Here is a 230686-nt window from a genome sequence, read left to right on the forward strand (position 1 = left end):
CGCGGGGACCCGCCGGCTCCGGTCGGCGCCGACCGGGCTGAGGTCGGCGGCCCGCAGCAGGGCGGTGACGGAACCGGCCGCGTCGCCGCGGCTGCGGATCGCGTGGGCCGCGTCCTCCAGCAGCCGCGCCACCCGCTCGTCCGGGCCGACCGTGGCGTGCGCCAGATGCCAGGCCCGGCGCTCCGGGCTGTCCGGCTGCCGCTCGGCGAGCGTCGCGTGCGCGCGCACCCGTTCGTCGGCCGTGGACCGGTTGACGACCGCAGAACGCGTCAGCGGATGGCGGAAGGTCACCCGGCCTGCCTGTTCGTCCACGGTGACCAGGCCGAGGCGCTCGGCCGGGGCCAGCGCCGCCGGGTCGGCGCCCAGCGCGGCCAGCGTGCCCAGGCTGCCGGTGCCGTCCAGTACGGACAGCAGCAGCGCCTGCCGGGCCGGCTCCGGCAGCCCGCCGACCCTCGACTCGAACGCCGCCTGGAGGCGGCCGCTCAACGGCAGCACGTCCGGCAGCCGGGCGATGCCGGACTGTTGCCCGCCGGACAGTGCGAGCGGGAGTTCGAGCAGCGCCAGCGGGTTGCCCTGCGCCTCCGCCAGCAGCCGCTGCCGCACCACGGGCACGAGCGCCGGGAACCGGTGGGCCACCAGCGCGGCCGCGGCCTCCCGCTCCAGCGGCCGGACCTCGTTGTTCGGCAGGCCGGCACGGTCGAAGAAGCTCTCGTCGCCGGATCGGTACGCGGCCAGGAAGCCGACCCTGGTTCCCGAGACCCGGCGGGCGACGGTGGCCAGGACCATCGCGCTGGCCCGGTCCAGCCAGGGCAGGTCGTCGACGACCAGCAGGACGGGCCGGGTCGCCGCCGCGTGCGACAGCAGCGCCAGCGCCGCGTTCGCGATCACCAGGAGGCCGGGCGGGGAACCGGCTTCCAGACCCAGCGCGACGCCGAGCGCTCTGCGGTGTGCCGGGGGTAACGCGTCGAGGTTGCCCGCCATCGGATACATGGCCTGATGGAGAGTGGAGAAGCTGTGGGCCGCCTCGAACTGCGTGCCCGACGCCCGGACCACCCGCGTGCCTGCCCCCTCGGCGTACGCGGCCGCCGCGTCGAGTAACGCCGTCTTGCCGACACCGGGCTCGCCGTACAGCAGCAGCGCACCGCCCGCGTGCCGGGCCCGATCCACGAAGGACCGGAGCAGGAGAAGATCGCCGTCGCGCCCGACCAGATCAACATCACCGGGCGCCTCGGGGCCGTCGGGGGGCGAATCGGCCACGTGGGCTCCTCGGTCTACTCCGGAGTGGTGACGAGCGGACGGCCCTTCGTCGAGGGCACACAGCACCCAGGGAAGATCCGTTATCCGCGTATCCCGATAATGTATGCCGCGGTAAGCGCAACGACACGGTCTTCGTCCTGTGACAGATCTGCCAGGGCTCGTGACGCCATGGTCCCCGGGATGCCCGCGAGCGCCTGGGTCAGCCGTCGACGTGCGGAAGATTCAACGGTGCCGTGGGCGAGGCGATCAACGAGCCTGGTAGCGATCTGGTCCGCCGACGCGGGACGACTCGCCAGCGCGCTCAGTGCATCGGCTGCGTCGACGTCGTTCGTCCCCTCGACGACCATGTCGACGAGCGTCGGGACCGCGTCGGCTACGCCACGTGCCCCGAGTTCCAGGGCCGCATACCTGCGGACCACGATGTCGGGGTTGGTGAGGGCGTCCCGCAGCAGCGCGGTCGCCTCACCGTCGGGAATCTCGACGATGGACTGGACGGCACGTTTGCGCACCTCGGCCACTGGTGAGCCGAGGCCCTCCGCCAGCAGTGCCAATCCGGCATCGCCCGATTGCGCCAAAGCCCATCGAAGGGCCCCGGCGACGTTCGGGTCCGTCTCGCTCAGCGCTGCCTCGACCAGTGCTTCCACTGGCACCGGAACCTCTTCGACCGAGGACAAGGCCGCGCGCTGGCGCTTGCCGGCGCTCTTCGACCCCAGCGCCTGCAGGAGTGCGACGATCTGGAGGACGTCCTCCCAGCCCGCGGGTTCCGCGGCCCCGATCCGACGCAGTCGCGTGAGCAGCTCCGTCTCAGCCGCGATGCGTTCTCGCGTCTGGCGGATGAGGTCGTCGACGAGCTCTGAAGGCGTGAAGTCAGGATCATCGAACGCGCGCCTGACTTCACGCAGCGACAGCCCCAATGACCGCAGGCTCTCGATATGGAAGATCCGCCGGATGTCCTCGCTGGAGTACTCGCGATAGCCGGAATCGCTACGACCCGTGGGCCGCACCAGGCCGAGCGAGTCGTAGTGCCTGAGCATGCGGGCGCTGACCCCGGACCGCCGTGCCACCTCACCGATCAACACTGCCCATCATCCCTCCTTGCCGGCGCCGCCGAGGGCCACGACGCGCTTCGCCTCCTCGATCGCGAACCCGAACGCGGCATCCGGGTCGCGCAACAGCCGTTCCGTGGCGATCGCGTGCGCGCGCACCCGTGGGTCGACATCCGTCATCGCTGCGCGCAGCGTTGGCATGATCACCTCACCGAGCGCGATCAGCGCCCGGCTGAGGCTCAGCTGCATCTCACGTTCGCCGCGCCCGAGCTGTGTCGACAACACCGCGGCCAACTCGGGCTCCTCACCTTCGGGCACGAGCACGACCGCTGCCCGCCAAGCGCTCCGCGCCACCTCGTCGTCGGCGTCGGACAGAAGCGCCCGTGTGATCGCCGGCCACGCCTGCCGATCCCCGATCTTGGACAGCGTGTGCAATGCCTGGCTCCGTGCCTGCGCACGCTCCGAGCGGACTTCCTCGAGAAGCACCGGGACCGTCATCGACGCCGGGTGGCGGGTGAGTGCCCACGTCAGCATGTCGCGCACATAGAATTCGGGCTCGATCGCGCATCGTTCGACGAGCTTGTCGATAAACCGCGGGTCAGGGGTCGTCCCGACCGCCAGCGCTGCCCGCAGCCGCACTGACGAGCTGCTGTCCTCCAGCCCCTGGAAAGCTCGAATCATGTCCGTGTCCTGTTGCGGCATGGCCATCGGGACCACCTCCTTGGCAACAGTGAAGACCTTCTCACCGTGTCAAGGTCAAGCGGGGTCATAGCGACTTGACCAGGACTCGTGAGACGCCCAGCGCGGCGGTCTTCACCGCGGGGGCCAGCCGGGCGGGTTGGAAACGGGCCACCGGCAGCGAGACCGACAGCGCGGCCACCACCCTCCCCCCTCTGAAGATCGGTGCGGCGATGCAGGCGTTGCCGAGCTGCGCCTCCTCACGCTCGTACGCCAGGCCCTGGACCTGGATCTGCCCGATCTCCTCCTCCAGGCGCCCCGCGTCCACGATCGAGCGCGGCGTTAGTCTGCGCAGTGGCCGGGAGAAGACCTCGTCGAGGAGTTCCTGGCCGGAGTAGGCCAGCAGCACTTTCCCCACGCCGGTGCAGGTGAGCGGTAGCCGCCCCCCGACGGCGGACGGCAGGGACAGCGACTCGTGGCCGCGGATCTTCTCCACGTACACCACGTCCAGCCCGTCGCGCACCCCCAGGTGGATCGTTTCGCGGGTGGCCTCGAAGAGGTCGTGCATGAACGGCAGCGCGGCGTGCCGCAGGTCCCGTTCGAGCGGGACGATGCTGCCGAGTTCGAACAGCCGCCGGCCCAGCAGGTAGCGGCCGTCCCGCCGGACGACCACGCCCAGCTCGGTGAGGTCGTTCAGTAGGCGCAGGGCCGTCGACTTGGGCAGCTGGCACCGGTGGGCGATGTCCACCAGGCGCAGCGGGCCCCCTGTCGGCCGGAACGCGTCCAGCATCAGCCATGTCTTTTCCAGCATCGAGAGCCGCTCTTCGTTCCGTCTCACGGAACTCATTGTTGTGCAGGCGAAGCGTGCGCCGGTACCAATGGAACCGGTGGCAGGGCCTCTGACCCGCTGGTATACGAGCGCCCGTGGGACGTGACCGCGTTCTGTTCAGCTTTCGGTTCCGGTACACGGACCTCTGCCTCCGTCTATCCTCAACCCCGCAGGAGCAGCAGATGAACGACCAGCGGTCCGAACACCTCAAGGCGGCGGATCGGCTGCTGGCGGCCGCGACGTCCGGCCGCCCGTGTGCTCCCGTCCGGGACCTGATCGGCACGGCGGCCGAGGGGTACGCCGTACAGGAGATCAACACCCGGCGGGCGCTGGCCGAGGGCCGACGGCCGGTGGGGCGGAAGATCGGCATCACCAACCCGGCGGTGCAGCGCCAGTTCGGCATCGACCAGCCCGACTTCGGCGTGCTCTTCGCCGACATGTGCCACCCCGAGGGCCTGCCCATCCCCTACGGCCGGTTCCTCCAGCCCAGAGCCGAGGCGGAGATCGCGCTGGTGATCGGCACGGACCTGGTCGGCGGCCCCTTCACCGTGGCCGATGTGATCCGCGCGGTCGAGTTCCTGCTCCCGGCCGTCGAGATCGTGGACTCCCGCATCACGGACTGGGACATCACCCTGGCCGACACGATCGCGGACAACGCCTCCAGCGGCGGCTTCGTCCTCGGGAACTCTCCCGTCGCCCTGAGCGGCCTGGACCTGAGAACGGCGGCGATGCGGATGACCCGCGACGGCGCGGAGGTCTCCTCCGGCACCGGGGCCGACTGCCTGGGTCACCCGCTCAACGCGGCCACCTGGCTGGCCAACACCCTCGGCGGCACGGACTTCCCGCTGCGGGCCGGGGACATCGTGCTGACCGGCGCACTCGGCCCCGTGGTGCCCGTGGCGCCGGGGAACGTGTTCGAGGCGCGCATCGAGGGCGTCGGCTCGGTGACCGCGGTCTTCGGCCCCACTTCGGAGAACCAGGAACGGTGAACGACCAGTGAAAATCGCGATCATCGGGTCGGGGAACATCGGCACCGACCTCATGTACAAGGCGCTGCTGTCGCGCACGACGGAGGTCGTGGCGATGGCCGGCATCGACCCCGGCTCGGACGGCCTGGCCCGGGCCCGCAGACGCGGACTCGCCGTCACCGCGGAAGGCGTTGACGGCCTGGTCGGCCTGCCGGGGTTCGCCGAGGTCGACGTCGTCCTCGACGCCACCTCGGCCAAGGCGCACCTGCGCAACAGCGCCGTCGTCCAGGAACACGGCAAGCGGATCATCGACCTCACCCCCGCGGCCATCGGCCCCTACGTGGTGCCGTCGGTCAACCTCGACCAGCACCTGACCGCGCCCAACCTGAACATGGTGACCTGCGGCGGCCAGGCCACGATCCCCATCGTGGCCGCGGTCTCCTCGCGGACGCGCGTACGCTACGCCGAGATCGTGGCCTCCATCGCCTCCAGATCGGCGGGCCCGGGAACCAGGGCGAACATCGACGAGTTCACCGAGACCACCAGCCGGGCGATCGAACGGGTGGGCGGCGCGGACCGCGGCAAGGCGATCATCATCCTCAACCCGGCGGAGCCTCCCCTGATCATGCGGGACACCGTCTACTGCCTCGTCGACGACTGCGACGAGGCGGCGGTGGCCGGCGCCGTCGAGGAGATGGTGGCACGTGTCCAGGAGTACGTCCCCGGCTACCGGCTCAAACAGCGGGTCCAGTTCAGCCCGATCGACGCCGAGGAGCCGGTCTGGACACTGGCGCCGGGCAGCAAGGGCGGCGTCAAGGTGAGCGTGTTCCTCGAGGTGGAGGGTGCCGCCCACTACCTGCCCGCCTACGCGGGCAACCTCGACATCATGACCTCGGCCGCGCTCCGTACGGCGGAGCGCATCGCCGAACTGAGGACGGAGGCCACCGCATGACGAAGATCTACGTCCAGGACGTGACCCTGCGGGACGGCATGCACGCCATCCGCCACCGCTACACCCTCGATCAGGCCGTGCTGATCGCCCAAGCGCTCGACGCCGCCGGAGTGGCCGCCATCGAGGTGGCCCACGGCGACGGCCTGTCCGGCGGCAGCTTCAACTACGGGCCGGGCGCGCACGCCGACGCGGAGTGGATCGAAGCGGTGGCCGGCGCCGTACGGCAGGCGAAGCTGACCACGCTGCTGCTGCCCGGCATCGGCACCGTCAAGGATCTGCGCCTCGCCCACGCCCTCGGCGTCACCTCCGTGCGGATCGCCACCCACTGCACCGAGGCCGACATCTCCGCCCAGCACATCGCGACCGCCCGCGAACTGGGCATGGACGTGGCCGGCTTCCTGATGATGGCCCACATGGCCCCGCCGGACGTGCTGGCGGCGCAGGCCACGCTGATGGAGTCGTACGGGGCGCACTGCGTCTACGTGACCGATTCGGGCGGCGGCCTGACCATGGACGGCGTGCGCGAGCGCGTCCGGGCCTACCGCGACGCGCTGCGCCCGGAGACCGAGATCGGCATCCACGCCCACCACAACCTCAGCCTCGGGGTGGCCAACTCGGTCGTCGCGGTGGAGAACGGCTGCCACCGGGTCGACGCGTCCCTGGCCGGCATGGGCGCGGGCGCCGGAAACGCCCCCCTGGAGGTGCTGGTGGCGGTGGCCGACCTGCTCGGCTGGGAGCACGGGTGCGACCTGTACCAGCTGATGGACGCCGCCGACGACCTCGTCAGACCACTGCAGGACCGCCCGGTCCGCGTGGACCGGGAAACCCTCACCCTCGGCTACGCCGGGGTCTATTCCAGCTTCCTCCGCCACGCCGAAGCCGCCTCCGCCCGCTACGGCGTCGACACCCGCGCGATCCTCACCGAGGTCGGCCGCCGCCGACTGGTCGGCGGCCAGGAAGACATGATCACCGACATCGCTCTGGACCTCCGTGTCAGGGCCTGATCCGCAGCGGCAGGGTGCCCCAGTGCAGGCGGAAGCCGTCCAGTTCGTCAGGGTCCACCGCGAGCTGTAGCCGGTGAAGTTCGCGGGCGATGCGGTCGAACATGATGCGCGCTTCGAGACGGCCCAAGGATGCGCCCAGGCAGAAGTGGATCCCGTGGCCGAAGGCGATGTGGCGATGGACGTCTGAGCGATGGATGTCGAACACGTCCGGATCGTCGAAGACCGCGGGGTCCCTGTTGGCGCCCCACAGGGACAGGCCGACGCGCTCGAACGCCGGGATCGTGCCCCCTGCGAGGTCGATCTCGCGGAAGGTGAAGCGCGGCGGGACGATCTCGACCGGCCCGCGGAACCGCAGCGTCTCCTCGACGGCCGCACTCGCCAGTGACGGGTCGGCGAGGAGGTCCTGCCACTGTTCAGGATGGGTGAGCAGGAGCCGGATGCCGTTGACGATGACGTCGACCGTGGTCTCCTGGCCGGCGATGAGCAGGAGCTGCACCATCGCGACGAGCTCGTCGCGGTCGAGGGCGTCGCCCTGCGCCTCCAGGGCGACGAGCTCGGAGAGCAGGTCGTCCTCGGGGGCCGCTCTGCGGCGCGCGGCCAGGTCGTCGATGTAGGCGGCGAACGCCAGCGTGGCGGCGGCGTCGTGGTCGGCCGCGGAGACGATGGTCGCCGACCAGTCGCGAAACTGTGCGCGGTCCTCCTCGGGGACCCCCACGAGCTGGGCGATGACGTTGACCGGCAGCGGATCGGCCAGGTCGGCCACGCCGTCGAAGGTGCCGAGCCGGAGAGCACGGGCGACCAGTTGGTCGGCGACGTCGGCGATCCACGACTCCAGCTTCGCGACCATGCGGGCCGTGAACGCCTTGCTGACGAGCCCGCGCAGCCGGGTGTGGTCAGGTGGATCCAGGGAGATGAGCTGGCGCGCCGCGATCCGCTCGGCCTCGCTCTGCCAGTGGGCCACCGGCAGGTCCTGGGCCTGGTGCTTGAGCACCTCGTGGCCGATCGCCGGGTGCTGCAGGCCCTCGAGGACGTCGGCATGGCGGGCCACGACCCAGAACCGGTTGCCGGCGGGGTCGATTTGCGGGACGGGCCGGCCGGCGACCCGCACGCGGGCGTAGAACGCGTGCGGGTCGCGGCGCGTGTCAGGCTCCCACAGCTCCGACGGCCTGAACTCGACAGTCATGTGCCACCTTCGTTGAGTTCAGCTGCGGTCGTGGATCCGCGGAGCCCGGCCATCCGATCAGCCGCAGGACGCGGCGGCGTACTGCTGGACGAGCTCGGACATCACGCTTCTCCCGTCGATGGTCCCGGTGACGCGGATCGTGACCTCACCGGCGGCGACCTGCGGCGCGCGGACCGCGAAGGACTGGTAAGCGTACTTGCCCGGGGCGAGGTTGACGAAGGACTTCGAGCCGTAGGGCGTCTCCACCACCACGTCCACGGGCCCGTCGTGATCGTTCGTCACGCGTACCGCCACGTAGGCCGAGTTGCCGATGCACCGTCCCTCGGCGGTGACCGTGACCGGCACCTCCGCGGCCGGCGCCAGTTCGCTCCGCGCGCTCACGGCGGCCGCCACCACCGCGTCCTTCTGCGCGCTGGTCAGGTGCCCGGCCGCCACGAACGCCGTGGCCGTCTGGGTGACCTTGGCGACGAACGCGTCGTGGGTGGCGAACGGCGCGCTGTCCCAGACCACGTCGAGGAAGGTCAGACCGTCCGTGCCGGGCGAGGTGATGCCGGTGACCGGGACGTCGTAGTTGGGCAGCCCGTCGTTGCGCTTCACGTTGGGAACGCCGGAGTCGATGCTTCCGAAGACGATCTTCGGCTCCACCCGGCGGAAGTACGCGGAGTGGGTCTGGGTGTCCCCGACGTACCACGGGCGCAGGTTGAACCCGTGCGTCGTGAAGAGGGGGTCTCCCGCCGCGCTGGTCCCGGCCGCCGTGATGGCCGCCCGCGAGTAGTCGCCGTCCCGCTTGAGGTACCGGTAGAGCGTCAGCTCACGGTAGTTGCCGCCGCCGGGGTTGCCGACGATCGGCATGAGCAGCGGTCCCCACATGATCGACTGGGTGTCCGGCCGGTCGATGGCGCGCTCGATCCGGATGCTGAACGGCATGGAGATCTCGATGGTGTCCCCGGAGTGCCAGTTGCGGCTCAGGGTCACGTAGGTGCCCGGCACCGGGGTCTGCATCGGCGCCACGGCTCCGTTGATCCGCACGGTGTAGCCGCTGTTGGCCCACTTGGGAACCCGCAGCTTGATGTCGAGGCTGCCGCTGCCGTTGACGGTGAGCTTGGTGCCGGCCTGGCGGGGGAAGTTCGTCTCCTGGGTCACGGAGAAGTTCTTCTCCGCCCAGGTCACGGTCGACGGCACGAAGAGGTTGACCCAGAGGGCCGAACCGTCGGCGGACTTGAAGTAGACGGCGTCCTGGTACTTCGTGTGGATCTCCAGCCCGGTTCCCCCGCAGCAGGTGCCGGTGTTGCCGTAGGACTTGCTCGCGCCCGGGGTCAGCGGCTGGAAGTAGGTGACCTGCGGGTTGGCCGTGCTGGTCGAGTCGGCTCGCGATCCGGCGAGCTGGTTGAACAGGGCCCGCTCGTAGTAGTCGATGTAGGCCGGGTCCTGGGTGTGGAAGAAGAGGTTGCGGGCCAGCTTGGAGACGTTGTAGATGGAGCAGGTCTCCGCGCCGCCCTGGGCGATCGCGTTGGCGATGTTGTCCCGGTTCTGGAACATCTCGATGTTGTTGTTGGAGCCCGGGTAGTTTCCGCCGGTACCGCCGTGCGTGAACATGCGGTGCGGAACGATCATGCCGAAGAAGTTCTTCGCCGCCTGGAGGTATTCCTGGTCGCCGGTCTGCTCGAAGATCCGCATGTAGCCGGTGAAGTTGGGCACGTGCTGGTTGACGTGCAGCCGGGCCGGGCGACGGCGGCCGAGGGGGGCGGGGTTGGTCACCACCAGGATGTCCCGGTTCTCGACGCAGGCGCCGAAGAGGGACTCCCGGTTGTCGAAGCACTTCGCCGTCTGGAGGTGCTTGGCGTCACCGGTCAGCGCGTAGATCTCCGGGAAGATCTCGTTGGCGCCGCCGTACTCACCGGCGATGTAGGTGTCCCACATGTAGTTGAGGTTGTCCCTGGTGATGGGTCCCTGGTACTGCGGGTGGGTCTTGTCGCCGGTGGTCAGGGCGAGGTGTGCCCAGTCCGCCATCTTGGTGACGACCTCGCGGGCCTTCTCGTTGCCGGTCAGGTAGTACGCGTCCAGCAGACCCCGCATGATCTTGTGCTGGGTGTACCAGGGCGCCCAGACGTTGGTGCTCTGGTTGCTGCCGTAGACGGCGAACCGGGGCGGCGCCAGCCGGATGACGGCGTCCTCCGGGATGGCCCCGAGATAGCCGGGGTAGACGGGCGTCCAAAGACCCGTGTTGCCCGAGGTGATGGCGACGATGCCGGCGTCGCGGTGGTTGGGTGAGGAGTCGAGGGCGGTCGCTCCGCTCTCCTCGTCGAAGCGGTACCAGGCGATGTTCCCGCCTCCCGTGGATCCCGCGGCGGAGCTCTGGAGGGACTGGATCTCCGCCTGGCTGAGGGCGCGGTCGAAGATGTGGAACTCGTCGATGGTGGCGTTGAGCATCGGGTCGCCGTACTGGGACCGGCCGATCCAGACGTTGCCGGGGACGCCGAGGTTGGTCGGGTTGAGCGTCATGCTGTTGTTCGTGCCGACGGGTGAGCCGTTGACGTACAGCGTGCCGACCGTGCCCGAGAGGGTGACGGCGAAGTGGACCCACTGCCCGGTCGGCACCGCCGTCGTGCCGTTGATCTGCTGCTCCTGGCCGCTGCCGCCGACGGTGATGGCGAACCGGGGCGGGTTTCCGGTCGCACCCGAGCGGGCGGTCAGGAACATGTTGACCGTGGTGTTCTGACCGAAGTCGAAGATCCTGCTCCAGCTCTGTGCCGCGGCGAGGTTGACCCAGGTCGCGATCGTGAAGTTGGTGAGCTGGGACACCGCCTCCTGAGGGAGACGGATGTGCTCGGCGTTGCTGCCGCCGTTGAGGCGCAGACCGTTGCCGAAACGTCCCGCGACCCGGTCGATGGCGGGCTCCTGGCCACCACCGCCGCCACCGCCGGAGGAACCCATCCGCGCGGTGATGGCGGCCTGGCACGCGGCGAGTTCGTCGACCATCCAGTCGAGCTTGGTCTTGAAGACCTGCTGGCCCTGGTCCGCGTAGGCCTGGGCGAGGGCGCTCATGTAGTGGCCGGCCCAGTGCCCGCTCAGCAACCCACCGTCCTCCCAGCCGCCGGGCACCGTCAGGCCCGCCGGGTTGGGCCGGCCGGCCTGGTTGTTGAAGAGCATGAGGAAGCGGCGTTCGTCGAAGGCCTGTAGGAACGCCTTCATCCGGTCGCGCTTCTCCTGTAACAGACCGGAGTGCAGGCTGACCTCGTGCAGCCAGAACGGCCTGATCGTGGTGTTGCTTCCGGCGCCGACGTACGGGATCCCGGCCAAAGACTCAGTAACCCCTACGGCTGTGGTCTCCGCCGCGGTCGCCGGAACAGCCTTGTTCGTCACGGCTAGCGCCACACCGATGGCCGATGCACGCACGAATGTGCGGCGGCTCACTCCTGACATCTCGGATTCCGTCATGGCCCGTCTTCCCTTCACTTGCAAGCTTGGCCCTCGTGTGAGCGCGTGATCTCGTCGCGGCATGTTAACGTTAACAATTTCAGCTTGTACTACTCCCTTTCCACGCCGCTTCCGGGCGCGACAGGCCATTCGGACAGGACAGTGCCAAGCGCTGCGCAGCCCGCGCCGCAGCACCTGGAGCCGCGCGAAGCCGCTCACCTAAGGGGACATCGATGAGATTGTTAGCGTTCACATGACGTCGCACCAGAGTCGGGCGTCGAACTGTTACCAAGGCTTTACAAATACATTACGAATAAGATTCGTGTTCCGCACTTTTGGGACTGCACATAAGCCTCTGAGCAGGCATCTTTCCCGGAAACGCCGCTCCTCCTGAGGTCGATCCCCTACGGCAGCAGGTCGAGCGCATGATCGCTAATCCGTGGACCACCGATCACGTGAAGCCCGAGGATGACCCCACTCAACCCGAACGGCTGAACCGGGAGGTCCAAGCGCTTGGCCGCCGAACTCGGCCGTCTTCGGTGACAAGCCAGCCTTCACCCCGGCGGCCGTCTGGCTGGCGTCGGCCAGGCGGAAGTTGGCGCCTGACCGACGCCAACTCTGCCCGACCTGCCGCGACTCCCCCGGCAGCCGCATGCCGTGACCGCGCCCTGGGCGACGGGACTGACAGGCTCGCTAATCTGCGGCCATGTCGAAGCTCAGATTGAACAACGACACTGCGGCGATACTCGGGGTCTGGATCGAGCCGTGGGGTAGAGACCACTGGATGAAGCCCCAGGAGACGTTCACGATCGTCGCCGACGATTCTGAGCATCCGCCTTCCGACGACCCGCCCTTCGACGTCGTCTTCCACGACCAGGGTGTCAGCGTCTACGTGAACGCCGCCCACGAGGCCACCGTCTATGACGAATCGGGCAACGAAGTGCCCTGTGGGTACCAGCGTCCTTAGGCCGGGGTCACGATCTGGATCAGGTTGCCGCAGGTGTCGTCGAAGGTTGCCATGGTCACCGGGCCTGCCTGCATCGGCTCCTGTGTGAACGTCACCCCCAGGCCGCGGAGCCGTTCGTACTCCGCCTTCACGTCCTCGACCTGGAAGGAGGCGGCCGGGATGCCGTCGGCGACCAGGCCCTCCTTGTACGGCTTGACCACGGGGTGCCCGTCCGGCTCCAGGAGCAGTTCGGTGCCCTTGGGGTCCTCCGGTGAGACGACCGTCAGCCACCGGGCCTCGCCCAGTGGGATGTCGTGCTTCTTGGTGAAGCCGAGCACCTCGGTGTAGAAGTCGAGGGCCTTCTGCTGGTCGTCCACGAACACGCTGGTGACGTAGATCTTCACGGTGTCTGTCCTTTTCTGGTGACCGGCCACCGCTCGAAGATGGCGGCCAGCGGAGTGGTGTCGAGGTGGTGGAACTTGTATCGCCCCTGCTTGCGCGTCGTGATCAGCCCGGCCTCCTCCAGCACCGCCAGATGCTGGGATACGGCCTGCCGGGTCAGGCTCAGCTGATGTCGACTCGTCAGGCGGACACAGATCTCGAACAGGGTCTGGCCGTCGCGCTCGGTCAGCTCGTCGAGAATGGTCCGCCGGGTGGGGTCGGCCAGGGCCTTGAAGACATCGCCCATGCGAAGACAATAGGCAAGCCGTCACTTGCCTGTCAATGTGGACATGTCGCACTACACGCCCTTGTAGACCTGGAGTACGCGCCCTCGACGGCCGAGCGGGCACGGTAGCCGAGCTGGTCGAACGCCGGAGGGCGACACCTTCGGCCGCCCGTCCGGCACGGCGGTCCAGCGGATCGGCAACGGCGGGGATCTACGCACCATTCGGATAACAATCGTCGCCTTGATGCCTGGTTGTGTATGGAGCGATCCATGAGAATTGGCGGGTGCCGGATCTTTCCCCACTTGTCGCGGGCGACCCGCCGCGCATCGGTTCGTACACGCTCACCGGTCGGCTCGGGACGGGTGGGCAGGGCACCGTCTACCACGCGGTCGGGGCTTCCGGTGAGGCGGTGGCGGTCAAGTGGATCCGCCCCGATCTGACCGGGGACAAGGTCAGCATCCAGCGGTTCCTGCGGGAGGTGCAGGCGGCCAAGCGGGTGGCGCCCTTCTGTACGGCGCAGATTATCGACACCGGTGTGGAACACGAGCGGCCGTACATCGTCAGCGAGTACATCGAGGGCCCCTCGCTCCAGCAGAGTATTCTCGCGTCGGGCCCGATCAGGGGGAACGCGCTCCACCGTCTCGCGATCGGCACGGCCACCGCGCTCGCGGCGATCCACAGAGCGGGGATCGTGCACCGCGACTTCAAGCCCCCGAACGTGCTCATGGGCCCCGACGGGCCGCGGGTCATCGACTTCGGCATCTCCCGCGCGCTGGACGTCACCTCGTCGCTGACCTCGGTGCCGATCGGAACGCCCGCCTTCATGGCCCCGGAACAGTTCCACGGCAAGGATGTCGGCCCGGCCGTCGACATGTTCGCCTGGGCCAGCACCATGGCGTACGCGGCGACGGGCCGTTCCCCCTTCGCCGGCGACACCTTACCCGTGGTGATCAACCGCATCCTCAACACCGAACCAGCAATCGAGAACATCGAGGGCAGGCTGCGGGACCTCGTGGTGTCCTGCCTCAGCAAGGATCCCACCCAGCGCCCGACCGCCCAGCAGGTCATCGAGGCCCTGCTCGAACAGTCCGGCCCCACGCCGACGCCACCCGCCGTGAATCCGGGCGACGCCTTCGACCGGACCACGGAGACCAAGAGGTACTCGCCGCAGGCATGGCAGCCCCCCGCCTCGCCTCCGATGCCCCTGTCGCCGCTGCCCGCAGCATCATTAGCCGGTGCCACCCATGAGGAGCCGCAAACCGGACCGGAGCCGGAGGCGGTCACCGGCCCGGTTTCCGCGTTTGGCAACTACCTGCGCCGCCCTTACGCCAAGGCCATCTCCGCCGGCGCTGTCGCCGTGGTCGCCGTCGCCACCACCGCGCTCGTTCTCTCCTCCGCGGGCGGGCAGGGCGTGACCGGTGACGCCGCCAGGACCCACACCTCGCTCACACCTACGGCTCCAGCTCAGGGAGGCGGCCAGGCTGCGGCCGGAATGTCCGCCGTGAGCCCCACCCCGGCGCCCAGCCCCACGCCGACCGACGCTGTCCCCACGACAGCGCTCGAGAAGAGGAAACTCCCCGGCCTCTCCGCCACCCTCTACGACCACCCCGACGACGCCGCCAGCCTGGTGAGCTACACCATGTCGGACTCCAAGGGGAACACAAAAGCCGTCTACATCAGAAGCTCGTACGACAAGTCATTCAAGAAACGGACGCAGTATTTCTCGGTCGAAGTCTCGCCGAATGGAAAGTACGGCGCCGGGACTCCGCGAAAGTTCTATAGCGGGTACGACTCGGTGGACATCATCAATATGGAGTCCGGCCGCGTGACCAAGGTGAAAACCGTTCCCAGCCCTCAGGAGGAATGGCGCCCCCACTGGTCCCGGGACAGCAAGCGCCTGCTGCTGACCGCACGGCAGAAGAAGGGCTCGAAGTGGGTGAACGTGGGCTTCATCGTGGTCGACGTCGCCAAGAAGAAGGCCAAGGTGGTCAAGATCAATGATCCGACCATCGCATCCAGCTCGTTCGGCTGGGACGGGGAGGACAAGGGAGTCGTCGCCTATTTCAAGACCGGGAAGACCAAGGGCCTGCGCTTCTACAGTCTCCAGGGAAAGGTGCTCCGCGACATCACCAACGTGAGCGACCCTACGTGGGACGACGCCCGCGGGCTTTTCACGCCGTCCGGCGCCTCCTTCATCTCCTTCTGCATCGGTTCAGACGAGGAACTGTGCGTCTGGGACACCGCGAACGGCCAGGAAAGGACGAGATTCTCCTCCGACTGCACCGGCTTCATCGGCTGGTACGACGAGGAGCACATCGTCTGCTTCCCCTCGGACGAGGACAAGGCGATCGTCGTCGTCGACCTGAAGGGCCGGACCGTGCGTACCCTCGTCGAGGCCGGCAGCAAGGCGATAAAGAACTTCGCGGTCTCGGTCAACTTCCGATACTCGTAGGTCAGGCCAACCAGTCGCCCGCTGCCGGTGGAGTCGATCCGGTTCTTCGACCTCGACCGGGGGCGCGGGCGCTGGTCGACCAGACCAGGACCGCCATGGGCGGCACGCTCGGACCGGCCGGGTTCTCCCGGCAGATGATCGAAACGGCGGAACGGGTGACCTTCCAGCGCTGAGGCCGTCAGGTTAAAGTTCCGCCGCAGGTCCGGGACGTGCGCCGAACTCGCGCACGTCCCGGAGCCTTTCAGGACTGGTTGAACAGCGAGAGCGTCAGGGTCGAGTGGTACTCACCGGCGGCGACGTCCGCCGGGGTCCGCAGTGCCAGGTCGGCGTTGACCTGGTGGGTCCCGATCTCCTCGGCCGAGTCGGCGGTCGAGACCAGCAGCTCCTGGCCCTGCAGACCCACGGCGGGAGCCCCGGTGCCGTCGGATACGACACTGGAGACCGGCTCACCGGCCGCCACCGCACCGGTCGAGGAACCCGACAGCAGACGCGGAGCCCAGCCCAGGTACTCCGGACCGATCGTCTTGGCCGGATCGTCGGCCGCGGTGAACTGGCTGGACTGACCCACGACCGCCCAGAAGTCACCGGCCGGGATCTCGTCCGGCAGACGGGTGTCGGTCACCGTGACCGTCGGCAGGGTACCGGTGAACTGACGGGCCGCGGCGTCCGAGCCGTTCTCCGTCAGCGTCACCCCGTTGTTGTCGGCCACCGTCATCGACACTTCACCCGGAACGCGGATGGGCTCGATGTTGACCGAGACGTCGATGCCGTCGCTGGGCGGGTCGTCGGCCGCCATCGCGGGAACGGCCACGCCGACCAGCCCGAGACTGAGCACCGACACAGCCAGTAACCGGGTCTTGGTTTTCATGTGCTTGCTCCATTTCCTGCTGGCCGGGGCCGGCCAGCCGACCGGCCCCGGTTCAGTGAGGCGTTCAGCCGCAGTTGGTCGCGGTGTAGGTGGTGTCGTAGGGCGTGGTGACCTGCTGGCCGCCGATCGTCGCGGTGCCCGTCACGGTCACCGCGCCCGCGGCGAGCTGGCCGGATCGCGTGTTGAAGGACTGGTAGGCCTGCTTGCCCGGGGCGACGTCGGCCACGGTCTTGGACCCGTACGGGGTGGTCAGCGTGATCGTCGCCGGCACGGAGGCGTCGTTGACGGCCGTGACCGCCAGGTAGGTCGAGGTGCCCACGCAGCGGGGGGAGGCGGTGACGGTCAGCGGGACCACCGGGGTGTCGTTCTCGGTGGCGACCTTGATCGGCGCGATGCTGAACTTGTCCAGGTTGGGACCCCACTGGCTGTCCAGCTCGGGGATGCACGGTGTCGGGCATCCGGTGGCCTTCGCGCCGTTGGCGGGGTCGTTGTACAGGGCGATCGAGTTCGCGCCGGCCTTCAGCGTGACGGGCACGCCGCGCGCCCACCAGTTGCCCCAGGACCAGGTGTTCTTGAACCAGTACCGCTTGGAGTTCCCGCTGTTGACGGAGACGTCGAGGGGGCGCGAGATGATGTCGGCGTTGTAGACGTGGCCGGTCTTCCGCTCGTCGTTGGCGTACTGGACGACGAGCAGGTAGTCGCCCGCCTTGTCCACGTTCACGTCGAGGGTCAGCCGGTTCTGCGGGCCCTGTCCGACCCAGGCGACGTACTGGCCGCCGGAGGCGTAGCCGTGGTTCTCCACCACGGCCGCACCGGCCCGGGCGCCGGCCTCGGCCTCGACCGACTGCACCGGCCGCGGCCCGGAGGTCGCCCGGGTCACGCTCACCTTGTCGAGGTTGACCGGGGTGGCGCCGGAGGGCTCGACGGTCACCCGGTTGATGCCCGCCGACAGGAACAGCCGGTGGCTGTCGGTCTTCCAGAAGCCGCCGCCGGTGTTGGCGCGGAGCACGCCGCCGCTGACCGGGCGCCGGTCGAGCCCGATGTTCGCGGTGACCGCCCCGGGCTGCCCGGCGCTGTTGTGCCGGAACACCAGGTCGTAGTAGCCGTCCTCTTCGGCGTACACCGAGAACATGGCCTCGCCGCCGCTGCCGAGGGTGAGGTAGCCCGCCCCGGACTGCTGGGGCTTGTCGTAGGCGTAGGTCGCCGCGCCCTTGGTCTGCGCGCGCTCGGCCTCGTAGTCCCGGGTGACCGGGCTGGTGACGGCCGGCTCCAGGTCGATGCGGTCGATCGTCGCCTGCTGGACCGCGACGCCCAGCTCGGGGTGGGACTTGGCCAGGCGGATCTCGTTGGCGCCCGCCTGGAGCTGGACCACCACGTCCTTGCGGGTCCGCCACTGGAAGTTCAGCGTGGCCTGGTAGTCCACGAACTGGGCCTGACCGCCGTTGACGGTGAGCACCTGCTGGGACGGCTGACCGGTCTGGTTGCCGTACAGAATGCTCAGCTTGTACGCCCCGGCCGCCGGCACGTTCGGCACGTTGAACGTCACCGCGCTGGTGTTCTGGGTGAGGTTGCCGACGTGTCGGGTGCCGGAGGTGGCCGCGGCGTTCCAGTTCGACGCGGTGCCGAAGGTCTGCACCGTGCCCGCCGTGACAGTGGCCAGCTCCGCTTCGTAGGAGGCCCGCCAGGGCTGGGTCACCGACTGGCGGGTGCCTTCGCCGCCGGGCGAGAGCACGATCTCGTACGCCGCCATCAGGTCGATGTTCGGCCCGCCGTCGCCGGTGACGCCGAGCCCGCGGACCGGGATGGTCAGCGAGCCGTTCACCGGGGTGTAGTCCTGGTCGAGCAGCACCACCGGCGGCGGGGCGTCGGAGTTCTGGCCGCTCCAGGTGGACGCCGCCAGGGTCACGTTGACCTTGGAGCCGAACAGCGCCGGGTCGATGTTGTTGACCACCACGTCGAACGCGGTCGCCGTGCCGCCGCCGGCGATGATGCGCGCCTGCTTGCGGCCGTCGTCGATGGCGGCGATGGCTTCCAGTTTGTCGATGGTGGTCGCGGCCGGCGGAGTGACCTTGACGGTGTCACTACCGGCCATGTCGGCGTACATCTTGTAGAACCACCAGCCGCCGCCGGGCTTGTTGGTCTCCACGACGTCGCCGCCGAGCAGACCGGCCGCGGTCCAGTACGCCTTGCCGCCCGCGTCGACCTTGGCCTCCTCGAACATGGCGACGTACTGGATGAGCTGGCCGGGCACCGTCAGGTCGCGGTTGCCGCCGTACTCGTTGATGTTGATCGGGATGGGGGCGATGCCCCGGTCCCGCTCCAGGTTCCGGAAGGTCTGGTAGTTGGTGCGGAAGTAGTTGCCGTTGAGGGGGTTCAGCCCGGTGGAGTCGAGCTGGTGCCAGGACACGAAGTCGGGCAGCACGTTGTTGTCGCGGGCGAAGGTGAGGAAGTCCCCGTAGTTGCGCGCCCGGAACACGGCGTCGTTGGTGCCCATGACCCGCGCGCCCGGGTGGTTGGCGCGGATGTACTCCACGGCCGCCTTCCAGTGGGCCAGCAGGGCGGCCATCCGCGTCTGGTACTGGGAGGTGGTGCCGGTCGAGGTGCCGTACCAGATGCCGTCCGGCTCGTTGAACGGCACGTAGACGATGCGGTCGGCGTACGGGCTGTTCTTGACCTGGTTGACCACCCAGGCGAGCTTCTCCATGTAGTTGCTGTGGCAGACCGCGTTGCAGGGGGTCACCCCGCCGGCGTTCTCGTACGTCCACTGGGCGTACATGTCCTGCACGTTGATCTGGATGTACTTGCCGCCGTTGCGGAAGAACGAGGGCGCCACCACCAGCGCGTCACCGTTGGGGTGCTGGGCGCCCGCGGGCGGCTTCTGGTTGACGGTGGCCACCCGGAGCGGCTCCAGCGTGTTGTCGCTGGGCACGCCCTCCTCGCTCAGCCCGTACAGGGATCCGCTCGCGGCGCCGCGGAACGCGCCGGTCCGGGTGCCGAGGTCGACCACGAGCTGCGTGGCCGCCGGGTCGTCTCCGTGCGCGGGAACCGCCGCCGTCACCCCTGCGGTGACGAGGGCGAACGTGGTTGTCACCGCGGCGACGATTCGCCGTGCTCGCCGATGTGTTGGTAATTTGGACATGCCTCTCCTCCGGCTCTCCAACTGCTGGCCGATGGGGTGGGGAATTTGGTGCTCAAAGGTGGCCGGCCGAGCCCTTGGACAGGCGTTTCTCGGCCGGTTCACCGCGTTCTCTTACGTGGTCCTCGTGCGTTCCCGCTCCGCCCGGGGCGGTGATCTACCGCCCACGGGCGTTCGTGCCGGCATGGGGTGCTGCTACTGGAACAGGGCGTTGACTTCGTCGTTGGCCTTGCTGAGCGAGGACGGCTCCGCCTCGAAGCTCAGCACCGCGTCCATCGCCGGGCTCATGATCGCGGCGACGTCGCCGGCATGGTCGGTGATCGGGAACAGCGACGTGGTGTTCTCGTGGATCTGCACGGTGAACGCGCTGATGTCGACGCCCTTGGCGGCGAACTTCTGCTCGGCGATGGTGAGCGCCTCAGGGATGGCCGGGAAGACGACGGCCTTGTCGCCGACCGTCTTCTGGCAGTCCGCGGACGCCAGGTACTTGACCCACTGCCACGCCTGGTCCTTGTGCTTGGTTCCGGCGTAGATGGAGTCGGCCAGGCCGTTGTAGATGGTGGCGCGCTTCCCGGAGGGGCCGACGGGCGTCGGCGCGGTGCCCACCTCGACGCCGTCGTAGCCGTAGTAGGTGTTGATCATCCAGGAGCCGTTGGTGGACAGCGCGTACTTGCCGGCGCCGAAGCCGTCGTTGACGCTGGTGCCGGACCTGGCGATGGCCAGGCTCGGCATGTAGCCCTTGTCGATCAGGCCACGCCACCAGGCGATCGTGTCCTGGAAGCGCGGATCGTTGTACTGGAACTTGGTGCCCCACGGGTTCTTGTCGGTGAACTGCCAGCCGGTGGAGAGCGCGTACATGCTCCACATCTGCTGGCCGACCCCGGCGCCGTTGTTCTCGTCCAGGCCCAGGCCGTAGACCTCGACGTTCTTCTTGTCGAAGCCCGGCTCGTCGCCGCGCTTGCCGTTCTTGTCCACGGTGAGGCGGGCGATGATCTTCTCGTAGCTGCCGCCGTCCTTGGGGTTCCAGGTGAGCGACTTCATCTGGTCCTCGGTGATGCCGGCGTCGGCGAGCATCTTCTTGTTGTAGAAGATCGCGATCGTGTCGAAGTCCTTCGGCAGGCCGTACCGCTTGCCGTCGGCCGACACCCACAGGTCGGCCAGGCCGGGAGCGTAGGCGTCCGTTTTGGTGCCGTCGGCGGCGACGAACTCGTCCAGCGGCAGGATCTGCTGCTTGCCGGCGAACTCGGGGTAGTAGTTCAGGTGGTTGGTGAAGACGTCCGGCGCGTTGCCCGACACGAGGTTGGTCGTGAGGCTCGTCCAGTAGTCGCCCCAGCCGAACTGTGAGATCTTCACACTGATGTTGGGGTTGGCGGCCTGGAAGGCGTCGGCGCAGGCCTGGTAGGCCGGCAACTGGTTGGAGTCCCACAACCAGTAGCTGATTTCGATCTTCTCGGCGCTCGGGGCGGCGCCGCTGCCGCCGCCGTCCCCGCTCTCGCCGCTGCCGCACCCGGCCAGGGCCAGCGGAAGTATCGTCGCGACAGCGGCGAGGCGCGTTATCCGTCTCATGCCAGATCTCCTTGTTGCGGTGGGGGGATGAGAGTGGTTCGGGGAGGGATCATTTGATCCCGGAGAACTGGATGGAGTTGACTATCCATCGTCCGAAAATGGTGAAGAGCGCGATGACCGGTAACGCGGCCAGGAGCGTCGCGGCCATGAGCCCGGACCAGTCCGGCCCGGCCTGCGGCGTCTGGGCGCGGAAGATGCCCAGGGCCACGGTGAGCACTCGGACCTCGTCCTCCTGCCCCACCAGCAGGGGCCAGAAGTACTCGTTCCAGGCTCCGATGTAGACCAGCAGGGAGATGGTGGCGATCGGCGCCGAACTCATCGGCACGATCAGCCGGAAGAAGATGTGCGCGTGTCCCGCGCCGTCCACGATCGCCGCCTCCTCCACCTCCCTGCTGATGTTGAGGAAGAACTGCCGGAGGAAGAACACCGCGAACGGCGTCATGAACAGGTACGGCAGCACGATCCCCGCGTAGGTGTTGAGCAGCCCGAGCTGCTTGACGGTCACGAAGTTGGGCAGCGCGGTGAAGATCGGCGGGACCATCAGCGCGGTCAGGAAGACGAAGAAGACCTTCTCCCGTCCCGGCCAGCGCAGCCGGGCGAACGCGTACGCGGCCATGGCGCTGAAGAACACCTGGCAGACGGTGATGACGGCCGAGGTGGCCACCGAGTTCGCCAGGTACCGCCAGAAGTTGATGTTCGCGCCGGAGCCGCCCTCCGCGGTGGCCTCCGCCAGCGTCGCGATCCCCAGGACCCGCTTGAACGCGCCGAAGGTGAAGTCGGTCGGCAGCAGCGAGCCCGCGTTCGCGAAGAGCGTCCGGTTGTTGGACAGCGAGATGCGCAGCATCCAGTAGAACGGCAGCAGCGTGATCAGGACGAACAGCACGAGGATCGCCCAGGCCGCCATCCGCTGCCAGCTCAGCCGTCTCGGTGCGGGGTTCATGGCCTCCCTCTCAGTCCAGGTCCGAGTCGCCGGCGCGCAGCAGCTTGAGCTGGAGGAGCGCGAGGGTGGCGAGAATCGCGAAGAGGGCGACGCAGACGGCGGCGGCGTAACCGAAGTTGAAGCGCTGGAACGCCTGCTCGTAGATGTAGTAGTAGATCACCCGGGTGGCGTTGATCGGCCCGCCCTTGGTGGTGACCGCCACCGTGTCGAAGATCTGGAACGATCCGATGATGGTCAGGACCAGCACCAGCGCCAGGGCCGGCCGTAACAGCGGCAGGGTGATCCGCCAGAACATCCTCGCCTCGGAGGCGCCGTCGGTCGCCGCCGCCTCGTACACGGTCTTCGGGATGGCCTGCAGGCCGGCGAAGATCAGCAGCGCGGTGTAGCCCATGTGCCGCCAGACGTTGACCAGCGCGATGGTGGGGATGGCCGTGCTCGTCTCGCCGAAGAAGGCCACCGGGTCCAGGCCGATCCACTCCAGCGCCTGGTTCACGATGCCGAGCTGGGCGTCCAGCATCGTGTACCAGATCAGGGCGACCACCACGTTGGCCACCAGGTACGGCAGCAGCAGCACGCCCCGGATCAGCCCGGAGCGGGTCAGCCGGTGCATGAGCACGGCCATGCCGAGGGCGACGACCGTCTGCACCCCGATGTTGATGACGACGTACTCGACCGTGACCTTGAGCGAGTTCCAGAACAGGCGGTCGCCCAACAGGCGCTCGTAGTTGCCGGCGCCGACCCATTCCGGCGGCGCGAGCAGGCTGTAGTCGGTGAGGCTGAGGTACATGGTCCGCAGCGTCGGCCACAGGTAGAAGACGGCGAAGCCGACCGCCGCGGGCAGGAGGAAGACCATCGCGACGGGCAGGTCGCCCGCCCGGCGCCGATGTTCTGTGCTGGTCCTCATGACGGTCAGGCCTTTGTGATGTGCAGCAGGAGCAGCTGTTCGGGGTGGAGCGGCGGGGCGGACAGGCCGACCTCCGCCAGCACCTGGCCGGTGACCACGACGCCCTCGGCCAGCCACGGGTTCGGGGCCACCGCGGTGGTGCCCGGACTGTCGCCAGGGGCCAGCGGATGCACGCGGTAGCGCTGGTGCGGGTCGAGTCCGGGGAGGCGGACCCGCCCGGGCTGGGTGCGGGCGCCGGTGGTCATCGCCACCACCGCGAACAGTGCCTGGTCGTGGTCGGCGGACACGATTCCGTGCACCCACAGCGCCGGGTCGGGATGGTCGGCCCGCACCACGTGGCCGCGGTGCAGCCAGCCGCGCATCCGCTTGTAGAGCCGCACCCACCGGCGCAGCTCGGCGCGTTCGGCGCCGGTGGCCGCGGTCAGGTCCCATTCGATGCCGAAGTGGCCGAACAACGCCGTGCCGGCCCGCAGCGCCAGGCTCTGCGTCCGCCCGGTGGTGTGCGAGCGCGCCGACCCCACGTGCGAGCCGATCAGCTCCGGCGGCAGGAGCAGTCCCGTCCACCGCTGGATCGCCTGCCGTTCCACGCCGTCGATGCAGTCGCTGGCCCAGACGCGGTCGGTACGCTGGAGAATGCCGAGATCCACCCTGGCCCCGCCCGACGAGCACGACTCGATCTCCAGCGCGGGGTGGCGCGCCCGCAGCTCGTCCATCAGGCGGTAGACGGCGGTGGTCTGCCCGTGCACGTCGGCGTCGATGAGGTCGCGGTTGTGGTCCCACTTCAGGAAGGCGATCCGGTACTCGGTCACCAGCGCGTCCAGCCGCTCCAGGATGTACCGGTACGCCTCCGGGCGGCGCAGGTCGAGCGCCTGCTGGTGACGGACCGGCGGGGGCTGCCGGCCGACGGACGCCATGATCCAGTCGGGGTGCGCGCGGGCCAGGTCCGAGTCGGGGTTGACCATCTCGGGCTCGACCCACAGGCCGAAGTCCATGCCCTGGGCCCGTACGTGCTCGACCAGCGGGTGCAGCCCGTCCGGCCAGCGGATCTCGTCGACGAACCAGTCGCCGAGACCGGCCCGGTCGTCGCGGCGACCGCGGAACCAGCCGTCGTCGAGCACGAACCGCTCGGCCCCGACCTCGGCGGCCGCGTCGACCAGCGCCTTGAGCCGGCCCAGGTCGTGGTCGAAGTAGACGGCCTCCCAGGTGTTGACGACCACCGGTCGCGGCCTGTCCCGTCCGCTCCGCGTGCCGCGCAGCTGGTGGTGGAAGCGGCCGGCCATCTCGTCCAGGCCGTCGCCGTGCACGGCGTAGATCCACGGGGTCTCGTAGGAGGCGCCGGGCGCGAGCCGGATCTCGCCGCTCCGCAGGAGTTCGCCGCCGCCGATGACGGACTCGCCGGTGGGCAGCCGCTCGGCGTAGGTGCGGTGGTTGCCGCTCCAGCCGACGTGCACGCCCCACACCTGGCCGGACCGGAAGCCGAAGCCCTGCTCGCCGGCGACGAGGATGAACGCGGCGTCCGAGCCGGTGCGCCCGCGCCGGCCGTCGCGGACGTGGGCGCTGGCCGAGAAGGCGCGCCGTTGCGGGGCGCGTTCCCGGCTCCAGCGGCCGGTGAAGTCGAGCAGTTCGGTCGCCTCGGTCGGCACCGGCAGGGCCATCACCAGGCCGTCGAGCGTGTACCACTCGGCGGCGGTGTTGCGCAGCGCGGCGCGCATGCGGAGCACGCCGCCGGGCGTCAGGTCGAGGCGGAGCTCCAGGGATAACCCGCAGTCGTGGTCCGAGGCCAGGACCACGACCTCGCCGCCCTCGCCCCCGCCGCGGTTGCGCAGGCCGACGTGCTCGGTCTCGAACAGCGGTGACCAGTGCCGGCCGTCGCGGTGCCCCAGCAGGCCCGGCAGGCCGAACCAGCCGGTCGCCAGCTCCGGCACCATCGCCACCGAGGCCGGGGTGTCCAGCGAGTTCGGCACCGTCGCCGGCAGTGAGGCCAGCGCCAGCGCCGTCAGGTCCGCCTCGGTCGCGTGCGGCAAGGCGCGTCCCCAGTGCAGCACCCGTGGCAGCCGGATGCCGCGGCAGTCGAGCACCAGACCGACTCCGGACGCCTGGAGGTGGACGAAGCCGTCGACCCCGCGCTCGTCCGGCCGGGCCGCGACGCCGTCGCCCGCACCCGAGTGCGGGTCGCCGGCGTCGGCGATGGTCTCCACGATTGCCACACTTACGTCCTTCTCGTCGGAATGAGGCCGTGCGTCATCTGCCGAGCTCAGGGGCCCGGCCGGCGATGTCTCGATGGGGGTCTCGATGGGGGGTGGTGGGTAGTGAGCACGCTCACATGTAACGTTCAATGCTGGGCTGAGACTTACATGTCGCCAGCGTTACGTCAAGATGTCACCAGCGCTCTCGCGGAGCGCTTCACCCCCGGTCTGCGCGGCGCTCCGGGCGCATGATGCGTGCTAGAGTCCGGAGGCGTTGAGGCTCGGCGACTGCAACACATGAGTGGTGCGAATGTCAGACACAGCCAATCGGGGGAAAATGGCAGGCGCGAACGATCGTCGCTCAACTCGCCGCCCCAGCATCGACGATGTCGCGAAACTCGCCGGCGTTTCCCGGCAGACGGTGTCCAATGTGCTGAACGGGCGCAAGGATTACTTCTCAACGCAGACGCAGGCGCGCGTGACGGCCGCGATGGAAACGCTTTCCTACCAGCCGAACCGCGCCGCCCAGACTTTGCGCTCCCGGCGCAGCATGCAAATCGGCTACCACATGTCCGGCGAGGAACTGGAAACGGTCAAGGGCTTCACCCTCAGTTTTCTCCAGGCGTTGATAAAGGCGGCGGCGCGGCACGGATACCAGATTCTGGTGTTCACGCACACCGACGACCCCTTGCCGGTGTTCACCGAACTGATCGCCCGGGGAAACGTCGACGCGCTGATCGTCTCGGAATCGCAGGTGGACGACCCGCGCGTCCGGCTGCTCGCGCAGAGCAAGCTACCCTTCGTGTCCTTCGGCCGCCTTGCCCCCGACCTGCCCCAGCAGTGGGTCGACATCGACAATGCCGATGGAATGGCCATGCTGATGGACCACCTGGTCGGCAAGGGATACCGCCGGTTCAGCTATATCGGGGCCGAAGGCGAGGAGTACTGGAAGCGGGAACGGCTCCAGGGTTTCAAGCGGGGCCTCGGACAGCACGGGCTGAATTCGACTGACGAAGATGTCTTCCAGGGTTCCGACAACGCGATCCGCGAGCATGTACGCCGCATTCTCAGCCAACCGCATCGGCCTGACGCGATCGTCACCAGCAGCGACTCCATCGCCGCGGTCGTGGTCAACGTCTGCCATTATCTGGGCCTGCGCGTGGGCCAGGACATCGCGGTCACCGGATTCGACGGTGGCGCGATGGGACTTATCTCCGAGCCGACCATCACCAGCGTCCGGATACCCCTGGAGAAGGTCGCGAGCGAACTGATCGACCGCTGCCAGGCCGAAATCGACGGCGGGCCCACCGGTCACCCCGGAATTCTGATCCCCACCGAGATATTCCAGGGCGGAAGCGCCTGAAGACGCTTTTGGCAAATCCCTTCATAGAGGCCCTCCGCTCCTGGTTCAGGTGACGCGGGTGTCGTACGTCTCGCGGTTGGCGAGCACGTCGTCCATGTGTGTCTCGGCCCAGGTCTTGAGGCCGCGCATCATGTGGTGCAGGGAGAGACCTAGGTCGGTCAGCTCGTAAGAGACCGTGACGGGCACGGTCGGCGTCACGGTGCGTGTGAGGAGACCGTCACGCTCCAAGGAGCGCAGCGTCTGCGTGAGCATCTTCTGGCTGACGCCGGCCAGCAGGCGGGACAGCTCCGAGTAGCGCATCGACCGCGGTTCACCCACGCAGCCTTCGCCCTGCTGATGCGAGCCGCCGCTGCCAAGCGCGGCCAGGATCAGCGTGACCCACTTGTTGGAGATCCGGTCGAGCAGCTTGCGGCTTGGACACGCCGCCACGAAAGCGTCGTATTCCGCCTTGACCTGTGCCCTCTTCTGAGCCGCCGTCGTCGTTGCCATTGACCGCTCCCCTAACCCGTGGGTGTCTTACGCACTTCGGAGTACCTGCTTCCTGCCAGGAAGTTACCTACCCATACTGAAGCAAGGCGCCGTTGGAAACCACCCAGCTCAACACGTAAAGGCAGAGGTATGAGCACGTTCCCCACTTCGCTTCCCGGCGGTACCTGGACCCTGGGCGACCTGACCGTCACCCGGTTCGGCTACGGTGCCATGCAACTCGCTGGCCCCGGGGTGATGGGTCCGCCGGCCGACCATGACGGCGCACTCGCCGTCCTTCGCGAGGTCGTCGACCTCGGAATCACCCATATCGACACCAGCGACGCCTACGGACCGCGCGTCACCAACCAGCTGATCCGTGAAGCGCTGCACCCATACCCCGAATCGCTGCACCTCGTGACCAAGGTCGGCGCGACCCGTGACCAGCGGGGCGGCTGGCCCCCGGCCCGACGGCCCGAAGACGTGCGCCGCTCCGTTCACGAGAACCTTGAAGCCCTCGGCCTCGAGGTGCTCGACCTGGTCAATCTCCGGCTCGGCGACGCCCAGGGACCCCAGCCCGGCTCGCTTGCCGAGCCGTTCGAGATGCTCGTCGAACTCCAGCGGCAGGGGCTGATCCGGCACCTCGGTGTGAGCAACGCGACGGCGGAACAGGTCGCCGAGGCACTGGCTATCGCGCCGATCGTGTGCGTGCAGAACATGTACAACCTCGCCTACCGGCAAGACGACGAACTGATCGACGACCTCGCTGAGCAGGGCATCGCCTACGTGCCGTTCTTCCCGCTCGGCGGCTTCAGCCCACTCCAGTCCTCGGCGCTCTCGACGGTGGCCGCCCGGTTGGACGCGACGCCGATGTCTGTCGCCCTGGCCTGGTTGCTGCATCGGTCGCCGAACATCCTGCTCATTCCTGGCACCTCGTCGGTGGCGCACCTGCGCGAGAACGTCGCCGGCGCGGGCCTCTCATTCTCCGATGAGGAACTCACCGAGCTGGACAAGATCGGCCATGGCTGAGCGGCCGGCACCGGCGGCCCGACGGGATGTTCCGGCTACTTCAGCAGCGCGGCGGTGCTCTCGCGGACTACGAGGTCGGTGCCCAGTTCCACCCGCTTCTGGTGGAGATGCTCCCCGGTGGCCAGGCTGATCAGCATTTCGGCGGCCGTGGCGCCCATCTCGGTCAACGGCTGGCGGATGGTGGTGAGCGGCGGGAGGATCCAGTGACTGCTCGGCATGTCGTCGAAGCCGATCACGCTCAGGTCGTCGGGGATGCGTAACCGTAGCTCGCGGGCCGCGTGGTAGACCCCGATGGCCTGGCCGTCGTTGGCGGTGAAAATCGCGGTAGGCGGCTCCGGCAGTGCCATCAGCCGGCGGGTGTAGACCACGCCGTCCTCGATCTGGAACTCCCCCTGGTAGATCAGGTCGGGGTCGACCGGCACACCCGCGGCGTCGAGGGCGGCGCGGTAGCCGTCAAGGCGGGCCCGGCTGGAGAGCGCGTATGCCGGGCCCGTGATCATCGCGATGCGACGGTGCCCCAGTTCGAGCAGGTGACGGGTGGCCTCCAGCCCACCGCTCCAGTTCGTGGCTCCCACCGAAGGCACGCCGAGCCCCGGATTCCCGGCGGGGTCCAGTACCACCAGAGGGACCCCCAAGGTGGCCAGTTGCACCCGCTGCTCGTCTGAGGGGGCCGAAAAGGCCGTGATCACGCCGGTGGGGCGACGGCTGAGCACGTCCTCGATCCATCTCTGCCGGGGCGTGTGCCGGCCCCCGAGCTCGGAGGTCACCACACTCAGGCCGTGCGTCCAGGCGACCCGCTGTACGCCCTTGACGATTTCCGTCGGGTAGTCGCCGGCCAGTTCGTGGAAGACGACCTCGATGTGCCTGGCTGCCTTGATGCGACGGCGCCGCCTGCGGTAGCCGTGTTCCGCGATGAGTCCCTCGACCAGGGCGCGGGTCTCCGGACCGACCTCCGCGCGGCCATTGACGACCTTGGAGACGGTGGCGGCGGAGACACCGGCGAGCTCGGCGATCTGGTTGAGGGTCAGTGGTGCCGAGTCACCGGTGGGGGATTGTTCGGTCGAGGTCATGTCGGGAGTGTACCCGAACGCCTTTCGGTCGCTGATCATGACCGTTGTCGCAGTTCTTCCCTATCGCAAGCACTGCCGGGCAGACACTAAAAGCCGAATGCTTTCCGAAAATGTCGGAATCTGGATCGAAATTTTCAGCTCGCGCCACCAGGAGCACGGGGGCACTGCCACCTCGTGGCTGCGAAAATTACTTAAATCTGGTCCGAATCCTATGGATTTCCAACTGGTAACTTCTGTGAAACTTTCACAGCTGCCGACAGTGCGACGCGATCTTCCTGCGGACGAATGTCCAGGCCGGGAAATGTGCCGGTAGCAATGCCGAGGTCAGCGAGGGTCGCGACTCGTTGACGCTGGATCGGACAGTCGGATGTACTCCGCGACACGCCCCCACGGGAGCAGGCCACGAAGCTCTGCCGTCCCGAATGTTAACGATAACAATTTCGTGGCCAGCATGACCAGCCGCACATCCCCGGTCCCGCCGTCAGGCAGACGGGGAGACCGGGGACCCATTCCCCCCAGAGAAAGGAACACGCGTGTCCCTGAGCCGAAGGCAGTTCGGCAAGGCCGCCCTGACGTCGGCCGCGCTGGCGACCACCGGTTTGGTCGGTCTCCCCCGCGCGGCGTGGGCGGCCAATACCGCCTACGTCTTCACGTACTTCACCGAGTCCCCGAACCAGACCGGCGCCGACTACGGTCTGCATCTGGCGGTCAGCCGCGACGGCCTGAACTGGACGCCCCTCAACCAGAACAACCCCGTCGTCACCCCCACCGCCGGCCAGCAGGGCCTGCGCGACCCGCAGATCTTCCGCAAGCTCGACGGCACCTTCGTGGTCATCGCGACCGACCTGAAGGGCCTCAACTTCGGCACCACCAGCCAGTACCTGCACGTCTGGGACTCGGTCAACCTGACCGACTTCACCGGCTACCGCCGCCTGCGCATGCACACCACCAGCGGCCACACCTGGGCCCCGACGGTCTTCCGCGACACCTCACGCGGCCAGTACGGCATCGTCTACTCGTTCAACACAGGCGGCCGGGACATCCTGGCGGTCAACTACACCTCCGACTTCCAGTCGGTCGGCGCGCAGCAGACCTTCTTCAGCCCCAGCTTCAACGTGCTGGACGGCGACATCGTGGTCGACGGCAACACCACGTACCTCTACTACAAGAACCTCAACGACGGGAACCTCTACGGCGCCCGCTCCGCCACCGGCCAGCCCAACAGCTTCACCACCTACACCGGCGGCATCCGGATGGGCAACGCCATCGAGGCGCCGCTGCTCCAGAAGACCAACGAGGGCGGCTGGCGCCTGTGGGGTGACTCCTTCAGCCCGGTCAACAACGACTACTACCTGTGGTCCTCCGGCAACATCGGCGCGAGCGCGTGGACGGCGGTGAACCAGCGCGACTACACCCCGCCGCTGAACGCCAAGCACGGCTCGATCGCCGGGATCACCGACGCCGAGTACAACGCGATGGTCGCGCGCTGGGGGCTGCCGAACTGGGTGCGGCTGAAGTCCTACAACTTCCCCGATTACTTCGTCCGGCACGCCAACCGGATCGGGCGCATCGACCCCTACCCGTTCGACCCCTACCGCGAGCAGTTGTGGCGCATGGTGCCGGGCCTGGCGGACGCCAACGCGGTGTCGTTCGAGTCGGTGAGTCTGCCGGGCAACTACCTGCGGCACAACAACTACGCGATCCGCCTGGACCCCAGCGACGGCTCCTCGACCTTCCGCGCCGACGCCACCTTCTACCGGGTGGCCGGGCTGGCCGACGGCGGCTGGTCGTCGTTCCGGTCCTACAACTTCCCGACCTACCACCTGCGGCACCAGGGCTACGTGCTGCGCATCGACCCGATCAGCTCCTCGTCAAGCGCCACCGACCGTCAAGACGCGACCTTCCGGGTGACCTCATGACCAAATTGTTATCGCTAACAAGACGCCTGCGCGCCTCGCTTGCCGCCATCATCGCGGCCGTGCTCACCGGCACGCTGCTCACGCTCGCCACTCCCCCGGCGACCGCGGCGACCGTGGACACCAACGCCTGGTACGTCCTGGTCAACCGCAACAGCGGCAAGGCCCTGGACGTCTACAACCTGTCCACCGCCGACGGCGGCCGGATCACCCAGTGGACCCGCAACAACGGCAACAACCAGCAGTGGCAGTTCGTCGACTCCGGCGGCGGCTACTACTGGATCAAGTCCCGCCACTCCGGCAAGGTCCTGGACGTCTACAACTTCTCCACCGCCGACGGCGGCTCCATCGTGCAGTGGGCGGACGGCAACGGCACCAACCAGCAGTGGCGCCTGGCCGACTCGGCGGACGGCTATGTCCGCTTCATCAACCGCAACAGCAGCAAGGCGCTGGAGGTGCAGAACGCCTCCACCGCCGACAACGCCAACATCGTCCAGTACGCCGACTGGGGCGGCACCAACCAGCAGTGGCAGCTCGTCCAGGTCGGCAGCGGCAACCCGTCCCCGACACCCACCCCGACACCGGGCGGCAACTACACCAACCCGGTCGTTTGGCAGGACTTCGCCGACGGCGACATCATCCGGGTCGGCGACGCCTACTACTACTCGGCCTCCACAATGCACTACTCCCCCGGCGCGCCGATCCTGCGCTCCTACGACCTGGTCAACTGGGAGTACGCGGGCCACTCGGTCCCCCGGCTCGACTTCAACTCCAGCGCCTACGACCTGAGCGGCGGCCGGGCGTACGTGAAGGGCATCTGGGCCTCCACGCTGAACTACCGGCGCAGCAACAGCACCTACTACTGGCTCGGCTGCATCGAGTTCAACCGCACCTACGTCTACACCGCCTCGGCGGTGGACGGCACCTGGACCAAGCGCTCGCAGATCAACAACTGCTACTACGACGCCGGCCTGCTCATCGACGACAACGACACCATGTACGTCGCCTACGGCAACGGGACGATCAGCGTCGCCCAGCTGTCGGCCGACGGCCTGAGCCAGGTACGCGCCCAGCAGGTGTTCCAGACCCCCTCCAGCGTCGGCACGTTGGAGGGCTCCCGCTTCTACAAGCGCAACGGCTACTACTACATCTGGCTGACCCGCCCCGCCAACGGCCAGTACGTGCTCCGCTCCACCAGCCCGTTCGGCCCGTACGAGATGCGCCAGGTCCTGCTGAACATGCCGGGCCCGATCTCCGGCGGCGGGGTCCCCCACCAGGGCGGGCTGGTGCAGACGCAGAACGGCGACTGGTACTACATGTCCTTCGTCGACGCCTTCCCCGGCGGCCGGGTGCCCGCGCTCGCGCCGATCACCTGGACCGACAACTGGCCGACCGTGCAGACGGTGAACGGTGGCTGGGGCGTCAACTACCCGAAGCCGAACATCCAGACCAACCGCACCGTGCAGTCGATGATCGGCCCTGACACCTTCACCTCGGGCACGCTCGGCCACCGGTGGGAGTGGAACCACAACCCCGACAACACCAGGTGGTCGACCGGCAGCGGCCTGCGCCTCCAGACCGCGACCGTCACCGGTGACCTCTACAACGCCCGCAACACGCTCACCCACCGCATCCAGGGCCCGTCGTCCACCGCGACGATCGAGCTCGACTACTCCGCGATGGCCAACGGCGACCGGGCCGGGCTCGCCATGCTGCGTGACTCGTCGGCGTGGATCGGGGTGCGGCGCGACAACGGCGCGACCCGGGTGGTGATGACCAACAACCTCACCATGAACAGCAGCTGGCAGACCACCTCGACCGGTTCCGAGGCGGCGAGCGCGGCGGTCTCCGGCGGCCGGATCTGGCTGCGGGCCAACGCCGACATCCGGCCGGGTTCCGGCAGGCAGGCGCGCTTCTCCTACAGCACCGACGGCGTCAACTTCACCAGCCTCGGCCCGGCCTTCACGTTGAACAACGCCTGGCAGTTCTTCATGGGCTACCGCTTCGGGATCTTCAACTACGCCACCCAGGCCCTCGGTGGCGCGGTCACGGTACGCCGCTTCGACCTCACCACCCCGTAACCGACAGAAAGGCATGCTCATGAAGTCCGGCCCAGGTCGGCTGACCAGACTGCTGTCCCTGCTGACCGCCACCCTGCTGGCCGCCGGCGCGTCGGTGGCCCTGTCCGCTCCGGCGAGCGCGGCCACCACGCTCGGCGCATCGGCGGCCGAAAGGGGCGGGCGCTACTTCGGCGCCGCCATCGCGGCAGGGAAGCTCGGCGACTCGACGTACGTGAACATCCTGAACCGCGAGTTCAACTCGGTGACGGCCGAGAACGAGATGAAGTGGGACGCCACCGAACCGTCCCGGGGCACCTTCACCTACACCAACGCCAACCGCATCGTGAACCACGCGCTCGGCCAAGGCATGAAGGTCCGCGGCCACACCCTGCTCTGGCACTCACAGATGCCCGGCTGGGCCCAGAGCCTGTCGGGTTCGACGCTGCGCAGCGCGATGATCAACCACGTCACCCAGGTCGCCACCAACTTCCGCGGCAAGATCCACTCCTGGGACGTGGTCAACGAGGCGTTCGCCGACGGCGGCAGCGGCGGGCGGCGGGACTCGAGCCTCCAGCGCACCGGCAACGACTGGATCGAGGCCGCATTCCGGGCCGCCCGCGCGGCCGACCCGGGCGCCAAACTCTGCTACAACGACTACAACACCGACGGGATCAACGCCAAGAGCACCGGTATCTACAACATGGTGCGCGACTTCAGGTCGCGGGGCGTGCCGATCGACTGCGTGGGCTTCCAGTCCCACCTGGGCAACTCGGTGCCCGGCGACTACCAGGCCAACCTCCAGCGGTTCGCCGACCTCGGCGTCGACGTGCAGATCACCGAACTCGACATCGCCGGCTCCAACCAGGCCAACAACTACGCCACGGTGACCCGGGCCTGCCTGGCGGTCGCCCGGTGCACCGGCATCACGGTGTGGGGCATCCGCGACAGCGACTCCTGGCGAACCGGGGAGAACCCCCTGCTGTTCGACGCCTCCGGCAACAAGAAGGCCGCCTACACCTCGGTACTCAACGCCCTCAACGGCGGCTCCACCAACCCGACCCCCACCCCGACCTCGGGCCCGGTCGACACCAACGCCTGGTACGTCCTGCTCAACCGCAACAGCGGCAAGGCCCTGGACGTCTACAACCTCTCCACCGCCGACGGCGCCCGCATCACCCAGTGGACCCGCAACAACGGCAACAACCAGCAGTGGCAGTTCGTCAGCTCGGGAAGCGGCTGGTACCGGCTGAAGTCGCGGCTGTCCGGCAAGGTCCTGGACGTCTACAACTTCTCCACGGCCGACGGCGCCTCCGTCGTCCAGTGGACCGACCTCAACGGCACCAACCAGCAGTGGCGCCTGGCCGACTCCGGCGGCTACCTCCGCCTGATCAACCGCAACAGCAGCAAGGCGCTGGAGGTCCAGGGCGCCTCCACCGCCGACGGCGGCAACATCGTCCAGTACGCCGACTGGAACGGCAACAACCAGCAGTGGCAGCTCGTCCGCGTCGGGTGACGCGGCACACCCGCTGAACCGGTCCCGGACGCGGCGGACCCGCCGGCCCGTCGCGTCCCGGAGCCACAAGCGCCCCCCATCAACCCCCTGAGGGAGTCAACAGGTGAGACCCGCACTCCTCACGGCCAGAAGGAAAGCCCTGGTCGCCTGGTCCGTGATCCTGCTTCTTCCGGCCCTGCTGTTCCCGTCCCCGGCCAGGGCGGACAACCCGATCGTCCAGACCATCTACACCGCCGACCCGGCGCCGCTCGTCCACAACGGCCGCGTCTACCTCTACACCGGGCACGACGAGGACGGCTCGACCTACTTCACCATGCGGGACTGGCACGTCTACTCATCCGCGGACATGGCCAACTGGACCGACCACGGCTCGCCCATGAGCCTGTCCACCTTCGCCTGGGCCGACGCCAACGCCTGGGCCGGTCACGTCGCCTCCCGCAACGGCCGCTTCTACTGGTACGTGCCGGTACGGGACCGTGCCTCGGGTTCGATGGCCATCGGGGTCGCGGTCGGCGACAGCCCGACCGGGCCGTTCCGTGACGCCATCGGCCGCCCGCTGGTCAACAACGGCGAGATCGACCCCAACGTCTTCATCGACGACAACGGCCAGGCCTACCTGTACTGGGGCAACCCCCGCCTCTGGTACGTACGGCTGAACACCGACATGATCTCCTACTCGGGCAGCCCGACCCAGATCCCCCTCACCACGGCGGGCTACGGCACGCGCACCGGCAACGCCAGCCGTCCGACCCTGTACGAGGAAGCGCCCTGGGTCTACAAGCGCAACGGCCTCTACTACAACGTGTTCGCCGCGGAGTGCTGCTCGGAGTTCATCGCCTACTCGACGGCTCCCAGCGCCACCGGGCCGTGGACGTACCGGGGAACGATCATGCCCCGGCAGGGCGGCAGCTTCACCAACCACGCCGGGGTCGTCGACTTCAACGGCGGGTCCTACTTCTTCTACCACAACGGCGCCCTCCCGGGCGGAGGCGGTTTCACCAGGTCGGTCGCCGTGGAGAAGTTCACCTACAACGCCGACGGCACCATCCCCACCATCAACATGACCACCGCCGGGCCACCCCAGGTGGGAACGCTGAACCCGTTCGTCCGCCAGGAGGCCGAGACGAGCGCCTGGGCGCAGGGCGTCGAGACCGAACCCGCAAGCGAAGGCGGCATGAACGTCGGCTTCATCGAGAACGGGGACTACCTCAAGGTCAAGGGTGTCGCCTTCGGCACCGGGGCCTCGTCCTTCACCGCCCGGGTGGCCTCGGGATCGGGCGGCGGCACCATCGAAGTCCGGCTGGGCGGCCCGACCGGCACGCTGGCCGGCACGTGCAGTGTGCCGGGCACCGGCGGCTGGCAGTCGTGGACCACGGTCACCTGCCCCGTCAACGGCGCGACCGGCACACGGGACCTCTACCTCCGTTTCGCCGGCGGCAGCGGCTACCTGCTCAACTTCAACTGGTGGCAGTTCGCCCAGGGCGGGAGCAGCGGCGGGAACCTGCTGACCAACGGCGGCATGGAGAACGGCACGACCGGCTGGACGGCGTCCGGTGGCAGCACCCTGTCGTCCGCCACGAACCTCGCCTACGCAGGCAGCCGGTCCCTGCTCAACTCCGGGCGCACCGCGGCGTGGAACGGCCCCAACCAGAACGTGACCTCGAGCCTCACCAACGGCAGGAGCTACACCACGAGCGTCTGGGTGCGGTCACAGAGCGGCACCCCCAGCGCGAAGGCGACCCTGGCCGTCACGGCCAACGGCACCACCAACTACTTCCAGCTCACCCCGGCCCGGACGGTGAACACCGGCGGCTGGACCCAGCTGACCGGCACCACCACCGTGTCCTGGACCGGGACGCTGACCAACGCCTCCTTCTACGTCGAGACGGCCACCGGCACCGACGGCCTCTACATCGACGACGCCTCCTTCCAATAACCCCCGGCAGAAAGGAGTTACGCGATGCCAGGCCACAGACCCCTGCTCACCGCCATCGCGGCCGCAACGCTGCTCGTCCTGTCCATGGCTCCCGCGGCGATGGGCCACGCCCGGAGCGCGAGCGGCGCCCTGGCGGCGACCGCCGGATGCGGCAGGACGCCGACACTCGCCAACGGCACCAACACGATCCAGAGCAGCGGCAAGAACCGCAGCTTCATCCTGAGGATTCCCGGCAACTACGACAACCGGCGACCGTACCGGCTGGTCTTCGGCTTCCACTGGCTGGGCGGCACCGCCACCGACGTCGCCAGCGGCCAGACCGTGCAACGGGACGTCTGGGCCTACTACGGCCTGCTGAGACTGGCCGGCGAGAGCACCATCTTCGTCGCGCCCCAGGGTCTCAACAACGGCTGGGCCAACAGCGGCGGCGAGGACGTGACCTTCGTCGACGACATGATCCGGCGGATCGAGTCGGACCTGTGCGTCGAGACGACGCAGCGCTTCGCGCTCGGCTTCAGCTACGGCGCCGCCATGAGCTTCGCGCTCGCCTGCGCGAGGCCCACCGTCTTCCGCGCGGTGGCGGTCTACTCCGGCGGACGGCTGAGCGGATGCAGCGGCGGCACCCAGCCGATCGCCTACTTCGCGGCGCACGGCCTCAGGGACAGCGTGCTGAACATCTCCGGCGGACGATCGATGCGCGACACGTTCGTCCGCAACAACGGCTGCGCCGCCCAGAACCCGCCCGAGCCCAGCCAGGGCAGCCTGACGCACCGGGTCACCACCTACTCGGGCTGCGCGGCCGGCCGCCCGGTCGTCTGGGCCGCCTTCGACGAAGGCCACATCGCCGCCCCGCAGGACGGGGCGCCCGGCGACAGCGGTTCCCGTACCTGGCTCCCCGGAGAGACGTGGCGATTCTTCACCCAGTTCGACTCCAGCCCGTCGCCCAGTCCCTCCCCGAGCCCTTCCCCGAGCCCTTCACCGAGCCCGTCGCCGTCGCCGTCGGGACCGGTCACGGGGGCGTGCGCGGCGACACTCCGGGTGACGAATTCCTGGCAGGGCGGGTTCCAGGGGGAGGTCACCGTGCGCGCGGGCAACACCGCGATCACCGGCTGGACCGTCAGGTGGACCTGGCCCGGCGCGCAGAGCATCACCCAGATCTGGTCAGGCGTCTCCTCCGGATCCGGGGCCAACGTGACGGTCCGCAACGAGACCTACAACGGCTCACTCGCCGCCAACGCGAGCACGACCTTCGGCTTCCTCGGCAGCGGCACACCGGCCACCCCGGCGGCCACCTGCACAAGTCCGTGACCACAATTCCCACCGAGTAGACGTCGGGCTCATGGTCCGTGTGCCAGCCCACACCATGAGCCCGACCCTCGATCCCTCGACCGGCGGCCTCTCCTTACGCGGTTGGCGTGACCTCCCGCGTCGTCATCCCGGGTCCGGCACCGCCTGGTCACGCGGGCCACGGTCGCGCGCTTCCGAAACCGAGTCCCGGTACCTCACCGGCATGGCGACCCGATGTACCCGGCCGGGTTCGGCCTCCTCGCCCGCGAACAGCACCTCCACCGCCTTGCGCCCCAGCTCGTAGTGCGGCAACGCCACGGTCGTCAGCTTGGGCCGCATCCACGACGCGATCGGATGGTCGTCGAAGGGAACCGAGAGCCCGGCGTCGCTCAACGCCTGGTAGGCGCCCAGAGCCAGCCAGTACGGGGCGAGGGCTCGCTCTACGCCATGGGCCTCAACTTCTCCATGACCGGTGTCTTCTACGACAAGAAGCCGGCCGAGCAGATCGGCATGACCACTCCCCCGCAGGCTCTCGCCGACCTCGACGCCGCCCTGACCAAGGCCAAGGAGGCGGGCCTGACCCCGATCGCGCAGTTCAATGGCGGCGCGACCGGCGGCCTGGCCTCCCCGCTCCAGGACCTGATGGCCTCCTACGGCCCACTGGCGCCGATCAACAACTGGATCTTCCAGAAGTCCGGCGCGACCATCGACACCCCCGCCAACCTCCAGGCCACCCAGTACCTGTGGGAGTCCGGCAACCTCGACAAGCAGATGGCCGGCGACATCGGCTTCTTCCTGATGCCCCCGGCCCAGGCGGGCGGCAAGCGGGCCGCCGTGTCTGCCCCGCTGGCCTTCGGCATCGGCGCAGGCCGAGAGCGCCCGCATCGACGGCACCGGAACCTGGCAGCTCTTCTGGCGGATCCACGTGCCACTGGCGGCCCCGGCGACCTCGTCGCTGGCGATCCTGCTGTTCCTGTGGACCTGGAACCAGTTCCTGCTGGCCATCGTGCTGGTCGACGACCCGCTGCAACGCACCATGTCAGGGGCCCTGGGCGCCTTCCAGGGACAGTGGGGAACCGACATCCCGCTGCTGTGCGCGGGCTCGCTGCTCATCCTGGCGCCGACACTCGCGGTGTTCCTGATCTTCCAGCGGCGTTTCGTCACAGCCCTGCTTCAGGGTTCACTTAAGGGGTGATCACGTACGGAGCCGTCGAGGCCGGCGGCACGAAATGGGTGTGCGCGCTGGCCGACACCGACGGAAAAATCGCGGCCACCGAAACGATCCCGACGACGACCCCCGAGGAAACCATCCCGGCGGCCCTGGCGTTCTTCCGGCGCCACCCGGCCCCGGCGGCGGTGGGCATCGCCACCTTCGGCCCGGTCGACCTGGTGACCGGGCACCTCACCGCCACCCCCAAACCCGGCTGGTCCGGCGCCGACGTGGTGACCCCCTTCCGCGACGGGCTGGGGGTGCCGGTCGCGCTCGACACCGACGTGAACGGTGCCGCGATCGGCGAGTGGCGGCACGGTGCTGGCCGGGGCCTGCACACCCTCGCCTACATGACGGTCGGCACCGGCATCGGGGTGGGCGTCATCACGCACGGACGTCCCCTCCACGGCCGTACCCACCCGGAGGCCGGGCACATGCGGATCCCCCACGACACCGCACGCGACCCGTTCCCCGGCGTGTGCCCCTTCCACGGCGACTGCCTCGAAGGGCTGGCCTCCGGCACGTCGATGCGTCAACGCTGGGGGCGGCCCGCGCAGGAACTCGGCGACGGCGAGCCGTGGGAGCTGGAGGCCGAGTACCTGGCACTGGCCGTACACAACCTGGCCTCCATCCTGTCCCCCCAGATGGTGATCATCGGCGGCGGAGTCGGCGGCAGGCCCGGCCTGCTCGACCTGGTCCGGGCCCGCGCGGCCGAACTGGCCGGCGGCTACGCCCTGGACACCGTCATCACCGCGCCGGGGCTGGGCAACCTGTCCGGTGTCACCGGCGCGGCGGAACTGGCCCGAGCGGCCCTGAACGGAAACGAGAACGGGTGACCACGACGACCCGCTGGACGCGGCGCCACCTCGACCTGATCACCGAGGACCCGGCGACGACCGCGCCGCCGATCCTGGGCCCGGCCGAGGCGGCGCTACCCGGCCTTGACCTGTGGGACATGTGGGCGATCCAGGACGAGGACGGCACCACCGCCCTCTTCGACGGCCGCGAACTCTGGATGGGCCTGACCGCCCCCGCACTCGGCCATCCGGAAGACCGCCACGACGTGGCCCGCATCCGCCTGCTGGCCCTGGACGCCGGGAAGTGGATCGACCTCGGGAACCTCTTCCCCGACGAGGAATCACCCGGCAGCCGCGAATGGTCGGGCACGGCGATCCGCCGCCCCGACGGCACCGTCTCGGTCTTCTACACCGCGACCGGGCACCGCGGCGAGCCCCGGCCGACCTTCGTCCAACGGGTCATCGAGGCCCGACTGCCGCTCGGGAACTCCCGGCAACCACGGTCGGGCAGCCATCGGGAGATCGTACGCTCCGACAGCGAGTTCTACCTCCCAGCAGACGACCTCGAAGGAGGACCGGGAAACATCCGGGCCTTCCGCGACCCGGCCTGGTTCCGAGGCCACCTGCTGATCGCGGCCTCAATCCCCTGGGGCGACCGCCACATGGGCGCCATCGCACTGACCGGCCCAGAATCCGAAGGCTGGCCACTACGCCCGCCCCTCCTGATCGCCGACGGAATCAACCGCGAGATCGAACGCCCCCACATCGTGACCCACAACAACCTCCACTACCTCTTCTTCTGCACCCACCACCAGTCGTTCGAGCCCCCCGACACCGCCCCCACCGGCCTCTACGGCTTCGTCTCCACAACACTCGACGGCCCCTACGAACCCCTCAACGGCTCCGGCCTGGTCATCGCGAACCCAGCGACCCAGCCCGACCAGGCCTACGCCTGGATGGTGCTCGACGACCTGCGGGTGGTGAGCTTCCTCGACTACAGAGGCCCAGCCGACCGGACACACTTCGGCGGAACAGTGGCACCACTGCTGAAACTCCACTTGGAGGGCAACCGCACCCACATCGAACCGGCCATCGGCATTTCCTGAGACCCCAGACCGCAATGCCGTCGCAGTGGTCGCGTAGCTGTTCCAAAGCGGTGGTCTTGAGCCGGTCGACTTCGTCGACGATGAGCAGTGCGACGAAGGCCGGCAGGCCGTGCGGGTCGGTGAAGGTACGCCGGTCGTAGGGGTCGGGGGCGCGCAGGGTGGCGAAGTCCCAGCCGATGCGGGTGAGTTCTTTGTCGATCATGCGGGGGGTGGCGCTGACCGTCGGGGTGTACAGCAGGGTGTGCCAGTCGTCGCGGTCCTTGCCGACGACGTGCCCCGTGCGGGGCCCGGATGGTGTGGTGTCCGGGCCCCGCACGGGACGGGAGCGTCAGCGCTTCATGAGGGCGAAGACTCCCCAGCCGAGGTATTCACGCGTGCAGCGCGCGTAGCGGGCGGGCTCGGTCGTGAGCTCCGCGCGTACCTGCGGGACCATTTCGTCGTCGGGGTTCTGGTCGAGCCAGCGGCGCATGGTGAGCCACTGGGCCGCGGCGTAACGGTCCCAGCTGTCCTGGTCGGCCAGCATCATTTCCACGACGTCGTAGCCGAGGTCGCCGAACTGCTCGATCAGGCCGGGCAGCGGCAGGTAGTCGGCGATGCTGGTGGCGTGGCAGGCCTTGGCGGTCTCCTCGTCCGGAGGGGTCCGCCGCCAGTAGGGCTCGCCGATCAGCATCAGACCTCCGGGGCGGAGGCTGCGGCTGAGCAACTCGGCCGTTCCGGCGACGCCGTTCCCGATCCAGGTGGCGCCGACGCAGCAGGCCAGGTCGACCGGCTGGTCCGCGACGTGGCCGGAGGCGTCGCCGTGGACGAACTCCACCCGGTCGGCGACGCCGAGTTCGGCGGCGCGGGCCTGCGCCTGGGCGGTGAAGACCGTGCTGATGTCCACCCCGGTGCCCGTGAAGCCCAGGTCGCGTGCCCAGGTGCACAGCATCTCGCCCGAGCCGCTGGCCAGGTCAAGCACCCGTGTCCCGGGGGCGAGGTGGAGCGCTTCGCCTAGGGCGGCGAGCTTCACGGGAGTCAGCGGGTTGTGGATGCGGTGGCCGCTCTCGCGAATGGTGAAGATGCGGGGAAGGTCCATGACCAGATTCCTTTCCGTCATGCCTTGAAGTTCGGGAACTGCTTAATGGCGCACAGGTTGATGGCGCACAGGCCGCGCTCGGCCCGCACCACGCGGCCCGGAACCAGTCCGGCGGCCCGCGACGGGGTGAGGAAACGCTCACGTTCGGCGCCCCAGCCGTAGTCGGCCAGAGTCAGAACGCGCGCAGGAGGAAAAGATCGGTGTGAAGTGCGTTGATGAAACAACGTGGAGACCCTTGAAAGGGGGCCCCGCCGGACGGCAGGCGTGCCGGGACTACTCCCAACAGGAAGAAAGGCAGGCGAAGGTCAGGACGAGGCCCGGGAAGTGAGGATGGTCCGGGCACCGCGCACAGCGGTGATCTCCACGACAGTCATCAACTCACCTCCTTCGTCTCCGTAAGCGAACAGATTGTCGCTGCCGCCGCTACCGTACCACCCGCCGCGAACGTCGGCGCCGCTCGGACGGCACGTTGGAGCCGCAGACCCGCCGAGCAGGCCACAGCCGTGCTGGAAGCCGCGGTGCCGATCACGGTGAAGGGCCCGGCCCGGTTTCCTGGAAGAGTTGGCGGGGCACATCGCCGCACATCCCGACGCGCTCACCTCAACGGCATCAGCGCCCGACCTGCCCGCGACGGAGCACTCGCAGCCCTCGCCTCAGACCTCCCCGCCGCGATCCTCACGGACCTCCTCGGGCTCCACGTCAATACCGCAGTTCGCTGGGTCAGCTACGCACGCCGTGCCTGGACCGACTACCTTGCTATCCGAACCGCCAAGGAGAAACAAGCCATGCCAAGCCAGGCCCCACGATCGGCGGGCCCGTGAAGTACGTCGATCTCTCCGCCACCGTCGGCGAGATCGACGGTGTGATCAGCCCGCAGGCGTATCTCGACCGGCTACCTGAGCTCCGCGCGGCGCTGCCTGAGGGGGCTGCGGCCTACGCCTCCGAGCCCGGTCACTACGATTTCCGCAGTGCGCGGTGCGTCCATGATCTGAAGCTGGACACGATCCTGTTCGGGGAGGACGGTAACGGCGGCTGGATACAGCTCGGATTCCGGCACAACTGCTGGAAGCACGAGGAGGACCTGACCATCCGCTACACAGGCGTGAGCAGCTTCACGCTGCAGACGGCATCGGACATGCCTCTTGTGACCCGCCTCGGTGAGGTCATCTTGGACGAGGTGCTGCCCCACCCGGACGGATGCGCCCACGAGATCGCCTGCCACACCGGGTCCGTCATCATCGTCTGCCGGGACCTCGCCGCAACGTGGGCCGAGGCCGACTGCCCGGACAAATAGAGATTGATCGCGAGAGGAAATCGCGCGATGGAACCCGGCTACGTCCTGGCTGGCTATCGAGTCGCTACCCGCGCCGATCGGCATGATTGGCAGGACGTGGGCCTTCCCGGTGCTGGTCTGGTATCGATGAGCGACTGCGTGGTGGACCTGGCCTCGGTAGATCCCGGTGGCTGGGACGACTGGTTCGCCAGCCCTCAAGAGGCCGAGATCGCGTGCGAGCACGCCGGCAGGCCGGGCTTGCACGTGCTCGGAGTCGGATTCGCGGCCGCCGATGTTCCCGGGCTGTTGGCCGATATCGCCGATGGAGGCTGGGACACCTCGGCCGGGAGCCTTCCGGAACGGCTGGCCCGGCGCGAGAGGTTTCCCTGCGACAGCGGCCGACGGTTGGGGTTCGAACTGGTCGGCTTCGACAGCGGGCGCTGGCATACCTGGACCTGTCTGGGAGGCCTCGTCGCCGACGTCTACCGGGCCACCGGCGTCCAGCCGGGACCCTGGGGGCTGATCCAGGACGAGCAGGGCGCGCGCCGGGCGGCTCAATGGCTCACCGACTCGGGTCTCGGCGATCCCAAGGTATTCCTCTGGGCGGCCGCACTGCTCACGGACACCCCGCGAGCGACCCTCCAGACCGAGGAATAGCGCACGGTCGGAATAACACCCTTCCACCATTGATCGCCCGCTTCAGGACCCGCTCCAGCTTCGGCGGCTCGTCTGGGTGGCGTCCGGGCCGTAGAGCTGGATGGCGCCGATGCTCTTCAGGCGGGGTAGAAGCTTGAAGCCAACGGCTACTCAGCCGCCCTCCATTCTGGAGTCACGCAGCCCTCTTCGTAGTGCCACCGGCCCTCCTCCTCGCCTTGGATCACGAACCGCTTCACCGCAGGAATGTCCACAGCAGACGGAACGTTCAGCGCGACCAACCCGAACTGCTCAATCCCCTCGCCCACCACCCCGAACGGCGCGAAAGCGTCCAGCACCGCCTGAAGCTCCTCGACTCGACGACCACCCTCCGCTGGGATGATCCGAATCGTGCAGTTGCCGGAGTACTCCACGGCCTGCTTCACCCACAGCACCCCGTCCTCGTCAGGCGCGACCACGACAACATCACCGAGCGCAAAGCCACGGACGAAGAACGGGGTGTTGTCCAACCGGACGCGATCGTCGCCGACCTTGACCGCCCACAAACGCTCGGTCCCCGCAGGAGGCCACCCGTCCTCGGGTTCAAGGTCGAACACCACCCGCACCCAGTCAACGCCAGGGTCCCGCTCGAAACTGTTCCCACTCACCCGCACAGGATGGCAAATTCATCCCCCAGAGGCAGCAGTCATGAGCACCGCCAAACACCGACGTGCTCCCTACTGGGTCAACAGAATCGCGATCGCCTCAGCGACATCACCCACGACGTGGTCAGGCCTGTCGATCGCATCAGGCCACTGCCGCCCGCGATCAATCCATATCGTCCGCAGGCCGACGGCCCGTCCGCCGCCAACATCGGCTGCCGCGCTGTCACCGATCATCCATCCATCGGGCTGTCAAAGGAACGCCGCATCGCTCCGCTCTTGATCAACCAGCGTCTATGTACGTGATCTGCCTTATAGGTGGGCCAGTAGTCCGTCCAGCGGTCGTGGTACGCGATCGAGGTCCAGTGCGGCGACGAGTGGGGCTGAGTAGCGGATCTTGCGGCCGCTGCCTGAGCCCATGAAGCGGCGCAGTTGGTCGTGGGTGTTGCGTTCGCGCCAGCCGGGTTGTTTCTGGAGTGTGCGAAACGATCTGAGGTCGCCCTCGGCGTCGACGACGCGTTCGACCGTGGCGGTGCCAAGGGCGCGGATCAGTTCGTCTTCCAGGTCGGCTACGCACACGAAGAATCCGAGCGTCTCCAGATCGCTTCTGTTGAGATTGGATCCGAGGCCGGCGCGCTCCAGGCCCCTCCGGAAGGCGCCTTCTTCGCCGGCGTCGTACAGACCGGCCAGCCGGAGATTGCGACCGGGAGGGCCGAGCTTGCCGGCATACGTGCCGATGTTCGTGGCACCGCCCATCGCCACGAGGGAGATGCCTTCGGCCGCGAGGTTTCGGCCCCGGCGCTCGGCCAGCGCTTCGATGGCCGACTTGTCACTGACTCCCTCGACCAGGACCACGGTGCGCGTATGGTTCACGCGCTCAGCCTTGCACCGTGTCCGGCGAGGTTTGTACCCATTTTCCGGCGTTGGAGTCCGGCGGATCGGGTCGAGACGACGTAGGCGACATCAGGGTGACTGCGGTCGCTGTAGGCCCTGGAGGAGTAGTTCGACCAATCGGCGGGGGTCGTAGCGCGGGTCGCTGTCATGTCCGATGCAGAGGTTGCCGATGCCGCGCATCAGTTCGTAGGCGTGCGTGCCCGGCCTGATTTCGTCGGCGTTGACCGCGGCCTCGAGCAGCTGCGCGCAGACGGGCACCAAGCGGTCGAGGAAGTAGGTGTGTAGCGCTTCGAAGCCGCTGCTGTCCGATTGCAGGGCGTTGGCGAGTCCGTGCTTGGTGACCAGGAAATCGACGAAGAGGTCGACCCACTGACGGAGTGCCGCGAAGGGAGAGTCGGTCTCGGTCAGCAGGGTCGGGCCGGCCTCGGCGCAGGCCTCGACCTGGTGGCGGTAGACGGCGACGATGAGATCCGCCCGGGTCGGGAAGTGGCGGTAGATCGTCCCGAGTCCGACGCCGGCTCTGGCCGCGATCTCACGCATCGGCGCGTCGACGCCGGAGGTGACGAACACCGCGGCGGCGGCGGCGAGCAGCGTCTGCTGGTTGCGCAGCGCGTCGGCCCGCTTGCTTCGGGCCGGCACCTCCGCAGACCGGCTTGTACTGGACACCACACTCCCCTTCCGACGACGCTTGACTAAGCGGAACGCCGTTCCGTATATTTCCGTTTCGGAACAGCGTTCCGCTTTGAGTGTAGGTGAAGCGGGGCGTTCCTGTCCGCCTCCCCCACAGCCGGCCGAATGAGGCCGCCAGCAAGCCCATGGAAGGAAACGCACATCATGAGTGAATCGACTCACGCAGTCGGCACCACCAGCGCACCCACCCCCGTCCTCTCGGTCAGCCCGGTGGTGTTGCCGACTCCCGGCCGCGCCGTGGATCTGCAGGTGAGAGTCTCCGCGCCCGTGACCGGAGACGAACTGCCGATCATCCTCCTCTCACACGGCCACGGCTACTCAAACAACCTTTCCTCGCTGAACGGCTACGCCCCACTCGCCAACTTCTGGGCGGCGCACGGCTTCGTCGTGATCCAGCCCACCCATCTGGACTCCAGGACGCTGAGCCTGAATCCCGACGACCCCGAGGCGCCCTTGTACTGGCGATCGCGTGCCGAGGACATGAAGCGCATCCTCGACCAACTCGACACGATCGAGGCCGCCGTCCCGCAGCTCCTTGGGCGCCTGGACCGAAGCAGGGTCGCCGTGGCCGGACACTCGATGGGCGGGCACACCGCGAGCCTGTTACTGGGCGCGCGGCTCACCGATCCCCACGACGGAACCGAAGTGAACCTGGCCGAGCCCCGGATCAAGGCGGGTGTACTGCTCGCCGCCCCCGGCAGAGGCGGCGATGCCCTCACCACGTTCGCGGCCGAGAACTACTCCTTCTTGCTGACCACGGACTTCTCCAAGATGACGACGCCCACGCTGGTGGTCATCGGCGACAAGGACGCCTCTCCCCACCTCACGGCCCGGGGCGCGGACTGGTTCACCGATCCGTACTTCCTCTCCCCCGGTCCCAAAACCATGCTCACCCTGTTCGACGCAGAGCACGGACTCGGCGGGGTCGCCGGATATGACGTCGCCGAGACCACGGACGAAAGCCCCGAGCGAGTCGCCGCGGTCCAGCAGCTCACCTGGGCCTATCTACGGACCGAGCTCTACCCCGGGGATCCCGCTTGGCAGGCGGCCCGTGACGCGCTGGCGGACGGAACGAATCCGCTCGGACGGGTCGAATCCAGGTAACCAGGCAGTGTCAGGCTGTCGCCCGTAGGTGTTGGTGCGCCCACTCCTCGAAGGTCGTGAGCGGGATACCGAGGGCCCGCGCGAATTCCGGACGGGCGGGTTGCCCGGCCACGTTCATGAGTTCGTGCGAGACGCCCGCCCACACCGGCATTCCCGCGGCGATGGCCTCCTCCTCGGTCATGTCGGGCGCGGGCAGTTCGGTGCCCAGAGCGCGGGAGAGGGTCTTGGCGATGTCCGTCATCGTCAGGTAGTCGCTCGCCAGTTCCAGCTCGACCCCGTCGAACCGCTGCGGCGCGGCGATGGCCGCCGCCGCCGTCCTGCCGATGTCGTCGACCGCGACGAGGGAGAGCCGGGTCTGGGGCTTCAGGACAGTCGCCAGGCCGCCCTCGACACCCCGCGGGATCAGGTACGCCACGGAGGGCAGGAAGTTCTCCATGAAGAAGCCCGGCTTGATGAGCGACCAGTGCACGAAACCCGCCGCGCGTACTCGATCCTGGATCCCGGCCTTGGCGGCGTAGTAGGGAGCCAGGGACGCCCAGCGACCTTCGCCCCAGCCGGGGCTCTCGGTGTGCCGCCCGGCACCGGAGACGGACGTGTGCACGAACTGCGGCACACCCGCGGCCAGCGCACCTTCGATCAAATTGACGGCCTGGGTCAGCTCGCCGTCGAAGTCGAAGGTACCTCCCTTCATCTCGGGCATCTGGAGGGAGAAGACGGCTCGGGCCCCCTGCGCGGCCCGGAACACCGAGTCGCGGTCGCGGAGATCGCCGGTGACCAGTTCGGCGCCGAGCGCTTCGACGGACTTCGCCCGGTCTGCCGCGGGGTCGCGGACCAGCGCGCGGACGGGAACACCCGCCGCGAGCAGGGCACGGGCGGTGGCGCCACCCTGCTGTCCGGTGGCGCCAATGACCAGGACGGGTGCGGGATCGGTGGACATGAGGCCTCTCCTGGGGTACGCATACACTAAACGGCGGGGCCCGCCGTTTCTTCTTCGGTAAGATACGGCGGACCCCGCCACTTAGCAAATGTGAGGTAAGACCATGCCCGCCCAACGCGCGGACGCCCGGCGCAACTACGCCCGCCTGCTCGCCGTGGCCGAAGAGGCGATCGCCGAGCACGGCGCCGACGCATCCCTGGAGCAGATCGCCCGCACCGCGGGAGTCGGATCGGCCACCGTACGCCGGCACTTCCCCAACCGCCACGCACTCCTGGAGGCGGTCTTCCGCGAACGGATCGAAACCCTGTCCGCCCACGCCCGCGACCTGACCAGCAGGGCCGACACCCGGGCGGCGCTACTGGAGTGGCTGAGCGCCGTCACCGCCTCCGCGGCGACCATCCGAGGGCTGGCCATCGCACTGACCCGCGACAGCGCGGCCGACCCCGACGTGGCACACGAGCACTGCGCCTCGGCACAGCTCACCGAGGCGGGCGACCCCCTGGTACGCCGCGCCGCGAACGCTGGCGCCCTGGCACCGGGCGTGACCATCGCCGACCTGCTCACCCTGATCACCGGCATCGCCCTGGCCACGGAACACCACGTGGACCCCGCTGCAGAGTCAGACCGACTACTCGGCCTGACCATAGCGGGGATCAGCCCCCATCAGGAGTGACTGTGCCCTTGTTGATTGGTTGTTGGTTTCGTTGATCAGAGAGGCTTAAAAACCCACGCCCTTTACAAAGTAAGACCGGATCTAGGCTTGCGCCCAAGCGAAAGTGGCAGTGTGCGGACAAGGAAGGCGCGCGACCTTCCCGTGGCGTCACGCCGGATGGGCAACAATCTTCAGGCCGATGGGGCCGTTGATCATGAAGGACGGCATGCGGGCGGGCTGCTCCCCCGGCTGGGCGAGGGCGAGGTCCGGCAGGCGCTCGAACAGCGTGGTCAGGGCGACTTCCGCCTCCAGACGCGCGAGGTGCGCGCCGAGGCAGAAGTGGGGTCCGTAGCCGAACGCGAGGTGTTCTTTGCTGGTCCGTGTGGGGTCGAAGTGGTCCGGGAGGTCCGGGTGGAGTTCCGGATCGCGGCCGGCGGCGGCGAAGCCGATGATGATCGGGTCGCCCTTGGCGATGACGACGCCCTCGCCGAGATCGATGTCCTCGATGGCGTAACGCAGCGGAAGGTGCATGACCGGGCCCTCGGCACGCAGCGTCTCCTCGATGACGTCCTCCCAGCTGATGGTTCCCTCGCGGATCCGGGTCAGGTTCTCGGGGTGGGTGAGCAGGGCCTGGACGGCGCTGGTGATGAGGTTGACGGCGGTTTCGTAGCCTGCGCCGATCGTGACGAAGAGGGTGGCGAGCAGCTCGGGTTCCGGCATCGCCTCCTCGTCGGGCTCGGACGGCAGGAGCAGGTCGCTGGTCAGGTCGGCGCCCGGATGCTCTCTCTTGTATCGCACGAACTCGGTGAACCCGTTGTAAAGCTCGGCCTGGGCGGCCAGTGCCTGCTCCGGGTCGGCCGACCAATCCGTAATGGCGTCGATCGCGGCGCCGAGTTTCTCGCGCATGTGGTCCGGAACGCCGAACAGGTCGGTGATGACGGTCATGGTCAGCGGCAGTGCCAGGGCCTGCCGCACGTCGGCCGTCGCCCCGGGCGGCAGGGCGGCGAGCGCCTCGACCAGGCGGTCCGCGGTCGCCTGGATGTGCGGACGGATCCGCTCGACGCGCCGCGGCGAGAACGACGGGGCGATGCGGCGCCGGGACCTACGGTGTTCCTCGCCGTAGGTGTTGAGGAGGCTCGGATTCAGAACGCCCGCGGCCAGCGGCCAGCCCTCGGGAAGGTCGGCCATACCGGGCCAGTGCCGGTGGGGATCACGCGAGACGCGCGGGTCACCGGTCAATGCCTGAATGACGCTGTGCCGGGTGACCGACCAGGCGTAGACGGGCCCTGGAAGCTCGACGAGCACCGCCGGCCCCTGGGCGCGCAACGCAGCGGCCTCCGCATGCAACGCATGGCCGGTGAGATCGAGCTTGGGACACCTGGGAACGGACGATGACGACATGCAACGCTCCAGTTGCCGGGAAACCACACGGAGGCTTCCGCTTTCTGATCGGGTGGCCGACGCTACTCCGTAGCCAAACGTGAAACACTTAGTAGTGCAATAAGGACGAGGGCCGCTATCGGTCCAGGGCCTGCGCTACCTCGTCTGCGGCGGTTTCTCCGGATCGTACGGCGCCGTCGATGTAGCCGTACCAGCGAGACGAGGTTTCCGCTCCCGCCCAGTGGATTCGGCCGACGGGCAGGCGCCAGGTGGAGCCGAGTTGGGTCCACGCACCCGGTGGGAACAGCGCCGAACTTGTGCGCACAGATCATTCCGGCACACCGGCACGGTGTCAACGAGCCAGTACGTCGGCGAAGCCGGCGGCGAGGAGGTCCATCACCTCGTCCACCTGTTCCTCGGTCGAGATGAGCGGGAGGTAGAAGAGCACGGTGTTGCCCCAGGTCTGGAGGATCAGGCCCCGCTCGCGGCAGGCGGCCAGCACCTCGCGGCCGATCTGGCGGTCGCCGTCCGGCCGGATCAGCACCGACCAGAACAGGCCGATCCCGGACACCTGGCTGATCGAGTCCTGGTGGCGCTTCCCGATGAGCCGCAGCGCCTCCGCCACGCGCGGCGCGAGACGGGCGCAGTTCTCGACCAGTCCCTCGCTCTCGATGATGTCGATGGCGCGCAGGGCCACCGCGCAGCCCGTGGCGTGGGCGGTGTAGGTGCCCATGTGGCGCAGGGCTCTGGGACCGTTGGGGTCGAACGCCTCGGTCACGAACGGCGCGGCGATCGCGCCGCTGACCGGGAAGTAACCGGAGGACAGGCCCTTGCTGACGGTGATGATGTCACCCTGGATCCCGAAGTGGTTCTGCCCGAACAGCTTGCCCGTACGGCCCCAGCCGCAGAGGACCTCGTCGGTGATGTGCAGGATGCCGTACGACCGCAGGACCTCCTGGACCTTACGCCAGTGGTCCACGTGGGCCACCCGGACCCCGCCCGCGATGCTGACCGGAATCGGCTTCGCGAGCAGCGCCGCGATGTTCTCCGGGCCGACCCGCTCGATCGTCTCCCGGAGCGTCGCCACCCACTCCTCCGACGCCCGCTCGTCCTGGTGCGGCGTGGGCGGCAGGCGTACGAACATGCTGTCGATGTCGCGGATGAAGTGCTCGTTGTCGGGTTCGCCCGGCGCCGCCAGGGTGGCGATCGTCGTGCCGTGGTACGAGCCGAGGGTCGAAAGGATCTTCCGCCGCCCCGTCTCGCCGCGGTTGAGGTGGTAGTTGAAGGCGATGCGCAGCGCGGCCTCGACCGCCTCTGAGCCGCTCGTCGCGTAGCGCACGCTCCCGCCCTCGTGCCGGGTGAGCTTGAGCAGCCGCTGGGAGAGCCGTGCGGACGGCTCGTTGGTGCAGCCGAACACGCTCGGCAGGTGCGCGCCGCGGACCAGCTGGTCGTAGGCGGCCTGCGCCATCTCCGGCCGCCCGTGGCCGACGATGCACGAGCCGAAGGAGGCGTGGGCGTCGACGTACCGGCGGCCGTCGGTGTCCCACAGGTAGATGTTCTCGGCACGGTCGAGGACGATCGGGCGCGCGCCGTGCTCGGGGTCGAGGGTGGAGTGGTGCCAGACCGGACGTACCCACGAGAATTCGGGCGCCAGCGTGCTGCTGTCAGTCATGCGCTGCACTTCCTGAGGGTGAAACGGGAAACAACAGGAATCAGGCGGTGGCCGGCACGGTACGGGGGCCGCCCAGCCGTTCGAGGACGACCCGCGACGAGAAGCGCCAGCGGCCGTCCTCCCGGACCACCTGATCCTGGTAGGAGGCCGCCACCACCACGTGCGCCCCGTCCGAGGTCACGCAGTGGACCGTCACGTCGCTGCGGACGTCGGCGCGAGCGTCGGAGACGAAGGTGATCTGAAGGTTGCCGGGCACGTGGTGGGTGTGCCGGAAGGCCGCGAAGGTGGACTCCAGGCCTTCCATGATCTGGTCACGGCCACGGTAGGCCGTACCGCGTGACCGGATGTCCTGGACGGCGTCCGCGGTCCAGAGGTCCGCGAACGCCTCGGGGTCGTGCTCGTCGACGGCACGGCAGTACTCGGCGAGGAGCTCCGCGACGTGGTTGCGTTCCTCCAGCAGCCGCAGCCGCCGGTCCAGGTGCGACAGGTCGCTCATGGGTCAGCCGAGCTTGGGGCCGACCTCGTGGGCGAGCCGTCGCATGGACTCCTTCCACGGCGCGGGGTCGTCCGAGTAGTCGTGGTTGTAGATCATCAGGGTGCCGAACTCCCCGTTGACCTCGCGCCAGGCCCGCAGTTTCTCCAGCACGGTCTCCGCGCTGCCGACGACCCAGACGTTGTCGCACAGCCAGTCGAGGTCGACGTCGCCGGAGGTCATGCCCGGCGTGAGCATCGTGTCGAGCAGGTTGTGGTGCTGGTAGATGGGCAGCAGGTACTCCTGCCAGGCGTGGCCCATCCCGCCCTCCTTGGCGAGGCGGCGCGCCTCGTCGTCGGTGTCGGCGATCAGGACGTCGCGGACGACGCGGTGGTCGGCGCGGCGTGGCGTGCGGCCCGCCGCCACGGCGGCGGTGGAGTAGGTCTCCCAGTGGTTGTTGAGCGCGTCCACCCCCGAGTACACCGAGACGGGCAGGTAGCCGCGCTGTCCGGCGAAACGCATGGACGGGGAGTTCATGCTCAGGCCCGTGACGCCGATGGGCACCTTGCCGCCCCACGGCAGCATGTTCCGCCACGGGTGGGCCGGGTCCTCCTCGGGGTAGCCGGCGTTCCAGAACTCGCCCTCGAACCAGAAGGGCTCGCCCGCCCAGATCTTCTCCATGATCTCGATGGACTCGGCCACCATCCGGTGGTTGTTCTTCATGTCCCGGATGCCGCGCAGGAGCGCGTCGCCGGGGAAGGCGCCGGCGCCCACGCCGAGGATGTAACGGCCTTCGAGGATCTGCGTGAGCCAGCCGATCTGGATCGCCAGCGACCCGGGCTGGTGGTAGGGCAGCAGGTGGGCGCCGGGCGCGAGGGTGATCTGCTCGGTCTGGAGGGCGGCCGCCGCGATCACGAGCTCGGGGTTGGGCACCGACTCCCACGCCTGGGTGGCGTGCTCCCCGATCCAGAATTCGGTGAGTCCCGACTGGTCGGCGTGGATCGCCTGGTCGACGGCCCAGGAGAACACCTGCTTGGCCGTGCGCCGGGGCGACATGAACGGAGTGAAGAACATCGCAGCGTGCAAAGGGGACCACCCTTCCTGGAACTTCTCGCTACCGAACGCCCGGTCGGCTTACCGTAGTCTTGTCGCAGCCTATGTGTAAAGTACTCCGCACCCAAGACTCGTGACCGTAACATTTACCATACGGTTGGTAGGCAGCCTGGGTCAGCCCTTGAGCGTGTCGGCGATCCGGAAGTGGAGCTCGATGCGGTTCAGGTGGTCGACCTGGATCGTCTTCTCCGTGAAGCGCCAGACGCCGCCGGTCTTCCTGAAGCGGTCGTGGTACTGGCCGCCCACCACGATCTGGTACTCGTGGCCGGGCGCCCGCTGCAGCACGGTGAAGTAGCACCGCGACGACGCGGACAGGCCGTCCTCCGCGAGCTCGATGAGCTGGTTGGAGATGAGGTGCCTGGTCCGCGGATCACCGTTCTTGTAGGTCACGACCTGCTCGGCGTAGAAACGCTCGATCTCCTCGGGCCCGTCAATCGGCTCGCCGACGACCCCCGGCATGGACGGACGCAGCACGCCGTCCCCCAGGATCGCGGCCACCGTCCGGAAGTCACCCTCGTCCAGCGCGAAGGTGTACCGGTAGCACAGGGCCCGGATCTGCTCGTAGTCCTCGGCGCCCACCAGCGCCTCCTCTCGCTCTCGTGGATGGGGGAACTCCCCGGCGTCGCGCTCCCCCACCGGCCGTCGCACGCCGGCGACCGTCGCCCGGAGGAGGCGCGTCGGTAGTCTGCATCAACCGCTTGCGGAAGCCAAGGGCTTTTGCCTACCGTTCGGTTGTTTGTTACGTTCCCTCACGTCCCCGACGTGAGCCACGTGAGACCCGGCCCGGTGGCCGACGAGAGGAAAGCCATGTCGGACGCGACGATCGAGCAGCTCGCCGAGCAGTACGTCGATGCCTACAACCGCAACGACCTCGACGCCCTGGAGGCGCTGCTCCACGATGACGTGCACTTCCAGCACCACAACCGGGAGGTGGACTACCGGACCAAGGAAACGTCCATGGACATGTTCCGGATGGCGGCCGGAGCCTTCCCCGGGAAGTCGTTCTCCAACCGCCTGTCGCTGCGGGTGAGCGGTGACACCGCGATCCTGCAGCACACGTGGACGTGCACCCCCACCGTCGACGCCCCGAACATGGGCGCGACCGCGGGCGTGCCGCTCGCGACCGAGCTGGCCACCTTCCTGACCTTCAGGGACGGCAAGCTCGTCGAGTACCACGACTTCGGCTGAGCCCGGCGGCGGGTGGCCTGCGGCGGCGCGGGGCGGCCGCAGGCCCGTACCTCAGGAGAGATCTAGCCAACCGGTCGTTCGTTTGATTAAATGCGGAACTACCCAGCCCCCGCCACGCCCCGAGGAGGCCCACGGCCATGACGTCCATCGACCCGCTGTGGTTCCGCAGTGTCCTCGGCCAGTACCCGACCGGGGTCTGCGTGATCACCGGCGTGGACCCGGAGACCGGACCGGCCGGCATGGTCGTCGGCTCGTTCACCTCGGTGTCCCTCGACCCGCCGCTCGTCGCCTTCTTCCCCGACAAGTCCTCCACGAGCTGGCCCAAGATCGAGCGCGCGGGCGCCTTCTGCGTCAACATCCTCGGCGCCGACCAGGAACAGGTCTGCCGCACCTTCGCGTCCAAGGCGCCCGACAAGTTCACCGACCAGCCCTACCGGCTCGGCGTCACGGGTTCGCCCATCCTCGACGGCACGGTCGCCTGGATCGACTGCCGGATCGAGTCGGTCCAGGAGGCGGGCGACCACTACATCGTCCTCGGGCTCGTCCAGGAACTGCAGATCGAACAGCCCCGGTTGCCGCTGCTGTTCTTCCAGGGGGGCTACGGCCGCTTCACCCCGCTGTCGCTCGCCGCGCCCGACAGCCACGGCGAACTCACCCGGCAGCTCCGCCACGTCGATGTGATGCGCTCGGAACTGGAGTCGCTGGCGGCCGATCTGCACTGCCGGGCGACGGCCACGGCGCAGGTCGGTGGCGAGGTCGTCATCGTGGCCAGCTCGTGGGCGGGCAGGACGCCGGACGACCGCAGCACGCTGGTCGGGCAGCGGCTGCCGTACGTGCCGCCGACCGGCTCGATCTTCGCCGCCTGGGGCTCCGACGCGCAGATCGACACCTGGTTCAAGGCGGCCCGCGCGGTCTGGGCCCAGCGGCCCGGCGACGTGGCCGAGGCCATGGCCCGGCACCGGCGCGCCCTGGCCATCGTGCGCTCCCGTGGCTACTCGCTCGGGCTGCTGAGCACCGGGCAGCGGGCGTTCGCCGAGCTGCTCCAGTCGGCCGCCGCCGATCCCGGCGCCGCGCCGCCGCCGGAGCTGTTCGCCATCGTGCAGAACCTCGTCTACGACCCCGAGGAGCTCACCGACGAGGCGCGCCGCGCGGTACGGCAGATCTCGGCCCCGGTCTTCGACGCGGAGGGGCGCGTCACGCTGGCGCTGACCGCCTACGCCTTCCACCGGCCGGAGACCGGCATCGAGGAGTACATCGAGCGGGTCCGCGAGGCCGCGGGGACCGCGACCAAGCTGATCGGCGGGCAGGCCCCGGGCGCCTGAGCCGGCGCGCGGAGCCCGCGGGCCCAGTTCAGTGAGCCCAGTTCAGTGAGCCCAGTTCAGTGAGCCCAGTTCAGCGGGATCAGTTCTCGGTGAACGCCAGGAACGTGGACATCGAGACGAACTCCGACGCCACCCGGGCCGCGCTGTAGGGGCCGGTCTTCCGGTACCACACCGGGATGTTGTTGACCGCGCCGAGCATGTAGAAGGTCGCCAGGCGCACATCCGTGCCCGGCCGCAGCTCGGCCGCGCCGTCCGTGAGGGTGTCGCGGAGGTAGTCGGAGAAGACCCGGCGGTGCTTGCGCACCGTGGCGGCGTTGTCGCCCGTCAGGTAGCGCCACTCGTTGAAGTAGAGGCTGACCCGTTCGACGTTGTTGAGATACCAGTGGATGATCTCCGTCAGGAACGCCTCCAGCCGCTTGCGCGGCGGGAGATCGCGCGCGGTGATGCCTTCCATGATCTGCACCGCCTGCTCGTGCGACTCCGCGAAGATGCGGAAGAGCAGGTCCTCCTTGGAGGAGATGTAGTGGTACAGACTGCCCTTGAGGACGCCGACCCGGTCGGCGACGTCCTGGACGCTCGCGGCCGAGTACCCCTTGGCGTAGAACACCTCCACAGCGGCCTGGAGCACCTCAGCCTCACGGTTGCGACGGTCGACGACGCGCCGGCCCTTGCTCTCGTTGCTCACAGAGCCTCTCTCTCGCATCTCCTTCGTTGCCTTCCGGCCGTTCGGTTGGCATAGACCTAGTGTGCCACGGCTGGCGGGAGCACGTCACTTTCGCAGGACGACGCTGAACTCGGGGGTGGTGACGGACACCGCCCGGGACCGCCGGTCCTGGGCGATGAGGTCGGTCAGGTTGCGGACGATGGAGGACGACATGCGCCGGGGGTCGGTCTGGATGGGGCCGGCCGCCAGCATCGCGTCCACCTCCTCGTCGGCGCACATGAAACGGAGCAGCAGCTCCTCGTCGCTCATGCCGGGGCGGAACCGCTGCCTGATCTCCTTGAGGGTCGGCTGCGGACGGGTCCAGTTCGCGAACTGGCCGGCCCGCGGCGAGGAAAGGATCTTGTCGAGCACGTCGGGGTCGACGGGCCTGGGCAGCGGCCCGTAGTGGCCCAGAGCGTACTGGACGCACTCGTCGGGGACGATGCTCCAGCGCCTGCCCGTCACCACGTTGAGCACCGCCTGAACGCCCACGAACTGGGAGAACGGCGTGGCCATGATGGGCTGCCCCAGCTCCTCGCGGACGCGGGGGATCTCCTCAAGCACCTCCGGGAGCCGGTGCGCCATCCCGTGCTCGGCCAGCTGGTTCTTGAGCGTGCCGGTCATGCCGCCGGGCAGCTGGTGCTGGTAGATCCGCGGGTCGTACTCCGCCATCCGGCCGACCTCGTAACCGGCGTCGGCGGCGGCCCAGATGAAGTTCTCCTCCACCGGCGCGAAACGGCTGGTGTCCAGGCCGTGCGTGTGCCCCAGCGTCTCCAGGATGGGCATCATGCCCTCCGTGGACGGCAGGGACGGGCCGTTGGCCATGGGCCGGGAGGCCGTGTGCAGGATGGTGAAACCGGCTTTCATCGCCTCGATGTAGTTGTGCTGCGCGAGGCCGGTGGTGTTGTGGCAGTGGATCTCCAGCGGGACCGTCCCGGTGGCCTCGCGGATCGCCGGGAGCAGCGTACGGGCGCGCTCGGGGGTGAGCACACCGGCCGCGTCCTCGACGTAGACGGTCTTGATGCCGGGGAAGGTCGTCATCTCCCGCGCCCTGGCCGCGAAGAAGGCGTCGTCGTGTACGTCGGTCAGGCCGTACATCACGGCGGGGACCGGGGTGCCGCCCGCCTCCGCCGTGACGCGGCAGACGCGTTCGAGGGTGGGCATGTCGTACAGGCAGTCGTACAGCCAGAACTGTTCGACGCCATGCTTGATCATCGTCTGAATGTACAGGTCAATGATCGCGTCGGGGGTGAAACTGAAGCCGATGACGCTGATCGTCCGCATACCGGCGCGGTTGATGCTGTTCGGCATGTTCCGCGTGAGGAAGTCGGTGCAGGCCCAGGGGTCGTCGGCGAACTGGCGCAGCAGCACGATGAACATGCCGGGGCCGGTGAGGTCGATGACCCGGAACCCTGTCTGGTCCAGGTGGGGCAGGGCCTGCGCGGCCTGGTAGGGGCGCATGCGCAGGCCCCAGAGGCTCTGCTGGCCGTCACGGAGTGTCTGGTCGACGAATTCGATGTGGGTCATTCCCCACCCTCCAACCATGCGGGCAGAAACTCGTTCTCCACCCAGCGGGTGGTGACCGGGGACTCGCGGAACCGCTCGGTGCCCAGCACCGCGGCGTGGAACGGGATCGTGGTCTCGATGCCACGGACCTCGGTGCGGGCGAGCGCCCGCAGCATGAGGTCGATCGCCGCCGCGCGATCGGGCGCGTGGACGATGAGCTTGGCGACCATGGAGTCGTAGTAGGGCGAGATGGTCGCGCCGTTCTCGACGAAGGTGTCGACCCGTACGCCGTGCCCCTGCGGCGCCGTCCACCGCTCGACGCGTCCCGGCGAAGGGAGGAAGTCGCGCCGGGGGGACTCGGCGTTGATCCGGCACTCGATGGCGTGCCCGGACACCGTGATGCCGGGCTGCGCGACCGACAGCGGCTCGCCGCGGGCCACGCGGATCTGCTCGCGCACCACGTCCACCCCGGTCACCATCTCCGTCACCGGGTGCTCGACCTGGACGCGGGCGTTGAGCTCCAGGAAGACGAACTCGTTCCGGTCGGTGTCGACCAGGAACTCGACGGTGCCGGCGCTGACGTAGCCGAGCGCGCGGGCGAGCCGTACGGCCGAGTCGCGCATGCCGTCGCGGACGGCGTCCGGCAGTCCGACCGCGGGCGCCTCCTCGATCAGCTTCTGGTAGCGGCGCTGGGTCGAGCAGTCCCGCTCGCCAAGGTGTACGACGTTGCCGTGGGTGTCGGCGAGCACCTGGACCTCGACGTGCCGTGCGCGCTCGACGTACCGCTCCAGGTAGACCGTGCCGTCGCCGAACGCGCGCTCCGCCTCCTGGCTGGACCTCGCGAACGAGGCCCGCAGGTCGTCGGCCGAGCGGACGATGGTCATCCCGCGTCCGCCGCCGCCGGCTGACGCCTTGATGAGGCACGGATAGAGGTCGAGTTCCTCGGCGAGGGCGACGGCCTCCTCCGCGTCGGCGAGCCCGCGCGTGCCACCGCCCGTGGGGATGCCCAGGTCGGCCGCCATCTCGCGGGCCTTGAGCTTGTCGCCGGAGCCGCGCATGACGTCGGCGGGCGGGCCGATGAACGTGATGCCGTTCTCCTCGCACGCCGCGGCGAGTTCCGGCCGTTCGGACAGGAAGCCGTAGCCCGGGTGCAGGGCGTCGCAGTCCGTGGTGAGGGCGGCGGCCACCACGCGCTCGACGGATAGGTAGCTCTCCAGCGGGCTGGGCGGTCCGATGACCACGACGCGGTCGGCCAGGCGCGCCGCGAGCGTCTCCCGGTCCGCCTCCGAGCAGGCGAGGACGGTCTCCAGACCCTCGTCGAAGCAGGCGCGCGCCACCCGCGCGGCGATCTCGCCGCGGTTGGCGATGAGGACCCGCCGCACGTCAGCCCGCAGCCGGAACGATCGTGACCAGCGTCTGCCCGAACTCCACCGCGCCGGAGTTCGGCACGTGGATCGCGCCGACCACGCCGGACACGGGCGCCGTCACGTTGTTCATGAGCTTCATGACCTCGACGATGCACAGGGTGTCACCCGCCTCGACGGCCGAGCCGACCTCGACGAACGGCGGCGCCCCCGGCTGCGGGGCACGCCAGAAGATGCCCACGGTCGGCGACGTCACCGCGATGCCGTCGGGCGCGGTGCCGACGGCGGTCGGCGGCTGCTCGACGACGGGCTGCGGAGCGGGAACGGGAGCGAGCGCCGGAGCTGCCGGAGTGACGGGGGGCGGGGCGGGCGCGGGCGGGGCGGCCACGGGCATCCCAGTGGCCACGGGTAGGGAGGCGCCGTTGCGTGACAGTGCGATCGAGGTGTCGCCGACGGTGATGAGCGCCTCGTCCCACTCGGACTTCTCCAGCGCGGCCAGGATCTGTCGGATCTCGTCGGGGCTCAGGGACATGTGTTGCTCCTCGGGTGCGGCGCCGGTCATCGGGGCACGATGGCGATGGGACGAAGGGGGGATCCCGTCGCGCCCTTGATGCGCAACGGCAGGGCGAAGAAGGTGAAGTCCCACGCCTCGGCGGCCGCCAGGTTCTCCAGATTGAGGGACTCCATGATGTAGAGCCCCCGCTCCACCAGGAAGTGGAGGTGGACCTTGAGCGACACGATCGCCATGGCGGGCTTGTGCTCGAAGTTCATCGTGTCCGAGCCGCCGGCGAGGATTCCCCGGCTGCTCAGCCACTCCGCCCCGGCCCGGGTGACCCCGGGGAGGCCGTCGTCCACCAGCCCCAGGTACCGGTCCATGTCGTCGAAGTAGCGCATCCACCCGGTGCGCACCAGGACGATCGAACCGGGCCCCGGCTCCTCCCTGTCGGCGAACCAGCTCTCGAGCTCGTCGGGCCCGATCCCGTCCGCCGGGGTGAGCGGCCGGCCGAAGAGCCGCTCCGCGTCGATCAGGTGACCGCGCCCGACCAGGGGCGGGATCTCCTCGGCGTCGGCGACCTCGAGACCGCCCGTCGGCGACTGCAGCCGCGTCACGTCGCGGTCGCCGAAGATCCTGCCGTCCTTGGAGATGTGGCCGAGCGCGTCCACGTGGCTGCCCACGTGCGCGCCCGTGGTGAACACCTCCATCGAGGAGGAGATGCCGTCCGGATAGTTGTGCTGCCCGTGCAGCTTGGACAGCGCGAACGCGTACGGCGGATGGGCCGGGTGCCGGGTCATCCCTGGTTGCAGGCGCACCGCCAGGTCGTAGATGCGGACGTCGGGCGAGGTGGGCCACACGACGCTCGTGTCGATGTGCGATCCGGACCAGTCAGCCACGGGGGCCCTCCTTCACTGCGGGTGCCGCATCGCGGTCCCAGGCGGCGCCGACGCCGTCGCGGCGCAGCACGTACTTGTGGATCCGGCCGGTCTCCGTCCGGGGGAAGTCCTCGACGAACTCGATGTAGCGCGGTCGCATGAAGTCGCTCAGCCGGGTCTCCAGCCAGGTGGAGAGCTCCGCCTCGGTGAGGGCCGAGCCGGGGCGCCGGATGGCCACCACCTTCACGTCCTCCTCGCTGAGTTCGGAGGGGACGCCGATCGCCGCGGCCTCCATGACGTCCGGGTGGTCGCTGACCGCCTTGTCGATGAAGAAGCTGCTGACGTTCTCGCCGCGCCTGCGGATGGTGTCCTTCATCCGGTCCAGGAACACGTAGTAGCCGTCGGGGCGCCGGAGCCCGACGTCGCCGGTGTGGAACCAGCCGCCGGCCATCGCCTCGGCGGTCTTCTCCGGTTCCTTGAAATATCCGGACATGAAGGCGTCGGTGACGCGGGAGCGGACCAGGAACTGGCCCGGCGTGCCGTCCGGCACCTCCACGTCGTGCTCGTCCACCACTCTGGCCTCGACGTGTTCGAGCGGCACGCCCGTGGTGCCGGAGCGCACGTCCTGCGGCGGGTTGATGATGGCCATGGTGCCGGTCTCGGTCAGGCCGTACCCTTCCACGATGCGCACCCCGAGCCGCCGTTCGAGCGGCCGGTGGAGTTCCTCGGGCACCGGGGCGGCGAGGATGTAGCGGAGCGTCGTCACGCCGGAGGCCGCGTCGCCGGGCAGTTTGCTCAGCAGGGTGAGCATGGTGCCCATCACGTTGGTTACGGTCGCGCCGCTGCGTTCGATCCAGGACCAGAACCGGCTGAGCGAGAACCTGCCGTCCACGTGCACCGGCACACCGAGGTGGAGCCCGGCCATGAAGGTGGTCTGCTGGGCGTTGCAGTGGAACAGCGGCAGGCAGGTGTGGAGCACGTCGTCGAGGCCGAGCCCGAGATGCTTGGCGAAGTACCCGCCGGTGTTGACGTAACTGGTGTGCGGCAGCATGACGCCCTTGGGCGGGCCGGTCGTGCCGCTGGTGTAGATGATCCCGCAGGTCTCGCCGCCGCGGACGGCCACCGGGGCCGGCTCCCCGAGCGCGGGGTCGACCAGTTCGTCGTAGGCGATGCCGCCCGCTCCCCCGGCGACCACGATCCAGCGCAGGTGCGGGAGCGGCCCGATGGCGTCGAGCGCCGGGAGGAGCGAGGCGTGGATGACGATCCCGCACGCCTCGGAGTGGTCGAGGGTGTAGTGCAGCGCCTCCCCCACCGTGGCGGTGTTCACCGAGACGGCGACGGCGCCGTGCCGGCTGACGCCGAGGAACGTCTCGACGAACTCGATCGAGTTCGGGAGCATGATCGCGACGTGCTCGCCCCGCCGGACCCCCGCCTGGGCCAGCCACGCCTGGCACCGCCCGGCGCGCAGCCAGAGCTCGCCGTAGGTCCGCGGCACGCCCAGCACGTTGACGGCGAGCGCGTCAGCCCGGCGCTCGGCACGTAGCTCCATGAGTTCGTTGAGCGAGTCGTACGGGCTGTATGTGCGCATCTTTCTCTCCCCGGCGGGCCGGCGATCCGGCCTTCTCTACCGAATGGTTGGTCACGCTAACGCAATAACGGGCACTGTCAAGGTACATTTCGGCCCCTACGACGTCGTGCCGCGCCTGAGGGTGATCTGGTAGCCGGAGCCCGAGATGCTCACCGCTCGCGCCCGTACTCCGCTCACCTGGGCGAGCTGGTCCACGACTCTGGCGAGCGAGGTCGGCGACGTCGTGGGCACCGGGCCCGCCGCCTTCACCGCGTCCACCTCCTCCGCCGAGAACAGCGCCCTCAGCAGCAGTTCGTCGTCGGTGAGCGTGGCGCCGAGCTGGGCTCGCAGCTCACGCAGGGTGGGCTGGGGCCGCTCCCAGTTCGCCAGGCGGCGCCCGCGCGGGGATTCGAGCACGCGGTCGGCCACCTCGGGGTCGAGAACCCCGGCCACCGGTCCGTAATGGCCGAGGGCGTAGTGCACGACCTCGTCCGGAATCACCTCGTAGCGCCGGCCGGTCACCACGTTGCAGACGGCCTGGATGCCGACGATCTGCGAGAAGGGGGTCGCCATGATCGGGTGCCCGAGCTCGCGGCGCACCCGGGGGATCTCCGCCAGCACCTCGTCGAGGCGGTCCTCCATGCCGTACTGGGCGAGCTGGCTCTTGAGGCTGCCCGTCATGCCGCCGGGCAGCTGGTGGTCGAACGGGCGTACCGAGTACTCGCTCGGCGCGCCGATCTCGTACCCGGCCGTACGGGCCTCGTGTTCGAGGCGCTCGGCCACCGGGTCGAACCTGGTGCTGTCCAGGGCGTGCGTGTGGCCGAGGGCGACGATGTTGTCGACCGTGGCCTCCGTCGAGGGCAGCGAGGGCCCGTTGGCCAGCGGACGCGAGGCGGTGTGCAGGATGTCGATGCCCGCGCGTACGCCTTCGAGGTACACCTGCGGCGCCAGCCCCGTGTTGGTGTGGCAGTGCAGTTCGATGGGGACGCCGTCGACCGCCCGGACCAGCGCGGGCAGCAGCGTGCGGGCGCGCTCGGGGGTCAGGATCCCGGCGGCGTCCTCGACGTAGACGGCCTCGACGCCCGGCCAGCGCGCCATCTCGGCGGCGCGGACCGCGAACCACTCGTCGGTGTGGACGTCCGTCAGGCCGTACATCACGGCGGGGACGGGCGCGGCGCCGGCGGCGGTCACGACGTCCGCGATCCGGCGCATCCTCGGCAGGTCGAGCAGGCAGTCGAGGATCCAGAAGCTGTCGATCCCGTGGCGGGCCATGCAGGTGATCCACAGGTCGACCACCGAGTCGGGCGCGAAGCCCATGCCGCCGACCGAGATGGTGCGCGTCGCGGTGCGCAGGTGGGAGTTGCGCAGGCCGCGCGCCAGGTGGTCGACGGTCTCCCAGGGGTCGTCCCTGAAGGTGCGCATGAGCACGGCGAACATGCCCGCGCCCGTCATGTCGACGGCGTGGAAGCCCGTGCGGTCGATGTTCTCCAGCACCGGCATCGCCTGGTAGGCGCGCATGCGCAGGCCCCACAGGCTCTGCTGGCCGTCGCGGAGGGTCTGGTCGACGAACCGGATCTCGGTCACGACCGGCTCACCGTCTCGATGATGCGGCGGCAGTTCTCGACCGTCTGCTCATCGTCCAGGCCGATGCCGACGGTCTGGAACACCAGCTCGTCCGCGCCGCGCGCGGCGAGCTCGGCCTCCAGCGCCGGGAGCCGGTCCGCGACCTCCTGGGGGGTGCCCGCCAGGCTGAACGCCTCGACCATCTCGTCGGGGACGAGCGCCGCGATCTCGCTCCAGCGCGGGCCGATCTCCCGGAACCTGGCCTGGACGGCCTCGGCCACGGGGAGCCAGGGCGTGCCCTGGACCACGCTCGCGTAGCTGGGCGTGGAGAAGTAGAAGGCCAGGTTGGACTTGACCCGTTCGCGGGCGAGCGCTCCGTCCTCGTCGATGGAGGTCACCCGCCAGACGGCGAGGGACGTCCGCGCCTGCTTCATCTCCATGCCCTTCCGGAGGGCGGGGACGACCACGTCGTCGAGGTAGTGGACGGCGGAGGACAGGGGGTGCAGGGCGACGCCGTCGAACGACCTGGCCGCGTGGCGGAGCATCACCGCGTTCAGCCCGGAGCCGTAGACGGGCGGCGGGCCGTATCCGGCCAGCTCGGGGTGGGCCGAGAAGCCCCGTACGTGCGAGGAGTAGAACTCCCCGTCGAAGTCCAGGCCGTCGCGGGCGGACCAGGCGGCGCGCAGCAGGCTCGCGTACTCGGCGAGTCTGGGGCCGGGACGGTCGAACTCGTCCTTGCCGTAGAACACGCGGCGCATCCCCCTGGTCCCCGCGCCGAGGCCGAGGGTGAACCGGCCGCGCGAAGCGAGCTGGATGTCGGCGGCCATGGCCGCGGTCGCCAGCGGGAGCCGGGTGAAGGCGTACGCGATGCCGGTGCCCACCTGTAGGCGCTCGGTCGACATGGCGAGGGCGAGGGCGCGCACGGCGCCGTCCCTGGTGGCGTACTCCGTGGTCCAGATCCGGTGCAGGCCGCGTTCCTCGGCCAGGCGGGCGAGGCCGATGGCGGGCGTCCAGACGTCGGTGGCCAGCACGAGCGAGCGGTGCATGTCAGGGGGCATCCGGCACCCACTCCTCCTCGATGACGAAGATGTCGACGTCCGGCCCCGCGACCGCGTCGGCGAAGCCATCCGTGCGGATCCCGGCGTACTCCTCGCCGGTGAAGGTGGCGTCGAAGTCGGCCCGGCTCGCGAAGCGGATCTCCGCGCTCCGCCAGAACCGCGGGTGGTTGCCCGCCGGCCAGGGCAGCGCCTTCAGGACGGTGTGCCGTTTCAGCCGGGGCAGCGCGCGGACGCCTGGCACGTGCGCCCGGAAGTAGACCTCGTCGGCGGCCTGCCAGGTGGAGGTGGGCGGGACCTGCCAGACACCGGTCAGGCAGGTGACCTCCTGCCCCGGGTGGGGGATCGTTGGGCCCTCGATGCCCGTCGTGTCGTACACGTCCTCGATGTCGAAGACGTCGATGCGGGGACCGGTGACCAGTTCCCAGAGGGGACTGCTCGCCCAGGGCTCCCAGGCGGGTGACTCGACCACGGAACGGAGCGCGGCCTCGTCGGTGAACCACAGCTCCTCGCCGCGGTCCCACCAGGGGTGGCTGCCGAAGTAGTCGGTGAGGAACCGCAGGGACAGGTGGGCCCGCAGCCCCGGGAGCGTACGCGAGACGTGCGTGTGCACGGACCGGAAGAGCTCCTCGACACGGCCGGGGTCCTGGCCGGCGGGGACGTTCCAGAGCGCGCGCAGCTTGATCACGGCGTCCTCCTGTCGATGGTCAGCGGCCGGAGAAGCGCGGCGTGGTCTTGGCCTTGAACGCTTCCCGCGCGGTGAGATGGTCCTCGGTGGCGTAGGCGATCGCCTGGCCGAACGCCTCCAGTCGCGCCAGCTCGCGGAGGGTGACGCCGGTGCTCGTCTCCAGCAGGCTCTTGGCCATGCCGAGCGCCACGGTGGCGGCGTCGGCCAGCTCCAGGGCCAGGCCGCCGGCCGTCTCCGCCACCGTACCCGAGGGCACGGCCCGGTTGGCCAGGCCCAGCCGGACGGCCTCGGCGCCGCTGAACCGCCGCCCGGTGAAGATCAGCTCCTTGGCGACCGGCATCGGGAGCCGCCGGGGCAGGAAGTAGAGCGACCCGCAGTCCGGGACCAGCCCGACCTTGGTGAAGGCGCAGGACAGCGTGGCGGTCTCCGAGACGATCATGAGGTCGCAGGCGAGCGCGAGGCTGAGCCCCGCCCCGTGCGCGTGGCCCTCGACCGCCGCGATGGTCGGCTTCTCCATCTCGGCCAGCCGGACGAAGACCGTCTCCAGCAGGGCCGCCAGGCGGCTGCGGCTGACCCGCGGGCTGTCGTTCAGCTCCATCTCGACGATGTCGCCGCCCGCGCAGAACGAGCCCCCGGCACCGACGACGACCACCGCACGGACCTCGGGGTCGTTCGCGACCTCCTGGAGCACGGCCGCCAGCCTGGTCTTGACCGCCATGTTCAGCGCGTTCCTGGCCTCGGGACGGTTCAGCGTGATGGTGGCCACCCCGTCGGCCACGTCGAGCAGGACGGGCTCGTTCACGGGATCACCGGTTCGAAGTAGGCGATGTCCTCCAGGGTCCCGACCCGTTCCGACTCCGGCTTCCAGACGGCCTTCACCTTCATGCCGATGGACAGCGTCGAGGCGGCGTCGGCGAGGTCGAAGTCACCGGCGACCGTGTGGATGAGCCGGGTCGAGGAGCCGTCCAGCACGATCTCGGCGTAGACGTACGGGGGCTTGCGCGTCTGCCCGACGAACTCCATGTGGATCACCGAGAACGCCTGGAGCACCCCCGTGTCCGACACCTCGTCGAACTGGTCCGTGCGCGCGAAGCACACGTCGCAGATGGCACGCGCCGGAAGCAGCACCCGGTGGCAGCTGGAACACCGGGAGCCCATCAGCCGGCTGAAGGAGCCCAGCTCGTCGAACATCCGGCCGTAGTACGGGCCGTAGGCGTGGTGGTAGGTCAGGTCGAGCCGGTACGGGACCATCTCGACCGAGGTCTCCGCCCGCGCGACGGGGGTGGCCTCCGCCGGACCGGACCGCGCCCGGCCCGGTGTGAAGGCCGCCAGGTCGGTGATCCATCCGGTGGGCTCCGCCGCCCAGTCCGCCGCCACCCGGTCGCCGACCTCGACCGCGCCGGGCTCGGCCGCCACGACGTGCAGCAGGTCGGCGTCCGCGCCGTCGAGCCGGATCTTGGCGACCACCCGGCCCTGGTGGGCGGTCCAGCTGGTGACCGTGCCGCCGTGCGGCAGTTCGACGAGGTCGGGCGTCTGCTCGCCACAGCGGCCGCACACGTCCTGGGCGGGAACGACCGTCCGCGCGCAGGGCTCGCACCGCGAGCCCAGGATCCGCCGCTCGGCCAGCCCGGCGAGGAACTGCCCGGCGGCCCCGCCGGGCGTCAGGGTGTAGGGGATGCTCAGCGTCGTGGTGAGCACCTGGGGGACGTCCGGGCTCGTGAACAGCTGGCTCATGGTGACCTCAGTTCTTGGTGGAGCTGACGACGGCGACGCCGCGCAGGTTGGCCCATCCGCCACCGGCCTGCATGAGCCCGACCTTCGCATCGGGGATCTGGTACGCCCCGGCCCGGCCGCGCACCTGCTGGGCGATCTCGGCCAGGCGGATGAGCGCGGTGGCGCCGATGGGGTTGGCGCCCATGCAGCCGCCCGACGGGTTCACCGGGATGTCGCCGTCGATCTGCGTGGCGCCGGACTCGATGAGCTGGGCGGCTCCCCCCGGGGGGCACAGGCCCAGGCCCTCGTAGTAGCTCAGCTCGAAGCAGGTGTACGGCTCCTGCACCTCGACCACGTCCACCTGCCGGCGGGGGTTGCTGATCCCCGCCTCCCGGTAGACCTTCTCCGCCGCGATGCGCAGCGGCTCGGACTGGATCATCGACCGGTCGGCCGCGTTCTCGCCCTCGCTGTAGTAGGCCATGCCGCGGATCCACGCCGGGTCCGCCGACCTCTTGGCGGCGTCCTCACCGGCGAGGATCACCGCGCACGCGCCGTCGGAGATCGGCGGGACGTCCAGGAGCTTGATCGGCCAGCAGAGCGGCCGCGAGGCCAGCACGTCCTCGACGGTGACCTCCTTGCGCACGTGCGCGTAGGGGTTGAGCAGCGCGTTCCTGTGGTTCTTGACGGAGACCAGGGCCGCGGCCTCCTCGGTGTGCCCGAGCAGGTCCATCCGCGCCTTCCAGTAGGCCGCGGAGAAGCCCATGATCCCGACGGCGAACTCACGCCCCCAGAACGGGTCGTACAGCGTCGAGATGGAGTACTGGAGCGCGCCTTCCGACAGCTTGTCGTAGGCGACGACGAGCACCCGCTCGGCGAACCCGCCCTTGATCTGGTTCACGGCCGCCAGCGCTCCGGCGAGCCCGGTGCCGCCGCCGCTGGTCACCCGCACCACCGGCTTGAGACGGGCGCCGAGGGCGTCCACGAGCCACTTCTCCGGCTGGTTGACCGCGGCGAACAGGACGGGACCGGTGGCGACGATGACGCTGTCGATGTCGTCCATGGTCAGTTCGGCGTCCTGGAGGGCGCGGACCGCGGCCTCGCGGGCCAGCCCGACCTGGCTGACGTCCGTCCGTCGGCGGGCGTGATGCGTCTGGCCCGCGCCCACGACTGCGACGTTGCTCACGATGCTCAGACCTCCAGGGTGAAGACGCAGTGGTTCTGCATGCCGATGCCGCCCGCGCCGTGCACGACGGCGCGTGAGGTGGTGGCGTTGGCCGCGGTGAGCCGGCGGGTGGCCTCGGCCAGGCGCACCAGGCCCGTGGCCATGACCGGGTCGGCGGGGATGGCGCCGCCGGACGGGTTGACGGCGACGGGGGAATCGTCGCCGTACAGCGACGCCCCGTGGCCGCGCGGCGCCAGGCCGAGCGCCTCCAGCACCATGAGCTCCTCGGCCACCGAGGTGGCCGACACCTCGGCCAGCGCCAGGGACGCCGGGTCGGTGACGCCGGCCCGCCGGTAGGCGGTGCCCGCCGCCGCGGCGGCGGCCTCCAGTTCGCCGGGGCGGCGGTCGGTGAGCATCTGGGAGTCCATGGCCGAGCCCATGCCGGTCACCCAGACCGGGGCCGGGGTGATGCGCTCGGCGATGTGCTCGGCGGCCAGCAGCACCGCGACCGCGCCGTCGACGTTGCGGGACACGTGATGTTCGCGGAGCGGGTCGGCCACCAGGCCGCCGCTCGCGACCGTCGCGGCGTCCGGGGCGTCGGCCACCTCCACGTACGGGTTGGCGGCGGCGTTGCGCCAGGCGGCCGCGGCCGGAGCGTCCAGGACCTCGGGGTCCAGTCCGTGCGCCCGCAGGTACTCCCGGGCGGCCAGGCCGGACGCGACCCGGTGGTTGAGGCCCACCGGGCGCTGGTAGAAGGGGTCGGCCAGCGTGGAGTAGTAGGCCGACACGTCGGACTCGGAGGGCTTGGAGTAGGCGACCACCAGTCCGATGGAGGCGGGCCCTGCCAGGATCTTGGTCACTCCGTAGACGGCGCCCCAGAGGCCGTCCTCCTCGACCCGGGACTCCTCCTTGTGGTGGCCGCCCATGGCGCCGAGGAAGCCGCAGTTGGAGATGCTGCGGCCGTCGAGCACGTCGCTGCCGCAGTCGATGACGAAATCGATGTCGCGCATCGTGACCCCGGTGCCCTTGAGCACGTCGGTGACGGCCGAGCCGATGAGGTCCACGTGCTGAAGCCGGTCCCACGACGGCCTGAGCCGGGTCTGAGCCACGCTCACGATGGCAACCCGCGAGATACGCCTCTGCATGGGTTTCACAATAAACCAATCGGTTGTTTGATACAAGAGAATCCCCTGGGAGAGGTGGGTCTCGACTGGTCAGTCGTCCCAGGTGTAGAAGCCGCGACCGGACTTCTGGCCCAGCTCGCCCCGGGCGACCATCTCCCGCATGAGCGCCGGCGGCTCGAAACGCTCGCCCAGCGTGGACGCCAGGTATTCGGCGATGCCCAGCCGCACGTCGAGCCCGACCAGGTCGGTCAGGCGCAGCGGGCCGATCGGGAACCTGTAGCCCAGCACCATCGCCTGGTCGATGTCCTCCGGACTCGCCACGCCTTCCGCCAGCATGCGGATGGCCTCCAGGCCGATGGCCACTCCGAGCCGGCTGCTCGCGAAGCCGGGCGAGTCGGCGACGACGATGCCGGTCTTGCCCATGGCCTCGACCCAGCCGCGCGCCGCGGCCACCGCGTCCTGATCCGTCGCGGAGCCGCGTACGACCTCGACCAGGGAACTCGCCGGGACGGGGTTGAAGAAGTGCATCCCGAGGAACCTGGCGGGCGCGCGCAGCCCGGCGGCGAGTTCGTCGATGGAGATCGAACTCGTGTTGCTGGCGAGCAGCCCGCCCTCGCGTACCTGCGGCTCCAGCGAGGACAGCACGTCCAGCTTCAGCGCCGGGTCCTCGGGCACGGCCTCGACCACGAGGTCGAACGGGCCCTGCGCCGCCGTGGCCCCGGACAGCCTGCCCATGATCTCGTCCACGGTGCCGTCCGTGGCGCCCTTGTCGACCGAACGGCCGGTCATTCGGCGGACCGCCTCGACGCCCCGCGCGACGTACGCGTCGGTGCTGTCGACGAGGGTCACGTGGGCGCCGGCGAGCAGCAGCCCATGCGCGATGCCCGTGCCCATCCGTCCGGCTCCGACGACCGCTGTGCGCTGCTCGCTCACGTGCTCCGCTCCTTCTTCTCCAGGAAGGCCGTCATCCGCTGGTGCTTGCTCTCGGTCTCGAAGAGGATCGCCTGCAGGGCGTTGTCGACCATGGGGTGCGCCGCCCGCGGGCTGTGCACCGCGGCCTTGGTCAGCCGCAGCGCCAGCGGATCGGCGCGGCCGAGCTGGCGGACGAGCGCCTCGACGGCGTCCACCAGGCCCTCCTCGGCGACCAGCCGGGTGATCAGCCGGCAGTCGAGGGCCTCCTGCGCCGACAGCATCCGGCCCGCCAGCAGCATCTCCTTGGCCATCGGCTCCCCGACCAGTTCGGCGAGCCGCCAGCAGGCGCCCGCCGCGGCGATGATGCCGAGCGACACCTCGGGGTTGCCGAAGCGCGCCCGGGGGGTGCCGATCCTGAGGTCGCAGGCGTAGGCGAGCTCCGCGCCGCCGCCGATCGCGGGCCCGTCGACCACGGCGACCGTCGGCATGGGCAGCCGGGCGATGCGGTCGAACAGCCCGCTGTTGATGCCTTGCAGCGCGTCGTCCCTGCGCCGCTCTCTGAGCTCGGCGATGTCGGCGCCGGCGGCGAAGATTCCGTCCCTGCCGCCCAGCACGAGCACCCGCGGGGCGCGTTCGAGATCGGCGCAGACCTGGTGGAGCGCCTCGACGACCTCCAGATTCACGGCGTTGCGCACGTGCGGCCGGTTGAGCGTCACGCGCAGGTGGTCGCCGCGGTCCTCGGCGAGTACGGGCGAGGTCATCGCACCCCCACCGCGTTGGCGGGCGAGCCGAGGCCGCCCGGCATCCGGTGCGGGACCCCGATGAAGGTGAAGTCCCACGAGCCCTCGGCCGCGCAGTCGGCCGCGAGTTCGTCGAAGTCGAACAGCTCGCCCATGACGATGCCGAGCAGCGGCAGCAGGCGGCGGTGCAGGCTGCCCACCGTGGGGTCGCCCGGGGCCGCCTCCACCGACGGGTTGTCGGCCGTCACCGCCGCCACGTGCCGGTCCCAGAGCAGCCGGGCCATCGCCTCCGAGCCGGCCAGGCCCGAGTGCACCGTGGGGGTGCGCTCGGAGGCGAGTTCCACCCGCTGGTCCGGGGAGAGCGCCCGGTACGCCGCCGTCCAGCCGAGCCGTACGCAGAGCACGTCGCCGGGGAGCGGCTCCACGCGCTGGGCCTTGAGGATCTCCTCGACCTCGGGGGCGTCGATCGCCTCGCCCGACATGGGATCGTACGGACGACCGGTGCGGGCCCGGTGCCGGGGCACGTCGACGAGCACCCCCCGGGTCACGATGCCGTCGGCCCAGTGCTCGATCCCCAGGCGGTCGCCGTGCTCGGCCGGCTCGGAGGTCACCCCGGTCCAGTAGCCGTACTCGCGGCAGCGGTAGTGACCGAAGCCGTCCCACTGCGAGGAGCTCTGCGGGTGGAAGGAGTCCAGCCGGTCGTCCCAGCTGTTGCGGTCCTGCTGCACCAGCCCCTGGGTGACCTCGCGGCGGCCGAAAAGCGGCGGCCCCGGCTCGTTGAGCGGGAGCGACAGCGAGATCCGGTGGCCCCGCCGCGCCACCGCCAGGCCGCGCAGCACGGCCGCGCGGTCGATGAGGTTGAGCGAACCGAGGTTGTCGAGGCGGCCCCACACGTCCCACGCGTGCGGGAGCGGGAGGCCGTCGAGCTCGGGCAGGTCGTCGTAGGCGGGCAGGCTCATCGCGGCAGTCCCCGGACGAGCTGCCGCAGCACGGTGATGTGCCGCAGGTAGAAGTGCAGGCCCATCTCCCAGGTGAACCCCATGCCGCCGTGCACCTGGACGGCCCGCTCGGCCACGTCGAGCGAGGCGTCCAGCGCCCACGCCGCGGCGCGGTGCCGGTGCCCGGACTCGATCGCGGCCCAGAGCACCGCCGTCTCGGCCGTCTCGGCCAGCACCTTCATCGAGCTGAGGGTGTGCTTGACCGCCTGGAAGCTGCCGATGGGCCGGTCGAACTGGTGGCGCTCCTTGGCGTACGCCACGGACATCGCCAGCAGCCGCTCGGCGCAGCCGGTCGCCTCCGCCGCCCACACCACGGCCAGCTCTCCCCCGGCCTGGGCGGTCAGCTCGCTGACCACGCCGACCGTGGTGGCGCGCAGGGAGGGCGCGAACGGCTCCGGCTTGCCCACCGGCGTCGGGACGATCTCGTCCCGCTCCACCGAGCGCAGCAGGTGCGGCGCCACGGTGCCGAACGGGACGTGGCCCGGCTGGGACCAGGAGGGGTCGGCTACCGCGAAGGTGACGGGTCCTTCGCAGTCGCGCGCCGCCACCGACCAGCGCTTGGCCATCAGCGAGGTGAGGAACGGCGCGGGCACGATGGTCTCGCCCCAGGCCCGGGCGACGAGCACGAGGTCCAGGAGCGTGGCGTCGCCGCCGCCGTCCGCCTCGGGGGCTCCGACGAGGTCCCAGCCGCCCGCTTCGAGAACCTCCCAGGCGAGCGGCTCCGCCTCGGCGTACTCCGCGACGGGGGTGCCGCCGACGGCCCGCGCGCACAGGTCGCGGATCGCCTCGGCCGCCGTCACGCCGATTTCGGTCGGTACCAGTGTGGCGCTCATCGCGGCAGCCCCAGGATCCGGTCGCCGATGATGTTGCGCTGCACCTCGCTGGAGCCCGCGTAGATGGTCGTCGCGCGGCTGTCGAGGTAGGCGAGATTCCAGTGATCACGGTGCACGGGGCACATCGAGTCCAGACCCATCCGTGTCATCTCTTGCCAGAGTTCGGACCAGAAGACCTTGAGCACGCCCGTGGCGGAGGTGAAGGCGCGCTCGTCGCCCTCCCGGGTGATCGCCTTGCGGACCTGCCACCGCACCAGTTCGAGACGGGTCTCGAACTCCTCCGCCTCCGGGATCCGGTCCGCCAGCTTGGCGCAGCAGCCGAGCAGGAGGTCGATGTCGGTGCGCATCTCCACGTAGCGGCTGACCGCCTCGACGCCGCCGCGCTCGCTGTTGAGCACGGTCATGGCGACGCTCCAGCCCTCGCCCTCGGCCCCGAGCCGGTCCTCCTCCGCCACGAACGCGTCGTCGACGAAGACCTCGGCGAACTCCGACCCGCCCGAGATCTGCCGGATCGGGCGGATCTCGATGCCCGGCTGGCGCATGTCCATGAGCAGCATCGTGAGGTTGCGGTACCGGGGCGCCGTCTCGTCGGTCCGGGCCAGGAACAGGCACTTGTCCGCGTGGAAGGCGAAGCTGGTCCAGATCTTCTGCCCGGTGACTCGGTAACCGCCCTCGACCCGGCGGGCCAGGGCCTTGACCGCCGCGAGGTCCGACCCGGCCGAGGGCTCGGAGAAGCCCTGGCACCAGAACTCCGTACCGCTGAGGATCTTCTGCAGGTACCGCGAGCGCTGCCAGTCCGTGCCGCGGGCGATGAGGGTGGGCGCGGTCAGGATCCGGCCGATCCGGCCGTAGCCGTCGGGCGCGTGCGCCCGCGCGGCGAGTTCGCCGAACAGCACCTCCTCGGCGAGCCCCAGACCGCGGCCCCCGTACTCGACGGGGAGCGACAGCCCGGCCCAGCCACCGGCGTACAACCGGCGGTCCCAGTCCATCCGGATCTGGACCACCTCCTCCTCGACGAGGGAGCTGCGCCGCTCCACCCACCGCCTCGGGACGTTGTCGGCCAGCCAGGCGCTTGCCTCGGACGCAAACGCCAGCTGTTCAGGTTCCATGCGGCCGCCTCCCAACCACTTGCCAAACGTTTGTTTGATAGCAGATCGTACGGATCCGCTGGTGGTCCCGTCAAACGGGCTCATCGATCTGTCGGCTTGTCCCCCGCCTGAGCTGGCGGTCGCTGGGTCACCCCGCCCGCCTTCTCAATCACCAGAAGGGCTGCGGAGGTCTCCGCGTCGTACGCCGACGCCAGATCCAACTCGAACGATCGGTTGCTCAACTTTCGGGTCCACGCCGCCGCGGCGGCGGGGAGCGCAGCCAGCTGCCGGGTCAGTTCGCCGAGTCGCCGCTCCAGCTCCTCGGACGGCCACACCCGGCTCACCAGGCCCAGCTCCGCCGCCTCGGCCGCCGACAACCGGCGGCCGGTGAGCAGGATGTCCTTGGCTCGCAGGAGGCCGGCGTGCCGGACCAGCAGGTGCGTGATGCCCATGTCGGGCACCAGCCCGGCGGCGAGGAAGGCCGGGGTGAACAGCGCGGTCTCGTCCGCCACGACCAGGTCGCAGGCGAGCGCGATGCTGATGCCGGCGCCGGCGCAGTGCCCTCGCACCACGCACACCACCGGCTTGGGCAGGTCGGTCAGGGCGGTCATGATCTTCTTACCCCGGGCCAGGAGCACCTCGGGGTCGACCCGCCCCGCCTCCTTGAGGTCGGCGCCCGCGCAGAACGCGGTGGGATGGCCGCGCAGGACCACGACGCGGACGGCGGGATCGTCGGCGAGCGCGGCGAGGAGCTCCGTGCGCATCCGCTGGTCGAGGGCGTTGCGCGCCTCCGGCCGGTCGAGGGTGATCGTCAGTACTCCGTCGGCCAGGTGCGTCCGCACCCGTTGCCGTTCGCTCACCGCAGGGCCCTCCTGACCGCGCTCCGCGAGACCTTGAGACTGGGGGTAGTGGGTAACGCGTCCATGAACTCGATCCGGGTCGGCTTCTTGTAGCTCGCGAGGTACGTGCGACAGTGCGCGACCAGTTCCTGCTCCGTCACGGGGAGTCCCGGCCGGGGTACCACGGCGGCGGCGACCGTCTGGCCCCAGCGCGGGTGCGGGACGCCGACGACGCACGCCAGGGCGACGGCCGGGTGGCGCAGCAGCACCTGCTCCACCTCGAACGGGTACACGTTCATGCCGCCGGAGACGATGAGGTCGACGCGGCGCTCCACGATGGTCACGTAGCCGTCCTCGTCCATGGTCCCGAGGTCGCCCGACCGGAACCAGCCGTCGGCAAGAGCCCTCGCGGTCGCCTCCGGATCGCGCCAGTACCCCGCCATGAGGGCCGGTGACCGGAACACCAGCTCGCCGACGGAGGCCCCGTCGTGCGGCACCGACCGTCCGTCCTCGGCCACCAGGCGGATGTCGACGCCGGGGACGGGGCGTCCGACGGTGGACAGCCTGCGTGACCCGGGAGCCACGTCCTCGGGTGCCGTGACGGTCATCAGGCCCCCGGAGTTCTCCGTCATGCCCCAGCCCTCGACGAGCCGCGGGCCGATGACGTCGGCGAGCCGCCGCAGCTTCTCCTCCGGCGCCTTGGACGCCGAGTGCAGGACCGTCGTGAGCGTTCGCCACCGCTCCGGGGCCGCCGCGAAGGCGTCGGCGACCTCGGCCAGCAGCGGCGAGGGGACGTAGGTGAACGTCGCCCGGTGGGTCTCGACCGCGTCGAGCAGGGAGGCGACCGTCCAGGGCCCGAGCAGGCAGACCGTGCCCCGTACGTAGAAGTGCGACACCACATGCGCCGGGACGACGGCGACGAAGGAGAGCGAACCGGTCATGGCCGCCACGCTCCCGAGCGGCAGGCGGTACGCCAGGGCGTTCATCCGCGCCAGTTCGGCGACCGACCCCTGCGTCAGCACGGCGCCCTTGGGCGCTCCGGTGGTGCCGCTGGTGTAGCCGATGATGTAGGGATCGTCCGGGGCCGGGGCAGGCCACTCCCCCAGGTCACCGTCCGCGGCCCGCCGGTGGAGCGCCGCCAGCGCGTCGGCGTCGGCGTCCAGGCGCATCTGGGGCAGGCCGAGGCTCCGGCCCAGCGCGGCGGCGCGGTCCGTGGTCGCGCCGCCCGACAGCAGGATGGAGCTGCCGGAGTCGGCGACCAGATGCCGGGCCTCGTGCTCGGTGAAGCGGGCGTTGACCGGCACCACGACGAACCCCGCGAGCGCGCACGCCGCGTACACCTGCACGTGCGGGACGGTGTCCGCGAGCCAGAGCGCGACCCGGTCGCCGGGTTCCCGCCCACGGTCCCGCAGCGCGCGTCCGAGCGCGCGGGCGGATGCCACCAGATCGGCGTAGCTCAGTACCTCGCCACCAGGACCGCGGACGGCCACGGTGGACGGCGCGGTCACGGCCGCTCGGTCGAGGATGCCGGCGACGGTGGGGGCCGCCGCCGCACCTGCCACGACCATGGGCTCCTCCTTGCCCTCAATCTTCAAACAATCGATTGGTTCAAGCTCTTATCTTCAAACAATCGGTTGGTTTACCCTACGAGACCGAGGCCCCGGCACGCCACCCGGGGGAAGCCGAACAGGAGTACCCATGACCCAGCAGAGCAGCCTGAGGTTCGACGGCGAGACGGTGATCATCACCGGAGCGGGGCGCGGCATCGGCCGCGAGCACGCGTTGCTCTTCGCCGCGCGCGGCGCCAACGTCGTCGTCAACGACGTCGGGGTGACGTCGTCCGGGGAGGGCGAGGACCTGAGCGTGGCCAGTCTGGTGGTGGACGAGATCCTCGCCGCCGGCGGCTCCGCGGTCACGGACCGGCACAGCGTGGCGGAGACCGAAGGCGCCGAGGCGCTCGTACAGACGGCGCTCGACGCCTTCGGGCGGGTCGACGTCCTGGTGAACAACGCCGGCATCATCACCTTCGGGCTCTTCGCCGACCTCGACGACCGGGCCTGGGACCAGATGATGGCCGTCACACTCGGCGGCACCTACCGCACCTGCCGCGCGGTCTGGCCCCACTTCGTGGCGGCCGGCGGCGGCCGCATCGTCAACACCACCTCCAACGCCGGCCTGTCGGGGTGCGAGCAGCTGAGTCACTACGGCGCGGCGAAGTCCGCGGTGGCCGGCCTCACCAAGACCCTGGCGATCGAGGGCAGGCCGCACGGCATCCGGGCCAACGCCATCGCGCCGATGGCGGTCACCCGGATGAACAGCGACCACTTCTTCGGCGGCGCGGTCCCCGCCAACCGGGAGTGGCAGGCCGACATCGTCTCCGGCGCGGTCCCCATCGGACCCGCCTCGCTCGTCCCGCCCACGGCGGTCTGGCTCGCCCACCGTGCCACCGAGGCGAACGGCGGCATCTACAGCACCTCCTCCGGCAAGGTGGCGCGGGTGGGCATCGTCATCGGCGAGGGCTACTTCAACCCCGACCACACACCCGAGGACCTCGTGGCCGCCGCCCATGAGGTGGAGGAGCTGCGCGACTACCTCGACCCGACGACGAACGCCGACGAGATCGCGTCGATCGCCACCCTGTTCAAGGAAGCCCAGGGCTGAGCGGGCGGGGGCGCGGTCGCCGACCGCGCCCCCGGCTAATGGGCGGCCCTCGCCTTGCCGCGCACGAGTTCGAGCCCCGCCTGCCGCATCGCCGCCAGGCTCCTGCGGTCGCGGATCGCCCGGGAGGCGACCGAGACCGCGATGACGAGCAGCAGCACCACGCCGGTGACGATCCCCGTGGTGTCCGGCGTCTGCCCGGCGAAGTTCATGCCGGCCGACAGCACACAGAGCAGCAGCGAGCCGAGGAAGGCGTGCAGGGCGGTGCCCCTGCCCCCGGTGAGGCCGACCCCGCCGATGAGCGTCGCCGCGATGCCGACGATGAGCATGTTGGCGTAGCTGCTCGGGTCGGCCGTGCCGCCCTTCATCGTGGCGAGCGCTCCCGCCAGCCCCGCGCAGCCCCCCGAGAACATGAAGGCCAGCGGCAACGTACGGCGGAGCGGGATGCCCATGGCCAGCGCCTCCTTGCGTCCGCCGCCGACGGCGTACAGTTCGCGGCCGAACCGGGTGAACGCGAGGAAGAGCCCGACCAGGACGTAGACCACGATGGTCGCGATCGTCGAGATCGTGAACACGCCGTAGGTGTCGAACAGGGGGTCGGTCAGCGTCAGGTCCTCGACGGGAACCGGCTGGTTGTTCGCCAGGACGTACGTCACCCCGCGCAGCACGATGAGCGACCCGATGGTGAACGCGACCGAGGAGATGGGCAGCCGGGCGATGCCGTAGCCCTGCAGCGCGCCGATCGCGCCGCCGGCCAGCGTGCCGGCCAGGACGGCCGGCGCCAGCCCGAGGGGCGAGGTCAGGACGGCGACCACCCCCGCCAGCGCCGCCATGGATCCCACGGAGAGATCGAACTCGCCGGCGATCAGCGGGACCGTGAGCGCGAGCGCGATGAGGCCGAGGAGAGGCAGGAACTCCAGGGAGCCGACGAGACTCGCCTCCCCGCGGAAGGCAGGGGCGATGGCGGCCATCACGCCCCACCACCCGACGATCAGCGCGACGCGGTAGACGTAGTCCTTGTACTTTACGAGGAACTTCATGGTCATCCTCTCGTCCTCCGGAGGCGCGCCGTCTCCACCGCGACCACCACACCGATCACCAGAGCGCCCTCGATGACGCCCCGGGTGCCGGGGGTGAAGCTGTTCAGGGTCATCAGCCTGCTGATCCCGCCGATGACGACGGCGCCGATCGCCGAACGGAGCGCCGAGCCCATGCCACCGGCGATCGACGTGCCGCCGATGAGGATGGCCGAGGCCGCGCCGAACGTGATCTCGCTGAAGTCGCCGGGACCCGAGATGCCGAACTGCGCGGCGCCGAGGATGCCGGCGAGCCCCATCCCGGCGGACGCGAGGGCGAACACGCCGACGGTGACGCGGTTCGTCGGGATGCCCGACACCTTGGCGGCGGCGGCGTTCGCGCCCGTGAGCATGGCCCGCCGGCCCATCGTCGTCCCGGTCATGCCGCCGGTGACCAGCACGGTCACCACGATGAGCACGACGACCTGGAGCGGGATCCCCAGCACGGTCGCGGCGCCCCAGCCGACCGGGTGGTCTCCGGCGGTCACGTCGGCGCCGCCCGAGTTCACCTTCTGGATGACGCCGACCACGATCACTCCGAAGGCCAGCGTCGTGATGACCGAGTTGAGCCCCAGCGCCACGATCACGCCTTGCAGCACGCCCAGCAGGGTGAGCCCGGCGAGGATCACGACCACCGCGACGAAGGCCGGCACCCCCTGGCTCAGCAGGGCCAGGAACGACATCGAGGCCAGCACCATCGACTGCTGCGTACCCAGTGAGATGAAATTTCCGGACATGGCCATCGGGGTCATGGTGACGGCGACGATGCCCATCAGCGCGGCGTTCTGCACCACCGCCCTGATGTTGGCGGGGGTCAGGAAGGCCGGCGTGACGACCACGCAGGCGATCACGGCGAGGATCAGGACGGCCAGGATGACCCGGGTCGCGTTCCGGCGCAGCAGGCCGGGACCCGCTCGCACCTCCGTCCGGGGCTTGCCGCCGGTACGTTTCGTCTCCACCGATGTCATGCGCTGACCTCCGTGTGCATCACCTCGACGGTGAGGTCGTGCTCGGTCCACTCCGACGCCGGGCGGATCGACTGCAGCCGCCCGTGGTAGAAGGAGGCGACCGTGTCGCAGAGCCCCAGGACCTCCGCCGAGTCGGACGAGGCGACGACGATGGCCAGCCCGTCGGCGCAGAGCGCGCGGAGCCGCTGGTACACCTCGGCCCTTGCGCCCACGTCCACGCCCCGGGTCGGCTCCTCCACCAGGAGCACCCTGGGCTCGGTCCCGAGCCACTTGCCCAGGACGACCTTCTGCTGGTTACCGCCGCTGAGCATGCCCACCTGCGTGCCGAGACGCCGCTTGTCGATCGCGAAGCTGCTCGCGATGGCCGAGGTCCGCTGCCGTTCCCGGCGGCGGGACACGACCGTCAGCCGAGCCACCCGGGAGATCCAGGGTGAGGACAGGTTCTCCGAGACCGTACGCTCCTCGAACATCCCGTCGACCTTGCGGTCGTCGGAGCAGAAGGCGACCCCACGGGCGATCCCCGCCCGCCGGGAGCGGACGTCCAACGCCACCCCGTCTACGGTCACCGAACCCGTCAGGACGGGAACCATGCCGGCGAGACCGCGGCAGACGGCGTTGGAGCCGCTGCCGATCTGGCCGGTGAGGCCGAGGATCTCGCCACGCCGGACGGTGAAGCCGACCGGCGCTTTGAGACCCGGGACGAGCAGGTCGGTCACCTGGAGCACCGGCTCGTCGGTCATCGTGTCGCGCTCGGGATAGACGCTCGACAGCTCACGGCCGAGCATCATCGTCACCACCCCGGCGACGTCCAGTTCGCCGATCGGCACCGGCGCCGAGCTGTGGCCGTTGCGGAAGACCGTGACACGGTCGGCCAGCCGGAAGACCTCCGGGAGCCGGTGCGTCACGTAGATGATGCTGCGCCCCTCGGCGGCGAGCTGGCGGATGATCTCGAGCACCCGCTCGATCTCGTGGTCGGAGAGCGCCGCCGTCGGCTCGTCGAAGATCACGACCTTCGCGTCGCGCGAGAGCGCGCGGGCGATCTCCAGCAGCTGGCACTCGGCCACGCTCAGCTTCTCCACCAGCGTGTCGGGGTCCAGGTGGTCCAGGCCGACCCTGGCCAGGAGCGGGAGGGCGTGGGCTCGCAGGTCCTTGCGCCGCCACACCGTACCCGTCCGGATCTGCCCCAGGTAGAGGTTCTCCGCGACGCTCAGCGCGCGGATCGAGCCGAACTCCTGGTGCACCACCACGATGCCGGCCTCCTGGGACCTGGCGCTCGGGTAGAGCACCGTGGGCCGGCCGTCGATCTCGATCTCGCCCTCGTCCGGATCGACCAGCCCGGCGAGCGTTTTCACGAACGTGCTCTTGCCGGCGCCGTTCTCGCCGAGCAGGGCCATCACCTCGCCGGGGTACAGGTCGAAGTCGACGTCGGCGAGCGCCCTGATCGCGCCGTAGGTCTTGGCGACGCCGCGGGCCCTGACCCGCAGAGGCCGCCGCTCATCGCTCGTCATGGGCCGTTCCTCGCTCGCGGCCGCGAACGCCGACGGTGGGCCGCCCGCGTCGGACGGCCCACCGGGTCGCGAGGACCGTGGATGTCTGGCTCACTTGCAGATGTCCTTGGCGCCGACGCCCCACATCTGGAGGGTGTCCATGTTGTCCTTCGTGACGGCCGCGAGCGGCGCGAAGGTGTTCTCGGACGGCGCCTCGTTGGGAAGTTCGGGGACCGCCGCGGCCTCCGGGTACTGGAGGGTGCCGGACTTGACGTCGCCGTTGGCGATGAGCTGCAGCAGGGTGCGCGCGCCGACCGTGCCCTCGAAGCCGCCGGCCTCGGTGATGGTGCTGTAGACGTCCCCGCTGGCGATGCCGGCCAGGCCCGGCGTGCAGTCGCCGCCCGCGATCACCCAGACGTCCTTGCCAGGAGTCCGCCCGGCCTCCTTGAGCGCCTGCGCGACACCCTCGGCCCCGCCCAGGTTGAGCGCCCAGACGATGTCGAACTTGCCGGCGTACTTGGCGAGCGAACCGCTGGCCAGCTTGTAGCCGGACTCGCGGTCGACCATGCCGTTCTCCTCGCCCACGATCGTGTACTTCACGCCCTTGGCGTCGAGGGTCTGCTTGAACGCGTCGAGACGGATCTTGCCGGGGGCCAGCTCCACGGGGGCGTTGTAGACGAGGATCGCGCCGTCGTTGGGCAGCGTGGTGCCCTCGGCCTTCAGCTTGGCCAGCAGGTCGACGTAGACCTGCGCCTCGATCTCGCCCGAGTGCGCGTGGCTGTTGCCGCCGAAGGGGTAGCCGGTCGGCGCGGGAGCCGTCACGGACCAGGCGACCGGTGCCAGGCGCGCCAGTTGCCGGGCCGAGTTCTTGGCGGCCTCGGGCGCCGGCGGATAGAAGAGCACGCCCGCCGGCTTGGCGCCGGTGGCCAGGTACTGCTGCACCTGACGGTCCTGCTCACTCTGGTCGTAGGCGTTCTCGAAGGCCTTGACGGTGTACCCGTAGCTCTTGAACAGCTCCGTGACCGCGTTACGGAAGTTGGTGTTGAAGGGCAGGCCGGCGCCGGGCATGAAGAGCGCGATCTCGCCGGAACCCTTGAGGTCGCCGGTGCCCTTCCAGCCGAGCCCGCCCGCCGAGCCGACCGGACTGCTGGAGGGGGAGCCGCTCGACTGCCCGCCGCAAGCCGCCACGCCGAGTGCGAGGGCCAGCGTGACCGCGGTCGCGGCGGTTCGGTTACGAAGCATCATCCAGAACTCCTGGGGTAGAGCCGACGCGCACCGGCACATGATCAACCTGCGACGGAGCGCTGTGCGAGCGAGCATCCTCGCTCGAAATGTTTCCTGTCAATCGGTTGGTAGATAACTCTTCGGCGGCGTCAAACCCCAGTCCCTGCGCGTCAAGCCACTAAATGCCGAGCAACACGCGATCCCCACTTTGTTACCAACCAATCAAACGGTTGACAGGAAAGAGGTGCCCGGTGATGCTGGCGGAACGATCCGGCCGACCAACAACCTGTCTCTTTGGGAGCGACCATGACGACAGCCGCCGCGTACGCCCGACTCGACCTCACCGGTCGCAGCATCATCGTGACCGGCGCGGGCAGCGGCCTGGGCCGCGCCACCGCACAGCTCATCGCGGCCCGCGGGGCCCTGGTGACGGTCGCCGACGTCAACGCGGAAGCAGGCGGCGCGACGGTCGCGGAGATCGAGGCCGCCGGGGGCACGGCCCAGTTCGTGGCCACCGACATCACCGACGAGAGCGCCGTCCGCGACCTGGTGGCCGCCGCCGTGTCGGCCTACGGCGGTCTGCACGGGGCGCACAACAACGCCGGGATCAACGGCCCCGCCGCGCTCGCCGGCGACCTCGGCTACGACCAGTGGCGCCAGGTGCTCGACATCAACCTCAACGGCGTGTTCCTCTGCCTCAAGTACGAGCTCGCGCACATGAAGGAGAACGGCGGCGGCTCCATCGTCAACACCGCCTCGACAGCGGCGGCGATCGCCTACCCGAACATCCCCGCCTACGTCGCGAGCAAGCACGGCGTGCTGGGCGTCACGCGCCAGGCCGCGCTGGACTACATCAGGTACGGCGTCCGCGTGAACGCCGTACTGCCCGGCTCCGTCTGGACCCCGCTGGCGGAAAGCGCGCTGAAGGACCCCGAGATCCGCGCCAAGGCCGAGTCGGCGCAGCCCATCGGCCGCCTCGGCGAACCGCACGAGATCGCGGAGATGGTCGCCTGGCTGCTCTCCGACGCCGCCTCGTTCGCGGTCGGCTCGCCCTTCTTCGTGGACGGCGGCGTCAACGCCGGCTGAGGTCGCTCAAATGACGGATCCCCGTGCTCGGGTGGCACGGGGATCCGTCATCGCGTCTCAGACGTCCGCCGGCGCCATGGCCTCCAGGCGGGGCGCCACCTCGGTGACCATCAGTTCGAGGGAGTGGTCCCACGCCTTGGCGTTGCCCAGGTAGTCGTGGGAGTAGACCATGGTGGTCCCCCACATACAGGTGTTCTCCCGGCGCTCCTGCATCTTCCGCGCCACGGTCTCCGGCGAGCCACAGAACCACACCTTCTCCACCAGGTCGTCCACGGTGACGTCCCCGGGCTCGACACCCGGGAGGATGGCGCCGAGGAGACCGAACATCTTGTAGACGGGCAGCAGGTACTCGGTCCACGCCTCGCCGACGCCGCCCTCGATCGCCAGCTTGCGCGCCTCGGCGTCGGTGTCGGCCACGATGACGTCGCACACCAGGTGCAGGTCGCTCTGCTGCACGGTCCGGCCGGCCGCCGCGGCGGCGTCGCGGTAGGTCTCCCAGTGGTTGCGGACGGCATTGTCGCCCGCGTACACCGACAGCGGCAGGAAGCCCTCCCGGCCCGCCAGCGCGATCGACGGGGAGTTCGGCGACAGGCCGGTGACGCCGATCTCGACGTCGCCGCCCCACGGGCGCAGGTCGCGCATGGGGTGGCTCGGGTCGTCGTGCGGGAACCCGGCGTTCCAGAAGGCGCCTTCGTGGTAGAACTCCTCGCCCTTCCAGATGCGGCGCATGATGTCGAGCGCCTCCATCTGCATGGCGTGGTTCTGCTTCAGGTCCTTGAACCCGCGCAGGTAGGCGTCGGCGGGGTAGGCGCCGGCGCCTATGCCCAGGATGTAGCGGCCCTGCGTGACGTGGCTCAGCCACGACACCTGGATCGCCAGGGAGGCCGGGTTGTGGTAGGGCAGCAGGTGCGCGCCGGGCGCGAGCTTGATCCGCTGCGTCTCGCGCGCCGTCGCGGCGATGATCAGCTCGGGGTTGGGGATGGACTCCCAGGACTGCGTGGCGTGCTCACCGATCCAGTACTCGGTGAAGCCGAGGCGATCACAGGTGACGGCCTGCTCGACCGCCCAGTCGAAGACCTCGCGAGGGGACCTCGTCGGCCGCATGAACGGCGTCTGGAACATGGCGAACTTCATTGCGTTGCCTTCCTGGGGGATGTTGAGCTCACCGGGCAGTCCAAGCTAAGGCAACCAACCGTTTGGTGTCCATACCTCGGCCGGAGTGCTTGTACGGCACTGAATCTTGGTCTATACAAACGGTCGATTGGTTGACACAGTGAATTCGTGAGGCACGACGACGGAAGGCGCGGCGAGCACCGTCCGATGACGGTGGCCACCCACGCAGGCAACATCACAGGGAAGGAAGCACGCCCATGTCCACGGACGCCACCGCGGTTCCCGCTGATCTTCCACCGGCCACCGGCACCACCTCTCCCCGCCGTGCCCGGCGCGCGGCGATCGCCGGTGGGGTGGGCACGCTCATCGAGGGGTACGACTTCTCCTCCTACGGTTACCTGGCCGTCTTCGTCGCGCCGCTGTTCTTCCCCAACGACGATCCGGTCGTCTCGCTGCTGCTCGCCCTGCTCGTGTTCGCCGGGGCCTACCTCGCACGTCCGCTGGGCGGCATCGTGTTCGGCCTGCTGGGCGACCGGATCGACCGGGGACGCGTGCTGGTCGCGACGATCATCTGCATGGGTGTCGCGACGGCGCTGATCGGGCTCCTCCCGACCTACGAGAACATCGGCGTCACCGCCAGCGTGCTGCTCATCGTCCTGCGGCTGGCTCAGGGCTTCTCGGTGGGCGCCGAGGTCGCGGGGGCGGCCACCTTCGTCTCCGAGGCGGCGCCGAACCGGTTCAAGAGCAGGTACGGCGCGTTCAACCCGGCCGGCGCGACCGGCGGCTTCGCGCTCGCAGCGGCGGTCACGGGCACCACCAACGCGATCGTCGGCGCGGACGCGATGGCCGAGTGGGGCTGGCGGGTGCCGTTCCTGTTATCGCTGCCGCTGACCGTGGTCGCGTTCCTCATCCGCCGTCAGATCACCCGCGAGGCGCACCCGGTGGGGAGCGCGGGCCGGACCACCTCGCTGCTCACCGTCATCGCGCAGGGTTGGCTCCCGATCCTCAAGGGCGCGGCCCTTGCCGCCGCCGTCAACGGCACCGCGTACTTCGGCCTGACCTACGTCAGCATCCACCTCATCCAACGCCTCGACTACCCGAAGACGGCGGTGTTCTGGGTGACGACGGGGGTCGTCGCGATCGCCGCGCTGCTCATGCTGCCGGTCGGACGTCTCGGCGACCGGATCGACCTGCCGCGACTCGGCATGATCGGCATGGTCGGGTACCTGGCGTTGACGTGGGTCGGGATGTGGGCCATGGGCCAGGGCAGCCTGACGCTCGCCGCGGCGGCCTTCTTGCTGATCATGGTGAACACGTCGTTCCTGCAGGTCACCGGCTACTCGCTGTCGCCGGAGCTGTTCCCACGGGCGATCCGCTTCACCGGCATGTCGCTGGGCTGGAACATCGGGGTCATCCTCGCGGGCGGCACCGCGCCCGCGCTCTGCGTCTGGCTGATCGAGGTCACCGGCAGCAACCTCGCCCCGGCCTACTTCGTCATGGGAGTGTCCGTGATCGGTCTGCTCGCGCTCGTCGCCATCGAGCGCGGCCCGCGTCCGGGGCGCGCCGAAGCCGAGGAACCCTCCCGTACGTGACGCCGCCGACACATGGAACCGACATTGGACCTCATCACCTCAGATCGCCCCCTCGACGGGAGTGGATCGCACCTGCCACAAGGCGGTCTGGCCCGCATGCTGGTCCCCACCGCCACGGGTCCGATGACCGCACGGGCCACGGGAGCGTTCGGGCAGCACCCCCGCGTCTTCGGTGGGTTGCTGCTCGCGCACCTGACGATGACCGCCGCCGCGTCCGCCCATCAACCGAGCCGGCCGCACTCCCTGCACGCCCACTTCCTGGTCCGGGGCACCGTCACGGAGGAGATCTCCTACGAGTCCGTCGCGCTCCGTCGGAGCAGGCGGTTCTCGACCTTCCGTACCGACGCCGTCCAGGCCGGTACGCTGCTGGCCACCGCGGCGGTCTCGTTCCACTCCGACGAGGTGACGACCCGGCACGCGCCGCGGATGCCCACGGTCGACCTGCCGCCGGAGCGTTGCCGGCCGGCCTCCGGAGGGCCGATCCCGCCGCCGGACGCACTGATCCGCGCGCCGTACGACCTCCGGCACGCCGAGGGACTGTTCCCCGCCACCCGGGACGGCCGCCCGGTGGTGGGCTACTGGCTGCGTACCCGCGAGAAACTGGGCCCGGACCCGGCGCTGAACGCGGCGGCGCTGGCCTGGGCCTCGGACTTCACGCTCACCCGGATCGCCGACCTCGAGCACGAGTCCGAGCCGGGGACCCGGCGGGCGGCGTCACTGGACCACGCGATGTGGTTCCACCGACCGTTCCGCGCCGACGAGTGGCTCCTCTACGAACTGACGAGCCCCGTCTACCAGGGCGCCCTGGCCCTGTCGACCGGACGCTTCTTCGACCTGGACGGAAACCTCGTGGCGACCGTCACCCAGGAGAGCCTGCTCCGGCGGTAGCCCCCGTCAGGCATCGCCAAGCACCGCACGACGCCGTTCCAGGAACGCCCGCACGCCTTCTTGCGAGTCACCATGACCGACCAGCTCCCCGGAGAGCCGTTGGGCGAACTGGTACGCCTCAAGCCAGCCCATGCGTTCGTGCGCCGTGAACGCACGCTTCCGGGCTCGGAGTGCCGGAAGGCTCTTGGCGGCGATCTCGGTCGCCAGTGACATGGCCGTAGGCAGTACCTCCGCAGCCGGAACCACGTAGTTGAGGAACCCCGCCGAGTGCATCGACCTGGCGGTCATCCGCCGACCCGTGTAGACCATCTCCCGCACCAGTCCCTCAGGAACCCCCAGATAGGTGAGCAGGCGAGAAGACCCGGCGATCAGCCCATAGTCGATCTCGGGGCAAGAGAAGGCGGCGCTGTCGGCCGCGACACGAAGATCGGCCACAGCGGCCAGCAGCACACCGATCCCGATGGCATCACCGGTGATCGCCGCCACGACCGGCCGTTCCAACTCGGACAGCCGCGGAATGACCGCGTTGATGAACGCGTAACGCTCCGCACGCCCCGCCTGGTCCATCCCGACGAAGTCACGCAGATCCGCACCTCCGCACCAGCACCGCGCGCCCTCCGGCGCCGTCAGAACGACCACCCGCGCGTCGTCCCTCTGCTCCAGATGCTCCACGAGCTCGTGCAGCGCCTGGTACGTCGCCAGATCAAACGCATTGACAGGGGGCCGATCGAACGACGCCGTCGCAATCCCCTCCGACACCTCCAGCCGAAACGGCCCGAAGTCACGCCCTCCGGTCACGATCCCGACCCTGCCGTCGAACTGGCCATAGATTTCTCCTGCCAAATGGTTGGTAGAAATCATGCTCATCCAGGACTCGACGCCGTGTCAATCGGCGACGGATCCGGACTCAGCGCACCTTCAGTACGGTCTTGCCGCGTAGCCCCGTGACCTCGACGTCGCCGGCGAGTGCGCGTGGTGTCTCTTCGAGGGGGAGCGTCGCGCCGATGACGGGCCGGATGGTGCCCGCGGTGGCGAGTCTGGTGAGTTCGGCGAGCCGGTCGGGCTTGCGGTCGAGTCGGTAGTTCGCGGTGCGGATGCGTTCGTTGGCGAGGAGTTGGTCGTCGAGGCCGAAGGCGGTTGAGAACAGCGCCCCGCCGTCGAGCACGGCGTCGGCCAAGCTGGTCGTGACGGACCGGTCGCCGACGACGTCGAGGATCGCGTCGACGCCCTCGGGTGCGAGCCTCCGCAGGGCCAGGTCGAGGGGCTCCGCACCGCGGAGGACGACCTCAATGGCGCCGAGCTCTCGCACCTGCTCCGCGGTCTGGGCGGAGGCCGTCGCAATGGTTCGGATCCCGCGGGCCGCGGCGGCCTGCACGGCGAAGGTGCCGACGCCTCCCGTCGCGCCGATGACGAGCAGCGTGCCGCCCTCGGGCACCCGCATGTGCTCGATCGCGCCGAGCGCGGTCATACCGGAGGTCGGGAGCGCGGCGGCCACCTCACTCGGCAGCTCGTCGGGGGTGGCCGCCAGCGCGCCGAACGCGGGCACCGCCTGAACCGTGCAGACCTCCGCGAAGGTGCCGAACTGCAGCGGCTGGCTCCAGAACTGGCCGAAGACGCGATCCCCGACGCGGAACTCTGTGACGCCGTCGCCGATCGCGGTCACGGTGCCGGCGCCGTCCATGCCGAGCGTGAGCGGGAACCGGTACTCCCCCAGCGCCGCCAGCGCCCCGGAGGCGATGGCCAGGTCCAGGGGGTTGGTCGCCGCTGCCTCGATGGCGACCTGCACCTGGCCGCCGCCGGGCTCGGGCACGGGCAGTTCCTTGAGCTGCGGGGTGTCGCCGAAGCGCTCGATGCCGATTGCTCGCATGCTCTCTACTCCATTCCGCGGCGGGCCGTCCGCCCTGCTGCCACGCCAGCCTGCGGTAGTGGCGAGCTCTGGAGGAATGACCGATCCGGCACCGACTATGACCGGAAAGGCATCAATGGTGATGCCGATCAGGCAATAGTGTGGGGACATGGCAGCGGAGTCCCGGCCCTTGCGGTACTTCGTCGCGGTGGCGGAGGAACGCAGCTTCACGCGCGCCGCCGGACGGCTCGGCATCGCCGGGCCCGCGCTGTCGCGAGCGATCCGCAACCTCGAGGCCGAGCTCGGCGTGCGCCTGTTCGAGCGCTCCACACGAGTGGTGGAGCTGACCGAGCCGGGTGCGGTGCTGCTGGCTCAGGTGCGGCCCGCCCTTGAGGCTCTCGACGCGGCGGTGCGCCGTGCCGTACGGGCCTCGGCGCCGCATCGCAGCGTGCTGCTCGCCGTCAAGGCGGATGCCGATGGCGGGCTGCTGGAGGACATTCTCGCCGCGGTGGCCGCCGAGCCCGATGCCGAGCCCGTCGCCGTGCGCCTGTGTGGCTGGCGGGAGCACACCCGGCTGCTGCGGACGGGCGAAGCCGATGCCGCGCTCATGTTCGAGCCCTACGACCCGGGCGGCATCGACGCGGATGTCGTCGCGGTCGAGCCTCGCGTGGCGGCGCTGCCGGCCGACCACGCCCTCGCCAGGGCCCCGTGGGTACGGCTCGCCGACCTCGGCATCGGCCCCGAGGAGGTCGGCGAACGGGCGGAGCGCGACATCGGCGAGCAGGGCGTGCACGACCTCGCGCAACTGCTCGCGCTCGTCGGCCTCGGCGCGACGATGACCCTGCTCCCGAGGTCGGTCGCGGCGAGATACCCCCGGCAGGCGGTGGCCTACGTCCCCGTCGAGGACTGCCCGCCCGCCCGGCTGGTCATCGCCTGGCCGGAACGCTCCCGCAGCCGGGGCGTGGCCGCCCTGGTACGCGCGACGACTGCCGTCGCCGAGTCGCGAGGGATGGGTACGGCCGCCGAGGCGTCGGGGATTTGGAACGAAATCCGGCGTTAACGCAGTTCTCGCAGGTCAGCTAGCCGTTGTTTCCCCTCTTCGGATCGCGCCGAATCGCTTCCGCAGCCTGTGCTCGCCGCTTGCTGGCCAAGGCGCACTACTCAGTGGTACCGTGTAGCAGTACTCGGTATCACCGAGTACCAGGAACGGAAGAGGACCCACGATGGACGACCTGACGGAGATGCTGAAGGGCACGCTTGAGGGTTGCGTGCTTGAAATCATCGGCAGCGAGGAGACCTACGGGTACGCCATCACGCGTCGGCTCAACGAACTCGGCTTCGCCGACGTCGTCGAGGGGACGGTTTACACCATCCTGCTGCGGCTGGAGAAGAACGGGCTCGTCCAGGTGACGAAACGACCGTCCGGGCTGGGCCCGCCGCGCAAGTTCTATGCGCTCAACGACGCGGGGCGCAAAGAACTCGCGACGTTCTGGGCGAAATGGGAGTACATCACATCACGGATCGACAAGCTCAAGGAGGGCGGGAAATGAACTTCTGGGAGACCATCACAGGCAGCGATCTCACCAGGGAATGGAAGGCGTTCGAAGCCCGGGCCGCAGCATTGCCGGCCGACCACCGGGCGGCGTGGGAAGAGATCAAGGGTCATCTTTTTCTCTACACGGACTTCACAGGTCGAAACCTGATGCCGATTTTCGACGGTGCTCTGGGGCTGCTCGAAGAGACAGCGGCCGATGGGCAGAGCATTCACGAGGTGCTGGGTGACGACATCGCGGGCTTCTGCGCGGCGCTGGCCGGCGGAGAAGGGGCCAGGACCCATCGCGACCGGTGGCGCGAGCAGTTGAACAGGAACGTCGCAAGGAAATTGGGCCGGCTAGGAGGCTGACGTGGGCATCCAGGACATCATCGAGGGCAAGAAGCAGTGGCGGGCGCACATGGCGCGGGTCAAGGCGCTCCCGCCGGACTACCAGATCGTCTACAAGGAGATTCAGCGGTACTTCTTCAAGGTCGGACCGATCGACCTGCTTGACGGGCCCCTGCTCTCAGGGATCGTCGATTTCTTCGAGGAGGGCGTCGCGACCGGCAAGGGAGTCCTGGAACTCATCGGCAACGACGTCGCCGCCTTCTGCGACGACCTGGTCAAGGACTCGCGCACCTACGCGGACATCTATCAGGAGTCCATCAGAAGGGGACCCGGCACGGCCGAGAAGTAACACCCGTCGACCCGGCCTTATACCGCTTGATCAGCGCCAGCGCCTGCATCATCGGCGCGTGCACGGTGTTGGTCAACCCGAACTCCAGCGCCTCTCCTTGGCATTTACTCGTGCAGCAGCGTCACCAGGATCTTGTAGCCGCCGGGCACCGCGCGGAATAGATGACGCCCTCGACCGTCTCGGTCGGTGCCCCCAGCGCGGCCTCGATCATCTTGAATCTGAGCTCTAGCCCCTCACCATTCCGATAGCGGACAGCGGCGCTATCGGCCATGCAAGGCGCGCACGCAGCGGCTTCCCGCCACCTCTCACACGGCGATCAATGCGCTGCAATCGATCGCGCCACGGGCGACTAGCCGTGACCAAACACAGAACGGATATCTGAAATGACAGACGATAAGGTCCGAGGGTCTGTGATCCACGTGCAGGGCCTGCAGAAGTCGTACAAGGAGTTGCAGGTACTGCGCGGCGTGGACTTCGACGTGGCGCGGGGCAGCATCTTCGCCCTGCTCGGCTCCAACGGGGCGGGCAAGACCACGGTCGTGAAAATCCTGTCCACGCTGCTCAAGGCTGACGCGGGCACAGCCGGTGTCAACGGCTTCGACGTCGCCACGCAACCGGCGAACGTGCGGGAGTCGATCAGCCTGACGGGGCAGTTCGCGGCCGTCGATGAGATCCTCAGCGGGCGGGAGAACCTGGTGCTGGTCGCCCGGCTGCGGCACCTCAAGGGTCCGGGCAAGATCGCCGATGACCTGCTGAAGCGTTTCTCGCTGGCGGACGCGGGCGCGCGGAAGGTGTCGACGTATTCGGGTGGCATGCGCCGCCGCCTCGACATCGCGATGAGCCTCATCGGCAGTCCGCCGGTCATCTTCCTGGACGAACCGACCACCGGGCTGGACCCCCAGGCGCGCATCGAGGTGTGGCAGGCCGTCAAGGAACTCGCCCACCGGGGTACGACGGTGCTGCTCACGACGCAGTATCTGGACGAGGCCGAACACTTGGCCGACCGGATCGCGATCCTGCACCAGGGCCGGATCATCGTGAACGGCACCCTGGCCGAGCTCAAGCGACTGCTCCCGCCGGCCAAGGTCGAATACGTCGAAAAGCAGCCGACTCTCGAGGACGTCTTCCTCGCCCTCGTCGGTGACAACGGCACGAACGGCCATGACCGCAACGTCGGTACGAACGCGTAAGGAACCCCAATGACCAGGCATTTCTTCGGCGACACCGCCGTCCTGCTGGGACGATCCCTGCGCCACATCACGCGCAGCCCGGACACCATCATCACCACCGCGATCATGCCGATCGCCATGATGCTGATGTTCGTCTACGTGTTCGGCGGCGCGATCAACACGGGATCGGTTTCGTATGTGAACTACCTGCTGCCCGGCATCCTGCTCATCACCGTTGCCTCGGGCATCGCCTACACCGCGTTCCGGCTGTTCATCGACATGAAGGGCGGCATCTTCGAGCGATTCCAGTCCATGCCGATCGCACGCTCGTCCGTGCTGTGGGCGCACGTGCTGACCTCGCTGGTCGCCAATTCGATCTCGCTCGTGGTCGTCGTGCTCGTCGCCCTGCTGATGGGCTTCCGCTCGGCGGCGGGAGTGCCGGCGTGGCTCGCGGTGGCCGGAATCCTGATCCTGTTCACCCTGGCGCTGACGTGGCTGGCCGTGATCCCCGGGCTGTCCGCGAAGTCTGTGGAAGGCGCGAGCGCGTTCTCCTACCCGCTGATTTTCCTGCCGTTTCTCAGCTCGGCCTTCGTGCCCACCGACACCATGCCCGGCCTGGTGCGCGCCTTCGCCGAGCACCAGCCGGTGACCTCCATCGTCAACGCCATCCGCGCCCTGTTCACCCAGCAGCCGGTCGGCGCCGACATCTGGATCGCCCTGGCCTGGTGTGTCGGCATCCTCATCGTCACGTTCGCCTTCGCCATGAACACCTACCACCGCAAGATCTCCTAGGTAACCGTCTCCTTGTCAGAAATTGATCGCCGAGCCGTGTAGAGCCGAAGCTCGGGAACCACCAAGGCGATCACCGCCACGGTCACCGTGGTGAGCAGCCCACCAGCGCAGATCACCATTCGGGGACCCCACAGGGACGCGGCGGCCCCGTGCAGCAGGTTCCCGATCTGCGGACCGCCGATGAGCACGACGGTGAGGGATCCCTGGATCCGGCCGCGCATGGCGTCGTCGGTGAGTGCCTGGCAGATGGCGTTGCGGAAGGTGCTCAGGACGAAGTTCACCGCGCCGCCGAGGACGAGCGCCGCCAGCGCGAGCCACAGCCACGAGGCCAGTCCGAGGACCACGACGGTGATCCCCCACGCGGCGGCAGCGGCCGCCATCAGATAACCGTGGCGGACGGCTCGGGTGAACGTGCCCGACAGCAGACCGACCGCGAAAACCCCGGCCGGGTAGGCGGCGTAGAGCAGTCCCAGCTCCGTGCCGCCACCCGCAGGGCCGCCGTAGGTCTGCTGGGCCAGCTCCGGGAACAGCGCCATCGGCATGCCGAAGACCATCGCCGCGAGGTCCACGGCCAGGACCGCCACGAGCAGCCGGCTGGCGGCGAGGTACCGGAAACCGGCCAGGACCTGGCGGATCGTCGAGCGTCCCTGATGGTCCAGCGCCGCCGGGTCGCGGCCAGGGAGGGGCGGCAGCGGCGGCAGCTTGGCGACGGCCCACACGACTGTGAGCAGCGCGAGGGCGTCGAACAGGTACAGCGTGCCGAGCCCGACGATCGATATCAGAACGCCGGCGAGTACCGGCCCGAGGATCGATCCGGCGTACCGGACCAGGTGACTGAGGCTGTTCGCCGCCGGTAAGAGCTCGACCGGGACGAGGCGGGGCACCGTGGCACCCATCGTGGTCATGATTGCCCCGAAGGCCAGCCCCTGGCAGGCCGCCAGCAGCATCAGGAGGGGGACCGAACCTCCGCCCAGTGCCGCTTGGATCCATAATGCGGTGTACGTCAGCACGAGGCCGCAGTGGGCGGCCAGCAGCACCTGCCGCCGATCCCTGGCATCGGCGAGGGCACCGGTCCACAGCGACGCCACGACCAGCGCGACGAACGACACCGCGGCCGAAACACCCACCGTCGCCGACGATCCGGTCACCGTGAACAGCTGTGTCGGTATCGCGACCACGCTGAACGAACCGCCCACCGCGCAGACCGCCGAGGCCACCCACAGTCGTCGATACGCCGGGATGGCCAGCGGGCGGCGGTCGGCCGCGTAAGCACCCAGCGACCGGCTCACCGTCCCCGCCCGCCGTCACGCCCGGGATCGGCCGAAGCCTCCAGCCCGATCACATCGGCGACCACGCAGGCGATGTTGTCGGGGGCACCGGCGGCGTACGCCCGCGTGACCAACTCCTCAAGCACCTGCTGCGGGCCCTCCGACCCGGTCAGCGCCTCGCACAGCGATTCGGCCGGTACGACCGCCGACAACCCGTCCGAGCACAACAGATACCGGTCACCGGCCACGGCCTCGTGCAGCGACAGGTCCGGCTGAACCCCGCCAGTACCGGTCAGTGCCCGGATCAGCAGCGAGCGTTGCGGATGCGAGGCCGCCTCCTCCAAGGTCAACCGGCCCTCATCCACCAGCGACTGCACGAAGGTGTGGTCGTGGGTGATCTGGAACAGCTCCCCATCCCGGACGAGGTAGGCCCGGGTGTCACCGATGTGCACCAACGCCAGCCGGGAACCCGACCACAGCAGTGCGGTCAGCGTGGTGACCGCACTGCCCTCCGGAGAAGACGCGGCCAGTTGCCCGATCGCCCGGTCGGCTTCTTCGACCGCTTCGGCGAGCACGCCGAGCAGATCCTCGGCCGGCACGGCCAGCGTCTCCAACGGCCTGAGCGCCTCGACGGCAGCCGCGCTCGCCAGGTCACCGCCGGGCCCGCGGACTCCGTCGGCCACGGCCAGCAACCGGGGCCCGGCGTACGCGGTGTCCTCGTTGCTCGTACGCACCAGGCCGGTCTCCGACCGGGCGGCGTAACGGATCCCGAGCATGGTCGCGGACATTTCCACAGGACTGCCCCTTCCCGCCAGGTAGTCGACGAGGAAGGTGGCCAGTTGCCCACGGGCGGCGGTCTCGGCCAGCACCTGCTCCCAGTAGCCGGCGATCTCCGCCGCCGCCGCCGGCGCCGGCAGCTCACACACCCGCCGGATACGCGCCAACGGCATGCCCAGGCGCCGCAACCAGGCGATCAACCGGGCCCGCTCCAGCTGCGCCGGATCGTAGAACCGGTATCCCGACTCACCATCCACCGCGGCGGGACGCAGCAACCCCAGTTCGTCGTAGAGCCGCAACGCCTTTGGCGACAGCCGTGCGGCCTGGGCGAACATCCCGATCGTCAGCAACGGCCGCACCACTCCTCCTCGTCCCGGCCACCATGGCCGGTGCCGACGATGGTGCGGCTTCACCCAAGGGCAAGGTCAACACAGCGCCGCGAACTCGGCCGGACGGGCGGCACGGCGGTCACCGGAAGTCCTCTTCGAGGACCACCCTAAGGGGACCCGCGCGCCGGGCCCGTACCTTCGCGACGGCGGCCTCCGCGATGCCGACGATGCCCTTGGGCGCGACGAACACCACGATCAGGAAGATCACCCCGAGCAGCAGGTCGGGCTCGCCGAGCAGGTGGGCCACCAGCGGCGGCACGCTCCCGGCGTCCAGCCCGTCGCCGACGGCGGGCAGGCGCATGTCGAGGAAGGCGTAGACCGTGCCGCCGATCGCGGCTCCCACCAGGCTGCCCGAGCCGCCGATGACGACCATGAAGATCAGCGACAGGGCGAGCATCAGGCCGACCGCGTCGGGGTCGGTGCCGCCGATGGTCACGACGTAGGCGACCCCGCACAACCCGGCCAGGGTCGAGGCGACGACCGACACGGCCAGGCGCAGGCCGTACACGTTGTAGCCGAGCACCCGCATGCGCAGGGCGTTGTCGCGGGTGCCCCGCAGGGACAGGCCGAACCTGCTGCGGACGACCAGGGCCGCGGCGGTCACCACGACGGCCAGGGTGGCCAAGGAGAACCAGTAGACGTTGGGCGTGTTCTGCAGGCCGACGAACAGGGCGGGGATCTTCTCGGTGGGCAGGCGCAGCCCGCTCTCGCCGCCGGTGCCGAAGTAGTTCCGCGCCACCGCGACCGCGCCCACCTGGGCGAACGCGAGCGTCACCATGGAGTAGGCGATGTTCTCCACCCGCAGCGCGACCAGGCTCAGCAGCAGGCTGAGCCCGGCCGTCAGCAGCACGGTCAGCGCCGCCGCGACCCAGAAGGTCAGGCTCGTGTAGGCCAGCAACATCGCGAAGGCGTACGCGCCGACCCCGAAGTAGAGCACGTGGCCGAAGGACATCAGCCCCGACTGGCCGAGCAGCAGGTCGAACGTGACCGCCAGCGCGGCCATGATCATGACCTTGCTCAGCAGGCTGAGCGACCCGGCCGCGCCCGTGTAGTCGGGCAGCAGCCCGAAACCGGGGAACCAGGTGTACGGCACCAGGGCCAGAAGGACGGCGACCGCCGCCAGGGCGACCGGCTTGACGATGCGTGAGGTGGTCACACGATTCTCCCGGTCTTCCCGAAGAGGCCCTGCGGCCTGGCCAGCAGCATGAGGGCGAGCAGCGCGAGCACGAGCAGGTCCCCGGCGCCGCCGGTGAGGTAGTGGTTGGCGAACTGCTGGCTGAGCCCGACGAGCGCCGCCGCGATGAGCGTCCCCGGCAACGACCCGATGCCGCCGATGACGATGACGATGAAGGCGTAGATCAGATAGGTGTCGCCCAGGTGGGGCGTGCCGGCGCGGACGTAGACCAGGGCCAGCGCCCCGGCGAGCCCGGCGGCCAGGCCGCCGATGGTGAACACCATGGCGAACGACTTGGCGACGTCGATGCCGAGGCCGCGCACCATGTCGGCGTTCTCCACGCCGGCCCGCACGATCAGGCCGTGCCGGGTCCGCCGCAGGAACGCCATCAGCCCCGCGTGCAGCAGCAGCGCCGCCGCCACGGTGACCAGGGCGCTGACCGGGATCAGCACGCCGAACACGTCGATCGAGCCGGACACGTTGTCGGGCAGCGGCATCGACCGGGGGTCGGGGCCGAAGCCGATGGTGACCGCCGCGATGAGCACCAGCCCGATGCCCATGGTGACCAGGAGCTGGCTCAGGTGCCCGCGGGCGTACATCGGCCGCAGGAACAACCACTCGACGAGGAAGGCGACCGCGCCGCCGACGAGGGTGGAGACCACGATCGCCGCGAGCAGGGCCCCGGTCGAGGCGGCGCCGAACCAGTTCATCGTCATGATCGCGGAGTAGGCCGAGAAGGTGAGCAGGGCGCCGTGGGCGAAGCTCAGCACGTCCATCAGGCCGAAGATCAGGCTCAGGCCCGAGGCCAGCAGGTAGTAGAGCGCGCCGACGCTGAGGCCGGTGGCCAGGATCAAGAAGAATGTGTCCATCAGTCCACCCCGTGCTCTGCGCTGCGGGCGACGCTGAGGTACCGCCGCAGTTCTTCCCGGTTGGCCAGGATCCTCCGGTCGCCGGTTTTGGCGATCCGGCCCTCGCTGAGGATCACCACGTCGTCGGCGAGTTCGCCGGCGGCCATGAGGTTCTGCTCGACCATGAGCAGGGTGCTCTGCTCGCGTACCGCCCGCAGGACCGCGACGACCTCCTTGACCACCCGGGGGGCCAGGCCCTTGGTGGGCTCGTCGACGATGAGCAGGTGGGACTCGACGAGCAGGCCCCGGGCCAGGGAGACCATCTGCTGCTGGCCGCCGGAGAGCGACCCCGCGGTCTGGGCGAGGCGCTGCTTCAGCTCGGGGAACAGGTCGAAGACCAGCTCGTAGCGGGGTTCTGCGCCGCGCCGCTCGGCCAGGCGCAGGTTCTCCGCCACGGTGAGGCCGGCGAACACGTCGCGGTTCTCCGGAACGTAGGCGATGCCGCGGCGCACCCGCTGGTGGGTGGGGAGTCCGGCGAGCGACGCGCCGCGGAAGGTCAGCTCGCCGGTGTGGTCGAGGTAACCCAGGATGCTGCGCATCAGCGTCGTCTTGCCGACGCCGTTGCGGCCAAGGACCACGGTGGTACGGCCGGCGGCGACGTCGAGGTCGAGGCCGTGCAGGATCTGCGAGGTGCCGATCGTGGTGTGCAGGCCCCGGATCGTGAGGGTCGTGGTCACAGCTCCTCCCCCATGTACGCGGTCTGCACCTGTTCGTTGGCCATGACCTCGTCGGGTGTGCCGACGGCCAGCACCTCGCCGTGGTGCAGCACCGCGACCCGGTCGGCCAGTTCGAGCACGACGTCCATGTGGTGCTCGACCAGGACGATCGAGCGGTCCTGGGCGGCCACGTAGTTCTTGATCAGCGCCACCAGGTCGGGCACGTCCTCGGCGCTGACCCCGGCCATCGGCTCGTCCAGGAGCAGCACCTCGGCGCCGCTGACCAGCGCCATCGCGATCTCCACCTTGCGGCGTTCGCCGTGGGACAGCGCCCCCACCGGCCGCTGCGCGCGTGGCGCGAGGCCGACGTGCCCGAGCGCGTCGTGCGCGGCCGCGGCCTCGGAGACGCCGGCCTTGCGGCCGCGCGGCCCGCGGCCGGAGCCGCGGGCCGCCAGCACGACGTTGTCGAGCACGGTCAGCTTGTCGAAGAGGTAGGAGGTCTGGAACGTGCGGGCCATCCCGTGCCGGGTGCGCAGGTGGGAGGCCATCCGGGTGATGTCGACCCCGTTGAGGTGGACCCGCCCCTGCTGCGGCGTGACCGTGCCCGTGATGACGTTCATCAGCGTCGTCTTGCCGGCCCCGTTGGGACCGATGACGCAGAGGGTCTCACCCCGGGTCAGGTCGAGGGTGACAGCGGTCAGGATGCGCGCGGCTCCGACGCTGAAGTGGATGTCCGTCAGCGTCAGCGCTGGGTCCGCACCTTGGTGCCGTAGCTGCACGTTCTGGTTTCCCTGCTCTTGCGTGTCGGGTGGTTCACTTGATGGCGTTGACCACCGGCGGCACCAGGTCCGCCGCGGGCACCGCCTCGTCGAGCTTGAGCCCCCAGCCGGAGCCCTGCTGCGTGAGCTGGACGATGAAGTAGGGGACGATGACCTGGTTGTCGTCGGCGCGGATGTCGACCTTGCCCTGCGGGCCCTCGAAGCTCCAGCCGCGCAGCGCCTGGGCCATGGCGGCGGTGTCGTTGTAGTCGCCGCCGGTCAGCGCACGGCACACCATCTCGGCGGAGCTCCAGCCGATGGCGTCGCTGAACTCGACGACCCGGTTCTGCTTGGCGGTGTACTCCTGGAGGTACTTGTCCTTCTCGTTTCCGGTCAGGCCGGGGTAGTACATGATCGCGAAGCGGGAGTTGGCCAGGTCGTCGCCGAGGGCCTTGGCGATGCCGCTCCAGCTTGTCGACTCGAAGAGCGTGGTGAAGAACGTCGCGTCGGTCAGCGTGCGCTGCGCGGCCAGCGCCGTGTAGAGCTGCTCCTGGCCGGCGCCGATCCAGTTGGTCTGGACGAAGTCCGGCTTCATCGCCTTGATCTTGTGGGCGGTCGGGGAGAAGTCGACAGTGTCGAGGGGCAGCATGATGGACTCGACGTCGACGCCCTCGGGCGTGAGCATGGCCTCCATGCTCTTGGCCTGGGTCTGGCCGAAGGCGTAGTCCTGGTTGATGGTGACCAGCTTCTTGCCGGACGGGCTGTCGCCGATGATCTTCTTGTAGATCATGGTGCCCGCCGGGGAGTTGCCGTTGGTCAGGAAGACCCGCTTGTCCATGCCCACCAGGTCGGTGGACCCCATGCCGCCCGCGATGAACAGCGCGTCGTTCTGCTTGGCGACGTCGACCACGGCGATGCCGACGGCCGAGGTGGCCGGGCCGGTGATGATCTTGGCGCCCTTGCTCAGGTGGTTGGTGGCGACCGTGGTGCCGACCGCGGCCTCACCGGTGTCGTCGCCCTTGAGGATCTCGATCGGCTTCCCGTCGATCTTCATGGTGCCGCCGGTCAGGAAGTCGAGCCCGGCCAGGAACCCGTTCTCCCAGTGCTTGCCGACCTCGGCGAGCGCCCCGGTGTACGAGGTCACGACGCCCACCTTGTAGGACGACCCGCTGTCGTCTCCGCTGCGCACGGCGCTCTGCGGGGCGCCACACGCCGCGAGTGTCGCGACCGCGGCGAGTGCTGCCGCGGGGGCGGACTTCCTCAGGCTCGACGGGCGCAGGCGCGCCCGGAGTCGCGTGAGCTTCATGACAACCATCCTTGATTTGCTGTGCACACACCGGGCGGAGTGGACACGATGTCCACTATCAGACAGGGCCAGTGTGACTTGGACCATATTCTTATTGGTCAATGCCGTCAAGGTTGGACATTAACCAATCTGTACACTTACAGGAGCCTGCCGACCGCGACCGCTTCGACCATCGCGTCGTCGGCCTCACGCGGCGCGAGCGCGTCACCGATCCGGTGCACCTCGACGCCCCGCCCGGCCAGGGCGGCGTGCAGTTCGGCCACGGGGGTGCGGTGCAGGCACATCACCACCGCGTCGGCCGGGACCCGGCGGGCCGCGCCGGTCACCGTCGAACGGGTCTCCAGACCTCCGGCGTCGATCGACTCGACGACCGTCCTGGTCGCCATGCGTACGCCCTTGGCGAGCACCCGGGGGACGACGAACGTGGCCTCCCCCGTCAGCACGGTGTGGTCGCCCACGGCCGGACGCGGGCTGAGGATCTCGACGTCGGCCCCCTGGTCGGCCAGGAGTTCGGCCACGCCGAGCGGGACGTACCCGCCGGTGTCGTCCAGGACGACCACCCGGCGGCCGAGTCCGCCTGCTCGCGCGACGGCCTCCACCGGGCCCACGACGACCGCGTCCGCGCTGATCAGAGGTCCCGGACGCGCCGGGGTGGCATGGCTCCACCCGTCGGTGTCCCAGACGGCGCCGGTGGCCAGCACCACGGCGTCCGGCCGCAGGGACAGCACGGAGTCGGGGTCGGCCTCGACACCCGTGCGCACCTCGACCTTCAGCCGGGCCAGCGCGCGGACCAGGTCGTCGACGGCGTGCCGCCACGACCCTCGGCCCGGTAGCAGTGCCGCCTCCCGCAGTTGGCCGCCCAGTTCGCCGCCGCGCTCCAGCAGGGTCACCAGGTGGCCACGCTCGGCGGCGACCTCGGCGGCCTTGAGCCCGGCCGGGCCGCCGCCCACCACCACGACGCGGCGGGGACGCGGGGCCGGTTCCGGCGGGCCCCACTCGGCCTCCCGCCCGGCCCGCGGGTTCACCGTGCAGGTCACCCCGGTACGGGTTTTGATGCCGCGCCAGCACCCCTGGTTGCCCTTGACGCAGTGGCGCACCTCGTCGAGGCGGCCGGAGCGGCCCTTGGCGACCAGGTCGGGGTCGGCGATGTGGGCGCGGGTCATGCCGACGACGTCCGCGTGTCCCGCCGCGACGATCCCGGCCGCCCGTTCCAGGTCCATCACCGAGCCGGTGAGCATGAGCGGCACGTCGTGGCCGACCACCTCACGCGCGGCCAGCGCGCTGTCCAGGAAGACCGCGTCACGTTCCGCGCTGGAGGGGGCCACGGTCTCATCCAGGGTGGCGTACACGCCGCCGCTGAGGCTGAAGGCGTCAAAGAGGGCGCTGGCGTGCAGCACGGCGAGCACCTCACGCGCCGAGCGCGGCGTCATGCCCTCCTCGCCCAGGCGTTCGTCCAGCGACATCCGCAGGACCACCGGGAAGTCGTCCCCGCAGCGTTCCCTGATCGCGCGGCCCACCTCCAGGGCGAACCTGGCCCGGTTGACCGGCGAGCCGCCGTAGGCGTCGGTACGCTGGTTGGTGGTCGGCGACAGGAAGGCGTGCACGAGATAGCCATGACATGCGCTGATCTCCACGCCGTCGAAACCGGCGACCCGCAGGTTGCGGGCGGTCGTGGCGAAGCCCTCGACGATCATGTCGATGTCGGCCTGGTCGGCGACCTTCGGGATGCGCCCAGAAGGAGGCGCCGCCACCGCGGAGGGCGCTATCGCCGCATGCGGGTAACCGAACACCGCGTTGCCCGGATCGTTGGGCCCGGCGTGGAAGATCTGGCAGAAGAACGCGCCGCCCGACGACCGCTCGCGTACGGTGGCGGCGATCGCCGCCAGGCGGGGGATCGACGACTCCTCCCAGGCCGGGATGAGCATCGGGTTGGTCATGGTCGAGGGGTGGACGGGAACCCCGCCCATCACCACCAGACCGGCGCCCCCGGCGGCCCGCGCCGCCAGGTAGGCCGCGAGCCGGTCGTCGTCGTGCGCCGTGTTGTGGGGGCTCACCATCACCCGGTTGGGGAGGGTGACGGCACCGACCCGCACGGGTTCCCAGAGCGGGGACAACTCGCTCATGACGGCCTGGCCACGCCCACGCCCCCGGGGACCAGGGCCGCGCCCCAGCCGCCGTCGACGGCGATGTCCGCCCCGGTGACGTAACGGGCGTCCGGGCCGAGGAGGAAGGCGACGACGTCGGCCACGTCCTCGGGTTCGCCGACCCGGCCGAGGGGAATGGAGGCCGCCCTGGCCTGCTTCTTCGCCGCGTCGGCGAAGATTGCGGCGGTCATTCCGGTGGCGGTCGAGCCGGGTGAGACGCAGTTGCAGCGCACGCCGTCCGGGCCCCACTCGCGGGCGAGCTGGAGGGCGAGCATGCGGGCGGCGGCCTTGCTCGGCGAGTAGGCCCCCATGCCGCCGGTCGGGGCGACCGCGGCCAGCGAGGCGACGATGACGATCGACCCTCGCGACTCGACCAGGGCCGGACGGCATGCCTTGGCCAGCAACCAGGCGGCGCGGGTGTTGACGTTGAAGGCCAGGTCCCAGTCGTCGAGCTCCAGGTCGGCCAGCGGCCCGGCCTTGATCACGCCGGCGTTGCTGACCAGGGCGTCCAGGCCGCCGAGCAGGGGCAGCGTGGTGGCGACGGCCGAGGCGATCGACTCGGGCCTGGCCAGGTCGACCGGCACCGCGTGCGCGGTGACCTGGCCGCCGGTGAGCTCGTCGGCGACGGCCCTGCCGCCCGCCTCGTCGGCGTCCAGCAGCGCCAGCGCGCAGGGCAGGTCCCGGGCCCGCGCGTCGGCGGCCAGCCGCCGTGCGACGGCGCGGCCGATGCCCGACGCCGCTCCGGTAACGATGACCTTCATCGGTAACCGCCTCCTCAGGCCGTCTGGTTCTCGAGCACCACGGCCAGGCCCTGCCCGACCCCGATGCAGATGGTGGCCACGCCCCAGCGCCGGCCCGACTCGCGCAGGTCCTTGGCGAGGGTGCCGAGGATCCGGGTGCCGGACGCGCCGAGCGGGTGGCCCAGGGCGATCGCCCCGCCGTGCCGGTTGACGATCTCCGGGTCGATGCCCCACGCCTTGACGCAGGCGAGCGACTGCGCGGCGAACGCCTCGTTCAGCTCGACCGCGCCGACGTCGTTCCAGGTGATCCCGGCCCGCTCCAGCGCCCGGTTGGCCGCCTCGACGGGCGCGAACCCGAAGTACTGGGGTTCCAGCGCGGTGGCCGCCCACCCGGCCAGGCGGGCCTGCGGCCGGGCCCCGAGCAGGTCGGCGGCGTGGGCGCTGCCCAGTACGGCCGCCGACGCGCCGTCGTTGAGCGGCGAGGCGTTGCCCGCGGTGACCGTGCCGTCGGGCCGGAAGACCGGCTTGAGCCCCGCCAGTTTCCTGACCGAGGTGCCGGGACGGATCGACTCGTCCCTGGCCAGGTCCACGCCGGGGACCGGGATCACCAGGTCGTCGTAGAAGCCGGACTCCCAGGCCGCCACGGCGAGGTCGTGCGAGCGGGCGGCGAATTCGTCCTGTTCCTCGCGGGTGACGCCCTCGCGTTCGCGGAGTTGTTCCGTGGCCTCGCCGAGGGAGACCGTCCAGACCTGCGGCATCTCCGGGTTGACCAGCCGCCAGCCGAGCGTGGTGGAGACCAGGGTCGCCTCCCCCGCGGGGAAGGCGCGGTCGGGTTTGGGCAGCACCCAGGGCGCGCGGCTCATCGACTCCACGCCGCCTGCCAGCACCACGTCGGTCTCGCCGAGGGCGATCTGGCGCGCGCCGTTGATCGTGGCGTCGAGGCTGGAGCCGCACAGCCGGTTGACGGTCGTGCCGGGTACGCCGGTCGGCAGCCCGGCGAGCAGGGCGGCCATGCGGGCGACGTTGCGGTTCTCCTCGCCCGCGCCGTTGGCGTTGCCCAGGACGACCTCGCCGATCCGCCCGGGATCGAGGCCGGGGTGGCGTGCCAGCAGGGTCCGCAGGACGAGCGCCGCCAGGTCGTCCGGCCTGGTCGCGGACAACGCGCCACCGTACTTGCCGAACGGGGTGCGGACCGCGTCGTAGATATAGACGTCGCGCATTGGATGGGCCTCTCGATCAGAGTCGGACGGTGACCTTTCCGGCGGTGCGGCCGGAGAGCATGGCGACGATGGCGTCCGGGGCCGCGTCGAGGCCGTCGTAGGTGGTCTCCTCAAGCGTCAGCCGGCCGCGTGCCATCAGGTCACGGGCCTCCTGGAGGTACGCCGGCCAGTGCCGGGCGTGGTGCCGGACCATGAAGCCCTCCAGCCGCACCCCCTTGAAGATCGCCTGCATGAGGTTGCGCGGGCCGCGCGGGCCGGTGGCGGAACCGACGGACGAGACCTGGCCGCACAGCACGACCCGCCCGCCCGGCCGCAGGCAGTCCAGGGCCGCCTCCAGATGGTCGCCGCCCACGTTGTCGTAGTAGACGTCGATCCCGCCGGGGGCCGCCGCGGCCAGCAGGGCGCTCACCTCGCCGTCGCGGTGGTTGAAGGCGGCGTGCACGCCGTACTCCTCCAGGGCGCGGCGCACCTTGTCGGCCGATCCGGCGCTGGCCACGACCTGGTGGCCCCAGGCGACGGCCAGTTGCGCCGCCACTCCCCCGACCGCCCCGCCGGCGGCCGAGACGTAGACGGTCTCGCCGGGCGCGACCGCGCCGATGTGCCGCAGGCCGACGTACGCCGTCAGCCCGGACACGCCCAGCACGCCGAGGTAGTGCCGCTCGTCGAGCCCGTCGGGCACCTCCACCCGCATCGGGTCGAACCAGCCGCCCTCGCCCGCGTCGCAGAGCAGCATCTCCTGCCAGGCGCCGTGGTTGAGCACGACGTCGCCGGGCGCGAACCGCGCCGACCGCGAGGCCACGACCCGGCCCACGGCCGATCCGTCCAGTGGTTGCCCCAGCCGGAAGGGCGGCACGTGGCCGACGCCGGTGCGCTCGTCCATCCGCACCCGCATCAGCGGGTCGATCGACATCCAGGTGTTGCGGATCAGCACCTGCCCGGGGCCCGGCTCGGGCACCGGCTCCTCGGTGACGGCGAAGTCGGCGCGTTCCGGCAGCCCGTGGGGGCGGCGGACCAGCCGGATCATCCGGTAGGTGTCGTTGTTCAGTTCCACGAGTAGAACCCCTGACCGGTCTTGCGCCCCAGGTGCCCGTCGGCGACCTTGTCGCGCAGGATCGCGGGCGGCGTGAAACGTGGCCCGAGTTCGCGGTGCAGGTGTTCGGCGATCGCCAGCCGCACGTCCAGACCCACGACGTCGGTCGTGCGCAGCGGGCCCATCGGGTGCCGGTAGCCCAGGGTCATCGCCGTGTCGATGTCCTCGGCCGACGCGACGCCGTCCTCCACCATCCGCATCGCCTCCAGCGCCAGCGCGACGCCGAGGCGGGAGGAGGCGAATCCGGGGCTGTCGGTGACGGTGATCGGGGTCTTGCCCAGTGCCCGCACCCAGGCCTGGCAGGCCGCCACGAGGTCGCGGGACGTCCGGGCGCCGACGACGATCTCGACCAGCGTGCTGGCGGGGACGGGGTTGAAGAAGTGCAGCCCGACGAAGGACTCCGGCCGTGCGAGTGTCCCGGCCAGCCCGTCAACGGAAAGCGAGCTGGTGTTGGTGGCGAGCACCGCCCCGGGCGCGGCCGCCGCCGCACGGCCCAGGACGTCGGCCTTCAGCGCGGGATCCTCGGGCACGGCCTCGATCACGAGAGCGCACTCGGCCAGGGCGGCCGGGTCGCAGGCCACCTCCAGCCGCCGTGCGGCCTCCTCGGCGGGGCCGGGCAGGGCGCCGCGCCGCGCGGCCTGCTCCAGTGAGCGCGCCACCCGTTCGGCCGCCGCGCGGCCCGCCTCCGCGGTGGATTCGACGATCACGACGGAGCCGCCGGAGACCAGGAAGGCGTGCGCGATGCCCGCGCCCATGCGGCCGCCGCCGTACACCCCCACCCTGGCCGGCAGGTGGTGGTCGTACACGTCGCTCATGTTTCCTCCACGGAGTCGGCGCGGTGCCCGGCGGTGGCCGCGCGGAGCGAGACGGCGTCCCGCAGGTGCCGTTCGACGGGGTATTCGGTGAGGTAGCCGTAGCCGCCGTGCGCCTGGAGCGCGGCGGCGGCGACCTCGATCGCGCCGTCGGCCGCGTGCCGGAGCAGGGCGGCGGCGGCCAGCGGGCTCTCGTCGGCGCCGCAGACGGCGGCCAGCGTGGTGCGCACCCACGACTTCTGGTCGGCGACCGACCGGCGGACGGTCGGCAGGTCGATGAGCGGGCCGCCGAACTGCCGGCGTTCCCGGGTGTAGGCCACCGCCGCGTCGGCCGCCGCGCCCGCGATCCCGGCGGCCACGGCCGCGCCGCCCAGCCGCAGGATCGCGCGTACGTCGCCGGCGGGCGCGCCGGTCAGCTCGGCGCAGGGGCCGTCGATCTCGGCCGAGCGGGTGAGCGCGCCGTCCAGGCCGGTCCTGGCGACGGGCGCGTACCGCACCGCCTGCGCCCGCACGAGCAGGCACTGACCGTCCCGCAGGAGCAGCAGGTGGGGCGCCGGATGCGCGGCGTCGACCCGGGCCACGCGGCCCCTGGCCGTGCCCGCCGCCACGTCGAGCCGCGCGTGGGGCGCGGCGAGGTCGACGACGGCCACCGCCTCGGTCCCCTTGTGGAGCCCGCCGGCCAGGTCCAAGGCCCCGGTGGCCCCAGCGGCCCCGATGCCCCCAGCGGCCCCATCGGCCCCAGCGACGGCGAGTGCCGCGAGTGCCGCGTGCGCCTGTACCGAGGCCCAGCCGAGCGCGGGCCAGTGGCGGCCCAGCCGTTCCCATACCACGACGGCGGCGGCCCGCCCCGCGCCGCCGCCCCCGTGGGCCTCGTCCGCCGCCACCGTCCACACGCCGAGCGCGGCGAGTTCGCCGACCAGCTCCGCCACCAGTGCGGGGTCGTCGGTCAGCGGGGTCTCGCGATCGGCCGCCACGGTGTCGAGCAACCGCGCCAGGTCACGCTCGTCCTCGCCCAGGGCCGGGCCGTACCAGGAGGTCACGACCAGAAACTCTCGGGACGGGGCTCCCGCCGCTCCGCGAAGGACTCGCTCAGCTCGTGCGCCTCCCTGGTCTGGAGGTAGTAGCTGAGCTGCTGGTCGTGGGCCATCCGAGCCTGCCCGGAGACGCCGTTGTGGCGGGCGGAGAAGGCGCCCTTGAGCCCGGCGATCGCCATCGGGCTGCGGGTCGCGATCTCCTGAGCCACCTCGACGGCCCGGTCACGGGCCTGGCGGGCCGGTACGACCTCGTTGACCAGCCCCATCTGGAGGGCCTGCGCGGCGGTGTACTTGCGGTTGAGGTACCACATCTCCTTGGCCCGCTTGCGGCCGATGGTGTCCTCCAGGTACCAGGTGCCGTAGCCCGCGTCGAAGCTGCCGACCATCGGGCCGACCTGCCGGAACACGGCGTTCTCGCTCGCCACCGACAGGTCGCAGACCGTGTGCAGCACGTTCCCGCCGCCGACGGCGAAGCCGTTGACCGCCGCCACGACCGGCTTGGGGATGGTGTCGATCGCCTGGTAGACGTCGATGATCGGCAACACCTGGGACTGGTCGAGCGAGGTCACCGGGTCGTGCTCGCCGCCGATGCAGAAGAACTTGTCGCCCGCGCCGGTCAGCACGGCCGCCCGCAGGGCCGGGTCGAGGCGGAAGCGCTGCAGCGCGTCGAAGAGCTCCAGGCAGGTCCGGTGGGCCAGCTTGTTGCCCGCCTGCGGCCGGTTGATCGTGACGATCAGGACCGCGTCCTGCCGGTCCACGAGGATGTCGCCGTAGGTCGCCTCGCTCATGTCAGTGGTCCTCCTGGGTCCGGAATCCGTGGCCGCTCTTGTCGCCCAGCCGTCCCGCCGCGACCATGCGGCGCAGCAGCGGGGGTGGCGCGTAGCGGCGGTCGCCTGTCGCGGCGTAGGCCGCCTCGGTGGCGTCGAGGTGGGCGTCCAGGCCGATGCGGTCGAGCATGGCCAGCGGGCCGGTGCGGTAGCCCAGGCCCAGCTCGATCGCCACGTCGAGGTCCTCGGCGCCGGCCAGGCCGTCGTCGTAGGCCTGGACGACGTCGTTGAGGTAGGGCATCAGCAGCCCGTGCAGCAGGAAGCCGGGACGGTCGCCCACCACCAGCGCCTCCTTGCCGGGCAGCGAGTCCGCGAAGGCGGCCAGGCGCGCCACCGTCTCCGGCGCGGTGCACAGGCCGGGCACGACCTCGACGGTCCGGGTGGTGTCGACCGGGTTGTGCCAGACGAACCCGGCGAAGCGCTCCGGGCCGGGCAGGGCCGCGCCCAGCTCGGTGACCGACAGCGCGGCGGTGGTCGTGGCCAGTACGGCTCCGGGGCCCGCCACGGCGGCGGCCTCGGCCAGCACGGCGACCTTGACGTCGAACTTCTCCGGCACCGCCTCCACCACGAGGTCGGCCCCGGCCAGTGCTGTCAGGTCGGTCTCGACGGCCGTGACCGGCACACCCGCCGCCGACAGGAACCGGGCGATCGCGCCGCCCATGGTGCCCGCGCCGACGATCCCGACCCGCTCGAACTTCTCGCTCATGTCGTTCCTCAGGATCCGAAGAGGCGGGTGTCGTCGTACTCGTAGAAGCCGCGGCCGGTCTTGCGGCCCAGGTCGCCGGCGGCGACCATGCGCTCGACCATCGGCGGCGGGAAGAACCGGGGGTCGCGCAGCTGCTCGTACAGCCGGGTCGCCACCTGCTGGTGGATGTCCATGCCGACGATGTCGAGCAGCCGGAACGGGCCCATCGGGTGGCCCAGCGAGCCCTTGACGGCGGCGTCGATCTCGTCCCGGGTGGCGACGCCGTTCTCCAGGGCGTCGATGCAGCTGTTCTCCCACGGGATGAGGAACCGGTTGACGATGAAACCGGGCCGGTCCTTGGTCACCACGGTCGTCTTGCCGAGCCCGCGCAGGAACGCGACCGTCGCCTCGTGGGCCGGGCTCCCGGTGTGTCGGCCGTCGGCGACCTCGACCAGTTTCATGAGCGGCGCGGGGTTGCAGTAGTGGGTGCCCACCACCCGTTCGGGGTGGCGCGAACCCGAGGCGATGCCGGTGACCGACAGAGTCGAGGTGTTGGTGTGGAAGAGGGTGTGCGCGGAGACGATGTCGTCGAGCCGTCCGAACAGCTCCTTCTTCAGCGCCAGGTCCTCGAAGACGGCCTCGACCACGATGTCGCTGGGGGCCAGCTCGCGCAGGTCGGTGGCGCCGCTCAGCGAGCGCTTCGCCGTGTCGGCGGCGTCCTGGCTGAGTTTGCCCAGCTTGACGCTGTGGTCGAGGAATCCGTGCACGCTGTCGAGGCCGCGCCGCAGGTTGGCCTCGTCGATGTCGTACATGATGGTGCGGTGGCCGGCGCGGGCCATCACGACGGCGATGCCGGAGCCCATGGTGCCCGCCCCGAGCACGGCCACGGTTCTGGGTTCGTTGTTCACTGGTTCCCTTTCCGGAGCCTGCCGGTGGTCTCCCGGCCGATCAGCAGGCGCTGGATCTCGTTGGTGCCGTCGTAGATCTGGGTCACCTTGGCGTCGCGCAGGCACCGCTCCACCCCGATTTCGGCCAGGTCACCGAACGGGCCGAGGATACGTGTGGCCTCGACGGCGGCCTGCCAGCCGAGGTCGGTGCAGACCTGTTTCATGATCCCGATCTGGCCGGGCGAGGTCTGTGGATCGGCGTCGACCCGCCGGGCCGTCGCGTGCAGCAACAACCTGCCCTGCAGGATGCGCCCGCGCAGGTCGGCCAGGGCGAAGGCGAGCTCGTCGGGGAGCCGGGGCCCGTGCAGGCGGCGCAGCGCCGTGAGCGTCGCCGCGTACGCCGCCCTGGCCAGGCCGACCCCTTGGGCGGCGGCGCTGATCCTGGTCTTCCCGACCGAGCTCATGACGACCGACCAGCCCTCGCCCTCCGCGCCCAGCAGGTTGGCGGCCGGCACCCGTACGTCGTCGAAGAAGAGTTCGGCGGTGCTGGAGCCGTGCATGCCGAGTTTGGCGAACGGCCGGCCACGCCCGACCCCCGGCCGGTCGCCCTCGACGACGAAGGCGGTGATGCCCTCGCGGCCGCGCTCCCGGTCCACGGTGGCGAAGCAGACGATGACGTCGGCCCGGTCGCCGGTGGTGATGAAGGTCTTCTGGCCGGTGATCGACCAGTCGTCGCCCACCCGGCGCGCGGTGGTGGTGAGGCCGGCGACGTCCGATCCCGCGTCGGGCTCGGTGATGGCGAGCGCGCCGTAGGCCGAGCCGTCCAGGAGGCCGGGGACGAACCGGCGCTGGAGTTCCGGGCTCCCGGCCAGCACGATCGGGTAGGCCGCGTGCATCTGGGTCATGAAGACCAGGCTGGTGGCGGCGCAACCGGCCGCGATCTCCTCCATGGCCAGGGCGTAGGCGACGTTGGAGTCGGCGGAGCCGCCCAGGTGGCGGGGGAAGACCAGGCCGCCCAGCCCTTCCCGGCACAACGCCTGAACCCCCGCGTGCGGGAACTCGTGCGTGAGGTCCACCCGCGCCGAGTGGGGCGCGATCTCGCGGGCGACCACGGCGCGGGTCAGCGTCCTGATCTCCCGCTCGCGGGCGGTGAGCGCGGCGTCGGCCGCGGGTTCGTCGAGGAGGTCGTGGAGGGCCACGTGAGCCGTCGGGTCGGCGTCGATCACCGGGCCTCCTCGGTCGGCGGGTCCGGGAACTCGGGAGTTCGCCGCTCCAGGAAGGCGGTGACCCCCTCGGTGGACTCCGCACCGGCGATGGCCAGCGCGGCGAGCCCGGCTTCCGCGGCCAGGCCCGCCTCGATCGGCGCGTCGGCGCCGGCGCGCATGGCCTGGAGGATGGCTCGCACGGCCAGCGGACCCTGGGCGGCGATGGTCAGGGCCAGTTCCCGCGCCGTCGCGGCCAGCCGGTCGGGCTCGACGGGCGGCACCGGGGTGAGGCCGAGCGTGTAGGCGCGGTCGGGGTCCAGGCGGGCGCCGGTCAGCATCAGGTGGGCGGCCACCCGGGAGCCGACGCTCCTGGGCAGGCGCTGGGTGCCGCCGTACCCGGGGATGAGCCCGAGGCCGGCCTCGGGCAGGCCGAGGCGCGCCCGGGTGGAGAGCACCGGCAAGGTGCAGGCCAGCGCCAGCTCGAAGCCGCCGCCGAGGGCCAGGCCGTTCACGGCCGCGATGACGGGGACGCGGGACTGCTCCAGCGCGCGGAAGACCCGCTGCCCGCGGCCGATCAGGCGCCGGGCGGCGTCGGCGTCCATGCCGGCCAGTTCCTTGAGGTCGGCACCGGCGCTGAAGGCCCGCTCCCCCGCCCCGGTGACGACGACGGCGCGCACGTCGCCCGCCGCCTCGGCCAGCGCGTGCGCCAGCGCGTCGAGGATGGCCAGGTTGAGGGCGTTGAACGCGCCGGGACGGTTCAGGGTGAGCAGCAGCAGCGGGCCGTCGCGCTCGACGAGCAGGTCGGCGGAGGTCATGCCGTCGCCTCGGTCTTCGGCTCGGGCTCTGTGCACACCCCGACCACACCCAGGCCCACCAGTTCGTCGATCTCGGACGCCGAGTAGCCGAGTTCGGTGAGCACGGCGTGGCTGTCGGCCCCCAGCTCGGGGAACCGCTCGTTGCGCGGGCGCGGTTGCGACCGCAGCCGGAAGGGCGAGCGTACGCTCACCAGGCGCTCCCCCGACCCGGGCACCGGCAGCAGCGACTCCCGCGCCACCACCTGGGGGTCGCGCACCACGTCGGAGAGCGACTGCACGAACGAGGCCGGCACGTCGGCCTCGGCGAGCAGCGCCAGCCATTCGGTGCCCGGCCGCCGCGCGAGCCGGTCGGCCACCAGCTCGGTGATCCGCTCGCGGTGCCTGCGCCGCCCGGCGTTGTCGGCCAGCTCCGGGTCGGCGGCCAGCTCCGCCAGCCCGACGACCTGGCAGAAACGCTGCCACATGGCGTCGTTGCCGACCGCCACGACGATGGTCTGGTCGGCGGTCTCGAACGGCTGGTAGACCGACAGCACCGAGTCGGTGCCGCCGCTGGGGGCGGGCTCCGGCTCCCCGGCGTGGAAGGCCGCGACCCGCGGGGCCATCAGAGCCAGGTCGGAGTCGAGCAGGGAGACGTCGATGATCTCGCCGCGGCCGTCGCGCTGCTGGCGCACGAGCACGGCGTTGATCGCCAGGGCGGCGCACATGCCGGTCACGATGTCGGACAGTGCGGTGGAGACCCGCTGCGGGGTGCCGCCCTTGGCGCCGGTGACCGACATCAGCCCGGAGCGCGCCTGGGCGATGAGGTCGTATCCGGGCAGGTCGCTGCCGGGGCCGTCGAGGCCGAAGCCGGACATCGCGCAGTAGACCAGCCGGGGGTTCCTGGCCAGCAGCGTCGGGCCGTCGATGCCCATTCTTTCGAGCTTGGCCGGGTTCATGTTCTGCAGGAAGACGTCGGCGGTGTCGAGCAGCGCGTGCAGGATGCGCTGCCCCTGCGGGGCCCGCAGGTTGACCGCGACGGAACGTTTGTTGCGGTTGGCCGAGGCGAACCAGGCCGAGGCTCCGTCGACGAACGGGGGTCCCCAGTGGCGCGCGTCGTCGCCGTACCGGGGGCGTTCGATCTTGATGACGGTGGCGCCCAGGTCGGCCAGGTACATCGAAGCGGTGGGGCCGGCGTAGCTCGTGGTCATGTCGATGACACGGACACCCGAGAGCGGACCGGGCGGGTCAGCCTTCACAGGGCCAATAATGTTGGACATTAGCGAGGCTGTCAATTAATGTCCGATGTGGCCAATATCTCCCGGGTCGCCGCCTCAGACGACGGCCGCCAGGTGTTTCTGGAGGTAGACGAGGTGCTCGACGATCGCGGCCTCGCCCTCGTCCGGGTCCTGGTCGGTGATCGCCCGCAGGATGCGCACGTGCTGCTTGACCGTCTCGCGGCCCACCTCGGGCGACAGGTCGAGGTAGTGCACCGGCTCGGTGGCGTGGTGCAGCGCGGAGACGAACGAGGCCAGCACCCGGTTGCCCGACGCCCTGGCGATGCCCGAGTGGAAACGCCGGTCGAGGTCGGGGATGTCCGGGTCGTCGATCGAGGCGCGGCGCTGGTGGGCCACGATCGACCCCAGCTCCTCCAGATCCCTGTCTGTACGGTTGCGCGCGGCCAGCCGTACCGAGGGCACCTCCAGGTGCCGCCGGACGTCGGCCACCTCGTCGAACCGGATGCTCCCGAGGGCGAGCAGGTTGCCGACCGTCTCGATCACGACCGCGCCGAGCGACTCGTGGTCGACCGACTGCACGAAGTTGCCGCCCCGGGCCCCCGGCACCTTGGAGATGAGCCGCTGGGAGGTCAGCACCCGCAAGGCCTCACGCAGGGTGGTGCGGCTGACATTGAACTGCCGGGCCAGCTCCGTCTCCGGCGGCAACATCTCGCCGCTCTTCAACTCGCCGGAGAGGATCGCCGCCTTGATCCGTTCCTCGACCTGCTCGCGCGGTCTGAGCACGGCCCGGCCGATCGTCTTACTCGAAGAGGCGGACACAGGTTCCCTTCAGCACGTTAAATGTTCGACATCTAATGGCCAACAAAATATCGCACCACGGAGCGGGAGGGAACAGGCCCGCAGAGGTCAGCGGCCGCGGTGGGCCGTGATGTGCTCGCGCAGGTAGTCGAGGTGCTCGACGATCGCCTGCTCCGCGCCGGCCGGGTCCTTCGCCTCCAGCGCCGCGACGATCGCCTGGTGCTGGCGGACCGTGTCCCGGCCGACCTCGGGCGACAGGTCGAGGTAGTGCACCGGCTCGGTCGCCCGGTGCAGGGCCTGCACCAGCGAGGTGAGCACCCGGTTGCCGGTGGCCCGCGCGATGCCGGTGTGGAAGCGCGCGTCGAGATCCGGCACCCGCGGGTCGTCGACCGAGATCGACTTCTGGGTGGCCACGATCTCCTTCAGCTCCGCGAGGTCCTCCTCCGTACGGCTGACCGCGGCCAGCCGGGCCGAGGGGATCTCCAGGTAGCGGCGCACGTGGGCGACCTCGTCGAAGTCGATGCTCCCGATGGCCAGCAGGTTCTCCATCGCGTCCATGACCACGCCGCCCAGCGCGTTAGAGGTCACCGACTGCACGATGTTGCCGCCGTGGGCGCCGGGCACCTTCACCAGCAGGCGCTCGGACACCAGCGTGCGCAGCGCCTCACGCAGGGTGGTGCGGCTGACGTTGAACTGCCGGGCCAGCTCCGTCTCCGGCGGCAACATCTCGCCGCTCTTCAACTCGCCCGAGAGGATCAGGGCGCGCAGGGTCTCCTCCACCTGCTGGCGGGGACGCAGCACCTTCGTGCCGATGACCTTGCTCGCCTGGACGTCCATGCCGCGCAAGTCTAGTGCGTCACATCGACCGGGCCACGAGCTCCTTCATCACCTCGTTGGCGCCGCCGTAGATCCGCTGCACCCGGGCCCCGGCGAAGATCCGGGCGATCGGGTACTCCATGACGTAGCCGTACCCGCCGAAGACCTGGAGGCAGCGGTCGGCCACTGTGGAGAGCATGTCGGTGCTCAGCAGCTTGACCTGCGAGGCCGTCGCGGCGTCCAGCCGGGCGTCCAGGTGCAGGGTGACGCAGTGGTCCAGGAAGGTGCGGGCCGCCAGCACCTGGGTGGCGCACTCGGCCAGGACGAACCGGGTGTTCTGGAGGTCCCACAGGCTGCCGCCGAAGGCCTGGCGTTCCTTGGCGTAGGCGACGGCGAGGTCCACGGCCAGCTCCGCCTGGGCCACCGCGCCGATCGCGATGGCCAGCCTTTCCTGCGGGAGTTGGGCCATGAGCTGGGCGAATCCCTGGCCCTGCGCGCCGACGAGGTTCCGCGCGGGCACCCGTACCCCCTCGAAGGCGAGTTCACGGGTGTCCTGGCCGCGCTGGCCGATCTTGTCCAGCGGACGTCCCCGGGTGAGTCCCGCGACCTCCTCGCCCTCGATCGCGATGATCGACAGGCCCCGCGCGCCGGGCCCGCCGGTCCGCGCGACCACCAGGATCAGGCCGGCCATGGCCCCGTTGGTGATGAAGGTCTTGGCGCCGTCCAGCACGTACTCCTCGCCCTCGCGGCGGGCCGTGGTGCGGATCTCCTTGAGGTCGGAGCCGGTCGAGGGCTCCGTCATCGCGATCGCGCCCACCGTCTCGCCGCCGGCCAGGCGCGGCAACCAGCGCCGTTTCTGCTCCTCGGTGCCGTAGTTGTGCACGTAGTGGGGGACGATCGTGCTGTGGATCGCGTACGGCAGCGAGTCGTCGCCTGCGCGGCCCTGCTCCCAGAGGATCACCGCCTCGTGGGCGAAGGTGCCGCCACCGCCGCCGTACTCCTCCGGCAGGCTGGGGCACAACAACCCCTGGGCGCCCGCCTGGAGCCAGGTCTCCCGGTCGACCTGGTGCTGGCGGGCGAACCGCTCCTGGTGGGGCAGGACCGACCGTTCGAAGAACTCGCGCGCCATCGCTCCGACGTCGCGCAGCTCGTCGTCGTACCAGCTGGGGGTGTAGGGGGTCATCAGGTCAGCTCCATGCCGCCGTCGATGGTGAAACTGGCCCCGGTGACGTACGCGGCGGCCGGTGAGGCCAGGTAGACGGCCAGCGGGCCGATCTCGTCGGGTTCGGCGATGCGCCGCTGCGGCACGGCGGCCAGCATGCGCTCGAACTCCTTCGGGTCGTTCATGCCGTCCCGGGTGATCTCGGTGGCGAAGTAGCCGGGCGCCAGCGCCGTCACGGTCACCCCGTGGCGGGCCCACTCCCGCGCGAGCGTCCGGGTGAAGTGGGCCAGCGCGGCCTTGGACACCACGTACGCCGAGTGTTTGGGCATCGCCTTGGTCGCCCAGGCGGAGGTCACGTTGATGACCGTGCCGGAGCCCTGCCGCACCAGCTCACGGCCCACGGCCCTGGTCAGGTTGACCACCGAGACCAGGTTGAGGTCGAGGATGGCGGTCCAGTCCTCGGCCGAGGTGTCCAGCAGCGGCGTCGCGTAGTGCATGCCGGCGTTGTTGACCAGCACGTCGACCGCGCCGAACCGGTCCAGGACACGCTCCAGGATGTGGTCGCCCGCCTCCGGCCTGGTCACGTCGGCGACGACCGGCAGCACCTTCTCCCCCGTGGGGTCGGCGGCGTGCGCGGTCTCGGTGAGCGCGTCGGCGGTGCGCGCCACGAGCGCGACCCGCGCGCCCGCGCGGGCGTAGGCCACGGCGATGGCCTGGCCGATGCCCCGGCTGGCGCCGGTCACGATCGCCACCTTGCCGTCGAGGGAGAGCGCGTCGGCGAGGTCGGTCATGGCATGTCCTTCCGGTCGGCGGTGACGCCGGCCCCGTTCAGTGTGAAAGCGAGCATGTGGTACTGCCCGACGAGCATCAGGCAGGTCAGCGCCTGCGCCTCGGTCAGCCGCCCGCGCAGCGCGGCCCAGGTCGGGTCGCTCACGGTCGCGTCCCGGTGCAGCTCGTCGGCGAGGGCGAGCAGGGTGGCCAGCCAGCCGTCGCCGGGCCGTTCCCCGCGGACTGCGGCCAGTTCCGCGTCGGACAGGCCGACGTCCCGTCCCTTGGACTCGTGCTTGTCCCACTCGTAGACCGAGCGGCAGTTGCGGGCCGTGCGCAGGATGAGCACCTCGCGGTCCCACGGGTCGATCCCGGGGGCCTCCAGGAGGTGGTCGCAGAGGGGCAACCAGGCGTTGAGCAGGCCGGGGTTCAGCGCCATGGCCTGGTAGACGGCCAGGTTGGCACGCCGCTGCGGGAAGGGCGCGCCCGTCACGGCCTGGGTGGTCTCCTCGGGGGTGCGCAACGTGATCCGGCTCACGAGTCTCCTTCCAGCTTTCCGGCGATCTCGGCGAGCATCCCGGCCAGCTCGTCGGGCACCAGCACCATGGCATCGTGCCCGGTGGGCAGGTCGCGCAGCTCCCAGCCGTACGCCCGCGCCCGGTCCCGCGCCCCCTGGAGCGTCGGGTAGATCGGGTCGGAGCAGACGATGTACGTCGCGGGCAGGCCGTTGCCCACCGGGTTCTCCAGGGTCAGCGGCTCCGCGAAGGCGGCGAAGGGGTTGGGCGTGAGCCGCTCGCGCACCCACTGCGCCTTCGGGTGGTCCTCGGGGATGCCGAGGCCGCCGACGGGGATGACCGGCCAGAGGTGGCCGCCGCCCTGCTCCGCCACGTGGCGGCGCCGCTGCTCGGCCACCTCACGCGGGATGGTGTCCTGGGCGCTCTCGCCGTTCTCGGCCAGCAGCGAGTCGAGGTACACCAGGTGCCTGATCCGCTCGGGCACCCGGTCGGCCGCACCGCTGATCGCCAGCCCGGCCAGGCTGTGGCCGACCAGCACGACGTCCCGCAGGTCCTCGAAGAACAGGTGGCCGACGACGTCCTCGACGAGCGTGACGGGCCCCTCGACCTGCCGGACGAGGTGGCGTTTCTCCCCCAGCCCGGTGAGGGTCGGCGTGGTCACCGTGTGGCCCATCCCGCGCAGCGCGGCGGCGACGTGCCGCCAGCACCAGCCGCCGTGGAAACCACCGTGCACCAGGACGAAGGTGTGGCCCATCAGTCGCGCCCGCCGGTGAGCCGCTCGGCGCGTACCCGCAGCACCTTCTTGTCGAACTTGCCGACGCTGGTCTTGGCGATCTCGGGCACGAACTCGACGAGCTCGGGGATCCACCACTTGGCGACCCGCCCGGCCAGGTGCTCGCGCAGCGCCTCGGCGGTCAGCCCCGCCCCGGCCCTGGGCACGACGAACGCGCACGGCCGTTCGCCCCAGCGCTCGTCCGGCGCGGCCACGACCGTGGCCTCCAGCACGCCGGGGTGCGACATGATCGCGTTCTCCAGCTCGACCGACGAGATCCACTCGCCGCCCGACTTCACCAGGTCCTTGGTGCGGTCGAGCAGGCGCAGCAGGCCGTCACCGTCGACGGTGACGATGTCGCCGGTACGCATCCAGCCGTCGCCGGTGAACCGTTCCGCGCTCTGCTCGGGCGCGTCGTAATAGGCACTGGCGACGGTGTTCCCCGCGAGCATGAGCTCCCCGCCCACGCTCTCGTCCACGCGCACCCCGACCAGCGGCATCGGGCGGCCCTGGCTGAGCCGGGCCGAGGTCCACTCCGCCGACCCCGCCTCGAGCCGGGCGGGCGGGCGGCCGACGCTCAGCAGCGGGTTGACCTCCGTCATGCCGAAGCCCTGGATCACCGGGACGCCGAGTTCGTCCAGCCGCCGCAGCAGGGCCTCCCCGACGGGCGCGCCACCCGCCACGACCTCCCGCAGCGACGACAGGTCCGGCAGGTCGGCGAGCTGGGCGACGCCGTGCCAGATGGTGGTCACGGCGGCGGCGAAGGTGACCCGCTCGGCCGCGATCGTGCGGGCGACGTCCTCGGGCGCCAGGTTCTCGCCCGGCAGCACCAGCCGGGCGCCGACCATCAGGGCCGCGTACGGCAGGCCCCAGGCGTTGGCGTGGAACATCGGCACGACCGGCAGGATCACGTCGCTCTCCCGCAACCCGTAGAGGTCGGGCAGGCTCTGGAGCAGGGTGTGCAGCACGGTCGAGCGGTGGGAGTAGACGACACATTTCGGGGCGCCCGTGGTGCCGCTGGTGTAGCACATGGCCGCCGCCGAGTCCTCGGGGATCTCGGGGAACACGAAGGACGGGTCGCCCGCGGCGATCAGCTCCTCGTAGTCGAGCGCGCCGTCACGCGAGCCGCCGCCCATGACGACCTCGTGTTCGACCCCTTCGACCCGCGGCAGGCGGGCGGACAGCGAGTCGTCGACGAAGACGATCCGGTCTCCGGCGTGCCGGATGATGTAGCGGATGTCGTCCTCATGGACCCGGATGTTGACCGGGTGCAGCACCGCGCCCATCGCGGGGACGGCGATGTAGAGCTCCAGATGCTCCAGGGTGTTCCACCCGAAGGTCGCCACCCGGTCGCCGACGCCGATGCCCAGGCGGCTGAGCGAGGAGGCCAGGCGGCGGGCCCGCTCGACGGTCTCGGCCAGCGTACGGGTGACGCGGCGGCCACCGCGGTAGCCGACCACCTCCTGACCGGCGAAAACGGTCTCGGCCCGCTCGGCGAACTCCTTGAGGAGCAGGGGGCGGTGCATCATCAGCCCCGGGAACGCGATGGTCCGCGTCATGGTCAACCCTTTCCTCAAAGACGCTCGGTGATCGTTCCGAAGACGAAGTCGGCGACCACAGAATGCACAGGGGTAATAATGTTCGACATTGGACTTTTGTTCAACCCCAGGACCGGTCCGAGCGGCGCTCCTTATGGTGGCAGGCAGGCGCCCAACGCGGCGAGCAGCGAGGACGCCTGGTCGGCGGCGGGGTCGGCGCATCTCGCGCACAGCTTCGCCCGCAAACGCGCCGAGGCCACGCCGTAGCGCGGGGTCGTTCCATGGGAACCGCTTGGGGTGATTTCGCTCACCTTCTGACCGATCGGACAGAGTCTGTCCGATCGGTCAGTTATTTTGGGGCCATGACCTCGATGCGGGCGGAGATCCTGGAGTCGGCGGCCCGCCTGTTCGCCGCCCACGGCTTCCGGGGCACGTCCCTCCAGGACATCGCGTCGGACGTGGGCTGCTCCAAGGCCTCGCTGCTCTACCACTTCACCAACAAAGACGCGATCTTGAGCGAGCTGTTCGCGCCGGTGGGGCGGGACCTGGAGGCCCTCCAGGAGAGACTCGCCCCGCTCGACGGGGAGCAGGCCGCGCGGGAGGCCGTCGCCGGGCTGGTGGAACTCGGGCTGCGTTTCCGCCGCCAGGTCAAGATCCTGCTCATGGACGTCGACGACCTGCTCTGCCACCCCGAACTGCCCGACGTCTACACCGCCACCGAGAGCCTGGTGGACGCCCTGGTCGGCCGTGCCCCCGGGCAGGAGGTCCGGGTGGCGGGCTGGATGGCCCTGGTCGGCGTCTTCCTGACCTGCGCCCGCGACCTCGACGTCTCCGACGAGGTCATGCGTGTGGAACTGACCCGTGGCGCGCTGCGCACCCTCGGCCGCCCAACCGACTGATCACTGGGAGAGACCCCTACTCATGGCGACCCTGCTGTACCGGCTCGGCCGGTTCTCCTTCCGCAACCGAGGGCGAGTCGCCGCCGTCTGGTTGTTACTGCTCGCCCTCGTGGGCGTGGCCGCCGCCCTGTTCCACGGCCCGTCCAGTGACAGGTTCTCCATGCCTGGCACCGAGTCCCAGCGTGCCCTGGACTCCCTCGCGCGGGAGTTCCCGCAGGCCAGCGGCGCCGTCGGCACCATCGTCATCGCCGCACCCGAAGGCGGGAAGCTGGACCCGGCGCTCGTCGAGCCGGTGGTGCGGGAAGCCGCCGCCGTACCCGGCGTGCTGGCCGCGCTCGACCCCTTCCAGGCCCGCGCGCTCTCCCCCGACGGCCGGTACGCGCTGGTCCAGGTGCAGTTCAAGGACAAACTCGACGACATCACCGACGCCCAGCGGGAGGCGTACCTGAAGGCCGGGGCCTCCGCCACCGGCATCCAGGTGGAGCACGGCGGCGAGGTGCTGCGGGCCGCGCCTGAGGTCGGCGGGTCCGAGGCGATCGGCGTGCTGATCGCCGCGATCGTGCTGATCGTCACCTTCGGGTCGCTGGTCGCGGCCGGGATGACGTTGCTCAACGCACTGGTCGGCGTCGGGGTCGGCATGGCCGGTCTGTACGCGCTCAGCGGCGTGGTCGAACTGACCTCGGTGACCCCGGTGCTCGCCCTGATGCTGGGCCTGGCCGTGGGCATCGACTACTCGCTGTTCATCACCTCGCGCTACCGCCAGTTCCTGGCCGACGGGCTGGACCGGGAGGAGGCCGCCGGACGGGCCACCGGCACCGCCGGGTCCGCCGTGGTGTTCGCCGGGGCGACCGTGGTGATCGCGCTGGCCGGGCTGGCCGTCGCCGGCATCCCGTTCCTGACCGTCATGGGCCTGGCCGCCGCCGGAACCGTCGCCGTCGCCGTGCTCGTGGCGCTGACGCTGCTGCCGGCCATCCTCGCGTACGCCGGACCGCGTGTCCTGCCACGCAAGCAGCGCGACGGGCAGGCCGTCGCCAAGGAGGGCTTCGGTTACACCTGGGGGCGGCTGGTCAGCCGGCTGCGGGTGCCGATCCTGCTGGTCGGCATCGTCGGCCTCGGGGTGCTCACGCTGCCCGCCCAGGACCTGCGACTGGCCCTGCCCGACGCGGGCACGGCCGCGCCCGGCACCCCGGAGCGCGCCGCCTACGACCTCACCAGCAAGGGTTTCGGCGAGGGCTTCAACGCGCGGCTCATCGCCGTCGTCTCGGCCAAGGACGCCGCCGCCGTGAACACCGCCGCCGGGCAGGCGGCCGGGCTGATCCAGCAGGTGCCGGGCGTGCTGGCGGTCGCGCCGCCGCAGCCCAACGCGTCCGGCACGACCGCGCTCCTGGCGATCATCCCCAAGGAGGGGCCGACCGCCGCCTCCACCGAGGACGCGGTGCACGCCATCCGCGACCAGGTCGCCACCATCCCCGACGCGGAGATCTCCGTCACCGGCGCGACCGCCGTCGGCATCGACGTGTCGGACAAGCTGGCCGAGGCGATGCCCGTCTACCTGCTGCTCGTCGTCGGCCTGTCGGTCCTGCTGCTGATGCTGGTCTTCCGGTCGATCCTGGTACCGCTGAAGGCGGCGCTCGGCTTCCTGCTGACCATCGGCTCGACCTTCGGCATCACCGTGGCGATCTTCCAGCAGGGACACCTGGCCGGACTGTTCGGCGTCGAGGTGCCGGGACCGCTGGTCAGCTTCCTGCCCATCCTGCTCATCGGCATCCTGTTCGGCCTGGCCATGGACTACGAGGTGTTCCTCGTCTCCCGCATGCGCGAGGACTTCGTCCACGGCGACACCGCCCGGCAGGCCACTGTCAACGGCATGGGCCACAACGCCCGGGTGGTCACCGCCGCCGCCCTCATCATGACCTCGGTCTTCGGCGGCTTCGTCTTCATGAACGACCCGATCATCAAGTCGATGGGCTTCGCCCTGGCCCTCGGCGTACTGATCGACGCGTTCGTGGTCCGCATGACGCTGGTCCCCGCCGTGATGGCGATGCTCGGCAGAGCGGCCTGGTGGCTGCCAAAGTTCCTGGACCGCGCACTACCCGACCTCGACGTCGAAGGCGAACAACTCACCCACCACCTCGCCACGTCGGACGCACCCGTACCGGAACGCATCGGCTAACGGACCCGTCCGTACCGCATGAGCCGCCGGGAAGGTCCCACCGGCCCGGCGGCATGCTCGAAGGGAAGATTGCGCAGGTAGTGATCGTGCTACGCCCCCGCCGTGTGACATCCTGACGGGCAGTGGCCCGATTGGAGATCAGATGGCGCGGATTGTCGGCGTTCACGGCATCGGGAACATCGGGTATTTCCGACAGTCGTCCGGGCGTCTGGCCGCCACCCGTCAAGCTGTCGGCGATGCGTGGACGACCTGGACACGCGCCGGGCTGGAGCGCCTGAACGCGCCGGTCGTAGGACTCGACCATCTGCCGGTCGCCTACTACGCCGACTGCCTGTACCAGTACACCGCACTGGGGCCAGATGACGATCTTGGAACGCTCGAACCCTTCGCCCAGGAGTTGTTCGTCGCGTGGGCGGCCGCGTTGCTCGAACAGCGTGAGCCGCGGCTTGAGCAGGTCGCGCAGGGCCGGCTCACCCGTCGATTACTCCGGCAGCCGGCGGAATGGATAACCACACACTACGGAGAGGCGGCTCGGCAGGTGGTCGTCCGGCTCTCCGAGGAACTCGCGATCTATTTCGGCCCGGAGCACGCCGATCGCCGTACGGCGGCGCGCAGGCGGGTGATCGAGGCCATTGCGCATCACCGGCCCGCCGTGGTCGTCGCCCACTCGCTGGGCAGCGTGGTCACATATGAGGCGCTGTGCGCGGAGCCTGGAGTCCCGATCGATTTGCTCATCACCGTGGGCAGTCCACTGGGCGTGTCAGGCGTGATCTTCGAACGTCTCGAGCCCGTCCCGGACGGGCGGGGCATCCGGCCGCCGGGCGTATGCCGGTGGATCAACATCGCGGACGTCGGCGATCCCGTGGCCATCCCGGCCAAGCGTCTCGCCGAACGTTTCGACGGCCTGGACGAGGATCACGAGGTCTCGATCCACACGTTCGACCCGCACAGTGTCAGGCACTATTTACGCTGCGAGCCGCTCGCGCGAGCCCTGGCCCCCCACACCGCCGGGTGACCGGTGAACGGGTACGCGGTCAGCTTCGCCGTCACCACCTTCGCCGGAGACCCCGAACGCCTGTGGCCACTGCTGGATTTCGCCGGTCACTGCGACGACCTCGTGTCAGCGCTCAACCACATCGGATATCAGGGCCGAGTGGACGTCGATCTCACCGCGCGCGAACTCCATGACAGAGTGTTCGAGCTGATCGGTGACGGTGCGCCGGGCGCGCGGATCATCCATGTTCTCAGCCACGGCGAACTCCCCGTCAGCGACTCCCTCTATGCCGTGGGCGCCGACGGCCGCCGGACACAGGTTGCCGGCTGGATAGAGGAAGTCGAGCAGGAACCAGCGCATCCGCACACGCTGTTCCTGCTCGACCTCTGCTACGCGGGCGTGCCCGCGATGGCCGGATGGTTCGGCCGTCGCCCGCCTGACGGATCGCGGGCCTGGGTGATCGCCGCGTGCCGCCCCGACGAGCGGGCGTACGACGCCCGGTTCAGCGCGGCCAGCGCCAAGGTGCTCGCCGACCTCGACCGGCTGGACGCCTACCCGAGCCGCCGTTTCATTCCCCTCGACAAGGTCGCGCAGGCCATCGCCGCCGAAGTCCTCCTGGCCACGCCGCCGGGCGGAACCGTCCAGCACGTGACCGGGAATCTGCACGACTTCGTCACCGACATCGGCGCGCTGGAACTGCCGTTCTTTCCCAACCCCCGGTACGACGACTCCGACGAGTTCGCCGCACTGCGCGCCACCGCGGACGGCGTGGTCGGCGGCCACCTCGACGAGGTGCTCGACCCCGCCCACTGGCGCAACCGTTCCGCCGGGTACGGCGGAGCCACCCCCCACGCCCGGCCAGGCTGTTTCACCGGCCGCTCACGCCAGCGCCGGGAACTGGTCCGCTGGCTGGACACCCCGGCGGGCAACCCCGCGCTGCGGGTGGTGACCGGCGCGCCCGGTTCGGGGAAATCCGCCCTGCTCGGCATCCTCGTCTGCGCCGCCCACCCACAACTGTCCCAGCAGACCACGGACCTGTGGAGCACCGTCTTCCTGTCCCGCGCGCCGTCGGTCAACCACGATCTGGCCGCGCTGCACGTACGCCGGCACGACCTGTCCACCGTCCTGCTCTCCCTGATCAGGCAACTCGACCTGGACCTGGGTGACAGGACCGAACTCGGCTCTTCCGCCCAGCAGGCGGCCAGGGTCCGCGCCGCGATCAGGAATCGCGCGCAGCAGCCGGTGATCATCCTGGACGCCCTGGACGAGGCGTCCGATCCCCAGACCCTGCTCGACGCCCTGCTCCTGCCGCTCCTGGCAGCCCGCCGTCCCGACGGCCTGCCCGCCGCCCGCCTGCTGATCGGCGTACGCCATGGGACCCTCGCCCAGCCGCTCGTGGACCACGCGCGCGGCGGGGGCGGACTGCTCGATCTGGACGAGGTCCCGATCAAGGAGCTCAGAAAAGATCTCCGGGAGTACGTCGGCTCGTTGTTGCGGCTCAGCGGCCGTTATCAGGACGTCGCCCACCAAGCGGCACGGGCGGCGTTCGCCAGAGCCCTCGCCCATACGCTGACGCTGCCGGCGTCCCAGGAATGGGGCGCGTTCCTCGTCGCGGCCGTCTACAGTCATCACTTCATCTCCGGACAGAACACCGCGATCACCAACCCGGCGGAGGCGGCCCTGATCGGGCGCGCCATTCCCCGCACGCTGGCCGAGGTGCTGGATCTGGACCTCGGCCATCACCAAACCCAGCCGTGGCTGCGGCCTGTTCTGGTGGCACTCGCCCACGCCCAAGGTCAGGGCATGCCGCTCTCGGTACTTGAACGGCTGGCCCCGTTGTGGCGCCCCAACCGTGGCGGCGTCGGGTCGCGGGACATGCGGCAGGCGTTGGACGCGGCCAGGTTCTATCTGCGGCAGGTACCGGACCGGGATGGCACGACCCTTTATCGCGTGTTCCATCAGGGGCTCGCCGACCACCTGCGCGACCTGCCGGGCGACGGTCCCGCCGATCCCGCCGCGGCCGTCTTCGAGGCTCTGCTCGATCCGATCAGCTGGCCGGGCGGGCGCTCATGGGTGAGCGCGGTGCCGTACCTGCTGCGGCACGCGGCCGAGCACGCACCGGACCTTGACCAGCTCACCGAGCTGATCACCGATCCGGGTCTTCTGGTCCACGCCGACCCACAGCCGCTGTCGGCCGCCCTCCGCCGCCTCGACCACGTGGCCCCGGTCACGGCCGAGCTTCAGCGGGCGGTCTACCGGACCTCCGCCCACCTGCATCGAACGCTCGGACCGGCCGCGCGCCGCGACATCCTCACCGTTGACGCGGCCCGATGGGGGGCTGGCGAGCTGGCGCGGGACGTCCAGAGTGTCCCGGTCTCATATGATTCGCAACCCGCGTGGTGGCCCGCCTGGGCAACCGGCTCTGCGGTCAGCGTCGCCCATCGTGGAACGATTCCCGGCCTGGGCTCCCGGGTGAACGCCTTGGCCGTGTCCGAGGAGATCGCGTTCACCGGCGACGACGACGGCCTGATTCGTCTGTGGGACCTGCTCGACCAGGTGGCCGTGGGCGATCCGCTCGTCGGGCACCATGGACCGGTGCTGGGTCTGGCGATCTCGGAGCTGGCCAGGCGTCCTACGCTGATCAGTGGCGGTGCCGACGGAACCATCCGGCTGTGGGACATCCAGGACCGTGTGCCGGTCGGGCCGCCCATCGTGACGTACGACGAGAACTCCCGCATTCGAGCGGCGATCCACGGCCTGGCCTGCACGATCGTGGACGGCACCCGCATCGCGGTGGCCTCCTGCGACGACGGTGTGGCCCGAATCGTGGACCTCGACGCGAAAACCGTCATCCGGAAGCTCGAGAGTGGCAGGCCCGGCGGTCTGCGTGAGGTCAGGGCAGCCGAGGTGGGCGGCGTCCCGATGGCGGTCACCACGGCGGCGGAGGGGACGGTGACGGCCTGGGACCTCACCACCTACGCCGTGGCGCGGGAGCTTCCCGGCGGGTTCGGCGGCAGGGTACGGGCGATGGCGACGCTCAAGCTGGCCGGCACGCCCCACACCGTCATCGCCACCCGCGACGAGGTCAGGCTGTGGGACCTCATGGACGGCCAGGTGACGGACTTCCCGGCGGGCGACCCCGGCGTCCTCCGCGGACTCACCGCCATCGATCTGCCCGGAAATCGGGCCGTCGTGGCCGGAACAGGCGACGACGGAGTCGTGTGGGCCGCGACCCCGGGTGACACGCCTCGGTCACTGGGAGTTCATCCGGTGGGGGCGGTGGCCGTGGAGGCCACCCGTGTCGCCGGGAGATCGGTCGCCGTCACCGTTGACGGGAACGCCACGATTCGCCTGTGGGACCTGGCCGAATCCGGTCCGGTCGGCACGCCCGTCCACGGCCACGCCGAAGCCGTGACCGCCGTCTCCGTCGGCCCGGATGTCGTGACGGCGGACACGAGCGGCGGCATCCGCCGGTGGAATCCGGTGGACGGAGCCCCGAAAACTCCGCTGCTTGCCGGCCATGGCCGGCCCGTCTCGGGCGTGGACGGCGTCATGATCGGAGGCCGTCACGTCACCGTGACCGCGGGGGAGGACGGCGTACTCGGCCTGTGGGCAGAGGACGACCGCGATACGTCGTGGTGGTCCTCCGGGACGTCCCCGCTCACCGCCCTGTCCTGCACGCTCGTGGGCAACCGCCCGGCGGCCGTCACCGGCGGCGCCGACGGCGCCGTCCGCCTCTGGTTTCTGGACGACCCCTTCGTCGTCGGCACCCGCATCGGCCGCCACACCGGCCCTGTCCGTGCCGTACGCTGCGTCGACGTGAACCGGAGGCCCATGGCCGTGACGACAGGGGACGACGGTCACATCCAGCTGTGGGACCTGGCCACCGCCTCTCTCCGCGGGGGTCGTATGACCGGCCATTCGGCCTCCGTACGAGCCGTGACCTGCGCCAACGTGGATACCCGCCCAATCGCGGTGACCACCTCCGACGACGGTACCGCCCAGGCGTGGGACCTCACCCAGCTGACCGAGATCGCCCCACTCCGGCACCTGTCCCGAAGCCCGTTACGAGCCGTCTGCGCCACCACGATCGGCGTACGCCCCCATCTCATCGCCGCGATCGACGGCAACGTGGTGAGCATGTACGACCTGACCGACTGGATTGACGGGGCGAGATCGGACTCGTCCTCGCTGAGTTCGTTCCACCTGCCCGAAGAGGTGACCGCCATGGCCACCGACGACACCGGTCGGCTGGGCGTGGCCTTCGGGCGCGACGTGGCCCTGCTCCGGATCACCGACCCTAGGATGGCCGGTCATGGATGAGCCGGATTGGGAGCGCCTCGTCTGGCAGCTTCGCAACGGTCAATGCACTCCGTTTGTGGGCGGCGGAGCGGCGGCGGGCCTGCTCCCGACAGGAGCAGAGCTGAGCCACCTCTTCGCCGAGCGCTACGATTACCCCTTCAGCGACCGCCACGATTTACCACGAGTAATCGAATACGCGGAATCGGTGGTGCGCGACCGGGTCTACTTGCGGGAAGAGATCAGCAGGCTGTTCAGCTCCTCCCTGGTGCTGCAGAACGACGCCTCGCGAGTCCATGGAACAATCGCACGCCTGCCCGTTCCCGTTTACATCACCACCAACTTCGACGATCTGCTGGCCAGGGCATTGCGTGAGCAGGGCAAGTCGCCACGGGTGTTGACGTTCACCTGGTGGGCAGGACCGAACGAACGCCAGCCGGACCTGCTCAGCGACTGGGTGCCCAGCGTGGATGAGCCCATCGTCTACCACCTGCATGGCCACGTGGCCGATCCCGGCTCGCTTGTACTGACCGAGAACGACTACCTGACGTACCTGATCAACCTCACGGAGCAGGCGGCGGCGAACGGCCGCCCATCGTTACCGATCCCGGTGCTCAACGCCATAACGAGGCAACCCCTCATGTTCATCGGCTACAGCCTGCAGGACTGGACGTTCCGGGTGCTGTTCCAGGGCCTGCTCCGGTCGGTCCCTGATGTCAACCGTCGGCGGCACGTGGCCTGCATGCTTTTCCCGTACCTCGCGGACACCGGGAAAATAGAGGAGGCCGCCCGTTATCTGCGCCACTCGCTCGAGAGCTGGCTCATCTCCGTCTACTTCGGAACAACCTCCGAATTCTGTGACGAACTGCGACGCAGGCTGGAAATGGGATGAGATCAGCGAGGTGACCTTGAACGACATTGTGCCGCTGGGCGATAGATCGTAGACCCCCGTGCCGGCAGGTCCATGGTTATGGAATGGCCCGGCGGATGGTCTGAAGGGCCGAGGTCAGGATGTCGGGCGGCTGGGTGAGGGAGATTCGGAAGTGGCCGGGGGTGGTGGTCGAGTAGACCTCGCCGGCGGAGACGAGGATCTTGTGTTGGCGGAGGTGGTCGGTTAGTTGGAGGCCGGTCAGGCCGGTGGTGGAGGCGTTTACCCAGGCGTAGAAGCCGCCGAGTTGTCCGGGGGTGAGCGGGGGGATGAGGTCACCGAGGATGTGGCGGGCCAGGGCGTAGCGTTCGGCGTAGGTCGTGGAGTGGTGGGTGGGGGTGGGGCCACGGCCGTCGAGGGCGGCGATGGCGGCGTGCTGGGCGATGGCGGGGGCGCATCCGGCGGTCGTTCCGTGCAGGGCCGCGACGGGGGTGCGAAACGCGGGTGGGGCGATCAGGGCGCCGACCCGCCAGCCGGTCATCGCGTGGCTCTTGGAGAAGGTACGGCAGGCGAAGGTGACGTCGGGGCCGGTGGTCAGCGGGGAGGGGGCCCGGCCACCGCCGAAGACGACGGCCTCGTAGGCCTCGTCGCTGAGGATGGCGGCGCCGTGCGATCTGACCAGGTCGACGAGGGCGGCCAGCAGGTCGGGTGAGGCGACGGCGCCGGTCGGGTTGGCCGGGGAGTTGACGACGACCAGCCGGGCGCCGGCGGTGAGGCCTCGATCGATCTCCTCCAGGTCGAGGAAGTCGGCGCCGCCCGGGCCCTGGCGGTAGGTCAGCACGGGGATGCCGAGGGACGCGGCAAGCACCCGGTAGTTGGGCCAGGCGGGGTCAGGGGCGAGCAGGGGGCGGTCGCGGGAGCAGACGGCCGCCAGGGTCACCGCGACGGCGCCGGTGCCGCCGATCGTGATGACCACGTCCTCGGGGGACGGGCGGTGGCCGGTCGCGGTGCCGATGTCCTCGGCCATCAGGGTACGGAGTTCGGCCAGGCCGAGCTTGGGCGTGTAGCCGGTCCGCCCTTCGGCGATGGCCGCGATGCCGGCCTGGCGGATCTCGGGGGCCACCTCCTGGTCCGGTTGGCCGACGCTCAGGTCGATCTCGTCGGCGAGCGGTGCGGCGGCCATCATCCTGGTCACTGCCGAGTCAGGCAACGGTCTCCCCCAATCGTTTCGACCGACAACGTATAAGCCCAAACCTGTCGAAAACATGTCGATCTGGGCGGAAGAAACATCAAAGGTACGTATCGACAACTTTGGCGAAACACTCCGGGCCTCGAATGCCTCTCGGAGGGGCGGAGCTGCCCCGGCGAGCAATCCCTACCAGCCAGGAGGACCGCCCCATGACCATTGCCCGTGCCCGTCGATCGGTGATCGTCGCCGCTGTTTCGGCGGCCCTGACCCTCGGCGTGACGTCCTGTTCTTCGTCCTCGGACGCCGCGGATGTGGCGGCGTCCTCCCCCGCCACCTCCCCGGACGCGCTGGTCGCGGCGGCCGATCCGTCGCTGGTGCCGTACAACTTCCTCGACGACGACGGCGCGACCTGGAAGGGGCTCAACGTCGAGCTGGCCGCGGCGCTCGGGGAGAAGCTGGGCAGGACCATCACCTTCGAGAACGTCGCGTTCGACTCGATCATCCCGGGGCTGACGTCCGGCCGGTACGACCTCGCGCTGACCGGCATGTTCGACACCAAGGAGCGGGAGAAGCAGGTCGACTTCGTCGACTACATCACCTCCAAGAACAACTTCCTGATGAAGTCGTCCTTCACCAAGGACGTCCAGGGGTTCGACGACCTGTGCGGGGTCACGGTGGGCATCCCCAGCGGGGCGCTGGAGGGGCAGTACCTGGACGAGGCCTCCAAGAAGTGCGTCTCCGGCGGGCAGCAGAAGATCACCGTCAACGAGTACAAGGATCTGAGCGCGACCCTGCTGGCGCTGACCAGTGACCGGATCGAGGTCACCCCGAACGACTCGGCCGCCAACGCGTACGCGATGACCCAGCAGCAGGGGCTCAAGGTCACCGGCGGCTACGCCACCGACGGCTACTTCGCCGCCGCGTTCCCCAAGAACAGCGCGCTCACGCAGGAGGTCAGGGATGCCTTCGCCGCGATCATCAAGGACGGGACCTACCGCCGGATCCTGGAGACCTGGGGCGTCGCCGACCGCGGGCTCGACGAGCCGCTCATCAACTCCGCGAACTTCTGACACGCCCATGGTTCAACAGCAGGCAGCACCTGACACCCGGGTCGCCGACGCCGATGACGATCACGACATCGTCCCGAGGTCCAGGCCGTGGCGCTGGGTGGGGGTCGCAGTGGTTCTCGTGGTGGCCGCCGAGGTGGTCTCCTCGGTGCTGACCAACCCCAACTACCAATGGGACATCGTCGGGAAGTACCTGTTCGACAGCCGGATCCTGGCCGGTCTCGGCACCACGCTGCTGCTGACCACGGTGGCGATGGCGCTGGCCTGCCTGCTCGGCCTGGTGCTGGCGTTGATGCGCCGGGCCGACAGCAGGCTGCTGCGCGCGACCGCCGGCGGCTACGTCTGGCTGTTCCGCGGCACGCCCGTGCTGGTCCAACTGATCATCTGGTACAACCTGGCGATCCTGGTCCCGGTGGTCTCCATCGGGATCCCGTTCGGCCCGCAGCTCTGGACCGCCCAGACCAACGACCTGATCTCGCCGTGGACGGCCGCCATCCTGGGGCTGGCCCTGAACGAGGCGGCCTACCTCTGCGAGATCATCCGGTCCGGGATCAACGCCGTCGACTACGGCCAGACCGAGGCGGCCCAGGCGCTCGGCATGAGCCGCAGGCACAGTTTCCGCAGGATCGTGCTGCCGCAGGCGCTGCGGGTGATCGTCCCCCCGGCCTCCAACGAGGCGATCGGACTGCTCAAGTACTCCTCGGTGGTCAGTGTGATCGCGCTGCCCGAACTGCTCTACGCGGGGCAGCTCATCTACGGCCGCACCTACGAGACCATCCCGGTGCTGATCGTGGTCAGCATCTGGTACCTGGTCATCGTCACCCTGCTGACCTGGCTCGAACATCGGCTGGAGCGGCGCCTCGGGGCCGGTTTCGCCGCACGGCACGGCTCGGCCGCGCCGTCCCGCGCGGGGAGGTGGAGCCGATGGCTGACCCCGGCGCGATGACCGGCCCGCTGGTCCGGCTGACCGGCGTCCGCAAGCGGTTCGGCGACCACCGGGTCCTGCACGGCGTCGACCTGGAGGTGGCGCGCGGCGACGTGCTCTGCCTGATCGGCGCCTCGGGGTCCGGCAAGTCCACCCTGCTCCGGTGCGTCAACCACCTGGAGCGCCCCAACGCGGGACGGGTGTACGTCGGCGGCGAGCTGATCGGCTACCAGGAGCGCGACGGGCGCCTGCACGAACTGCCCGAACGCCGGATCCGCGCACAGCGGGCCCGGATCGGCATGGTCTTCCAGCATTTCAACCTGTTCCCGCACCTGACCGTCCTGGAGAACGTCATCGAGGCTCCCACCCGGGTGAACCGGGAGCCCCGGGAGTCGGCGGCGCGTGCCGCCCGTACCCTGCTCGACCGGGTCGGTCTCGGCGACAAGGTGAACGCCTACCCGCGGAGCCTGTCCGGCGGGCAGCAGCAGCGGGTCGCCATCGCCCGCGGGCTGGCCATGCGGCCCGAGCTGATGCTCTTCGACGAGCCGACCTCCGCGCTCGACCCGGAGCTGGTCGGCGAGGTCCTCGACGTGATGCGCGACCTCGCGGCCGGCGGCATGACCATGATCGTGGTGACCCACGAGATGGGCTTCGCCCGCGAGGTGGCCACCCGGGTGGCCTTCATGGACGGCGGCCGGATCGTCGAGGAGGGCACCCCGCACCAGGTGCTCGCCGATCCCCGGCACGAACGCACCCGATCCTTCCTGTCCAAGGTGCTCTAGATGACCGCACCCGCGTACGGCCGGATCATGACCCGCCGCGAGGCGGCCCTGCTCTCCCCCGCCGTGCTCTGCGGCGAACCGGACCGCCCGGCGTTCCCGCCCGTGGCGGCCCTCCAGGCGCAACGCGACTGGGCGGTCAGCGCGTTCGAGGACGTCCAGCGCGCCGCGCACCAGGCCTCGGTACGGGAGACCAGGCTGGTGCTGATCACCGGAGCGAACCCGGGCTGGCTGCTCAGAGCGACCAAGTCGCTCCGCGCGGCCTGCGCCTCCCCCATCGCCGTGGTGGCGGGGCCGCTCGACCAGGACCAGGTGCTCGCGCTGCTCGGCGCGGGCGCGAACCTGCTGATCGACCGGCTCTGCGGCCCCCGGGAGGCGCTCGCCCGGCTGACCGCGCTCTGCCGGGGCGCGCGACGCGACGAGACACTGCGGATCCGCTGGCTCCAGGCCGGAGAGCTCCGGGTCGACCTGGGAGCCCGCCGGTGCGTGCTCGGCGCGGACCGGGTCCAGCTCAGCCAGAACGAGTTCGACCTGCTCGTCTACCTGATGCGCCGGTCGCAGCAGACGGTGCCGCCGCACGAGATCGTGCACGAGGTGTGGCGGTGGAAGCACGGGGACGGGCTGAACACCCTGCGCATCCACGTGGGACGGCTGCGCCGCAAGCTGGGCGACACCCCGTCCGGATCCCGGTGGATCGCCTCCGTACGCGGGGTGGGTTACCAGTTCGTCCCGCCGGTGGCCGAGATCGGCGACGACCGGAGCGAGGAGCGGCTCCGCGAAACGGTGGCGACGCTCAACGCCCAGAACGACGCCCTGTACTCGATCGTCGACAACCTGCTCGCCGTGTCGGACGTGACCGCGCTCGCCGACACCGTGGTGCGCTGGGCGGTGGACCGCAACTTCTGTGACGCGGCCACCGTGTTCCGGCTGGGAAGGGACGGCCGGGGCGCGGACATCTCCACCCTGGTGGCCTCGGCGGGGATGTCGTCCCGCTGGACGCAGTCGCTGGCCGCCGGGCACCCGGTGGAACCGGGGTTCATGGGCGCGCACGCCTACCGGAGCGGCAAGGTCGTGCAACTGTCGGACGTGAGCCGGCTGTCCGGCCGCTTCCCGGTGACCGCCCGGATGTCCTCGGCCGAGGACCTGCACGCCTGCGTGCTCTTCCCGCTCTTCCTCGGCGGGCGGATCTGGGGGGACCTGGCCTTCGTCAGCCGTACCGTCCGCGCGTTCGACCCGGCCCGCACCGCCTATCTGCGGGCCGTCGCCGGCATGGTCTCGCTGGCGCTGGCCGCGCTGCACGGCAACCCGGACGGGGGTGACGGCGGTGCGCAGGATGACTGACGCCGACGTGGCGGCGGCGTGCGTCGAGCCGCGGACGCTCACTGCGGCGGTGGCCGCCGCGCTCACCGACCTCGGGGCGGGACTGGCCACCCAGCTGCCCAAGCAGACCCTGCCCACCGGCGACGGCGGCTTCTTCCTCACCGTGGCCGGCGCGGTGCCCGCACTCGACCTGGCCACCAGCAAGTGGGCCTCCTACCGGCCAGGACGCGCCGGGTCCCCGGGGGTGTCCACCTCGGCCATCCTGGTCACCCGGTACGGCGACGCCGCGAACCTGGCGTTCGTCGAGGGGATGCTGGCCACCTGGCTGCGTACCGCCGCCACGGCGGCCGCGGCCGCCCGCGCCCTGTGCGCGGAACCGCCCGCCCGGCTGGCCCTGGTCGGCTTCGGGCCGACCAACCAGTGGACGCTCCGCTACCTGGCGGCCGTGCTGCCCCCGCGCGAGGTCCGGGTGGCCGTACGGTCCGCCGCCTCGGCGGCCCGGGCGGAGGCGGCACGCGGAATGCTGCCGGAAGGCTGCGCGCTCTTCGTCACCACCGACGTGGCGGCGGCGGTACGCGGCGCCGACCTCGCCGTGTCGGCGACCGGCGCGCGGACGGCGCTGGCCGATCTCGGCACGCTGGCCGAGCGCGGGGTCGCGGTGAGCCTGGACGGCAGCCTGACCTGGCGCACCGGCGCGCGGGACCTGGTGGTGACCGACCGGGCCGCCGACGCCGGCACCGGACGCGACGCGACGGCGATCTTCAGGCCGGGTCAGGGGAAGGACCGCCGGGTGCTGGCCGACCTCGCCGGCTCGGCGGTGACGGACGTGGCGCTGGCCGCCGTCTTGCTGGGGGTCGCGCGTAAGGGCGCGCCACCGCAGGTCGTCCGAGGGGAGGCACGCCCGTGATCGCCGTACCCGCCGCCGAAAGGTCTCACCAGGTCGGTCCCGCCGCGGCACTGGCCGTGGCCGCCGCGTTCAGCGCCTTCCCCAGCCCCTTCTACCGGGACTACGCGGCGCTGCTCGGCGGTGGGGCGTGGCCGACCGCACTACTGTTCAGCGTGCACGGCGCGACGGTCGCCGGGGTGATGGGCCTGGTCGGGACGGGACGGCTCGGCAGCTTCATCGCCCGCGCCGCGCCTGGGCGGGTACTCGCCGTGGCACTGGTCCTCGACGCCGCCGCCGGGCTGCTCTACCTGGCCCCGCCTGACCTGGCCGTGCTCGTGACGGCACGGATCGGGACGGGGATCGCCCTCGGCGTCGTCTCCCCCGTGGCCACCTCGGCGCTCACCGCGCAAGCTCGCGGCGCGTCGATCGCCACGGCCTGCCTGCTGGGCGGGGTTGGAGCCGGCGCGTGCTGCGCCGGGCTGGCCGCGAGCCTCGGGGACCGGAGCGCGGCGTTCGGCACCGGGATCGCGCTGCTCGTGACCACCGCACTGGTGGTGGGCCGCGACCGCCCCGCCGCGCGGGCGCCGCTGCCACCTCCCGGCGAAAGCGGACGCCACCAGGACGCGCGACGGAGAAGCAGCCTGGACACGTCGTCGGCACGCGACCCCGGCGCGACTCCGCTCGCGGCCTGCGTGGTGGCGTTCGTCGCCAACGGTGTGCTCGGCCTGTTCACCTCGGTGCTCCCCGGGGAGGTCGCCGCGGTCTCCGGCCGAGGCGACGACCCGCTGATCACCGGCGCCGTCGTGGCGCTGGTGCTGCTGAGCGCCACGGCCTGCCGGCTGCCGGCCCGGCCGGTGGGCCCGCTGCCGACCGGCGCGCTGGTCGTGGCAGGCGTCGGCGGGCTGGCGGCCGGATGGACCGCAGGCGTGCTCTGGCTCGCCCTGCTCGGCGCGGCACTGCTGGGCGCCGCCGCCGGGCTGGGCTACGCGGGGGCGGTCCGGGCCGCCTCGACCGGCCGGACCGGGGCGGCGCGGCTGACCGCGCTGGCCAGGGTCCAGTTGGGCGGGCAACTCGGCCTGGTCCTGCCCGTGCTGATCTACGCATCCGTCAGATAAAGGAAATCGATCATGATCAACCCACCGGCCACGGCCGGGCATCGCGGAGGAGGCCGGCAGGCGTGCGCGTGAGCTTCGACATCGGAGGCACCTTCACCGACCTGGTGCTGCTCGACGAGCGGACCGGCCTGGCCTGGCTGGGCAAGTGCCTGACCACCTACGACGACTTCTCCCGCGCCATCGAACAGGGCGTCGGGGAGGTGCTGGCCGCCGCGGGCGCGACGGCCAGCGACATCGACCGGCCCGCGGTCGGCGCGACCACCCTGGTCACCAACGCGCTGATCGAACGGCGCGGCGCCCGGACCGCGCTGGTCACCACCCGCGGCTTCCGCGACGTGCTCGACATCGGCCGGGAGTGGCGCTACGACCTCTACGACCAGCGGCTGGTCATGCCCGACCCGCTGGTCCCCGGCGAACTCCGGCTGGAGATCGCCGAACGGCTCCGCGCGGACGGCACGGTCGAGACCGCCCCCGACCCTGCCGACCTCGCGGCGGTGGCCGACCGGCTGGCGGAGCTGGGCGTGGAGTCGGTCGCGGTCTGCCTGATCAACGCGTACGTGGACGCCGCGCACGAGCAGGCGGTGGCCGCCGCGCTCGCCGAGCGGCTGCCGGGCGTCCCGGTGACCCTCTCCGCCGACCTGGCGCCGATCATCAGGGAGTACGAGCGCACGGTGACCACGGTCGCCAACGCGTACGTCCGTCCGGTGGCCGGCGAGCACTTCCAGGACATCGAACGTGCGCTGACCCGCCTGGGCCTGGCCGTACCGCTGGTGCTGATGCAGTCCAACGGCGGCGTCGTCACCACCGGGACCGCGCGCCGCCACCCGCTGCGGCTGCTGGAGTCCGGACCGGCGGCGGGCGCGATCGGCGCCGCGCACGTCGGGAAGCTGCTCGGGGTGAGCGACCTGATCGCCTTCGACATGGGCGGCACCACCGCCAAGGTCTGCGTCATCACGGGCGGCGAGCCGGGCGTGCTGCCGGGCTTCGAGGTCGGCCGGGTGCACCGGCTCAAGGCCGGCAGCGGCCTGCCGGTGACCATGCCGGTGGTCGACATGCTGGAGATCGGCGCCGGCGGCGGCTCCATCGCCGCCCTCGACGACCTCGGCCTGCTCAAGGTGGGCCCGCACAGCGCGGGATCCCGCCCCGGCCCCGCCGCGTACGGCCTCGGCGGCGACCTGCCGACGGTCACCGACGCCGACACCGTGCTCGGCTACCTGGACCCGGACTACTTCCTCGGCGGCCGGATGCCCCTGGACGTGACAGCCGCCCGGCAGGCGATGACCGAGCACCTCGGCGCCGCCTTCGACGGGGATGCGCTGGCCGCCGCGGCCGGCGTGGTCCGGGTGGTGGACGAGCACATGGCGCTGGCCATGCGGGTCCACGCCACCGAACGCGGCCACGACCCCCGGGATTTCACCATGGTGGCCTTCGGCGGCGCCGCCCCGGTGCACGCCGCCCGGGTCGCCCGCATCCTCGGCCTGCGCCGGGTGGTGGTGCCCAGCGCGGCGGGCGTGCTGTCGGCGACGGGACTGCTGGTGGCGCCGCCGCTGGTCGAGGTGTCCCGCACCCAGCTCACCCGGCTGTCGGCCTGGCACGCGGACGCGGTCGAGCAGGTCTTCGGCGACCTGCGCCGGCAGGCCGAGGCGGAACTGGCCGAGCCCGCCGTCCGGTTCGAGCACTCGGCGGACATGCGCTTCGCCGGGCAGGGCTTCGAGATCGCGGTGCGGGTCGAGGCGGGCGACGGCCCGGCCGAGTACGCGGCCCGGTTCGCCGCCGAGTACACCCGGATCTACGGCGTGCCGGCCGAGCACGGCGACGCCGAGGTGGTGACCTGGCGGATCCGCGCCTACGGCCGCTTCGACCGGCCCGAGTTGGTGCGGACGGTGCCTGCGGCGACCACGCACGAGGCCGCGGGCCGGACCAGGCAGGTGTGGTTCCCCGAGACCGGCCTGGTCGAGGCGCCCGTGCTGCGCCTGCTGGAGGAGCCGCCCGGCACCCGGGTGGTCGGTCCTGCCGTGTTCCAGATGCCGGAGAGCACCGCCGTGGTCGGCCCCGGCGACCTGGCCGAGATCGACGAGCACGGCAACCTGCACATCGCGGTCGCCGGCTCCCCCAGCCGGGCCGCCGACCGGAGCGCGGCCGAGCGGAGCGAGGCGACGGCATGACCTTCGACGAGATCCGCCGCTACCTGGCCGCCGCCGGGCTGCCCGACCGGGACCCGGACACCCCGGCGACCAGCACGGGACGGTTCGCCGACGGCGGCTGGTACAAGTGGGAGGTCGCCGGGGCCCTGCTCGGGCCGACCGTGCGTGCGCTGGCCGAGCGGCTCCGGCCGTACGGGATCAGGCTCCACCAGGTGACCAACACGGTCGGCACCATGCGGCTGCTCGACGCCGAACTGGCCGACCTGGTGGCGGCCTGCGCCGAGCACGACGCGCAGTTGCGGGTCGCGATCGGGCCGCGCGGCATGTTCGACATCGGCGGCCAGCCGCTCGCCGCCGCGGGGGTGGCCGCGGCCAGCGCGTACCGGCTGCGCGGCATGGAGCAGGTGGTGCGCGCCGCCGACGACGCGCTGCACGCCGTCGAGCTCGGGGTCCGCGGCTTCCTGGTCTTCGACGAAGGCGTGCTCTGGCTGCTGAACCGGATGCGGGCCGACGGGCTGCTGCCGGACACCGTACGGCTCAAGGCGTCCTCCAACATGGGCGCCAACAATCCCCTGCACGCCCGCCTTCTGGCCGGTCTCGGCGCCGACTCCGTCAACCTCCAGCGTGACCTGGACCTCCGCATGATCGCCGCGGTCCGGCAGGCCACCCCGGCCGCGCTGGACCTGCACACCGACAACCCTCGCGCCACCGGCGGCTTCGTCCGCGGCTACGACGTGCCGGAGATGGTACGGGTGGCCGCGCCCGTCTACCTGAAGTCCGGCAACGCCGCCCAGGACTTCGCCGACGAGGCCCCCGGCGAAGAGGTGGTGGGCAGGATCACCCGGCAGCTCGCCCTGGACGCGCAGCTCCTCGCCCGGCTGTTCCCGGAGGCCACCCCGTCCGACACCAGAGAGTTCTAGGAGACCCCCATGATGACCTGGGATGCCGCGACGCTGCAGATCGTCTGGCAGCGGCTGATCTCGGTCGCGGACGAGATGGCGGCCGTGCTGCTGAGGACGGCGTTCAGCTCCGTCGTCCGCGAGTCCAACGACCTGGCCTGCGCGGTGCTCACCGCCGACCTGGACCTGCTGGTCGAGTACGGCAGGTCGGTCCCGGTCTTCACCGGGACGGTGGCCGGCACGGTCCGGACCATGGTCGAGGAGATCGGCCGGGACCGGCTGGAGCCCGGCGACGTGCTCGCCACCAACGACCCATGGGCCGGCAACACCCACCTGCCCGACCTGACGGCCGCCACCCCGGTCTTCCACAACGGGGAGATCGTGGCGTTCGTCGCCAGCATCTGCCACCTCTCCGACATCGGCGGCGCCTCCGAGGGCGCCTTCGCCCAGGACATCTTCGAGGAGGGGTTCTGCCTCCCGCCGGTGAAACTGGTCGAACGCGGAACCCCGAACCCGCTGATCCGGCGGATCCTGGCCCGCAACGTACGGGTGCCCCGGCAGGTGCTCGGCGACGTGGACGCGCTGGTCGCCGCCAACGCCCTCGGCGTGCGGCGGATCACCGCGATGCTGGCCGACGACCCCGACCTGGACCTGACCGAGGCGGGCCGCCGGATCTGCGCCGCGACCGAGTCGGCGGTGCGCGCCGCCATCCTCAACATCCCCGACGGCTCCTACCACGCCACGGTCGCACTGGACGGATTCGAGGAGCCCAAGCAGATCACCGTGACCGTCGAGGTCGCCGGGGACGCGATGGTGGTGGACTACGCCGGCACCTCCACCCAGAGCAGGTACGGCATCAACTCCGGCTCGCCGACCCTCGGCTACACCCGGTACGGCCTGGCCTGCCTGCTCGCACCCGACCTGCCCAACAACGAGGGCGCGCTCCGCCCGATCACGATCAGGATCCCGGACGGCTCCCTGCTCAAGCCGGACAAACCCGCGGCGCTCAGCGCCAACTTCCCGGCGCACGCCATCCCGGCCGTACTCTCCCGGGCCCTGCTCGGCCCGCTGCCGACCCGGGTCGCGGCGGCGGCCGGCACCCCGTTCTGGGTGGTCGGCGTCCGGGGCCGGGACGAGGCCGGCCCGTTCGCCTCGCTGCTGTGCTTCAACGGCGGGCAGGGCGCGTGCCAGGGCCAGGACGGACATCCCACGCTCAGCACGCCGAGCAACGTCTCCAACACCCCGGTCGAGGTGATCGAGGCCCAGACGCCGCTGCTGGTGGAACGGAAGACGATCGTGCGGGGCTCCGGCGGCGCGGGAGCCTGGCGCGGCGGCGACGGCCAGGAGGTCGTGCTGCGCAGCCTGCACGACGAACCGCTGGACATCATCTTCCTCACCGAACGAATCGACCATCCGGCACCCGGGCTGGCGGGCGGAGCCGACGGCCTGCCCGGCGCGCTGGCCATCGACGAGGTGCCGGTCGCCGAGCCCAAGAGCCGGACGGCCCTGGCCCCCGGGTCCCGCATCCTGCTCCGCACCCCCGGCGGCGGCGGATTCGGCACACCGTGACCCTCTTTCCTCTCGCCTATCGAGTCCTTTGGGAGACCCCGCAATGACCGACATCGTGACCACCGAGCGCACCGGCTGGACCCCCGCGGGCACCACGTTGGTTCCCCCGCGTGGCAGGCTGGCGCTCAAACTGCGCGCCGGACAGACCCTGACCGTCGTCGACGTACGCGGCCAGCAGGTGATGGACCTGATCGCCGCCATGGTGGACGACCCGGACGAGCGCCTGTCCTGCATGTTCTCCCGAGTGAGTTCCGGCAGATGGGACCTGAGGGAGGGCCACAAGGTCTACTCGACCAAGTGCGCCCCCATGTTCCGGGTGGTCCACGACGACAACGGCATCCACAACATGACCGGCGGTTACTGCTCGCAGTGGTCCAACGCCATCCGGTACGGCACCGGCCAGACCTTCACCTGCTACGACAACCTGACCGCCGACTGGACGGACCTCGGACTCGACGTCCAGAAGATCTCCCCCGACATGTGCATCTCCCTGTTCATGAACATCGCCCACCACCCGGACGGGCGCATGGAGATCAAGGAGCCGACCACCTCACCCGGCGACCGAATCGTGCTGGAGGCCCTCGCCGACGTCTACGTCGGCCTGTCCAACTGCCCCGAGGAGCACAATCCGTGCAATGCCTACCAGCTGACGGAGATGGAGGTGACCGTGGGCTCGGAACCACCGGCGGGCGCCTTTACAAAGTAGATCATCCTGACGACAGCGCCCATCGCCAGGATGGCCTCACATCGCGAGACCAGCGGCAACACCGTCCCGGTGATGTACTACTGCTGCGGGCCGTTCCTCAGCCCTGGGAAGTGGCGTCTGCGTGAACCTGGGCTGTCTCGAACAATTGGCGGCGCGAGCGGTCAGCGGGTCCGTCGCCGGAGGCCGCGAGCTGGCGCGGGCGCATAACTCGACCAGGGGCGCTGTCGGTGGGCTTCTCCCCGCGATCAGTTTGCCGTGCTCGAAATGCCCTTCGGCGCGGACCAGGGCGGCCAGGCGGGGTCCGTTCACGGCGCTCCAGCGGGTCCGGGGGCGTTGATGATGGTCCTCAACTTCAAGCTCAGCCAGCGGTGCGAGTAGTGGGCATGCGCGACACCTGCGACCTCATCAAGCCGACCTCGGCCTCGCCATCACAAGGCCTCCGTCAGGGACACTCCTCGGTGATCCGCTTGATGTGCTGGTTGCGCAGCATAATGAGCTTGACCATGTAGCGGCGGAGCACCAGCAGTTCGGCGAGCCGGCCCAGCGGCCCGAAAGGGGCCTCGAACTCGACGGTGTCCCGCATCAGGGTGCCCTCGCCGGACGCCTCGAAGTAGTGGGCGTGGTGCCAGCGGCGGAACGGCCCGGCCACCTGCTCGTCCACGAACGAGTACGGCCGGTCGAGGGCACTGATCGTCGAGGTCAGCCGCCAGGGCAGCCCGAAGTGCCGGGCCTCCCAGGTCACCTGGTCACCCAAGGCCAGCCGGCCCGAGGTGACCCCGGCGACCGCCCGCTCCCGGGACGCGCGCATGGAGGACGTATGGGTCTCCACCGACAACGAGATGTCGAACACGACCTCGACCGGAGCCTTGATCAGGGTGGCGAGCTCGAAGCGCGGCATGGGCCTGACCCTAGCTGGTGATGATTCCGGGGTCACTTCGGCTGGACCTCGTCAACGAATGATCTTGAGCGCTACCTCGACACCTCCCCCGTCGCCGCAACAGCCGTCACAGGATCTGACAGGTCGTCCCCACAAGTGATTGGGCCTTGCGTAATGATGCGTGGCCGTTTACGCTTCCGGCTCAAGTTAGGAAACCTTCCTAATAATTATCGGCCTCTACCCTCGTCAGGAGCGCCAATGTTACGTGTGGAGCGCCCGCAGCCCCCCACGCAAGATCGCCCCAGACGCCGCCGCTCGCTCGTGGCGGCCGCTGTGCTCATGTTCGCCGTACCGTCCCTGACCGGTCTGACCTCCCAGACCGCGACCGCCAGAACCGCGCCCGTCCAGCTCATCTCCGGAGGAAAGCCGGCCACGGCGTCGTCGATCGAGGGGACGGGGTTCGAGGCCGGGCGGGCGGTGGATGGGAACACCGCCACCCGATGGGCCTCGGCCGAGGGTAGTGACCCGCAGTGGATCCGGATCGACCTGGGCGGCTCGTACGCCGTGTCCCGGGTGCGGTTGAACTGGGAGGTCGCCTACGGCAAGGCCTACCGGATCGAAGTCTCCCCCGACGGCAGCAACTGGACGAGCATCTACTCCACGAGCACGTCCGACGGCGGCATCGACGACCTGACCGCCTCGGGCACCGGTCGCTACGTCCGCATGTACGGCACCGCGCGCGGCACCCAGTGGGGCTACTCGCTGTGGGAGTTCGAGGTCTACGGCACGCCGGCCGCAGGCGGCGACACCACTCCCCCAAGCGTGCCAGGCAACCTGCGCTCGACGGGCACAACCTCCAGCAGTGTGTCACTGGCCTGGAACGCCAGCACCGACAACGTCGGCGTCACCGGCTACGAGGTCTACCGGGGTAGCACCCAGGTGGCCACGGTGACCGGCACCAGCCACACCGACACCGGCCTGGCCGCCGCGACCTCCTACACCTACACCGTCCGCGCCCGCGACGCCGCCGGCAACCGCTCTGCGGCCAGCACGGCGATCACCGTCCAGACCGCCAGCGGTGGCGGCACCCCGGTCGCGGCCAACGGACAGCTCCGGGTGTGCGGCACCAAACTGTGCAACGAGGCCGGCAAGCAGATCCAGCTCCGCGGCATGAGCAGCCACGGCATCCAGTGGTACAACCAGTGCCTCAACACCGCCTCGCTCGACGCGCTGGCCAACGACTGGAAGGCCGACATCCTCCGGATCTCGATGTACATCCAGGAAGGCGGGTACGAGACCAACCCCCGGATGTTCACCGACCGGGTCCACCAGCTGATCGACATGGCCACCGCGCGCGGGATGTACGCCCTGGTGGACTGGCACATGCTCACCCCCGGTGACCCGAACTACAACCTCAGCCGGGCGCAGACGTTCTTCACCGAGATCGCCCAGCGGCACAACGCCAAGAAGAACGTGCTCTACGAGATCGCCAACGAGCCGAACGGCGACTCCGTCACCTGGTCGGTCATCCGCAACTACGCCAACCAGCTCGTCCCGGTGATCCGCCAGTACGACCCCGACGCCCCGATCCTGGTCGGCACTCCCGCCTGGTCCTCGCTCGGCGTCTCCGGTCCCGGCGACCAGACCGACACCATCCGCAACAACCCGGTCAGCGGGACGAACATCATGTACACCTTCCACTTCTACGCGGCCTCGCACGGCACCGCGTACCTGAACGCGCTGTCCCGCGCGGCCGACCTCCTGCCGATGTTCGTGAGCGAGTTCGGCACCCAGACCGCCTCCGGCGACGGCGCCAACAACTTCAGCAGGTCCCAGCAGTACCTCGATCTGATGGCGCAGAAGAAGATCAGCTGGGTGAACTGGAACTACTCCGACGACTTCCGCACCGGCGCGGTCTTCACCACCGGCACCTGTCCGAACGGCCCCTTCGCGGGGACGAGCAGGTTGAAGGAGGCCGGCGTCTGGGTCCGCGACCGGATCCGCACCGCCGACGACTTCTGATCAAGGACAACGCGCGGGTGTATTCCTTGGCGGATACACCCGCGCGAACCACCCGTTCGGCCTTCAGAAGATCCAGATTCGCCGGAGCCTAAGCGGCCAGGCTGTCGATCAGCACGTCTGGTGCTTGGGCCAGCGACGGCCCGTACCAGGTGAGATGCCGACCGCTCACCAGGGCCGACGGCAGGCCAGGGAAGCTTTCGGGTCCGTCGTCCGCGGTGAAGCGGTAGGGCTCGTCGGGCAGTACCACCAGATCGGGTCCGGCCTGCCGGATTTCCTGTGGCGTGGTGCGCGGGTAGCGCTCGGTGTGCTCGACGAACACGTTGTCCACGCCGAGGCGGGCCAGCACGTCGCCGGTGAAGGTATCGCGGCCGACGGCCATCCACGGGCGCCGCCACACCAGGATCGCCGCGCGCCGCCGGCGTGGCGGCTCGGGACGGTCCCAGGCGCGGGCCGCATCGTCCAGCCAGCTGGGGCGGGACACGCGGCAGGCCTCGGTCAGCATACGGTGCAGCGAGGTCAGCGCCTCGGGCACGGTACGCACGACGGTCGTCCACACCGCGATCCCGGACGCGCGCAGCGCCTCCAGGTCGGGCTCGCGATTCTCCTCGAAGTTGGCCAGCACCACGTCGGGCCGCAGGTCCCGGATCCGGTCCAGATCGGGGTTCTTGGTCCCCCTGACACGGACGACCGGCAGACCGGCAGGCTGGACGCACCAGTCGGTGGCACCGACCAGAAGTCGCGGATCGGTCGCGGCCACGGCTTCGGTCAGCGACGGCACCAGCGAGACGACCCGCCGTACCTCTGGGGGGACGGCCACGTCACGGCCCTCATCGTCGTACGCCATGGGGCATATGTTCCCCTTTCCGCCAACTCCCGCCAACCAGGGATAGCTGCGGAGGAGTTTTCGGGAGGCAGCTGCCTGAAACGGGTGTGGTGATCGGGGCGGATTGGGAGGCGGGCGGTTCCCGTGTAATGATGACGGCGCCATGACAAGCGCCACCTCTGCCACGACGCCCTTCCGCGTCGTCCGGGCCGTCGTCTTCGCGACGGTCTCGGTCGTGCTGAGCGTCGGCGCGCACGCGTACGCCGGCGGGTCCGTCTCGGCGGGTTCCCTGCTGCTGGCGCTGGCGCTCTCGTTAGTCGTCGGCCTGGCGCTGGCCGGGCGGGAACGCTCGATGCGGGCGATCTTCCCGGCGCTGGCCGGGTGCCAGGCCGTGCTGCACCTGCTTTTCTCGTACGCCCACACCATCGAGCCGGTGGCCGGCCACCACCATGCCACCACGTTGCTCCCCAGCCTGAGCATGCTGATCGCCCACGCCTGGGCGGCCGGGTTGACGGCCCTGTGGCTGGCCCGGGGCGAGGCGCTCCTGTGGGGGCTGTTACGCCGCCTCGAATTCCGGCTCCTGCTGCTGCTCCGGGTGGTCCTCGACCCCGGCCACGCGCAGCCGTCCGTTCCTCCCGCCGAGTGCGTCATCGTGCCGCGTTCGGCGTTGTTCGGCCATGAGATGGGCCGCCGGGGTCCTCCCGGCATCGTCAGCCTCGTCGCCGCCTGACCCAGCGGTCAGCGCGGCATCTCCGTGATCACCGGATTCGATCCGGCCCTCTGACGTCGCTGCCGTTTCCCCTCGAAAGGGTCTGTTTCTCATGTCCTCGCGCCTTGCGCTGTCCGCGTTCGCCGTCGCCGCCGTACTCGCGATCTCCTCCTGTGGATCCCAGGAGACCCCCACCGCCGCCGCGCCCGCTTCCTCCGCGCCCGTTTCCTCTGCGCCCGCTCCCTCGCCCACCGGTCCGGCCCTGTCCATCACCGACCCGTGGATCAAGACCACCGAGAAAGGCATGACCGCCGCCTTCGGCACCCTGGTCAACAACTCCGGCTCCGACATCACGGTCGTGTCCGGAGCCACCCCGCTGTCGTCCATGGTCGAACTCCACGAGGTCGTCGAGAACGACGGCAAGATGGTGATGCAGCCCAAGGAGGGCGGGTTCGTCATCCCCGCGAACGGCTCGCACGAACTGAAGCCCGGCGGCGACCACATCATGCTCATGAGCGTCTCGGAGGCCGTGAAGCCCGGCGCCGAGATCGAGTTCACCCTGACGCTCAAGGACGGCGGAACCTTCACCTTCACCGCCCTCGGCAAGGACTTCGCCGGAGCCAAGGAGGACTACCAGCCCGGCGGCGACATGAACATGGGCGAGGAGACGGACGCCGACAATGGCTGAGTCCCAGCTGACCCGCCGAGGCCATCGTGCCGTTCCATGGCCCCCGTCAGGCGGGCATCGCCACCGAGCCGCAGGCACACGCCGTCTTCATCGCATTCGACCTGCGCGAGAACACCGATCGGGACGCTCTCGGCCGCATGATGCGCCTGCTCACCGACGACGCGAGGCGGCTCACCCAGGGCCGTCCCGCGCTGGCCGACACCGAGCCGGAACTGGCCTCCCCACCCGCCCGGCTGACCGTCACCTTCGGCTTCGGCCCCGGCCTGTACGCCAAGGCGAAAACCCGCTCCCCGATCAAGCCCCTCCCGGCGTTCACCATCGACAAGCTGGAGAAACGCTGGTCCGGCGGAGACCTGCTGGTGCAGATCTGCGCCGACGACCCGCTGACCGTGACGCACGCGCTCCGAATGATCGTCAAGGACGCCCGCTCGTTCGCCACCGTCCGCTGGACCCAGCGGGGTTTCCGTCGCGCGGCGGGGACCCAGCCCGCCGGGCAGACCCAGCGCAACGTGATGGGCCAGCTCGACGGCACCGCCAACCCCGTGCCCGGCACCCCTGACTTCGACCTGGCGGTGTGGCGCCCCGACGGAACGACCACACTCGTCGTACGCCGGATCCGTGCCGAGATGGAGACCTGGGACGCCGCCGACGTGGTGGCCAAGGAGTTCACCATCGGCCGCCGCCTGTCGACGGGAGCCCCACTGACCGGCACCAGGGAGCAGGACCCACCGGACTTCGCGGCGACCGGCCCCCGCGGCTTCCCGATCATCTCCGAGTACGCCCACATCCGCCGTGCCCACGTCGGCGACCCCTCGTTGCGCATCCTGCGCCGCGTCTACAACTACGACGAAGGGGTCACCAAGCAGGGTCACGCCGACTCCGGGCTGGTGTTCGCCTCCTACCAGGCCGACATCGAGCGACAGTTCGTCCCTATCCAGCGCCAACTGGCCGAAGCCGACCTGCTCAACGAGTGGACGACCCCGATCGGCTCGGCCGTCTTCGCCATCCCGAAGGGCTGCGGCCCGGAGGGCTGGATCGGGCAGGAAGTCCTGTCATGAGGACGCTCCCGCTCACGACAGCCTCCCGGAGGACGTCCGCTCTACCGCGCCTGGGCGAACCGGGCCATGTGGTCGTCGCTCAGTTCGATGTCCTCAGCCCCGAACGCCTCGTCCAACTGCTCCACCCGGCTGACACCAACGATCGGGTCGATCCCCTGGCGCATCATCCACGCGAGCACGACCTGGTTGCGGGTCGCGTCCAGATCACGCGCGACGTCGTCGAGGACCGCAAGCACGCGAGCCGTTCCCGGGTGATCGTACGCTTCGGAGAACGGCTTGTCGGGGCGGGTGTACCCGCCTTGCATGAGTGGCGTGTAGCACCAGACGGCCAGCTTCTCGTGGCGGGCGAAATCGAGATCGTCCGCCGTCAGTAACTTGTGCCCTGCCTCCGGTAGCGCGCCATAAGGACGCGGCTGGACCAGAGAATGCCGCAACTGCAGGGCCGACCATGGCGTCAGGCCCTGCTCGCGGGCAATCGATCGGGCTTGCTCAACCCGCCACCCTGCGTGGTTGGCAGCGCCAATCCGGTGCGCCACACCACGCGACACGAGCTCACCGAAGGCTTCCACCGTCTCCTGGAGAGACACCGCGCGGTCCTCCGCGTGCGCCCACAGCATGTCGACACAGTCGATGCCCAGCCGTTCCAGACTGCCGTCGATGCCCGCCATGATCGCGCCGCGAGAAAGACCTTCCGCGCTCTCAGGCCAGGAATGCGGAATCAGAGGATTGTGCCGCACCTTCGTAGCGATCCTGACACTCTCACGCCCCCCAGGATTGAGGCGGAACCACTCCCCCAGGACCCGCTCACTCGCCCCTCCGACACCGCTGGAGTCGTTCCAGAACGAGTAGCAGTTGGCGGTGTCCAGCCACACCCCACCGGCCTCGACGAAACGGTCGAGAATGACGAACGCGTCCTTGGTGTCGATCAAAGTGCCGTAGTCCATCGTTCCCAGCACGATGCGCCCGGGGGCAATTGTCGTGTTCATGTGATCATCAAACAACCTGGAGTGCGCGCCAGGTCAAGGACGACATCCCTTCCGACCCGGGTCGCCGGGCTGCCCGCCGCCGCTCAGCGGGCCACCGTCTCGAAGAAGAAGCCCTCGAAGCCGACCCCTCGCCCAAACCACAGCCCCTCCGGCTCGGGCCCCTCACAACCGCTGCCCTACCCGGTGGCTTCCGTGGTCACGAGTCGGTTGCGAGAGGTTTCTCGCGCTTGACGAGTTCGGAAAGTTTACTTACTTTCTAGATTCGTTAGGAAGCTTTCCTAATGTGGGCGTTGGGAGGACCCGTGCACAGAATCGTTCTCGCCGTGGCCGCGCTGGCCGTCTCCACCGCCTGTACGGCGGGTACCGACGCCCCCGCCCTCGGCTCCCAGCCCAGACCGTCGGGGTCGGCGACCCTCCCGGCGGCCACCATCGAGCTGTGGCACGGCTTCGCGGCCGACTCGGAGGTGAAGGCGTTCACCGACGCCATCGCCGGATTCAACAAGAAGTTCCCGCAGATCACCGTGAAGCTGGTCAAGGGCGTACAGGACGAACACATCACCCAGGCGGTACGCGGCGGCAACGCGCCGGACGTGGCATCCTCCTTCACCACCGACAACGTGGCGCAGTGGTGCCGCAGCGGGGTCTTCCAGGACCTCACCACGGTGATCAAGCAGGACGGCATCGACCTGTCGGTGCTCCCGGCGGCGGCCCGCGCCTACACCGAGTTCGAGGGCAAACGCTGCACCATGCCGCTGCTGGCCGACGCCTACGGCCTCTACTACAACAAGGCCCTGATGAAGGGCAACGAGCCGCCCAGGACGCTGTCGGAGCTGACCAGGCTGGCCAAGGAACTCACCGTCCGGGACGCCAACGGCAAGATCAAGGTGGCCGGGTTCATTCCGAGCACCCGGTACTACGAGAACTCGCTGTCCCACCTCGGCCCGATGGTCGGCGGCAAGTGGTACAACCCGGACGGCACCTCCGCGATCGGCTCCGACCCCGCCTGGAAGCAACTGCTGACCTGGCAGAAGGAACTCATCGACTGGTACGGCTTCGAGAACCTGGAGACCTTCCGCAAGGGCCTGGGCGACGAATGGGGCTCCGAGCACCCGTTCTTCAAGGGCAAGGTCGCCATGGTCCTGGACGGCGAGTGGCGGAACGCCATGATCGCCGCCGATGACGACGCCAAGTCCATGGACTACGGCACCGCCCCACTCCCGGTCGCCGACGACAAACCCGACCTGTACGGCTCCGGCTTCGTCGCGGGCACCGTGATCGGCGTGCCCAAGGGCGCCAAGAACCCGCAGGCCGCCTGGGAACTGGTGAAGTACCTGACCACCGACACCGACGGCCTGGTCACCCTCTCCAACGCGCTGCGCAACGTGCCCACCACCAAGGCGGCGATGGATTCCCCGGCGCTGGCCAAGGACGCCAATTTCGCCACCTTCCTGGAGATCTTCAACCACCCGAAGACGACCACCCTGCCCTCCAACGTCAACAGCGTCTTCAACCAGGAGGCGTTCACCACCTTCGTGGCGGAGTGGGAAGCCGGCCGGATCAAGGACCTGGACGCGGGCCTGGCCAACGTGGACAAGCAGATCGACGACAAGCGCAAGCTGTCCGGGGGCTGAGCGGATGAGCATCCGGTGGCGGCGCCGTGAGGGCCTGCACGCCCTCCTCTGGCTGTCGCCGTGGCTGGCCGGTTTCGCGGTGTTCTTCCTCTATCCGCTGCTGGCCACGGTCTACTTCTCCTTCCACCGCTACGACATGTTCACGCTGGAGTTCATCGGCCTGGACAACTACCGGTACCTGCTGCACGATCCGCGCGCCCTGGTCGCGATCAAGAACACGCTCTGGCTGGTGGCCTTCATGGTCCCGGTCCAGCTGGTCTTCGCGCTGGGGCTGGCCCAGCTGGTCACCCGGCTGAAGACGGGCGCCGGGCTCTTCCGTACCGTCTTCTACCTGCCCTCGCTGGTGCCGCTGGTGGCCGGGACGGTCTCCTTCGTCTTCCTGCTCAACCCGGCCACCGGGCCGCTCAACGAGGCGCTCCGGGTGATCGGCGTCTCGGGGCCCGACTGGTTCGGCGACCCCGCCTGGTCCAAGCCGAGCCTGACCCTGCTGGGCATGTGGGGGATCGGCAACGTCATGGTGATCTTCCTGGCCGCCCTGCTGGACGTGCCCCGCCACCTGTACGAGGCGGCCGAGATCGACGGTGCGGGCGCGTGGCGGCGCTTCCGCAGCATCACGCTGCCGATGATCTCGCCGGTGCTGATGTTCTCCGCGGTCACCGGGGTGATCTACGCCCTGCAGTACTTCACCCAGGCGATGATCGCCGCCCGGGTGGCCTCCGGCACCACCGACTCGCCCGGGACCACCTTCGTGCCCGGTTATCCGGAGATGTCCACGCTCACCCTGCCGCAGTGGCTCTTCTACGCGGGCTTCCGCGACTACTCCATGGGCTACGCCTGCGTGCTCGCGCTGGTGCTGTTCGCCGCGTCCATGGTGTTCACGCTGGTCCTGCTGCGCCGCTTCCGCGGCCTGGACGAGGAAGCGGGCGTCCGGTGAGGGGCACGCGCGCCCGCAGGGCGCTGTACTGGATCGCCACCCACGCGCTGGCCCTGGCGCTGGCGGCGATGTTCCTGGCTCCGCTGGTGTTCGTCGGCCTGACCTCGCTGATGACCGATCAGCAGGCGCTGACCAGCCAACTCTGGCCGCACAGCTGGAACTGGGACAACTTCGCCGAGGTGTTCGAACGCTCGCCGCTGCTGCGCTGGCTGGCCAACACCCTGCTGTACGCGGTGCTCGGCACCGCCGCCATGCTGCTGTCGTCGATCCCGGTGGCGTACGCGCTGGCCCGGTTCCGCTTCCCCGGGCGCCGGCTGGCCTTCCTGCTGGTCATCACGATGATGATGTTGCCGCCGCAGGTGGTCGCCGTACCGGTCTACCTGATCTGGGCCAGGGCCGGGCTGACCGGCACGCTGTGGCCGCTGATCCTGCCGATGCTGCTCGGCGACGCCTTCTCGATCTTCCTGCTCAGGCAGTTCCTGCTGACCATCCCCAAAGAGTACGTCGAGGCGGCCCGGGTGGACGGCTGCTCGGACCTGCGGACGCTGATCCGGGTGATCCTGCCGATGGCCCGCCCGGCGGTCGCCGCGGTGGCCCTGTTCCAGTTCTTCTACTGCTGGAACGACTATTACGGGCCGCTGCTGTACGCCTCCACGAATCTCGACAACTGGACTCTGTCTCTCGGATTGGCCTCGTTCAAGGCGCTGCACAGCGTGCAGTGGAATCTCACCATGGCGGCCACCCTGCTGGTCATGGCACCGGTCATCATCGTGTTCTTCCTCGCCCAGCGGGTCTTCATCGAAGGCGTCACCCTGACAGGAGTGAAAGGCTGATTTACGGATTCGTACGGCTGCAGTCCGCCTCTCGACAGAGGTGCCCTCACGTTTCACGATGAAAATCGCGAACAACTTGGGGGGTGCCGTGGCACGGAAATCCTGGGCTGACCTCGCGTTCAGTGGATTTCTCGTCCTTACTCTGGCGGGTGTGACCGCGCTCCTGATCCGCCCGTCCGCCACACCTCGGCCGCCGCGCCCGCCGGTCGAGCCCGGTTTCCCGGCCGAGCCGGCCGCCTTCCCGTCCGCGCGGGCGGTCTGGCCCGAGGCCGTCGTCAAGATCCCGGCCTGGTCGTTCCGTGACTGGCCGCTGCGCCCGCTGGCCCGCATGGACGCGACACAGGTGCTCATGGAGGAGGTGGCCGAACCGGGCCAGGAGTCCTGGCTGGTCGCCTTCAACCTCCAGATGGGCGTAGGCCGGCCCCTGGTGTCCCTGCCCAACGACAAGGACCGCGACGAGCACCAGATCACCGCGGCCGCCGCCACGGACGGCGCGGTCGCCTGGTACCGCACGGTCCAGGAGAAGTCCGGCACGGTCGGCGAACTCTGGACGAAGACGGCCGCGGGCAAGGCCGTGCTCCTGGCCACCATCCCCGGGGTCACCGCCGGCCGCGATCCCGAACTGGCCATCATCGGCCAGGACCTGCTCTGGTCGTTCCCCCAGGGCGGTGTCGACCGTATCCCGCTCGCGGGCGGGGAACGGCAGCGTGTGCCGGACACGGACGGCATGCGGATCAAGGACTGGCCGTGGATCGGGAACGAACACCGCCTGATCAACACGGCCACCGGCGAGCGCATCACCATCCGCGCCCCCGCCCAGGCCGACATCGACTGCGGCCCCGACTGGTGCGTGGGCACCCAGACCGTCGCCACGGCCACCGAACGGGTCTTCATCCAGCGCCCCGACGGCTCCCGGCGTACCGAACTCCCGCCCTGGGTGGTCTCCCCGCTCGGCCTGCTCGGCCAGCGTTACCTGCTCCTGCGGACCGTCCCCCAGCGCGGCGCCCCCGCCAACGGCAACATCCCCGGCTCCGTCGTGTACGACGTCGAGACCGGCGTCACCGCCACCCTGACCAGCCGCTACGGCCCCGAACCCGTGCACGGCCCCGTCGGCGTGGCTAATTCCCTCATCTACTGGGCCACCAGCGACAAGGCCACCGAACCCCCCAAGAGCGACATCAAACGCAATTTGGTCAGCTCGGCCTCGGCCTATCAGGGCGCGGACATCCCTGAGAAGTACTGGCTCCTGGACAGCTCCGCCATGAACAGCTGAACCGGCGACGGCCCTATGCAGGCAAGGAGAGGTCGGTGCGGCGCTTCACCCCCCAGTTCCAGGGCCGGCCGTGGCCGGACGGTGCCCGGGTCCTGCACGTCTATGCCCTGCCCGACCCGGGCGTCGACGCCGGTGTGCTGGCGCTGGCCTCCGCGTGCCGTCCGGCCATGATCGGCTACCCGCTCGCCATGGTGGCCGATGACCGGCTGCACATGACCATCGAGATGATCACCGACGTCACCGCTGACGCCATCACCCCCCAGGAGCGTGCCGAACTCGCCGCCGCGCTCAGCCGGCAGCTGGCCGACCTCGCCCCGGTCACGGTGCTGTGCGGGTCGCCGCTCGCGGGGCAGGCGGGCGTACTGCTGGACGCCCACCCCGACGACGGCGTGACCGCCCTGCGCGAGCGCGTGCGCGCCGCCGTACGGGAGACGCGGGGCCCGGCGGCGGTGCAGAACGATGAGGGCCGGCCGCACATGTCGCTGGCCTACGCCTACGCCGAGGCCGACTCCGGCGCGTTGCAGTCCACACTGCGCCGGGTGTCCCCCAGCCACGCGCCGCTCACGATCTCCGCCGTGCACCTGCTGGACGTGGCCTTCCATCAGCGCGCGCAGCAGGACGGCCAGACGGGGTGGGAGCTGTCCTGGACCGACGTCGCCCGCATCCCACTCAGGCTCGGTCAGTAACCCCCGGATCACACGAAAGTGATCCGGGGGTCGGCGGCTCAGCCTTGGTCAGCAGGTGACCGGGTCCCATGGACGGGCGACGGCGCCCGCCTTAACCCAGCCGGTCCTGCCGTTGGCCGAATCCCAGAGGTAGAACCAGCGCTCCCCGGCGCCATTGATCACTTGGCAGTGCAGGAACACGACGTCCCGACACGGCGTACGGCTGGATGCTGAGCACCGAGCCGGGCTGTGTCTACATCGAGGCGTACGTCCAGACTCCGACAGGAAACGGCCCAACCGCCCGCACCCAGTGTCTATGACCCGGCGCGCAGGGCGACCGCCTGGAGGAGGGCATCCCGGCATGCTCGGATGGCAGGGTGCCTGCTGCGGCCGCGCCGTACGGCGGTGAAGAGGCGTCGTGCGCGCTGACCCCGAGGCAGTTGCCGCAGGGTGACGGTCGGGGGCTGTCCGCACCAGACGAGGTCGGGAAGGAAGGCTGCGGCGTGTCCGTGCTGGACGAGGCGAAGGTGGAGCAGCAGGTCGGTGGTCTCGAACCGTACGTCGGGTTCGAAACCGGCGTTGCGGCACAAGGTCATGGCCCAGTGCCGCGCGGTCGTGCCTTCGGGTTCCATCACCCAGGGGTGGTCCGCGAGTGAGCGCAGCGCCGCCATCGGGCCGTCGGCGTCCAGACCGTGGGCCGGTTCGGGCAGCGCGAGGTGAAGGGGGTCGTCAAGCAGGTCCTCCTGATCGAGCCCGGCGGGCCGCGGGTTGGGGTTACCGGGGTATTCCTCGGCGAGAACCAGGTCGAAGTCACGGGCCTGCAGGGCGGGCAGCGCCTTTTCCGGTTCCATGTGCGTGACGTGGACGCGCAGGTGCGGGTGGAGGTCACGCAGCAGGCTGAGCGCGGTCGGGACCAGGGCCAGGGCGGCCGTCTGGAACGAGGCGATGCGCAGTGTGCCGGTCAGCTCGGTCAGGGAGGCGGAGATCTCCGCCTCCGCGCGTTCGAGGCGTTCGAGAACCGCTTCGGTGTGGGCGACGAGGATCTCGGCCTGCTCGGTCAGCCGCACCCGCCGCCCCACCGGTTCCAGCAGGCGGACTCCCACCTCCGTTTCCAGCTGCGAGAGCTGCTGGGAGACGGAGGAAGGAGCGTAGGACAGGGCGGCGGCGACGGCCGCCAGCGTGCCGCGGTGCTTGAGTTCGCGCAGCAGGCGCAGCCGGTGCAGGTCGAACATCAGCAGATCGCCGCCCCCTAATAATCGGATTTTCCGATGACTATAGGTCGAAAACATCCGCTGGACCGATCGTAGGGCGGTATCGCACCCTGAACGTGTGTCCGAGAACGTGTCCTCTCTCCTTTTTGCGCGGCCCGGCGCCCGTACCTGGAGATGTGCCTCCGCGCCCGTCGAGGTGCGGGCCTTCCACGCCGCCCTGCCCGGCTACTCCCCCACACCGCTGACCGAACTCCCGGCGCTGGCTGCGGAGTTGGGGGTCGGCCGGGTCTTCGTCAAGGACGAGTCGTGCCGTCTGGAGCTGCCCGCGTTCAAGGCGCTGGGCGCGTCCTGGGCGGTCCACCGCGCACTGTCCGAGCGGGCCGCGACCGGCCAAGTCACCCTGGTGACCGCCACCGACGGCAACCACGGCCGGGCGGTGGCCCGCATGGCGCGCCTGCTCGGGCAGCAGGCCCACGTTTTCGTTCCGCAGGGCGTACATCCGCAGGCCGTGGCGGCCATCCTGGCCGAGCAGGCGCGGGTCACCGAGGTCGCGGGGTCGTACGACGAGGCCGTACGCTTGGCGGCCAAGGAGGCGGCCACGCCGGACACGGTCCTGGTCCAGGACACCGCCTGGCCCGGCTACGAGGAGATCCCGGGGTGGATCGTCGAGGGCTATTCCACCCTCTGCGCCGAGATCGATGAGCAGCTGACCGCCGAAGGAGTCACCGAAGGACCTGACCTCGTCTCCATACCGGTGGGCGTGGGGTCACTGGCCCAGGCCGTCGTCACCCACTACCGCAGCCGCCCGTCCGGACGGGCTCCGGCGCTGTTGTCGGTGGAGCCGGAGGCCGCGGCCTGCGTCCTCGAAAGCCTCACCCTCGGTGAACCCGTCGCCATCACCACCGGCGAAACCATCATGGCCGGGCTGAACTGCGGCACCCCGTCCAGCATCGCCTGGCCCTTCCTGCACGGCGGGCTGGACGCCGCCGTCGCCGTCCCCGACGACGACAGCACCCGCGCCGCCGCCGACCTCGCCGCGCTCGGCGTCTCCTCGGGTCCCTGCGGGGCCGCGTCGCTCGCCGGTCTCCGCGCGGTGCTCACCGGCACGGGCGCCGAAGAACGCCGTACGGCGCTCGGGCTCGACCCCACCTCGGTGGTCGTGCTGCTGAGCACCGAGGGCCCGGCCGCCAACCCGCAGACCCCCGCCGCGGACAAGATCACCATCAATGGCGACCGCCTGTGGCAGTCCCTGATGGACCTCGCCGAAATCGGCGCGTACGACGACGAGCGCACCGGCCTGCGCGGCGTCAACCGCCTCGCCCTCACCGACGCCGACGCGGCCGGCCGCCGCCAGGTCATCGCGTGGATGCGGCAGGCCGGCCTGGCCGTCCGCATCGACCGGATGGGCAACATCTACGGCCGGCGCGAGGGCGGCGACCCCACCGCGGCCCCGGTCCTGACCGGCTCGCACATCGACAGCGTCGCCACCGCCGGCGCCTTCGACGGCTGCCTCGGCGTCCTGGGCGGCCTCGAAGTCGTCCGCACCCTCAACGAACGCGGCATCACCACCCGCCGCCCCATCGAGGTGGCCGTCTTCACCGAGGAGGAAGGCGTCCGTTTCGGCACCGACATGCTCGGCAGCGCCGTCGCCGCCGGTCGCCTCACCCAGGAGTACGCCCACGCCCTGACCGACCGTGACGGCCGCACCCTCGGCGGCGAACTCGCCCGCACCGGCTTCGACGGCGCCGCCGAGGTCCGCCTCGCCCCGCCGTACGCCTACGTCGAATGCCACATCGAACAGGGCCCGGTCCTCGCCGAGAACGGCGTCGAAATCGGCGTCGTCACCGGCGTTCAGGGCATCTCCTGGCAGGAGATCACCATCCACGGCCGCGCCGCCCACGCCGGCACCACCCCCACCCACCTGCGCGCCGACGCGGGGCTCGCGGCCGCGCAGATCATCGTCCACCTGCGGACCATGGTCGACTCCGGCGCCTACGGCGACCTGCGCGCCACCGTCGGCCACCTCAGCGTCCACCCTGATCTGACCAACATCGTCCCGGCCCGCGCCGAACTGACCGTCGACCTGCGCAACCCCGACGACGTCCAGATGGCCCGCGCCGAGGAGGCCCTCGCCACGTTCCTGCACGGGCTGGAGGGCAGCTTCTCGCTGACCACCCGGCGGATGGCCAAGACCGCCTACGTCCCCTTCGACGAAGGGGTGCAGAGAGTCATCGCGCAGGCTGCCGACGACCACGGCCTGGCGCATCTCTCCCTGCTCTCCGGCGCCGGCCACGACGCCCAGGAAATCGCCGCGCTCTGCCCCACCGCCATGATCTTCGTACGCGGCGAGTACGACGGCATCAGCCACAACCCCCGCGAATACTCCACCCCCGAAGCGTGCGCCCACGGCGTCGACGTCCTGGCCACCACCCTCCTACGCCTCGCCAACCAGGACTGACCGCTCCTCAACCAGTACTGACCGCTCCTCACCAGTACTGACCGCTCCTGTCGGTGGCAGTGTCCGAACTTCGGAAGGTTCCATGCTCCCCGAAACCCCCTCGACTCCAGCGGCCCTCGAGCCCTTCGACGCCAACCCCGGCCACCTGCTGGCCCGGCTGATCGCCATCGACTCCGTCAACCCGGACCTCGTGGCCGGCGGCGCCGGTGAGACCGTCATCGCCGACTTCTGCGGCGAATGGCTGGCCGCCCGCGGCTTCGAGGTACACCGGCTGGAGAAGCGCCCCGGCCGCCCCTCGCTCGTCGCGATCGCCCGCGGCACCGGCGGCGGCCGGTCACTCATGCTCAACGGCCACCTCGACACCGTGGGCCTGGCCGGCTACGACGGCGACCCGCTCGAACCGCGGATCCACGACGGCAGGATGTTCGGCCGCGGAGCCTTCGACATGAAAGGCGGCATCGCGGCCATGATGGTCGCCGCCGCCCGCGCCACCGCCCGCGCCACCGCCCGCGCCACCGCCCGCGGCCCGCTGCGCGGCGATGTCATCCTCGCCTGCGTCGCCGACGAGGAGCACGGCAGCTCCGGCACCGAGGAGGTACTGGAGTCCTTCACCGCCGACGCGGCGATCGTCACCGAGCCCAGCCATCTCGAAGTCACCCTCGCCCACAAGGGCTTCGCCTGGTTCGAGGTGGAGATCGAAGGCCGCGCGGCCCACGGTTCGCGCCCCGAACTCGGCATCGACGCCATCGCCAAGGCCGGCCACTTCCTGGTCGCCCTGGAGGAACTGGGACAGCGCCTCGCCCAGGGCCCGGCACACCCCCTCCTGGGCACCGGAACCGTGCACGCCTCCCTCATCCACGGCGGCCAGGAGCCCTCCACCTACCCTGCCCGCTGCCACATCACCCTCGAACGCCGAACCGTCCCCGGCGAGACCGCCGACACCGTCGAACAGGAACTGACCGCCATACTCGACAACCTCGCCACCACGGTCCCCGACTTCCGCTACCGCCTGACCCGCGGCCTACACCGCGAGCCCTTCGAGGCCGACCCGCAGGCACCCATCGTCCGCACCCTGACCCACCACGCGCAGCAGGCCCTCGGGCACCCGCCCGTCGTACGCGCCGAATCCTTCTGGACCGACTGCGCCCTCCTCGACCGCGCGGGCATCCCCTGCCTGCTCTTCGGCGTCGACGGCGCAGGCGCCCACGCGTCCACCGAATACGTCGACCTCACCTCACTGGACCACCTCACCGCCATCCTCACCAGCACCATCGCGGACTTCTGCTCCTGATCCCCCGCGAAAAGCGCATCACCAAGACCAGCCAGGTAGACCACACCCACCGCACCGAGCCGATGCCGTAGGCCCTCGGGCGCGTGACTACGGCTTCCTGGCCGCCACCGCGCCCGGCCAGTCCCTCCGGAGGACGTGCGCGCGAGCAGCAATTGGAGGCTTCCTGAACCGCCGCCCGAACGGCGAAGTCTCGTCGATGTTGGGCGAACCCTTGCCATGTAGCTGTCTCACCACGCGGCCGCTCAGGGAGTAGAGGTCCGTGGAAGGCACAACAGTCGCTTCGTCGGTCATGACGAGGCCGGTGCTGCCGCGCCGGACGTCAGAGCCGCCTGGACGATGCGGAGCGCTTCGGCCGCGTCGATGCCGACGCTGGCGATCACGGCGGCGTAGTCGGCGGCGGCCCGGCGGGCCCGCTCCCGGCCCTCCTCGCCGGCGGCCGATACGAACGAGCCCGCCCGCCCGCGCGTCTCGATCAGCCCCGCCTCCTCCAGCTCCCGGTAGGCCCGGCCGACCGTGTTGACGGCCAGGCCGAGGTCGGCCGCCAGGTGGCGGATGGTCGGCAGCCGCGTGCCCACGGCCAGCGTGCGGTCCTGGATCTGCCGGGCGAGCTGGCCCCGCAGCTGCTCGAACGGCGGTACCGGCGAGGCCGCATCGATGACGATCATCAGACGCTCATGACCCGCCGGGCCACCGTCGCGCACGACGGCGTCCTGGCATAGAGCGCGACGCACGCGGCCAGGCTCAGGACCAGGTAGGCGACCGCGGCGGCATTCCACCAGCCGGGCGCGGTGCCGAACAGCACCACCGGCAGCGACCACTGCACGTTCGGCATGGTGAGCTCGCGGGCGTCTTCGACGCGCATGATGACGTCGGCGGTCAGCGACTCCTCGTCCTCCGCCACGACCGGGAAGCTGAGCAGGTGGCGCAGCTGCATGGCGGTGATGGCCGTCGCGCCGAGCAGGCCGATCAGCACGACGACGGCCAGCTGCCGCACGGTGGGCTCGGGAACGGCCAGGGCACTTGCGGCCAGCACCATCGCGCCGGCGAACGTGACGACGGCGAAAATGGCGAACGGCCGGCCGAGCACGGTCCGCCAGCCGGGCTGGATCGGATGGGCGGCCCTGCGCGACAGCGTCGCGCCCGCCCGCTGGTCGACGCGTCGCACCCACCGGTCGAGCAGGAACTGTGCCAGCAGTAGCCCGGCCACCGACGCGGCCAGGGCCAGCAGCGGCAGCGGGTGATCCGGCGGGAGGCCGCCGAAAGCGGAAGTGGCGGCGAGGGCGCTCACGATGATCAGCGCGGCCAGGATGACGTAAGTGGCCAGGCGGGCGCGTCTGCGAACCGCCAGCCGGCTGGCGAGCAGCGGGGTCGGGTGGGTGTCGGCCAGGTCGTGCCGGGCCAGCCACTCGCCCGCCATGCGCAGATCGGTCGTGCGCGTCGGCGGGTCGGTGTCCGGTAGCGGTTCGCGGGTCATAGCGCCTCCTTTGTCGCAAGCTTTGTAGCAACATGATGCGTCATAGCTTGCGACAAAATCAACACCCCATGGGCTTCCTTCGCCCCGGCGGCGCGGGCCCCGGCTCAGCGGCGGCCGTCGCCGCGGACCACCAAGTGGACGGCGGCCAGCCCCGGCCACGCCCCCTCCCCGGGGTACAGGGCCGAACACAATCCCTACCCCCGACAGATCCAACCCGCCGTCGTTCCCCAGGCACCGGCCACCGGCAACGTGCTGACCAGATTCCAACGAACAGACCAGACCGATTTTCGCGGGTACGCGAAATGGACCTGGTCTTACTGCCTGCGGCTATCCAGTCATCAGCAGCGGACGGCGTGACTCACGCCGCCCCTGTCGGTCAGGAGAGGAAGGTGCCGTAGCGGCCGTTGAGGATGCTGGTCTTCTGGGACTGGCTGAAGTTGCAGTTCGGGTAGGCGTAGAGGGAGGCCGACATGCATGTTCCGTCGGTGGACGTGGCGTCGGGCAGGCCGAAGGCGTGGCCCAGTTCGTGGACCATGCCGCCGTACCAGCGGTTCATCGCGCCGTTGATGCCTGCGGCGCCGTCGGCGTCGTGGCCGCTGAGGATCACCCATCCGTTGCCGCCGCCACCGCCGGCGCCGTCACCTTCGGCGCTGATCTCGCCGACGTTGATCCATCGGCTGTCCGGTGCGCCGAGGCCGAACTTGCGGCGCAGCTCGGCCTGCATGTTGCACACCGACCACCAGTACTTCTCACCGCAGTTCGGCGTGTTCTCGTACCAGCTTCGCAGTTGGTCGCCGTTGACGACCTCGACAATCGGGTTGTTCAGCGTGAACGTCTTGCCCAGCTGCTGCTTGAAGAAGCGCTGCGCCTCCTGCATGACCCGGGCTATGCCGTCCGGGTAGCGCTGGTCGTAGGCCACGTCCGACGGCTTGAGCCAGAAGACCCGCACCGTCCGCACCGGCGGGGTGCCCGACGACGGTGACGGCGAGGGTGATGCCGATGGCGACGGGGACGGTGACCTGGACGGGCTCGGGGTCGGGGTTGGGGAGGCGGTTACGCTGCCCGTGCAGGTGACGCCGTTGAGGGTGAAGCTGGTCGGTACGGGATTGCTGGAGTTGTTCCACGTGCCGTTGAACCCGAACGAGGTGCCGTCGCCCGTTGCCAGGGAGCCGTTCCAGCTCGCGTTGGAGGCGGTCACCGCGCTGCCGCTCTGCGTCACGGTGGCGTTCCAGGCCTGGCTGATCGTCTGCCCGGCGCCGAAGGTCCAGCGCAGGGTCCAGCTTGCGAGCGGATCACCGAGATTCTTGATCTCGACGTTGGCGCCGAAGCCGCCGGCCCACTGCGTGCCGACGGTGTAGGTGACCTGACAGCCGGCCGCGGCGGCGTGCGCCGTGACCGTGGCGGCCATCCCTGCGCCGGCCAGGAAGGCGGCTAAGGCCCCGGCGACAAGGCCCCTGCGTAGTACTCGTTGGTGCATGTGATCCTCCTTTGCAGCTCGAACCGTGCCCGAATGTGAGCGTTAACAACTGGCACCGTCCCGAACTGTGGCAGCCATGTCAACACGCGCTGGAGGAAGCCCGCGCCGTCGTGGGAAAACCTTTTCGGGGATCAGAAAGTTTCAGGCGGACACGCCGAGGGCGACCGTGCCACAACGGAACGGTCGCCCTGTCGAGTGCGAGGTCCTACGCCTTCCGCGCCACCGCGCCTTCGACGACGAGGCGGCTGGTGATGGAGTCCATGGTGGGCCGCCACCGCTGGACCGGGACCAGGCCCGGCGACTCGATCTCCAGGCCCTCGAAGAAGCCGAGGATCTCGTCGTGGGAGCGGAAGGTGGACTGGGCCGGACTGCCCGCCGTGGACGCCTTGAGCTGGGTGAGCACCTCGGGGTCGCTGTCGGAGCTGCTGTGGGAGAGCACCACGTAGCTGCCGGAGACGATCTTGTCCCGCAGGCCTGCCACGATCTGGTAGGCCCCCTCCTCGTCGGACACGAAGTGCAGCACGGTGACCAGGAGCACGCCGACCGGCTTGTCGAAGTCGATGAGCGCCCGCACGTCCGGGTGCTCGACGATCTCGTCGGGCCGCCGGATGTCGGCCCGCAGCGTGATCACCCGATCGTCGGTAGCGAGCAGCGCGTCGTTGTGCACCTTGACCAGGGGGTCGTTGTCCACGTACACGACCCTGGCCTCGGGATGGGTCTCCCTGGCGACCTCGTGCACGCTCGGCGAGGTGGGGATGCCGGTGCCGAGATCGATGAACTGCGTGATGCCCTGCTCGCAGAGGAACCGTACGGCCCGCGCGAGAAAGGCCCGGTTCGCCCGCGCGACCGAACGGGTGTCCGGCGCGACCGACAGCAGCCGCTCCGCGATCGCCCGGTCCACGGCGTAGTTGTCCTTACCTCCGAGCAGGTAGTCGTAGACCCGAGCCGAACTCGGCACCGCCGGGTCGACCCCGTCAGGAACCCGATCAAGGTCACCCATGGCCGCCTCCGATTTAATCGCAGCAAAGTGGTACAGCGGTGATCATAGGGGTTCCGCGCCCCTGACAACGCGGCCTGACCGGCAGCAGCGGGCCGTCCGCAACGTTGACATGAAATATCCTGGATATCTACTATCCGGGATATGAAGATGGGCGAGCGGGTCGAATGGGCTCTGCACTGTTGTCTCAACCTCGCCTTCCTCGGGCCCGATGACGCGGTGCCGGCCGCCCGGCTGGCCGCGTTCCACGAACTTCCCACGGCCTATCTGACCAAGCAGTTGCAGGCCCTGGTGCGTGCCGGGATCGCGGCGTCTGTGCCGGGGCCGCGCGGCGGGTTCCGGCTGGCCCGCTCCCCCGAGCAGATCACCCTGCTGGACGTGGTCGTCGCGATCGAAGGCCCCGAGTACGCGTTCCGGTGCGAGGAGATCCGCCAGCGCGGCCCGGCGAGCGGCTCCTCCGGTCGCACGCAGGTGGCCTGCACCATCGACGTGGCCATGCGGAAGGCCGAGCTGGCGTGGCGGCAGGCGCTCGCCGCGCAGACGCTCGCCGAGATCGCGGCCACGGTCGAGCACCGTTACCCGAACATGCCGGTCCGCGCCCGGGACTGGCTTGTGGTCACGGGTTCCTGATCGATCCCACTCCCCCGACCGGGGACAGGCAGGAGGTAATTCAGGATGTCTGATGTCCTGATTGTCGGCGGCGGGTTCGCCGGTGTCTGGAGCGCCCTGGCCGCCGCCCGGCTCAGGGCCGAGCACAACGCCGACCTGGAGATCACCCTGGTCGCCCCCAACGACGATCTGGTGATCCGCCCCCGCCTGTACGAGGCCGACCCCGGCCGCCTGCGGGTCCCGCTGGACCGGATCCTGGGCCCGGTCGGCGTCGAACGCCTGCCGGGCACGGTCACGGCCATCGACACCGGACGCCGATCGGTGTCGGTCGCCCGACGTGGCGACCGGGCCTACCGGCGCCTGATCCTGGCCAGCGGCAGCGCGCTGCGGCGGCCCGACCTGCCAGGCGGCGCGCACCTGTTCGACGTGGACACCCTCCCCGGCGCGGTCGCCCTGGACCACCACCTGCGGACGCTCCCGGACAGGCCACCGGGATCCGGCCGGTTCACGGCGGTGGTCGTCGGCGCGGGCTTCACCGGCATCGAGGTGGCGACCGAACTCGCGGGACGGCTGCGCACGCTCGCCGGGCCGTACGGGCATGAGGTGCGCGTGGTGCTGGTGGAGCGAGCAGGCGTGCTGGGCCCGGAGCTGGGACCGGGACCGCGCCCGGTGATCAGTGCCGCGTTGGACGAGGTGGGCGTCGAGGTCCGCCTCAATATGACCGTCACCGCGCTGGACGCCGGCCAAGTCCGGTTCGGCGACGGCACCGAGGTTCCCGCGTACACGACGGTCTGGACGGCGGGAATGACGGCCAGCCTGCTCACCGGGCAGATCCCCGGCCGGCGGGACGGCCTGAACCGGCTGCTGGTCGACAAGCACCTGCGGGCCCCCGAGGCGCCGGAGGTGTTCGTGGCAGGGGACGCCGCCGCGGCCGCCGCCGACGACAGCCACCTCACCCTGCAGAGCTGCCAGCACGCGATCCCGCTCGGCCGGTACGCCGGCCACAACGCCGTGGCCGACCTGCTGGGACGGCCTCCCCTGGAGTTCGTCCCCGAGCCCTACGTGACCTGCCTCGACCTCGGCGCGGCGGGCGCCGTGCTCACCACCGGCTGGGACCGATCCGTCAAGCTCACCGGAGCCCCGGCCAAGGACGTCAAGCGGGCCATCATGGAGCGGCGCATCCACCCGCCGGTGGACGACATCGCGGCGCTCCTGGAGGCAGGAGACCCCGGGCGTACCTGGACCCCTCGTTGACACGGGGTCAACGAGGGGCGGCGGCCGGCTGCGGCTACCTTTCGCAGGTCAGGGAGACCTCGGCGAAGAAGACGTGGCCGAAGTACGGGTCGGTGAACGTTTCGAAGATCTGTGGCTCGCCGACCACGGTGCACGCGCCGAAGTAGCCCATCGACTGCGCGGTGATCTGCGCGTCGTCGAACGCGCCCTGGATCGCGGTCTCCGGGGTGATTCCACGCGAGCCACCGACGAACAGCGGGCTCGCCAGCGCCGGCGAGGCGGCGAACATGACCAGTGCGGCGGCGGATGCCGCCATGGCGAGACCGAAACCGGTGCGACGGCTCCGGCGTGCTGGGGCCGACAAGGACTGCTTGGTCAAAGGAGCCTCCTCAATCGAGGGATCCGAGTAAACCTCCGACAGTCTGCGCGGATGCGTCCAGGCTGAATAGATCAGCCAGACTGACCAAGCCCGCGGGTCGACTAACCAAATGGCCGGATATCGACGTAGTCAGGTCGTCTGGAAGACCAGAACGGAGGTGGACTCGACCCGCCGGACCCCGAGCTCGACCTGGTCGCCGATGCGGGGGTCCTCGTCAGGCGAGGCGGCGAGCGCGAGCCCTACCTCTTCCTCCAGGGGACTCCCACCCCCAAGCGATCGCCCATGCCGGGCGGACGCACGAAAGCCCAGGTCATCACGGTGATGACCTGGGCTTCGGTTTTTGCGCGGGAGGACGCTCGCCCGATGGTCCCCGGCCGGTCAGGCGGGCAGGGTCCACCTCTGCCAGGCGTTGCTGTTGGCGTCCCAGATCTGCAGGCGGGTGCCGTTGGCGGTGCTGCCGCCGGGGACGTCCAGGACGCGGCCCGACTGCGGGTTGCGGAGCTGGCCGTTGCCGACGCTCTGCCACTGCTGGGCGCCGGATCCGTTGCAATCCCAGATCTGGATCTGGGTGCCGTTCGCGGTGCCCTGGCCGACCACGTCCATACACTTGCCCAGCGCCCGGATCGTGCCGTCGGTGCCGATCGTCCAGCGCTGCGCGGCCGTGCCGTTGCAGTCGTAGAGCCCAACGGCCGTGCCGTTCGCGGTGCCCGCCCCCGCCACGTCGACACACTTGCCGCCCACGCCGGTGATCGGACCCGTACGCGCCGGCTGCGAGCCCGTCGTCAGGTTGACTTCGCCCTGGTTGAGGGTACGCGGGTGGAAGTAGCCGGCCTGGATCTCGGCGTTGGTGTTGTTGCCGACCAACTGCTCGGACCAGACCATGAAGTAGGTCCAGCGCGTCTGGCTGTCCAGCAGGGACGCGTTGGGCACCTTGCCCATCTCCGCGATCGCGATGGGCTTGCCTGCGGCGATGTTCTGAATCTGCTGGTAGTCACTGGCGGACGGGTAACCCTTGTACCAGACGTCCAGGCTGACGACATCGACGTATGACGAGCCCGGATAGTAGCTTGCCCAGCCGCCGGCCGGATTGTCCTGCACGTTCCACACCCAGATCAGATTGCTCAGGCCCTTGCCGACGAGGTAGTCGCGGGTGATCTGGTAAAGCCGGGCGCCGCCGGAGGGACCGGGACGGTTGCCCCACCAGTTCCACGACTCGTTCATCTCGTGCAGCGGGCGGAACAACACCGGCACCCCGGCGTCCTTGAGCTGCTGCAGGTAGGGAACGACCTCGTCAAGGCGCCGTTTCCACGTGGTGTTGAGCGCGGTGCCGTCCTGGATGATCTGGCTGAACTGGGTCGCCGAGATGTTCGTCTTCACGCCGCCTTCGAACTCGCATGTGCTCGGCCCGGTCGGAGTGCACATGTGCCAGGTCAGGGCGACCAGTGAGCCGTTGGCCCACTCCTGTTTGGCCTGGTCGACCACACGCTGGCGGTTGGCGGCGTCCACGGCGCGGAACATCAGGTCGCCGCCCCACAGGCCCGGCCACTGGCCGGTGACGTTGTAGACCTGCTGGGTGTACTGACCCGGCAGGCTGGCAGGTTCCTTGTTGTGCTGGCCGCTGACGATGTTGCGGCCGGTGATGGATGCCAGGTAGTTCAGGACGTCCTGCCTGGACGCCGCCGGGAAGGCCTGCGCCGGAGAGGTGAGCGTGGCCGCCGTCATGAGGGCGGCTAAGCAGACGGCGAGGGTGCGGCGGATACGGGAGCGGGGTTGGGACTGGTGCATTACTCGTTCTCCTTCTCTGGAGTGGGGGACGGCCGGAGGCGTACGCCGACGGCCTGAAGAGCGAGGGCGAGGGTCGTGGTGACGAGCGCCCCGCATGGGAAGGCCAGGACGGTCATGTCCGCAGCGCGCCTTCGAGCGTCGGCTGCGCCGCGTTGACGCTGAATATGGCCGCGCGCAGCCGCTCGACGTCCACGGCGCCAACGCCGGTGATCCGGATCGTGCGCGTCTCACCGGGCAGCAGCGTGACCAGGCCGGTGTCGGCGACGGCGGCCGGGGACAGGCGGTCGGCCTGAAGCAGCAGGTCGCGGACGAAGTTGTGGGCCGTGATCACCACGTCGAGGCCGCCTGGCACCGGTTGGGCATCCAGGTCGAACTCGGCCGGCGGGTAGCCGAACACGGCGTCGGCGCAGCCCAACATTACGTCGCGCAGCCGGTCGGCGTCCGCGACCAGGAACTCCACGAGTACGTCGCCGAACTCGGCCAGCCCTTCCGGCAGAGGCAGCACGGCGACGCTCCGTGGTCCGGCCGAGAACGGCACCACCTGCTTTGCGAGCACGGTGCCGTCGGCGCGCATCCGGCGCACCGCGGCAACCCCCTGCCACAGGTCGGCGGACTGGTTGTCCACGGCCAGGACGCGTACACCGCCGTGCGTCTGGAACGTGAGAAGGCGGTCGGCGTACAGGCGGCGCAGTTCGTGGTAGAGCGGTTTGGGCCGTCCGGCGCCGTCGATGGCGGCCCACGAGGTGACCGGCCAGCAGTCGTTGAGCTGCCACACGACCGTCCCCGCGCACACCGGCCAGCGCGACCGCCAGTAGGCGACGGCCGTCGCGACCGCGCGGGCCTGGTTGACCTGCGTCAAATAGTGCCAGTCGTCGAACGTGACCGGGGTCGTGAAGTGGTGCGCAAGGCCACGCCGCAGCTTGCCGTTGCCGTCCTCGGCCTTCTGATGGTGCAGCATCCCGGCCGAGTCGGGGCTCAGGTCCTCACCCGGCAGGGCCGCCGTCAAGGTCGCGTACGCGGGCGGGGCCTGCCACCCGAACTCGGCCGCGAAGCGCGGCACCTCGTTGAGGTAATCGGTATAGTCACGGCGATTCCACACCTCCCAGAAATGCGACGGGCCGTGCGCGGGGTCGTTGGGGTGCCGGTCCCACGAGCCCGACCACGGACTGCCCGGCACATAGGGCCTGGTCGAGTCCAGCTCGGCGACGATCCTCGGCAGCAGGCCCAGGTAGTAGCCCTCGCCCCAGCTCTCCCCGGCGAGTGCGTCCTCCCAGTCCCAGTCGCGGAACCCCCACAGGTTCTCGTTATTGCCGTTCCACAGCACCAGGCTCGGGTGCGGCATCAGACGCACGACGTTTTCACGCGCCTCGGCGTCGACCTCGCCGCGCAGCGGCTGCTCCTCGGGGTAGGCGGCGCACGCGAACAGGAAGTCCTGCCAGACCATCAGCCCCAGTTCATCGCACTCCGTGTAAAAGGCGGCGTCCTCGTAGATGCCGCCGCCCCACACACGGACCAGATTCACGCCGATCGCCGCCGCCTGCTCCAGCCGCGCGCGGTATCGCTCGGGGGTGACGCGGACGGGCAGCGCGTCGTCAGGGATCCAGTTGACGCCGCGTGCGAAGACCGGGACACCGTTGACCCGCAGGGTGAAGGCCGTGCCGTGGGCGTCGGGGGACTGGTCAAGTTCGACCGTGCGGAAGCCGATGCGGCGTTCCCATACATCCAGTTCCGCGCCGGTCTCCGCGTCGGTCAGGAGGACGCGGACCGGGTACAGCGGCTGGGCGCCGTGGCCGCGCGGCCACCAGAGGGCGACGTCGGGCACCTCGACGGCGACCGCACCCCGGTCACCGGTGATCGTCGTAGTGGCGGTGTGGCCGCCGACCGTCACCGAGGCGTGTACCTCGCGTCCCGGGGCCGTCCGTTCCAGCTCGAGGTGGGCCACCACGCGGCCCCGGCCGCCGGTGACCGTGACCACCGGACGCACCTGGGCCAGCCGTGCCGTGTTCCAGCACTCCAACCGCGCCGGCCGCCAGATCCCGGCCGTGACCAGCGTCGGCCCCCAGTCCCAGCCGAAACTTGCGGCCATCTTGCGCACGTAGTTGAAGGGCTCCGGGTAGGCGTTCGGCCGCGGTCCCAGCCGGTCCCGCAACGCCTCGGCCTCGGTGTACGCCGAGGTGAACCGCACCGAGAGGGCGGCGCCTTCCCGGGCACGGCCGGTGACGTCGAATCGGTAGGAGCGGTGCATGTTACGCGTCTCGCCCAGGACGCGGCCGTCCAGGCTTACCTGAGCCACCGTGTCCAGCCCGTCGAAGACGAGGTCCACACGTTCCCAGTCGCCCGTGACCTCGGGCAGCCGGGTGTCGTAGCGCCAGTCCGCGCGCCCGACCCAGGCGACCTCGAGTTCGTTGCGCCCTACGTAAGGGTCGGCGATCAGCCCGGCGGCCAGCAGGTCTGCGTGGCTGCACCCGGGCACCGTGGCCGGGATCGGTGTTCCCCGCAGCCCCTCAGGACCTCCGCCACTTTCGAGTGTGACCGTCCAGCCCGAGGTCAGGGGCGTGGTGTACGTGCTCAATGCGCGACTCCTCACTTGGTGGCACCGGCCGCGAAGCCGTTGTAGATGAACCGCTGCAGCGCGAGGAACACGACGAGGCTGGGCAGGATGACCAGCGCCGCCCCGGCGGAGATGACCTCCCAGTGCGCTCCGAACGGCCCCTTGAACCGGAACAGCGCGGTGGAGATCGTGCCGAGCCCCTCGGACGGCATGTACAGGAACGGGATGTAGAAGTCGTTGTAGATGGCGACGCCCTTGACGATGACGACGGTCGCGATGGCGGGCCGCAGCAGCGGCAGGATGATCCGCCAGTAGACCGTCAGCGATCTGGCACCATCCATCCGAGCCGCCTCGTCGAGCGAGATCGGGATCGATCGGATGAACTGCAGGAAGATGTAGATCGACACGATGTCGGTGCCCATGTACAGCAGCACCGGCGCCCAGAGCGTGTTCATCACGCCCAGCCCGTTGACCACCTGGTAGGTCGCGACCTGCGTCGTGACCCCCGGCACCAGCGCGGCCACCAGGAAGAGCGTCATCACGACTTTCTTGGCGCGGAACTGGAACCGATCCACCGCATACGCGGTCATCGAGCCGATGAACACGGTGCCCAGCAGCGAGAAGAACAGGATGAAGGTCGTGTTCCCGAGCGCCCTGAGCATGTGACCCTCAGTGAAGGCGATCTGGAAGTTCTCCCAGTTGAACCAGTTCGCGGGGGCCGACAGAGGGCTCGGATCGGTGGTCATCTCGCCCGGCGTGCGGAGCGAGGTCAGGATGATCGCCAGTAGTGGGATGACCACGACCGCCGAGGCCAGCAGGAGGGAGGCGTATTTCAGGACGGTGAGGAGACCGTGGCCGGACGACGGCGGATGCCTACGGTGCGCAGCCGTCATGACAGTTCCACCCGCTCCTCCGGGATGAGCCGTCGCTGCACCCAGGTGACCAGCAGCACCACCGCGAGCAGCACGAACGCGGCGGCCGACGCCAGGCCGACTTTGTTGAAGTTGAACGCGAGCTTGATCGTCTGGATCACGAACGTCTCGCTGTTGTTCGAGCCGCCGGTCATGATGAACGGGATCTCGAACACCGACAGCGCCCCTGAGATCGCGAGGATCGCGCTCAGGCTGATGATCGGCTTGATGCCGGGGGCGATGATATGGCGGAACTGCTGCCAGCGGTTGGCTCCGTCGAGCGAGGCCGCCTCGTACAACTGAGGCGGGATCGACTGGATCGCGCCCAAGAACAGCACCATGTTCAGGCCCATGAACCGCCACACCGACACCCCGGCCAGCGAGGTGTTCACCAGGTCGGGATCGCCCAGCCACAGGTGCGGCTCCAGGCCGAACAGGCGCACCACCGTGTCGAGCGTGCCGCCCGGCTGGAAGAAGTAGAGGAACACGAATCCGATGGCCACGCCGTTGATCAGGTAGGGAAAGAACAGGACGCCCTTGAATACGTTCCTGAATCTGGTGTTGAAGCTCAGGATCGTCGCGAAGTAGAGCGCCACCACGATCTGCATCGCCGCGCCCGCGAGGTAGAACAGGCTGACCACGAACACTTGGAGCATCTTCGGGCGGGTGAACAGGTCCAGGTAATTGCCGACGCCCACGAAGTTCCGCGTCGGGCTCAGGCCGTCCCAGTCCGTCAGGCTATAGACGAACATGCTCACGGCCGGGACGTGCGTGAAGGCCACCAGCAGCACCAGCGGGACCGCCAGGTAGACCCATGGCGTCCACCACCGCCTCTTGTCAGGCCGTCGCCGCTGCTCCGCCCCTGCCCGTGGGCGTAGGGGCGGGGGCGCGGCCGGGCGGGGGCGCGCCACATGAGATGCCGACATGCGCTCCTTCTTTCCTCGCGATTTCCGGGGGGCGCTCGGGCGTTTCGGTGACGCCGGCCGTCGCGCCGCCCCGGAGCAGGTCAGCCGCCGATGGTCGCCTGGGCCTCGGACCACTTCTTGTTGAGGTCGGCGAAGATGCCCGGCAGGTCGCCCTTGGCCGCGCCGCGTGCGACGTCGACCAGGCGCTGGCGGTAGTCAGGCGCGCCCAGACCCACCTCTGATGCCTTGTCGATGTCCAAGACCGTCGTGTTCTTCGCCCAGCTCAGGCTGACGAACTTGACGCCCGCGTCCTGGAAGGGCTGCAGGCTGCTGGGCAGCGGAGCCCCCTTGACCGACGAGATCGACAGTGCCTTCTGCGCGTCACCGGACTTGGTGATGAACCACTCGATCCACGCCCGCGCCGCCGGCTTGTTCTTGCTGTGCGCATTGATCGCGTACTGGTAGTCGGGGCGAACAGCGGTGCAGAAATGGCCGTCGACCTGCGTCGGGAACGGCATGAAGCCGATGTCGTCGGGGTTGTTGCCCGCCTTCTTGGCCGCGTCCCGCATCTGCACGACCGCCCACGAGCCGAGCCACATCGTGGCGATCTTGCCGGTGGCGATCAGGTTCTTGGAGTTCTCCCAGTTCGTCGTGTTCGGGTCGGCCTCCGACAGGCCGTTCTTCACGATGTCGAACAGGAGCGTGTCGATGACGTTGAGCTCCTGCCCGGCGGCCCACGGCTCCTTCGTCGTGGCGAGCGCGTCGTTGGCGGACGGGTCACAACTCGCCGAGCCGACCGCGTTGCCCCAGTTCGTCAGCGGCCAGGCGTCCTTGTAGTTCGTGTAGTACGGGGTCGCGCCGGTCTTCTCCTTGATCGCCTTCAGCGCGGCGATGAACTCGGCGGGCGTCTTCGGCCATCCGGTCACCCCGGCCTGCCGCCAGACGGCCTTGTTGTAGACGAAGCCGTTGGCGACCCCGATGTTGGCGATTCCGTACACCTGACCGTTGACGGTGCCACGCTCGGTGAAGTCGTACTTCTGCGAGATCTCGGCGGCCGAGCCGAGCGGGGCGAAGAACGTGGGGTACTGGCTGGTCGGCACCGAGTTCGGAATCGACAGGACGTCGCCGTAGTCCTCACTGTTCATGCGGATCCTGACGTCGCCCTCATAGTCGGTGAGCCCTTGGAACTCGACCTCCACGTTCGGGTAGAGCTTGTTGAACTCGGCGGCGTACGCCTCGGCGGTGCCGTCCTGCACCTGGTCGGTCCGGTTGGTCAGAACGGTGATCGTCCCGGACACCTGTCCGGGGTCGGACGGTACCGTTACAGCGCCCTCATTCTGGGCTGCTCCGCCACCGCCACCGCAGGCGGTCAGGCCGATCATCAGGGCGATGCCGGCCGCCATCACGCGTGTTCCTCGCACGTCGCACATCTCCTCGTTCTGTGTGAACTGCCGTGCTGTACCGCACTGAGCCCGACGACGGACGTCTCGCCCTGGGCCCCAAGTGGCTGATGGCTGCTTAACCTAGACGCAACATTTCAAAGTGTCCATAGAGCGTTTTAGTAACGTTCACGCCCTTCTGGAGCGAGTTGCAGGCATGCTCACGCAGACCTACCACTCCAACAGCCCAAATGAGTATCTTTAGGTAGGCTTGCATCGTGTAGGCGCTACTAAATCGATATATGGCCCATGATCATGTCGCGGTACCAGTGTGCGCTGCGCTTCAGCGTGCGCCGCTGGACGGTCCGGTCGACCGAGACGAGACCAAACGTGGGGCCGTATCCGTGGGCCCATTCGAAGTTGTCGAACAGTGTCCAGACGAAGTATCCGCGCACGTCACAGCCCTGGTAGCGGGCCTGGGCCACGGCGTCGATGTGCTCGCGCAGGAAGGCGATCCGGTCCGCGTCGTCGATCGTGGCGTCGGCCGCGGTCCCGCGGGCCGTGCTCGTGGGGGTGGTGATCGTGTCGGCTGGTTTCTCGTCCGGAAAGGCACCGCCGTTCTCGGTGATGACGATCGGGATCGGCGGGTACTCGCGGTGCAGGCGGACCAGCAGGTCGGTCAGCCCCGCGGGCGTGATCGGCCAGCCGAGCGCGGTCGTCGGCCCGGTCCGAACGGCCGCGCCGTCGGCCCGTACGGTCTCGGTGAAGTAGTAGTTCACGCCGAGTACGTCCAGTGGCGTGGCGATGGCGGCCAGGTCGCCCGGTTCCACTGGCAGCGTGATGCCCTCTTCGGCCAGGTCGGCGAGGGTGTCGGACGGGTAGTGGCCGCGCAGCAGCGGGTCCAGGTACATGCGGACGCCGAAGCCGTCGGCGCGGCGGGCGGTCTCGACGTCGGCCTCGGTCTACGGGATCGCCGGGGTCAGGTTGAGGGTGATGCCGAAGCGGTGGTCTCCGGCGGCGCTACGCATGCGGTCGACGGCTGTGCCGTGGGCGAGCAGCAGGTGGTGGACGGCGTGCATGGCGGCGGCGCGGTCACGGCGTCCGGGGGCGTGTATGCCGTCGGAGTAGCCGTACATGGCCACACACCACGGTTCGTTGAGTGTGGTCCACGATGCGACGCGGTCCTGGAGGCGGGCGAACACCAGTTCGGCGTAGTCGGCGAACCGCCAGGCCGTGTCGCGCTCTGGCCAGCCGCCGGCGTCCTCCAGTTCCTGGGGCAGATCCCAGTGGTAGAGCGTCACCCACGGGTCGACGCCCCTGGCCAGCAGTTCGTCGACGAGGCGATCGTAGAAGTCCAGCCCTTTCTCGTTCGCCGGGCCCTTCCCGCCCGGTTGCACGCGCGGCCACGAGATCGAGAACCGGTAGGTGCCCACACCGAGTCCCGCCAGCAGCGCGACGTCCTCGAGCATGCGATGGTAGTGATCGCAGGCCACGTCGCCGGTGTCGCCGTTGGTGACCGCTCCCGGTACCCGGCAGAAGGTGTCCCAGATGGAGTCGGTCCTGCCGTCTTCGCGGGCTGCGCCCTCGATCTGGTACGCCGAGGTCGCCACTCCCCAGCGGAAGTACGCGGGAAAGGTCCTTGTGGGGTCGTGAGGCATGGGCTTCCCTTCGTGTGGTCACCAGTCCAGGGGGAGGCGCGCCGCCTCACCATAGGTTCGATATTTCGGTCTGTCCATAGATCGTTACAGTGCACCCGCTTGGGAGCGGCTGGGCCTCTTGGCCGGGCTGTTCGGCTGCGAGCGTCGGCCGGACGTACGCCATTGGATGGCCATCCACTCGCACCTTGCAGTCGGCAAGCGGGTAAATTGACCTCGATCGGGGCCGAACGCGACCCTGCTCTGTTGTCAGAAGGCGGTCGTTGTGACGGAGATGGGTGCGGCCCGCAGGGATCGCAGAGCGACGATCAAGGACGTTGCCGCGCTGGCCGGGGTGTCGCCATCGGCGGTGACGATCGCATTGCACGATCGGCCCGGTGTGTCGGCGGCCACAAAGGAACGCATCCTGAAAGCCGCCCGCGACCTGGGCTGGCGTCCGAACCTGGCCGCCGCCGCACTGTCCGGGCACGCGGTGCACACGGTCGGTCTCGCCATCGCGCGACCGGCCCGGCTGCTCGGGCTCGAGCCGTTCTACATGGAGTTCATCTCCGGGATCGAGAGCGTGCTCGGCAAGCGCGGGTGCTCGCTGCTGCTGCGGGTGATCGAGGCGGGCGAGGAGGTCGAGGTCCACCGCGAGTGGTGGCAGGGTGGACGGGTCAACGGCAGCATCCTGGTCGACCTGAAAGTCGATGATCCTCGCATTCCGGCGCTCGCGGAGATCGGATTGCCGGCAGTCGTCGTCGGGCACCCGTCGCTGGCCGGACCGTTCACCTCCGTCTGGACCGACGATGACGCCGCGATCCGGGAGGCCGTGCGCTACCTTGCCGCGCTGGGCCATCGCCGCATCGGACGGGTCTCCGGCATGGCCGAACTCGGTCACTCGGTGATCCGGACCACGGCGTTCGAGGAAGTAGTGGGTGAACTGGGCATCGAAGGCCAAACCGTGGTCGCCGACTTCTCTGCCGGACAGGGAAGCAGGGCGGTCCGCCGGTTGTTGCTCGAGCCCAGACGGCCCACCGCGATCATCTTCGACAACGACCTCATGGCGGTCGCCGCGCTGAACGTCGTGGACGAGTTCGGTCTGTCGGTTCCCGAGGACGTGTCCTTACTGGCCTGGGACGACTCGCAGTTGTGCCAGCTCACGCGTCCGGCGCTGTCGGCGATGAGCCACGACATCCACGCGTTCGGCGCCGAGGTCACCAATGCCCTGTTCGACGTGATGAACGGCGTCGAGCACGAGTCCCATGCCACGCAACCACCTAGCCTGGTCCCGCGCCGGTCGACGGCACCACCTCGCGCCTGAGAAGCGGCTCCCCCGTTCTCACCTGCGGGCCCGTTTCGCCGCTTTCACCTGCGTGAACACCGGGTCTCACCCTCCGTGCGCGACGCTCACAAGCCCGTCCATCTTCAGTTAGGACTCTTGACAGTGGCGCGGGTCCCTTTTAACGTCCCGACGCAAGGATGAACTAAAACGTTACAGTTACTCGACGGTATCCATCCCCACCGAAAGGGGACACCGGTCCATGTCCAGACACTTTCACGTCCGATTCCTGAGGGCCTTATCGGCCATCGTCCTGGCCACCACGGTGGCGCTCGGCGGTACCTCTCCGGCCGCGGCGGCGCCTCCGGCCCCTCCGGGGGTGACGCGTACTGACGTGATCAACTACTTCGCCGGCCTGACCGGCCGCAACTGGCTGTCCGGTCAGCAGGACGGGCCCAACAGCAACCCGACGCAGTGGACGAACAAGGTCCGCGACATCACCGGGCTCTTCCCGGGCGTCTGGGGTGGCGACTTCGGCTTCAGCCAGAATGACATCGACAACCGGCAGCGCGTGTTCGACCAGGCCAAGGCGGCCTGGGCGGCGGGCTCGATCCCGGCGATCACCTGGCACGCATGCGTACCGCTCGTCGCGACCTGCGACTTCGAGGGCGGCTCCTGGCCCGTGAAGGGCAGTTGGCTGTCCGATTCCCAGTGGAACGAACTCGTCACCGACGGCACACCGCTCAACACCTCGTGGAAGCGGCGCCTGGACCAGACGGTGCTCTACTTCCAGCAGCTCAAGAACGCCGGAATCCCTGTCCTGTTCCGGCCGCAGCACGAGATTAACGAAGCGTGGTCGTGGTGGGGCGGGCGTCCAGGCGCGAACGGAAGTCGCAAACTGTTCCAGATCACACATGATTACCTGGTCGGGAAGGGCTTCGACAACATTGTCTGGGTCTGGAACGTCAAGGACCTCGCGGGCAAAGCCGGCAGCGTCGGCGACTACTACCCGGGTGACAACTACGTCGACCTCGTGACGCTCGACGTGTGGGTGCAGTACTTCCCCTCGAACGACTGGTACCAGGCGATGCAGAACATCTCCCGCGGAAAACCGATCGCCCTGGCAGAGGTCGGCCGCACACCCACCCCGGCTCAGATGGCCGCGCAGCCGAAATGGACGTACTTCAGTGTGTGGATGGACTGGCTGATCAAGCCCGAGTACAACACCGACGACGGCGTGAAGGCCACCTATTACGACGGCCGCGTCCTCAATCGCGGTGAGATCAGCATCCTGACGGGCTCGCAGCCGGCGCGTACGGGTCCGATCACGGGCGTGGGCGGCAAGTGTGTCGACGTGGCGGGGGCGGGCACCGCGAACGGCACGGCCGTTGGGCTCTACGACTGCAACGGCACAGCCGCGCAGCGCTGGACGATCGGCACCGATGGCACGATCCGGGCGCTGGGCAAGTGTATGGACGTGGTCGGCCAGGGCACCGCGAACGGCACCCAGATCCAGATCTGGGATTGCAACGGATCCGGCGCCCAGCAGTGGCAGAGCGTCGGCAACGGCCAGCTCCGCAACCCTCAGTCGGGCCGCGTCCTGGACGTCCCCGGCGGCAGCACCGCCAACGGCACCCGCCTGCAGATCTGGGACGCCAACAGCAACGCCTGGCAGAGGTGGACCCTGCCCGCCTGACCGGCCGGGACCATCGGGCGAGCGGGCCGTGCCTCGCGGCGGAGGTACCATGCAGTCGCGTCAACGCTGTCGTTGACACACTCCGTTGGGGCCGTTACCGTCACTTACGCGGGGCACCGGGCCGGGTGCCCCGCATTCCTGTGCCACCGGCGCCCGCAGAGACGTCCGGTGGGACGAGCGGCACATCGAAGGGTGCGGCGGATGACCATGTCGACCAGGCCGGTCGGTGAGACGCTCGACCACCCGTCGTCGTCCAAGGGGCCCGGCGAGTCAGAGCTAAGGGCGGACGTGCGGGCATTTCTGGCGCATAGGCGCGACCGCCACGGTTTTCGGCCTCACTGCGACTCGTGGATGACCTCCCCCTCCCCGGAGTTCAGCCGGGCCCTGGCGGAACGGGGCTGGATCGGCATGACCTGGCCCGAGGAGTACGGCGGGCGCGGGCGGCCGGAGCGTGAACGTCTGGTGGTGATCGAGGAGCTTCTGGCGGCCGGGGCGCCGGTGGCCGCGCACTGGTTCGCCGACCGGCAGGTCGGGCCGGCCCTGCTCAAGCTGGGGACGCCCGCGCAGCGGCGTCTCCACCTGCCGGCGATCGCCCGGGGGGAGCGCTTCTTCGCTATCGGTATGTCGGAGCCCGACACCGGTTCCGACCTCGCGTCCATCCGGACCCGCGCCAGGCGCGTCACCGGCGGCTGGACGCTGCGTGGCACCAAGATCTGGACGAGCCACGCGCACCTCGCCCACTACATGATCGCTCTCGTCCGGACCTCGCCTCCGGACTCCGGCCGCCGGCACGAGGGGATGTCGCAGTTCATCGTCGATCTGTCGGCTCCGGGCGTCACCGTACGCCCCATCGTCACGCTCGACGGCGCACACCACTTCAACGAGGTCGTGCTCGACGACGTCGCCATTCCGGACGACGGGCTGCTGGGCCGGGAGGGCGAGGGCTGGGCACAGGTCATGGCGGAGCTGGCCTACGAGCGGAGCGGCCCGGAGCGGTTCATGTCCACGGCCCCGCTGCTGTTCGCGCTCGCCCGCCGGGTCGGGGTCCCGCACCCCGCGCTGGGGGAGCTCCTGGCCGAGCTGCGGACACTGCGCCGCCTCTCCCGGGAGGTGGCCGACTCCCTGGAGCGGGGCGAGCCGCCGTCCGTGCGGGCGGCGCTGGTCAAGGACCTCGGCAGCCGCTTCGAGGGCAGGGTCGTCTCGACGGCGCGGGCCCTCGCCCCGGTGGAGCCCGACGCCGGCTCCGAGGACGACTACACCCGTCTGCTCGCGGAGGCGGTGCTGCACGCCCCGGACGCGACGCTGCGGGGCGGCACCAATGAGATCCTGCGCGGGATCGTCGGCCGAGAGCTGGTGTCGCGATGAGCTCCGAGGTCAGGATCGCGGTGGAGGAACTGCTCGCCGAGGAGCTGTCGCGCGGACCCGGCGGAGCCTGGACCGAGGAGACGCGCCACACCGCCCTCGCCGGCCTCGTCGCGCAGGGCTGGACGAAGGTCGGGCTCCCCGAGGAGCTCGGCGGCGAGGGCGGGACGCTCCAGGACGCGTGCGAGGTGGTTGCGGCCTCCGCGGCCCTGGCACTGCCGTCGCCCCTGGCGGACGTCGTCCTCGTCACCAACCGGCTGATGACCGGCGCCGGTCTCCCGCTTCCCCCCGGAGCCACGTGCGTCGTCCCGGTCGACGCCCGCGCCGCCCGGATCCTGGACGGCGCGGTGAGGTTCTCAGCCGCCCGGGTGCCCTGGGCCCGGCACGCCTCGCACCTGCTCGCGGTCGTGCCGGCCGCAGAGACGGCCTACGAGCTCGTGATCGTCGACCGCGCGGACGCCGAGATCACCCCCGGCGCCAACCTGGCCGGAGAGGCGCGCGACGACGTCGAGGTCGTGGACGCCACCCCGCTCGCCCGCAGCCGGCCCCTCCCCTGGCCCGCCCCATCGGCCGTCGGCGAGCTGGGAGCGCTCGCCCGGAGCGTGCAGATCGCCGCCGCGCTCGAGCGGGCGCTCGAGCTGAGCGTCGCCTACTGCTCGCAGCGCGTGCAGTTCGGCAGACCGCTGTCCCGCCTGGCCACGGTGCAGCACGAGCTGGCCGCCCTGGCCGGGGAGGTGGCGGCGGCACGGGCGGCGGTGTCCGTGGCCGCCGAAACCCAGTCGGCCGCTCCCTCTCCGGCCGACCTGCGCTCCACGGCCACCGCGAAGATCCGCACCGCGAGCGCCGCGTCGGCCGGGTCGCGCATCGCCCATCAGCTGCACGGCGCCATCGGCATCACCCAGGAGTACGAGCTCTCCCGGCTCACGGTGGCGATGTGGTCCTGGCGCGAGGAGTACGGCTCAGCGAGCGCGTGGGCCGAACGGCTCGCGGCGGACGCACTGGCGGCGGAGACCGGCGTATGGGACTGGGTGACCGTATGACGGCGGCGACCGGAGGAGCAGGCGAGGGCCGCGCCGACGTCCTCGTGGAGCGTCACGGCGGTGTCGCCGTCCTCACGCTGAACGATCCGGAGCGTCGCAACGTCCTGTCGGCGCCGCTGGTCACCGCGATGTCCGCGGCGTTCGACGAGATCGAGTCGGATCCGGCTGCCCGGTGCGTGATCGTGACCGGGACCGGTCCCGCCTTCTGCGCGGGGGCGGATCTGAGCACGCTCCAGGCCGCCGCGGCGGGCGACTTCCATCTGGTACGGCAGGTCTATGACGGATTTCTCCGGGTCAGGGAGTCGCCGCTGGCCACGATCGCGGCGGTAAACGGACCGGCCGTCGGCGCGGGGTTCAACCTGGCGCTCGCCTGCGACGTGCGGCTGGGAAGCGATCGAGCGCTGTTCGACACCCGGTTCGCCCAGCTGCGCATCCATCCGGGCGGTGGGCACGCCTGGATGCTGACCCGCACCGTGGGCCTGCAACAGGCCACCCTGGCGTCGCTGTTCGGCGAGGTGTGGGACGCCGAACAGGCCGTGTCCGTGGGCCTGCTCGCGCGCCGCCTGCCCGCCGACGAGCTGCTGCCGGCCGCGATCGAGCTCGGCCGCCGGCTCGACGGGCAGGAGGCCGCCTACACCCGTCGGCTGGTGGCCACCCTGCGGAGCTCCGTCACCACCCTGGACCACGGCACCGCGCTCGCGGAGGAGGCGGAGGCGCAGGAGTGGTCCACCCGCCGCCCGGCCTTCGCCGAAGGGGTCCGCCGAATCCTTTCCCGAATCGCGAACCGCTCCGGGAAAGGAGCCGAGCACATCCAGCGGCCCCGCTGACCGGGAACGACCGGCCTGACCTGGCCAGTGACATGCCAATCTCACCGCCACTCCCTGCACGTGGGCACAGAGCACACCGCCTTCCTCTCCAGACGGTCAACGGCGTGGTTGATAAGGTTCGGGTCTGAGACGGTCATTGGGCGCGTGCGGTGGCGCGCTGTCGCGGATATCAGGAGGTGCGTTCGGGTGCCACGGCCGGTGAACGAGGGGTCCAGCGGGATCGGGCGCCGCCGGGCGCTGGCCCGCCGGGAGCAGAACGCGAGCTGGGTGGAGCGGCGCAACGCGGTGCTGGCCGCGGCCGCGGACGCACTCCGGGCGCGGGGCTACCAGGCGTTGAGCATCAACGACATCGCCCAGCGGCTGGGCAGCGACCGGGCGAGCGTGTACTACTACTTCGCGAGCAAGCAGGAGATCTTCCTCGGCCTGGTCGAACAGGCCGTGCAGGCGAACGTCGAGCTGATCGAGAAGGTCGCCGCCTCCGACGAGCCGGCCACCGTGCGCCTGCGCACGATCATCGAGTCGCTGGCCGAGTCCTACGAACGGCACTATCCCTACCTTCATCTGTACGTCCAGGAGGACATGCGCAGGCTGTCGGAGTCGGAGTCCCCCGACGAGCGCCACCTGCTGGAGCTCGCGCGGCGATACGACGAGGCGGTGCTCCGCATCGCCCGCGACGGCGTCGAGTCAGGGGAGTTCCGCCGGAACGCCGACCCGCACATCATCAAGTTCGCGGTGCTCGGCGCGGTCAACTGGACCCACCGTTGGTTCGTCCCGGGAGGGCGGCTGAGCGGCGCACAGGTCGGGCGGGAAATGGCCGACATCTTCCTACGCGGCGTACTGGCGGCGCCTGAGGCGTGAGCGCGAAGGCGTCTGGCGCCGGCATATCGAGACACCGGCACACGTGAACGCCTTGTTGCCCAGCGTGCGTACCCGCCTGTGGTACGGCTGGTCCTTCCACACGAAGATCTTGGACAGGGACGCGGTCCACCATTTGCCGTCTCTCCTCCGAACGCGCACGAGCCCATCGGGATCGTCATGTCCGGCCGTGCGCGGGCACCTCGGCTGCCATCCGGGAAGCCGCTCACACGTCCTCGGCGGTACGCCGCCGAGTCGGACACGTTGAGCTTAGAACCGCATCAATAAGTTATCAACGGTTTCGTTGACAGATCGCCGATGGCGCGTTTCGATGCCGTTCAGACATTCACCCCCCCTCCCGGGTGGTGGCACCACAACAGCAAGGAGGTGAGCGTCGTGCTGGACGTCAGGACCGCCATGCGTCGCTCCGCACAGTTCCACTGGGACCGCCCCGCCATCGCCAGCGACGGCCGTCAGTTGACGTTCGGTGAGGTCTGGCGGCGCGGGACGCGGCTGGCCAACGCGCTCCTCGCGGCCGGCCTCGAACCCGGCGACCGCGTGGCGGTCCTCGAGGACAACTGCGTCGAGGCGGCCGACTTCTACATCGGCTCCGCCGTCGCGAACCTCATCCGCGTGCCGCTCTACCGGCGCAACTCGTCCGTCGCGCACCGCTACATGCTCTCGGGCACCGGGTGCAAGGTCGCCGTCGTGGCCGAGGAGTACGCCCACGAGATCAAGGACATCGTGGACGAGCTCGGCATCACGCTGATCGTCCGCGACTCAGGCTATGAGGACTGGCTCGCTTCGTTCCCCGACACCGACCCCGACCCGCGCGTCGAACTCGACGACGCCTTCATCATCCGCCACTCGGCGGGGACCACCGGCAGGGCCAAGGGCATCGCCTACACCCACCGGGCCTGGATGAACACCACCCGCGACTGGTTCTTCATGCTGCCTCCGATCGAGCCTGGGGACAGGTGCCTGCACGTGGGTCCGATCAGCCACGGATCGGGGTACCTGTTCCTGCCCGTGTGGCTGGCGGGCGGGTGCAACGTGCTGGACCGCAGATTCCAGGCCGACGGCTTCGTCGAGCGCGTCGCACGGGACGAGATCGGCTGGTTCTTCGCGGTCCCCACCATGATCGCCGACATCGTGGCCGCGGTCGACCGCCGAAGGCAGGACCTGCCGTCCCTCAAGGCCGTGATGATCTCCGGTGCACCGATCAGCGTCCGCACCGCGCGGGCCGGGCACGAGGTGTTCGGGGACAGGCTGTTCCAGATGTACGGCCAGACCGAGGCCGTGCCGGTCTCCTTCATGGGATCCAAGGAGTGGTTCTCTGAGGTCTCCGGGTCCGAGCCGATCGTCTCCGCCGGCCGCGTGATGCCGTTCGCCGAGCTGGAGATCCGGGACCCGGACAACAACTCCCTGCCCATTGGCGAGGAGGGCGAGATCGCCATCCGCTGCGACGGACAGATGACCGGCATCTGGGGCGACCCCGAGCTGAGCGACCGCCGGCTGCGGGACGGCTGGGTGCTCACCGGCGACATCGGCCGGCTCGACCGGAACGGCTACCTCTACGTCGTCGACCGTGTCGATGACATGATCGTCTCCGGCGGCTTCAACATCTGGCCCGCCGAGCTGGAACAGGCGATCCAGACGCTCCCGGACGTACGGGAGGTCGTCGTCTTCGGCGTGCCGCATGACAAGTGGGGCGAGGCGCCGATGGCCGTGGTCGTGAAGCCCGCGGACGCGAACCTGGACGAGGGCACGGTCATCGAGACCTGCACGCGCCTGCTGGGCTCCTACAAGAAGCCCCATACGGTCGTGTTCCGGGACAGCCCGCTGCCGCGCAGCCCGGTCGGCAAGATCCAGCGCAAGGTGTTGCGGGAGCCGTACTGGGCGGGGGAACAGCGCCGCGTGCGCGGTTCCTGAGGTCGTCGCCGTTCCCCGTTCATGACGGCGCCGGGCCGGTTCCGGCCCGTGAGTTCCTCGATGGCCTCCAGGCAACTGTCAACGCATGTGTTGACACGGACGGGCCGTGAGGCCTATCAATAGGCCTCACGGGCGCCGAGAACGGCAGCGCGCCAGGAGACGATGAAGGAGTTCGGCGATGACCATGGTGGACGAGACCGCACCCGTTGTGGCGGAGGAAGTGTTCTCCTCCTGGTTGCGGGAGTTCGAGACGGCCTCCTGGACCGGCGATCCGGAGCGCCTGGCGGCCTGTTTCCTCGACGACGCCTACTGGCGGGACATCCTCTCCTTCACCTGGGAGTACCGGACCTTCGCCGGCCGGGACGCGATCGTCACCGCGCTGCGCGCGGCCCTGCCCGAGGTCCGTCCGGGCGAGTTCCGCCAGGCGCCCGGCCGATCGCTGCCCCGGCTGGTGAAGCGCTCCGGCAGGCGCGTCGTCGAAGCGTTCTTCGAGTTCGAGACCGCTGTCGGGCGCGGGCACGGCTTCGTCCGCCTGCCCGTCGAGGGCGCGCCCCCCGGCGGCCCGCGCGCCTGGATCCTGCTGACCACCCTGCACGAGCTGCGCGGGTTCGAGGAGCAGATCGGCGAGCGGCGTCCGACGGGGCTGGAGTACTCCTCGAACTTCAGCGGCGACAACTGGGCGGACCAGCGCCGCAAGGAACAGGAGTACGCCGACCGGGACCCCGAGGTGCTGGTCGTCGGCGGAGGCCAGGCGGGGCTCATCCTCGGCGCCCGGCTGCGCCAGATCGGCGTTGACGCGCTGATCGTGGAGAAGCTGGATCGGATCGGCGACAACTGGCGGCAGCGCTACCACTCGCTGACCCTCCACAACGAGGTGTGGGCCAACAGCCTGCCGTACGTCCCCTTCCCGCCGACCTGGCCCACCTTCGTGCCGAAGGACAAGCTCGCCGGCTTCCTTGAGGCGTACGCCGAGTTCATGGAGCTGAACGTCTGGACGGGCACGGAGTTCCGGGGAGCCACCTACGACGAGGGATCCCGGCTGTGGACGGCGCACCTGGGGAGGGCCGGCGGGACGGAGCGGGTCGTGCGGTGCCCGCACATCGTCCTCGCCACCGGCAGTGTGAGCGGGACGCCCACCATCCCGTCGATGCCCGGGCTCGACGACTTCGCCGGGGAGGTCGTGCATTCGAGCCGGTTCACCAGCGGAATCGAGTACCGAGGCCGCAGGGCGATCGTCGTCGGCACCGGCAACAGCGGCCACGACGTGGCCCAGGAACTGCACGAGAACGGCGCGGCCCAGGTCACGATGGTCCAGCGCGGCCCCACGTGCGTGGTCAGCCTGATCCCCAGCGGCACGCTGGTGTACTCGCTCTTCTCCGAGGGCCCGCCCGTCGAGGACATCGACCTCATCACAGCGTCGATCCCCTATCCGGTGCTCAAGGAGTCCTACCAGCGGATCACGCGGCGCACGACCGAGATAGACGGGGAGCTGCTGCGGCGGCTCCAGGCCGCTGGATTCGAGGTCGACCAGGGCCCGGACGGCACCGGCTTCCACATGAAGTACCTGCGCACGGGAGGTGGCTACTACATCAACGTCGGATGCTCCGACCTCATCGCCGACGGACGGATCCGGGTCGTCCAGGCGCGTGACATCGTCCGCTTCACCCGGGACGGCGCACTCCTCGCCGACGGGACGACGATCGAGAGCGACCTGGTCGTGCTGGCGACCGGCTACGAGAACCAGCAGGAGGCCGTACGCCGCATGTTCGGCGACGAGTTGGCCGACCGGATCGGCCCGATCTGGGACTTCGACGAGGACGGCTTCATGCGCAACATGTGGCGGCGCCTCGACCAGGACGGGTTCTGGCTGATGGGGGGCTCGCTCATCGAGTGTCGCACCTTCTCGCGCTACCTCGCGCTGGCCATCAAGGCCGACCTCGAGGGCCTGCTTCCTCCGCGCCCAGGACGTACCGCGCTCCCTCCCGCCGCGTCCCCCGCGGACCTCGCGAGGGGCGAGGAGAGCGTCCGGTGACCCGCCATCTGGACAAAGCCGTCCTCGTCACCGGGGCCGCGAGGGGGATCGGGCGCGCCGTGGCCGAGACCTTCGCCGCGGAGGGTGCCGACGTCGTCGCGTGCGACGTCGGCGCCCCCGTCCGGGGAGCCCAGTCCACGACCGCCTGGCGGGACGACCTCGACGGGACCGCCAGTGCAGTACGCGCCCTGGGCCGGCGCTGCCTCGCCGTCCCCGTCGACGTGCGGAGCCAGGCGTCGCTGGACGAGGCGGTCGCCCGCGGTCTCGAGGAGTTCGGGCGCCTGGACGTCGTGGTCGCCAACGCCGGGATCATGCAGTCGGCGGAGTTCTGGGAGATCGCCGAGGAGACGTGGCAGGCGGTCCTCGATGTCAACCTCGGTGGAGTCTGGCGGACCGCCAAGGCGGTCGCGCCGCACATGATCGAGCGCCGCTCGGGAGTGATCCTCGCCACCGCGTCGGTCCAGGCCCGCAGCGCGCGCAAGGGGCTGGCGGCCTACACGGCGTCGAAGCACGGGCTGCTGGGCCTGATGAAGTGCCTCGCGCTGGAACTCGGCGACCACGACGTCCGGGTCAACACCGTCCTGCCCGGTGCCGTGCACACACCGATGATCGACAACGAGGAGACGGGCCGGCTCGGCGGGGACTCACCTCGAACCGCGTTCTTCCGGAAGATGGCGGCGCTGCGCAACCGCTCCGCTCTTCCGCCGTCCGCTGTCGCGGCGGCGATGTCGTGGCTGGCCTCGGACGAGGCCGGGCACGTCACGGGCGCGGAGCTGCAGGTCGACGCGGGATCGCTGGTCCTCCCTGGGCTGAACCACGCACCCGTGATCGACTGAACCGTCACAGGCGGCCGGGCGGGTCCCCAGCCGGCCGCCGGTGCGGGGCCGTCTCATGGGGCGGAACCTGGCCGCGTTGACCTGTCAACAACTCCGTTGATAATCTCCTTGAGGCAGGTGAGCCGTCGTTCTTGGGAGGTTGCCATGCGGTATCGGTTCGAGGTTGGCGACGAACGCGGAGCCCTCAACCTGGTCGACGAACGGGCGGTCCGGCGCGGGCTGGACAGCGCGAGCCACGGCACGGTCATCCCGCTGGCCCAGCCGATCCGGGCCGGGGCGGCGCCGATCGCCGCCATGCGGACCCCACCGGTGCACTTCATGAGCCGGGACGGAGGCGACTACGCCGCCGGCCTGCCCGAGCGGCCCGGCTTCGGCTTCGCCGACGACTCCATCCTGCTCGCCTGCCATGGCGCCACGCACCTCGACGCCCTCGCGCACGTCTGGCAGGACGGCGTCATGTACGGCGGGTTCAGCTCGGACGAGGTCACCAGCCGCGGGGCCAAACGCTGCGGCATCGACAAGGCCGGCCCGTTCGTCTGCCGGGGGCTGCTCGTCGACGCGGTGCCCGAGGGCGCCGACGGCCTCGAACCCGGCACCCCGGTGCCCGTCGACGTCCTCCGCGCGGCCCTCGACGGCTGCGACCCCCGCCCCGGCGACGCGCTGCTCGTACGGACCGGCTGGCCGGCGCTGTGGCGCGCGGACCCGTCGATCGGCACCGAGTCCTGGCCGGGGCTGGACGTGGACAGCGTCGAGTGGATCCTGGAGGCGGGCTTCGCGCTGGTCGGCGCCGACACGATCGGCGTGGAGGTCTCCCCGTCGAGCGACCCGTCCTGCGCCTCGCCCCTGCACATCGCGCTGATCCGCGACCACGGAGTCTACTTCCTCGAACTGCTCGCGCTGGACGCGCTCGCCCAGGCCCTGGCCGCGGCCGGCCGCCGCGACTTCCTCCTCGTCGTCGCCCCGCTGCCGATACACCAAGCGGTCGGCAGCCCGGTGGCGCCCGTGGCGGTACTGTAGATGGCCGGCCGCTCCTTCGCGCCGCGCGGCGCCCGGCGCGAGAAGCACCTCGACGTCCTACCCGTCTCCGACACCGAGATGCGGGTCGTCGCCACGCTGCGGGACACCAGCACGGCCATCGACGATCCCGCCGACATCGAGGTGATCCACGACCTCCGCCTGGATGCGACGATCACGATCCCAGACCTGACGATCCGGGAGATCTCCGCCCACTCCGCACAGCAGCCCTATGACCAGTGCGCCGTTACGGTCGCGCCGGTCTCCCGGCTGCGCGGCCTCAGCATCCGGCGCGGCTACCGGCGGCAGGTCCTCGAGGTGCTCGGCGGCACTCTGGGGTGCAGCCACTTCCTCACCCTCGCCCTCGACCTGTCCGCGGCCAACGTCCTGTCCATCTACCTGCGGATGCGCGCCGAGGTGGACAACACCCCGGGCAACCGCGCCGACGGCACCTGGACGCGTGCCGGCATGCGGATCGAGCCCAGGCTGCTGAACGCCTGCGCCGCGCTCGCCGCCGACTCGCCCGTCCAGCGCCGCGCCAAGCGTCCACAGCCACCGGTCACGAGCACGACCGGGCGCACAGACGACGAGGAGTGACGCACCGAAGGCGTTGACGGAGGAGGGCATCATCGCGGGCCCTGAGCGGGCAGGTCCACCGGTGGGACGCCAGGGCGGGCACACTCGTCACGATCGTTCTCACCTCTCGTCGAGCTTGGGTCGCGACCGATGCTCGTCCGTGCGGGCCGAAATGTCAACGGAGTCGTTGATATTGCGTTCTCGGGACACGGAAGCTGTAAACAGGTGCGTTGACAACCCTGCGACCGGTAATTATCGTTCCGGGTCACATGTCCGGATCGCACTGGTTCCGGCCCTGAGACATCGGAGAACGACATGGTCGTCTTATGGCTTCGCCATGCCCGGATAGTGGCCGCCACCGCGGTGATGCTCGCGGTGGCAGCGTGCGGCGATGACGGCGGGACATCGTCGAACACCTCGGAGAGCACCCTGAAGGTGGGCGTCTGCGTGCCCAACGGTCCTGGCCTTGCGGGTGTCGGGGAAGGTATAGCGAAGGGCGCCGACCTGGGCGCCCAGAAGGTCTCCGCCGACGGCGGGCCGACGGTCGAGATCGTTCCGATCGACACCGGTCAGCTGAATGCCGACCTCGCGATGGAGAACACGCAGAAGGCGGTCGAGCAGAACGGCGTGCAGGTCGTCCTGTGCTCCGGCTCGAACGTCGTCTCGGCGATCGTTCCCTACCTCGAACGCCGGGGAGTGGCCAGCCTGCTGATCTCCAGCAGCGCCACGCCGTACGCCAACGGCGCCACGCTCGCCCAGCAGATGCAGGCTCTGCCCGCGACCGAGGCGGCGGCGATGTGGGACTTCCTCGCCTCCGGAGGGGCCGCCGCCGGCCGCGTCGGGGTGCTGTACGTCGACTACGAGTTCGGCCAGTCGATGGCCACGGCGGCACAGGACGCGGCGCGAAAAGCCGGCCAGGAGATCGTCGCGGTCGAGTCCTACCCACAGGGCAGCACCGACGTGCGGTCTCAGCTGTCGAAGGTCCTCGCCGCGAACCCGGACGCCATCTTCCTGGCCGCCACCTCCGGAGACGATGCCGGTCTCGCCGTGCGCCAGGGGCGCGAGCTCGGCTACTCCGGTGTCTTCCTGAGCAACTCCGGCGCGAAGACAGCGGCCCTGTCGTCCCTCCCGACCGCGCAGGACGGCGTCTATGTGTCGGGCAACGACGTGCCCGCGTCCACGCCCGGGCCGCTGTCAGACCTCGTGGCGAGGACGACCATCCACGCCCTGCTGACCTATGACTCCGTCGTCGAGGCGGGCACCGCCGCGAGGGCGGTCGGCGGGTCGATCACTGGCCGGGCCCTGATCGACGAGATCCGCCGCGACGGCGGCAGCGCGCCAACCGTCGGAAAGTACACTTTCCGGCCTGACGGCAGCACGGACCTGGCATTCGGGGTGTTCCGCGTGTCTACGAGCGGCTTCGAGCAGGTGCACACCTACACGCCGTTGGCCGGCTGAGGGAGACTGTCGTGACCGCTGTCCTGTCCCACGGGCTCTCGTCCGGTGCTCTCGCCGCGCTGTTCACGGTCGGGATCGCGCTGGCCTGGCGGGTCGTCGGCCTCATCGACTTCCATCTGCCGGCCGTCTTCGTCGTGGCCGGCTATGGGTCGGTGTCGTTCCAGGACCTCGGGCTGCCGCTGTTGCCCTCAGCCGTGCTTGGAGTCGGCGCGGCAGCGGGCTACGCCGCGCTGCTGTTCCTGCTGGCGCACCGGCCGCTGTTGCGCCGCGGAGCGAATCCGGACGCCATCCTCATCGCGACGCTCGGACTGCTCGCGATGGCGCAGGCGACGCTCGGATGGGTCTACGGGCCCGTCCGCCGCTATCCCTTCTCAGGGGTGCAGACCACGGTGGAGGTCGTCGGCTTCCGTTTCAGCACGGCCGACCTGGCCGCCATCGGACTGGCGATCCTGCTGATCCCGGCGCTGCTCACGTTCTTGCGGCGGACCTCGCTCGGCCTCTCCCTGGAGGCACTCTCCGAGAACCGGCAGCTCGCTCTCGTGACTGGAGTGAACGAACCCGCGGCACAGGTACTGACCTACGTCCTGGTGGCGGTCTTCGCGGGTGCGGCCGGAGTTGTGTCCGGTGTCGTCGCGGGCGTCGATCCGGCTATCGGCGTCGGGCCGTTCCTGGTGGCCTTCGGCGCGGTGCTGGTCGGTGGCCACCAGTCGCTGGTGCGTCCGGTCGCGGCCGCCGTGCTGCTCCAGGTCGTCGTCGCGTTGATCAGCTGGCAACTGCCCGCCCAATGGGATCGGACGGTGCTGTTCACCGCGATCGTCGTCACCTTACTCGCCCGTCGCATCGTGGTGCGCCAGGTCCAGCGCCGGCGGGTCATGCAGCTGGCGGCATCATGACCTACCTGCTGGCGGTTCTGCTCACGATCTGCATCTGGACGGTCGTCGCGCAGGGACTGGTGCTCGTCTTCGGGCACGGCGGCGTGTTCTCGGTGGCCCAGGTCGCCTGCATGGGCGTCGGCGGATACACCACGGCGCTCCTCGCGTCCGTCTACGAGAGCCCAGGACTCGGGTTTCTCATGGCGCCGGTCGTCGCCGCGGCGGTCGGGGCGGTGATAGGGCTTGCCGCTGTCGCGGGCGCGGGCGAGAGCGCTCTGCTTGTCACCTTCGCAGCGCAGTTCGTGTTCGAGGATGTGGTGACCAACCTCCGGGGGCTCACGGGAGGTGCCAACGGCATCTCCGCGATACCTCCGCTCACCGTCAGCGGCGTGGCGCTGCTCGACCCACCCGAACTGCTCGCTCTGACGGTTCCGGTCCTGGCTGTGGTCGCGCTCGGGCTGTGGGCGCTGACGGCGAGCCCGTGGGGACGCCGGCTCCGGGCCCTGCGGGACAACCGCCATGCCGCGCCGGCCTACGGCATCCCACGGACGGCGCCACTCGTCCAGGCGTTCGCCGTCTCGGCCGGCGTCGCGGGGATCGGCGGCGCACTCTATGTCGCCACCGCCGGATTCGTGTCGCCCCACTCCTTCGGCCTCGACCAGCTGGTGATGGTGCTCACCATCGTTGTGCTCGGTGGCCAGACGCGGCTCGCCGGTGCCGCCGTGGGCGCGGTCATCGTCATCCTCCTGCAGCGGCTCCCCGCGTACGTGTCGTTCGGCGGGTCCGTGGACCAGCATCTGCCCCAGTTCCTCTTCGGTCTGCTCCTGGTGCTCGCGATGCTCCTGCTGCCCAACGGTCTGCTCCGGGAGAGAGCCTCAGTGCGGATCAAGCCCCGCAGCGACCGGACAGAACGACGCCCGCAGCTCACGACCTGGTTGAGGAGCACCTTGAGGAGGGCACGATGACCACCGCCGCGTGCGGGGGCACGCACGACGTGCTGACGGTGGAGGACGTCTCGAAGAGCTTCGGCGGGGTCCAGGCGCTCGACGGCTGCACGTTCTCGATGCGAGGCGGTGGCGTAACAGGGCTGATCGGCCCGAACGGCGCCGGGAAGAGCACCATCGTCAATATCGTGACCGGGTTCGTCAAGGCGGACCGCGGCACGGTGAGGCTGGGCGGGCACGGCCTCCACTCCCTCTCTCCGCTGGAGATCGCCCGGATCGGAGTCGGGCGAACCTTCCAAGACCTGCGGCTCTTCGACGGGATGACTGTCCTGGAGAACCTGCTCGTTGCCCGCGAGGCGCGTGACGCGCGGGAGGAGAGCACCTCCGTCGCGCGACGCGGCAAACGGCGATCGGCGCGGAGGCCGAATCTCGACGCCGCCACGGAGGTACTCGATCGGCTCGGCCTCGGCGACGGCGCCGATCGGTGGGTCCGAGAGCTCTCGTACGCGGAGCGCAAGCTCGTCTCGCTGGCGCGGGTCCTGATGACCGAACCGCGGGTCGTGTTCCTCGATGAGCCCAGCTCAGGAGTCGACCTTAACGCCCTTGATCACTTCGGCAACGAGATCCGGATCCTGCGCGAGCGGGGCGCGATGGTCGGGGTGATCGAACACAATGTGGAGGTAATCCGGATGTGGTGCGACGACGTCGTGTTCATGACACGCGGCCAGGTGCTCCGGCAGGGCAGCCCCGACGAGGTCTTCGCGGACTCCACGGTGCTGTCGGAGTACGTCGGCGGAGGTGCGGCGCATGCCTGACGCGCTCGTCGTGAGGGGGGTGACCGCTGGATACGGTTCCTCCCGCGTCCTCCGCGATGTCGACCTCACCGTCCGGAGTGGTGCGATCACCTGCCTCCTCGGCGCGAACGGCGCCGGCAAGACGACGCTCGTGCGGGTGGTGTCCGGTTTGATCACCCCGGTCGCCGGAGGCGTCACCGTCGACGGGGCATCGCTGCTCGGCACGCCGCCGTGGCATCGGGTCCGGGCCGGGCTCGGCACCTCACTGCAGGAGAACATCGTCTTCCCGGGTGTCTCCGTCCGGCAGAACCTCCTGCTCGCGGGCCGCAGCCTGCAGCGCAGGGCAAGGAACGAGCGGGCAGCGGAGCTGCTCGACCTGTTCCCGGCGCTGGCCGGCCGGGTCGACGTGCGAGCAGGCGCGCTCAGCGGCGGCGAGCAACGGATGCTCAGCGTGGCGATGGCGCTGACGCCCCGCCCCACAGTCCTGATGCTCGACGAGCCGTCGATCGGGTTGTCACCCGTCATGGTGGAAACGATCTTCGATCGCCTCCGGCACGTCCGCGACGCGACGGGCACCTCGATCCTGCTGGCGGAGCAGAACGCCATGGCCGCCCTCGCGATCAGCGAGGAGGCCTACGTCCTGCGGTCCGGATCCGTCGTGGCCCACCGCCCGGCCGCGGAACTGCGAACGAGCGAGCAGGTCATGGCCCTGTTGTGAGACCGACAAGCACCGACACCGCGACAAGGCCATACCCGCGCGACTGGGGATGCGGTCGCCTCTTGAGTTCGAAGAGCCGCCATCACGCGGTGAGCATGCTGAGCGTCAGCGCCGCGATGCTCAGCACGAGCATTCCTCCGGACGAGGTGAGGCTCCAGTCGCCGACCCGCAGGTGGGACGCGACAGCGCCGGCAAAGTAGAGCACCACGCCGATCGCGGCGGCGATTCCGAGCGCCGGCACAGCGAAGCCGACCACCAGTCCCCCCGCGCCCAACAACTCGATCACTGCGAGATACGGCACAAGGTTCTCCGGTACCCCGACTGTGCGCATCACTTCCATCTGCAAGTTCTGCCGGAGCAGCTTGCCTCCGGCGGAGGCGACTAGCGCGAGGATCAGCACGGCCGACACGATGACGCTGGCGATTGCCACGTGTACTCCATTCTCATTTAGAAATTGATGTTCAGCGGAACGTCGAGTTCAGCGGTTTCCCGACAAAAGCCACCAATCCGCCACCGGGCTCTTGACAGTTTCCCGGACCGGACTAGCAGGAATGGCTTACTACGAAGCACCGATCACAAGATGCCTCTACCAGCGAGGTGTCCCTCACGGATCGCGGTCTGCAGATCTCGGGGCGAAAGGGCATCGCCTACCCGGCTCACTGCCTTGCCGGCTGCGCGAAGTTCAACCGAAAGGTCATCGCACGCGGTCCGGTGCGTGAGTAGCACGACCGTATCCGCGGCCACTTCCGTTTCACCGTGGTCGACCGAGTGCACGACGCAGGAGCCTGGCGAGATACGTGTCAGCAGAGCATTCGGTCGAACGTCGAAACGCCGCCCAGATTCAGCGAAGCGCTTCCGCGCTGGAACAGTTCGCAACGTTCGATCGGCTACCGGAGCAAAGGACGAGAATCGCGTGACGACCGTGACGTCAAGTCCCCGGACCAGGAGATACTCGACGACCGCCACCGACTCGTAGTGACCAACGTCGTCATACACGACGGCCGTCCGTCCGAGTTCGCGCTTGTCGTCACCGAGAAGTTCCACCGAAGAGATTACGTGCGATTCTTCAACCCCCGCCACACGTTCACCCGGAGCCGAGATAAGAACGCCCGACTTATCGGGAACGCTCCCAGTGGCAACGATCACGAAGTCGGCCTCCTGACGCAGTACTCCCGCCGCGTCGATGGGGCTCGACTTCCGCACATCCACGCCCAGCCGGCCCAGTTCGGCCTCCTGCCAGGTGACTACATCGAAGATTCCACCGAGATTCGGCGCACGCCGTGCGAAATTCAGCGCGCCCCCGAGACGAGGGGCGGCTTCGTAAAGAACGACTTCATGGCCACGTAGTGCCGCAGTTCGTGCGGCTTCCAGGCCGGCGGGCCCGCCACCGATCACGACGACCTTCCGGGGATTCGTCGTACGGCCGATCTGGTCTTCGGACAGCACATCGTCGAATCCGGCGATCGGATTCACCACACACCCGGTTCGCGTGTCCGTACCTGAGATGACCCCAAGGCAGCCCTGATTACATCCGATACACGGCCTGATTTCTCCGCGACGGCCGGTTCTCGTCTTCTCAACGATATCGGGAGCGGCAAGATGCGCCCGCACCATGCTAACGATGTCCGCAGCGCCCGACCGCAGGACCTCCTCGACTTCATCCAGGGCACGAAACCGGCCCGTGACCAGGCGTGGAACCCTGGTGACCGAAGCGGTGATCTGCCCGCTCGATGGCAACTGGTAACCTGCCTTCGTCTCCATTCCGCCGATCGCGATATGCGGACCGAAGAAGTCGCCCTGCGAAACATTCAGATAGTCGATCAGGCCATGATCGACGAGACTGTTCGCCACCTCGCTCAGTTCAGGCTCGCGAACTGCCCCCTTTCCCGCACCGGCACCCACCCGGACGCCGACTGCCATATCGGGTCCGACAGCATCGCGAACGGCGCGCAGCACCTCGACCAGAAAGCGCGCCCTGTTCTCGAGGGAGCCACCGTACTCATCATCCCGAGTGTTCGTCATCGGCGACAGGAACTGCTGAATTAGATAGCTGTGAGCGGCAGCTATCTCTACGCCGTCCAGACCACCGGCGACAACGCGTCGGGCCGCGTCGGCATATGCCGAGACCAACTCGGCGATGTCCTCCCGCTCGAGGGGAACGGGAGGCACACCCAAGATCGGGCTCGTGACGGCAGAAACGCCTCTTGGCGGACGCCCGTCACCAGGCCCAAAATGATGGCCGCCATGCCATAGTTGTTGAAATACCCGGGTGCCATATGGCCGAACTGCCGCCATAAGACGCTGGTAGCCTTCGATGATCCTGTCGTCGTAAGCCGCCAGGCAGGCAGGATTGTTGCTCACCGTACTCGACGGATGTACCGTCGCCGCCTCGAGAATGATCAGGCCGACACCTCCCTTCGCCCTTTCGGTGTGATAGGCGACGAGAGCATCTGTTATCACGGGCCCGTTGGCAAATCGCGTCTCGTGCGCCGCAATTGCGACACGATTCGGAATAATCGTCTTGCGGATCGCGATCGGCTCGAAAGTGCGCTCCAGTTCCGAAGACATTCGACTCTCCAAGTCATCGTTTTCATGCGACAGGACTGCAGAAGCCGGGTAAATCATGTGAATTCGTGCCGCGAGCTGCGATGGCTGTCACGAATCGTTCGGAGATGCACCTGACAGCTCCCGCACCGGCGACGGATCCATGAAGATCCGATACTCTGCCAGATATTCACCCGAGAAGCGCATCAGCGTCATCGCCGGTAGTCTGACTCGACCACCCGACTCCCCCGTATAAGTAACCTCCACGAGGGTGGCGATGGAATCGTCTCGTTCCCATGTCTCGATGAGCTCGTGCGAGACCCCGGAAATACCCTGCAGATACTCCCCCATCCATCGTTCGATGGCGGCCCTACCTGTCACAGGCGAGTTGTTGGCCATCTGAAATACGGTTTCCCCATCGAAGAATCCCAGGAGGCGGACCGGGTCCGCGTCACCCGCGTGGAGCACGTCCGCGGCGCGGACAACCGCCGGTCTGGTCGAACTCGACATTTCAATTTCCTTTCGATCATTCGCGATTGGCTCGTCCGCGTCTCGTCGCCTCCGGGTCGAGCCTCATGGTGCGGGCGTCGCCCTCAAGGGCAGTTCGTCAGCGGTACAGAACCGTCCCGATCGCGGCGGTCAACTCGTCGTCCGCAACGCCGGCGCAGTCGTGGGCCCGCCAGGCCACATGGTTGTCCGGCCGCACAAGAATCGCGCCGTCGTCGGCGACCTCACGCAACCGGGCCCACGCACCGTCCGGAGCGAGGTAGGCCGCGCCGTCTCCGATCACCACCGTAGAAACCGGGACCCCGAATTTGGCGGTGGCTCGTGACGCGGCAGATTCCCAGACGGATGCCCCCGACGGACCTGTCAGTAGAACGAACCCACCCGGGACACCGACAAGATCGTGCGTGGACAGTCGCTGCCCGTCGTGGACGAGCCACGCGTGCGGAAGCCTGTGACCGGGTCGGGTCGTGGGCTGATAGGCGAACCCCATCGGGTCACGAGGCGGCGCCTCGGAGCCGTCCGGGACAAGCGCCCCTGCCTCGTAGCCGAACCCGATCTCGATGTCGTGGGCCTGGAACTCCGTCCGCTGGGTGTCGGCGACCTCCGTGAAGCGGGCTCGAAGTGTCGCCCCGTGCGGAGTCTCGGAGAAGTACTCGGCGTAGGCCCGCTCGACCACCTCGGTCGGCGCTCCCGGCGGTAGCCCGAACCCGGCGTCGACCACGGCGTGGTTGGCGAAGGTGAACATCGCCCATTCGACGTTGCGGGCGCCCACCGGTCTGCGCTCGGCCTCGTAGGTGTCGAGCAACGCGTCCGCGGCCCACCCTTCGAGTACGGCGGCGAGCTTCCAGGCGAGGTTGTGCGCGTCCTGGATGGCGGTGTTCAATCCCAGGCCGGTGGTCGGCGGGTGCCGGTGGGCGGCATCCCCGGCCAACAGGACTCGGCCAACCCGACAACGATCGGCGAGCACGGCCTCGACGATCCAGTGGCTCAGATTGATCGGGATGATGTCGAGGTCGGGGAGGTTGAGCAGGCTCCGGATCTTCGGGATGATCGTGAATTCGTCGAACTTCTCCGGGTCATCGGGCCGGAACCCGAAGGTGATGCTCCACTCCTCTGAGCGCTTGCCCCAGGTCGGGCCCATCTGGGCCATCGCCCCGGCACCCCACGTGGAGCCGCCCGACGGGTTGTTGAAGAACGTGATCACCGTCCGGTCATCCCACCAGGGCGACAGGTCGGCGCGAAAGTGCAGGTTGACCATGTCGACGAGACCGGTGGGGCCCCGCAGTTCCACCCCGAACATCGGTCCGACGGTCTTGCCGCCGTCCGCCGCGATCAGATACCGGGCACGCACTGTGTAGGTCTGGTCGTCGTCTCGATCGCGGATGATCGCGAGGACCCCGTCGTCGTCCTGGGTGAGGGTGAGGAGTTCGTGGTGGAAGCGGATCCTGCCCGGTGCGCGGCTCTCGGCATGCCGCCGCAGCAGCGGCTCCAGCCGGATCTGGGGGTAGTTCGTCGACGGTCCGGGGCTGTCACGGTCGTAGGCCTTGGCAAGGGATCCGCCGCCGAAGGCGTCCATCTCCTGAAGGGTGCGGCGGTCGAGCGGGCCGTCACCGCCCAGCGTCGTAACCATCTTGACGGTGCCGAGGTTCTCCATCGGCGTGCCGACCGCGTAGACCTCGTCCGCCAGGCCGTGCTGACGGAAGATCTCCATGGTCCGCTGGTTGAGGTAGTGCGCTTTCGGCAGGAGGGAGGTCGACTGGTGGCGCTCCACCAGCAGATGGTCGATCCCGTGGTTGGAAAGGAAGATCGAGCTGGAGAGGCCACAGCCTCCGCCGCCAATGATCAGGACGGGCACGTCAAGACTGTCAGGCACAGGTCAACTCCCCATTGAGTGCAGCCGAAGGCGGCTCGTGTCGAATTCGGGTGGGGTTGGTCAGCCGGGACGGGACGGTCCGGGTCAGCGGACCGGACCGGCATGGAAGTGGTGCCTCATCGATCCGATGCCCTCGACGTGGGTTAGGAGCACGTCGCCGGGTGTGATGAGGCGCTTCGGGTCTCGGGCGAAACCGACCCCGGACGGGGTCCCGGTGAAGATCAGGTCACCCGGCAGGAGCGGGAGCACCGAGGACAGGTAGGCAACGATGCCGGCGACCGAGAAGATCATGTCGCTGGTGCGCGCCTGCTGCATCTGCTCACCGTTGAGGTGACAACCGATCTCCAGGTCGGCGGGGTCCTCGAACTCGTCCGGGGTCACTACAGCCGGCCCGATCGGCGCGAACTTCGGAAACGACTTCGCCAGACTGAACTGCGGCGGATTCGGGGGCCCCGTCTGCAGCTCCCGCTCGGACAGATCCTGCCCGACGGTCAGCCCGGCGACATACTCCCAGGCCTGGTCAGCCGGGACGCGTTCGGCCCGCTTGCCGATGACGACCACGAGCTCCGCCTCGAAGTCGACCGAACCGGGGGGCAGGGGGATGTCATCGTACGGACCGGCCACCGAGGACGGGAACTTGGTGAAGACCATCGGCGTCGTGTCAGAGGCCTCCAGCCCGCCCTCGGCGGCGTGGTCGCGGTAATTGAGGCCGATCGCGAAGACCTGCCGAGGCTCCGGAACCGGAGCAGCCAGGGTGACCTCGTCCAGCGCGGGGCCGCAGACCGCACCGGGTCGCACGCCACGCTCCTCGGCGGCCCACGCCACGAACTCCTCCCATCGGGCGTAGACGGCCTGGGGGGCTGCGTCGAACCGCCCGCCGCTGGCCTGCTCGACGTCGACGACCTGGCCGTCGACGACCACCGCGAGCCGACCCTCGACACTCACAACACGCACGTCACACTGCTCCTCACCACTCCGGGTCCGCTGCCGAAAACGCTGATCACGCAGGCGCGAACAGGCGAGCCATCGGCTCCGCGTAGGGCGAGCCGGCGTCGACAGCCCAGCTTCGGGTCGTGAGCTCCGCGGGGGAGGCGCCGGCGCGCAGGGCCTCGGCCATCTTCCGCGGATCGAACGAGGGGCCGACGGGGTCGGCTGCGTACTCGGCCCCGGTCATGTAGGCAGTCGCGTCCTCGGGCTTGGCGAAGTTGTCGATCTGCAGTTCGACCGTGTTTCCGTCGGGGTCCCGGTAGTAGAGCGAGGTCGTCACGCCGTGCTGGATGGGCACCCGCGGCTCGATCCCGGCCGCGCGGAGGTCCTCGAACTTCTCCAGCAGCGTCTCGAGGCTGGGGAAGGTGAACGCGCTGTGCTGCAGGCCGACCGTGAATGGTGTCCGCTCGACCCACGGCTCGGCCGGCGACCCGACCAGCGCGATCCGGTGGTGCTCCTCGTCGAAGGTCAGGAAGCACATGCCCGGGTTCTCGTAAACGACGTCGGCGCCCAGGACGGTCCGGTACCAGTCGCGCATCTCGGCGACCTGGTTCGTCTGCAACACGATGTGCGCGAACTTCGGGGTGGCAGTCATCCTCGTCCCACATCCTCGTCAGTCGGTGATCACCGGCGCCGCGCGGGCCAGCTGTGACCCGGCTTACACGGACCGGTATCGGCCAAAAGTAGGACTTAGTTGAGTGGAAGTCAATGAGCGTCACTCAACGAGTATCTTCACAGGTGGGGGCAACCTCGACGCGTTCGAGCCCAATGAATCAACGACACTGTTGACACTCGGTCCGCAGTGTCGTTACCGTCCCGGGAGAACTGGCTGGCGTGACCCGGTTCGTCCCGCCACGTACACGTTCGGAGAGGGCTGGGCACATGGACGGCGGCACCCGCGAACCCCCGGTCGCGCGCCCCGCGAACGATCGGGTCCCGCGCGGCAGACCTCCGCACTGCGACCGCTCCTGCACTCGGCCCGTTCCTTGGTCGGCTGCACAATCACGCGGCTCGGGCCGAGGTCCATCGGCCGACCCCGCGCCGCGACGAGATCCCTGCCACTGAAATGAGTTGATCGTGCCCGATCTATCCAGACCTGCTGTGGTTGCGGCAGGCAGCTACACGCCGTCGTTCTCGGTCCGCCGTGGCCGCCACCGCGTCCTCGTCGCCAACGGCGATGAGGACGCCGTCACCCTGGCGATCGAGGCCGCTCAGGACTGCCTCACCCGGTACGAAGGGCCCGTCGACGAACTCCACCTCGCGTTCGCCCGCCCCGAACTGGTCAACGGCCCGCAGGCCGAGATCGTCCGCGAGGCGGCCGGACTCGACGCCGGCGTCACCGTGTCGGTCAGCGCCGGCGACTCGCTTGCCGGACTGGCGGCGCTCGCCGCAGCCATGAACGCCGTCCAGGCGGGCCGCGTGCGTTCGGTCCTGCTCGTCGCGACGGAGTCCGGTGACAGCGAGCGGGTCTCGGCGGGGGCCGTCGCCGTCCTCGTTGCCGACAGCGACGCGCCGGCGCTACGACCAGGGGCCCAGCGGAGCGCCGGCGACGTCGTCTACGGAAACTGGACCGACGGCGATGGCGTGCGACACCTCGGCGACGGCCGCTACCTCGACCGATACGTCGCCGATCACGCGAAGGCAGCCCTGGCCGCGCTCATCGCGATGGACGGCCCCCCGCCCGCCGCCGTGACCGGCGTGGCCGCCGCAGCGGTGGCCACCGCCTGCGGCAGCGACCGGTCCGCCGTCCTCCCGGATCGCGGGGTGGCGGGTCCGCTCTTGGCCGTCCTCGCCGCCGGGTCCGCCGCGACGGGTTCGGCGGCCACCGTGGTCGCGACGACGGCGAGCCGCGCCGTCGCACTGAGCATCGAGGTCGACGCGGGGACCCGGCCCCTCCTCCCGACCCTCCCCGGGCCCGTCCCGGAGTTGCCGGAGCCGATCGATGTCCGCTCGTCGCCACCGCTGTCGCTGCCGGGCAGCTCGCCCTTCTTCAGGCGGTCCGCGCGGGAGCTGCTCCGGCTCGAGGGCGCCCGCTGCGACGGCTGCGGCCACGTCGTGTTCCCGCCCTCGCAGCGCACGATCTGCCCGTCGTGCCACGGCTACGGCTTCACGCCGGCACCGCTGAGCCGGACCGGCCGCGTCTACACCTTCATCGTCAACCGGTTCCTCCCCACCGGTTTCGGCGACCAGATGATCCTCGTCCTCGCCGAACTGGACGACGGCTCGCGGTACTGGGCGCCGACGTCCGGCATGGGCCCGGACGAGGTGGAGATCGGCGCCGCCGTCGAGCTGCGGGTCCGCCGGTTCACCGACGACGGCGGCGCACCCGTCTACGCCATGAAGTTCGTCCCGCCACGCACCGCCCGCGACGGCGCCGGATCCACGGGAGCCACGACCGAGTCGAGGAACGTCGCATGAGGAACAAGGTGGCCATCGTCGGAGCGGGCATGACCCCCTTCGGCGAGCACTTCGACCGCGGGCTCGAGCAGCTCGCCGCAGACGCCTACCGGACGGCGCTCGCCGGCGTCGACAAGGGAATCGACCCCGCCGACATCGAGGCCGGGTTCTTCGCCAACGTGATGGGCAGCCTGGGCGGCAACGAGATCCCGTCCGGCGCGACGCTGGCCAACGCCATCGGGCTGCCCGGGCTCCCGGTGAGCAGGATCGAGAACGGGTGTCCGAGCGGCAGCGACTCGATCCGAATCGGCGCGATGGCCGTGGCCTCAGGCGTGCACGACGTCGTCGTGGTCGTCGGCGCGGAGAAGCTGCGCGAGCGGCCGACCAAGGAGAGCCTGCTCGAGAGCGGACGGGTGGGCCATCCCATCCTTTCCTACGCCAACACCGCGGCGACGATCTTCGCCCCGCAGGCTGCCCGGCACATGCACGAGTACGGCACGACGCGCGAACAGCTCGCGATGGTCGCGGTCAAGGCCTGGGACAACGCTTCGCTGAACCCCAATGCCCAGCGCCAGGCGTCAATCACCGTCGACGACGTCCTGAACAGCCCCATGGTCTGTTCCCCGTTCACGGTGCTGGACTCCTGCCCCCAGTCCGACGGCGCCGCAGCGGTCGTGCTGTGCCGGGCCGACATCGCGCACCGGTTCACCGACTCCCCCGTCTACATCGCCGGGGTGGGGCTCGCGACCGAAGGGCTCTACTACCACGAGAAGACCCGGATGACCGGCTGGGACTGCACCCGGCTCGCATCCTCCCGCGCGTACGAGATGGCCGGGATCACCGCACAGGACCTCGACGCGGTCGAGTTGCACGACTGCTTCACCGGCACCGAGATCATGACCTACGAGGATCTCGGGCTCTGCGAGGAGGGCGCCGGGGGCAAACTCGTCGAGTCCGGCGATACGACCCTGCGCGGGCGGATCCCGGTCAACCCCAGCGGCGGCCTGCTCGCGAAGGGACACCCCGTGGGCGCCACGGGCGTGGCCCAGGTCGTCGAGCTGTTCGGGCAGCTGCGCGAGCAGGCCGGCGCCCGGCAGGTCTCGCTGCGCAACGGCAAGGCGCTCCAGCACAACGTCGGCGGTTACTCCGTCGGCATCTCCGTCGTCACAGTCCTGTCACGGGACTGAACAGAGAGGCTAACGATGGCTGAGCTCAGCACCTCGGATCTCCGCCGGCTCGTCGAGGCCGACCGGGACCTCCGCCGGCTCGTGGAGGACCGTGCCGAGCGGTACACCGACAGAACGTTCCTCCGGTTCGGCGGTTCCGACCTGTCCTACGGCGAGATCGACTCCCTCGCCGACCGTGCCGCCCAGGGCCTGATCGCGCACGGGACAGGCCGCGGCGACGCGGTGGCGATCATGATGCGGAACTCCCCCGACTGGCTGTCCGCCTGGTTCGGTGCCATCAAGATCGGCGCGACGATCGTGCCGATCAACGTCGCGCTACGCGGGGACGGCCTGGTACACATCCTGAACGACTCCCGGGCCGCCATCGTGATCGTCGACGCCGACCTGCTCCCCCAGCTGCAGGCCGTGCTGGCAGAGCTCCCCCGCGTACAGCGTGTCGTCGTACGCGAGGCCGGCGGCCAGACAAGTCACGGCACCGGGCACGCCGACATCCGGGAGTTCCTCGATCACCCGGCCGTCCGGCCGCCGGCGCTGGACCTGCGCACCAAAGACCCGGCGACCATCCTCTACACGTCCGGTACGACCGGTCCGGCCAAGGGCTGCCTGCTCCCGCACGGACAGTACGTCGCCGCCGCGCACCAAATGGCCGTCAACCTCGAGTACGACTGCTCCGACACCCTGTACTCGTGCCTGCCGTTGTTCCACATCAACGCGCAGAACTACTCCGTGCTCTCCGCCTGGACCACCGGCGCCACGCTGGCCCTGGACGCGACGTTCACCGCGTCCGGCTTCTGGCGGCGGATCATCGACACCGGCGCCACCGCGTTCAACATCATCGGTGGCATCCCGCAGCTGCTCTGGAACCAGCCGCCGTCCGAGCTGGACCGGGCGCACAAGGCTCGGGCCGCCTTCGGGGTGCCGGTGCCGCTGGAGATCTGGGAGCAGTGGGAGGAACGCTTCGGGGTGCGGATCGTCTACGCCTACGGGATGACCGAGAACGGGCTGCCGACGCTGTTTCCGTACGCCAACACCCCGGCACCCGCGTACCTGCGCGGATCGGGGGGGCAGGCCAGCGCCAGTGCGGAGGTCGCGATTCTGGACGAGGACGACCGGCTCGTCCCCGCCGGGACGGTCGGCGAGATCGCCACCCGGCCGAAGATCGCCCACACGATGATGCTGGAGTACTTCGGCAACCCGGCCGCGACGGTCGCCGCAACCCGCAACAGCTGGTTCCACACCGGCGACCTCGGCTACCTGGACGAGGAGGGCTACCTCTTCTATGTCGACCGCAAGAAGGACGCCATGCGCCGCCGGGGTGAGATGGTGTCGAGCTGGGACGTCGAGTCCGTCGTGCGCAAGCACCCGTCGGTAGCGGACTGCGCCGCGTACGGGGTCCCCTCGCCGCTCGGCGAGGAAGAGATCATGATCACCGTCGTACCCGCGGCGAGTGGCGAGTTCGAGCCCGCCGCGCTGCTGGAGTTCTGCCGCGAGCGGATGGCCTTGTTCCAGCTTCCGCGCTACGTCCGAGTCGTCGCGTCCCTCCCCAGGACCCAGACCGAGCGGATCGAGAAGTACAAGCTCCGCGCGGAGGGGATCACGGAGGACACCTGGGACGCGACGGTGTCCCCCGCGGCCGGCGCGAAGATCGCAGGAATCGGCGCCGACGCAAACTGAGCGGGCGGCACCGGGTGGTCCTCGCGGCTATCGTCGACCGTGACAGACAGCCGCCGAGCAGCGGGAGACGCCGTGGAGACCCCTGAGCCGCCGAACCCACGCATTTCGCGGCGCCAGGCCGCGGCCGAGGAGAGCAGGCGCAGGCTTCTTGAGGCCGCCCTGTCCCACTTCTCCCGCCAGCCCTACGACGAGGTCACCGCCGCGGAGATCACCGACACCGCCGGCGTCGCGGCCGGTCTGCTGTTCCACCATTTCCAGAACAAGCGCGGCATCTACCTGGAGGCACTGGCCGAGGCGACGCGTCGGCTCGAGGCCGCGCACAACACCGATCACGAGGCCGAGCCCGGCGTGCAGGTGCGCCAGATGCTGCACCACCACTTCACCTATCTCATCGCGAACAAGGAACTCGCGCTCAACGTGATCCTCGCCCGCAACGCCGTCGGGCACGAGGCCTCTGACGCGTTCGAGCTCACCAGGTGGAACACCATCACCTGGGCCTGCCGACTGCTCGACCTGGATCCCAACCATCCCGCGCTGCGCCTGATGTGGCGGACCTTCGGCGGCGCCTCGGACCAGCTGACCGTCACGCTGCTGCAGACCGGGCAGCCCTACGCCATCGACTCCCTCGTCGAGGCACTGGTCGAGGTCCTGGTGGGCGCGTTGCGGGGCGCCGCCATACTGGACCCCGACCTCCAGGTCGACAAGGCGGTGGACGAGCTCCGGCGGCACCGGCCGTCGGCGAGGTAGCCGGCGCGCAGACCAGGCACGCACTGCCCTCAGGTGTTCAGGCCGACAGCACCGTGCAGGTCGAGAACTGGTTCGCGCCCCCCTGCCCGGTCGCCACGGCGACCCTCGCGCCCGGGACCTGCCGCTCACCGGCGGAGCCCATGACCTGCTGGGCGCATTCCGCCAGCCTGATGAGTGCCGTGGCGCCGACCGGGTTGGCGGCCTGGGGCCCACCGGACGGGTTGATCACCGTCTCGGTCCCCCACCGGCCGAAACCGGAGCGGACGAGGTCCGGGCCGTCAGGTGCGTCGCACAGCCGCAGCGGGCCGTAGGCCATGGTCTCCGCGTGCGTGAAGGGGGCGTGGATCTCGACGACCTGCGCCTGCCGGGCATCCGAGATGCCGGCCTGCGCGTAGGCCCGCTCCGCCGACCGACTCAGGGTGATCATGTCCTCCAGGTTGCCGATCGGGCGGTGCACCCGGTCCCCCATGTTGTAGGTGTCGCTCACCGAGGCCCTGCCCCGGACATGGGCCAGGGGGCGGCCAGAGCCCTCGAACCGCTCGGACCGGACGATCACGACGGCGCACACCCCCTCCGACACCGGGCAGGCGTCCAGCTGCGTGACCGGCCACGCGATCATGCGCGACCGCAGCACGTCCTCCGCGCCGTACGGTGTGCGGATCTGCGCGAGCGGGTTGCGCGAGGCGTTGTCGAAGTTGCGCTCGGCGACCTGGGCCCAGACCTCCCGGGCGTAGCCCCAGCGCGCCATCATCCGGGTGGCGCGCAGCGCGCCCATCGAGATCGTCGACAGGCCGGTGTCCCGCTCGTAGATCGGGTCGAAGATCGAGTTGAAGACCGCGGGCACGCTGTTCGCCTGCGCCATCCGCTCGACCCCGACGACGACCGCCACGTCGCCGCGCCCGGCCTCGAGGAGGTCCATCGCGGCGTAGGCCGCTGCGATGCCGGTGGTGCCGCCCGTGTTGATCCGCATGCTCCAGCGGCCGATCGCGCAGGCCGCGGGGAGGAAGCGCTTGTCCGGACAGTTCTCTCCCGCGAGGCCGTCCGGCGCGAAACCACCGACGACGATGTCGACGTCCCGGGCGGTGAGGCCGGCGTCGGCGAGCGCCTCCCGCACGGCCTGGCCCACCAGCTCGGGGGTGGATCCCTCATGCCGCCGCCGATAGGGCGTCTGCCCCACACCGGCGACCGCGAGCCCGTGGCCGGTCCTAGGCATCGGCGGCCACCAGCTCGAAGGCGAAGTCGGTGATGCGGCCCTCGCACTTGTCGGAGAAGACGACCCGCACCCGCGGCTGGGTCAGCAGCAACGCCCCCGCCTCGTCGAAGTCGTGCAGGTCGATCCCGTGGACCGCGTTCAGCAGGGCGGTGGAAGCTCCGTCGAGAGTGACGTAGCCGACCACGGTCGGCGGTTCCGGAAGCCCGGGGAACGATGTCGTCAGAATCGTGAAGCTGTCCAGGGTGCCTTCGGTACCGACCTCTCGCCACTCGTCGATCTCGACGTAGCAGGCGTCGCAGAACCCGCGGGCCGGCACGAGCACCCGGTCGCACGTGGGGCAGTGCGTACCCATGATCCGCTGGTTGAGCCGGAGCTCGTTGAAGAACCGGCTGGCCGAGGCACCTGCGAAGTAGGTGTACCCGAAGTCCCAGTGGCCCTGGATCGTCACCGGCTCCGCGACGGGGTCGGTCGTGCTCCCGTCCGCGGCCGCGTCGCCGTCCGGGGGAACCGGCGTGCTGCTCATCAACTGCTCCTCGTGCTACTCGTCGGTGGGTTCCGGATCACCTGCAGGACCGCCCGTGCGTCGTGTCGTGGCCTTCGGCACGCCCGAGTACCACGGCGGCCTGGGTCTGAGCTGCGACGACGGAGGACCCCGAGGCGAGGGCGAGGGCTCCGTCACCTTCGCGGACCCGCTGCACCGCCCGGGCGATCCGGGTCAGGCCCATCGCGGGGGCGCAGTAGCCGACCGACCGTGCTCCGGCCGGATCGAGCCGCGGGTCGAGTGCGAGCGCCTCCATCCCGCGCCCGGACCCGGTCGCCCCCACCGCCTCGAGCGCGAGCGCCTCGTCGAACATCGTCAAGGCGTCGATCTCCAGCACGTCGACCTCGTCGATGGAACGCCTGGCCTCGCGCAGGGCCTGCTCCCCAGCCGACCGCAGGGCGGGCAGGCCCGTCAGGTCACGGTCGCCGAGCTCGAACGGCTCGGTGCTCATCCCGGCCCCGAGCACCTCGACTGGCCCGGGCTCGCTGCTGAGCACCACCGCGGACACCACGTCTCCCCAGATCGGCAGCTCGGTGTCCCGCAACGGCCAGGCCGCAGCCGGGATCCGGCCCGCCGCGCCTTCGACCTCACCGCGGCGAGTCGCCGCCGCCGCACGGTGCTCGGCGTACTCCGGGTGCTCGATGAGCGCGCGGGAGGCCCGTAGCCCGCTGACCCCGATCTCGGTCATGCCCAGCGGGCGCGTGGTGAACGGGTCGAACAGCGCGCGCGCGATGTCGTCGGCCGGACCCTCGCTCGCCCGGCCCCACGCGGCCACCAGACAGGTCCGGACCGAACCCGAGCGGATGCGGGCGTCGCCGAGGACGAACGCGGCGGCTCCGTCATCGCCCAGCCTGGTCTCGTCCTTCAGGAACGCCGCCGCTGCCGGCGCCGTGATCATGTTCGTGAGGGAGCGGCCGTCGACGAGGTCGTGCGCGGCGAGTACGACGGCCTCGAGGTCGCCGACCGGCATCCTCGCGTCGTCCAAGGCGCGGCGGACGCACCGGAAGATCAGGTCGGTGAGACTCGCCGACCCGTCCGCCCAGGAAGAGCTCACCGCCGTCCCGTGCACGTAGACGCGCTGCACATCGACCTCCTCGTCGTCGTTCGGGCGGGTCGCTCTCATCCGTCGTCATTCACGTCGCCGACCAGAGAGATCGCCTCCATCGGGCAGGCGTAGGCGGCCTCACGCAGCTCGCTCTCGGTCCACTCCCCGGATGGCAGGAAGAACGCCTGCCCCTCGTCGTCGAAGTCGAACGCACCCGGGGCGTGCTGCACGCACATGCCGACCCCGGCGCACCTGCCGTGGTCGACCTCGGCCCCCTCAAGCCTGGCTGTCATGACTCGTAAAAGGTGACGTGCAGCTGGGTGAGGCTGCGGGAGACCACCGTCGGCGCGTAATGCAGCTCCTGCTCGTGGATCGTGTAGCGGGGGAACGCCTGCGACAGGCCGCGAAACGCCTCCTCCGCCTCCAGCCGGGCGAGCGGGGCCCCGAGGCAGGTGTGGATCCCCTGGCCGAACGCGGTGTGCTTATTCGGCCTGCGCGCGATGTCGAGCCGTTCCGGGTCGGTGAAACCCGCGGGATCGCGGTTGGCGGCGTGCTGCACGAGCAGCACCCGGTCGCCGACCTCGATCCGCTGGCCGGCCAACTCCAGCGGCTCCTTCGCCCAGCGGGCCTGGGCACGAATCGGCCCGTCGAAGCGCAACACCTCGTCCACGGCGGAGCGCGCCAGCGTGGGGTCCGCGCGCAGCCGTGCCCACTGGTCGGGGAACTCGTCGAACGCGACCATGCCATTGGCCAGCAGGTTCATCGTCGTCTCGTGGCCGGCGAACACCATCAAGATCGCGTTTGCGACCACCTCGTCGTCGGTGAACGCGTCGCCGCCGTCCGCGGCCTGCACCATGCCCGAGATCAGGTCCTCCCGGGGATCCCGCCGCCGCTCGGCGATGATCGGCTTGAGGAACTCGGCGAGATCGTGCATCGCCTGCTCGCCCTTACGCATCCGGTCGGTGTCGTTGCCCCGGACGAAGATCACCGCCCCCAGGTCCTCGGACCACTTCCGTACTGACTCCCGGGCCTCGGCGGGAACGCCCAGGTACTCCGCGATGACCACCACCGGGAGGGTGAACGCGAAGCGGGCGAAGAAGTCGACCTCCTGCTGTCCCCGGATCGGCTCGATGAGCGAGCTGACGAGCTCCTGGATCCGCGGCCGGAGCACCTCGACGCTGCGCGGGGTGAAGGCCTTGTTGACCAGCTTGCGCATCCGGGTGTGGTAGGGCGGATCCTTCCACACGAAGATCTTCGACAGCAGTCTGAAGAGCTGCTGGTACTGAGACGACGCCTCGCTGAGGTCCTCGCCGAACGGACCGGAGAAGCGGTCCGAGGACAGCTTCGTGTGGCTCCGGAAGCCCTCGACGACCTCCGGGTATCCGGTGACGATCCAGCCGTTCCACCGCTTGTTCCAGTAGACGGAGCGGGTCTCCCGGAGCCGCCGGTAGTACTGGAACGGCCGGTCGATCGCCTCGGGCGACAGCAGGTCGTCGAGATCGGTTGGGTTGTCCGGCAGGACTGTCTCGCTCACTGCCGCCTCCGTTCGTATCCGCTCTGATGGGCGTTCCGCACTCCGCCCCGTTCAGAGCGCGCACGGTGCCCCGTGGCCGGTGCGGGCGCGTCGCCGCACCTCTGCTCGCCGGCCCGACTGTAGGCAGTGCCCGACTGTAGGCAGTGCCCGCCGAGGGTGTCAACATAGTCGTTGACATATTTGGCGACAGGGGGTGGACGCCGTCGCCCGGCACCCTGCGATGAGGCTTTGTCAACGGATATGTTGACACAACCGTTTAAGGACTCTCTAATGGAGCGCACAGGCGTGGCGGGGCGTTTCGACGCGATGAGCCACCCCGGACAACAGCGCGAAGGAGCTCGGCATGAGGGTGGTGGACCAGGCCCCCCAAGGCACCCACCCGACGCCTGCCTCCCTGAAAGGATTCCCTGTGACCGCCGACACCAGCACGGAACACGCCATCGGGCGCCTGGAGACGCTGCGCACGATCGAGCAACGAGTGCTGTGGCTGTCGACCGCGATCGTCGACCATGCGAACCGGGTGCGGCCCAACCCGACCGGGCTGAAGGTCGGCGGGCACCAGGCTTCGTCAGCGTCGATGACCACGATCATGACCGCGCTGTGGTTCGAGCAACTACGGGCCGGCGACCGGGTCTCGGTCAAACCGCATGCCTCGCCGGTGCTGCACGCGATCAACTACGTGCTCGGCGACCTGGACCGGTCCTACCTGACGACGTTGCGGTCCTTCGGCGGGTTGCAGTCCTACCCCTCGCGGTCGAAGGACCCGGATCCGGTCGACTACTCCACCGGATCGGTCGGGATCGGCGCCACGGCGCCGATCTGGGGTGCGCTCGCGCGCCGCTACGTCTCCACCCTGGGTGACCAGGCCGGGGCAGGACGCCAGTATTCGTTGGTCGGGGACGCCGAGCTGGACGAGGGCGCGGTGTGGGAGGCGATCTGCGACCCGATGGTCGCCGAGCTCGGCGAGGTCGTGTGGATCGTCGATTTGAACCGGCAGTCCCTGGACCGGGTCGTGCCCGACATCGGCACCCCGCGATTGCAGGGCATGTTCGACGCCGCAGGCTGGCAGGTCCTCACCGTCAAGTACGGCCGCCTGCTGGAGGAGCTGTTCACCCGGCCCGGCGGGGAGCACCTGCGCCGCCGCATCGACCAGATGCCCAATGCCGAGTACCAGCGGCTGCTCCGCTGTACCCTCGCCCAGCTGCGCGAACGGCTGCCCGGCACCGGTGACGACGCCGGCGTGCCGGCCTCCCTCGTCGCTTCCCTGGACGACGCCACGCTGCACGCCGCGGTCCGCAACCTCGGCGGGCACGACCTGCGCGCGGTCGGTGACGCCTTCGCCGCGATCGACGACACCCGGCCCACCGTGATCTTCGCGTACACGGTCAAGGGCTTCGGGCTCCCCTCCGAAGGACACCCGCAGAATCACTCCTCGCTGCTGTCCGAGGAGCAGATGCGCAAGCTCGCCGCCCGGTGCGGGACCTCGCTGGAGAACCCGTGGGAGCGCTTCGCGGAGGGCACGCAGGCAGCGCGGCTGTGTACGGTCACGGCGCAGCGGCTGCGCCGTGACCCGATCGACCCTGCCGCGGCGCCCACGCTACCGGTCGACATCGGCCGCACCCCTTCCGGGAAGGCCACCACCCAGGCCGCGCTCGGCCGGGCATTGCTCGACCTGACTCGCTCCGCCCCCGACGCCGCCCGCCGGATCGTCACGCTGTGCCCGGACGTGTCGTCGTCGACGAACCTGGGCGGCTGGGTGAACAAGGTCGGCGTCTGGTCACCCGATGAGCGCCGGGACTGGTTCGAGGACGACCCCGAGACGATCCTGCACTGGCGGGAACGCCCGACCGGGCAGCACATCGAGCTCGGCATCGCCGAGGGCAACCTCGTCGGCGCGCTCGGCGAGCTCGGCGCCACCTGGTCCCGCTGGGGACAGCCGCTGCTGCCGATCGGGGTGCTCTACGACCCGTTCGTCGAACGCGCCTTGGAACCCTGGTCGTTCGGGATCTACGCGGGCGGGCAGTCGATCCTGGTCGGCACCCCCTCCGGAGTCACCCTGGCCCCCGAGGGCGGGGCACACCAGTCGATCACCACCCCGTCCGTCGGGCTGGAACAACCCGGCTGCATCACCTACGAACCCGCGTTCGCCCTCGACACCGAATGGACCCTGCTCGCTTCCCTCGCCCGCCTCGGGCGCCCCGACGGCAGCTCGGCCTACCTACGGCTGTCCACCCGCCCGGTCGAGCAGTCACTCGCCGCAGTCCCGGCCGACCCGGCCGCCCGGGAACGACGCCGCCGCCAGGTCGTCGCGGGTGCCTACCCCCTCCGCCGGGCCGACGCCGACACCCCCGCGCTGACGATCGCCGCGATGGGCGCGACCATGCCCGAAGCCCTCGCCGCCGCCGAACGACTCGAATCGCTCGGCATCCCCGTCGACGTCGTCTGCGTGACGAGCCCCGGCCTGCTCTTCGACGCCGTCCAGGCCCGCGCCGGCCGCGGTGCCGCAGAGACGTGGATCCTCGACGCCGCCTTCCCCGCCCGCCGGGCCGCACCGCTCGTCACCCTCCTCGACGGGCACCCACACACCCTCGCCTTCCTCGCCGGGGTCAACCAGATCCGCGCCACCCACCTCGGCGTCACCCGGTTCGGCCAGTCCGGGGACCTGGAATCGGTGTACCGTTACCACGGCCTCGACACCGACAGCGTCGTCGCCGCAGGTCTCGACCTCCTCTGAACCAACCTCTCCGACCCTGCTCGGACGCCCCGCACCGAAGAGTACGTGCTCGCCGTACGGGCGATCTGGGACTGCTGGGCGCAGGAACCTTCCAGAACGTCGCCTCGATCGCAGGGAAGGGTTACCGCAACACGTCGGTGGTCGCGTACGCCGCGGCCAAGGCGGGCGTCATCGCGATGGACGCGGGTGGCCTCCGCAGCGTTGGCGCCCGGCATCCGGGTCTGCCCGGGACGGGTGCGTACGGCGTTCTTGCTTGAGGGCATGCAGATCATGGCAGACCAGAGCGGCATGGTCTTCGACTGACCGACCGGCGTCACGCCGGACCCTGGTTCAGCAGTGTCACCGATCATCGCGTTTGGCCGCCAGGTCTGGCGTGGCGAGGGTTCCCTCGTGCGCACGCACCAGCTCGGCCCGCAGTCCACCGGAGTCACCGTGCAGGTTGCCGCGTTACCGCAAAGATCATCGATCACCACATCTCCGGACATAGGACTCAGTTCCACAATTACGATACTGAGTCCCGCGATCCACGACAACACCGGGGTCCGCAAGAATGGCCGCATGGCCACCATGTCCATCAGTCACCGCCTCGCCGAGGCAGCGGTGGCGCTCTTCGACGAGAACGGCTACGACGAGACCACCGTCGACGACATCGCGGCCCGGGCAGGAGTCAGCCGCAGCACCTTCTTCCGGTACTACCGGTCGAAGGACGACGCCGTCTTCCCCGACCACGACATGCTGATCGGCAAGGTGGACGCCCGCCTGCGCGCCTCGACCGTGGATCCCGCCATCGTGGCCGTGGCCGACGCGCTCCGCATCGTGCTCGCGTACTACGTGGACGACGCCGAGGTGTCGCTGCGCAGGTACCGCCTCGTCGGCCGGGTCCCCGCCCTGCGCCACCGGGAGATCGCCAGCGTCGCCCGCTACCAGCGGCTGTTCCGCGAGTTCATCGTCCGGAGCCTGGCGGGGACCCCCGACGCCGACCTGCGCGCCGAGTTGATGGCCGCCTCCGCCGTCGCCGCCCACAACCAGGTCCTGCGCGGCTGGCTACGCGCCGGCGGCACCTACGACCCCTCCGGCCCCCTCGACCACGCCCTCGGCTACGTGATCGAAACCTTCCGCCACCAGGAGCGGCAACCACACGCCCGCGACGAGATCGTCGTCGCCGCCTTCCCCCGCTCGGCCTCCCCCCAGGCGGTCATGGACGCCATCCAGGCCCAACTGAACTCCCGCCCCTGACTGCCAGGCCCGACAGGCCGAGGGCAGCTTGCCGACCAGCGAGTCGATCTGGGTGTCGAGCGCGGCTTCAGTCGTTGAACACGACGCTTTTCGCCGCCTGCGAGAGGTTTGCCTGTATATGGTATGGAATGCCCATCCGGTTCCAGTGGAAGATCACATGGTGGGCTATCACTGCGCGAATTCCCCGGCTCAACCGCCCTTCCTCGGCCAGGGCCCGGAGCGTACAGCCCGCCCTCTCGAAGCCGGACAACCAGTCGCCTGCGAAGACCAGCGGTCCCGTGCGAAGATCGCTCGCCGTGCTCGTGTCTGCGGTGAGGAGACGTTCAACGGCGGACTGGAAGGTCGGTCCCTGCGTCAGAGGGGCGATTTCCTTGGACGGCCGTAGCTGGACGACTCTCGCCCAGACGTCTCCCCACTCAAACCAGTCCAGCCCGGCCGCCCGCATGAGGGCAGTGCACAGCAGAACCGACAGCTCACGCCGTTGGACAGGTTGATCTTCGCCGAGTCGGGCGAGCTGAGCGAAGATGTGGCGGCTGTCGTGGTGGAACAGGGTATGAGCGGCGACCATACCGAGTTCACCGCCGAATGCGTGGCTCTCGGGTTCGTAGATCGTTTCTGCGCAGTGCGAGACATGACGGGTCGCCCGCAGACGATTCACTGCCTCCTTGAAGAGGTCCCGTACCTCGTCGGCGGCGTCATCAGCCGGTTGGTAGCGGACACGCCATTGCTGTTTTCGGATGAAGAACCAGGACCTCACAAGCGCGGCAGTGTCGATGCGTAGCAGAACCGGGCCGAGGTGGGTGAAAGCGTACTGCTCAGCGGCATGACGATCGGTGAACGTCACGGCGATCTGCCGCCAGGGCGAAAGCCGGTCCATCGCTATCCGTTCTGGTCGTATGGCGGGTCGAGCAGAAGACATGCGTCCCAGCTGGTGATGGGTTGCTCGGTGGCCACGCTGGTGAGCGTCAGCGCCAGACCCGCCGCGCCGGACAGGAATCCGGGCTCCAGATTGGAGGGAAGGTCGGGGAAGCGGCCGGTGAGGTTGTTCACGCTGTCGGTGAGGGCGGCTGTGTCGGCGGTGGCCGCGATGCGCCGAGAAGTATGGAGCAGGCCCGCCCATCCGTGGCACAGGCCGGGGCCAGTGATGCGGTCCAGTTGTCGGGGATCGGCCAGACAGCCCTGCAGCGCATGTTCAGCGTGGCGTCGCCGGTCGATGTCGCCGAGCGCGATCCCAGCAAGTTGCTGTGCACGCGCGTGCCCGGGGGTGCCGTAGCACCAGGACGGCCGCGCCGGTGCGGGCTGCCGGGTCTGCCCGGTCATGGCCTCCTCGAGCGTGACCACCTCAGGCCACCAGGAACCTGCTGGGTGGGCTTGCCGCCAGGTGTCGGTCCAGTCGCAGATCCGGCGGATCGCGTCGGTTTGGCCGTCGACGACGATCCCACGCACGGTGGCCAGGGACAGCAGCGCCAGGGGGCCGCTGATGCCGTGGGCCATGCTGAGGTTGCCGTGCCCGCCTGTGGCTCTGTTCGCGCGCCGCCCGGACGGCGCTTCGTGGGTCCACCAGCCGGGCAGGTCGTCACGGCCGAGAGGCCGCGTCAGCCGTACGAGATAGGCGAGCACCTCGGCGAGCACCTCGCTCCCGGGGTGGCGGCGCAGTAGGTGGGCACCGAGCCCGGTCAGGCCCTTGAACAGGTCGAGCTCGGCGAGGGAAGGGCGCTCGCCGCGGTCGATCCGGTTGTTGGCCTGATTGAGACGTTGCCGGGTGAGGCCGGTGATCTGCGCGTCCAGCTTGGCCAGGGCACGCTCGTACCGGCCGGGAGCGGCGGCGCCGTGGAGGACGTAGGCGAGGGCCGGTGCGCCGAACAGCAGGTTAGCCTGCGGGCTCGCGGTGATGAGACCGCTCGCGGCGATGGTGAGCCAGGAGTGGGCCGTGGTCCAGTCTCCCAAACCGGCGGCGGCGCGTTCGATGTGAAGCAGGGCGACACCGGCGGCGCCTCGGCTCAGTGACTGGGGGTGGCCGTCCGGATCCGACACCTGGTCGGGGACTGCGAGGCTGGCGGCCAACTCGGCCGTGTAGGTGGAGACGTTGAGGCGGGTCATCTCTTCGACCGGTGTTGATGGGCCAGGGCAGCGGCGCGAGCAAGGCGCAGGCAGAGGCGTTCGCTCGCGTGGTCGATCCCGGTCATTCGGGCGTGATGCAGGTGCAGCAGGCTGGCCAGGACGGCGTCGGGTTGCGATTGCCCGGCGGGATGTCCGGGGGTGTGTTGATCGGCCAGGTGGGCGCGGTAGGCGGCCAGCGTCTGGCGGCGTCGCTGCCAGGCGCGGGTGACCTGGTCGCCGCCGGGCAGAGCGCGCAACGCGGCCCAGTCGCGGCACGGGTTGGCCAGCGACTGGGCTTCGTTGTGGAGTGCGCGGTCGATGGGCGGGGCTGGGCGGCGGGGGACATGCTGAACGAGCCATGCCGTTCCGGCATCGTTGCCGCCGGTGAATGCGGTGGCCAGGTCGAAGATGCTCGCGGTGGTGACAGCGGCTGGGCATAGGCCCGCGAGGGCGGTCATCGTCAGTTGGGCGAGAGTGGCACGGGAGTCGGCGGCGAACACGGTTTCGGCAGCCTGCAGGGCGGCGCCGGCGCCGTACCGGCCGGGCTCGGGATAGTAGGTGTCGAACACCAGGTCGCGTAGCAACCCACGCTCGCGGACACGGCTGGCCCATGCGCCGACGCGACGGGCGGCCGGGCCGTAGTGGTCGACATCGTGAAGCGGAAACCGTAGCCGTAGGTGGGGCTGCGGATTGTGATGCCGCAGAAACCACCAGCCGTCTTCGGGGCCTTCCTGCCATTCGGCGAGCAGGCCGGAAAGGTGCCTGGTGAGGATCTCGCTCTGGCTGTCGGGCTGGGCGTACAGGCGGACGTACAGCCATGGTGAAGCGCCTGGCGGGTGCCCGGGGTGGTGGAGCGGAAGAAGCGGCGTGCCCACATGCCCAGCCGGGGGCGCGGTATTTCCGGGGCGTGGGGCAGGGGCGGCGGCCAGCGGAAGAACGATCTCGTGGGCATGACCGCCGGTCCAGCCGTACGCCTGGTGGCCGGGGGCCTCGGTCAAAGTTGCGGCATGTTCTCGGTTCAGGTGGGCGCGCAGGATGGCCAGGTGCGCGGGCTCGTCCAGGTCCAGGCGAAGGCGGACGTCGCTGTCGCCGAGGAAGACCAGGCCGGGGATGCGGTGGAGGGTGCGCAGGCTCTGCCATGCCTGCGCCCATGCCGGCCAGTCCGTTTGGGGGTTGGGTAAATCCGTGGCGGTTAGATTCCAGGTGGCGGGACTCAGAATGGTCCGGCGGTAGCGGATCCGCGGCAGGAATGGCAGGGTGGCGGCGGCGCCCCAGGTGAACGGCACACACGCGGCCGAGCGGGCGTATGTGATCTCGCACAGGAACCGGGCGAGGGGGTGAGTGGCGCGGCGGAGGTCCAGCGCGTTGGCCATGAGCGGCTCCACGACCTCCCCACGGGACAAGGAGACCAGGAACAGGCGGTGAGCGTCGCCGCTGACCGCCAGGTCGTGCAGCGGGAGGTGGTCGAGTTCCGGAAGCTGGTGTTCGCCGAGCGGGATCAGGGTGGTGATGGCCGGGCCGCGAGCAAGATTGGCCGCGCGGGGGGACAGCGGCGGGCAGGAGATCTGGGCGAGCACAGCGCCGGGGTGCAGCGTGGGCAACTCGGCCAGCACGCCGGCCATCCGGTCACGGTCGCCGGGCGGTAGCAGGTGCAGGAACCGGCCCACGGTGGTGCCGGCCTGGCGGGCGGCGCTGACGACCACCAGCGTGAAGTCGCCTGCGTTGATAGCTGCGGTGGTGGCGGCATGGAGGGCGAAGCGCAACTCGGTGTGCGGCACCGGATACGGCGGTCGCGGTTCGTCGGCGCCCGCGGCCAACTTGATCAGGGTGTCCTCGTCGAGGACGACCTCTTGGCCGTGGAGCGCAGCCCGTTGCGCAAGCCGCAGTAGAGCCCGGTCGCGGCCGGTGAGCGGAGGCGGACTGCCTTTGGCGGGTGAGCCGCGGTAGCCGGCCGGATAGCCGAGCCCGGTGTCGGCGTTCACGACGTCGGCGAGCGGGACGACCGCGCCGATCCCCCACCGGTTCAGGAACGCCTCGTGGTAGTCCCGCCAAGACGGGCTGCCATACGGGTGCTGGGACAGGCGAACCAGGACGGCTGCGGCCCCTGCCGCCTCACGGACAACCGTGTCGGGCAGCGTCGTACGGCAGTCGAGCCGGAGGTCGATGGCGAGTGCGGGCGCGGGACGATCATGCACGGTGGCCATCCGCTCGGTCGCCGAGGTGCGTTTGGCGTGGCGCTCGTGGGATGAGACCGAGCGGGCGTGCTGGGCCAGCTCATCCCGGATGGTCCGCAACTGGCAGAGGACGTCCGCGGGGGCGGCGTGGCCGAGGGCGGCGAGGTTGGCGATGAGATGTGTGAGCGGATCTGTGACGTCCATCGGCGGGTGGAGGCTGCTGATCAGGACACTGTGCTGCACCAGAACGGCCAACATCGACTCGATCTCGGCCACCGGATGGTCGGGGCGCTCGGTGGCCAGCAGCCGCGTCAGCTCGGCGATCGTGATGGGCGTGCAGGCGGCCTTTAGCACCGCCTGCACCGCCGGGGTGTTCCGGATCGTCACATCGGCCGTCGCCGCGCCGCCGGGTTGCAGGCGGCAGGGGACCACGAGACGGTCGCCACGCTCGAACGCCAGGGTGTTGGCCACGACCTGCAAGTGGGCCCGGAGGTCGGGGCGGGCTTCCAGACGATTGATCAGCGCGGTGAGCCAGGCGCCGTCAGCTCGTGCGATGGCTCGATGCCCTGTTCCCCATTCCATGACCGCCTTGGTGGCGAGCCGTACTGCAGCTACCCCCGCGAACAGGCCGAATGGGGTGGCGCGGCCGCTGGCACGCAGAAGGTAGCGGAGGGCGGATTCGACCACCCGCCGGACGCGGCGCGGGTGCGTGACCCTCCCCTCGCACAACTCCCGTATTCGGTCGGCCAGATCGGGGCTTGCGACCGTGACAGCCTCGGCGAAGTGCTCATCTGCCCAGACCTGGCGCAACCAGGCAACCCACTCAGCTACGGGGGCAGGGTTGCTGCCGGTCAGGTCCGGCCACGAGGGGAGGCCGGAGAGCGAGGGAAAGAGCGAGGCGCGGATGATGGCCGCGTCCACATGGCGGAACCGGACTTGATTGATCAACAGTTCTCCCTGACGACTCCCTCGACCGGAGACAGGCCGGGACCGACCGCGAGCGACGTGGCCGGTCCCGGAGGGGGTGCTGTCAGCAGGTGACGCCGGCGCTGTCCTCGGTGCCGCCGCAGCCGTCGCCAGTGCAGTCCTCCGAGGCGACCCGGGCGGCCGGGGTGCTGTATCGGGTGAACCGGACATCAAGGTCAAGGTCGCTGGTGCCCATGGAGCTCCTTCCTTCAAACGGGTTGGGAGATGGTGCAGTGCCTACCTGGCAAGGTGTGGCCAGGCGAGCACGATCGCGGTATGCCGCTTGTGCAGCACAAATCCGGCCGGCATGTCGGTGATCGGGGTAGTGGAGCGGTGGATGGTGACGTGCGGCGCCGGACGGCCATGCCGGTCCCACTGGCGGATCTGCTCGGCGAACCTTACGGCGAGATTGGCGGCGTCGGGGCCGTGAGCGTACGCGCCGAATTCGAATGTGGTCTTGTCCGCGTCAACGGGGCGCAGCTTGGCCCGGTAGGCCAGAGTGGCAGCATCGGCCACGGCCGGGGTGCCCAGCCGCCAGGACGGGGTTACCACGCCGGAGTCGACGGCGTCCTGCTGGGCGGTGAGAACAGCGAAGCCGTCCAGGTGAGTGGCCAGCCACAGGTCCAGGTCGTGGAAGGGTTCCCCCTTGCCCAGAGTGACGCCCGACCAGACCTCGGCCCGCGGTGTCGCCAAGACGTCGCCGAGGGCTGCGGTGTCGGCGTGCTCGACTTCGTCAAACCACAGGCCGACCTGGTCGCCCCGCAGTTCCACACCGTGGCCCTGATGTCCGCCAGCGCCCTGCATAGGGACGAATCCGCACATGAGGTGGCTGCGGCTCTCCAGATGGTCGCTGACACGTTCGAGGGCCCAGGAGCGGGTCAGGCCGAACGTGCGCAGCGGAAGAACGAGCCGTCCCCCCTCGGCGAGCTGGTCCGTCCAGGCGGGCGGGATGTCCCACGCCCCGGCGGTGACGATGATCAGGTCAAACGGGCGGCCGGTATCGGAGACACCGAACTCGCCGTCTCGGCACAGGACTCGGACGTCGTCGTACCCGGCGGCGGCCAGGCATTCCTCGGCGCGCTGGACCACGTCGGCGTCGATGTCGATCGTGGTGACCGAGCCGCTGGGGCCGACCAGCTCGCGTAGGAGCGCCGCGTTGTAGCCGCCGGAGCCGATCTCCAGGACATGGGTGCCATCGAGGGGCCCGGCCTGGGCCAGCATCGTGGCAACGGTGGGTGGCGCGGATACTGTGCTGAGCATGACGCCGCGTTCGTCGCGTTTGGCGACGATGGAGTCGGTGCCGTAGGCCGATTCCGGTGGGACGCCGAGGGTGAACAGGTGGCGGGGCACCTTCCTGAGTGCTGTTTCGACAGCGGGCGGCAGCGGCATGCCCACGCTGGCGCTGCGGATGCAGAGCTGGTCAACCAATCGGTCGCGTAGTGCTGTGATGTCCTGATCGGTGTACGCGCCCTCACGGGCGGTGTCGGCTGTCACCTTGCGGAGCTTAGTCACGCCCACTTCCTGTTCTGTGGTGTCGCGCGAAGCCAAGTCGAGCTGGGCCGATAGACGGGGGTTTCTTCTCTTACGGCCCTCAGAACTCATCTGCCCTAAGTACGTACTACATACTTCTTAATTTGGAGGGCTTAAGGAGTCAATGGGTATGTAGTACGTACTATCGCTAAGGTGAGCTCATGATGAGTCCGGGAGGCCATTACCGCGTAGTGGCAGACACGATTCGCCAGGCCATCCATGATGGCCGCTACCCGCGTGGCTCCCTGCTACCCAACGAGGAACAACTGGCCGAGGAACTCGACGTCCACCGAGCCGTGGTGAACAAAGCCCTGAAGATCCTCAAAGACGAAGGGCTGGTCTATGTGCACATGGGCGTCGGGACCTATGTCCACAAGCTCCCGCCCATCCTCCGAGATGCCGCCGTACGGCACAGCCGAACCCACCGCGAACGCGGCGGCGTACGCGGCTCGCTGGCCAGCGAACTCGCCGAGCTCAACTACACGCTGGACTCCAACAACACCGTCGGCCCCGGCAAGCCTCCGCCGGACGTGGCGGAGGTCCTCGGCGTCGACCCGGACACCGACAGCGTCATCATCCGGGCCCGGCGCATGCGCGCAGAAGGCGTGCCCATCCAGATCGTCACCAGCTACATCCCCCGCTCAATCGCAGATGGCACCCCCATCGCCGAACGCGACCCGGGCGTGGGCGGGATCAGCAGCCGCCTGGCCGAACTCGGCCACGCGCAGGCTGACATCCAGGAGGACCTTGTCGTCCGCTCGCCCACACCCGAGGAGGCGCGCTTCCTGCGCATGACTCCCGACCAGCGGGTCTTCGAGATCTTCCACATCGGACTGACGGCGACCATGCAGGCCGTGAAGGTCAACATCTACATCATGCCGACGCACCAATGGAACCTGCGCTATCGCTACCCTGTCGACTCGGACTGACCCAGCAGCCACAGCGGGCGGCGCCGGCCGAACGCCTGGGCCCGCCACGGGCAGGACGCGCCGTACCTGTGCGTTTCCGGCTGTGCTGGGGCGACACAAGGCAAAAGCCCGTGCCGCAAGGGTGTTTCGGTGACATCTCTACATGAATTATGTGTCGCTCTAATCACACCTCTTGTGCCATATCACATGTGATCACTACGAATGGGAGGGTCCTTTCTATACGGAGGCTTCCTTTGCGTTTACCCATCGCCCTCTTGAGCGTCGCCGTCTCGGCCACCCTCCTCGTCTCGCCGAGCGCGGCGGTCGCCGACCCCGCCGAACCGCCCCAGCGGGCGGTACGGGACTTCGGCAACGGCCCCGAGCGGAACGAGGAGGCGGCCGGTCTGCCCGAGCAGCAGGCCGCCGGGACACTCCGCGCCCTCGGGGCACAGCAGCCGAACCTCGATGAGAAGCAGCAGTACCCCTTCTTCCATGACCGGGATCGCGGATACCCCCGGCAGACGCAGCTGCCGGTGCCGCCCGAGAACCCGGCCGACGCCTCCATCAAGCTCGGGCTGGTGCCCTACCACGGCATCGCCCCGGTGCTGAACAGCCTGCAGGCGCGCAGCAAGCGGGTGAGCGTCGAGACCATCGGCCGCTCGCACGAGGGCCGTGACCTCTACCTCGTGACCGTCACCGCTCCGGAGAGCAAGAACGAGACCCGGGCGCAGGACAAGATCCGCGAGCGTATCCAGAACGACTCGGCCCACGCCGCCCGCGACAAGAAGCTCCCCAAGGAGTACAAGGCGCCGATCTTCGTCAACAACAACATCCACGGCAACGAGTGGGAGGGCACCGACGCCGCCCTCCGGGTGATCGAAGAGCTGGCCACCAGCACCGATCCCAAGGTCGCCGACCTGCTCAGCCGTACCCGGTTGTACTTCAACGTCACCGCCAACCCCGACGGCCGGTTCAACGGGGTGCGCGCCAACGGCGCGGGCTTCGACATGAACCGGGACTTCATCACCGCCTCGCAGCCCGAGGTCCGGGCGATGCGCCAGGTGATGATCGACACTCAGCCGGTCGCCATGATCGACCTGCACGGTTACGTCAACGGCACGCTCATCGAGCCGACCACGCCGCCGCACGGCGCCAACTACGAGTACGACCTGTTCATCAAGAACACCTACGCCAACGGGCTCGGCATGGAGGCCGCCGTCCTGGCGCTGGGCTACACGCGGGAGGCCGACGGCGTCAATCCGCCGCAGATCCCGTTCCGGGACGACGCGGAGGGCTGGGACGACTGGCCGCCGATCTTCACCCCGCAGTACGCCCCCTTCCAGGGCGCGGTCGCCTCGCACACCATCGAGTTCCCGATGCGGGTCAACGGCTCCGACTACAACAACCTGCCCGTCGACGAACTCCGCCGCCGTTCCTCGATCAACGTCGCCATCGCCGCCGCGGTCATGCGCGCCACCTACGGCTACGTGCAGGTCAACCACGACCAGTTGATCGCCGACCAGATCGAGGTCTTCCGCCGGGGCGCCGCGGGCGAGGCCTCCAAGCCCGTTCCGCTCGACATCGTGCCCGGCTTCGGCCCCGAGGACGTCTACAACACCACCTACCCCCGGGCGTACGTGATCCCGGCGGGCGGTCAGCAGCGCTCGGCCACCGCCGCCGCGCGCCTGGTCGACCATCTGATCGCCAATGACGTCAAGGTGGAGCAGGCGAAGAAGGCGTTCCGCCTGAACGGCAAGGACTACCCGGCCGACTCCTACCTCGTGGACATGCACCAGCCCAAGCGCGGACTGGCCAACGTGATGCTGGAGCCGGGCGCCGACATCACGCCCAAGGTCAACGCGATGTACGACATCTCCGGCTGGAGCCACGCCCTGCTCTGGGGCGCCACCGTGGACACCGTCACCGGCGACTCCTTCAAGGTGAACACCAAGCCGGTCACGGCCGCCGGGCCGACCGGCTCGGTCGCGAAGACCAACCACCCGCTGGCGCTGAAGATCACCGACGCCAAGGAGGTCATGGCGCTGAACGACCTGCTGGCCCAGGGCGTCGCGGTGACCTGGGGCAACGACGGCACCGCGACCGTCCCCGCCACCGCGCGGAAGGCCGCAGAGACGGCGGCCGACCGGTACGGCGTGGCCTTCACCCAGGCCGGCTCCACCTCGGGCGTCCCGCTGTCCCAGGTGCGGATCGCCGCGGCGGCCTCCGCCGACGAACTGTTCACCCTGCGTGAGATGGGCTTCCAGGTCACCCCGGTGTCCACCGCGGTCCTCAACGCCGGCTTCGACTGGAGCGCGACCGATGCGCTCTTCGTCTCCAGCGGGCTGAGCTACACCGCGCTGAACCCGGCCGCCAGGGCGTCCCTCGACGCGTTCCTGACCACCGGCGGCGTGGTCACCCGGGGCAGCACCGGCGCGACCTTCAACACCGCCGCCGGGCTGCTCACCGCGACCTCGGTCGCCGGGCGCAGCGACGCCAACGGTGTGGTCCGGGTGGTCTCCTCCGGCGGTCCCGTCGGCGGCGACTCGCCGGACCACGCCTTCGTCTACTCGCCGCGCTGGTTCACCGGCCTCGGCCCCGAGGTCAAGGTCGAGCAGTCCTACGCGACCGACGGACCGCTGGTCTCCGGCCACTGGCGGGCCAACGCCAACGGCACCGGCGGCCAGGACGCGGCCAAGGGCCAGGCCGCCGTCGTCAGCGGCCGGGACGAGCGGGGCGCGGCCGTGGTGCTTTTCGGCACCGAGCCGATGTTCCGCAACCACCCGAAGGGCCTGTTCTCCCAGGTGGCGAAGGCGCTGTACTGGTCGGCCACGACCGCCGACGTGACGGCCACCACGCCCTGACCTGCTGACGCGGCACACCGGGCCGGCGACCTCCCCGAGGTCGCCGGCCTCTTCGGTCAGATGGCCTGGAGGATGTCCTGGACGCGGTCCTTGGCGTCGCCGAAGAGCATGGCGGAGTTCTCCCGGAAGAAGAGGGGGTTCTGCACGCCCGCGTAGCCGGCGGCCATCGAGCGTTTGAACACGACGACGTTGTCGGCTTTCCAGACGGTGAGGACGGGCATGCCGGCGATGGGGCTGCTGGGGTCCTCCTCCGCGGCGGGGTTGACGGTGTCGTTGGCGCCGATGACCAGGACGACGGCGGTGTCGTCGAAGTCGTCGTTGATCTCGTCCATCTCCAGCACGATGTCGTAGGGGACCTTGGCCTCGGCGAGCAGGACGTTCATGTGGCCGGGCAGGCGGCCGGCCACGGGGTGGATGCCGAAGCGGACGTTGACGCCGCGTTCGCGGAGCTTGCGGGTGAGCTCGGCGACGCCGTACTGGGCCTGGGCGACGGCCATGCCGTAGCCGGGGGTGATGATGACCGAGTCGGCGGAGGCCAGGAGTTTGGCGACGCCCTCGGCGGTGATCTCGCGGTATTCGCCGTAGTCCCGGTCGTCGGCGGGGCCGGCCTCGATGCCGAAGCCGCCGGCGATGACGGAGATGAAGGAGCGGTTCATCGCCCGGCACATGATGTAGGACAGGTAGGCGCCCGAGGAGCCGACGAGCGCGCCGGTGATGATGAGCAGGTCGTTCTCCAGCAGGAAGCCCGAGGCCGCGGCGGCCCAGCCGGAGTAGCTGTTGAGCATCGAGACCACGACCGGCATGTCACCGCCGCCGATGCTCGCCACCAGGTGCCAGCCCAGCGCGAGGGCGAGCGCGGTGACCACGATGAGCAGCCACAACCGCGGGTCGATGACGAACCAGACCGTCAGGACGGCGAACGCGACGAGCGCGCCGATGTTGAGCAGGTTCTTGCCCGGCAGCATCAGCGGCCGGGACTTGATCCGCGCCGACAGCTTGAGGAAGGCCACGATCGAGCCGATGAAGGTCACCGCGCCGATGAAGACGCCGAGGAAGACCTCGGCGGAGTGGATGCCGAGCAGGTCCTGGCCGGCCAGCAGCTCGGCCTCACGGCCCTCGGGGTTCCCCTCGACGTGCAGGTAGCCGTTCCAGCCCACCAGCACCGCGGCCAGACCCACGAAGGAGTGCAGCAGCGCGATCAACTCGGGCATGCCGGTCATTTCGACGACCCTGGCACGCCAGAGGCCGATCGCGGCGCCGATCGCGGTGGCGCCGATGAGCAGGCCGAGGCCGAGCGGCTCGATCTTCGCGTCCACGGCGAGGGCGATGGTGGCGGCGAGCGCGACGAACATGCCGGCGATGCCGAAGGTGTTGCCGACCTTGGCGGTCTCGTGCCTGGACAACCCGGCCAGGGCGAGGATGAACAGCAGCGCGGCGACGAGGTACGCCGCCTTCGCCGCGCTCTCGATGGTGAGGATGTCGTTCACTGGCTTCTCAGCTCCCCATGACTAACGCGCGGCCTACGAACGAGAGAACATGGCGAGCATGCGGCGGGTCACCGCGAAGCCACCGAAGACGTTGATACTGGCCAGCAGGATCGCCACGCACGCCAGCACGGTGATCACCCCGCCGCCGGCCTGCCCGGTGTGGCCGATCTGCAGCAGGGCGCCGATCACGATGATTCCGGAGATCGCGTTGGTCACCGACATCAGCGGGGTGTGCAGCGCGTGGTGCACGTGGCCGATGACGTAGTAACCGATCACGATCGCCAGCGCGAACACGGTCAGATGCACCTGCAGCGCGGCCGGTGAGACCGCGATCAGGGCGAACAACGCGGCCGCGGTGACGCCGACGATGCCCAGCCGGCGGCCGGCCGATATCGGCCGCTTGGCGTGCGGCTCCACCGCCCCGCCCGCGGCGGTCGGGACCGCGGGTGCGGCGGACACCTGGACCGGCGGTGGCGGCCAGGTCAGCTCGCCTTCCTTGACCACGGTCATGGAGCGGACGACCACGTCGTCGAAGTCGACCACCAGGCGGCCGTCCTTCTCCGGGGTCATCAGCTTCATCAGGTTCACCAGGTTTGTGCCGTACAGCTGCGAGGCCTGCGCGGGCAGGCGCCCGGCCAGGTCGGTGTAGCCGATGATGGTGACGCCGTTGGCCGTGACGATCTTCTCGCCGGGGACCGTGCCCTCGACGTTCCCGCCGTTGGCGGCCGCCAGGTCCACGATCACGCTGCCCGGGGTCATGGACGCGACCATGTCCGCGGTGATGATCCGCGGGGCCGGGCGTCCCGGGATCAGCGCGGTGGTGACGATGATGTCGACGTCCTTGCACTGCTCGGCGTACAGGGCCGCCTCACGGGCCTTGTAGTCCTCGTCCATCTCCTTGGCGTAGCCGGTCGCCGACACCTCGACTTCCGCCGAATCGATGGGGATGTACTCACCGCCCATCGATTTCACCTGTTCTGCCACCTCGGGCCGGGGGTCGGTCGCCCGTACGATCGCACCCAGCGAACCGGCGGCGCCGATCGCGGCCAGCCCCGCGACCCCGGCCCCGACGACCAGCACCTTGGCCGGCGGGACCTTGCCAGCGGCGGTGACCTGACCGGTGAAGAACCGGCCGAACTCGTGCGCCGCCTCGACCACCGCGCGATAGCCGGCGATATTGGCCATCGAGGACAGCACATCCAGCGACTGCGCCCGCGAGATCCGCGGTACGGCGTCCATCGCCAGCGCGGTGATCGGCCGCCGGGACAGGTCCTCGACCAGCGCCGGGTCGAGCCTCGGGGCGAGCAGGCTGACCAGCGTCGCGCCGTTGCCCAGCCCGTCCAGCTGCCCGGCGGAGGGCGCGTTGACCCCGAAGACGATGTCCGCCCCCAGTGCCTCAGCGGCATTGCCGATCGTGGCACCCGCCTCGGCGTACATCTCGTCGGCGAAGCTCGACGCCTCGCCCGCGCCCGACTCGACGACCACGCCGTACCCGAGCCTGAGCAGCTGGGCGACGGTCGCGGGGGTCGCCGCGACACGTGTCTCGCCGGGGCGCGACTCCCTGATGACTCCAATGATCACTGCAACTCCTACTTAGACGGAAAACGGGCACGTCACAGCCCCGGGCGACCGGTATCGGCGCTGGTACGTCGGCGGCCCGGTGTGGCGACAGCGTGGCCACCAGGCGGGAAAGCCTGGGCCGCTTTCGCGGCCGGGTTCTCCCTTGGCGACCTTGTCGCGCAGGATGGCAGGAGGATCGAATCAACTACCTACTTCACGGGCCAAGTGTTCCGCGATCGCCAATTGAACATCAAACCCCACCATATCGGTCGTCTTCGGCGGCCCGTCGGTTGCATATAGCCAAACGTCACAGCCGTGTTCGGCGATGATCGCCACCGGGGCCGCTGTCGCTTTCAGATCGGTTGCGGTGACTCGCGGCTTAGGCGAGACTCGTCGGCGATCGCCAGGAGGGTGGAGGGGACGATGAGCACCACCGGTAAGGGCAATTCCTATCTGGAACAGGTGGTCGCGCAGCAGGCGGTGCTCGAGGACGACCTCAAGGCGCCCAGGAGGGCAAGCCCGCTGGCCAAGCGTGACCGGGCACTTGGCGGGGCGGTGCCGGAGAAGCTGACGCCTGGGCCGGTGGAGGTGCGGATCACCGGCTTCTGGCGCTGGAAGAACCTGCTCGTCCCGCCCAACGCGTTCGTGGTGCACACCCGGCGGGGTCAGGCGAAGCCGATGCACATCGGGCTGGGGGTGTCGTTCCGGTTCAACCCCGCCACCGATTCCTTCCTGGTGGTGCCGGGGGCGACCCAGACCATCCTGATCAACGCGTACTGCATCTGCCGGGAACTGCAGGGCGTACTGGTGCAGGGCTATGTGCAGTGGATCATCCAGGACTTCGGGAGCGCCTACCGCAAGCTGGACTTCGGTGACCCGGAGGACCCGATGCGGCTGGTCAATCTCCAGCTGCGGGAGCAGGCGGAGGCGGCGATCAAGGACAAGGTCGCGACCATGGGCGTCCGCGACGTGCTCAGCGACAAGCAGCCCATCATCGAGGAGCTGACCGCCCGGCTGCGCGCGGTGGCCGAGGGCGAGGACAACAGCGACCAAGGGCTCGGCCTGCGCATCGTCACCGTCCAGATCAAGGAGGCCGTGGTCAGCTCGTCGCGGCTCTGGGAGAACCTGCAGAAGCCGTACCGGGCCGAACAGGGTCAGCTCGCGCGGCTGGCCGAGCTGCAGGCCGAGGAGGCGATCGCCCAGCGGGAGATGTCGGCCGGCCGGCTCAAGGAAACCCAGCGCCTGGGGCACGAGCGGGAGCTCGCCGAGCTGCGCGCCCGCAACGAGGCGTCGCGGTTCGACACCGAGACGGCCGAACGGCTGCGGCGCGCCCAGCTGGAGCACGACCAGGCCAGGGTGGTCGCGGAGCTGGAGACCGAGACCACCCGGCACGCGCTGCGGATGGAGCGGGAACGGCACGCCGAGGAAGCCGAGACCGGCAGGCTCCGGATCGAGCGGGAGCAGGAGCTCAAGCGCCTGGAGCTCGAGGGCGAGCTGGAGGCGGCCCGTACCAGGGCGCAGTCCGACCACCAGCGGGCGCTGCTGGACGTGGAGCGCGCGCGGATGCGGGCCGACATCGAGAACCAGCAGACGCCGGCCAGCCTGCAGGCCAGGCTGATCAGCTCGCTGCCCGAGATCATGGCGAGGCTGCCCAAGCCGGAGGAATTACGCATGGTGTCGATCAACGGCAGCGACCGGACCGCCGTGTCGGGCCTGCTGGCCGAGATCGCCACCGTGATCGGCGCGCTGCGCGCCGCGGTCGACACCGACCGTCCGGGTTCCTGATCACATCATTGGCCTTCGACCCCACGGTTCACTCAGTTGAGCTTGAGCTTGAATCCCTCATGTGACGCGGCGAACCCGAGCGCGACATAGAACCGGTGGGCGTCCACCCGCTGCTTGTCGCTGGTGAGCTGGACCAGCGCGCAACCTCGGGCTCGCCCGCGCTCGATCGCCCAATCGATCATCGTCCGTCCGAGCCCCTTGCCACGGTGGGCCTCCGCGACCCGGACCGCCTCCACCTGAAGCCGCCATGCGCCGTTCCTCGACAGGCCCGGCAGGTAGGTGAGCTGCATCGTCCCGACGATGACACCGCCGAGCTCGGCCACCACCAGCTCGTTGTTGGGGTCCTCCGTGATCGCGTCGAAGGCGGCCCAGTGATCGTCTGTGGTCCCGTCGACAACCCCCCGTGACCGGGACACCGCGTCGTCGTTGAGCAAAGCCACGATCGTGGGTACGTCGTCTCGTTCCGCCAGACGGATGACCATCCCCGTGTATCCCCCTCATGCGCCCCGTCACGAACGTCCGCCATCTTGCCAGGCCCGGCCCGCTGGATCGTCATCGCGCGTGGTCACGGCGCTGCGGGGCAGAACTGTCGGTGCCGTCCTCTAGCTTCACTGGCAACGACGAGGAGGTTCCAGTGTTCCGCCAGGGAGACATTCTGATCATGCCGGTCGCCGAGGAATCGGTGCCCAAGCAGCGGCCGGCCGCGCCCCGGGACGGGCGCGACCGGCTGGTTCTGGCGCTCGGTGAGGCGACGGGTCACGCGCATGCCATTCCGGGCCCTGGCACGTTGCTGCTGGACCGGGATTCCGCGTTTCCCGAATTCCTTCACCTGCCGGAGGGCGGGCGGCTGGTGCATGAGGAGCATGCCACCATTCCCCTCCCGAAGGGATGGTTCCGGATCGTGCGGCAGGCCGAATACGTGCCCGGTGAGTACCGCCGATTCGTCGCCGACTAAGGAACGCGCCTGGTCCCCGCCCACCACCAACCCCCCGACAGCCAGGAAGCCCATGAACCCCCTTGCCCTCCCGCCCGAACTGGCCGCGCAGCTCGCCGACGCCGTCACCAGGTGGGAGCTCACCGCCTACACCACCGGGCCGGCGAACCGGCCCGCCGCCGAGGAAGGTGTCCGTGCCGCATACCGCGGCGCCGGGCTGCCGGAACCGGAGCAGATCATCTGGCTCCCCTCGCCCGCGCAGGCCGCGGTGGCCGCTACGGTCCTCGCCGGTGACACGGAAACCCGGACCGCCGCCGGGGAGTCGCAGGCCTTCCCTGAGGCGCTTCTCGGGCTGGACGCCGGGTCGCCCGTCCGCGACCTCGTCAGGACCGCGCCGTGGGAACGTGTCCGCGCCCAGACCACCTCTCTGCTCACGCCCGCCGGCTGGGCGGCGGCCTGGGAGTTCGTCAACGCGACCTGCTGGCCGAGGGTCAACCGGCTCGCCGGGGAGATCCGGCGCGGAATCGGCCGCCTGGTGGCCGCGCCGACGGGAACCACGGCGACCAGTCCGGTTGCCCGTCGTCGCCGGCCGCGCTCGGACAGCAGCGTCGAGATGCTGCTCCGCCGGGTGACCCTCGACGCGGTCCTCGGCCAGCACGACGCGCCCTGGCTGGCGTTCTTCGAGGCCTTCGGAGAGACGTTCAAGATCGATCTGGCCCCGCTCGACGGCCTGATGCGCGTGGCGCGGGAGGCCGGCTGGTGGTGGCCCTTCGAGCGTGTGGTCCTGATCTGCGAACGCCCGGCCGAGCTGCACCTCGACGACCTGGGCCGCCTGCACCGCGCCGTGGGCCCCGCGCTCGCCTTCCCGGACGGCTTCGCCCTGCACGCCTGGCACGGTATGCCCGTCCCGGCGGAGTTCGGCGCCGCGATGGCCGATCTGTCCGTGGCTCGCATCAGGGAGGAGCCCAACGCCGAGCTGCGCCGGGTGATGCTGGAGCACTTCGGGTTCGACCGCTACCTGCTGGAGTCCGGGGCCGAAGCCATGCACCGGGACGAGACCGGGGTGCTCTGGAAGGCCGAAGTCGCCGACGACGAGCCTCTCGTCATGGTCGAGGTGGTCAACTCGACGCCGGAGCCCGACGGTACAAGCCGGACCTCCTTCCTGCGGGTGCCGCCGTGGACCACCACGGCGCGCCAGGGCGTGGCGTGGACCTTCGGCCTGTCGGCCGAGGAGTACGAGCCGCTGCGGCAGACCTGATCAAGGCGGCCAGATCAAGGCGGCCAGGCGGCTGGCAGGCGTTCGAGCACGCCTCCCGCGAACGTGCGGTAGAGGTCGAGCGGTTCGAGATGCACGTACCCGATGTGGCAGTCGCACACCGGAAGGGGGCACGGCCGGGGCCGGAGGGCGCGCAGGGCCGACCCGTCGTAGAGGTTGCCGAGGGGCGGGGTGACGAAGTGACACCGCCGCACCGTGCCGTCCCCGTCCACCGACACCACGCTCTCGCCGGTACGGCACGGCAGCCCCTGGCTGCGGTGCGGCTCCCTGCTGTAGCCGAACAACGGGTCGATCGCCGTCCAGACGGCCGCCTCCTGATCGGAGTAGACATGCCCTTCAGCGGCGTTGACCCACAGATACACCTCGGCAGGCAGCTCCGCCCGGAGCCGCCTGGCCGGTTCGACCTGGTCAGGCAGGCCGACCACGCCCACGCTGAACCGCACCCCACGGGTGAGCAACTCCCGGCACCTGGCCAGGAAGCGTTCGTGCGCCACCTGGCTGGGGTGGTAGGTGACCCAGAGGGCGAGTGTGTCGAGGTCGGCCTCGGCGAGCCAGCCCAGCCGACCGCTC

The 230686-nt window shown here is 69.8% G+C and carries 204 protein-coding genes and 1 pseudogene (1 of these 205 cut by a window edge); 87 read left to right on the forward strand and 118 right to left on the reverse strand.

What is annotated here, in order from left to right; all coding sequences use genetic code 11:
- From KIP79_RS11270 to KIP79_RS11285, 4 genes are all read right to left on the reverse strand, one after another.
- A partial coding sequence (locus KIP79_RS11270; protein WP_214104685.1) for an AAA family ATPase occupies positions 1 to 1257 on the reverse strand: 1257 nt, incomplete at its 3' end.
- Between the two features lie 80 nt (positions 1258 to 1337).
- Positions 1338 to 2336: a HEAT repeat domain-containing protein gene (locus KIP79_RS11275; RefSeq protein ID WP_214104686.1), complete on the reverse strand. Its 999-nt coding sequence runs from the start codon at positions 2334 to 2336 to the stop codon at positions 1338 to 1340.
- A gap of 6 nt (positions 2337 to 2342) precedes the next feature.
- Entirely contained in the window at positions 2343 to 3011 is a 669-nt protein-coding gene (locus tag KIP79_RS11280; RefSeq protein ID WP_214104687.1) for a HEAT repeat domain-containing protein, read from the reverse strand.
- A 58-nt stretch (positions 3012 to 3069) separates the two neighbouring features.
- A complete protein-coding gene (locus tag KIP79_RS11285) occupies positions 3070 to 3828 on the reverse strand; it encodes an IclR family transcriptional regulator (protein WP_214104688.1) in 759 nt (252 codons plus the stop codon).
- A 164-nt stretch (positions 3829 to 3992) separates the two neighbouring features.
- Here KIP79_RS11285 and KIP79_RS11290 point away from each other — a divergent pair, with 164 nt between their 5' ends.
- From KIP79_RS11290 to dmpG, 3 genes are read left to right on the forward strand one after another with little or no spacing between them, the layout of a single operon-like run.
- Complete coding sequence (locus KIP79_RS11290; RefSeq protein ID WP_214104689.1) at positions 3993 to 4799, forward strand: 2-keto-4-pentenoate hydratase; 807 nt, start codon at positions 3993 to 3995, stop codon at positions 4797 to 4799.
- Between the two features lie 7 nt (positions 4800 to 4806).
- Entirely contained in the window at positions 4807 to 5730 is a 924-nt protein-coding gene (locus KIP79_RS11295; protein ID WP_214104690.1) for an acetaldehyde dehydrogenase (acetylating), read from the forward strand.
- On the forward strand, positions 5727 to 6734 hold the full coding sequence (dmpG, locus tag KIP79_RS11300; RefSeq protein ID WP_214104691.1) for a 4-hydroxy-2-oxovalerate aldolase: 1008 nt from the start codon (positions 5727 to 5729) through the stop codon (positions 6732 to 6734). Before KIP79_RS11295 ends, dmpG begins: the two co-directional genes overlap by 4 nt.
- Here the strand turns inward: dmpG and KIP79_RS11305 are convergent.
- A complete protein-coding gene (locus KIP79_RS11305) occupies positions 6724 to 7917 on the reverse strand; it encodes a cytochrome P450 (protein WP_214104692.1) in 1194 nt (397 codons plus the stop codon). The genes dmpG and KIP79_RS11305 overlap by 11 nt on opposite strands.
- Before the next feature lie 57 nt (positions 7918 to 7974).
- Positions 7975 to 11217, reverse strand: a complete 3243-nt coding sequence (locus tag KIP79_RS11310; RefSeq protein ID WP_214104693.1) for a beta-L-arabinofuranosidase domain-containing protein — start codon at positions 11215 to 11217, stop codon at positions 7975 to 7977.
- 823 nt (positions 11218 to 12040) lie between these two features.
- On the opposite strand from KIP79_RS11310, the gene KIP79_RS11315 reads away from it, so the two are divergent.
- The gene (locus KIP79_RS11315; protein WP_214104694.1) at positions 12041 to 12301 is read left to right on the forward strand and encodes a hypothetical protein; all 261 of its coding nucleotides are present in this window, start codon (positions 12041 to 12043) and stop codon (positions 12299 to 12301) included.
- Here KIP79_RS11315 and KIP79_RS11320 read toward each other — a convergent pair.
- Together KIP79_RS11320 and KIP79_RS11325 are read right to left on the reverse strand one after the other, a co-directional pair.
- Complete coding sequence (locus KIP79_RS11320; protein WP_214104695.1) at positions 12298 to 12684, reverse strand: VOC family protein; 387 nt, start codon at positions 12682 to 12684, stop codon at positions 12298 to 12300. The genes KIP79_RS11315 and KIP79_RS11320 overlap by 4 nt on opposite strands.
- Entirely contained in the window at positions 12681 to 12968 is a 288-nt protein-coding gene (locus KIP79_RS11325; protein ID WP_214104696.1) for an ArsR/SmtB family transcription factor, read from the reverse strand. Before KIP79_RS11325 ends, KIP79_RS11320 begins: the two co-directional genes overlap by 4 nt.
- Before the next feature lie 263 nt (positions 12969 to 13231).
- Here KIP79_RS11325 and KIP79_RS11330 point away from each other — a divergent pair, with 263 nt between their 5' ends.
- Positions 13232 to 15400 carry a serine/threonine protein kinase gene (locus KIP79_RS11330; RefSeq protein ID WP_214104697.1) on the forward strand — a complete coding sequence of 723 codons (2169 nt, stop codon included), beginning with the start codon at positions 13232 to 13234 and terminating at the stop codon, positions 15398 to 15400.
- A 241-nt stretch (positions 15401 to 15641) separates the two neighbouring features.
- Here the strand turns inward: KIP79_RS11330 and KIP79_RS11335 are convergent, their stop codons facing one another.
- From KIP79_RS11335 to KIP79_RS11360, 6 genes are all read right to left on the reverse strand, one after another.
- Complete coding sequence (locus KIP79_RS11335) at positions 15642 to 16268, reverse strand: hypothetical protein (protein ID WP_214104698.1); 627 nt, start codon at positions 16266 to 16268, stop codon at positions 15642 to 15644.
- A gap of 64 nt (positions 16269 to 16332) precedes the next feature.
- The gene (locus KIP79_RS49375) at positions 16333 to 19359 is read right to left on the reverse strand and encodes a CBM35 domain-containing protein (RefSeq protein ID WP_214104699.1); all 3027 of its coding nucleotides are present in this window, start codon (positions 19357 to 19359) and stop codon (positions 16333 to 16335) included.
- Between the two features lie 240 nt (positions 19360 to 19599).
- On the reverse strand, positions 19600 to 20970 hold the full coding sequence (locus KIP79_RS11345) for an ABC transporter substrate-binding protein (protein WP_214104700.1): 1371 nt from the start codon (positions 20968 to 20970) through the stop codon (positions 19600 to 19602).
- Between the two features lie 49 nt (positions 20971 to 21019).
- A complete protein-coding gene (locus tag KIP79_RS11350) occupies positions 21020 to 21910 on the reverse strand; it encodes a carbohydrate ABC transporter permease (RefSeq protein WP_214104701.1) in 891 nt (296 codons plus the stop codon).
- Between the two features lie 10 nt (positions 21911 to 21920).
- Positions 21921 to 22814, reverse strand: coding sequence for a carbohydrate ABC transporter permease (locus KIP79_RS11355; RefSeq protein WP_214104702.1), 894 nt, complete (start codon positions 22812 to 22814; stop codon positions 21921 to 21923).
- Between the two features lie 5 nt (positions 22815 to 22819).
- On the reverse strand, positions 22820 to 25021 hold the full coding sequence (locus KIP79_RS11360) for an alpha-galactosidase (protein WP_308169671.1): 2202 nt from the start codon (positions 25019 to 25021) through the stop codon (positions 22820 to 22822).
- Between the two features lie 316 nt (positions 25022 to 25337).
- Here KIP79_RS11360 and KIP79_RS11365 point away from each other — a divergent pair, with 316 nt between their 5' ends.
- Positions 25338 to 26363, forward strand: coding sequence for a LacI family DNA-binding transcriptional regulator (locus KIP79_RS11365; protein ID WP_214104703.1), 1026 nt, complete (start codon positions 25338 to 25340; stop codon positions 26361 to 26363).
- A 45-nt stretch (positions 26364 to 26408) separates the two neighbouring features.
- Here the strand turns inward: KIP79_RS11365 and KIP79_RS11370 are convergent, their stop codons facing one another.
- The gene (locus KIP79_RS11370; RefSeq protein ID WP_214104704.1) at positions 26409 to 26852 is read right to left on the reverse strand and encodes a winged helix-turn-helix transcriptional regulator; all 444 of its coding nucleotides are present in this window, start codon (positions 26850 to 26852) and stop codon (positions 26409 to 26411) included.
- Positions 26853 to 26981: 129 nt separating this feature from the next.
- Here KIP79_RS11370 and KIP79_RS11375 point away from each other — a divergent pair, with 129 nt between their 5' ends.
- Positions 26982 to 27857 (forward strand): aldo/keto reductase family oxidoreductase, encoded by an 876-nt coding sequence (locus tag KIP79_RS11375; protein WP_214104705.1) that lies wholly within the window; start codon positions 26982 to 26984, stop codon positions 27855 to 27857.
- A 35-nt stretch (positions 27858 to 27892) separates the two neighbouring features.
- Here the strand turns inward: KIP79_RS11375 and KIP79_RS11380 are convergent, their stop codons facing one another.
- Positions 27893 to 28927 (reverse strand): LacI family DNA-binding transcriptional regulator, encoded by a 1035-nt coding sequence (locus KIP79_RS11380; protein ID WP_214104706.1) that lies wholly within the window; start codon positions 28925 to 28927, stop codon positions 27893 to 27895.
- A 533-nt stretch (positions 28928 to 29460) separates the two neighbouring features.
- Here KIP79_RS11380 and KIP79_RS11385 point away from each other — a divergent pair.
- The 5 genes from KIP79_RS11385 (at position 29461) to KIP79_RS46820 (ending at position 37660) form a co-directional block, all read left to right on the forward strand.
- The gene (locus tag KIP79_RS11385; RefSeq protein ID WP_308169672.1) at positions 29461 to 30846 is read left to right on the forward strand and encodes a glycoside hydrolase family 43 protein; all 1386 of its coding nucleotides are present in this window, start codon (positions 29461 to 29463) and stop codon (positions 30844 to 30846) included.
- Complete coding sequence (locus KIP79_RS11390; RefSeq protein WP_214104707.1) at positions 30843 to 32924, forward strand: family 43 glycosylhydrolase; 2082 nt, start codon at positions 30843 to 30845, stop codon at positions 32922 to 32924. The genes KIP79_RS11385 and KIP79_RS11390 overlap by 4 nt, the downstream gene beginning before the upstream one ends.
- Before the next feature lie 19 nt (positions 32925 to 32943).
- Complete coding sequence (locus KIP79_RS46815) at positions 32944 to 34416, forward strand: glycoside hydrolase family 10 protein (protein WP_250213065.1); 1473 nt, start codon at positions 32944 to 32946, stop codon at positions 34414 to 34416.
- A gap of 103 nt (positions 34417 to 34519) precedes the next feature.
- Complete coding sequence (locus KIP79_RS11400) at positions 34520 to 36352, forward strand: family 43 glycosylhydrolase (protein ID WP_308169673.1); 1833 nt, start codon at positions 34520 to 34522, stop codon at positions 36350 to 36352.
- A gap of 24 nt (positions 36353 to 36376) precedes the next feature.
- Positions 36377 to 37660 carry a CE1 family esterase gene (locus KIP79_RS46820; RefSeq protein ID WP_250213066.1) on the forward strand — a complete coding sequence of 428 codons (1284 nt, stop codon included), beginning with the start codon at positions 36377 to 36379 and terminating at the stop codon, positions 37658 to 37660.
- 123 nt (positions 37661 to 37783) lie between these two features.
- Here KIP79_RS46820 and KIP79_RS11410 read toward each other — a convergent pair whose 3' ends face one another.
- Positions 37784 to 38524 (reverse strand): substrate-binding domain-containing protein, encoded by a 741-nt coding sequence (locus tag KIP79_RS11410; RefSeq protein WP_214104708.1) that lies wholly within the window; start codon positions 38522 to 38524, stop codon positions 37784 to 37786.
- A 34-nt stretch (positions 38525 to 38558) separates the two neighbouring features.
- Between KIP79_RS11410 and KIP79_RS11415 the strand changes: the two genes are divergently transcribed.
- From KIP79_RS11415 to KIP79_RS49380, 3 genes are read left to right on the forward strand one after another with little or no spacing between them, the layout of a single operon-like run.
- Complete coding sequence (locus tag KIP79_RS11415; protein ID WP_372453565.1) at positions 38559 to 38834, forward strand: ABC transporter permease family protein; 276 nt, start codon at positions 38559 to 38561, stop codon at positions 38832 to 38834.
- On the forward strand, positions 38831 to 39685 hold the full coding sequence (locus KIP79_RS11420) for an ROK family protein (RefSeq protein WP_214104709.1): 855 nt from the start codon (positions 38831 to 38833) through the stop codon (positions 39683 to 39685). Before KIP79_RS11415 ends, KIP79_RS11420 begins: the two co-directional genes overlap by 4 nt.
- Positions 39682 to 40752 carry a glycoside hydrolase family 68 protein gene (locus tag KIP79_RS49380; protein ID WP_214104710.1) on the forward strand — a complete coding sequence of 357 codons (1071 nt, stop codon included), beginning with the start codon at positions 39682 to 39684 and terminating at the stop codon, positions 40750 to 40752. The genes KIP79_RS11420 and KIP79_RS49380 overlap by 4 nt, the downstream gene beginning before the upstream one ends.
- A gap of 328 nt (positions 40753 to 41080) precedes the next feature.
- Here KIP79_RS49380 and KIP79_RS11430 read toward each other — a convergent pair whose 3' ends face one another.
- A complete protein-coding gene (locus KIP79_RS11430; RefSeq protein WP_214104711.1) occupies positions 41081 to 41827 on the reverse strand; it encodes an SAM-dependent methyltransferase in 747 nt (248 codons plus the stop codon).
- An 817-nt stretch (positions 41828 to 42644) separates the two neighbouring features.
- Here KIP79_RS11430 and KIP79_RS11435 point away from each other — a divergent pair.
- Entirely contained in the window at positions 42645 to 43121 is a 477-nt protein-coding gene (locus KIP79_RS11435) for a hypothetical protein (protein ID WP_214104712.1), read from the forward strand.
- Positions 43122 to 43148: 27 nt separating this feature from the next.
- Positions 43149 to 43757, forward strand: coding sequence for a hypothetical protein (locus KIP79_RS11440; protein WP_214104713.1), 609 nt, complete (start codon positions 43149 to 43151; stop codon positions 43755 to 43757).
- 146 nt (positions 43758 to 43903) lie between these two features.
- Here KIP79_RS11440 and KIP79_RS11445 read toward each other — a convergent pair whose 3' ends face one another.
- From KIP79_RS11445 to KIP79_RS11460, 4 genes are all read right to left on the reverse strand, one after another.
- Positions 43904 to 44359 (reverse strand): DUF4265 domain-containing protein, encoded by a 456-nt coding sequence (locus KIP79_RS11445; RefSeq protein WP_308169675.1) that lies wholly within the window; start codon positions 44357 to 44359, stop codon positions 43904 to 43906.
- A gap of 111 nt (positions 44360 to 44470) precedes the next feature.
- Entirely contained in the window at positions 44471 to 44632 is a 162-nt protein-coding gene (locus tag KIP79_RS50025; protein WP_214104715.1) for an HAD hydrolase-like protein, read from the reverse strand.
- A gap of 75 nt (positions 44633 to 44707) precedes the next feature.
- Entirely contained in the window at positions 44708 to 45268 is a 561-nt protein-coding gene (locus KIP79_RS11455; RefSeq protein WP_214104716.1) for a TOPRIM nucleotidyl transferase/hydrolase domain-containing protein, read from the reverse strand.
- Positions 45269 to 45358: 90 nt separating this feature from the next.
- Entirely contained in the window at positions 45359 to 45955 is a 597-nt protein-coding gene (locus KIP79_RS11460) for a TetR/AcrR family transcriptional regulator (protein ID WP_214104717.1), read from the reverse strand.
- A gap of 168 nt (positions 45956 to 46123) precedes the next feature.
- On the opposite strand from KIP79_RS11460, the gene KIP79_RS11465 reads away from it, so the two are divergent.
- The gene (locus KIP79_RS11465; RefSeq protein ID WP_214104718.1) at positions 46124 to 47083 is read left to right on the forward strand and encodes an alpha/beta hydrolase family protein; all 960 of its coding nucleotides are present in this window, start codon (positions 46124 to 46126) and stop codon (positions 47081 to 47083) included.
- 10 nt (positions 47084 to 47093) lie between these two features.
- Here the strand turns inward: KIP79_RS11465 and KIP79_RS11470 are convergent, their stop codons facing one another.
- Complete coding sequence (locus KIP79_RS11470; protein WP_214104719.1) at positions 47094 to 48020, reverse strand: NmrA/HSCARG family protein; 927 nt, start codon at positions 48018 to 48020, stop codon at positions 47094 to 47096.
- Between the two features lie 103 nt (positions 48021 to 48123).
- Between KIP79_RS11470 and KIP79_RS11475 the strand changes: the two genes are divergently transcribed.
- On the forward strand, positions 48124 to 48693 hold the full coding sequence (locus KIP79_RS11475; RefSeq protein ID WP_214104720.1) for a TetR/AcrR family transcriptional regulator: 570 nt from the start codon (positions 48124 to 48126) through the stop codon (positions 48691 to 48693).
- A 147-nt stretch (positions 48694 to 48840) separates the two neighbouring features.
- Here the strand turns inward: KIP79_RS11475 and KIP79_RS11480 are convergent, their stop codons facing one another.
- The 6 genes from KIP79_RS11480 to KIP79_RS11505 form a co-directional block, all read right to left on the reverse strand.
- The gene (locus tag KIP79_RS11480) at positions 48841 to 50073 is read right to left on the reverse strand and encodes a cytochrome P450 family protein (protein ID WP_214104721.1); all 1233 of its coding nucleotides are present in this window, start codon (positions 50071 to 50073) and stop codon (positions 48841 to 48843) included.
- A gap of 115 nt (positions 50074 to 50188) precedes the next feature.
- Positions 50189 to 50377, reverse strand: a complete 189-nt coding sequence (locus KIP79_RS11485) for an FAD-dependent oxidoreductase (protein WP_214104722.1) — start codon at positions 50375 to 50377, stop codon at positions 50189 to 50191.
- A 27-nt stretch (positions 50378 to 50404) separates the two neighbouring features.
- Positions 50405 to 51724 (reverse strand): aminotransferase family protein, encoded by a 1320-nt coding sequence (locus KIP79_RS11490; protein WP_214104723.1) that lies wholly within the window; start codon positions 51722 to 51724, stop codon positions 50405 to 50407.
- Between the two features lie 40 nt (positions 51725 to 51764).
- On the reverse strand, positions 51765 to 52220 hold the full coding sequence (locus KIP79_RS11495; RefSeq protein WP_214104724.1) for a nuclear transport factor 2 family protein: 456 nt from the start codon (positions 52218 to 52220) through the stop codon (positions 51765 to 51767).
- A 3-nt stretch (positions 52221 to 52223) separates the two neighbouring features.
- On the reverse strand, positions 52224 to 53270 hold the full coding sequence (locus KIP79_RS11500) for an LLM class flavin-dependent oxidoreductase (protein WP_372453566.1): 1047 nt from the start codon (positions 53268 to 53270) through the stop codon (positions 52224 to 52226).
- Between the two features lie 153 nt (positions 53271 to 53423).
- The gene (locus KIP79_RS11505) at positions 53424 to 53957 is read right to left on the reverse strand and encodes a nuclear transport factor 2 family protein (protein WP_214104726.1); all 534 of its coding nucleotides are present in this window, start codon (positions 53955 to 53957) and stop codon (positions 53424 to 53426) included.
- Positions 53958 to 54071: 114 nt separating this feature from the next.
- Between KIP79_RS11505 and KIP79_RS11510 the strand changes: the two genes are divergently transcribed.
- Complete coding sequence (locus KIP79_RS11510) at positions 54072 to 54497, forward strand: nuclear transport factor 2 family protein (protein WP_214104727.1); 426 nt, start codon at positions 54072 to 54074, stop codon at positions 54495 to 54497.
- Positions 54498 to 54634: 137 nt separating this feature from the next.
- A complete protein-coding gene (locus KIP79_RS11515) occupies positions 54635 to 55819 on the forward strand; it encodes a flavin reductase (RefSeq protein WP_214104728.1) in 1185 nt (394 codons plus the stop codon).
- Between the two features lie 79 nt (positions 55820 to 55898).
- On the opposite strand, the gene KIP79_RS11520 is transcribed toward KIP79_RS11515, so the two are convergent.
- The 20 genes from KIP79_RS11520 to KIP79_RS11615 all read right to left on the reverse strand — a co-directional run bounded on the left by KIP79_RS11520 (position 55899) and on the right by KIP79_RS11615 (position 76613).
- Positions 55899 to 56504, reverse strand: coding sequence for a TetR/AcrR family transcriptional regulator (locus KIP79_RS11520; RefSeq protein ID WP_214104729.1), 606 nt, complete (start codon positions 56502 to 56504; stop codon positions 55899 to 55901).
- 84 nt (positions 56505 to 56588) lie between these two features.
- On the reverse strand, positions 56589 to 58049 hold the full coding sequence (locus KIP79_RS11525; protein ID WP_214104730.1) for a hydroxymethylglutaryl-CoA lyase-like TIM-barrel protein: 1461 nt from the start codon (positions 58047 to 58049) through the stop codon (positions 56589 to 56591).
- Positions 58046 to 59410: an acetyl-CoA carboxylase biotin carboxylase subunit gene (locus tag KIP79_RS11530; protein ID WP_214104731.1), complete on the reverse strand. Its 1365-nt coding sequence runs from the start codon at positions 59408 to 59410 to the stop codon at positions 58046 to 58048. The genes KIP79_RS11525 and KIP79_RS11530 overlap by 4 nt, the downstream gene beginning before the upstream one ends.
- A gap of 1 nt (position 59411) precedes the next feature.
- On the reverse strand, positions 59412 to 59954 hold the full coding sequence (accB, locus tag KIP79_RS11535; protein WP_214104732.1) for an acetyl-CoA carboxylase biotin carboxyl carrier protein: 543 nt from the start codon (positions 59952 to 59954) through the stop codon (positions 59412 to 59414).
- Positions 59951 to 60784, reverse strand: coding sequence for a cyclase family protein (locus KIP79_RS11540; protein WP_214104733.1), 834 nt, complete (start codon positions 60782 to 60784; stop codon positions 59951 to 59953). Before KIP79_RS11540 ends, accB begins: the two co-directional genes overlap by 4 nt.
- The gene (locus KIP79_RS11545; RefSeq protein ID WP_214104734.1) at positions 60777 to 62351 is read right to left on the reverse strand and encodes an AMP-binding protein; all 1575 of its coding nucleotides are present in this window, start codon (positions 62349 to 62351) and stop codon (positions 60777 to 60779) included. The genes KIP79_RS11540 and KIP79_RS11545 overlap by 8 nt, the downstream gene beginning before the upstream one ends.
- Before the next feature lie 96 nt (positions 62352 to 62447).
- A complete protein-coding gene (locus KIP79_RS11550) occupies positions 62448 to 63914 on the reverse strand; it encodes a hydroxymethylglutaryl-CoA lyase-like TIM-barrel protein (protein WP_214104735.1) in 1467 nt (488 codons plus the stop codon).
- The gene (locus KIP79_RS11555) at positions 63911 to 64951 is read right to left on the reverse strand and encodes an LLM class flavin-dependent oxidoreductase (protein WP_214104736.1); all 1041 of its coding nucleotides are present in this window, start codon (positions 64949 to 64951) and stop codon (positions 63911 to 63913) included. Before KIP79_RS11555 ends, KIP79_RS11550 begins: the two co-directional genes overlap by 4 nt.
- Positions 64941 to 65636 carry an EthD family reductase gene (locus tag KIP79_RS11560; RefSeq protein WP_214104737.1) on the reverse strand — a complete coding sequence of 232 codons (696 nt, stop codon included), beginning with the start codon at positions 65634 to 65636 and terminating at the stop codon, positions 64941 to 64943. Before KIP79_RS11560 ends, KIP79_RS11555 begins: the two co-directional genes overlap by 11 nt.
- Before the next feature lie 19 nt (positions 65637 to 65655).
- Positions 65656 to 66438 carry an enoyl-CoA hydratase/isomerase family protein gene (locus KIP79_RS11565; RefSeq protein WP_214104738.1) on the reverse strand — a complete coding sequence of 261 codons (783 nt, stop codon included), beginning with the start codon at positions 66436 to 66438 and terminating at the stop codon, positions 65656 to 65658.
- Complete coding sequence (locus KIP79_RS11570; protein WP_214104739.1) at positions 66435 to 67370, reverse strand: Zn-ribbon domain-containing OB-fold protein; 936 nt, start codon at positions 67368 to 67370, stop codon at positions 66435 to 66437. The genes KIP79_RS11565 and KIP79_RS11570 overlap by 4 nt, the downstream gene beginning before the upstream one ends.
- 7 nt (positions 67371 to 67377) lie before the next feature.
- Positions 67378 to 68532 carry a thiolase C-terminal domain-containing protein gene (locus tag KIP79_RS11575; RefSeq protein WP_214104740.1) on the reverse strand — a complete coding sequence of 385 codons (1155 nt, stop codon included), beginning with the start codon at positions 68530 to 68532 and terminating at the stop codon, positions 67378 to 67380.
- 5 nt (positions 68533 to 68537) lie between these two features.
- Entirely contained in the window at positions 68538 to 69656 is a 1119-nt protein-coding gene (locus KIP79_RS11580) for a thiolase C-terminal domain-containing protein (protein WP_214104741.1), read from the reverse strand.
- Positions 69657 to 69725: 69 nt separating this feature from the next.
- On the reverse strand, positions 69726 to 70568 hold the full coding sequence (locus KIP79_RS11585; RefSeq protein ID WP_308169676.1) for a 3-hydroxyacyl-CoA dehydrogenase family protein: 843 nt from the start codon (positions 70566 to 70568) through the stop codon (positions 69726 to 69728).
- Positions 70565 to 71308 (reverse strand): enoyl-CoA hydratase/isomerase family protein, encoded by a 744-nt coding sequence (locus tag KIP79_RS11590; protein WP_214104742.1) that lies wholly within the window; start codon positions 71306 to 71308, stop codon positions 70565 to 70567. Before KIP79_RS11590 ends, KIP79_RS11585 begins: the two co-directional genes overlap by 4 nt.
- Positions 71305 to 72246: a cyclase family protein gene (locus KIP79_RS11595; RefSeq protein ID WP_214104743.1), complete on the reverse strand. Its 942-nt coding sequence runs from the start codon at positions 72244 to 72246 to the stop codon at positions 71305 to 71307. Before KIP79_RS11595 ends, KIP79_RS11590 begins: the two co-directional genes overlap by 4 nt.
- Complete coding sequence (locus KIP79_RS11600; RefSeq protein ID WP_214104744.1) at positions 72243 to 73118, reverse strand: acyl-CoA dehydrogenase family protein; 876 nt, start codon at positions 73116 to 73118, stop codon at positions 72243 to 72245. Before KIP79_RS11600 ends, KIP79_RS11595 begins: the two co-directional genes overlap by 4 nt.
- Entirely contained in the window at positions 73115 to 74227 is a 1113-nt protein-coding gene (locus KIP79_RS11605) for an acyl-CoA dehydrogenase family protein (protein ID WP_214104745.1), read from the reverse strand. The genes KIP79_RS11600 and KIP79_RS11605 overlap by 4 nt, the downstream gene beginning before the upstream one ends.
- Before the next feature lie 80 nt (positions 74228 to 74307).
- Positions 74308 to 75066: an enoyl-CoA hydratase/isomerase family protein gene (locus tag KIP79_RS11610; protein WP_214104746.1), complete on the reverse strand. Its 759-nt coding sequence runs from the start codon at positions 75064 to 75066 to the stop codon at positions 74308 to 74310.
- Positions 75063 to 76613: a class I adenylate-forming enzyme family protein gene (locus tag KIP79_RS11615; RefSeq protein ID WP_214104747.1), complete on the reverse strand. Its 1551-nt coding sequence runs from the start codon at positions 76611 to 76613 to the stop codon at positions 75063 to 75065. The genes KIP79_RS11610 and KIP79_RS11615 overlap by 4 nt, the downstream gene beginning before the upstream one ends.
- Positions 76614 to 76743: 130 nt before the next feature.
- Between KIP79_RS11615 and KIP79_RS11620 the strand changes: the two genes are divergently transcribed.
- Positions 76744 to 77706, forward strand: a complete 963-nt coding sequence (locus KIP79_RS11620; protein WP_214104748.1) for an SDR family NAD(P)-dependent oxidoreductase — start codon at positions 76744 to 76746, stop codon at positions 77704 to 77706.
- A gap of 35 nt (positions 77707 to 77741) precedes the next feature.
- Here the strand turns inward: KIP79_RS11620 and KIP79_RS11625 are convergent, their stop codons facing one another.
- The 4 genes from KIP79_RS11625 to KIP79_RS11640 all read right to left on the reverse strand — a co-directional run bounded on the left by KIP79_RS11625 (position 77742) and on the right by KIP79_RS11640 (position 82479).
- Positions 77742 to 78743, reverse strand: coding sequence for an ABC transporter permease (locus tag KIP79_RS11625; RefSeq protein WP_214104749.1), 1002 nt, complete (start codon positions 78741 to 78743; stop codon positions 77742 to 77744).
- Positions 78744 to 78745: 2 nt separating this feature from the next.
- Complete coding sequence (locus tag KIP79_RS11630) at positions 78746 to 79747, reverse strand: ABC transporter permease (protein WP_214104750.1); 1002 nt, start codon at positions 79745 to 79747, stop codon at positions 78746 to 78748.
- Positions 79744 to 81255, reverse strand: a complete 1512-nt coding sequence (locus KIP79_RS11635; protein ID WP_214104751.1) for a sugar ABC transporter ATP-binding protein — start codon at positions 81253 to 81255, stop codon at positions 79744 to 79746. Before KIP79_RS11635 ends, KIP79_RS11630 begins: the two co-directional genes overlap by 4 nt.
- 90 nt (positions 81256 to 81345) lie before the next feature.
- On the reverse strand, positions 81346 to 82479 hold the full coding sequence (locus tag KIP79_RS11640; RefSeq protein WP_214104752.1) for a sugar ABC transporter substrate-binding protein: 1134 nt from the start codon (positions 82477 to 82479) through the stop codon (positions 81346 to 81348).
- Between the two features lie 285 nt (positions 82480 to 82764).
- Between KIP79_RS11640 and KIP79_RS11645 the strand changes: the two genes are divergently transcribed.
- A complete protein-coding gene (locus tag KIP79_RS11645; protein WP_214104753.1) occupies positions 82765 to 83544 on the forward strand; it encodes an SDR family NAD(P)-dependent oxidoreductase in 780 nt (259 codons plus the stop codon).
- Positions 83545 to 83601: 57 nt separating this feature from the next.
- On the opposite strand, the gene KIP79_RS11650 is transcribed toward KIP79_RS11645, so the two are convergent.
- Positions 83602 to 84678 (reverse strand): LLM class flavin-dependent oxidoreductase, encoded by a 1077-nt coding sequence (locus KIP79_RS11650; protein WP_214104754.1) that lies wholly within the window; start codon positions 84676 to 84678, stop codon positions 83602 to 83604.
- 236 nt (positions 84679 to 84914) lie between these two features.
- On the opposite strand from KIP79_RS11650, the gene KIP79_RS11655 reads away from it, so the two are divergent.
- Positions 84915 to 86249 carry an MFS transporter gene (locus KIP79_RS11655; protein ID WP_214104755.1) on the forward strand — a complete coding sequence of 445 codons (1335 nt, stop codon included), beginning with the start codon at positions 84915 to 84917 and terminating at the stop codon, positions 86247 to 86249.
- 96 nt (positions 86250 to 86345) lie between these two features.
- Positions 86346 to 87137, forward strand: coding sequence for an acyl-CoA thioesterase (locus KIP79_RS11660; RefSeq protein ID WP_214104756.1), 792 nt, complete (start codon positions 86346 to 86348; stop codon positions 87135 to 87137).
- A 6-nt stretch (positions 87138 to 87143) separates the two neighbouring features.
- On the opposite strand, the gene KIP79_RS11665 is transcribed toward KIP79_RS11660, so the two are convergent.
- Entirely contained in the window at positions 87144 to 88004 is an 861-nt protein-coding gene (locus KIP79_RS11665; protein WP_214104757.1) for an enoyl-CoA hydratase/isomerase family protein, read from the reverse strand.
- A 40-nt stretch (positions 88005 to 88044) separates the two neighbouring features.
- Positions 88045 to 89004, reverse strand: coding sequence for an NADP-dependent oxidoreductase (locus KIP79_RS11670; protein ID WP_214104758.1), 960 nt, complete (start codon positions 89002 to 89004; stop codon positions 88045 to 88047).
- Between the two features lie 148 nt (positions 89005 to 89152).
- On the opposite strand from KIP79_RS11670, the gene KIP79_RS48240 reads away from it, so the two are divergent.
- From KIP79_RS48240 to KIP79_RS11700, 6 genes are all read left to right on the forward strand, one after another.
- Positions 89153 to 90043, forward strand: coding sequence for a LysR family transcriptional regulator (locus KIP79_RS48240; RefSeq protein WP_214104759.1), 891 nt, complete (start codon positions 89153 to 89155; stop codon positions 90041 to 90043).
- Positions 90044 to 90206: 163 nt separating this feature from the next.
- Positions 90207 to 90533, forward strand: coding sequence for a PadR family transcriptional regulator (locus KIP79_RS11680; RefSeq protein ID WP_214104760.1), 327 nt, complete (start codon positions 90207 to 90209; stop codon positions 90531 to 90533).
- Entirely contained in the window at positions 90530 to 90886 is a 357-nt protein-coding gene (locus KIP79_RS11685) for a DUF1048 domain-containing protein (protein ID WP_214104761.1), read from the forward strand. Before KIP79_RS11680 ends, KIP79_RS11685 begins: the two co-directional genes overlap by 4 nt.
- 1 nt (position 90887) lies before the next feature.
- Positions 90888 to 91214, forward strand: coding sequence for a DUF1048 domain-containing protein (locus tag KIP79_RS11690; RefSeq protein ID WP_214104762.1), 327 nt, complete (start codon positions 90888 to 90890; stop codon positions 91212 to 91214).
- 383 nt (positions 91215 to 91597) lie between these two features.
- Complete coding sequence (locus KIP79_RS11695) at positions 91598 to 92404, forward strand: ABC transporter ATP-binding protein (RefSeq protein WP_214104763.1); 807 nt, start codon at positions 91598 to 91600, stop codon at positions 92402 to 92404.
- A 9-nt stretch (positions 92405 to 92413) separates the two neighbouring features.
- Positions 92414 to 93175 carry an ABC transporter permease gene (locus KIP79_RS11700; protein WP_214104764.1) on the forward strand — a complete coding sequence of 254 codons (762 nt, stop codon included), beginning with the start codon at positions 92414 to 92416 and terminating at the stop codon, positions 93173 to 93175.
- Here KIP79_RS11700 and KIP79_RS11705 read toward each other — a convergent pair.
- The 26 genes from KIP79_RS11705 to KIP79_RS11835 form a co-directional block, all read right to left on the reverse strand.
- The gene (locus KIP79_RS11705; RefSeq protein ID WP_214104765.1) at positions 93172 to 94464 is read right to left on the reverse strand and encodes an MFS transporter; all 1293 of its coding nucleotides are present in this window, start codon (positions 94462 to 94464) and stop codon (positions 93172 to 93174) included. The genes KIP79_RS11700 and KIP79_RS11705 overlap by 4 nt on opposite strands.
- Positions 94461 to 95579 carry a MerR family transcriptional regulator gene (locus KIP79_RS11710; protein ID WP_308169677.1) on the reverse strand — a complete coding sequence of 373 codons (1119 nt, stop codon included), beginning with the start codon at positions 95577 to 95579 and terminating at the stop codon, positions 94461 to 94463. Before KIP79_RS11710 ends, KIP79_RS11705 begins: the two co-directional genes overlap by 4 nt.
- A 109-nt stretch (positions 95580 to 95688) precedes the next feature.
- Positions 95689 to 96765 (reverse strand): branched-chain amino acid ABC transporter permease, encoded by a 1077-nt coding sequence (locus KIP79_RS11720; protein WP_214104766.1) that lies wholly within the window; start codon positions 96763 to 96765, stop codon positions 95689 to 95691.
- On the reverse strand, positions 96762 to 97652 hold the full coding sequence (locus KIP79_RS11725) for a branched-chain amino acid ABC transporter permease (RefSeq protein ID WP_214104767.1): 891 nt from the start codon (positions 97650 to 97652) through the stop codon (positions 96762 to 96764). The genes KIP79_RS11720 and KIP79_RS11725 overlap by 4 nt, the downstream gene beginning before the upstream one ends.
- The gene (locus tag KIP79_RS11730) at positions 97652 to 98368 is read right to left on the reverse strand and encodes an ABC transporter ATP-binding protein (RefSeq protein ID WP_214104768.1); all 717 of its coding nucleotides are present in this window, start codon (positions 98366 to 98368) and stop codon (positions 97652 to 97654) included. The genes KIP79_RS11725 and KIP79_RS11730 overlap by 1 nt, the downstream gene beginning before the upstream one ends.
- Entirely contained in the window at positions 98365 to 99126 is a 762-nt protein-coding gene (locus KIP79_RS11735; RefSeq protein WP_308169678.1) for an ABC transporter ATP-binding protein, read from the reverse strand. The genes KIP79_RS11730 and KIP79_RS11735 overlap by 4 nt, the downstream gene beginning before the upstream one ends.
- Positions 99127 to 99160: 34 nt before the next feature.
- Positions 99161 to 100411 carry an ABC transporter substrate-binding protein gene (locus KIP79_RS11740; protein WP_214104769.1) on the reverse strand — a complete coding sequence of 417 codons (1251 nt, stop codon included), beginning with the start codon at positions 100409 to 100411 and terminating at the stop codon, positions 99161 to 99163.
- 137 nt (positions 100412 to 100548) lie between these two features.
- Positions 100549 to 102534 carry an oxidoreductase gene (locus tag KIP79_RS11745; RefSeq protein ID WP_214104770.1) on the reverse strand — a complete coding sequence of 662 codons (1986 nt, stop codon included), beginning with the start codon at positions 102532 to 102534 and terminating at the stop codon, positions 100549 to 100551.
- Positions 102531 to 103316 carry an SDR family NAD(P)-dependent oxidoreductase gene (locus KIP79_RS11750; RefSeq protein ID WP_214104771.1) on the reverse strand — a complete coding sequence of 262 codons (786 nt, stop codon included), beginning with the start codon at positions 103314 to 103316 and terminating at the stop codon, positions 102531 to 102533. The genes KIP79_RS11745 and KIP79_RS11750 overlap by 4 nt, the downstream gene beginning before the upstream one ends.
- 14 nt (positions 103317 to 103330) lie before the next feature.
- Positions 103331 to 104515, reverse strand: coding sequence for a thiolase family protein (locus tag KIP79_RS11755; protein WP_214104772.1), 1185 nt, complete (start codon positions 104513 to 104515; stop codon positions 103331 to 103333).
- A 16-nt stretch (positions 104516 to 104531) separates the two neighbouring features.
- A complete protein-coding gene (locus KIP79_RS11760; RefSeq protein WP_308169679.1) occupies positions 104532 to 105566 on the reverse strand; it encodes an NADP-dependent oxidoreductase in 1035 nt (344 codons plus the stop codon).
- A complete protein-coding gene (locus KIP79_RS11765; RefSeq protein WP_214104773.1) occupies positions 105557 to 106420 on the reverse strand; it encodes a 3-hydroxyacyl-CoA dehydrogenase family protein in 864 nt (287 codons plus the stop codon). Before KIP79_RS11765 ends, KIP79_RS11760 begins: the two co-directional genes overlap by 10 nt.
- On the reverse strand, positions 106417 to 107457 hold the full coding sequence (locus tag KIP79_RS11770) for an acyl-CoA dehydrogenase family protein (protein WP_214104774.1): 1041 nt from the start codon (positions 107455 to 107457) through the stop codon (positions 106417 to 106419). The genes KIP79_RS11765 and KIP79_RS11770 overlap by 4 nt, the downstream gene beginning before the upstream one ends.
- A complete protein-coding gene (locus KIP79_RS11775) occupies positions 107454 to 108239 on the reverse strand; it encodes an enoyl-CoA hydratase-related protein (protein ID WP_214104775.1) in 786 nt (261 codons plus the stop codon). The genes KIP79_RS11770 and KIP79_RS11775 overlap by 4 nt, the downstream gene beginning before the upstream one ends.
- Position 108240: 1 nt before the next feature.
- Positions 108241 to 108984, reverse strand: coding sequence for a 3-hydroxyacyl-CoA dehydrogenase family protein (locus KIP79_RS11780; RefSeq protein WP_214104776.1), 744 nt, complete (start codon positions 108982 to 108984; stop codon positions 108241 to 108243).
- Between the two features lie 8 nt (positions 108985 to 108992).
- Positions 108993 to 109871, reverse strand: coding sequence for a 3-hydroxyacyl-CoA dehydrogenase family protein (locus KIP79_RS49385; protein WP_214104777.1), 879 nt, complete (start codon positions 109869 to 109871; stop codon positions 108993 to 108995).
- Positions 109868 to 111076: an acyl-CoA dehydrogenase family protein gene (locus KIP79_RS11790; protein ID WP_214104778.1), complete on the reverse strand. Its 1209-nt coding sequence runs from the start codon at positions 111074 to 111076 to the stop codon at positions 109868 to 109870. Before KIP79_RS11790 ends, KIP79_RS49385 begins: the two co-directional genes overlap by 4 nt.
- Positions 111073 to 111870: an enoyl-CoA hydratase/isomerase family protein gene (locus KIP79_RS11795; protein WP_214104779.1), complete on the reverse strand. Its 798-nt coding sequence runs from the start codon at positions 111868 to 111870 to the stop codon at positions 111073 to 111075. The genes KIP79_RS11790 and KIP79_RS11795 overlap by 4 nt, the downstream gene beginning before the upstream one ends.
- Positions 111867 to 113105, reverse strand: coding sequence for a CaiB/BaiF CoA transferase family protein (locus tag KIP79_RS11800; protein WP_214104780.1), 1239 nt, complete (start codon positions 113103 to 113105; stop codon positions 111867 to 111869). The genes KIP79_RS11795 and KIP79_RS11800 overlap by 4 nt, the downstream gene beginning before the upstream one ends.
- A gap of 75 nt (positions 113106 to 113180) precedes the next feature.
- Positions 113181 to 113867 (reverse strand): FadR/GntR family transcriptional regulator, encoded by a 687-nt coding sequence (locus KIP79_RS11805; protein WP_214104781.1) that lies wholly within the window; start codon positions 113865 to 113867, stop codon positions 113181 to 113183.
- Positions 113868 to 113990: 123 nt separating this feature from the next.
- On the reverse strand, positions 113991 to 114719 hold the full coding sequence (locus KIP79_RS11810) for a FadR/GntR family transcriptional regulator (protein WP_214104782.1): 729 nt from the start codon (positions 114717 to 114719) through the stop codon (positions 113991 to 113993).
- A gap of 19 nt (positions 114720 to 114738) precedes the next feature.
- Positions 114739 to 115881 (reverse strand): acyl-CoA dehydrogenase family protein, encoded by a 1143-nt coding sequence (locus KIP79_RS11815; RefSeq protein WP_214104783.1) that lies wholly within the window; start codon positions 115879 to 115881, stop codon positions 114739 to 114741.
- On the reverse strand, positions 115881 to 116651 hold the full coding sequence (locus KIP79_RS11820; RefSeq protein ID WP_214104784.1) for an SDR family NAD(P)-dependent oxidoreductase: 771 nt from the start codon (positions 116649 to 116651) through the stop codon (positions 115881 to 115883). The genes KIP79_RS11815 and KIP79_RS11820 overlap by 1 nt, the downstream gene beginning before the upstream one ends.
- Positions 116648 to 117166 carry a carboxymuconolactone decarboxylase family protein gene (locus KIP79_RS11825; RefSeq protein WP_214104785.1) on the reverse strand — a complete coding sequence of 173 codons (519 nt, stop codon included), beginning with the start codon at positions 117164 to 117166 and terminating at the stop codon, positions 116648 to 116650. Before KIP79_RS11825 ends, KIP79_RS11820 begins: the two co-directional genes overlap by 4 nt.
- Positions 117163 to 117897 carry an alpha/beta fold hydrolase gene (locus KIP79_RS11830; RefSeq protein WP_214104786.1) on the reverse strand — a complete coding sequence of 245 codons (735 nt, stop codon included), beginning with the start codon at positions 117895 to 117897 and terminating at the stop codon, positions 117163 to 117165. The genes KIP79_RS11825 and KIP79_RS11830 overlap by 4 nt, the downstream gene beginning before the upstream one ends.
- Positions 117897 to 119474, reverse strand: a complete 1578-nt coding sequence (locus KIP79_RS11835) for a long-chain fatty acid--CoA ligase (RefSeq protein ID WP_250213068.1) — start codon at positions 119472 to 119474, stop codon at positions 117897 to 117899. Before KIP79_RS11835 ends, KIP79_RS11830 begins: the two co-directional genes overlap by 1 nt.
- Before the next feature lie 78 nt (positions 119475 to 119552).
- Between KIP79_RS11835 and KIP79_RS11840 the strand changes: the two genes are divergently transcribed.
- From KIP79_RS11840 to KIP79_RS11865, 6 genes are all read left to right on the forward strand, one after another.
- Positions 119553 to 119720, forward strand: coding sequence for a hypothetical protein (locus KIP79_RS11840; protein WP_214104787.1), 168 nt, complete (start codon positions 119553 to 119555; stop codon positions 119718 to 119720).
- Positions 119721 to 119815: 95 nt separating this feature from the next.
- Entirely contained in the window at positions 119816 to 120352 is a 537-nt protein-coding gene (locus KIP79_RS11845) for a TetR/AcrR family transcriptional regulator (protein ID WP_214104788.1), read from the forward strand.
- A 22-nt stretch (positions 120353 to 120374) separates the two neighbouring features.
- Positions 120375 to 122525 carry an MMPL family transporter gene (locus KIP79_RS11850; RefSeq protein ID WP_214104789.1) on the forward strand — a complete coding sequence of 717 codons (2151 nt, stop codon included), beginning with the start codon at positions 120375 to 120377 and terminating at the stop codon, positions 122523 to 122525.
- Between the two features lie 142 nt (positions 122526 to 122667).
- Positions 122668 to 123540 carry a hypothetical protein gene (locus KIP79_RS11855; RefSeq protein WP_214104790.1) on the forward strand — a complete coding sequence of 291 codons (873 nt, stop codon included), beginning with the start codon at positions 122668 to 122670 and terminating at the stop codon, positions 123538 to 123540.
- A gap of 3 nt (positions 123541 to 123543) precedes the next feature.
- Positions 123544 to 127842, forward strand: a complete 4299-nt coding sequence (locus tag KIP79_RS11860; protein ID WP_214104791.1) for an AAA family ATPase — start codon at positions 123544 to 123546, stop codon at positions 127840 to 127842.
- On the forward strand, positions 127835 to 128710 hold the full coding sequence (locus KIP79_RS11865; RefSeq protein ID WP_214104792.1) for an SIR2 family NAD-dependent protein deacylase: 876 nt from the start codon (positions 127835 to 127837) through the stop codon (positions 128708 to 128710). Before KIP79_RS11860 ends, KIP79_RS11865 begins: the two co-directional genes overlap by 8 nt.
- Positions 128711 to 128786: 76 nt before the next feature.
- On the opposite strand, the gene KIP79_RS11870 is transcribed toward KIP79_RS11865, so the two are convergent.
- Positions 128787 to 129896 (reverse strand): pyridoxal phosphate-dependent aminotransferase, encoded by a 1110-nt coding sequence (locus tag KIP79_RS11870; RefSeq protein WP_214104793.1) that lies wholly within the window; start codon positions 129894 to 129896, stop codon positions 128787 to 128789.
- Between the two features lie 188 nt (positions 129897 to 130084).
- On the opposite strand from KIP79_RS11870, the gene KIP79_RS11875 reads away from it, so the two are divergent.
- The 10 genes from KIP79_RS11875 to KIP79_RS11920 all read left to right on the forward strand — a co-directional run bounded on the left by KIP79_RS11875 (position 130085) and on the right by KIP79_RS11920 (position 141285).
- Entirely contained in the window at positions 130085 to 130945 is an 861-nt protein-coding gene (locus tag KIP79_RS11875; RefSeq protein ID WP_214104794.1) for an ABC transporter substrate-binding protein, read from the forward strand.
- A gap of 7 nt (positions 130946 to 130952) precedes the next feature.
- Positions 130953 to 131888 carry an amino acid ABC transporter permease gene (locus KIP79_RS11880; RefSeq protein WP_214104795.1) on the forward strand — a complete coding sequence of 312 codons (936 nt, stop codon included), beginning with the start codon at positions 130953 to 130955 and terminating at the stop codon, positions 131886 to 131888.
- Positions 131867 to 132649, forward strand: coding sequence for an amino acid ABC transporter ATP-binding protein (locus tag KIP79_RS11885; protein ID WP_372453560.1), 783 nt, complete (start codon positions 131867 to 131869; stop codon positions 132647 to 132649). Before KIP79_RS11880 ends, KIP79_RS11885 begins: the two co-directional genes overlap by 22 nt.
- Positions 132650 to 133987 carry a winged helix-turn-helix domain-containing protein gene (locus KIP79_RS11890; RefSeq protein ID WP_214104796.1) on the forward strand — a complete coding sequence of 446 codons (1338 nt, stop codon included), beginning with the start codon at positions 132650 to 132652 and terminating at the stop codon, positions 133985 to 133987.
- Complete coding sequence (locus tag KIP79_RS11895; protein ID WP_214104797.1) at positions 133980 to 134873, forward strand: hypothetical protein; 894 nt, start codon at positions 133980 to 133982, stop codon at positions 134871 to 134873. Before KIP79_RS11890 ends, KIP79_RS11895 begins: the two co-directional genes overlap by 8 nt.
- The gene (locus tag KIP79_RS49390) at positions 134870 to 135967 is read left to right on the forward strand and encodes a hypothetical protein (protein WP_214104798.1); all 1098 of its coding nucleotides are present in this window, start codon (positions 134870 to 134872) and stop codon (positions 135965 to 135967) included. The genes KIP79_RS11895 and KIP79_RS49390 overlap by 4 nt, the downstream gene beginning before the upstream one ends.
- A 68-nt stretch (positions 135968 to 136035) precedes the next feature.
- A complete protein-coding gene (locus tag KIP79_RS11905; protein WP_214104799.1) occupies positions 136036 to 138132 on the forward strand; it encodes a hydantoinase/oxoprolinase family protein in 2097 nt (698 codons plus the stop codon).
- Positions 138129 to 139031 carry a U32 family peptidase gene (locus tag KIP79_RS11910; RefSeq protein ID WP_214104800.1) on the forward strand — a complete coding sequence of 301 codons (903 nt, stop codon included), beginning with the start codon at positions 138129 to 138131 and terminating at the stop codon, positions 139029 to 139031. Before KIP79_RS11905 ends, KIP79_RS11910 begins: the two co-directional genes overlap by 4 nt.
- Before the next feature lie 9 nt (positions 139032 to 139040).
- Positions 139041 to 140579: a hydantoinase B/oxoprolinase family protein gene (locus KIP79_RS11915; RefSeq protein WP_214104801.1), complete on the forward strand. Its 1539-nt coding sequence runs from the start codon at positions 139041 to 139043 to the stop codon at positions 140577 to 140579.
- 43 nt (positions 140580 to 140622) lie between these two features.
- Entirely contained in the window at positions 140623 to 141285 is a 663-nt protein-coding gene (locus KIP79_RS11920; RefSeq protein ID WP_214104802.1) for a DUF1989 domain-containing protein, read from the forward strand.
- Positions 141286 to 141727: 442 nt separating this feature from the next.
- Here KIP79_RS11920 and KIP79_RS11925 read toward each other — a convergent pair whose 3' ends face one another.
- The gene (locus KIP79_RS11925; protein WP_214104803.1) at positions 141728 to 142183 is read right to left on the reverse strand and encodes an SRPBCC family protein; all 456 of its coding nucleotides are present in this window, start codon (positions 142181 to 142183) and stop codon (positions 141728 to 141730) included.
- Positions 142184 to 142420: 237 nt separating this feature from the next.
- On the opposite strand from KIP79_RS11925, the gene KIP79_RS11930 reads away from it, so the two are divergent.
- Complete coding sequence (locus tag KIP79_RS11930; RefSeq protein WP_214104804.1) at positions 142421 to 144184, forward strand: cellulase family glycosylhydrolase; 1764 nt, start codon at positions 142421 to 142423, stop codon at positions 144182 to 144184.
- An 88-nt stretch (positions 144185 to 144272) separates the two neighbouring features.
- On the opposite strand, the gene KIP79_RS11935 is transcribed toward KIP79_RS11930, so the two are convergent.
- A complete protein-coding gene (locus KIP79_RS11935; RefSeq protein WP_214104805.1) occupies positions 144273 to 145028 on the reverse strand; it encodes a helical backbone metal receptor in 756 nt (251 codons plus the stop codon).
- 142 nt (positions 145029 to 145170) lie between these two features.
- On the opposite strand from KIP79_RS11935, the gene KIP79_RS11940 reads away from it, so the two are divergent.
- The 3 genes from KIP79_RS11940 (at position 145171) to KIP79_RS11950 (ending at position 147462) form a co-directional block, all read left to right on the forward strand.
- Positions 145171 to 145737 (forward strand): MFS transporter, encoded by a 567-nt coding sequence (locus tag KIP79_RS11940; RefSeq protein ID WP_214104806.1) that lies wholly within the window; start codon positions 145171 to 145173, stop codon positions 145735 to 145737.
- Between the two features lie 91 nt (positions 145738 to 145828).
- Positions 145829 to 146404: a copper chaperone PCu(A)C gene (locus KIP79_RS11945; protein WP_214104807.1), complete on the forward strand. Its 576-nt coding sequence runs from the start codon at positions 145829 to 145831 to the stop codon at positions 146402 to 146404.
- A gap of 26 nt (positions 146405 to 146430) precedes the next feature.
- Entirely contained in the window at positions 146431 to 147462 is a 1032-nt protein-coding gene (locus KIP79_RS11950) for a Dyp-type peroxidase (RefSeq protein ID WP_308169680.1), read from the forward strand.
- 41 nt (positions 147463 to 147503) lie between these two features.
- On the opposite strand, the gene KIP79_RS11955 is transcribed toward KIP79_RS11950, so the two are convergent.
- The gene (locus tag KIP79_RS11955; protein WP_214104808.1) at positions 147504 to 148448 is read right to left on the reverse strand and encodes an aldo/keto reductase; all 945 of its coding nucleotides are present in this window, start codon (positions 148446 to 148448) and stop codon (positions 147504 to 147506) included.
- 302 nt (positions 148449 to 148750) lie between these two features.
- Here KIP79_RS11955 and KIP79_RS11960 point away from each other — a divergent pair, with 302 nt between their 5' ends.
- The 5 genes from KIP79_RS11960 to KIP79_RS11980 all read left to right on the forward strand — a co-directional run bounded on the left by KIP79_RS11960 (position 148751) and on the right by KIP79_RS11980 (position 153805).
- The gene (locus KIP79_RS11960) at positions 148751 to 150079 is read left to right on the forward strand and encodes an ABC transporter substrate-binding protein (protein ID WP_308169681.1); all 1329 of its coding nucleotides are present in this window, start codon (positions 148751 to 148753) and stop codon (positions 150077 to 150079) included.
- A 4-nt stretch (positions 150080 to 150083) separates the two neighbouring features.
- On the forward strand, positions 150084 to 151013 hold the full coding sequence (locus KIP79_RS11965; protein ID WP_214104810.1) for a carbohydrate ABC transporter permease: 930 nt from the start codon (positions 150084 to 150086) through the stop codon (positions 151011 to 151013).
- The gene (locus KIP79_RS11970) at positions 151010 to 151846 is read left to right on the forward strand and encodes a carbohydrate ABC transporter permease (RefSeq protein WP_214104811.1); all 837 of its coding nucleotides are present in this window, start codon (positions 151010 to 151012) and stop codon (positions 151844 to 151846) included. The genes KIP79_RS11965 and KIP79_RS11970 overlap by 4 nt, the downstream gene beginning before the upstream one ends.
- Before the next feature lie 151 nt (positions 151847 to 151997).
- Positions 151998 to 153119 carry a hypothetical protein gene (locus tag KIP79_RS11975; protein WP_214104812.1) on the forward strand — a complete coding sequence of 374 codons (1122 nt, stop codon included), beginning with the start codon at positions 151998 to 152000 and terminating at the stop codon, positions 153117 to 153119.
- Between the two features lie 35 nt (positions 153120 to 153154).
- The gene (locus tag KIP79_RS11980) at positions 153155 to 153805 is read left to right on the forward strand and encodes a 2'-5' RNA ligase family protein (RefSeq protein WP_214104813.1); all 651 of its coding nucleotides are present in this window, start codon (positions 153155 to 153157) and stop codon (positions 153803 to 153805) included.
- A gap of 293 nt (positions 153806 to 154098) precedes the next feature.
- Here the strand turns inward: KIP79_RS11980 and KIP79_RS11985 are convergent, their stop codons facing one another.
- Entirely contained in the window at positions 154099 to 155016 is a 918-nt protein-coding gene (locus KIP79_RS11985) for a LysR family transcriptional regulator (RefSeq protein ID WP_214104814.1), read from the reverse strand.
- A gap of 97 nt (positions 155017 to 155113) precedes the next feature.
- Between KIP79_RS11985 and KIP79_RS49395 the strand changes: the two genes are divergently transcribed.
- Complete coding sequence (locus tag KIP79_RS49395; protein ID WP_214104815.1) at positions 155114 to 157453, forward strand: diaminopropionate ammonia-lyase; 2340 nt, start codon at positions 155114 to 155116, stop codon at positions 157451 to 157453.
- Positions 157454 to 157535: 82 nt separating this feature from the next.
- Positions 157536 to 158744, forward strand: coding sequence for an ArgE/DapE family deacylase (locus KIP79_RS11995; RefSeq protein ID WP_214104816.1), 1209 nt, complete (start codon positions 157536 to 157538; stop codon positions 158742 to 158744).
- A 287-nt stretch (positions 158745 to 159031) separates the two neighbouring features.
- On the opposite strand, the gene KIP79_RS12000 is transcribed toward KIP79_RS11995, so the two are convergent.
- From KIP79_RS12000 to KIP79_RS12015, 4 genes are all read right to left on the reverse strand, one after another.
- Positions 159032 to 159409: a GntR family transcriptional regulator gene (locus KIP79_RS12000; RefSeq protein ID WP_214104817.1), complete on the reverse strand. Its 378-nt coding sequence runs from the start codon at positions 159407 to 159409 to the stop codon at positions 159032 to 159034.
- The gene (locus KIP79_RS12005) at positions 159409 to 160218 is read right to left on the reverse strand and encodes a hypothetical protein (protein WP_214104818.1); all 810 of its coding nucleotides are present in this window, start codon (positions 160216 to 160218) and stop codon (positions 159409 to 159411) included. Before KIP79_RS12005 ends, KIP79_RS12000 begins: the two co-directional genes overlap by 1 nt.
- Positions 160219 to 160594: 376 nt before the next feature.
- A complete protein-coding gene (locus KIP79_RS12010; protein ID WP_214104819.1) occupies positions 160595 to 161695 on the reverse strand; it encodes a cellulose-binding domain-containing protein in 1101 nt (366 codons plus the stop codon).
- Between the two features lie 205 nt (positions 161696 to 161900).
- Positions 161901 to 162695, reverse strand: coding sequence for an SAM-dependent methyltransferase (locus tag KIP79_RS12015; RefSeq protein WP_214104820.1), 795 nt, complete (start codon positions 162693 to 162695; stop codon positions 161901 to 161903).
- A 141-nt stretch (positions 162696 to 162836) separates the two neighbouring features.
- Between KIP79_RS12015 and KIP79_RS12020 the strand changes: the two genes are divergently transcribed.
- Together KIP79_RS12020 and KIP79_RS12025 are read left to right on the forward strand one after the other, a co-directional pair.
- Positions 162837 to 163322, forward strand: coding sequence for an RrF2 family transcriptional regulator (locus KIP79_RS12020; protein WP_250213070.1), 486 nt, complete (start codon positions 162837 to 162839; stop codon positions 163320 to 163322).
- Between the two features lie 45 nt (positions 163323 to 163367).
- Positions 163368 to 164555, forward strand: a complete 1188-nt coding sequence (locus tag KIP79_RS12025) for an NAD(P)/FAD-dependent oxidoreductase (RefSeq protein ID WP_214104821.1) — start codon at positions 163368 to 163370, stop codon at positions 164553 to 164555.
- A gap of 34 nt (positions 164556 to 164589) precedes the next feature.
- Here KIP79_RS12025 and KIP79_RS12030 read toward each other — a convergent pair whose 3' ends face one another.
- The 7 genes and pseudogenes from KIP79_RS12030 to KIP79_RS12060 form a co-directional block, all read right to left on the reverse strand.
- A complete protein-coding gene (locus KIP79_RS12030) occupies positions 164590 to 164913 on the reverse strand; it encodes a hypothetical protein (protein ID WP_214104822.1) in 324 nt (107 codons plus the stop codon).
- 378 nt (positions 164914 to 165291) lie between these two features.
- Positions 165292 to 166698 carry a glycosyl hydrolase gene (locus tag KIP79_RS46835; RefSeq protein WP_250213071.1) on the reverse strand — a complete coding sequence of 469 codons (1407 nt, stop codon included), beginning with the start codon at positions 166696 to 166698 and terminating at the stop codon, positions 165292 to 165294.
- Between the two features lie 112 nt (positions 166699 to 166810).
- Complete coding sequence (locus tag KIP79_RS12040) at positions 166811 to 169270, reverse strand: glycoside hydrolase family 2 protein (protein WP_214104823.1); 2460 nt, start codon at positions 169268 to 169270, stop codon at positions 166811 to 166813.
- 11 nt (positions 169271 to 169281) lie between these two features.
- Entirely contained in the window at positions 169282 to 170142 is an 861-nt protein-coding gene (locus tag KIP79_RS12045) for a carbohydrate ABC transporter permease (protein ID WP_214104824.1), read from the reverse strand.
- The gene (locus tag KIP79_RS12050) at positions 170139 to 171086 is read right to left on the reverse strand and encodes a carbohydrate ABC transporter permease (protein ID WP_214104825.1); all 948 of its coding nucleotides are present in this window, start codon (positions 171084 to 171086) and stop codon (positions 170139 to 170141) included. The genes KIP79_RS12045 and KIP79_RS12050 overlap by 4 nt, the downstream gene beginning before the upstream one ends.
- Before the next feature lie 80 nt (positions 171087 to 171166).
- Positions 171167 to 172486, reverse strand: a complete 1320-nt coding sequence (locus KIP79_RS12055; protein WP_214104826.1) for an ABC transporter substrate-binding protein — start codon at positions 172484 to 172486, stop codon at positions 171167 to 171169.
- Between the two features lie 248 nt (positions 172487 to 172734).
- Positions 172735 to 174102: pseudogene (locus KIP79_RS12060) on the reverse strand (GH1 family beta-glucosidase).
- A 271-nt stretch (positions 174103 to 174373) separates the two neighbouring features.
- On the opposite strand from KIP79_RS12060, the gene KIP79_RS12065 reads away from it, so the two are divergent.
- The 16 genes from KIP79_RS12065 to KIP79_RS12140 all read left to right on the forward strand — a co-directional run bounded on the left by KIP79_RS12065 (position 174374) and on the right by KIP79_RS12140 (position 192316).
- The gene (locus tag KIP79_RS12065) at positions 174374 to 175402 is read left to right on the forward strand and encodes a LacI family DNA-binding transcriptional regulator (RefSeq protein ID WP_214104902.1); all 1029 of its coding nucleotides are present in this window, start codon (positions 174374 to 174376) and stop codon (positions 175400 to 175402) included.
- Between the two features lie 337 nt (positions 175403 to 175739).
- Entirely contained in the window at positions 175740 to 177056 is a 1317-nt protein-coding gene (locus KIP79_RS46840; protein WP_308169683.1) for a glycosyl hydrolase, read from the forward strand.
- Positions 177057 to 177263: 207 nt separating this feature from the next.
- Positions 177264 to 178421 carry an acyl-CoA dehydrogenase family protein gene (locus KIP79_RS12075; protein ID WP_250213114.1) on the forward strand — a complete coding sequence of 386 codons (1158 nt, stop codon included), beginning with the start codon at positions 177264 to 177266 and terminating at the stop codon, positions 178419 to 178421.
- The gene (locus KIP79_RS12080; protein WP_214104828.1) at positions 178418 to 179458 is read left to right on the forward strand and encodes an acyl-CoA dehydrogenase family protein; all 1041 of its coding nucleotides are present in this window, start codon (positions 178418 to 178420) and stop codon (positions 179456 to 179458) included. Before KIP79_RS12075 ends, KIP79_RS12080 begins: the two co-directional genes overlap by 4 nt.
- Complete coding sequence (locus tag KIP79_RS12085) at positions 179455 to 180285, forward strand: enoyl-CoA hydratase-related protein (RefSeq protein WP_214104829.1); 831 nt, start codon at positions 179455 to 179457, stop codon at positions 180283 to 180285. The genes KIP79_RS12080 and KIP79_RS12085 overlap by 4 nt, the downstream gene beginning before the upstream one ends.
- A gap of 186 nt (positions 180286 to 180471) precedes the next feature.
- Complete coding sequence (locus KIP79_RS12090) at positions 180472 to 181143, forward strand: TetR/AcrR family transcriptional regulator (protein WP_214104830.1); 672 nt, start codon at positions 180472 to 180474, stop codon at positions 181141 to 181143.
- A 384-nt stretch (positions 181144 to 181527) separates the two neighbouring features.
- Complete coding sequence (locus KIP79_RS12095; protein WP_214104831.1) at positions 181528 to 183072, forward strand: class I adenylate-forming enzyme family protein; 1545 nt, start codon at positions 181528 to 181530, stop codon at positions 183070 to 183072.
- A 178-nt stretch (positions 183073 to 183250) separates the two neighbouring features.
- Positions 183251 to 185104, forward strand: coding sequence for a flavin-containing monooxygenase (locus KIP79_RS12100; protein ID WP_214104832.1), 1854 nt, complete (start codon positions 183251 to 183253; stop codon positions 185102 to 185104).
- A complete protein-coding gene (locus KIP79_RS12105) occupies positions 185101 to 185940 on the forward strand; it encodes a mycofactocin-coupled SDR family oxidoreductase (RefSeq protein WP_214104833.1) in 840 nt (279 codons plus the stop codon). The genes KIP79_RS12100 and KIP79_RS12105 overlap by 4 nt, the downstream gene beginning before the upstream one ends.
- A 144-nt stretch (positions 185941 to 186084) precedes the next feature.
- Positions 186085 to 186957: a cyclase family protein gene (locus KIP79_RS12110; protein ID WP_214104834.1), complete on the forward strand. Its 873-nt coding sequence runs from the start codon at positions 186085 to 186087 to the stop codon at positions 186955 to 186957.
- Complete coding sequence (locus tag KIP79_RS12115; protein WP_214104835.1) at positions 186958 to 187551, forward strand: DUF2889 domain-containing protein; 594 nt, start codon at positions 186958 to 186960, stop codon at positions 187549 to 187551.
- Between the two features lie 294 nt (positions 187552 to 187845).
- Positions 187846 to 188988, forward strand: coding sequence for an ABC transporter substrate-binding protein (locus KIP79_RS12120; RefSeq protein WP_214104836.1), 1143 nt, complete (start codon positions 187846 to 187848; stop codon positions 188986 to 188988).
- An 11-nt stretch (positions 188989 to 188999) separates the two neighbouring features.
- Positions 189000 to 189881 (forward strand): branched-chain amino acid ABC transporter permease, encoded by an 882-nt coding sequence (locus KIP79_RS12125; protein WP_214104837.1) that lies wholly within the window; start codon positions 189000 to 189002, stop codon positions 189879 to 189881.
- Complete coding sequence (locus tag KIP79_RS12130) at positions 189878 to 190825, forward strand: branched-chain amino acid ABC transporter permease (RefSeq protein ID WP_214104838.1); 948 nt, start codon at positions 189878 to 189880, stop codon at positions 190823 to 190825. The genes KIP79_RS12125 and KIP79_RS12130 overlap by 4 nt, the downstream gene beginning before the upstream one ends.
- A complete protein-coding gene (locus KIP79_RS12135; RefSeq protein WP_214104839.1) occupies positions 190822 to 191619 on the forward strand; it encodes an ABC transporter ATP-binding protein in 798 nt (265 codons plus the stop codon). Before KIP79_RS12130 ends, KIP79_RS12135 begins: the two co-directional genes overlap by 4 nt.
- On the forward strand, positions 191612 to 192316 hold the full coding sequence (locus KIP79_RS12140) for an ABC transporter ATP-binding protein (RefSeq protein ID WP_214104840.1): 705 nt from the start codon (positions 191612 to 191614) through the stop codon (positions 192314 to 192316). Before KIP79_RS12135 ends, KIP79_RS12140 begins: the two co-directional genes overlap by 8 nt.
- Positions 192317 to 192398: 82 nt before the next feature.
- Here KIP79_RS12140 and KIP79_RS12145 read toward each other — a convergent pair whose 3' ends face one another.
- The 6 genes from KIP79_RS12145 to KIP79_RS12170 all read right to left on the reverse strand — a co-directional run bounded on the left by KIP79_RS12145 (position 192399) and on the right by KIP79_RS12170 (position 198822).
- Positions 192399 to 192746 (reverse strand): DoxX family protein, encoded by a 348-nt coding sequence (locus KIP79_RS12145; protein WP_214104841.1) that lies wholly within the window; start codon positions 192744 to 192746, stop codon positions 192399 to 192401.
- Positions 192747 to 192889: 143 nt separating this feature from the next.
- On the reverse strand, positions 192890 to 194884 hold the full coding sequence (locus KIP79_RS12150) for an oxidoreductase (protein ID WP_214104842.1): 1995 nt from the start codon (positions 194882 to 194884) through the stop codon (positions 192890 to 192892).
- Positions 194885 to 194971: 87 nt separating this feature from the next.
- Complete coding sequence (locus KIP79_RS12155) at positions 194972 to 195370, reverse strand: nuclear transport factor 2 family protein (protein ID WP_214104843.1); 399 nt, start codon at positions 195368 to 195370, stop codon at positions 194972 to 194974.
- A 97-nt stretch (positions 195371 to 195467) separates the two neighbouring features.
- On the reverse strand, positions 195468 to 197240 hold the full coding sequence (locus KIP79_RS12160) for an FAD-dependent monooxygenase (protein ID WP_214104844.1): 1773 nt from the start codon (positions 197238 to 197240) through the stop codon (positions 195468 to 195470).
- Between the two features lie 84 nt (positions 197241 to 197324).
- Positions 197325 to 198194, reverse strand: a complete 870-nt coding sequence (locus tag KIP79_RS12165; protein ID WP_214104845.1) for a fumarylacetoacetate hydrolase family protein — start codon at positions 198192 to 198194, stop codon at positions 197325 to 197327.
- Between the two features lie 46 nt (positions 198195 to 198240).
- On the reverse strand, positions 198241 to 198822 hold the full coding sequence (locus KIP79_RS12170) for a VOC family protein (protein ID WP_214104846.1): 582 nt from the start codon (positions 198820 to 198822) through the stop codon (positions 198241 to 198243).
- A gap of 506 nt (positions 198823 to 199328) precedes the next feature.
- Between KIP79_RS12170 and KIP79_RS49400 the strand changes: the two genes are divergently transcribed.
- The 4 genes from KIP79_RS49400 to KIP79_RS12190 all read left to right on the forward strand — a co-directional run bounded on the left by KIP79_RS49400 (position 199329) and on the right by KIP79_RS12190 (position 204232).
- Positions 199329 to 200645, forward strand: coding sequence for a zinc ribbon domain-containing protein (locus KIP79_RS49400; RefSeq protein WP_214104847.1), 1317 nt, complete (start codon positions 199329 to 199331; stop codon positions 200643 to 200645).
- Positions 200642 to 201811 carry a thiolase family protein gene (locus tag KIP79_RS12180; RefSeq protein WP_214104848.1) on the forward strand — a complete coding sequence of 390 codons (1170 nt, stop codon included), beginning with the start codon at positions 200642 to 200644 and terminating at the stop codon, positions 201809 to 201811. The genes KIP79_RS49400 and KIP79_RS12180 overlap by 4 nt, the downstream gene beginning before the upstream one ends.
- Positions 201812 to 201826: 15 nt before the next feature.
- Entirely contained in the window at positions 201827 to 203485 is a 1659-nt protein-coding gene (locus KIP79_RS12185) for an AMP-binding protein (protein ID WP_214104849.1), read from the forward strand.
- 72 nt (positions 203486 to 203557) lie between these two features.
- A complete protein-coding gene (locus tag KIP79_RS12190) occupies positions 203558 to 204232 on the forward strand; it encodes a TetR/AcrR family transcriptional regulator (RefSeq protein WP_214104850.1) in 675 nt (224 codons plus the stop codon).
- A 37-nt stretch (positions 204233 to 204269) separates the two neighbouring features.
- On the opposite strand, the gene KIP79_RS12195 is transcribed toward KIP79_RS12190, so the two are convergent.
- Genes KIP79_RS12195 through KIP79_RS12215 form a run of 5 tightly spaced genes read right to left on the reverse strand, consistent with a single transcriptional unit; the run spans position 204270 to position 208565 of the window.
- Positions 204270 to 205445 carry a thiolase family protein gene (locus KIP79_RS12195; RefSeq protein WP_214104851.1) on the reverse strand — a complete coding sequence of 392 codons (1176 nt, stop codon included), beginning with the start codon at positions 205443 to 205445 and terminating at the stop codon, positions 204270 to 204272.
- Positions 205438 to 205968 (reverse strand): Zn-ribbon domain-containing OB-fold protein, encoded by a 531-nt coding sequence (locus KIP79_RS12200; protein ID WP_214104852.1) that lies wholly within the window; start codon positions 205966 to 205968, stop codon positions 205438 to 205440. Before KIP79_RS12200 ends, KIP79_RS12195 begins: the two co-directional genes overlap by 8 nt.
- 37 nt (positions 205969 to 206005) lie before the next feature.
- Positions 206006 to 207109, reverse strand: coding sequence for a beta-ketoacyl-[acyl-carrier-protein] synthase family protein (locus tag KIP79_RS12205; RefSeq protein ID WP_214104853.1), 1104 nt, complete (start codon positions 207107 to 207109; stop codon positions 206006 to 206008).
- The gene (locus KIP79_RS12210; protein ID WP_214104854.1) at positions 207106 to 207324 is read right to left on the reverse strand and encodes a ferredoxin; all 219 of its coding nucleotides are present in this window, start codon (positions 207322 to 207324) and stop codon (positions 207106 to 207108) included. The genes KIP79_RS12205 and KIP79_RS12210 overlap by 4 nt, the downstream gene beginning before the upstream one ends.
- Positions 207321 to 208565 carry a cytochrome P450 gene (locus tag KIP79_RS12215; RefSeq protein ID WP_214104855.1) on the reverse strand — a complete coding sequence of 415 codons (1245 nt, stop codon included), beginning with the start codon at positions 208563 to 208565 and terminating at the stop codon, positions 207321 to 207323. The genes KIP79_RS12210 and KIP79_RS12215 overlap by 4 nt, the downstream gene beginning before the upstream one ends.
- Before the next feature lie 409 nt (positions 208566 to 208974).
- Here KIP79_RS12215 and KIP79_RS12220 point away from each other — a divergent pair, with 409 nt between their 5' ends.
- On the forward strand, positions 208975 to 211299 hold the full coding sequence (locus KIP79_RS12220) for a thiamine pyrophosphate-binding protein (RefSeq protein ID WP_308169685.1): 2325 nt from the start codon (positions 208975 to 208977) through the stop codon (positions 211297 to 211299).
- 558 nt (positions 211300 to 211857) lie between these two features.
- Complete coding sequence (locus KIP79_RS12225; protein ID WP_214104857.1) at positions 211858 to 212535, forward strand: TetR family transcriptional regulator; 678 nt, start codon at positions 211858 to 211860, stop codon at positions 212533 to 212535.
- Positions 212536 to 212602: 67 nt separating this feature from the next.
- Here KIP79_RS12225 and KIP79_RS12230 read toward each other — a convergent pair whose 3' ends face one another.
- The 5 genes from KIP79_RS12230 to fxlM form a co-directional block, all read right to left on the reverse strand.
- Entirely contained in the window at positions 212603 to 213412 is an 810-nt protein-coding gene (locus KIP79_RS12230) for a thiopeptide-type bacteriocin biosynthesis protein (RefSeq protein ID WP_214104858.1), read from the reverse strand.
- A 2-nt stretch (positions 213413 to 213414) separates the two neighbouring features.
- Positions 213415 to 214635: a lanthionine synthetase C family protein gene (locus KIP79_RS12235; RefSeq protein WP_214104859.1), complete on the reverse strand. Its 1221-nt coding sequence runs from the start codon at positions 214633 to 214635 to the stop codon at positions 213415 to 213417.
- Entirely contained in the window at positions 214632 to 217757 is a 3126-nt protein-coding gene (locus KIP79_RS12240) for a lantibiotic dehydratase (protein WP_214104860.1), read from the reverse strand. Before KIP79_RS12240 ends, KIP79_RS12235 begins: the two co-directional genes overlap by 4 nt.
- Positions 217758 to 217839: 82 nt before the next feature.
- Positions 217840 to 217971, reverse strand: coding sequence for a hypothetical protein (locus tag KIP79_RS48275; protein ID WP_256447215.1), 132 nt, complete (start codon positions 217969 to 217971; stop codon positions 217840 to 217842).
- A 41-nt stretch (positions 217972 to 218012) separates the two neighbouring features.
- Positions 218013 to 219287 (reverse strand): methyltransferase, FxLD system, encoded by a 1275-nt coding sequence (fxlM, locus tag KIP79_RS12245; RefSeq protein WP_308169686.1) that lies wholly within the window; start codon positions 219285 to 219287, stop codon positions 218013 to 218015.
- A 209-nt stretch (positions 219288 to 219496) separates the two neighbouring features.
- On the opposite strand from fxlM, the gene KIP79_RS12250 reads away from it, so the two are divergent.
- The gene (locus KIP79_RS12250; protein ID WP_214104862.1) at positions 219497 to 220234 is read left to right on the forward strand and encodes a GntR family transcriptional regulator; all 738 of its coding nucleotides are present in this window, start codon (positions 219497 to 219499) and stop codon (positions 220232 to 220234) included.
- A gap of 254 nt (positions 220235 to 220488) precedes the next feature.
- A complete protein-coding gene (locus KIP79_RS48940) occupies positions 220489 to 223074 on the forward strand; it encodes a M14 family zinc carboxypeptidase (protein WP_261368011.1) in 2586 nt (861 codons plus the stop codon).
- A gap of 56 nt (positions 223075 to 223130) precedes the next feature.
- Here the strand turns inward: KIP79_RS48940 and pntB are convergent, their stop codons facing one another.
- Both pntB and KIP79_RS12265 read right to left on the reverse strand, forming a co-directional pair.
- Positions 223131 to 224561 (reverse strand): Re/Si-specific NAD(P)(+) transhydrogenase subunit beta, encoded by a 1431-nt coding sequence (gene pntB, locus KIP79_RS12260; RefSeq protein ID WP_214104864.1) that lies wholly within the window; start codon positions 224559 to 224561, stop codon positions 223131 to 223133.
- A 33-nt stretch (positions 224562 to 224594) separates the two neighbouring features.
- Positions 224595 to 226142, reverse strand: a complete 1548-nt coding sequence (locus tag KIP79_RS12265; RefSeq protein ID WP_214104865.1) for a Re/Si-specific NAD(P)(+) transhydrogenase subunit alpha — start codon at positions 226140 to 226142, stop codon at positions 224595 to 224597.
- Positions 226143 to 226544: 402 nt separating this feature from the next.
- On the opposite strand from KIP79_RS12265, the gene KIP79_RS12270 reads away from it, so the two are divergent.
- Positions 226545 to 227906 carry an SPFH domain-containing protein gene (locus KIP79_RS12270; protein ID WP_214104866.1) on the forward strand — a complete coding sequence of 454 codons (1362 nt, stop codon included), beginning with the start codon at positions 226545 to 226547 and terminating at the stop codon, positions 227904 to 227906.
- Between the two features lie 32 nt (positions 227907 to 227938).
- Here the strand turns inward: KIP79_RS12270 and KIP79_RS12275 are convergent, their stop codons facing one another.
- Complete coding sequence (locus KIP79_RS12275; protein WP_214104867.1) at positions 227939 to 228388, reverse strand: GNAT family N-acetyltransferase; 450 nt, start codon at positions 228386 to 228388, stop codon at positions 227939 to 227941.
- A gap of 152 nt (positions 228389 to 228540) precedes the next feature.
- Between KIP79_RS12275 and KIP79_RS12280 the strand changes: the two genes are divergently transcribed.
- Both KIP79_RS12280 and KIP79_RS12285 read left to right on the forward strand, forming a co-directional pair.
- A complete protein-coding gene (locus tag KIP79_RS12280) occupies positions 228541 to 228861 on the forward strand; it encodes a DUF8820 family protein (RefSeq protein WP_214104868.1) in 321 nt (106 codons plus the stop codon).
- Positions 228862 to 228913: 52 nt separating this feature from the next.
- Positions 228914 to 230098, forward strand: coding sequence for a DUF6745 domain-containing protein (locus KIP79_RS12285; protein WP_214104869.1), 1185 nt, complete (start codon positions 228914 to 228916; stop codon positions 230096 to 230098).
- A gap of 14 nt (positions 230099 to 230112) precedes the next feature.
- On the opposite strand, the gene KIP79_RS12290 is transcribed toward KIP79_RS12285, so the two are convergent.
- Positions 230113 to 230686: the 3' portion of an STM4011 family radical SAM protein gene (locus KIP79_RS12290; protein ID WP_214104870.1), read on the reverse strand. 434 nt of this gene lie beyond the right edge of the window; only the last 574 of its 1008 coding nucleotides appear in the window; its start codon lies off the right edge, out of view — the gene reads right to left on this strand; its stop codon occupies positions 230113 to 230115.

It is taken from the genome of Acrocarpospora catenulata (assembly GCF_018476525.1).
In the GTDB taxonomy this organism is placed as follows: Bacteria; Actinomycetota; Actinomycetes; order Streptosporangiales; family Streptosporangiaceae; genus Acrocarpospora; species Acrocarpospora catenulata.

What these genes read in the sequence shown, in the direction of transcription:
- KIP79_RS12110 (WP_214104834.1), top strand. Translation starts at nt 186,085, where the DNA reads ATGCGGTATCGGTTCGAGGTTGGCGACGAACGCGGAGCCCTCAACCTG.
- KIP79_RS12205 (WP_214104853.1), bottom strand. Translation starts at nt 207,109, where the DNA reads ATGAGAGCGACCCGCCCGAACGACGACGAGGAGGTCGATGTGCAGCGC.
- KIP79_RS12150 (WP_214104842.1), bottom strand. Translation starts at nt 194,884, where the DNA reads ATGTCTTCGGAACTGGAGCGCACTTTCGAGCCGATCGCGATCCGCAAG.
- KIP79_RS11465 (WP_214104718.1), top strand. Translation starts at nt 46,124, where the DNA reads ATGAGTGAATCGACTCACGCAGTCGGCACCACCAGCGCACCCACCCCC.
- KIP79_RS11655 (WP_214104755.1), top strand. Translation starts at nt 84,915, where the DNA reads ATGTCCACGGACGCCACCGCGGTTCCCGCTGATCTTCCACCGGCCACC.
- KIP79_RS11885 (WP_372453560.1), top strand. Translation starts at nt 131,867, where the DNA reads ATGGCTGACCCCGGCGCGATGACCGGCCCGCTGGTCCGGCTGACCGGC.
- KIP79_RS11630 (WP_214104750.1), bottom strand. Translation starts at nt 79,747, where the DNA reads ATGACATCGGTGGAGACGAAACGTACCGGCGGCAAGCCCCGGACGGAG.
- KIP79_RS12230 (WP_214104858.1), bottom strand. Translation starts at nt 213,412, where the DNA reads ATGGACCGGCTTTCGCCCTGGCGGCAGATCGCCGTGACGTTCACCGAT.
- KIP79_RS46820 (WP_250213066.1), top strand. Translation starts at nt 36,377, where the DNA reads ATGCCAGGCCACAGACCCCTGCTCACCGCCATCGCGGCCGCAACGCTG.
- KIP79_RS11955 (WP_214104808.1), bottom strand. Translation starts at nt 148,448, where the DNA reads ATGAACACGACAATTGCCCCCGGGCGCATCGTGCTGGGAACGATGGAC.
- KIP79_RS11835 (WP_250213068.1), bottom strand. Translation starts at nt 119,474, where the DNA reads ATGACGCGGACCATCGCGTTCCCGGGGCTGATGATGCACCGCCCCCTG.
- accB (WP_214104732.1), bottom strand. Translation starts at nt 59,954, where the DNA reads ATGACCGGCGCCGCACCCGAGGAGCAACACATGTCCCTGAGCCCCGAC.
- KIP79_RS11840 (WP_214104787.1), top strand. Translation starts at nt 119,553, where the DNA reads ATGTTCGACATTGGACTTTTGTTCAACCCCAGGACCGGTCCGAGCGGC.
- KIP79_RS11380 (WP_214104706.1), bottom strand. Translation starts at nt 28,927, where the DNA reads ATGACCTCGACCGAACAATCCCCCACCGGTGACTCGGCACCACTGACC.
- KIP79_RS11890 (WP_214104796.1), top strand. Translation starts at nt 132,650, where the DNA reads ATGACCGCACCCGCGTACGGCCGGATCATGACCCGCCGCGAGGCGGCC.
- KIP79_RS11795 (WP_214104779.1), bottom strand. Translation starts at nt 111,870, where the DNA reads ATGACCTCCGCCGACCTGCTCGTCGAGCGCGACGGCCCGCTGCTGCTG.
- KIP79_RS11280 (WP_214104687.1), bottom strand. Translation starts at nt 3,011, where the DNA reads ATGGCCATGCCGCAACAGGACACGGACATGATTCGAGCTTTCCAGGGG.
- KIP79_RS11995 (WP_214104816.1), top strand. Translation starts at nt 157,536, where the DNA reads ATGCTCCCCGAAACCCCCTCGACTCCAGCGGCCCTCGAGCCCTTCGAC.
- KIP79_RS11570 (WP_214104739.1), bottom strand. Translation starts at nt 67,370, where the DNA reads ATGAGCCAGCTGTTCACGAGCCCGGACGTCCCCCAGGTGCTCACCACG.
- KIP79_RS11895 (WP_214104797.1), top strand. Translation starts at nt 133,980, where the DNA reads ATGACTGACGCCGACGTGGCGGCGGCGTGCGTCGAGCCGCGGACGCTC.
- KIP79_RS12140 (WP_214104840.1), top strand. Translation starts at nt 191,612, where the DNA reads ATGCCTGACGCGCTCGTCGTGAGGGGGGTGACCGCTGGATACGGTTCC.
- KIP79_RS12270 (WP_214104866.1), top strand. Translation starts at nt 226,545, where the DNA reads ATGAGCACCACCGGTAAGGGCAATTCCTATCTGGAACAGGTGGTCGCG.
- KIP79_RS11695 (WP_214104763.1), top strand. Translation starts at nt 91,598, where the DNA reads ATGACAGACGATAAGGTCCGAGGGTCTGTGATCCACGTGCAGGGCCTG.
- KIP79_RS11940 (WP_214104806.1), top strand. Translation starts at nt 145,171, where the DNA reads ATGACAAGCGCCACCTCTGCCACGACGCCCTTCCGCGTCGTCCGGGCC.
- KIP79_RS11625 (WP_214104749.1), bottom strand. Translation starts at nt 78,743, where the DNA reads ATGAAGTTCCTCGTAAAGTACAAGGACTACGTCTACCGCGTCGCGCTG.
- KIP79_RS12210 (WP_214104854.1), bottom strand. Translation starts at nt 207,324, where the DNA reads ATGACAGCCAGGCTTGAGGGGGCCGAGGTCGACCACGGCAGGTGCGCC.
- KIP79_RS11335 (WP_214104698.1), bottom strand. Translation starts at nt 16,268, where the DNA reads ATGAAAACCAAGACCCGGTTACTGGCTGTGTCGGTGCTCAGTCTCGGG.
- KIP79_RS11745 (WP_214104770.1), bottom strand. Translation starts at nt 102,534, where the DNA reads ATGAGCGAGTTGTCCCCGCTCTGGGAACCCGTGCGGGTCGGTGCCGTC.
- KIP79_RS11525 (WP_214104730.1), bottom strand. Translation starts at nt 58,049, where the DNA reads ATGACCCACATCGAATTCGTCGACCAGACACTCCGTGACGGCCAGCAG.
- KIP79_RS12225 (WP_214104857.1), top strand. Translation starts at nt 211,858, where the DNA reads ATGGCCACCATGTCCATCAGTCACCGCCTCGCCGAGGCAGCGGTGGCG.
- KIP79_RS11440 (WP_214104713.1), top strand. Translation starts at nt 43,149, where the DNA reads ATGGAACCCGGCTACGTCCTGGCTGGCTATCGAGTCGCTACCCGCGCC.
- KIP79_RS11545 (WP_214104734.1), bottom strand. Translation starts at nt 62,351, where the DNA reads ATGCGCACATACAGCCCGTACGACTCGCTCAACGAACTCATGGAGCTA.
- KIP79_RS11820 (WP_214104784.1), bottom strand. Translation starts at nt 116,651, where the DNA reads ATGACCGACCTCGCCGACGCGCTCTCCCTCGACGGCAAGGTGGCGATC.
- KIP79_RS11390 (WP_214104707.1), top strand. Translation starts at nt 30,843, where the DNA reads ATGACCAAATTGTTATCGCTAACAAGACGCCTGCGCGCCTCGCTTGCC.
- KIP79_RS11605 (WP_214104745.1), bottom strand. Translation starts at nt 74,227, where the DNA reads ATGGAACCTGAACAGCTGGCGTTTGCGTCCGAGGCAAGCGCCTGGCTG.
- KIP79_RS12135 (WP_214104839.1), top strand. Translation starts at nt 190,822, where the DNA reads ATGACCACCGCCGCGTGCGGGGGCACGCACGACGTGCTGACGGTGGAG.
- KIP79_RS11480 (WP_214104721.1), bottom strand. Translation starts at nt 50,073, where the DNA reads ATGTCGTCATCGTCCGTTCCCAGGTGTCCCAAGCTCGATCTCACCGGC.
- KIP79_RS11645 (WP_214104753.1), top strand. Translation starts at nt 82,765, where the DNA reads ATGACGACAGCCGCCGCGTACGCCCGACTCGACCTCACCGGTCGCAGC.
- KIP79_RS11855 (WP_214104790.1), top strand. Translation starts at nt 122,668, where the DNA reads ATGGCGCGGATTGTCGGCGTTCACGGCATCGGGAACATCGGGTATTTC.
- KIP79_RS11635 (WP_214104751.1), bottom strand. Translation starts at nt 81,255, where the DNA reads ATGACGAGCGATGAGCGGCGGCCTCTGCGGGTCAGGGCCCGCGGCGTC.
- KIP79_RS11620 (WP_214104748.1), top strand. Translation starts at nt 76,744, where the DNA reads ATGACCCAGCAGAGCAGCCTGAGGTTCGACGGCGAGACGGTGATCATC.
- KIP79_RS11780 (WP_214104776.1), bottom strand. Translation starts at nt 108,984, where the DNA reads ATGAGCGAGAAGTTCGAGCGGGTCGGGATCGTCGGCGCGGGCACCATG.
- KIP79_RS46815 (WP_250213065.1), top strand. Translation starts at nt 32,944, where the DNA reads ATGAAGTCCGGCCCAGGTCGGCTGACCAGACTGCTGTCCCTGCTGACC.
- KIP79_RS12120 (WP_214104836.1), top strand. Translation starts at nt 187,846, where the DNA reads ATGGTCGTCTTATGGCTTCGCCATGCCCGGATAGTGGCCGCCACCGCG.
- KIP79_RS12195 (WP_214104851.1), bottom strand. Translation starts at nt 205,445, where the DNA reads ATGCCTAGGACCGGCCACGGGCTCGCGGTCGCCGGTGTGGGGCAGACG.
- KIP79_RS11830 (WP_214104786.1), bottom strand. Translation starts at nt 117,897, where the DNA reads ATGGGCCACACCTTCGTCCTGGTGCACGGTGGTTTCCACGGCGGCTGG.
- KIP79_RS11515 (WP_214104728.1), top strand. Translation starts at nt 54,635, where the DNA reads ATGACGTCCATCGACCCGCTGTGGTTCCGCAGTGTCCTCGGCCAGTAC.
- KIP79_RS11495 (WP_214104724.1), bottom strand. Translation starts at nt 52,220, where the DNA reads ATGAGCGACCTGTCGCACCTGGACCGGCGGCTGCGGCTGCTGGAGGAA.
- KIP79_RS11595 (WP_214104743.1), bottom strand. Translation starts at nt 72,246, where the DNA reads ATGAGCCTGCCCGCCTACGACGACCTGCCCGAGCTCGACGGCCTCCCG.
- dmpG (WP_214104691.1), top strand. Translation starts at nt 5,727, where the DNA reads ATGACGAAGATCTACGTCCAGGACGTGACCCTGCGGGACGGCATGCAC.
- KIP79_RS11345 (WP_214104700.1), bottom strand. Translation starts at nt 20,970, where the DNA reads ATGAGACGGATAACGCGCCTCGCCGCTGTCGCGACGATACTTCCGCTG.
- KIP79_RS48275 (WP_256447215.1), bottom strand. Translation starts at nt 217,971, where the DNA reads ATGGGCACCAGCGACCTTGACCTTGATGTCCGGTTCACCCGATACAGC.
- KIP79_RS11740 (WP_214104769.1), bottom strand. Translation starts at nt 100,411, where the DNA reads ATGAAGCTCACGCGACTCCGGGCGCGCCTGCGCCCGTCGAGCCTGAGG.
- KIP79_RS12065 (WP_214104902.1), top strand. Translation starts at nt 174,374, where the DNA reads ATGGGTGCGGCCCGCAGGGATCGCAGAGCGACGATCAAGGACGTTGCC.
- KIP79_RS11410 (WP_214104708.1), bottom strand. Translation starts at nt 38,524, where the DNA reads ATGCGGGCGCTCTCGGCCTGCGCCGATGCCGAAGGCCAGCGGGGCAGA.
- KIP79_RS11615 (WP_214104747.1), bottom strand. Translation starts at nt 76,613, where the DNA reads ATGGTCGTGGCAGGTGCGGCGGCGGCCCCCACCGTCGCCGGCATCCTC.
- KIP79_RS11650 (WP_214104754.1), bottom strand. Translation starts at nt 84,678, where the DNA reads ATGAAGTTCGCCATGTTCCAGACGCCGTTCATGCGGCCGACGAGGTCC.
- KIP79_RS11935 (WP_214104805.1), bottom strand. Translation starts at nt 145,028, where the DNA reads ATGGCGTACGACGATGAGGGCCGTGACGTGGCCGTCCCCCCAGAGGTA.
- KIP79_RS12045 (WP_214104824.1), bottom strand. Translation starts at nt 170,142, where the DNA reads ATGACGGCTGCGCACCGTAGGCATCCGCCGTCGTCCGGCCACGGTCTC.
- KIP79_RS11590 (WP_214104742.1), bottom strand. Translation starts at nt 71,308, where the DNA reads ATGACCTCGCCCGTACTCGCCGAGGACCGCGGCGACCACCTGCGCGTG.
- KIP79_RS11930 (WP_214104804.1), top strand. Translation starts at nt 142,421, where the DNA reads ATGTTACGTGTGGAGCGCCCGCAGCCCCCCACGCAAGATCGCCCCAGA.
- KIP79_RS11375 (WP_214104705.1), top strand. Translation starts at nt 26,982, where the DNA reads ATGAGCACGTTCCCCACTTCGCTTCCCGGCGGTACCTGGACCCTGGGC.
- KIP79_RS11680 (WP_214104760.1), top strand. Translation starts at nt 90,207, where the DNA reads ATGGACGACCTGACGGAGATGCTGAAGGGCACGCTTGAGGGTTGCGTG.
- KIP79_RS11355 (WP_214104702.1), bottom strand. Translation starts at nt 22,814, where the DNA reads ATGAGGACCAGCACAGAACATCGGCGCCGGGCGGGCGACCTGCCCGTC.
- KIP79_RS11925 (WP_214104803.1), bottom strand. Translation starts at nt 142,183, where the DNA reads ATGCCGCGCTTCGAGCTCGCCACCCTGATCAAGGCTCCGGTCGAGGTC.
- KIP79_RS11815 (WP_214104783.1), bottom strand. Translation starts at nt 115,881, where the DNA reads ATGACCCCCTACACCCCCAGCTGGTACGACGACGAGCTGCGCGACGTC.
- KIP79_RS11350 (WP_214104701.1), bottom strand. Translation starts at nt 21,910, where the DNA reads ATGAACCCCGCACCGAGACGGCTGAGCTGGCAGCGGATGGCGGCCTGG.
- KIP79_RS11290 (WP_214104689.1), top strand. Translation starts at nt 3,993, where the DNA reads ATGAACGACCAGCGGTCCGAACACCTCAAGGCGGCGGATCGGCTGCTG.
- KIP79_RS11470 (WP_214104719.1), bottom strand. Translation starts at nt 48,020, where the DNA reads ATGTCCACCGATCCCGCACCCGTCCTGGTCATTGGCGCCACCGGACAG.
- KIP79_RS12130 (WP_214104838.1), top strand. Translation starts at nt 189,878, where the DNA reads ATGACCTACCTGCTGGCGGTTCTGCTCACGATCTGCATCTGGACGGTC.
- KIP79_RS11915 (WP_214104801.1), top strand. Translation starts at nt 139,041, where the DNA reads ATGATGACCTGGGATGCCGCGACGCTGCAGATCGTCTGGCAGCGGCTG.
- KIP79_RS11285 (WP_214104688.1), bottom strand. Translation starts at nt 3,828, where the DNA reads ATGAGTTCCGTGAGACGGAACGAAGAGCGGCTCTCGATGCTGGAAAAG.
- KIP79_RS11665 (WP_214104757.1), bottom strand. Translation starts at nt 88,004, where the DNA reads ATGAGCATGATTTCTACCAACCATTTGGCAGGAGAAATCTATGGCCAG.
- KIP79_RS11775 (WP_214104775.1), bottom strand. Translation starts at nt 108,239, where the DNA reads ATGAGCGAGGCGACCTACGGCGACATCCTCGTGGACCGGCAGGACGCG.
- KIP79_RS48240 (WP_214104759.1), top strand. Translation starts at nt 89,153, where the DNA reads ATGGCAGCGGAGTCCCGGCCCTTGCGGTACTTCGTCGCGGTGGCGGAG.
- KIP79_RS46835 (WP_250213071.1), bottom strand. Translation starts at nt 166,698, where the DNA reads ATGCACCAGTCCCAACCCCGCTCCCGTATCCGCCGCACCCTCGCCGTC.
- KIP79_RS12235 (WP_214104859.1), bottom strand. Translation starts at nt 214,635, where the DNA reads ATGACCCGCCTCAACGTCTCCACCTACACGGCCGAGTTGGCCGCCAGC.
- KIP79_RS11985 (WP_214104814.1), bottom strand. Translation starts at nt 155,016, where the DNA reads ATGTTCGACCTGCACCGGCTGCGCCTGCTGCGCGAACTCAAGCACCGC.
- KIP79_RS11845 (WP_214104788.1), top strand. Translation starts at nt 119,816, where the DNA reads ATGACCTCGATGCGGGCGGAGATCCTGGAGTCGGCGGCCCGCCTGTTC.
- KIP79_RS11725 (WP_214104767.1), bottom strand. Translation starts at nt 97,652, where the DNA reads ATGGACACATTCTTCTTGATCCTGGCCACCGGCCTCAGCGTCGGCGCG.
- KIP79_RS11430 (WP_214104711.1), bottom strand. Translation starts at nt 41,827, where the DNA reads ATGGACCTTCCCCGCATCTTCACCATTCGCGAGAGCGGCCACCGCATC.
- KIP79_RS12010 (WP_214104819.1), bottom strand. Translation starts at nt 161,695, where the DNA reads ATGCACCAACGAGTACTACGCAGGGGCCTTGTCGCCGGGGCCTTAGCC.
- KIP79_RS11875 (WP_214104794.1), top strand. Translation starts at nt 130,085, where the DNA reads ATGACCATTGCCCGTGCCCGTCGATCGGTGATCGTCGCCGCTGTTTCG.
- KIP79_RS12020 (WP_250213070.1), top strand. Translation starts at nt 162,837, where the DNA reads ATGAAGATGGGCGAGCGGGTCGAATGGGCTCTGCACTGTTGTCTCAAC.
- KIP79_RS11685 (WP_214104761.1), top strand. Translation starts at nt 90,530, where the DNA reads ATGAACTTCTGGGAGACCATCACAGGCAGCGATCTCACCAGGGAATGG.
- KIP79_RS11490 (WP_214104723.1), bottom strand. Translation starts at nt 51,724, where the DNA reads ATGACTGACAGCAGCACGCTGGCGCCCGAATTCTCGTGGGTACGTCCG.
- KIP79_RS11920 (WP_214104802.1), top strand. Translation starts at nt 140,623, where the DNA reads ATGACCGACATCGTGACCACCGAGCGCACCGGCTGGACCCCCGCGGGC.
- KIP79_RS11555 (WP_214104736.1), bottom strand. Translation starts at nt 64,951, where the DNA reads ATGCCCCCTGACATGCACCGCTCGCTCGTGCTGGCCACCGACGTCTGG.
- KIP79_RS11305 (WP_214104692.1), bottom strand. Translation starts at nt 7,917, where the DNA reads ATGACTGTCGAGTTCAGGCCGTCGGAGCTGTGGGAGCCTGACACGCGC.
- KIP79_RS11315 (WP_214104694.1), top strand. Translation starts at nt 12,041, where the DNA reads ATGTCGAAGCTCAGATTGAACAACGACACTGCGGCGATACTCGGGGTC.
- KIP79_RS11660 (WP_214104756.1), top strand. Translation starts at nt 86,346, where the DNA reads ATGCTGGTCCCCACCGCCACGGGTCCGATGACCGCACGGGCCACGGGA.
- KIP79_RS12025 (WP_214104821.1), top strand. Translation starts at nt 163,368, where the DNA reads ATGTCTGATGTCCTGATTGTCGGCGGCGGGTTCGCCGGTGTCTGGAGC.
- KIP79_RS11880 (WP_214104795.1), top strand. Translation starts at nt 130,953, where the DNA reads ATGGTTCAACAGCAGGCAGCACCTGACACCCGGGTCGCCGACGCCGAT.
- KIP79_RS11765 (WP_214104773.1), bottom strand. Translation starts at nt 106,420, where the DNA reads ATGAGCGACGTGTACGACCACCACCTGCCGGCCAGGGTGGGGGTGTAC.
- KIP79_RS12170 (WP_214104846.1), bottom strand. Translation starts at nt 198,822, where the DNA reads ATGACTGCCACCCCGAAGTTCGCGCACATCGTGTTGCAGACGAACCAG.
- KIP79_RS11945 (WP_214104807.1), top strand. Translation starts at nt 145,829, where the DNA reads ATGTCCTCGCGCCTTGCGCTGTCCGCGTTCGCCGTCGCCGCCGTACTC.
- KIP79_RS12080 (WP_214104828.1), top strand. Translation starts at nt 178,418, where the DNA reads ATGAGCTCCGAGGTCAGGATCGCGGTGGAGGAACTGCTCGCCGAGGAG.
- KIP79_RS12275 (WP_214104867.1), bottom strand. Translation starts at nt 228,388, where the DNA reads ATGGTCATCCGTCTGGCGGAACGAGACGACGTACCCACGATCGTGGCT.
- KIP79_RS11365 (WP_214104703.1), top strand. Translation starts at nt 25,338, where the DNA reads ATGGCAGGCGCGAACGATCGTCGCTCAACTCGCCGCCCCAGCATCGAC.
- KIP79_RS12000 (WP_214104817.1), bottom strand. Translation starts at nt 159,409, where the DNA reads ATGATCGTCATCGATGCGGCCTCGCCGGTACCGCCGTTCGAGCAGCTG.
- KIP79_RS11755 (WP_214104772.1), bottom strand. Translation starts at nt 104,515, where the DNA reads ATGCGCGACGTCTATATCTACGACGCGGTCCGCACCCCGTTCGGCAAG.
- KIP79_RS11910 (WP_214104800.1), top strand. Translation starts at nt 138,129, where the DNA reads ATGACCTTCGACGAGATCCGCCGCTACCTGGCCGCCGCCGGGCTGCCC.
- KIP79_RS11600 (WP_214104744.1), bottom strand. Translation starts at nt 73,118, where the DNA reads ATGAGCGCCACACTGGTACCGACCGAAATCGGCGTGACGGCGGCCGAG.
- KIP79_RS12180 (WP_214104848.1), top strand. Translation starts at nt 200,642, where the DNA reads ATGAGGAACAAGGTGGCCATCGTCGGAGCGGGCATGACCCCCTTCGGC.
- KIP79_RS11475 (WP_214104720.1), top strand. Translation starts at nt 48,124, where the DNA reads ATGCCCGCCCAACGCGCGGACGCCCGGCGCAACTACGCCCGCCTGCTC.
- KIP79_RS11640 (WP_214104752.1), bottom strand. Translation starts at nt 82,479, where the DNA reads ATGATGCTTCGTAACCGAACCGCCGCGACCGCGGTCACGCTGGCCCTC.
- KIP79_RS12075 (WP_250213114.1), top strand. Translation starts at nt 177,264, where the DNA reads ATGTCGACCAGGCCGGTCGGTGAGACGCTCGACCACCCGTCGTCGTCC.
- KIP79_RS12100 (WP_214104832.1), top strand. Translation starts at nt 183,251, where the DNA reads ATGACCATGGTGGACGAGACCGCACCCGTTGTGGCGGAGGAAGTGTTC.
- KIP79_RS50025 (WP_214104715.1), bottom strand. Translation starts at nt 44,632, where the DNA reads ATGATCGGTGACAGCGCGGCAGCCGATGTTGGCGGCGGACGGGCCGTC.
- KIP79_RS12200 (WP_214104852.1), bottom strand. Translation starts at nt 205,968, where the DNA reads ATGAGCAGCACGCCGGTTCCCCCGGACGGCGACGCGGCCGCGGACGGG.
- KIP79_RS12285 (WP_214104869.1), top strand. Translation starts at nt 228,914, where the DNA reads ATGAACCCCCTTGCCCTCCCGCCCGAACTGGCCGCGCAGCTCGCCGAC.
- KIP79_RS11965 (WP_214104810.1), top strand. Translation starts at nt 150,084, where the DNA reads ATGAGCATCCGGTGGCGGCGCCGTGAGGGCCTGCACGCCCTCCTCTGG.
- KIP79_RS11670 (WP_214104758.1), bottom strand. Translation starts at nt 89,004, where the DNA reads ATGCGAGCAATCGGCATCGAGCGCTTCGGCGACACCCCGCAGCTCAAG.
- KIP79_RS12015 (WP_214104820.1), bottom strand. Translation starts at nt 162,695, where the DNA reads ATGGGTGACCTTGATCGGGTTCCTGACGGGGTCGACCCGGCGGTGCCG.
- KIP79_RS12115 (WP_214104835.1), top strand. Translation starts at nt 186,958, where the DNA reads ATGGCCGGCCGCTCCTTCGCGCCGCGCGGCGCCCGGCGCGAGAAGCAC.
- KIP79_RS12185 (WP_214104849.1), top strand. Translation starts at nt 201,827, where the DNA reads ATGGCTGAGCTCAGCACCTCGGATCTCCGCCGGCTCGTCGAGGCCGAC.
- KIP79_RS12155 (WP_214104843.1), bottom strand. Translation starts at nt 195,370, where the DNA reads ATGTCGAGTTCGACCAGACCGGCGGTTGTCCGCGCCGCGGACGTGCTC.
- KIP79_RS11500 (WP_372453566.1), bottom strand. Translation starts at nt 53,270, where the DNA reads ATGTTCTTCACTCCGTTCATGTCGCCCCGGCGCACGGCCAAGCAGGTG.
- KIP79_RS12005 (WP_214104818.1), bottom strand. Translation starts at nt 160,218, where the DNA reads ATGACCCGCGAACCGCTACCGGACACCGACCCGCCGACGCGCACGACC.
- KIP79_RS12085 (WP_214104829.1), top strand. Translation starts at nt 179,455, where the DNA reads ATGACGGCGGCGACCGGAGGAGCAGGCGAGGGCCGCGCCGACGTCCTC.
- KIP79_RS11700 (WP_214104764.1), top strand. Translation starts at nt 92,414, where the DNA reads ATGACCAGGCATTTCTTCGGCGACACCGCCGTCCTGCTGGGACGATCC.
- KIP79_RS11370 (WP_214104704.1), bottom strand. Translation starts at nt 26,852, where the DNA reads ATGGCAACGACGACGGCGGCTCAGAAGAGGGCACAGGTCAAGGCGGAA.
- KIP79_RS11325 (WP_214104696.1), bottom strand. Translation starts at nt 12,968, where the DNA reads ATGGGCGATGTCTTCAAGGCCCTGGCCGACCCCACCCGGCGGACCATT.
- KIP79_RS11850 (WP_214104789.1), top strand. Translation starts at nt 120,375, where the DNA reads ATGGCGACCCTGCTGTACCGGCTCGGCCGGTTCTCCTTCCGCAACCGA.
- KIP79_RS11810 (WP_214104782.1), bottom strand. Translation starts at nt 114,719, where the DNA reads ATGGACGTCCAGGCGAGCAAGGTCATCGGCACGAAGGTGCTGCGTCCC.
- KIP79_RS11750 (WP_214104771.1), bottom strand. Translation starts at nt 103,316, where the DNA reads ATGAAGGTCATCGTTACCGGAGCGGCGTCGGGCATCGGCCGCGCCGTC.
- KIP79_RS11865 (WP_214104792.1), top strand. Translation starts at nt 127,835, where the DNA reads ATGGATGAGCCGGATTGGGAGCGCCTCGTCTGGCAGCTTCGCAACGGT.
- KIP79_RS12050 (WP_214104825.1), bottom strand. Translation starts at nt 171,086, where the DNA reads ATGTCGGCATCTCATGTGGCGCGCCCCCGCCCGGCCGCGCCCCCGCCC.
- KIP79_RS11580 (WP_214104741.1), bottom strand. Translation starts at nt 69,656, where the DNA reads ATGCAGAGGCGTATCTCGCGGGTTGCCATCGTGAGCGTGGCTCAGACC.